This is a genomic window from Henriciella pelagia, assembly GCF_002088945.1.
Taxonomy (GTDB): Bacteria; Pseudomonadota; Alphaproteobacteria; order Caulobacterales; family Hyphomonadaceae; genus Henriciella; species Henriciella pelagia.
Genome location: NZ_NCSU01000007.1, coordinates 778,310 through 1,006,942, shown reverse-complemented (window position 1 = coordinate 1,006,942; position 228,633 = coordinate 778,310). Strand labels below are relative to the sequence as shown.

221 protein-coding genes, 2 tRNA genes, 1 other RNA gene and 5 pseudogenes (2 of these 229 only partly in view) are annotated in these 228,633 nt (G+C 59.9%); 125 read left to right on the top strand and 104 right to left on the bottom strand.

Features of this window, described 5'->3' with window-relative positions; translation table 11 throughout:
* A protein-coding gene (locus B8746_RS07675) for an aspartate kinase (protein ID WP_084393032.1) crosses the window boundary here: on the top strand, window positions 1-469 show its 3' portion. It extends 980 nt beyond the left edge of the window; only the last 469 of its 1,449 coding nucleotides appear in the window; the start codon falls outside the window, past its left edge; it ends in the stop codon at window positions 467-469.
* Window positions 470-481: 12 nt separating this feature from the next.
* Entirely contained in the window at window positions 482-1,927 is a 1,446-nt protein-coding gene (locus B8746_RS07670; protein WP_084393031.1) for a sodium/proline symporter, read from the top strand.
* A gap of 124 nt (window positions 1,928-2,051) precedes the next feature.
* Here B8746_RS07670 and fghA read toward each other — a convergent pair whose 3' ends face one another.
* Window positions 2,052-2,885, bottom strand: a complete 834-nt coding sequence (gene fghA, locus B8746_RS07665) for an S-formylglutathione hydrolase (RefSeq protein WP_084393030.1) — start codon at window positions 2,883-2,885, stop codon at window positions 2,052-2,054.
* Window positions 2,886-3,109: 224 nt separating this feature from the next.
* Entirely contained in the window at window positions 3,110-3,433 is a 324-nt protein-coding gene (locus B8746_RS07660; protein WP_084393029.1) for a hypothetical protein, read from the bottom strand.
* A gap of 60 nt (window positions 3,434-3,493) precedes the next feature.
* Between B8746_RS07660 and B8746_RS07655 the strand changes: the two genes are divergently transcribed.
* Window positions 3,494-4,582 (top strand): glutathione S-transferase family protein, encoded by a 1,089-nt coding sequence (locus tag B8746_RS07655; RefSeq protein WP_084393028.1) that lies wholly within the window; start codon window positions 3,494-3,496, stop codon window positions 4,580-4,582.
* Between the two features lie 4 nt (window positions 4,583-4,586).
* Here B8746_RS07655 and B8746_RS07650 read toward each other — a convergent pair whose 3' ends face one another.
* The 3 genes from B8746_RS07650 to B8746_RS07640 all read right to left on the bottom strand — a co-directional run bounded on the left by B8746_RS07650 (window position 4,587) and on the right by B8746_RS07640 (window position 6,662).
* Complete coding sequence (locus B8746_RS07650) at window positions 4,587-4,964, bottom strand: VOC family protein (protein ID WP_084393027.1); 378 nt, start codon at window positions 4,962-4,964, stop codon at window positions 4,587-4,589.
* Window positions 4,965-5,058: 94 nt separating this feature from the next.
* A complete protein-coding gene (locus B8746_RS07645; RefSeq protein ID WP_158084563.1) occupies window positions 5,059-5,559 on the bottom strand; it encodes a hypothetical protein in 501 nt (166 codons plus the stop codon).
* Window positions 5,556-6,662 (bottom strand): S-(hydroxymethyl)glutathione dehydrogenase/class III alcohol dehydrogenase, encoded by a 1,107-nt coding sequence (locus tag B8746_RS07640; RefSeq protein ID WP_084393025.1) that lies wholly within the window; start codon window positions 6,660-6,662, stop codon window positions 5,556-5,558. Before B8746_RS07640 ends, B8746_RS07645 begins: the two co-directional genes overlap by 4 nt.
* 188 nt (window positions 6,663-6,850) lie before the next feature.
* Between B8746_RS07640 and B8746_RS07635 the strand changes: the two genes are divergently transcribed.
* On the top strand, window positions 6,851-7,702 hold the full coding sequence (locus B8746_RS07635; protein ID WP_084393024.1) for a PRC-barrel domain-containing protein: 852 nt from the start codon (window positions 6,851-6,853) through the stop codon (window positions 7,700-7,702).
* 150 nt (window positions 7,703-7,852) lie between these two features.
* On the opposite strand, the gene B8746_RS07630 is transcribed toward B8746_RS07635, so the two are convergent.
* Together B8746_RS07630 and B8746_RS07625 are read right to left on the bottom strand one after the other, a co-directional pair.
* Window positions 7,853-8,476: an MlaC/ttg2D family ABC transporter substrate-binding protein gene (locus B8746_RS07630; RefSeq protein WP_084393023.1), complete on the bottom strand. Its 624-nt coding sequence runs from the start codon at window positions 8,474-8,476 to the stop codon at window positions 7,853-7,855.
* Window positions 8,477-8,481: 5 nt separating this feature from the next.
* Window positions 8,482-9,279, bottom strand: coding sequence for an MlaA family lipoprotein (locus B8746_RS07625; protein ID WP_084393022.1), 798 nt, complete (start codon window positions 9,277-9,279; stop codon window positions 8,482-8,484).
* Between the two features lie 159 nt (window positions 9,280-9,438).
* Between B8746_RS07625 and B8746_RS07620 the strand changes: the two genes are divergently transcribed.
* Genes B8746_RS07620 through B8746_RS07580 form a run of 9 tightly spaced genes read left to right on the top strand, consistent with a single transcriptional unit; the run spans window position 9,439 to window position 17,486 of the window.
* Entirely contained in the window at window positions 9,439-10,416 is a 978-nt protein-coding gene (locus B8746_RS07620) for an ArsR/SmtB family transcription factor (RefSeq protein ID WP_084393021.1), read from the top strand.
* On the top strand, window positions 10,413-11,327 hold the full coding sequence (metF, locus tag B8746_RS07615; protein ID WP_084393020.1) for a methylenetetrahydrofolate reductase [NAD(P)H]: 915 nt from the start codon (window positions 10,413-10,415) through the stop codon (window positions 11,325-11,327). The genes B8746_RS07620 and metF overlap by 4 nt, the downstream gene beginning before the upstream one ends.
* Complete coding sequence (locus B8746_RS07610) at window positions 11,327-11,761, top strand: VOC family protein (protein ID WP_084393019.1); 435 nt, start codon at window positions 11,327-11,329, stop codon at window positions 11,759-11,761. Before metF ends, B8746_RS07610 begins: the two co-directional genes overlap by 1 nt.
* Window positions 11,758-12,822 (top strand): homocysteine S-methyltransferase family protein, encoded by a 1,065-nt coding sequence (locus B8746_RS07605; RefSeq protein WP_084393018.1) that lies wholly within the window; start codon window positions 11,758-11,760, stop codon window positions 12,820-12,822. The genes B8746_RS07610 and B8746_RS07605 overlap by 4 nt, the downstream gene beginning before the upstream one ends.
* Entirely contained in the window at window positions 12,819-13,436 is a 618-nt protein-coding gene (locus tag B8746_RS07600; RefSeq protein ID WP_084393017.1) for a LysE family translocator, read from the top strand. The genes B8746_RS07605 and B8746_RS07600 overlap by 4 nt, the downstream gene beginning before the upstream one ends.
* A gap of 11 nt (window positions 13,437-13,447) precedes the next feature.
* A complete protein-coding gene (locus B8746_RS07595) occupies window positions 13,448-14,008 on the top strand; it encodes a pyridoxamine 5'-phosphate oxidase family protein (RefSeq protein ID WP_084393016.1) in 561 nt (186 codons plus the stop codon).
* A 44-nt stretch (window positions 14,009-14,052) separates the two neighbouring features.
* Window positions 14,053-14,457, top strand: a complete 405-nt coding sequence (locus B8746_RS07590; protein WP_143434550.1) for a hypothetical protein — start codon at window positions 14,053-14,055, stop codon at window positions 14,455-14,457.
* Between the two features lies 1 nt (window position 14,458).
* Window positions 14,459-17,095 (top strand): methionine synthase, encoded by a 2,637-nt coding sequence (metH, locus tag B8746_RS07585; protein ID WP_084393014.1) that lies wholly within the window; start codon window positions 14,459-14,461, stop codon window positions 17,093-17,095.
* 4 nt (window positions 17,096-17,099) lie between these two features.
* Window positions 17,100-17,486: a VOC family protein gene (locus B8746_RS07580; RefSeq protein ID WP_084393013.1), complete on the top strand. Its 387-nt coding sequence runs from the start codon at window positions 17,100-17,102 to the stop codon at window positions 17,484-17,486.
* Between the two features lie 6 nt (window positions 17,487-17,492).
* Here B8746_RS07580 and yghU read toward each other — a convergent pair whose 3' ends face one another.
* Entirely contained in the window at window positions 17,493-18,365 is an 873-nt protein-coding gene (yghU, locus tag B8746_RS07575) for a glutathione-dependent disulfide-bond oxidoreductase (protein WP_084393171.1), read from the bottom strand.
* 98 nt (window positions 18,366-18,463) lie between these two features.
* Complete coding sequence (locus B8746_RS07570) at window positions 18,464-19,318, bottom strand: Rossmann-fold NAD(P)-binding domain-containing protein (RefSeq protein WP_084393012.1); 855 nt, start codon at window positions 19,316-19,318, stop codon at window positions 18,464-18,466.
* 64 nt (window positions 19,319-19,382) lie between these two features.
* On the opposite strand from B8746_RS07570, the gene B8746_RS07565 reads away from it, so the two are divergent.
* Complete coding sequence (locus B8746_RS07565; protein ID WP_084393011.1) at window positions 19,383-20,033, top strand: tetratricopeptide repeat protein; 651 nt, start codon at window positions 19,383-19,385, stop codon at window positions 20,031-20,033.
* Between the two features lie 70 nt (window positions 20,034-20,103).
* The gene (locus tag B8746_RS17240) at window positions 20,104-20,769 is read left to right on the top strand and encodes a hypothetical protein (RefSeq protein ID WP_198943710.1); all 666 of its coding nucleotides are present in this window, start codon (window positions 20,104-20,106) and stop codon (window positions 20,767-20,769) included.
* Here B8746_RS17240 and mtgA read toward each other — a convergent pair.
* The 3 genes from mtgA to B8746_RS07545 are packed head-to-tail and all read right to left on the bottom strand — an operon-like array spanning window position 20,766 to window position 23,326.
* The gene (gene mtgA / locus B8746_RS07555; RefSeq protein ID WP_084393009.1) at window positions 20,766-21,542 is read right to left on the bottom strand and encodes a monofunctional biosynthetic peptidoglycan transglycosylase; all 777 of its coding nucleotides are present in this window, start codon (window positions 21,540-21,542) and stop codon (window positions 20,766-20,768) included. The two genes, B8746_RS17240 and mtgA, sit on opposite strands and share 4 nt — an antisense overlap.
* Window positions 21,524-22,651: a tRNA epoxyqueuosine(34) reductase QueG gene (gene queG / locus B8746_RS07550; protein ID WP_084393008.1), complete on the bottom strand. Its 1,128-nt coding sequence runs from the start codon at window positions 22,649-22,651 to the stop codon at window positions 21,524-21,526. The genes mtgA and queG overlap by 19 nt, the downstream gene beginning before the upstream one ends.
* Window positions 22,652-23,326, bottom strand: coding sequence for a glutathione S-transferase family protein (locus tag B8746_RS07545; protein WP_084393007.1), 675 nt, complete (start codon window positions 23,324-23,326; stop codon window positions 22,652-22,654).
* A 119-nt stretch (window positions 23,327-23,445) separates the two neighbouring features.
* Here B8746_RS07545 and B8746_RS07540 point away from each other — a divergent pair, with 119 nt between their 5' ends.
* A complete protein-coding gene (locus B8746_RS07540) occupies window positions 23,446-26,172 on the top strand; it encodes a M1 family metallopeptidase (RefSeq protein ID WP_158084562.1) in 2,727 nt (908 codons plus the stop codon).
* A 104-nt stretch (window positions 26,173-26,276) separates the two neighbouring features.
* Complete coding sequence (locus tag B8746_RS07535; protein ID WP_084393005.1) at window positions 26,277-31,022, top strand: NAD-glutamate dehydrogenase; 4,746 nt, start codon at window positions 26,277-26,279, stop codon at window positions 31,020-31,022.
* 180 nt (window positions 31,023-31,202) lie between these two features.
* Here the strand turns inward: B8746_RS07535 and B8746_RS07530 are convergent, their stop codons facing one another.
* Together B8746_RS07530 and B8746_RS07525 are read right to left on the bottom strand one after the other, a co-directional pair.
* Window positions 31,203-32,327, bottom strand: coding sequence for an AI-2E family transporter (locus B8746_RS07530; protein ID WP_084393004.1), 1,125 nt, complete (start codon window positions 32,325-32,327; stop codon window positions 31,203-31,205).
* Window positions 32,324-32,605, bottom strand: coding sequence for a YrhK family protein (locus B8746_RS07525; protein WP_084393003.1), 282 nt, complete (start codon window positions 32,603-32,605; stop codon window positions 32,324-32,326). The genes B8746_RS07530 and B8746_RS07525 overlap by 4 nt, the downstream gene beginning before the upstream one ends.
* A gap of 124 nt (window positions 32,606-32,729) precedes the next feature.
* Here B8746_RS07525 and B8746_RS07520 point away from each other — a divergent pair, with 124 nt between their 5' ends.
* From B8746_RS07520 to B8746_RS07500, 5 genes are all read left to right on the top strand, one after another.
* Complete coding sequence (locus B8746_RS07520; protein WP_084393170.1) at window positions 32,730-34,238, top strand: helicase HerA-like domain-containing protein; 1,509 nt, start codon at window positions 32,730-32,732, stop codon at window positions 34,236-34,238.
* 168 nt (window positions 34,239-34,406) lie between these two features.
* On the top strand, window positions 34,407-37,247 hold the full coding sequence (locus tag B8746_RS07515) for a TonB-dependent receptor (RefSeq protein ID WP_084393002.1): 2,841 nt from the start codon (window positions 34,407-34,409) through the stop codon (window positions 37,245-37,247).
* Between the two features lie 81 nt (window positions 37,248-37,328).
* Window positions 37,329-38,381 carry a phytase gene (locus B8746_RS07510; RefSeq protein WP_084393001.1) on the top strand — a complete coding sequence of 351 codons (1,053 nt, stop codon included), beginning with the start codon at window positions 37,329-37,331 and terminating at the stop codon, window positions 38,379-38,381.
* Window positions 38,382-38,512: 131 nt separating this feature from the next.
* The gene (locus B8746_RS07505) at window positions 38,513-39,946 is read left to right on the top strand and encodes an aldehyde dehydrogenase family protein (RefSeq protein WP_084393000.1); all 1,434 of its coding nucleotides are present in this window, start codon (window positions 38,513-38,515) and stop codon (window positions 39,944-39,946) included.
* 211 nt (window positions 39,947-40,157) lie between these two features.
* Complete coding sequence (locus B8746_RS07500; RefSeq protein WP_084392999.1) at window positions 40,158-40,718, top strand: CC0125/CC1285 family lipoprotein; 561 nt, start codon at window positions 40,158-40,160, stop codon at window positions 40,716-40,718.
* A 72-nt stretch (window positions 40,719-40,790) separates the two neighbouring features.
* On the opposite strand, the gene B8746_RS07495 is transcribed toward B8746_RS07500, so the two are convergent.
* Complete coding sequence (locus tag B8746_RS07495; RefSeq protein WP_084392998.1) at window positions 40,791-41,570, bottom strand: SDR family NAD(P)-dependent oxidoreductase; 780 nt, start codon at window positions 41,568-41,570, stop codon at window positions 40,791-40,793.
* Window positions 41,571-41,636: 66 nt separating this feature from the next.
* Here B8746_RS07495 and B8746_RS07490 point away from each other — a divergent pair, with 66 nt between their 5' ends.
* Entirely contained in the window at window positions 41,637-42,044 is a 408-nt protein-coding gene (locus B8746_RS07490; protein ID WP_084392997.1) for a YkvA family protein, read from the top strand.
* Window positions 42,045-42,050: 6 nt separating this feature from the next.
* Here the strand turns inward: B8746_RS07490 and B8746_RS07485 are convergent, their stop codons facing one another.
* Window positions 42,051-43,361 carry a penicillin-binding protein activator gene (locus B8746_RS07485; RefSeq protein ID WP_084392996.1) on the bottom strand — a complete coding sequence of 437 codons (1,311 nt, stop codon included), beginning with the start codon at window positions 43,359-43,361 and terminating at the stop codon, window positions 42,051-42,053.
* Here B8746_RS07485 and rsmI point away from each other — a divergent pair.
* From rsmI to B8746_RS07470, 3 genes are read left to right on the top strand one after another with little or no spacing between them, the layout of a single operon-like run.
* The gene (gene rsmI, locus B8746_RS07480; RefSeq protein ID WP_084392995.1) at window positions 43,355-44,281 is read left to right on the top strand and encodes a 16S rRNA (cytidine(1402)-2'-O)-methyltransferase; all 927 of its coding nucleotides are present in this window, start codon (window positions 43,355-43,357) and stop codon (window positions 44,279-44,281) included. The genes B8746_RS07485 and rsmI overlap by 7 nt on opposite strands.
* Window positions 44,274-44,657, top strand: coding sequence for a YraN family protein (locus B8746_RS07475; protein ID WP_084392994.1), 384 nt, complete (start codon window positions 44,274-44,276; stop codon window positions 44,655-44,657). Before rsmI ends, B8746_RS07475 begins: the two co-directional genes overlap by 8 nt.
* A 37-nt stretch (window positions 44,658-44,694) precedes the next feature.
* Entirely contained in the window at window positions 44,695-45,330 is a 636-nt protein-coding gene (locus tag B8746_RS07470) for a BON domain-containing protein (RefSeq protein ID WP_084392993.1), read from the top strand.
* On the opposite strand, the gene B8746_RS07465 is transcribed toward B8746_RS07470, so the two are convergent.
* A complete protein-coding gene (locus tag B8746_RS07465) occupies window positions 45,327-46,148 on the bottom strand; it encodes an META domain-containing protein (RefSeq protein ID WP_084392992.1) in 822 nt (273 codons plus the stop codon). The two genes, B8746_RS07470 and B8746_RS07465, sit on opposite strands and share 4 nt — an antisense overlap.
* A gap of 179 nt (window positions 46,149-46,327) precedes the next feature.
* Between B8746_RS07465 and B8746_RS07460 the strand changes: the two genes are divergently transcribed.
* The 6 genes from B8746_RS07460 (at window position 46,328) to B8746_RS07435 (ending at window position 53,433) form a co-directional block, all read left to right on the top strand.
* A complete protein-coding gene (locus tag B8746_RS07460; protein ID WP_084392991.1) occupies window positions 46,328-46,837 on the top strand; it encodes a fasciclin domain-containing protein in 510 nt (169 codons plus the stop codon).
* Window positions 46,838-46,982: 145 nt separating this feature from the next.
* A complete protein-coding gene (gene gshB / locus B8746_RS07455; protein WP_095380838.1) occupies window positions 46,983-47,933 on the top strand; it encodes a glutathione synthase in 951 nt (316 codons plus the stop codon).
* Window positions 47,934-47,960: 27 nt separating this feature from the next.
* Window positions 47,961-48,320 carry a hypothetical protein gene (locus B8746_RS07450; RefSeq protein ID WP_143434549.1) on the top strand — a complete coding sequence of 120 codons (360 nt, stop codon included), beginning with the start codon at window positions 47,961-47,963 and terminating at the stop codon, window positions 48,318-48,320.
* A 207-nt stretch (window positions 48,321-48,527) separates the two neighbouring features.
* Entirely contained in the window at window positions 48,528-50,072 is a 1,545-nt protein-coding gene (locus tag B8746_RS07445) for a YifB family Mg chelatase-like AAA ATPase (protein WP_084392989.1), read from the top strand.
* A gap of 65 nt (window positions 50,073-50,137) precedes the next feature.
* The gene (locus B8746_RS07440) at window positions 50,138-51,604 is read left to right on the top strand and encodes an ATP-binding protein (protein WP_084392988.1); all 1,467 of its coding nucleotides are present in this window, start codon (window positions 50,138-50,140) and stop codon (window positions 51,602-51,604) included.
* On the top strand, window positions 51,601-53,433 hold the full coding sequence (locus tag B8746_RS07435; RefSeq protein ID WP_084392987.1) for an AmpG family muropeptide MFS transporter: 1,833 nt from the start codon (window positions 51,601-51,603) through the stop codon (window positions 53,431-53,433). Before B8746_RS07440 ends, B8746_RS07435 begins: the two co-directional genes overlap by 4 nt.
* A 38-nt stretch (window positions 53,434-53,471) precedes the next feature.
* Here the strand turns inward: B8746_RS07435 and B8746_RS07430 are convergent, their stop codons facing one another.
* A complete protein-coding gene (locus B8746_RS07430) occupies window positions 53,472-55,754 on the bottom strand; it encodes an NADP-dependent malic enzyme (RefSeq protein WP_084392986.1) in 2,283 nt (760 codons plus the stop codon).
* Between the two features lie 128 nt (window positions 55,755-55,882).
* On the opposite strand from B8746_RS07430, the gene mutS reads away from it, so the two are divergent.
* The 3 genes from mutS (at window position 55,883) to B8746_RS07415 (ending at window position 61,859) form a co-directional block, all read left to right on the top strand.
* Complete coding sequence (mutS, locus tag B8746_RS07425) at window positions 55,883-58,561, top strand: DNA mismatch repair protein MutS (protein ID WP_416171789.1); 2,679 nt, start codon at window positions 55,883-55,885, stop codon at window positions 58,559-58,561.
* A 492-nt stretch (window positions 58,562-59,053) separates the two neighbouring features.
* Entirely contained in the window at window positions 59,054-59,941 is an 888-nt protein-coding gene (locus B8746_RS07420) for a LysR family transcriptional regulator (protein WP_084392984.1), read from the top strand.
* Window positions 59,942-60,047: 106 nt separating this feature from the next.
* Entirely contained in the window at window positions 60,048-61,859 is a 1,812-nt protein-coding gene (locus B8746_RS07415) for an SLC13 family permease (RefSeq protein ID WP_084392983.1), read from the top strand.
* A gap of 179 nt (window positions 61,860-62,038) precedes the next feature.
* Here the strand turns inward: B8746_RS07415 and B8746_RS07410 are convergent, their stop codons facing one another.
* Window positions 62,039-64,063 (bottom strand): gamma-glutamyltransferase family protein, encoded by a 2,025-nt coding sequence (locus B8746_RS07410; RefSeq protein WP_143434548.1) that lies wholly within the window; start codon window positions 64,061-64,063, stop codon window positions 62,039-62,041.
* Window positions 64,064-64,163: 100 nt separating this feature from the next.
* Here B8746_RS07410 and B8746_RS07405 point away from each other — a divergent pair, with 100 nt between their 5' ends.
* The 6 genes from B8746_RS07405 to B8746_RS07380 all read left to right on the top strand — a co-directional run bounded on the left by B8746_RS07405 (window position 64,164) and on the right by B8746_RS07380 (window position 71,272).
* Window positions 64,164-64,940 carry an enoyl-CoA hydratase gene (locus tag B8746_RS07405; RefSeq protein ID WP_084392973.1) on the top strand — a complete coding sequence of 259 codons (777 nt, stop codon included), beginning with the start codon at window positions 64,164-64,166 and terminating at the stop codon, window positions 64,938-64,940.
* Between the two features lie 258 nt (window positions 64,941-65,198).
* Window positions 65,199-65,462 carry a 30S ribosomal protein S20 gene (gene rpsT, locus B8746_RS07400; protein WP_084392971.1) on the top strand — a complete coding sequence of 88 codons (264 nt, stop codon included), beginning with the start codon at window positions 65,199-65,201 and terminating at the stop codon, window positions 65,460-65,462.
* A 467-nt stretch (window positions 65,463-65,929) separates the two neighbouring features.
* Entirely contained in the window at window positions 65,930-67,399 is a 1,470-nt protein-coding gene (locus tag B8746_RS07395) for a DnaA ATPase domain-containing protein (protein ID WP_084392970.1), read from the top strand.
* 175 nt (window positions 67,400-67,574) lie between these two features.
* Window positions 67,575-68,696: a DNA polymerase III subunit beta gene (gene dnaN, locus B8746_RS07390; protein WP_084392969.1), complete on the top strand. Its 1,122-nt coding sequence runs from the start codon at window positions 67,575-67,577 to the stop codon at window positions 68,694-68,696.
* Between the two features lie 149 nt (window positions 68,697-68,845).
* The gene (gene recF / locus B8746_RS07385; protein ID WP_084392968.1) at window positions 68,846-69,955 is read left to right on the top strand and encodes a DNA replication/repair protein RecF; all 1,110 of its coding nucleotides are present in this window, start codon (window positions 68,846-68,848) and stop codon (window positions 69,953-69,955) included.
* A gap of 225 nt (window positions 69,956-70,180) precedes the next feature.
* Window positions 70,181-71,272 carry a GAF domain-containing protein gene (locus B8746_RS07380; RefSeq protein WP_084392966.1) on the top strand — a complete coding sequence of 364 codons (1,092 nt, stop codon included), beginning with the start codon at window positions 70,181-70,183 and terminating at the stop codon, window positions 71,270-71,272.
* On the opposite strand, the gene B8746_RS07375 is transcribed toward B8746_RS07380, so the two are convergent.
* Both B8746_RS07375 and B8746_RS17105 read right to left on the bottom strand, forming a co-directional pair.
* Complete coding sequence (locus B8746_RS07375) at window positions 71,269-72,645, bottom strand: hypothetical protein (protein ID WP_158084561.1); 1,377 nt, start codon at window positions 72,643-72,645, stop codon at window positions 71,269-71,271. The genes B8746_RS07380 and B8746_RS07375 overlap by 4 nt on opposite strands.
* 7 nt (window positions 72,646-72,652) lie before the next feature.
* Entirely contained in the window at window positions 72,653-73,036 is a 384-nt protein-coding gene (locus tag B8746_RS17105; protein WP_158084560.1) for a hypothetical protein, read from the bottom strand.
* Window positions 73,037-73,201: 165 nt separating this feature from the next.
* On the opposite strand from B8746_RS17105, the gene B8746_RS17100 reads away from it, so the two are divergent.
* From B8746_RS17100 to B8746_RS17505, 5 genes are all read left to right on the top strand, one after another.
* A complete protein-coding gene (locus tag B8746_RS17100; protein ID WP_158084559.1) occupies window positions 73,202-74,029 on the top strand; it encodes a class I SAM-dependent methyltransferase in 828 nt (275 codons plus the stop codon).
* A gap of 127 nt (window positions 74,030-74,156) precedes the next feature.
* Window positions 74,157-74,921, top strand: coding sequence for an enoyl-CoA hydratase (locus tag B8746_RS07365; RefSeq protein WP_084392962.1), 765 nt, complete (start codon window positions 74,157-74,159; stop codon window positions 74,919-74,921).
* 168 nt (window positions 74,922-75,089) lie between these two features.
* The gene (gyrB, locus tag B8746_RS07360) at window positions 75,090-77,513 is read left to right on the top strand and encodes a DNA topoisomerase (ATP-hydrolyzing) subunit B (RefSeq protein WP_084392961.1); all 2,424 of its coding nucleotides are present in this window, start codon (window positions 75,090-75,092) and stop codon (window positions 77,511-77,513) included.
* A 1,232-nt stretch (window positions 77,514-78,745) separates the two neighbouring features.
* Window positions 78,746-79,129 carry a hypothetical protein gene (locus tag B8746_RS07350; protein ID WP_084392959.1) on the top strand — a complete coding sequence of 128 codons (384 nt, stop codon included), beginning with the start codon at window positions 78,746-78,748 and terminating at the stop codon, window positions 79,127-79,129.
* 385 nt (window positions 79,130-79,514) lie between these two features.
* Window positions 79,515-79,640 carry a hypothetical protein gene (locus tag B8746_RS17505; protein ID WP_267905926.1) on the top strand — a complete coding sequence of 42 codons (126 nt, stop codon included), beginning with the start codon at window positions 79,515-79,517 and terminating at the stop codon, window positions 79,638-79,640.
* A gap of 108 nt (window positions 79,641-79,748) precedes the next feature.
* On the opposite strand, the gene B8746_RS07340 is transcribed toward B8746_RS17505, so the two are convergent.
* Both B8746_RS07340 and B8746_RS17235 read right to left on the bottom strand, forming a co-directional pair.
* The gene (locus tag B8746_RS07340; protein ID WP_084392956.1) at window positions 79,749-80,552 is read right to left on the bottom strand and encodes a hypothetical protein; all 804 of its coding nucleotides are present in this window, start codon (window positions 80,550-80,552) and stop codon (window positions 79,749-79,751) included.
* A gap of 77 nt (window positions 80,553-80,629) precedes the next feature.
* Window positions 80,630-81,067 (bottom strand): hypothetical protein, encoded by a 438-nt coding sequence (locus B8746_RS17235; protein ID WP_084392954.1) that lies wholly within the window; start codon window positions 81,065-81,067, stop codon window positions 80,630-80,632.
* 165 nt (window positions 81,068-81,232) lie between these two features.
* On the opposite strand from B8746_RS17235, the gene B8746_RS07330 reads away from it, so the two are divergent.
* On the top strand, window positions 81,233-81,589 hold the full coding sequence (locus tag B8746_RS07330; RefSeq protein WP_084392953.1) for a hypothetical protein: 357 nt from the start codon (window positions 81,233-81,235) through the stop codon (window positions 81,587-81,589).
* 177 nt (window positions 81,590-81,766) lie between these two features.
* On the top strand, window positions 81,767-82,420 hold the full coding sequence (locus B8746_RS07325; RefSeq protein ID WP_095380837.1) for a glutathione S-transferase family protein: 654 nt from the start codon (window positions 81,767-81,769) through the stop codon (window positions 82,418-82,420).
* On the opposite strand, the gene B8746_RS07320 is transcribed toward B8746_RS07325, so the two are convergent.
* Window positions 82,381-84,192 (bottom strand): ArnT family glycosyltransferase, encoded by a 1,812-nt coding sequence (locus B8746_RS07320; protein ID WP_084392950.1) that lies wholly within the window; start codon window positions 84,190-84,192, stop codon window positions 82,381-82,383. The genes B8746_RS07325 and B8746_RS07320 overlap by 40 nt on opposite strands.
* A gap of 107 nt (window positions 84,193-84,299) precedes the next feature.
* Here B8746_RS07320 and B8746_RS07315 point away from each other — a divergent pair, with 107 nt between their 5' ends.
* Entirely contained in the window at window positions 84,300-85,676 is a 1,377-nt protein-coding gene (locus B8746_RS07315; protein ID WP_233124015.1) for a dicarboxylate/amino acid:cation symporter, read from the top strand.
* On the opposite strand, the gene B8746_RS07310 is transcribed toward B8746_RS07315, so the two are convergent.
* Entirely contained in the window at window positions 85,673-86,578 is a 906-nt protein-coding gene (locus B8746_RS07310; protein WP_084392946.1) for a hydrogen peroxide-inducible genes activator, read from the bottom strand. The genes B8746_RS07315 and B8746_RS07310 overlap by 4 nt on opposite strands.
* A 126-nt stretch (window positions 86,579-86,704) precedes the next feature.
* On the opposite strand from B8746_RS07310, the gene B8746_RS07305 reads away from it, so the two are divergent.
* The 7 genes from B8746_RS07305 (at window position 86,705) to rpsP (ending at window position 91,794) form a co-directional block, all read left to right on the top strand.
* Window positions 86,705-87,268, top strand: coding sequence for a peroxiredoxin (locus B8746_RS07305; protein WP_084392944.1), 564 nt, complete (start codon window positions 86,705-86,707; stop codon window positions 87,266-87,268).
* Between the two features lie 111 nt (window positions 87,269-87,379).
* Window positions 87,380-87,913, top strand: a complete 534-nt coding sequence (locus B8746_RS07300; protein WP_084392943.1) for a carboxymuconolactone decarboxylase family protein — start codon at window positions 87,380-87,382, stop codon at window positions 87,911-87,913.
* Between the two features lie 94 nt (window positions 87,914-88,007).
* Window positions 88,008-88,607, top strand: coding sequence for a GNAT family N-acetyltransferase (locus B8746_RS07295; RefSeq protein ID WP_084392942.1), 600 nt, complete (start codon window positions 88,008-88,010; stop codon window positions 88,605-88,607).
* Window positions 88,608-88,852: 245 nt separating this feature from the next.
* Window positions 88,853-90,325, top strand: coding sequence for a signal recognition particle protein (gene ffh / locus B8746_RS07290; RefSeq protein WP_084392941.1), 1,473 nt, complete (start codon window positions 88,853-88,855; stop codon window positions 90,323-90,325).
* A complete protein-coding gene (locus B8746_RS07285) occupies window positions 90,322-90,783 on the top strand; it encodes a hypothetical protein (protein WP_084392940.1) in 462 nt (153 codons plus the stop codon). Before ffh ends, B8746_RS07285 begins: the two co-directional genes overlap by 4 nt.
* Window positions 90,780-91,076 (top strand): chorismate mutase, encoded by a 297-nt coding sequence (locus B8746_RS07280; RefSeq protein ID WP_084392939.1) that lies wholly within the window; start codon window positions 90,780-90,782, stop codon window positions 91,074-91,076. The genes B8746_RS07285 and B8746_RS07280 overlap by 4 nt, the downstream gene beginning before the upstream one ends.
* A 244-nt stretch (window positions 91,077-91,320) precedes the next feature.
* A complete protein-coding gene (rpsP, locus tag B8746_RS17595) occupies window positions 91,321-91,794 on the top strand; it encodes a 30S ribosomal protein S16 (protein WP_084392938.1) in 474 nt (157 codons plus the stop codon).
* 57 nt (window positions 91,795-91,851) lie between these two features.
* Here the strand turns inward: rpsP and B8746_RS07270 are convergent, their stop codons facing one another.
* From B8746_RS07270 to B8746_RS07250, 5 genes are all read right to left on the bottom strand, one after another.
* Window positions 91,852-93,297 (bottom strand): tetratricopeptide repeat protein, encoded by a 1,446-nt coding sequence (locus B8746_RS07270; RefSeq protein ID WP_084392937.1) that lies wholly within the window; start codon window positions 93,295-93,297, stop codon window positions 91,852-91,854.
* A 104-nt stretch (window positions 93,298-93,401) separates the two neighbouring features.
* Window positions 93,402-94,790 (bottom strand): dihydrolipoyl dehydrogenase, encoded by a 1,389-nt coding sequence (lpdA, locus tag B8746_RS07265; protein WP_084392936.1) that lies wholly within the window; start codon window positions 94,788-94,790, stop codon window positions 93,402-93,404.
* An 83-nt stretch (window positions 94,791-94,873) separates the two neighbouring features.
* Window positions 94,874-95,239 (bottom strand): hypothetical protein, encoded by a 366-nt coding sequence (locus tag B8746_RS07260; protein WP_084392935.1) that lies wholly within the window; start codon window positions 95,237-95,239, stop codon window positions 94,874-94,876.
* Window positions 95,240-95,326: 87 nt separating this feature from the next.
* Complete coding sequence (locus B8746_RS07255; RefSeq protein WP_084392934.1) at window positions 95,327-95,740, bottom strand: hypothetical protein; 414 nt, start codon at window positions 95,738-95,740, stop codon at window positions 95,327-95,329.
* 102 nt (window positions 95,741-95,842) lie between these two features.
* Entirely contained in the window at window positions 95,843-96,502 is a 660-nt protein-coding gene (locus tag B8746_RS07250) for a hypothetical protein (protein ID WP_143434547.1), read from the bottom strand.
* 112 nt (window positions 96,503-96,614) lie between these two features.
* Here B8746_RS07250 and B8746_RS07245 point away from each other — a divergent pair, with 112 nt between their 5' ends.
* The gene (locus B8746_RS07245) at window positions 96,615-97,073 is read left to right on the top strand and encodes a DUF3429 domain-containing protein (protein WP_158084558.1); all 459 of its coding nucleotides are present in this window, start codon (window positions 96,615-96,617) and stop codon (window positions 97,071-97,073) included.
* On the opposite strand, the gene B8746_RS07240 is transcribed toward B8746_RS07245, so the two are convergent.
* Together B8746_RS07240 and B8746_RS07235 are read right to left on the bottom strand one after the other, a co-directional pair.
* Complete coding sequence (locus B8746_RS07240; RefSeq protein WP_084392931.1) at window positions 97,070-97,591, bottom strand: disulfide bond formation protein B; 522 nt, start codon at window positions 97,589-97,591, stop codon at window positions 97,070-97,072. The genes B8746_RS07245 and B8746_RS07240 overlap by 4 nt on opposite strands.
* Before the next feature lie 91 nt (window positions 97,592-97,682).
* The gene (locus B8746_RS07235) at window positions 97,683-98,285 is read right to left on the bottom strand and encodes an exopolysaccharide biosynthesis protein (protein WP_084392930.1); all 603 of its coding nucleotides are present in this window, start codon (window positions 98,283-98,285) and stop codon (window positions 97,683-97,685) included.
* Between the two features lie 87 nt (window positions 98,286-98,372).
* Between B8746_RS07235 and B8746_RS07230 the strand changes: the two genes are divergently transcribed.
* Window positions 98,373-98,459, top strand: a tRNA-Leu gene (locus B8746_RS07230).
* A gap of 110 nt (window positions 98,460-98,569) precedes the next feature.
* Window positions 98,570-99,283, top strand: coding sequence for an SDR family NAD(P)-dependent oxidoreductase (locus tag B8746_RS07225; protein WP_084392929.1), 714 nt, complete (start codon window positions 98,570-98,572; stop codon window positions 99,281-99,283).
* On the opposite strand, the gene B8746_RS07220 is transcribed toward B8746_RS07225, so the two are convergent.
* The 3 genes from B8746_RS07220 to hisC form a co-directional block, all read right to left on the bottom strand.
* Window positions 99,280-99,756: a CC0125/CC1285 family lipoprotein gene (locus tag B8746_RS07220; RefSeq protein WP_084392928.1), complete on the bottom strand. Its 477-nt coding sequence runs from the start codon at window positions 99,754-99,756 to the stop codon at window positions 99,280-99,282. The genes B8746_RS07225 and B8746_RS07220 overlap by 4 nt on opposite strands.
* Window positions 99,757-100,046: 290 nt before the next feature.
* Entirely contained in the window at window positions 100,047-100,982 is a 936-nt protein-coding gene (locus B8746_RS07215; RefSeq protein ID WP_084392927.1) for a prephenate/arogenate dehydrogenase family protein, read from the bottom strand.
* 2 nt (window positions 100,983-100,984) lie between these two features.
* Window positions 100,985-102,067, bottom strand: a complete 1,083-nt coding sequence (hisC, locus tag B8746_RS07210; protein WP_084392926.1) for a histidinol-phosphate transaminase — start codon at window positions 102,065-102,067, stop codon at window positions 100,985-100,987.
* Between the two features lie 156 nt (window positions 102,068-102,223).
* On the opposite strand from hisC, the gene metX reads away from it, so the two are divergent.
* Window positions 102,224-103,360, top strand: a complete 1,137-nt coding sequence (gene metX, locus B8746_RS07205; RefSeq protein WP_084392925.1) for a homoserine O-acetyltransferase MetX — start codon at window positions 102,224-102,226, stop codon at window positions 103,358-103,360.
* Window positions 103,360-103,965, top strand: coding sequence for a methionine biosynthesis protein MetW (locus tag B8746_RS07200; RefSeq protein ID WP_084392924.1), 606 nt, complete (start codon window positions 103,360-103,362; stop codon window positions 103,963-103,965). Before metX ends, B8746_RS07200 begins: the two co-directional genes overlap by 1 nt.
* A 65-nt stretch (window positions 103,966-104,030) precedes the next feature.
* Here B8746_RS07200 and B8746_RS07195 read toward each other — a convergent pair whose 3' ends face one another.
* Window positions 104,031-104,375 (bottom strand): P-II family nitrogen regulator, encoded by a 345-nt coding sequence (locus tag B8746_RS07195; RefSeq protein ID WP_084392923.1) that lies wholly within the window; start codon window positions 104,373-104,375, stop codon window positions 104,031-104,033.
* A gap of 5 nt (window positions 104,376-104,380) precedes the next feature.
* Complete coding sequence (locus tag B8746_RS07190) at window positions 104,381-105,214, bottom strand: class I SAM-dependent methyltransferase (RefSeq protein WP_084392922.1); 834 nt, start codon at window positions 105,212-105,214, stop codon at window positions 104,381-104,383.
* A gap of 44 nt (window positions 105,215-105,258) precedes the next feature.
* Between B8746_RS07190 and gloB the strand changes: the two genes are divergently transcribed.
* The 3 genes from gloB (at window position 105,259) to B8746_RS07175 (ending at window position 107,851) form a co-directional block, all read left to right on the top strand.
* Window positions 105,259-106,020: a hydroxyacylglutathione hydrolase gene (gene gloB, locus B8746_RS07185; RefSeq protein ID WP_084392921.1), complete on the top strand. Its 762-nt coding sequence runs from the start codon at window positions 105,259-105,261 to the stop codon at window positions 106,018-106,020.
* A 3-nt stretch (window positions 106,021-106,023) separates the two neighbouring features.
* The gene (locus tag B8746_RS07180; RefSeq protein WP_084392920.1) at window positions 106,024-106,464 is read left to right on the top strand and encodes a cupin domain-containing protein; all 441 of its coding nucleotides are present in this window, start codon (window positions 106,024-106,026) and stop codon (window positions 106,462-106,464) included.
* A gap of 61 nt (window positions 106,465-106,525) precedes the next feature.
* On the top strand, window positions 106,526-107,851 hold the full coding sequence (locus tag B8746_RS07175) for a serpin family protein (protein WP_143434546.1): 1,326 nt from the start codon (window positions 106,526-106,528) through the stop codon (window positions 107,849-107,851).
* Here B8746_RS07175 and B8746_RS07170 read toward each other — a convergent pair.
* The 3 genes from B8746_RS07170 to B8746_RS07160 all read right to left on the bottom strand — a co-directional run bounded on the left by B8746_RS07170 (window position 107,848) and on the right by B8746_RS07160 (window position 110,221).
* A complete protein-coding gene (locus tag B8746_RS07170) occupies window positions 107,848-108,744 on the bottom strand; it encodes a hydroxymethylglutaryl-CoA lyase (RefSeq protein WP_084392918.1) in 897 nt (298 codons plus the stop codon). The two genes, B8746_RS07175 and B8746_RS07170, sit on opposite strands and share 4 nt — an antisense overlap.
* Before the next feature lie 11 nt (window positions 108,745-108,755).
* A complete protein-coding gene (locus B8746_RS07165) occupies window positions 108,756-109,571 on the bottom strand; it encodes an enoyl-CoA hydratase (RefSeq protein WP_084392917.1) in 816 nt (271 codons plus the stop codon).
* A 98-nt stretch (window positions 109,572-109,669) separates the two neighbouring features.
* Window positions 109,670-110,221 (bottom strand): DUF421 domain-containing protein, encoded by a 552-nt coding sequence (locus B8746_RS07160; RefSeq protein ID WP_158084557.1) that lies wholly within the window; start codon window positions 110,219-110,221, stop codon window positions 109,670-109,672.
* A gap of 38 nt (window positions 110,222-110,259) precedes the next feature.
* Between B8746_RS07160 and B8746_RS07155 the strand changes: the two genes are divergently transcribed.
* The 4 genes and pseudogenes from B8746_RS07155 to B8746_RS07140 all read left to right on the top strand — a co-directional run bounded on the left by B8746_RS07155 (window position 110,260) and on the right by B8746_RS07140 (window position 114,332).
* Window positions 110,260-111,459 carry a CaiB/BaiF CoA transferase family protein gene (locus tag B8746_RS07155; protein WP_084392916.1) on the top strand — a complete coding sequence of 400 codons (1,200 nt, stop codon included), beginning with the start codon at window positions 110,260-110,262 and terminating at the stop codon, window positions 111,457-111,459.
* Window positions 111,460-111,470: 11 nt separating this feature from the next.
* Entirely contained in the window at window positions 111,471-111,860 is a 390-nt protein-coding gene (gene hisI / locus B8746_RS07150) for a phosphoribosyl-AMP cyclohydrolase (RefSeq protein WP_084392915.1), read from the top strand.
* A 41-nt stretch (window positions 111,861-111,901) separates the two neighbouring features.
* Window positions 111,902-112,852 carry an N-acyl homoserine lactonase family protein gene (locus tag B8746_RS07145; protein ID WP_084392914.1) on the top strand — a complete coding sequence of 317 codons (951 nt, stop codon included), beginning with the start codon at window positions 111,902-111,904 and terminating at the stop codon, window positions 112,850-112,852.
* Between the two features lie 261 nt (window positions 112,853-113,113).
* Window positions 113,114-114,332: pseudogene (locus B8746_RS07140) on the top strand (IS3 family transposase).
* Between the two features lie 26 nt (window positions 114,333-114,358).
* On the opposite strand, the gene B8746_RS07135 reads toward B8746_RS07140, so the two are convergent.
* Window positions 114,359-114,844 (bottom strand): MarR family winged helix-turn-helix transcriptional regulator, encoded by a 486-nt coding sequence (locus B8746_RS07135; RefSeq protein ID WP_084392913.1) that lies wholly within the window; start codon window positions 114,842-114,844, stop codon window positions 114,359-114,361.
* Window positions 114,845-115,245: 401 nt separating this feature from the next.
* Here B8746_RS07135 and B8746_RS07130 point away from each other — a divergent pair, with 401 nt between their 5' ends.
* On the top strand, window positions 115,246-118,161 hold the full coding sequence (locus tag B8746_RS07130) for a TonB-dependent receptor (protein WP_084392912.1): 2,916 nt from the start codon (window positions 115,246-115,248) through the stop codon (window positions 118,159-118,161).
* A gap of 886 nt (window positions 118,162-119,047) precedes the next feature.
* Here the strand turns inward: B8746_RS07130 and B8746_RS07125 are convergent.
* From B8746_RS07125 to B8746_RS07060, 14 genes are read right to left on the bottom strand one after another with little or no spacing between them, the layout of a single operon-like run.
* Window positions 119,048-120,298: an NAD(P)/FAD-dependent oxidoreductase gene (locus B8746_RS07125; protein ID WP_198943709.1), complete on the bottom strand. Its 1,251-nt coding sequence runs from the start codon at window positions 120,296-120,298 to the stop codon at window positions 119,048-119,050.
* Window positions 120,299-120,357: 59 nt separating this feature from the next.
* On the bottom strand, window positions 120,358-121,182 hold the full coding sequence (locus B8746_RS07120) for an alpha/beta fold hydrolase (protein WP_084392911.1): 825 nt from the start codon (window positions 121,180-121,182) through the stop codon (window positions 120,358-120,360).
* A 4-nt stretch (window positions 121,183-121,186) separates the two neighbouring features.
* Window positions 121,187-121,405 (bottom strand): tautomerase family protein, encoded by a 219-nt coding sequence (locus B8746_RS07115; RefSeq protein WP_084392910.1) that lies wholly within the window; start codon window positions 121,403-121,405, stop codon window positions 121,187-121,189.
* Window positions 121,406-121,410: 5 nt separating this feature from the next.
* Window positions 121,411-122,181: a 2-keto-4-pentenoate hydratase gene (locus B8746_RS07110; RefSeq protein ID WP_084392909.1), complete on the bottom strand. Its 771-nt coding sequence runs from the start codon at window positions 122,179-122,181 to the stop codon at window positions 121,411-121,413.
* Window positions 122,182-123,225 carry a 4-hydroxy-2-oxovalerate aldolase gene (gene dmpG / locus B8746_RS07105; protein WP_095380836.1) on the bottom strand — a complete coding sequence of 348 codons (1,044 nt, stop codon included), beginning with the start codon at window positions 123,223-123,225 and terminating at the stop codon, window positions 122,182-122,184. It lies immediately after the preceding gene.
* A gap of 5 nt (window positions 123,226-123,230) precedes the next feature.
* A complete protein-coding gene (locus tag B8746_RS07100; protein WP_084392908.1) occupies window positions 123,231-124,172 on the bottom strand; it encodes an acetaldehyde dehydrogenase (acetylating) in 942 nt (313 codons plus the stop codon).
* Window positions 124,173-124,189: 17 nt separating this feature from the next.
* Window positions 124,190-124,972: a 2-keto-4-pentenoate hydratase gene (locus B8746_RS07095; protein ID WP_084392907.1), complete on the bottom strand. Its 783-nt coding sequence runs from the start codon at window positions 124,970-124,972 to the stop codon at window positions 124,190-124,192.
* A gap of 13 nt (window positions 124,973-124,985) precedes the next feature.
* Window positions 124,986-126,473 (bottom strand): 2-hydroxymuconic semialdehyde dehydrogenase, encoded by a 1,488-nt coding sequence (locus B8746_RS07090; protein ID WP_233124011.1) that lies wholly within the window; start codon window positions 126,471-126,473, stop codon window positions 124,986-124,988.
* The gene (locus B8746_RS07085; RefSeq protein ID WP_233124062.1) at window positions 126,448-126,936 is read right to left on the bottom strand and encodes a GlcG/HbpS family heme-binding protein; all 489 of its coding nucleotides are present in this window, start codon (window positions 126,934-126,936) and stop codon (window positions 126,448-126,450) included. The genes B8746_RS07090 and B8746_RS07085 overlap by 26 nt, the downstream gene beginning before the upstream one ends.
* A gap of 42 nt (window positions 126,937-126,978) precedes the next feature.
* On the bottom strand, window positions 126,979-128,646 hold the full coding sequence (locus B8746_RS07080) for a class I adenylate-forming enzyme family protein (RefSeq protein WP_084392906.1): 1,668 nt from the start codon (window positions 128,644-128,646) through the stop codon (window positions 126,979-126,981).
* Window positions 128,647-128,682: 36 nt separating this feature from the next.
* Window positions 128,683-129,075 (bottom strand): Zn-ribbon domain-containing OB-fold protein, encoded by a 393-nt coding sequence (locus tag B8746_RS17590; protein WP_084392905.1) that lies wholly within the window; start codon window positions 129,073-129,075, stop codon window positions 128,683-128,685.
* A gap of 3 nt (window positions 129,076-129,078) precedes the next feature.
* Complete coding sequence (locus B8746_RS07070; protein WP_084392904.1) at window positions 129,079-130,263, bottom strand: thiolase family protein; 1,185 nt, start codon at window positions 130,261-130,263, stop codon at window positions 129,079-129,081.
* 26 nt (window positions 130,264-130,289) lie between these two features.
* A complete protein-coding gene (locus tag B8746_RS07065) occupies window positions 130,290-130,778 on the bottom strand; it encodes an aromatic-ring-hydroxylating dioxygenase subunit beta (RefSeq protein ID WP_233124060.1) in 489 nt (162 codons plus the stop codon).
* 53 nt (window positions 130,779-130,831) lie between these two features.
* Entirely contained in the window at window positions 130,832-132,127 is a 1,296-nt protein-coding gene (locus B8746_RS07060; RefSeq protein ID WP_084392902.1) for an aromatic ring-hydroxylating oxygenase subunit alpha, read from the bottom strand.
* 180 nt (window positions 132,128-132,307) lie between these two features.
* Here B8746_RS07060 and B8746_RS07055 point away from each other — a divergent pair, with 180 nt between their 5' ends.
* Window positions 132,308-133,939, top strand: coding sequence for an AMP-binding protein (locus tag B8746_RS07055; protein WP_084392901.1), 1,632 nt, complete (start codon window positions 132,308-132,310; stop codon window positions 133,937-133,939).
* Window positions 133,940-133,973: 34 nt separating this feature from the next.
* Here B8746_RS07055 and B8746_RS07050 read toward each other — a convergent pair.
* Window positions 133,974-134,162 (bottom strand): annotated as a pseudogene (locus B8746_RS07050) (integrase core domain-containing protein); the annotation flags it as partial.
* A 167-nt stretch (window positions 134,163-134,329) separates the two neighbouring features.
* On the opposite strand from B8746_RS07050, the gene B8746_RS07045 reads away from it, so the two are divergent.
* Window positions 134,330-134,704 carry a hypothetical protein gene (locus B8746_RS07045; RefSeq protein WP_198943707.1) on the top strand — a complete coding sequence of 125 codons (375 nt, stop codon included), beginning with the start codon at window positions 134,330-134,332 and terminating at the stop codon, window positions 134,702-134,704.
* Window positions 134,705-134,924: 220 nt separating this feature from the next.
* Here the strand turns inward: B8746_RS07045 and B8746_RS17585 are convergent, their stop codons facing one another.
* The 4 genes from B8746_RS17585 to B8746_RS07025 all read right to left on the bottom strand — a co-directional run bounded on the left by B8746_RS17585 (window position 134,925) and on the right by B8746_RS07025 (window position 139,142).
* Window positions 134,925-135,236: a 2Fe-2S iron-sulfur cluster-binding protein gene (locus tag B8746_RS17585; RefSeq protein WP_198943706.1), complete on the bottom strand. Its 312-nt coding sequence runs from the start codon at window positions 135,234-135,236 to the stop codon at window positions 134,925-134,927.
* A gap of 86 nt (window positions 135,237-135,322) precedes the next feature.
* Window positions 135,323-135,682, bottom strand: coding sequence for a bifunctional 3-phenylpropionate/cinnamic acid dioxygenase ferredoxin subunit (locus B8746_RS07035; protein ID WP_084392898.1), 360 nt, complete (start codon window positions 135,680-135,682; stop codon window positions 135,323-135,325).
* An 81-nt stretch (window positions 135,683-135,763) separates the two neighbouring features.
* Entirely contained in the window at window positions 135,764-136,681 is a 918-nt protein-coding gene (locus B8746_RS07030; RefSeq protein WP_084392897.1) for a catechol 2,3-dioxygenase, read from the bottom strand.
* Window positions 136,682-136,799: 118 nt separating this feature from the next.
* Window positions 136,800-139,142: a TonB-dependent receptor gene (locus B8746_RS07025; protein ID WP_143434545.1), complete on the bottom strand. Its 2,343-nt coding sequence runs from the start codon at window positions 139,140-139,142 to the stop codon at window positions 136,800-136,802.
* 198 nt (window positions 139,143-139,340) lie between these two features.
* On the opposite strand from B8746_RS07025, the pseudogene B8746_RS07020 reads away from it, so the two are divergent.
* From B8746_RS07020 to B8746_RS07010, 3 genes and pseudogenes are all read left to right on the top strand, one after another.
* Window positions 139,341-139,658 (top strand): annotated as a pseudogene (locus tag B8746_RS07020) (integrase core domain-containing protein); the annotation flags it as partial.
* A gap of 82 nt (window positions 139,659-139,740) precedes the next feature.
* Window positions 139,741-140,361, top strand: coding sequence for a TetR/AcrR family transcriptional regulator (locus tag B8746_RS07015; protein WP_084392894.1), 621 nt, complete (start codon window positions 139,741-139,743; stop codon window positions 140,359-140,361).
* A gap of 377 nt (window positions 140,362-140,738) precedes the next feature.
* A pseudogene (locus tag B8746_RS07010) lies at window positions 140,739-141,929 on the top strand (IS3 family transposase).
* Window positions 141,930-142,037: 108 nt separating this feature from the next.
* Here B8746_RS07010 and B8746_RS07005 read toward each other — a convergent pair.
* The 9 genes from B8746_RS07005 to B8746_RS06965 form a co-directional block, all read right to left on the bottom strand.
* Entirely contained in the window at window positions 142,038-142,946 is a 909-nt protein-coding gene (locus tag B8746_RS07005; protein WP_233124006.1) for an alpha/beta fold hydrolase, read from the bottom strand.
* An 83-nt stretch (window positions 142,947-143,029) separates the two neighbouring features.
* Window positions 143,030-144,667 (bottom strand): flavin-containing monooxygenase, encoded by a 1,638-nt coding sequence (locus B8746_RS17370; protein WP_084392892.1) that lies wholly within the window; start codon window positions 144,665-144,667, stop codon window positions 143,030-143,032.
* Window positions 144,664-146,277 carry an acyl-CoA synthetase gene (locus B8746_RS06995; protein WP_084393163.1) on the bottom strand — a complete coding sequence of 538 codons (1,614 nt, stop codon included), beginning with the start codon at window positions 146,275-146,277 and terminating at the stop codon, window positions 144,664-144,666. The genes B8746_RS17370 and B8746_RS06995 overlap by 4 nt, the downstream gene beginning before the upstream one ends.
* A gap of 53 nt (window positions 146,278-146,330) precedes the next feature.
* The gene (locus B8746_RS06990) at window positions 146,331-147,422 is read right to left on the bottom strand and encodes an acyl-CoA dehydrogenase family protein (RefSeq protein ID WP_084392891.1); all 1,092 of its coding nucleotides are present in this window, start codon (window positions 147,420-147,422) and stop codon (window positions 146,331-146,333) included.
* Complete coding sequence (locus B8746_RS06985; RefSeq protein WP_084392890.1) at window positions 147,422-148,672, bottom strand: acyl-CoA dehydrogenase family protein; 1,251 nt, start codon at window positions 148,670-148,672, stop codon at window positions 147,422-147,424. The genes B8746_RS06990 and B8746_RS06985 overlap by 1 nt, the downstream gene beginning before the upstream one ends.
* A 7-nt stretch (window positions 148,673-148,679) precedes the next feature.
* Entirely contained in the window at window positions 148,680-149,141 is a 462-nt protein-coding gene (locus B8746_RS06980; protein ID WP_084392889.1) for a Zn-ribbon domain-containing OB-fold protein, read from the bottom strand.
* Window positions 149,138-150,328: a thiolase C-terminal domain-containing protein gene (locus B8746_RS06975; protein ID WP_084392888.1), complete on the bottom strand. Its 1,191-nt coding sequence runs from the start codon at window positions 150,326-150,328 to the stop codon at window positions 149,138-149,140. The genes B8746_RS06980 and B8746_RS06975 overlap by 4 nt, the downstream gene beginning before the upstream one ends.
* Window positions 150,325-151,500 carry an NAD(P)H-dependent flavin oxidoreductase gene (locus tag B8746_RS06970; RefSeq protein WP_084392887.1) on the bottom strand — a complete coding sequence of 392 codons (1,176 nt, stop codon included), beginning with the start codon at window positions 151,498-151,500 and terminating at the stop codon, window positions 150,325-150,327. The genes B8746_RS06975 and B8746_RS06970 overlap by 4 nt, the downstream gene beginning before the upstream one ends.
* Window positions 151,501-151,545: 45 nt before the next feature.
* Window positions 151,546-152,286, bottom strand: a complete 741-nt coding sequence (locus B8746_RS06965) for a FadR/GntR family transcriptional regulator (RefSeq protein ID WP_084392886.1) — start codon at window positions 152,284-152,286, stop codon at window positions 151,546-151,548.
* A 179-nt stretch (window positions 152,287-152,465) separates the two neighbouring features.
* Between B8746_RS06965 and B8746_RS06960 the strand changes: the two genes are divergently transcribed.
* The 4 genes from B8746_RS06960 to B8746_RS06945 all read left to right on the top strand — a co-directional run bounded on the left by B8746_RS06960 (window position 152,466) and on the right by B8746_RS06945 (window position 158,928).
* Window positions 152,466-153,728, top strand: coding sequence for a cytochrome P450 (locus B8746_RS06960; protein WP_084392885.1), 1,263 nt, complete (start codon window positions 152,466-152,468; stop codon window positions 153,726-153,728).
* A gap of 710 nt (window positions 153,729-154,438) precedes the next feature.
* On the top strand, window positions 154,439-156,901 hold the full coding sequence (locus tag B8746_RS06955; RefSeq protein ID WP_084392884.1) for a TonB-dependent receptor: 2,463 nt from the start codon (window positions 154,439-154,441) through the stop codon (window positions 156,899-156,901).
* Between the two features lie 741 nt (window positions 156,902-157,642).
* Window positions 157,643-158,509, top strand: a complete 867-nt coding sequence (locus tag B8746_RS06950; RefSeq protein ID WP_233124000.1) for an alpha/beta fold hydrolase — start codon at window positions 157,643-157,645, stop codon at window positions 158,507-158,509.
* The gene (locus B8746_RS06945) at window positions 158,506-158,928 is read left to right on the top strand and encodes a PaaI family thioesterase (protein WP_084392880.1); all 423 of its coding nucleotides are present in this window, start codon (window positions 158,506-158,508) and stop codon (window positions 158,926-158,928) included. Before B8746_RS06950 ends, B8746_RS06945 begins: the two co-directional genes overlap by 4 nt.
* A 642-nt stretch (window positions 158,929-159,570) precedes the next feature.
* On the opposite strand, the gene B8746_RS06940 is transcribed toward B8746_RS06945, so the two are convergent.
* A tRNA-Arg gene (locus B8746_RS06940) sits at window positions 159,571-159,647 on the bottom strand.
* A gap of 174 nt (window positions 159,648-159,821) precedes the next feature.
* Between B8746_RS06940 and B8746_RS06935 the strand changes: the two genes are divergently transcribed.
* Entirely contained in the window at window positions 159,822-160,601 is a 780-nt protein-coding gene (locus B8746_RS06935) for a thermonuclease family protein (protein WP_084392877.1), read from the top strand.
* Here B8746_RS06935 and phbB read toward each other — a convergent pair.
* Window positions 160,598-161,323, bottom strand: a complete 726-nt coding sequence (gene phbB, locus B8746_RS06930) for an acetoacetyl-CoA reductase (protein WP_084392875.1) — start codon at window positions 161,321-161,323, stop codon at window positions 160,598-160,600. The genes B8746_RS06935 and phbB overlap by 4 nt on opposite strands.
* Window positions 161,324-161,495: 172 nt before the next feature.
* On the opposite strand from phbB, the gene phaR reads away from it, so the two are divergent.
* Entirely contained in the window at window positions 161,496-162,086 is a 591-nt protein-coding gene (phaR, locus tag B8746_RS06925; RefSeq protein ID WP_084392873.1) for a polyhydroxyalkanoate synthesis repressor PhaR, read from the top strand.
* Between the two features lie 6 nt (window positions 162,087-162,092).
* Here phaR and B8746_RS06920 read toward each other — a convergent pair whose 3' ends face one another.
* A complete protein-coding gene (locus B8746_RS06920) occupies window positions 162,093-162,740 on the bottom strand; it encodes a DUF1223 domain-containing protein (protein ID WP_084392871.1) in 648 nt (215 codons plus the stop codon).
* 106 nt (window positions 162,741-162,846) lie between these two features.
* Window positions 162,847-165,618 carry an aconitate hydratase AcnA gene (gene acnA, locus B8746_RS06915; protein ID WP_084392869.1) on the bottom strand — a complete coding sequence of 924 codons (2,772 nt, stop codon included), beginning with the start codon at window positions 165,616-165,618 and terminating at the stop codon, window positions 162,847-162,849.
* Window positions 165,619-165,753: 135 nt separating this feature from the next.
* Between acnA and ccmA the strand changes: the two genes are divergently transcribed.
* The 5 genes from ccmA to B8746_RS06895 are packed head-to-tail and all read left to right on the top strand — an operon-like array spanning window position 165,754 to window position 168,415.
* Entirely contained in the window at window positions 165,754-166,329 is a 576-nt protein-coding gene (gene ccmA / locus B8746_RS06910; protein WP_084392867.1) for a heme ABC exporter ATP-binding protein CcmA, read from the top strand.
* Entirely contained in the window at window positions 166,326-166,988 is a 663-nt protein-coding gene (locus tag B8746_RS06905; RefSeq protein ID WP_084392865.1) for a heme exporter protein CcmB, read from the top strand. Before ccmA ends, B8746_RS06905 begins: the two co-directional genes overlap by 4 nt.
* A 20-nt stretch (window positions 166,989-167,008) precedes the next feature.
* Complete coding sequence (ccmC, locus tag B8746_RS06900) at window positions 167,009-167,740, top strand: heme ABC transporter permease CcmC (protein WP_084392862.1); 732 nt, start codon at window positions 167,009-167,011, stop codon at window positions 167,738-167,740.
* A gap of 4 nt (window positions 167,741-167,744) precedes the next feature.
* A complete protein-coding gene (locus B8746_RS17095) occupies window positions 167,745-167,897 on the top strand; it encodes a hypothetical protein (protein WP_158084556.1) in 153 nt (50 codons plus the stop codon).
* On the top strand, window positions 167,894-168,415 hold the full coding sequence (locus B8746_RS06895) for a redoxin family protein (protein WP_084392860.1): 522 nt from the start codon (window positions 167,894-167,896) through the stop codon (window positions 168,413-168,415). The genes B8746_RS17095 and B8746_RS06895 overlap by 4 nt, the downstream gene beginning before the upstream one ends.
* Window positions 168,416-168,420: 5 nt before the next feature.
* On the opposite strand, the gene B8746_RS06890 is transcribed toward B8746_RS06895, so the two are convergent.
* Window positions 168,421-169,110, bottom strand: coding sequence for a MarR family winged helix-turn-helix transcriptional regulator (locus B8746_RS06890; protein ID WP_084392856.1), 690 nt, complete (start codon window positions 169,108-169,110; stop codon window positions 168,421-168,423).
* An 83-nt stretch (window positions 169,111-169,193) separates the two neighbouring features.
* On the opposite strand from B8746_RS06890, the gene B8746_RS06885 reads away from it, so the two are divergent.
* Window positions 169,194-169,730: an NUDIX hydrolase gene (locus B8746_RS06885; protein ID WP_084393162.1), complete on the top strand. Its 537-nt coding sequence runs from the start codon at window positions 169,194-169,196 to the stop codon at window positions 169,728-169,730.
* Here B8746_RS06885 and B8746_RS06880 read toward each other — a convergent pair.
* The 4 genes from B8746_RS06880 to ssrS form a co-directional block, all read right to left on the bottom strand.
* Window positions 169,727-170,443, bottom strand: coding sequence for an inner membrane-spanning protein YciB (locus B8746_RS06880; RefSeq protein WP_084392853.1), 717 nt, complete (start codon window positions 170,441-170,443; stop codon window positions 169,727-169,729). The genes B8746_RS06885 and B8746_RS06880 overlap by 4 nt on opposite strands.
* A 7-nt stretch (window positions 170,444-170,450) precedes the next feature.
* Window positions 170,451-171,905 carry a lipopolysaccharide biosynthesis protein gene (locus tag B8746_RS06875; protein ID WP_084392851.1) on the bottom strand — a complete coding sequence of 485 codons (1,455 nt, stop codon included), beginning with the start codon at window positions 171,903-171,905 and terminating at the stop codon, window positions 170,451-170,453.
* A gap of 40 nt (window positions 171,906-171,945) precedes the next feature.
* A complete protein-coding gene (locus B8746_RS06870) occupies window positions 171,946-172,800 on the bottom strand; it encodes an EamA family transporter (RefSeq protein ID WP_084392848.1) in 855 nt (284 codons plus the stop codon).
* A gap of 60 nt (window positions 172,801-172,860) precedes the next feature.
* A non-coding RNA gene (gene ssrS, locus B8746_RS17665) (6S RNA) lies at window positions 172,861-173,016 on the bottom strand.
* A gap of 164 nt (window positions 173,017-173,180) precedes the next feature.
* On the opposite strand from ssrS, the gene B8746_RS06865 reads away from it, so the two are divergent.
* Window positions 173,181-173,684 (top strand): hypothetical protein, encoded by a 504-nt coding sequence (locus B8746_RS06865; RefSeq protein WP_143434544.1) that lies wholly within the window; start codon window positions 173,181-173,183, stop codon window positions 173,682-173,684.
* A gap of 64 nt (window positions 173,685-173,748) precedes the next feature.
* On the opposite strand, the gene B8746_RS06860 is transcribed toward B8746_RS06865, so the two are convergent.
* From B8746_RS06860 to B8746_RS06845, 4 genes are all read right to left on the bottom strand, one after another.
* The gene (locus B8746_RS06860; protein ID WP_158084555.1) at window positions 173,749-174,150 is read right to left on the bottom strand and encodes an RcnB family protein; all 402 of its coding nucleotides are present in this window, start codon (window positions 174,148-174,150) and stop codon (window positions 173,749-173,751) included.
* Between the two features lie 218 nt (window positions 174,151-174,368).
* Entirely contained in the window at window positions 174,369-174,785 is a 417-nt protein-coding gene (locus B8746_RS06855) for a VOC family protein (RefSeq protein WP_084392841.1), read from the bottom strand.
* 36 nt (window positions 174,786-174,821) lie between these two features.
* Window positions 174,822-175,169, bottom strand: a complete 348-nt coding sequence (locus tag B8746_RS06850; RefSeq protein WP_084392839.1) for a hypothetical protein — start codon at window positions 175,167-175,169, stop codon at window positions 174,822-174,824.
* Window positions 175,170-175,279: 110 nt separating this feature from the next.
* On the bottom strand, window positions 175,280-175,657 hold the full coding sequence (locus B8746_RS06845) for a hypothetical protein (RefSeq protein WP_084392836.1): 378 nt from the start codon (window positions 175,655-175,657) through the stop codon (window positions 175,280-175,282).
* Between the two features lie 168 nt (window positions 175,658-175,825).
* Here B8746_RS06845 and B8746_RS17580 point away from each other — a divergent pair.
* Window positions 175,826-176,034 (top strand): annotated as a pseudogene (locus B8746_RS17580) (GTP-binding protein); the annotation flags it as partial.
* A 43-nt stretch (window positions 176,035-176,077) separates the two neighbouring features.
* On the opposite strand, the gene B8746_RS06840 reads toward B8746_RS17580, so the two are convergent.
* The 5 genes from B8746_RS06840 to B8746_RS06820 all read right to left on the bottom strand — a co-directional run bounded on the left by B8746_RS06840 (window position 176,078) and on the right by B8746_RS06820 (window position 177,790).
* Window positions 176,078-176,407 (bottom strand): hypothetical protein, encoded by a 330-nt coding sequence (locus tag B8746_RS06840; protein ID WP_084392834.1) that lies wholly within the window; start codon window positions 176,405-176,407, stop codon window positions 176,078-176,080.
* Between the two features lie 50 nt (window positions 176,408-176,457).
* A complete protein-coding gene (locus B8746_RS06835) occupies window positions 176,458-176,907 on the bottom strand; it encodes a YcgN family cysteine cluster protein (RefSeq protein ID WP_084392832.1) in 450 nt (149 codons plus the stop codon).
* A 14-nt stretch (window positions 176,908-176,921) separates the two neighbouring features.
* Window positions 176,922-177,197 carry a GNAT family N-acetyltransferase gene (locus B8746_RS06830; RefSeq protein WP_158084554.1) on the bottom strand — a complete coding sequence of 92 codons (276 nt, stop codon included), beginning with the start codon at window positions 177,195-177,197 and terminating at the stop codon, window positions 176,922-176,924.
* Window positions 177,194-177,472 (bottom strand): GNAT family N-acetyltransferase, encoded by a 279-nt coding sequence (locus B8746_RS06825; RefSeq protein WP_370236230.1) that lies wholly within the window; start codon window positions 177,470-177,472, stop codon window positions 177,194-177,196. Before B8746_RS06825 ends, B8746_RS06830 begins: the two co-directional genes overlap by 4 nt.
* Window positions 177,473-177,607: 135 nt before the next feature.
* The gene (locus B8746_RS06820; protein WP_084392827.1) at window positions 177,608-177,790 is read right to left on the bottom strand and encodes a CsbD family protein; all 183 of its coding nucleotides are present in this window, start codon (window positions 177,788-177,790) and stop codon (window positions 177,608-177,610) included.
* A gap of 105 nt (window positions 177,791-177,895) precedes the next feature.
* On the opposite strand from B8746_RS06820, the gene mnmC2 reads away from it, so the two are divergent.
* On the top strand, window positions 177,896-179,725 hold the full coding sequence (gene mnmC2, locus B8746_RS06815) for a tRNA (5-methylaminomethyl-2-thiouridine)(34)-methyltransferase MnmC2 (protein ID WP_188657420.1): 1,830 nt from the start codon (window positions 177,896-177,898) through the stop codon (window positions 179,723-179,725).
* Here the strand turns inward: mnmC2 and B8746_RS17090 are convergent.
* The 5 genes from B8746_RS17090 to B8746_RS17230 form a co-directional block, all read right to left on the bottom strand.
* Entirely contained in the window at window positions 179,722-179,862 is a 141-nt protein-coding gene (locus B8746_RS17090) for a hypothetical protein (protein WP_158084553.1), read from the bottom strand. The two genes, mnmC2 and B8746_RS17090, sit on opposite strands and share 4 nt — an antisense overlap.
* A 139-nt stretch (window positions 179,863-180,001) precedes the next feature.
* Window positions 180,002-180,448, bottom strand: a complete 447-nt coding sequence (gene pspC, locus B8746_RS06810; protein ID WP_084392824.1) for an envelope stress response membrane protein PspC — start codon at window positions 180,446-180,448, stop codon at window positions 180,002-180,004.
* Between the two features lie 15 nt (window positions 180,449-180,463).
* Window positions 180,464-180,721, bottom strand: coding sequence for an envelope stress response membrane protein PspB (pspB, locus tag B8746_RS06805; protein ID WP_084392822.1), 258 nt, complete (start codon window positions 180,719-180,721; stop codon window positions 180,464-180,466).
* Window positions 180,722-180,831: 110 nt separating this feature from the next.
* Complete coding sequence (gene pspA / locus B8746_RS06800; RefSeq protein WP_084392820.1) at window positions 180,832-181,527, bottom strand: phage shock protein PspA; 696 nt, start codon at window positions 181,525-181,527, stop codon at window positions 180,832-180,834.
* A 62-nt stretch (window positions 181,528-181,589) separates the two neighbouring features.
* Window positions 181,590-181,730 carry a hypothetical protein gene (locus tag B8746_RS17230; protein ID WP_188657421.1) on the bottom strand — a complete coding sequence of 47 codons (141 nt, stop codon included), beginning with the start codon at window positions 181,728-181,730 and terminating at the stop codon, window positions 181,590-181,592.
* Between the two features lie 206 nt (window positions 181,731-181,936).
* Here B8746_RS17230 and pspF point away from each other — a divergent pair, with 206 nt between their 5' ends.
* Together pspF and B8746_RS06790 are read left to right on the top strand one after the other, a co-directional pair.
* Complete coding sequence (pspF, locus tag B8746_RS06795) at window positions 181,937-182,980, top strand: phage shock protein operon transcriptional activator (RefSeq protein WP_084392817.1); 1,044 nt, start codon at window positions 181,937-181,939, stop codon at window positions 182,978-182,980.
* 51 nt (window positions 182,981-183,031) lie between these two features.
* Window positions 183,032-183,832, top strand: a complete 801-nt coding sequence (locus tag B8746_RS06790) for a WecB/TagA/CpsF family glycosyltransferase (protein WP_084392814.1) — start codon at window positions 183,032-183,034, stop codon at window positions 183,830-183,832.
* Here B8746_RS06790 and B8746_RS06785 read toward each other — a convergent pair whose 3' ends face one another.
* Window positions 183,833-184,036: a zinc-finger domain-containing protein gene (locus B8746_RS06785; RefSeq protein WP_084393159.1), complete on the bottom strand. Its 204-nt coding sequence runs from the start codon at window positions 184,034-184,036 to the stop codon at window positions 183,833-183,835.
* Between the two features lie 121 nt (window positions 184,037-184,157).
* Between B8746_RS06785 and B8746_RS06780 the strand changes: the two genes are divergently transcribed.
* Window positions 184,158-184,808 (top strand): glutathione S-transferase family protein, encoded by a 651-nt coding sequence (locus B8746_RS06780; protein WP_084392812.1) that lies wholly within the window; start codon window positions 184,158-184,160, stop codon window positions 184,806-184,808.
* A gap of 41 nt (window positions 184,809-184,849) precedes the next feature.
* On the top strand, window positions 184,850-185,791 hold the full coding sequence (locus B8746_RS06775) for an ABC transporter ATP-binding protein (protein WP_084392809.1): 942 nt from the start codon (window positions 184,850-184,852) through the stop codon (window positions 185,789-185,791).
* On the opposite strand, the gene B8746_RS06770 is transcribed toward B8746_RS06775, so the two are convergent.
* Window positions 185,788-186,738, bottom strand: a complete 951-nt coding sequence (locus B8746_RS06770; protein WP_084392807.1) for a glutathione S-transferase — start codon at window positions 186,736-186,738, stop codon at window positions 185,788-185,790. The genes B8746_RS06775 and B8746_RS06770 overlap by 4 nt on opposite strands.
* Window positions 186,739-186,856: 118 nt before the next feature.
* Here B8746_RS06770 and B8746_RS06765 point away from each other — a divergent pair, with 118 nt between their 5' ends.
* Window positions 186,857-188,425 carry a long-chain-fatty-acid--CoA ligase gene (locus B8746_RS06765; protein WP_084392804.1) on the top strand — a complete coding sequence of 523 codons (1,569 nt, stop codon included), beginning with the start codon at window positions 186,857-186,859 and terminating at the stop codon, window positions 188,423-188,425.
* Between the two features lie 72 nt (window positions 188,426-188,497).
* Here B8746_RS06765 and B8746_RS06760 read toward each other — a convergent pair whose 3' ends face one another.
* Window positions 188,498-188,971: an SAM-dependent methyltransferase gene (locus B8746_RS06760; protein ID WP_084392801.1), complete on the bottom strand. Its 474-nt coding sequence runs from the start codon at window positions 188,969-188,971 to the stop codon at window positions 188,498-188,500.
* 76 nt (window positions 188,972-189,047) lie between these two features.
* Here B8746_RS06760 and B8746_RS06755 point away from each other — a divergent pair, with 76 nt between their 5' ends.
* Window positions 189,048-190,904, top strand: a complete 1,857-nt coding sequence (locus B8746_RS06755) for an AMP-binding protein (RefSeq protein WP_084392799.1) — start codon at window positions 189,048-189,050, stop codon at window positions 190,902-190,904.
* 64 nt (window positions 190,905-190,968) lie between these two features.
* On the top strand, window positions 190,969-191,865 hold the full coding sequence (locus B8746_RS06750; protein WP_084392796.1) for a hypothetical protein: 897 nt from the start codon (window positions 190,969-190,971) through the stop codon (window positions 191,863-191,865).
* A gap of 1 nt (window position 191,866) precedes the next feature.
* On the opposite strand, the gene B8746_RS06745 is transcribed toward B8746_RS06750, so the two are convergent.
* Window positions 191,867-192,538 carry a 2-hydroxychromene-2-carboxylate isomerase gene (locus B8746_RS06745; protein WP_198943705.1) on the bottom strand — a complete coding sequence of 224 codons (672 nt, stop codon included), beginning with the start codon at window positions 192,536-192,538 and terminating at the stop codon, window positions 191,867-191,869.
* Window positions 192,539-192,603: 65 nt separating this feature from the next.
* Here B8746_RS06745 and B8746_RS06740 point away from each other — a divergent pair, with 65 nt between their 5' ends.
* The 17 genes from B8746_RS06740 to B8746_RS06660 all read left to right on the top strand — a co-directional run bounded on the left by B8746_RS06740 (window position 192,604) and on the right by B8746_RS06660 (window position 208,405).
* Entirely contained in the window at window positions 192,604-193,557 is a 954-nt protein-coding gene (locus tag B8746_RS06740; protein ID WP_084392794.1) for an alpha/beta hydrolase, read from the top strand.
* 111 nt (window positions 193,558-193,668) lie between these two features.
* A complete protein-coding gene (locus tag B8746_RS06735) occupies window positions 193,669-195,912 on the top strand; it encodes a S8 family peptidase (RefSeq protein WP_084392791.1) in 2,244 nt (747 codons plus the stop codon).
* 23 nt (window positions 195,913-195,935) lie between these two features.
* Window positions 195,936-196,550, top strand: coding sequence for a hypothetical protein (locus B8746_RS06730; RefSeq protein ID WP_084392789.1), 615 nt, complete (start codon window positions 195,936-195,938; stop codon window positions 196,548-196,550).
* Between the two features lie 5 nt (window positions 196,551-196,555).
* The gene (locus tag B8746_RS06725; protein ID WP_084392787.1) at window positions 196,556-197,245 is read left to right on the top strand and encodes a hypothetical protein; all 690 of its coding nucleotides are present in this window, start codon (window positions 196,556-196,558) and stop codon (window positions 197,243-197,245) included.
* Window positions 197,245-198,468: a M23 family metallopeptidase gene (locus B8746_RS17225; protein ID WP_198943704.1), complete on the top strand. Its 1,224-nt coding sequence runs from the start codon at window positions 197,245-197,247 to the stop codon at window positions 198,466-198,468. Before B8746_RS06725 ends, B8746_RS17225 begins: the two co-directional genes overlap by 1 nt.
* Before the next feature lie 148 nt (window positions 198,469-198,616).
* The gene (locus tag B8746_RS06715) at window positions 198,617-199,696 is read left to right on the top strand and encodes a hypothetical protein (protein WP_084392784.1); all 1,080 of its coding nucleotides are present in this window, start codon (window positions 198,617-198,619) and stop codon (window positions 199,694-199,696) included.
* A gap of 74 nt (window positions 199,697-199,770) precedes the next feature.
* On the top strand, window positions 199,771-200,358 hold the full coding sequence (locus B8746_RS17550) for a NifU family protein (RefSeq protein WP_084392781.1): 588 nt from the start codon (window positions 199,771-199,773) through the stop codon (window positions 200,356-200,358).
* A 25-nt stretch (window positions 200,359-200,383) separates the two neighbouring features.
* Complete coding sequence (locus B8746_RS06705) at window positions 200,384-200,986, top strand: malonic semialdehyde reductase (protein WP_084392779.1); 603 nt, start codon at window positions 200,384-200,386, stop codon at window positions 200,984-200,986.
* Between the two features lie 12 nt (window positions 200,987-200,998).
* The gene (gene tsaB, locus B8746_RS06700; protein ID WP_084392777.1) at window positions 200,999-201,646 is read left to right on the top strand and encodes a tRNA (adenosine(37)-N6)-threonylcarbamoyltransferase complex dimerization subunit type 1 TsaB; all 648 of its coding nucleotides are present in this window, start codon (window positions 200,999-201,001) and stop codon (window positions 201,644-201,646) included.
* Complete coding sequence (locus B8746_RS06695; RefSeq protein ID WP_084392775.1) at window positions 201,643-202,140, top strand: GNAT family N-acetyltransferase; 498 nt, start codon at window positions 201,643-201,645, stop codon at window positions 202,138-202,140. Before tsaB ends, B8746_RS06695 begins: the two co-directional genes overlap by 4 nt.
* 7 nt (window positions 202,141-202,147) lie before the next feature.
* The gene (locus B8746_RS06690; RefSeq protein ID WP_084392773.1) at window positions 202,148-202,558 is read left to right on the top strand and encodes a Fur family transcriptional regulator; all 411 of its coding nucleotides are present in this window, start codon (window positions 202,148-202,150) and stop codon (window positions 202,556-202,558) included.
* A gap of 78 nt (window positions 202,559-202,636) precedes the next feature.
* Window positions 202,637-204,028 (top strand): tRNA (N6-isopentenyl adenosine(37)-C2)-methylthiotransferase MiaB, encoded by a 1,392-nt coding sequence (gene miaB / locus B8746_RS06685; RefSeq protein ID WP_084392770.1) that lies wholly within the window; start codon window positions 202,637-202,639, stop codon window positions 204,026-204,028.
* Window position 204,029: 1 nt separating this feature from the next.
* On the top strand, window positions 204,030-204,989 hold the full coding sequence (locus B8746_RS06680; RefSeq protein WP_095380834.1) for a PhoH family protein: 960 nt from the start codon (window positions 204,030-204,032) through the stop codon (window positions 204,987-204,989).
* Window positions 204,986-205,444, top strand: a complete 459-nt coding sequence (gene ybeY, locus B8746_RS06675) for an rRNA maturation RNase YbeY (protein WP_084392765.1) — start codon at window positions 204,986-204,988, stop codon at window positions 205,442-205,444. Before B8746_RS06680 ends, ybeY begins: the two co-directional genes overlap by 4 nt.
* A gap of 11 nt (window positions 205,445-205,455) precedes the next feature.
* The gene (locus tag B8746_RS06670) at window positions 205,456-206,298 is read left to right on the top strand and encodes a hemolysin family protein (RefSeq protein WP_084392762.1); all 843 of its coding nucleotides are present in this window, start codon (window positions 205,456-205,458) and stop codon (window positions 206,296-206,298) included.
* Window positions 206,295-207,953 (top strand): apolipoprotein N-acyltransferase, encoded by a 1,659-nt coding sequence (lnt, locus tag B8746_RS06665; protein WP_084392759.1) that lies wholly within the window; start codon window positions 206,295-206,297, stop codon window positions 207,951-207,953. The genes B8746_RS06670 and lnt overlap by 4 nt, the downstream gene beginning before the upstream one ends.
* A 32-nt stretch (window positions 207,954-207,985) precedes the next feature.
* Window positions 207,986-208,405: a helix-turn-helix domain-containing protein gene (locus B8746_RS06660; RefSeq protein WP_084392757.1), complete on the top strand. Its 420-nt coding sequence runs from the start codon at window positions 207,986-207,988 to the stop codon at window positions 208,403-208,405.
* Here the strand turns inward: B8746_RS06660 and B8746_RS06655 are convergent.
* On the bottom strand, window positions 208,402-209,946 hold the full coding sequence (locus B8746_RS06655; RefSeq protein WP_084392755.1) for a glycosyltransferase 87 family protein: 1,545 nt from the start codon (window positions 209,944-209,946) through the stop codon (window positions 208,402-208,404). The two genes, B8746_RS06660 and B8746_RS06655, sit on opposite strands and share 4 nt — an antisense overlap.
* Window positions 209,947-210,131: 185 nt before the next feature.
* Here B8746_RS06655 and trmB point away from each other — a divergent pair, with 185 nt between their 5' ends.
* From trmB to B8746_RS06605, 10 genes are all read left to right on the top strand, one after another.
* On the top strand, window positions 210,132-210,731 hold the full coding sequence (trmB, locus tag B8746_RS06650; RefSeq protein WP_233123992.1) for a tRNA (guanosine(46)-N7)-methyltransferase TrmB: 600 nt from the start codon (window positions 210,132-210,134) through the stop codon (window positions 210,729-210,731).
* 196 nt (window positions 210,732-210,927) lie between these two features.
* Complete coding sequence (locus B8746_RS06645) at window positions 210,928-211,137, top strand: cold-shock protein (RefSeq protein WP_084392751.1); 210 nt, start codon at window positions 210,928-210,930, stop codon at window positions 211,135-211,137.
* 104 nt (window positions 211,138-211,241) lie between these two features.
* A complete protein-coding gene (gene rimP / locus B8746_RS06640; RefSeq protein WP_084392749.1) occupies window positions 211,242-211,841 on the top strand; it encodes a ribosome maturation factor RimP in 600 nt (199 codons plus the stop codon).
* Complete coding sequence (nusA, locus tag B8746_RS06635) at window positions 211,838-213,622, top strand: transcription termination factor NusA (protein WP_084392747.1); 1,785 nt, start codon at window positions 211,838-211,840, stop codon at window positions 213,620-213,622. The genes rimP and nusA overlap by 4 nt, the downstream gene beginning before the upstream one ends.
* Complete coding sequence (locus B8746_RS06630) at window positions 213,603-214,271, top strand: RNA-binding protein (RefSeq protein WP_084392745.1); 669 nt, start codon at window positions 213,603-213,605, stop codon at window positions 214,269-214,271. Before nusA ends, B8746_RS06630 begins: the two co-directional genes overlap by 20 nt.
* Before the next feature lie 55 nt (window positions 214,272-214,326).
* Window positions 214,327-216,888 (top strand): translation initiation factor IF-2, encoded by a 2,562-nt coding sequence (infB, locus tag B8746_RS06625; protein WP_084392743.1) that lies wholly within the window; start codon window positions 214,327-214,329, stop codon window positions 216,886-216,888.
* A gap of 93 nt (window positions 216,889-216,981) precedes the next feature.
* Window positions 216,982-217,581, top strand: coding sequence for a YcxB family protein (locus B8746_RS06620; protein WP_084392741.1), 600 nt, complete (start codon window positions 216,982-216,984; stop codon window positions 217,579-217,581).
* Window positions 217,553-217,966, top strand: coding sequence for a 30S ribosome-binding factor RbfA (gene rbfA, locus B8746_RS06615; protein WP_084392739.1), 414 nt, complete (start codon window positions 217,553-217,555; stop codon window positions 217,964-217,966). The genes B8746_RS06620 and rbfA overlap by 29 nt, the downstream gene beginning before the upstream one ends.
* 293 nt (window positions 217,967-218,259) lie before the next feature.
* Complete coding sequence (locus B8746_RS06610) at window positions 218,260-219,135, top strand: helix-turn-helix domain-containing protein (RefSeq protein ID WP_084392737.1); 876 nt, start codon at window positions 218,260-218,262, stop codon at window positions 219,133-219,135.
* Between the two features lie 85 nt (window positions 219,136-219,220).
* On the top strand, window positions 219,221-219,706 hold the full coding sequence (locus B8746_RS06605; protein ID WP_084392735.1) for a hypothetical protein: 486 nt from the start codon (window positions 219,221-219,223) through the stop codon (window positions 219,704-219,706).
* A gap of 386 nt (window positions 219,707-220,092) precedes the next feature.
* On the opposite strand, the gene B8746_RS06600 is transcribed toward B8746_RS06605, so the two are convergent.
* The 3 genes from B8746_RS06600 to B8746_RS06590 form a co-directional block, all read right to left on the bottom strand.
* The gene (locus B8746_RS06600; protein WP_084392733.1) at window positions 220,093-220,464 is read right to left on the bottom strand and encodes a DUF2200 domain-containing protein; all 372 of its coding nucleotides are present in this window, start codon (window positions 220,462-220,464) and stop codon (window positions 220,093-220,095) included.
* Window positions 220,461-220,838, bottom strand: coding sequence for a hypothetical protein (locus B8746_RS06595; protein WP_143434543.1), 378 nt, complete (start codon window positions 220,836-220,838; stop codon window positions 220,461-220,463). The genes B8746_RS06600 and B8746_RS06595 overlap by 4 nt, the downstream gene beginning before the upstream one ends.
* Before the next feature lie 183 nt (window positions 220,839-221,021).
* Complete coding sequence (locus B8746_RS06590) at window positions 221,022-222,389, bottom strand: mechanosensitive ion channel domain-containing protein (RefSeq protein ID WP_084392727.1); 1,368 nt, start codon at window positions 222,387-222,389, stop codon at window positions 221,022-221,024.
* An 85-nt stretch (window positions 222,390-222,474) separates the two neighbouring features.
* Between B8746_RS06590 and B8746_RS06585 the strand changes: the two genes are divergently transcribed.
* Together B8746_RS06585 and truB are read left to right on the top strand one after the other, a co-directional pair.
* Complete coding sequence (locus B8746_RS06585; protein WP_084392725.1) at window positions 222,475-223,080, top strand: manganese efflux pump MntP; 606 nt, start codon at window positions 222,475-222,477, stop codon at window positions 223,078-223,080.
* An 89-nt stretch (window positions 223,081-223,169) separates the two neighbouring features.
* Window positions 223,170-224,108, top strand: a complete 939-nt coding sequence (truB, locus tag B8746_RS06580; RefSeq protein ID WP_084392722.1) for a tRNA pseudouridine(55) synthase TruB — start codon at window positions 223,170-223,172, stop codon at window positions 224,106-224,108.
* On the opposite strand, the gene B8746_RS06575 is transcribed toward truB, so the two are convergent.
* The 4 genes from B8746_RS06575 to B8746_RS06560 all read right to left on the bottom strand — a co-directional run.
* Window positions 224,105-224,470, bottom strand: coding sequence for a hypothetical protein (locus B8746_RS06575; protein ID WP_084392719.1), 366 nt, complete (start codon window positions 224,468-224,470; stop codon window positions 224,105-224,107). The two genes, truB and B8746_RS06575, sit on opposite strands and share 4 nt — an antisense overlap.
* A 170-nt stretch (window positions 224,471-224,640) precedes the next feature.
* Window positions 224,641-225,654, bottom strand: a complete 1,014-nt coding sequence (locus B8746_RS06570; protein ID WP_084392716.1) for a COG3904 family protein — start codon at window positions 225,652-225,654, stop codon at window positions 224,641-224,643.
* A 23-nt stretch (window positions 225,655-225,677) separates the two neighbouring features.
* Window positions 225,678-226,775 (bottom strand): hypothetical protein, encoded by a 1,098-nt coding sequence (locus B8746_RS06565; RefSeq protein ID WP_143434542.1) that lies wholly within the window; start codon window positions 226,773-226,775, stop codon window positions 225,678-225,680.
* On the bottom strand, window positions 226,732-228,633 hold the 3' portion of the coding sequence (locus B8746_RS06560; RefSeq protein WP_143434541.1) for a hypothetical protein. Its footprint extends 876 nt past the window's final position; 1,902 of the gene's 2,778 nt are visible here — the last part of the coding sequence; the start codon falls outside the window, past its right edge; its stop codon occupies window positions 226,732-226,734. The genes B8746_RS06565 and B8746_RS06560 overlap by 44 nt, the downstream gene beginning before the upstream one ends.

The following is a 228,633-nucleotide window of genomic DNA, read 5'->3' as shown; positions in this document are numbered from 1 at the left end:
AAGCCTTTATTGCTTCGAACTCTTCGAGCAGGACATGGTCGGCGTGAAAGGCTATGACGCCGAAGCGCTGAAAGCCCTGACGCGCCACAATATCTGGATCGTGACCAAGAACTCAAACGCCAACACGATCACCCACTATGTGAACTGTTCGCGCGACGCCCTGAAAAAGGCGGCTGAGGATCTGGAAGAACAATTCCCGAATGCCGAAGTCTCCATCCGCAAGGTTGCAATGGTGTCGGTCATCGGCTCCAACCTTGAACTGGACGGGCTGACGGCCCGCGCCACCAAGGCCCTGTTCGACGCAAACATTCGCCTGCTTGGCCTGCACCACCTCACCCGCAATGTCGACCTCCAGGCCATTGTCGCCGAGGAAGACTATGACGAGGCGGTGAAAGTCCTCCACCGGGCGCTTGTCGAAGGCCACGTTGAATCGGCAGTGGACGCACCCAAGCCACGCGAAGCCGCTTAAGGCGTCCGGCTCATGATCATTGCAAGCTTTCTCGTCATCCTCGCCATCTTCCTGATTGTCGGCCTCGCATCGGCCCGGAAGGCGACAGGAGAACGAACCGATTATTACCTCGCCGGCCAGAGCGTCTCGCCCTGGCTGACGGGGTTGTCGGCCGTTGCCACCAACAATTCCGGCTATCTTTTCATTGGCGTGATCGGATACGCCTATGCCACGGGTCTTTCGGCCATCTGGCTGATGTTCGGCTGGATCGTTGGCGACTATCTCGGCTCAACCTTCATTCACCGAAAGCTGCGCAAGGCGACCGGCGTGACCGAAGAAGCATCCTTTGCCGCGGTCCTGTCACGCTGGCATGGTGATGACTTCGCGACCTGGCGGCGCATTGCCGCCGTTGTGATGGTGCTGTTCCTGGGCGCATACGCTGCCGCACAGATATCGGCAGGCGGCAAGGCGCTGGAAGGTGTCCTCGACATCGATCCACGCCTGGGCGCCATTGCTGTCGCCGGTATGATCATCGCTTATTCCATTGCCGGCGGCATCCGCGCCTCGATCTGGACAGACGCCGTCCAGTCGATCTCGATGCTGGTTGCCCTTATCATCCTCTGCGTCGTTGCCTTCGCCGACAAGGGCGGTATTGGCGGCGCCTTCGCGTCAATGATGCCGCTCGACGATGGCCGCTACATGAATCTCTGGCCGGAACAGGGCGAACTCGTCGGCACGGGCGGGCTTGCCATCGTCTTTTTTGTGCTGGGCTGGCTCTTTGCCGGTTTCTCGGTCGTCGGCCAGCCGCACATCATGGTGCGCTTCATGGCGCTGGATGATGAGAAGAACATGCAGCGCACGCGCTTCTGGTATTACAGCTTTTTCGTTCTCTTCTACATTCTCGCTGCCGGGCTTGGCCTGCTGTCGCGCCTCTTCCTGCCCGAACTCGGCGACACCGAACTCGCCCTGCCCCGCATGGCGCTACAGCTCCTGCCGGACGTGTTCGTCGGCCTCATTCTCGCAGGCATCTTCGCAGCGACCATGTCGACCGCGGACTCGGTGGTCCTCTCATGCTCGGCGGCGATTACGCACGACCTCACGCCGGAAAGGCTGGAACACCCCTACCTGCTCAAGGGCGCGACCGCTGCCGTCACGCTTGGCGCGCTCGGCATTGCCCTGGCTGGCAGCCAGAGCGTGTTCACGCTTGTCATCCTCGCCTGGTCGACGCTTGCCGTCGCCTTCGCTCCCCTGCTGACGCTCTATGCGCTCGGTCGCCGCGTCAGCGAGATGGTCGCGATCGGCCTGATGGTAGGCGGCGTCGCCATCGCGCTCTTCTGGCGCTACGTCCTGGAATGGCATGGCGGCATCTATGAAGGCCTGCCAGGCATCGTCATCCCGCTTGTCGCCGGCTGGCTGCTATCGCGCCCTGCCACCAGGGCTGAACGCGCAAACGGTGTCATCGAGCAACCGGCAGAATAGCCGAAACCGGTCACAATACGGCTTCGTTGTGCGACTTTTCTGACCATGAAGCCTACGGTGCACCCGCCCTTCATGGTGAGCGAAGTCGAACCACGAAGGGCGCTGGCACAAGGTCTGTCAGCCCTCACCCATACAGCGCCTTGGCATGGTGCATGATGTGGTCGTCCATGAAGGTCGAGATGAAGTAGTAGGAGTGGTCATAGCCCGGTCGCATCCGGATCGCGAGGCTCTGGCCCGCTTCACGGCAGGCTTCCTCGAACAGGCGTGGCTTCAGCTGCTCATCAAGGAACTGGTCGTCCTCTCCCTGATCGATGAGGATGGTCGTGTCGAGCTGCGTCGTCTTTACCAGCTCACAGGCATCATGAGCCTTCCACGCGGCCTCATCGTCGCCGAGATAGGCCTTGAACGCCTTCTGGCCCCATGGCACCTGGCTCGGTGCCACAATGGGGGAGAAAGCCGACACGCTGCGGAAATGGCCCGGATTGCGCAGCGCCAGCGTCAGCGCGCCATGCCCGCCCATGGAATGTCCGAAGATGGATTGGCGTTTCATGTCGGCGGCGAAATTGGACCGGATGATGGAAGGCAGCTCCTCCATCACATACTGGTCCATCCTGTAGTGGCTGGCCCATGGGTCCTGAGTTGCGGTCAGGTAAAAGCCTGCACCCTGTCCGAGATCATAGGCCTCATCATCGGCCACACTCTTGCCGCGCGGGCTCGTATCGGGCGCGACGATCATCACGCCGAGTTCAGCTGCCTTTCTCTGCAGGCCGCCCTTCTCCATGACATTCGCCCAGGTACAGGTGAGGCCGGACAGGTAATAGAGTACCGGAACGGGGTCGTCCGAGGTCTGCGGGGGATCGAAGACAGCAAACCGCATGGTGCAGCCCAGGGTTTCGCTTTCATGGTCGTGGACGCTGAGATCCCCGCCAAAGCTTGTCCATTCCGAAACTGTCTCCAAGATAATAACCTCGCATCTGTGTTGGGGTGGCTACGCCGTACCTAACACAGCGCGAAGCCATTTCCAGAATGCCCCGAGCCAGCTAGCGCCCGCGAAACTCACCATCATGCCAGAAAGAATATCAGGAACACCGATATTCTTTCATGCGTCCGGCAGGAACGTGATCGTCTGCCTGCCGGTTCCCCGATACGTCGGGGTGACGTGAAAATCGGCCGACAAGAGACCTATTGCTCGCCGCGCAGGATTTCCGATTCCTGCTTCACCGTCGCTGCCTGGTTCTCGGCGGTGCAGTGGCGCACGCGCACATCATAGGCGGTCGGGTCATCGCCTTTGGGCTGCTGGGCCGGCGTGCGGTGAACCTCGACATTCTGGTCGATCTTGAAACCGATGCGGTTGCCGACCTCGCAATATACATCGACAGCCTGCTCGACATCGCTCGCCCAGACCTTCATCGAAACGACCTTTGGACCAGCTTCAGCGTCCGGCACTTCGTGGCCCTCAACAAGGTCGCCGCTTGCGACGATGGAGAAATGTTTGAAGTCGGCCATGATTTTCCTTTCGAATGTCGAGATTGGAACATAGGGATGAAGCAAAGGGTTCCCAACGTCATGACTGCTTACACTCTCTTCGGTGCCGAAGTCAGCTACTACACGGGCAAGGCACGTGCCTATCTCAGATGGCGCGGCGTTCAATTTACTGAACAGCTGGCCACGCAGGAGGTCTACCGCGACATCATCCTTCCAAATGTCGGCTGGCCCGTCATTCCGGTCGTGAAAACCCCGGATGGCCAGATCATCCAGGATACCGGCGACATCATTTCCCACATCGAGGCGACTGAAGGCCGTGAACCATCGGTCTGGCCGGAAACGCCGCTGCTGCGCTTTGTCAGCGAATTGCTGCACCTCTACGGCGATGAGTGGCTGGTCATCCCGGCCATGCACTATCGCTGGTCGTATAATGAAGACTGGGCCTATGCGGAATTTGGCGCGCTATCGGCACCGCAGCTTTCGCCGGAAGAACAATACGAGGTCGGAAAGAAGAACGGGGCCCGCTTCAAGGGCGCGTTGCCTGTGCTGGGTGTCAATGAGACCACCATTCCCGGCATCGAAAAAAGCTACGAAGCTTTCCTCGACGAGTTTTCCGCTCATCTGGACACCCACCCCTTCATTCTCGGCCATCGCACCACGCTGGCTGACTTCGCCCTCTTCGGCCCGCTCTACGCGCACCTCTACCGGGACCCGAAATCCGGCGAGCTCATGAAACGCGTCGCGCCACGCGTCGCCGACTGGGTTGAGCGCGTTGAAGGCGGCGAACGCGGCGACGAGACCGTGCCGCACGAAGACACTGTTCACGACACTCTCATCCCGATCCTGAAGCGGCAGATGCGCGAACAGCTGCCTGCCCTCCTCGCTACTACCATCCAGTTTCGCGAATGGGCGGCAAAGGCAGAGATCGGACAGCGCGTGCCGCGCGGCCTCGGCGAAATCATGATCGAGATTGAAGGCTGCCGGACAAAGGCAGCGGCGCGCAGCTTCCCGCTCTGGCGGCTGCAGGGCGCGCTCGACGTCTATCACGGCATGGATGAGGAGACCCGCGCCCGCGCCGACAGCCTGCTTGAAGCCATCGGCGGGGCGGATCTCTCAACGCTCGATTATCCCCGCCTCAAGCGAGAAAACAGCCAGCTCGTGTTGGCCTGACGGCCTAGCCGCGGCACATGCCGCAAATCTTGTTGCCATCCGGGTCACGCAGATAGGCGAGATAGAGCTTCATGCCATTGTTCTCGCGCCAGCCTGGCGGATCCTCGATTTCCTTGCCGCCAGCCGCCGCACCGGCCTTGTGCCAGGCATCGGCCTGTTCTGGCGATTCCATCGCAAAGCCGATCGTTCCGCCATTGGCGTGGGTCGCCGGCTGGCCATCAATCGGCTTGGTAACGAGGAACAACCCGCCATTGTGCATGTAAATGAGGCGCCCCTTGGGGTCGGTGATCCCCGGCTTGCCGCCCACCGCGCCAAACAGCGCGTCGTAGAATTGCTTCGATTTTTCTAGATCGTTCGAGCCGACCATCATGTGACTGTACATGTCTGGAATTCCTCCCTGTCAGACGGCGCCAAACTGCATCAGTGTCGGGCGGGATGCCAGAGAAAATCGTGGGTCAAAATACATTTTCGGTTGGTTAGTAGGTCACGTCCAGTGTGGTACATCCTTCGAACAAATCGGCTGCCTCCGGACAATCCGCTTTCTGCCAAGTAACCGATACTTGAGCACCCGCGAACCTGCTTTCCACGCTGACCGGACCGGTGGTTTCCGTAAAATCGAAATCCGGCGGTGATCTTCCGATGCAGTACGCCCCGAGGCCAAAATAATCGTCGATTCGGTAACCGTGTGCCATTGTGAATGCCGCATCGACGAGCGCGTCATCGGCAATGTCCAAGCAGTCTCCTTCACCACACCCGCCGTCAATGCCGAGTGAGGTAAGGACCACGACCGTCGGATTTTCCTCTCTTTTCGGCCTGAAAAACGTAATCTGGCGCGACAGGTCAGGTCCTCGAGGACCGGTATCGACCCAGCTCTCGAACACGTCACAAAACTCCCTTTCAGAACGCATAGGCGCACGATCACTCAAACACGCGACCAGCCCTGCGGCCAAAAACAGAGTGGTAGTTGAACGGATCAATAAACCACCACACTCCGGATGCTCTCGCCCGCATGCATCAGATCGAACGCATCATTGATTTTGTCGAGCTTCATGACGTGCGTGATCATCGGGTCGATCTGGATCTTGCCGTTCATGTACCAGTCGACGATCTTTGGCACGTCGGTGCGGCCCTTGGCGCCGCCAAAGGCCGTGCCGCGCCAGTTGCGGCCGGTGACCAACTGGAAAGGCCGCGTCGCGATCTCTTTCCCGGCTTCCGCCACGCCGATGATCACCGATGTGCCCCAGCCGCGATGGCAGCATTCGAGCGCCTGCCGCATCACATCCGTATTGCCGGTACAGTCGAAGGAATAATCCGCCCCGCCATCGGTGAGTTCCACGAGGTGGGCGACGACATCCTTCGTCTCCTTCGGATTGACGAAATGCGTCATCCCGAACTTCTCGCCCCACTCTTTCTTTGAATTGTTGATGTCTACGCCAACAATCATGTCCGCGCCGGCCATCTTCGCGCCCTGGATGACATTGAGACCAATCCCGCCCAGCCCGAAGACGACAACATTGTCGCCCACCTGCACCTTCGCCGTATTGACCACCGCGCCGACGCCCGTCGTCACGCCGCAGCCGACATAGCAGGCCTTGTCGAAAGGCGCGTCGGTACGGATCTTCGCGACCGCGATCTCCGGCAAAACGGTAAAGTTCGAAAAGGTCGAGCAGCCCATATAGTGGTAGATGGTCTGGCCCTTGTAAGAGAAACGCGAAGTGCCATCCGGCATCACGCCCTTGCCCTGCGTCGCGCGGATCGCGGTGCACAGATTGGTCTTGCCCGACAGGCAGCTTTTGCACTGGCGGCATTCCGGCGTGTAGAGCGGAATGACATGGTCGCCCGGCTTCACGCTTGTCACGCCCGCACCAACCTCGCGCACAATGCCTGCGCCCTCATGGCCAAGGACGCTTGGGAACAGCCCTTCTGAATCCAGCCCGTCCAACGTGTAGGCATCAGTGTGGCAGATGCCTGTCGCCATGATTTCGACCAGCACTTCACCCGCTTTCGGCCCCTCCAGGTCAAGCTCCACAATCTCTAGCGGTGTCTTGGCTTCGAAGGCGACAGCGGCACGCGTTTTCATCGGTCAGTTCCTGTAATGGCTCGAATTTTCTGCACCATGGATCGTCATGCCCATCGGAGCAAGTGGCCCGGGAGTGACAATTTCCGCCGGCTCAGGTGACGATTTTGTAAGGCAGTGTGACCTCTCGAAACGGAACACGCGTTCGCCTCGTCCGTTTTACAGTCACCAATCCAGAAGGAGACACTGACATGAAGAATCTCATGATGACTGCCGCCGCGTCTGCGCTGATCCTCGGTGCTGCCGCCTGTTCGCAAAGCGAGAGCACCGAGTATGGCGAGACCTCGTACAATGAAACGCGAACGGCCGAACTCGCGGACGAGACCACGATGGACGATGAAGTCCTGATGGCCGAAACAGATACTGATGCCGATATGGTCGAGGCCGAGACGGTCTATCTGACCTCAGCTCAGATGAGCGCCGACGAACTTATCGGCGCCGAAGTGATCGGCTCTGACGGCGAGAAAGTCGCTGTCGTTGACGACTTCCTCCTCGCCTCCGACGGCACGGTCAAGTCTATCGTGTTCAAGGCTGGCGAACTCAATGACCTCGTTGGTGAGAAAGGCGCCCTGCCTTATGACCAGCTGCAATTTACGGTCGATGCCGACAATGAGCCCCGTTTCACTGTCGCCATGACGGATGAAGCCATGGAGCAGGTTGCCGAATTCGAGCAGGATGGCCTGAACGACTATCGTCTGGCTTCCGAAATCATCGGCACCAGCGCCGAATTCATAAATTCGGATGAGTCCATCCGTATCAACGACATCATCCTGAACGACGCCGGCAAGGCAAGCTATGCCATTGTGGGCGACATGATGGGTGACGAGCGTCAGATCGCCTATAGCAAGATCAATATCGAGCAGGGCGACGGTGGCTCGATCATCATCGACGCGTCCTATGACGATCTCCAGATGATGCCGATCTTCAAGTATGAGCAGGACGTCGAAGTCGAGACGTCAAACGATCTCTACGATAGCGAGAGTGAGCTTGATGCGGATCTCGGTATCGATACTGAAGACGAAGAGATGGAAACCGAATACTAATCCAGGTTCCGTTCCTTGAGGACAGGACGCTCACTGCGTCCCGCCGGCCCCGCCAGATTTGGTGGGGCCGGTTTTATATGTGTTGCGACCAGAAAAAACCCCGGCAAGCCTGGTTGCCGGGGGTCCTGATTAGGTTGCGTTGGGCACCATTTATCCGCGGCGGGTAGACTTCAGCTTGTCGGTCATGCTGGAAATCTTGTCGATCAGCGCATCTGCAGACCCGTTCGTGCGGTCCAGCAGAGCCAGGAACTGCGCCTGCTGTTCGATGGCCAGCCAGATCAGATTGCCATCTATATCCAGCGCGACATCGACCACCTGGTACTTGCCACCACGGTTCAGCACACGCCAGCGAACATCCATCGTCTTGCCGTCAGCGCGGGCAATGCTCGTATCGACGATCGAGTCATTTGCTGTGCGATCCGTCGAGCCTTCAATCACCACTTCATTGCCGCGATAGGCATCAAGCTCATTTTCATACACAGCCAGCGCATAGGTGCGGAAAGCCTGCTGATAGGCCTGAAGTTCTTCCGGCGTAAACCGGCGCGCATATTTCCCGATCACGAATTTTGACACAGCGTCGAAATCCGCGAACTGTTCCATGTAACCGCTGAAAAGCTCGGTACGCTCACGCTGGCTGAGATTTGGATTGTTCAGCGAGTTGAGCACTTCATTGGCATTCTGCTTGACAAAGCTTTCTGTCTTCGCATCGGCCAGTGCCGGTGCGGCGACAGCCACGAGGGCGGCTGTGGATATCAAAACATTCCGAAGTTTCATTGATCCTATTCCTGCTCAGTATTCTGCTCTGAATCCTCTTCGTCGAACGAACCAAAAGCATCGAAATCGGGCAAATCTTTGTAAGGATCGTCCTCAATTTCGCCATTTCTGATCGCGGCTCGACGCTGCTGCGTATAGTTCCGGCGCAGCGCAATATATGGTTCCGGCTGTTCACGCAGCGTCTCGATCGTCTCGATCAGGCGCTCGCGCGTAGAGATCGCGCCGGCAATCGTCCTGCCAACAGCAATGTCGTCATCGAGGTCTGGATCGCCCGAAAATTCAATCCATGTGAGTGGATCAAAGGCGCTGTCAGCGCCCATGCCGACAGCGTCGCGAAGATTGCTCGGCCCAAGGAGGGGCAGCATCAGGAAGGGGCCTTCCTGCACGCCCCACACACCCAGCGTCTGACCGAAATCTTCCTGGTGTTTCGCCACGCCCATGCTGCTGGCCACATCAAAGATGCCCGCCACGCCAAGCGTCGAGTTGATCAGGAAACGGCCAACGGTTTCGCCGGACGCATCGATGTTGCCCTGCAGCACAGTATTGGTGAAAACGACCGGTTGGCGCAGATTGGTCAGGAAATTATGGACGCCATCGCGGAACAGGCCAGGGGTTGCGACCCGGTAGGCCCGCGCGACGGGCTCGATTGCCGCCTTGTCGACGACCTCATTAAAAGCGAAGACATTGCGGTTCCATCCTTCCAGCGGGTCGTACACGCCGGAAGCGGACTTGCTGCCCTCACCAGGGGTCGCGCATGCCGTCAATGTGAGCGCCGCAAGCGCGGCCGTAGCTGCAAGCTTCATTTTTTGTTCCGTTTCTAGCCGCTCGATATGTGCAAGCAGCAGACCGCTTTCAACTTACTTTCGGGTGAATAAAACTCATTCGGATACCAAGTGGATTCAGGGCAACACTTCGGTGACGAACGCCTTGCATATCATATAAATGAATGTTTATATGATTATATGGGTACGAGTTCGGACAAGATTGTTGATGCATTGAGGGCCGCGGGTGAGCCGACCAGGCTGCGCATCCTGGCCTTGCTGCGCCATGGTGAACTCGCTGTCGGCGAACTCGTGGCCGTCCTCGGGCAGAGCCAGCCGCGTCTCTCACACCATCTGAAAACCCTTACAGCAGCTGGGCTCACCGAACGCCAGCCTGAAGGTGCCTGGGTCTTCTACCGCCTGCCCGCCTCAGGCTGGGCCAGAACACTGATCGAAAGCCTGTTCGAACAGATCGACCTGGAACAGGGCGATTTTCCCAAGGACGGGGCAAGGCTGGATTCGGTTCGCGACGCGCGCCGGTCATCGGCCGACGATTTCTTCAGCTCGATCGCGCCGGACTGGGACCGGCTGCGCGCCATGCACTATCCCGACGACCTGATCGAGGCCGCCATCCTGAAAATGGCCGGCCCCGGCCCGTTCAACCGCATTGTCGATCTCGGCACCGGCACCGGCAGGATGCTCGCCCTTCTGGGGGACCGGGCCCGCGATGTCGAAGGGCTCGACCTGTCCCACCAGATGTTGCAGCTCGCCCGCGCGAAGCTGTCGGAAGCCGGCGTCAGCCATGCGAGGCTACGGCAGGGCGATGCGACCGCAACGCCTTTCGACACTGCCAGCGCCGACATCGTCATCGTGCATCAGGTGCTGCATTACCTGGAAGATCCCGAACGCCTCCTGGCCGAAGCCAGCCGCATCCTCATGCCCGGCGGCCGACTCATCATCGTTGATTTCGCCCAGCATGATCACGAATTCATGCGCGAGGAGTTCGGCCATCGCCGACTTGGGATTCGCAATGACAATATGGAGAGCTGGGCCGAACGGGCCGGCCTCGTCCTCAGCCAGCCGGTGCGCTTCGAGCCACCGAAACAACTTGAACGTGGGATTGCCGTCCAGATCTGGTCGGCGACCAAGCCAGTAGACAAGAAGGAGGTCGCCGCATGAGCGATCTGTCCATAGCCGCCCGCCAGTCGAGCAAACGACCGCGCGTCTCGTTCGAATTCTTCCCGCCAAAGAATGAGACGATGGACGAGCGACTCTGGGAGTGCGTGCGCCGGCTCGAACCGATGCAGCCGGATTTTGTCTCCGTTACCTATGGCGCCGGAGGGTCCACGCGTGAGCGCACGCAGGCAACAGTTGCGCGGATTGCCAGCCAGACAACGCTCGTGCCGGCCGCACACCTCACCTGCGTCAGCGCGACCCGGGAAGAAGTACTGCAGACGGCGGAAGACTATTGGGAAGCGGGCGTGCGCCACATCGTGGCACTGCGCGGCGATTCCCCGAATGGCATGGGCGAAGAATGGGTCGAGACTCCCGGCGGCTTCAGGACCGTCATCGAGCTTATCGAGAACCTTCGCGCTCACCGGCCGGACCTCGGCAAGGTATTCGAAGTGTCGGTGGCCTGTTATCCCGAGCCCCATCCTGACAGCCGCGGCTGGGACTTCGATCTTGCCCACCTGAAAGCCAAGCAGGACGCCGGTGCCGACCGCGCCATCACGCAGTTCTTCTTCGAGCCGCAGATCTATTTCGAATTCCTGGACCGCGCCCGCTCGGCCGGGATCACGATGCCTATTGTCCCCGGCATCATGCTTCAGCCGAACTTCAACGGCCTCAGGAAAATCGCTGGCCTCTGCCAGGCCACCCTGCCGGACTGGCTGCACCAGCTCTATGAGGGCCTCGATGATGATGCCGATACGCGCGACCTGATCACCGCCAACGTTGCCGCAGAGCTCTGTCACAAGCTCGCAGATGGCGGCGTGACGCAATTCCACTTCTACACGCTCAACCGCGCCAATCTTGCCTTGTCGACCTGCCACCTGCTCGGCCTGAAACCGGCCAAGGCGGAGGCAGCCTGATGACCGACAATCCGATCCACATCACCCTTGTCACACTGGGGGTGGATGATGTTCAGGCTTCGGCGGCCTTCTATGAAAGGCTCGGCCTGAAACGCTCCTCAGCCTCGCAGGAAGAGGTTGCCTTCTTTGACATGGGCGGCCTCGCCTTTGGCCTGTTCGGACGCGAAAGCCTGGCGCTCGATGCTGGCGTTCCGGCCGGTGGCACAGGCTTCAACAGCTTCTCTCTCGCCTGGAACCAGCCCGATACCGCGTCTGTCGACGCCGCAATTGAGCGTGCTATCGAAGCAGGCGCGACACTCGTGAAAGCCGCTGAAAAGGTTTTCTGGGGCGGCTATTCCGGCTATTTCGCAGATCCGGATGGCCACCTCTGGGAAGTCGCCCACAATCCCTTTTCACCGCTTCGCGAGAATGGAAGCATGGAGCTGCCAGAATGACCGACCGCCAGACCCGCATCGCCGCCCTCAAGGCCGCTGCAAAAGACCGCATCCTGATCTTTGACGGCTCCTGGGGCGCCATGTTCCAGCGCAAGGGGCTGACGGAAGATGACTTCCAGTCAGACAGATACAGCCTTCCGGGTGAACAGAAGGGCAATAATGACATCCTCTGTCTGACGCGTCCGGACATCGTGCGCGAACTTCATGACGCCTATTACGAAGCCGGCGCCGACATCTCCGAGACAAACACCTTCTCCGCCACCACCATCGCGCAGGATGACTACAAGCTCGACGTAGAGACCGTCCGCCAGCTCAATCTGGAAGGCGCGCGTATCGGACGCGAAGCCGCCAATGCCTGGACGGCGAAGACACCGGACAAGCCGCGCTTTCTTGCAGGGTCCATAGGCCCGCTCAACAAGATGCTGTCCATGTCGGCCGACGTGAACGATCCGGGCGCGCGCTCCGTCACCTTTGATGAGGTTTACCAAGCCTATCGCCAGCAGGTGCAGGCCCTGAATGAAGGCGGTGTTGATCTCTATCTCATTGAGACGATCACCGACACGCTCAACTGCAAGGCCTGCATCAAGGCGATCCTCGATCTTGAAGCCGAAGGCATGGAAAAGCTGCCGATCTGGATTTCCGGCACGATTACGGACCGGTCAGGCCGCACACTGTCCGGCCAGACCGTCGAGGCGTTCTGGAACTCGGTGCGCCACGCCAAGCCTTTTGCCATTGGCCTCAATTGCGCGCTTGGTGCGAATCTGATGCGCCCGCACATTGCAGAGCTTTCGCGCCTCGCCAACACGCTGGTCGCCGCCTATCCAAATGCCGGCCTGCCAAATGAGATGGGTGAGTATGACGAGACGCCGGGCCAGACGTCCGGGGCGCTGAACGGCTGGGCGAAAGACGGAATCGTCAATATTCTCGGTGGCTGCTGTGGCACCACGCCAGACCATATTGCGGCCATTGCGAAGTCGGTCGAAGGCCTGAAGCCGCGCCAGCCCGCAGAGCCCCGCACCCGCATGCGCCTCGCCGGCCTTGAATCCTTCGAAGCAGCATGACCTTCGCCGAGCTTGTGCCGTTTCTGGTCGCAAGCCTCGCCATCGAACTTACGCCTGGACCGAACATGTTCTACGTCGCCTTGCTCAGCGCTCAACATGGCCGCCTTGTCGGTGTGGCAACGATTGCCGGCGTGGCGCTCGGCTTGCTGATCATTGGCATTCTCGCCCTTCTGGGCGTGTCTGCCCTGGTGGCCGAGAACCGGGCGGCCTATGAGATCATTCGCTGGACCGGCGTTGCCTATCTTCTCTGGCTTGCATGGGACACCTGGCGCGACAGTGAAATCGATGAGGTTTCCGGCCATGATCGCGGCCTGCTGATCGAGAGCTTCTGGCGCGGGGTTGTGGTCAATGTGCTCAACCCGAAAGCCTTCCTGTTCTATATGACCGTGCTACCGTCCTTCGTTCCGCAGGACGATTTCGGCATCCGGACAAATCTTTTTTTGACGTTGCTCTATGTCAGCATCGCAACCCTGGTGCATTTTGCCATCGTGGTCGGCGCGGGGTCGGCCGCAGGATTTATCCAGCAGCCGGAACGACGCCGTGCACTCGGCCGTATATTCGCCGCGCTGCTGGTCGGGGTGGCCATCTGGGTCGCGATGAAAACGGCGCTTTGAGGAGAAGACGAATGGGCAAGACCTACAATAAACTGACCGACAAGCTGATCGATTTCATCAAGGCACAGAAAATGTTCTTCGTGGCGACCGCGCCGCGATCCGATGACGGTCACGTCAATGTCAGCCCCAAGGGCTATGACAGCCTGGTCGTCATCGATGAGGAAACTGTGGCCTGGCTGGACCTTGGCGGCTCCGGCATCGAAACAATGGCCCATCTGAAGGAAAACGGACGGATCACCATCATGTTCTGCGCCTTTGAAGGGCCTGCGAACATCGTGCGCCTCTATGGAAAGGGCGAAGCGGTGCAGTTCGACGATCCACGCTTTCCGGAACTCCTGAAGCTTTTCCCCGCTTTCGAGAAGGCCCGCGCCATCGTGACGGTGAAACTCGACCGCGTCTCCGACAGCTGCGGCTGGGGCGTACCCTTCTACGACTTCAAGGGCGAACGCGACCAGCTCAAGCGCACCTGGGACCACGCCTACGAAAAGCACGGCGACGCCGTCGATGAAAAGTTCTTCGAGTCGAATGCGGAGAGCATCGACGGCTTGCCGGGCATGACCCGCAGCGTCTAATCCCGATACGTTTCGCCTTACCGATGAATCCAGCCGATGTTCAAATGACTATTGAGACCAATATCTTGCCCTCTGTTCGCCTTATGACGGTGATCGAGCAGTCTGAGGCCCAAGGCATCTACAACCGCGACTGGCGTGCGCACGTTCGGATTTTCGACCCGGTCATGACTGCGGTACTCGACCCGACACTGCAGGAGGCCGACAGGAGCGCAGTTGTTGCCTTGCAGGCCCGCCTCAACCAACATTTTGCCGTGCGAAAAGCGGCAGGAGATGTGTTCACACTGAAGCAATCCCAAGTCTTCAGAATGTGTAGCAAAGCGTCATCCTATTTACGAAAATTGCGCCCTAAACCTGACTTCCGAATTTCTCACTCCCTGATCGACAAGGAGCGCCGCCTTCTTGCGAAAGATTGGCAATACCTCAGACGATCAGCTGGACTAGAAAGCTAATATGACCTCCAACGCCTCCCAGAACTTCATCAATATCGGTGAACGCACCAACGTCACCGGCTCAGCCAGATTCCGGAACCTCATCAAGGCGGGCGATTATCCCGCCGCTGTCGAGGTCGCACGCCAGCAAGTCGAGAATGGCGCGCAGATCATCGATGTGAACATGGATGAAGGCATGCTCGACGGCGCCGAGGCGATGACGACCTTCCTCAACCTTATTGCCGCTGAGCCAGATATTGCCCGCGTGCCGGTCATGGTCGACAGCTCCAAATGGGAGGTTATCGAAGCCGGCCTGAAATGCGTGCAGGGCAAGGCCGTCGTCAACTCCATCTCGCTCAAGGAAGGCGAAGCGCAATTCCTCGAGCAGGCGCGGAAAGTCCTCTCCTACGGCGCGGCAACGGTCGTGATGGCCTTCGACGAGGTCGGCCAGGCAGACACGGCAGACCGCAAATACGAGATCTGTGAGCGCGCCTACAAGCTGTTGACCGAAAAAGTCGGCTTCCCGGCCGAGGATATTATCTTCGACCCGAACATATTCGCCGTCGCGACCGGGATCGACGAGCACAACAATTACGCCGTCGACTTCATCGAGGCGACGAAGCGCATCCGCGAGAACCTGCCCGGCTGCCACGTCTCCGGCGGGCTCTCCAACGTCTCGTTCAGCTTCCGCGGCAATGAGGCTGTCCGCCGAGCCATGCACTCGGTCTTCCTGTACCACGCCATCCCGGCAGGTCTCGACATGGCCATCGTCAATGCCGGCCAGCTCGACATCTATGACGATATCGACCCGGAGCTGCGCACCCGCGTCGAGGACGTCATCCTCAACCGCCGCCCTGACGCCACCGAACGCCTTGTCGACATTGCCGAACAGTATCGCGGCCAGAAGGGCAAGACGCAGGAGAAGGACACCAAATGGCGCGAGCTGCCCGTCGGCAAGCGCCTCGAACACGCTCTTGTCCACGGCATCACGGAATTCATCGTCGAGGACACGGAAGAAGCACGTCTGTCGGTGGAACGCCCGTTGCACGTCATTGAAGGCCCGCTCATGGACGGCATGAATGTCGTCGGCGACCTCTTCGGCGCAGGCAAGATGTTCCTGCCGCAGGTGGTCAAATCCGCCCGCGTCATGAAAGCCGCCGTCGCACACCTCACCCCCTTCATGGAGAAGGAGAAGGAAGAGCTAGGCACGGTCGACCAGTCGAACGGCAAGGTGCTGCTCGCCACGGTGAAAGGCGACGTTCACGATATCGGCAAGAACATTGTCGGCGTCGTGCTCGGCTGTAACGGCTATGACATCGTCGACCTCGGCGTCATGGTCCCCGCCGAGACAATCCTCGAAACGGCCATCAAGGAAAATGTCGACATGATCGGTCTTTCCGGCCTGATCACGCCAAGCCTCGACGAGATGGTGTTCGTTGCCGCAGAAATGCAGCGTCAGGGCATCAACATGCCGCTCCTGATTGGCGGCGCGACCACCTCGCCCGTCCACACGGCGGTCAAGATCGAGCCGGCCATGAAGACCGCGCCGGTCATCCATGTCAGCGATGCGAGCCGCGCCGTCGGTGTTGTCTCGGCGCTGATGAACACGGACGACCGCGAAACGCTCTGGGGCGCGACAAAAGCACGATATGACCGTATCCGCGAGAGCCGATCAGGCGGGCCGCCAACACCGCGCCTGCCCATCGAGGAGGCCCGCCAGAAAGACTTCACCGCCAACGAGGCCTCAGCCCCTGCCCCGACCTTCACTGGCACGCGCACCTTTACCGATTTCGATCTCGCACACCTCGCCCGCTACATTGACTGGACGCCTTACTTCTCAAGCTGGGACCTTGCCGGTCGCTATCCGCAAATCCTCGAAGACGAGATCATTGGCGAAGCCGCCTCTGACCTCTGGCGCGACACACAGACCATGATGCAGCGTCTCGTCGGCGAAGCCTGGTTCAAGCCAAAGGCCGTCATCGGCTTCTGGGAAGCGGCAAGGAATGGCGACGATATCAGGCTCGCAACCGGCGACACGCTGCACACGCTCCGCCAGCAAATGGTGAAGACCAATCAACGCCCGAACTTCGCCCTGTCGGATTTTGTTGCCGCCAGCGGCGACCATATCGGCGCGTTCTGCGTCACGTCCGGTCCCGAAGCAGACGCGATCGCGAAGGACTTCAAGGAGAAGGGCGATGATTATTCCGCCATCATGGTCCAGGCGCTGGCGGACCGCTTCGCCGAAGCCATGGCCGAATACATGCACGAAAAAGTGCGCAAGGAACTCTGGGGATACGCCGCAGATGAAGCCTTCGACAATGAGGCGCTGATCAAGGAAAAGTATCGCGGCATCCGCCCCGCCCCCGGCTATCCGGCCCAGCCTGACCACACCGAAAAAGAGACCATCTTCAAACTGCTCGATGCCGAGAAAGAAATCGGCGTCTCGCTCACGTCAAGTTTCGCGATGAGCCCGGCGCCATCGGTCTCAGGCCTCTACTTTGCGCATCCCGAAAGCGTCTATTTCGCCGTCGGCCGCATCGAACGCGACCAGGTCGCCGACTATGCCGCGCGCAAGGGCTGGGATCAGCGCACCGCCGAACGCTGGCTCGCCCCGATCCTCAATTACGACCCGTTCGCGGTTGAGGGTGAGGCGGCTTAGACTCATGCCCCGGCTTGCCGCTTTGACGATCATCGTTCCGGACTATGACGAGGCGATCGATTATTTTACCAGCGCGCTGGGCTTCGCTCTGCTCGAAGACACACGATTGAATGAGAGCAAGAGATGGGTTCGCGTCGCCCCGCCCGGCGCAGAAACGGCGATCCTCCTGGCCCAACCGAAAAATGAGAAAGAGTGCGCTGCAATCGGCCATCAGACTGGAGGCCGCGTTGGCTTCTTTCTTGAGACCGATGACTTTGACCGCGACCATGCGCGGATGACCGCCGCAGGCGTAACGTTCGAGGAGTCTCCTCGCACCGAACCGTACGGGAAGGTCGCCGTTTTCCGCGATGCCTTCGGCAATCTCTGGGATTTGATCGAGCCGCGCCGATAAGGAGCGTTACTCCGCCGCTTCCACCTTATCCTGCGTCTTCATATCGAAGTCGCTGGCGTCATGGCGTTCGCGGAGTTGTGAGCTCGGGTCGCCGAATGTCCGGTTCACCATCCGGCCACGCTTCACCGCCTCGCGCTGGCCGACCTGATCGGTCCAGCGGATGACGTTCTTGTATTCGTGCACCTGCAGGAACTCTCCGGCGTCGTAGATGATGCCCTTGGCCATCGCGCCATACCACGGCCAGATCGCCATGTCGGCGATGGAATACTCGTCGCCCGCCATATATTCACGCTCCGCCAGGTTGCGGTCGAGCACATCCATCTGGCGCTTCACTTCCATGGCGAAGCGATTGATCGGATACTCATATTTCTCTGGCGCATAGGCATAGAAGTGGCCGAAACCGCCGCCGAGATAGGGCGCCGACCCCATCTGCCAGAACAGCCAGTTCATCGCCTCGGTCCGCTTGTGGTGGTCTTCCGGCAGGAACGCGCCAAACTTGTTGGCGAGGTAGACGAGGATGGACCCGCTCTCGAAAACGCGTATCACCGGATCGGTCGTGTGGTCGGCCATGACCGGGATCTTGGAGTTCGGATTGAGCTCGACATAGCCAGAGCTGAACTGGTCGCCTTCGCCGATATTGATCAGCCAGGCATCATATTCAGCGCCTGAATGACCGGCCGCCAGAAGCTCCTCCAGCATGATGGTGACTTTCACACCGTTCGGCGTACCCAGCGAATAAAGCTGCAGCGGATGCTTGCCGACCGGAAGATCCTTGTCATGCGTCGGCCCGGCAATCGGTCGGTTGATATTGGCAAAGCGGCCCCCGCTTTCCTTGTCCCAGGTCCAGACTTTTGGCGGGGTATATGTCGGGTCACTCATTGTCAGGTCCAATCTTGCTGTTTTGCCGTTTCTTTGCACACAGAGGTAAGAGGCGTCACCTCGGCGTCAATCAGATCACCGCCACGTGAAGCCAGATATCAGTTATTCTCAGCCCTGAAGATCGCGCTCAGCCCTTCGCGATAGGTCGGATGGGCTGGGCGCCACCCCGTCGCGGCCTTGAGCCTTGCATTCGGAACGCGTTTGCATTCGGCATAGAAGCTTTTCGCCATTTCGCTGACATCGGCGGTTTCCAGATCAACGAAGACAGGGACCGCCGCGCCGATGAGCTCTGCCGCAAAAACCATCACATCCTGCGGCGGGGCCGGCTCGTCGTCACAGAGGTTGAACGGACCGGAAAGATGCGGCCGGTCAATCAGCGCCTTCAGGCCTGAGGCCAGATCCTCGACATGGATGCGCGAGAAGACCTGTCCCTGCTTGACGACCTGCTCCTGCTTGCCTTCGCGCACCTTGTCCAGCTGCGAACGTCCCGGCCCATAAATGCCGGGCAGGCGTATTAGCCTCGTATCGGCGCGCGCGCCGAGCCACTGGCGTTCGGCAAGGACGCGGCGTTCACCCCGCTTCGAGCCGGGATTGACCGGTAACCATTCAAATGCCCAGCCGCCCTCCAGATCCCCATAGACGCCAGTTGTCGAAAGATAAGTGATGCTCGCCGCGCCTGCCGCCTGACCGCCCACAAGATCAAAGCCCGGACAGCCCTTGTCGCCGGGCGGTGTTGAGATGACCCAATGGCTGTCCTGCCCGGCTGCGCGCAGTCCCGCCGTATCACTTGTCAGCACTGGCGAGATGCCATCTTCTTTCAGCCTAGCGGCCTTTTCCTCGCTGCGCGCCGTGCCGAAGACCTGCCAGCCGCCTTCGCGTTGGCAGAGGTCCGCCAGCGCCCGCGCCGAATAGCCAGGGCCGATCAAAAGCAGTTTGCGTGACTGATCTGTCATTTGCGTGTGTCACAACCTCTCTGTACCGCTTCAATGTGTAGAGTTTCCGAGGGGTTTTTAAAGGATGAGCCTGCTTGCCGTCGCGCTTGGTATCTTGCCCATGAGCCAGTCAGCCGTTTCCGATATCCAGGGCGCCGAACAGCTACGCCTCAATAAATGTATTGAGCTCATCGATCAGGATGCCGAAGCGGCCTTCGAGGAAAGCCTCGCCTGGCTCGGCGAAGGCGGACGACCGGCCGCGCGCTACTGCAATGCCCTCGCGATCATCGCCATGGGCAATTACAAGGAAGGTGCCGCCCGGCTTGAGGAGCTTGCAAACGCACCAGATGCGGGCGCACTTGCAGACCGGGCCATCTACTTGGCCCAGGCGGGCAATGCCTGGCTGACGGCTGGCTACCCCGAAGCTGCCCTCGTCACACTCGACAATGCCGTGAAGATTTCCGGCGACGACGCTGACGTCCGTATCGACCGTGCATCTGCCAACCTGATGCTCGAGAGATGGGACGCGGCGATTGAAGACCTTGATTTCGCGCTGGAGCAGAAGCCCAACGACGTCACAGCCCTCCAGCTTCGCAGCCGCACATGGCTGCAGCTGGAGAATTTCGACAATGCCGAAGCTGACCTCAACCGTGCGATGCTGATCGATGGCAAGAATATTGAAACCCTGGTCCTTCGTGGAGACATCAGGGAAGCAAAGAGGCTTGCAGGCGGATAAGCCCGCCCCGGCAACGGGCGCCCACGCGCGCCTGCGCCAGAGCTGGCCCCTGCTCGTTTCGATTTTCGGAGTGAACCTCCCGCTCCTGGGATTGCTTGGCCTGATGTCCGGCCATGCCGGCCGAAACGAGCTGGCGGTGATTGTGCCGATCACGCTCGTCGAATTGCCGGAGCGGCAGGAGCCCGAACCAGAACCAGAGCCAGAACCTGCCCCTCCGCCGCAGACCGTGGCGCCGGCGCCTGAACGCCCTGCACCGCCATCTCCGCAGCCAGAACCGTCCGAAACCGACCGGCCGACCCTTCAGTCACCCATTCTCGCCGCTCCGGGAGAAACCGCTGACGCCGTCTTGCCTCAGGCTGGTGCTGACACCGACGCGGAAGAGACGACACCCGCACTGCGTCAGCCAGCTGAGCAGGCCATCACAGCCCTGCAGGCGTTTCGCTGCAACCGGCTTGGCGCAGACCGCCCCGTCGACTGTCCGGACGTTGAAGACGCAATCCTGCCGGTCACCAAGCCCGCATTCGCCGAAGAGCCAGACATGAAGCCGAAGGCATGGGCTGACTTTGAGGTGCCGCAGCAGGATCTCGCGCTCGCGCGTCTCCTTGCCGAAGGCTGTCCCCCGAATGATGGCGTGATCAATGACGTCTTCGTGCCGACCGACAATCCCTACCTGCAAGGCGCGGGCAGCATGACCGGCAGTCTCAGCGCCAATAGCGCCGCCCCGGAATGCGGCTAGGGCTGCTGGCGCGCCTTCCACTTTTCAGGCTCGAGCACGCAGTCATCGAGACCTTCATTGGCAACCACGCGCATGCGCGCCTGAAGCGTACCTGCCCGCCCACTGACATACGGCCCCGGCGGATCGACCCGCCATTTGTGAGGATTGGGCAGAACCGCCGCCAGAAGCGCAGCTTCCCGTTCCGTCAGATCGGCAGCACGCTTGCCAAACCGGATACGCGACGCGGCTTCAGCGCCGAAAATGCCATCGCCCCACTCAATCGTGTTGAGATAGTTTTCCATCACGCGGCGCTTGCCCCACATGCCATCAATGAACAGCGCGAACCACGCTTCGCCGCCCTTGCGGACATAGCCGCCGCCATTCCAGAAAAAGACATTCTTCGAGGTCTGCTGGGTGATCGTCGATGCACCGCGCAGCCGGCCGCCCCGCTCGCGTTCTTCGACAGCCTTCTGAACGGCTTCGAAGTCGATCCCATCATGCTGGCAGAAGCGCGCATCTTCTGCGGCGATCACCGCTGTCACGAGATGCGGAGAGATGCGATCGAGCGGCATGATGATCCGGCGAAACTCATGCCCCCCCAGTGTCCGCTCCATCATCGTGATCGAGCCCGGCACAGGCACCCATTTCAGCGAGATGGCATAGACATGCGCCAGCACGAAAATGAGCAGGGCGATCTTTATAAGCCGCCACACCCAGCGCAGCACGAACCGCAGCGGCTGCACTTTCGAGCGGCTCTCTTCATATCTCGTATCGGTTACGGCGTCCGGACCCATTCGTCCCTCACCCCTTCATCAGCTTCGCTGGCTTCGCGGGCCTGTCTTTCCACCTCGAACCGGGCCTTATCAAGGCAGGACAGCGCCCAGACAGCGGCGCCGCGAACGACCGGATCAGGATCATCAAGATGGGGCAGGACCGACCCTTCGACCAGTCCGGCGTCCCCGCTATTGCCTATCGCAATAAGGGTGTTGCGCATCATCCGGTTCCGTCCGGTCCGCTTGATGGGAGAGCCGGAAAATACTTCGCGAAACGCAGCATCATCCAGCGCAGCAAGATCAGCGAGCTCAGGCAGCTTCAGTTCCGCCCGCGCCCAGAGCTTCTGCTCTGTTGAATGGCTGGCGAACTTGTTCCACGGGCATACCGCCAGACAGTCATCACAGCCATAGATGCGGTTGCCCATCGGACGGCGAAACTCCACAGGGATCGGCCCGGCATGCTCGATGGTCAGATATGAGATGCAGCGGCGCGCATCGAGCTGGTAGGGCGCGGGAAAGGCATCGGTCGGGCAGATGTCCAGACAGGCCCGGCACGAGCCGCAATGATCCTGCTCCGCCGCGTCAGGCTGTAGGTCGGCCGTCGTCAGGATCGCGCCAAGAAAGAACCAGCTGCCGAGCTCACGACTGACAAGGTTTGTATGCTTGCCCTGCCAGCCGAGCCCTGCCTTCTCCGCCAGCGGCTTTTCCATCAGCGGCGCGGTATCGACAAATACCTTCACCTCTGCCCCGCTCATCTGGGCAAAACTTCGCGCCAGCTGTTTCAGTCGCTTCTTGATAAGGTCATGATAGTCGCCGCCACGCGCATAGACCGAAATATTGCCGTGCGCCTTGAGATCGAGCTGCGACAGCGGATCAGTGTCCGGACCGTAATTCACGGCCAGCATGATGGCAGACTTCGCATCCGGCCACATTGCGGTCGGTGCCTTGCGGCGGTGCAGCGTCGTCTCCATCCACGCCATCTCGCCATGCCGGCCTTCGGCAACGAAATGTTCCAGCCGGTCGCCCGCCGGCCACGCCTCATCGGCGCGGCATATCCTGCAGTCTGAAAATCCGAGCGCGCCCGCAGCCTCCTTCAGCTGCGTTTCAAGGCTCGCGGGCGTGTCCGGCATCTAGAAATCCAGGTCGGCATAGTGTTTCGCCGGCCGCGTGCCATCCACCTTGTCATTCAGCAGGGGACGGAAACTCGGACGCGACTTGATCCTGGAATACCAGGCCTTGAGGTCTGGCGTTACGTCCCAGGGCACATCCCCGAAATAGTCATAGGCCGACAGGTGCGCTGCAATGGAAAGGTCCGCCATCGTCAGGGCGCGGCCAGCCATGTAGGCGCGCGTCTCGGCAAGACCGTTCAGGAAGGTCATCTTGCTTTTCAGGGCGTGCACACCGGCCCGCAGGGACGCGGTGTCGGTGTCGCTTGAGCGACGCACCCACTGATTGACCCGTTCGGTCAGCAGCGTCGCATTGACCTCGGCAAAGCTGTCCTCGCTCCAGCGCCACAGGCGGCGTGCTTCGGCGCATTCATTCGCCACGAAGGGAAGCAGCCTCGGATTGGGGTGCGCCTTTTCCAGGTACTCGCAGATGGCATGCGTCCCGATGGCGGTCGTCTTGACCTCCGCAGACGTGTCGACAAGCGCAGGCGCAATCGCGCCCGGTGCCATTGCGATAAGTTCGTCCGGCAGCGACCAGGGCACCGAAATGCATTCCTGCATGGCGCAGCCCTTTTCGCCCAGTACGAGACGCACCGTTCTTGCCAGAGGATCGATTGGCCAATGCCACAGCCGTTTCATATATTCACACCTATAAGGCCGAAATCACCCGATTGCGACCGCAACGGCACAAGGATTTTGCGAATTGCACCCATCCATGCTTCATGCGGTCCGCAACATGTCCTCCCGGAGAATCCCTCATGACGCTTAACAGGTTCAAAACAACCATCTTTGCAGGTGCAGCCAGTATCGCGCTCCTGTCAGCCTGCGGCCCGAACCCGACCGCCAAGGATACAGAAAGCGCCAGCGAAAAGATTGAACCGATCAAGCTCGAAACACCGCCTGCCGGTCAGCTTCCAGACACGGTCATTCCTACCGCTTACAGTCTTGACCTCATAACGGATCCGGCAAAGGACGGTTTCACCGGCACCGTAGAGATTAGGATCCGCCTGTCAGCCCCCCATGCCCGTATCTGGCTGCACTCGCTCGACCAGACCATCGAGCGCGCCTACGTCCGCCTTGAAGATGGTACCGAGATTGAAGGCACGTTCGAAGGCGGCCTCGCCGATGGCGGTGTGTCGAAGATCGATTTCGCCGACCCCGTTCCCGCAGGCAATTCGACCCTCGTCATGGACTATCGCGCGCCATACAATTTCGGTCTCGCCGGTCTCTACAAGGCAGAGCAGAACGCACGCCCCTACCTCGCCACCCAGATGGAGCCCATCGATGCGCGGCGCATGTTTCCGGGCTTTGACGAACCCCGCTTCAAGACGCCGTGGACGCTGACCGTCACAGCCCCGCAGGGCAATCAGGTCATTTCCAATGCGCCGCTGACCGGAACGAGCCAGCTCGATGGCGGCATGGTCAGGCACACCTTCGCACCGACGCGCGCCATCCAGTCCTATCTCGTTGCGCTGGCTGTCGGCCCGTATGACATGCGCGATGGCGCGGCCCTGCCCGCCAACACGCTGCGGGCGACTCCCGTGCCGTTTCGCGGCTTTGCTCCAGCCGGCAAGGGCGACCAGCTCAGGGTTGCAATGGATATCACCGACGAGATGGTCGATTTCCAGGAAAGCTACTTCAACTATCCATACCCATACGCCAAGCTGGACATCATCGCGGTCCCCGATTTTGCCTATGGCGCGATGGAGAATGCCGGCGCCATCATCTATCGCGAAGCCGCCCTGCTCATTTCGGACCGGACGTCGCTCAGTCGCCGCCGCGGCGTGCTCCGAACGCATGCGCACGAACTCGCCCACCAATGGTTCGGCAATCTCGTCACCCCGAAATGGTGGGACGATATCTGGCTCAATGAGGCCTTCGCGACATGGATGAGCAACAAGACCATGGACGCGGTCTATCCCGGCCAAGGCTATGACCGGGCCTCCCAGCGCGGCGGAATCGGCGTCATGGGCTCCGACAGCCTCATCAATGCCCGCCAGATCCGCAACCCGATTGAAAGCAATGCCGACATCAATGACGCCTTCGACGGCATCACCTATCGCAAGGGCGGACACGTCCTCTCCATGTTCGAAACCTATCTCGGCGAAGAGGGTTTTCGCGAAGGCATGCGCATTCACATGCGCCGCTTTGAAGATGACGCCGCCGACGTCGAGGATTTCATGAAGTCGCTGGCTGACGGCAGCGGTAATGCGGGCGTCGTCGACAGTTTCCGCAGTTTCATCTTTCAGCCTGGCATCCCCTATCTCAATGTCGAGACCGCTTGTGAGGCCGAAGACGCTGGCCTGATCACCGTGACGCAGTCGCGCTACGCACCGCTCGGCTCAAGGATTGATGCAGACGCGTCAACCTGGCAGGTGCCGTTCGCAATCCGCGTTTCCAGCCCGGCTGGCGATACGGTGCTACGTCAGATGCTGACTGAAAAGACCACTGAAATTCCGCTCGATGGGGCCTGCGCCGACTGGGTCATGCCGAACGCGGCCGGCGGCTATATGCGCTTCACCCTGTCGGACGAAAACTGGTCGGCCTTGACCGGCGAATTCGAAGCCCTCACCGTCGCGCAGAAGCTGTCCTATCTCGACTCCATCAGCGCCGCCTTCCGGGCCGGCGATGTGCAGGCAAGCGCCGTCCTCGACGCCCTCGAAGCATCGGCGACCGCCGAGTGGGACGTGGCGATCAATTCGGTGAAAGTCGCCGAAGGCCTCTTCAACGCCCTGCCGGATGAAGACCAGGACGCAATGCGCGGCTGGGCGCAGGCCACTTATGGCCCGGTCTTCGAGGCCCTGAAGGCGCGCGAAGACTCGCTCGACCAGAATGAGAGCCTGCTGTTCCAGTCGCTCTACTCCGCGCTGCTCGACATCGGCACGATGGATGAGGAACGCCAGGCCCTCGCCGAACGCGCCGCTGCCTTTGTCGGCGTCGATGGCGATCCTGACCCGACCGCTGTCGATGCAGACACGCTGGCCCCCGCCATCAAGTGGGGCACGAAGTTGGGCGGCCGCGACTTTTACGACGCAGCGCTCGAATATGCGCGCAACAATGACAACCAGTATGAGCGCCGCCTGATCCTGCAGACCATTGTTGCCAATGCGGCAGAGCCGGAAATGGCTGACCTCATCAAGGAGATGCAGGGCAGCGACTGGCAGGGCCAGGAAACCTGGTCTGTCCTGCAGACATCGTTGAAGAATAAGGCAAATCAGGAGGTCGCCTGGAGCCTTTACAAGGCAAGCTTCGACAATTTCATCTCGCGCACGCCCGAGATCCGCAAGCCGCAGACCGCCGGCGCTGTCGGCTCGTTCTGTACAGCCGAAGATATCGAAGCGGCACGCACCTTCTTCGTCTCGAAGAAGGACGCCATCCCCGGCTATGAGCGCTCGCTCGCCCAGGCCGAAGAAAGCGGCAATCTCTGCGCCGCTTTCCGGTCTGAGAAGGTCGAGGACCTGAAGGCTGCGATTGCCGACCGCTAGGTCGAAACCCTCTTGCCCTTCGCACCTGCAACGTGCGGAGGGCAATTGCCGCAAGGTGCGCCGCAGGGTAGAACTGGCTTTGTCCAGTCACACAGGATTCTTCCATGCCCGATCACGCGCACAGCCCCGCAAGACCTGCGGGAAAATTGCCGCTTGAAGAGCTTCGCAAGCGCTTTCGGGAAGAGGCTGAACACGACGCGCTGATGTCGCTGTCGGCGGAAGACAGCAATGCGCTGGCGGACTCGATTGCCGAGCTTGCCGAGGGCTTTTCCGGCGATGCATCCGTCGTTCGCGTGCGCGATGCGCGCACCGCAGACGGCAAGCTGCTCGGCACGACCATCCTCGAAGCCGTCAGCCTCGACAAACCATTCCTCGTCGACTCGCTGCTCGGCCTATGCGCCGAGTTTCCCTATGAAGTCCGCGCCCTGTTCCACCCGATCCTGAAGACAGATCTGGGCGTTGCGCTGTCCCTTATCCAGATCCATGTGCCGCCGCTGAGCGCTGCCGAATGCCGGGCTCTCAAAGCCGAGGCCGAAGCCACGCTGCGCGATGTTGCCATGTCGGTGCGCGATTTTGCTGACATGCAGGAGCGCATGGCCAACGAGATCGAGCGCCTGAAAGCGAGCAAGCTTGCAGACCCGGAAATGCTGGCCGAAGCCGTCGCCTTCCTGGAATGGCTGAGCGACGAGCACTTCGTCTTCCTCGGCGCGCGGACCTACGACTTCGAAACCGGGCCGGATGGCACCGTCCTGCCCGAAGAACCGATCATGATCGAAGGTTCCAATCTCGGCCTGCTGCGCGACGAGGACCGCAATGTGCTCAATCGCGGTGCCGAACCGCTGATGCTGACGCCAGCCATCGGGTCTTTCCTGTCGGAGCCCTCACCGCTCATCGTTGCGAAATCCACCCTGAAAAGCCGCGTGCACCGGCGCGCGCTGTGTGACTATGTCGGCGTCAAGCATCGCGACGATCAGGGCCGCGTCATTGGCGAAACCCGCTTCCTCGGCCTCTACACCGCCGAAGCCTACAATGAGAGCGTGCGCGCCATTCCATGGGTCCGCCGCCGCGTCCAGCGCGTGCTCGAGGCCACTGGCGCGATTGAAGGCAGCCACAATTACAAGGCGCTGACCAATATTCTCGAAACCTGGCCGCGCGACGAACTCCTCCAGGCCGATGCCGAGACGCTGATCCCGCTAATGAAGGGCGCGCTCAACCTGGTCGGTCGCCCACGCACACGCATGTTCGTGCGCCGGGACCAGTTCGACCGGTTTGTCTCCGTCCTCGTCTTCGTGCCTCGCGATGCCTACAATACAGCCGCTCGTGAGCGCATGAGCGCGCATATTGTCGAGGCCTTCAAGGGCAAGCTCATTTCCTTCCAGCCGCGCTTCGATGCCTCGCAGCTCGCCCGCGTCCACCTGCTCGTCGAACTGACGGACAGCAGCGTCCAGCCCGATCTTGCCCGCCTCGAACAGGAAGTGGCGGACCTTAACCGCACCTGGGAAGATTCGTTCCGCGCAACGCTGGTTGGCCTTGACCTCAACCAGGATGACTTTGAACGGGCGAGCGGGTTCAGGACCGGTTTCAACGCGGCCTATCGCGAAGCCTTCAGCCCTGATGAGGCGCTTCGCGACGTCGATGCCATCCGCCAGCTTACCCCCCGGCATCCCGTCAGCATGCGGGCCTATCGCAACATCGAGGACGAAGAGGACACGGTTCGCGCAAAAATCTACTCGCGAAGCGGGGCCATCACCCTTTCCGACTGCGTGCCCGTCTTCGAGAATATGGGGCTCATGGTCTATTTCGAGACCGGCTACCCCGTCACACCAGACCCCAAGCCGGTCGATAACGGGCCGGCAACCTACTGGATCCATGCCCTGAAAATGCACTCGGGAACGGGGGACGCGCTCGACCTCGACACCATCTCTTCCCGCTTCGAGGACGCCTTCGTGTCGGTCTGGATGGGCCAGACCGAAAACGACCGCTTCAACGGGCTGGTTCTGTCTGTCGGTGCCGACTGGCGCGAAGCCGCACTTTGCCGCGCCCTGTGCGCCTATCGCCATCAGACCGGCCTCGACCCTGCCCGCGCCACACAGATCGACGCCCTGAAACGCCATCCCAAGCTGACGCGTTCGCTGATCGAGCTTTTCTCCATCCGGTTTGACCCGGGCCGCCCGGAAAGCCTGTCAGAGCGCATGTCCATCGCGCTCTCCACGCTGCAACAGATCGAGACGCGCCTCAATGAGGTCTCTTCGCTTGATGAGGACCGCGTGATCCGCCGCCTTGCCCGCCTCATCATGGCGATCCAGCGCACCAATTTCTGGCAGCGCCAACCCGACGGCACGCCCTACCCCTTCATCAGCTTCAAGATTGCCAGCCAGGAAATTTCCGACCTTCCGGCACCCAAGCCGTATCGCGAAATCTTCATGTCGAGCCCGGAAGTCGAGGGCGTACACTGCCGCTTCGGCCCGGTCGCGCGCGGCGGGCTTCGCTGGTCTGACCGGCGCGATGATTTCCGCACCGAAGTCCTCGGGCTCGTCAAGGCACAGCAGGTCAAGAATGCGGTCATCGTTCCGGTCGGCTCGAAGGGCGGGTTCTTCCCCAAGCAGATCCCGGCGAATGCAAGCCGCGAAGAACGCCACCATGCAGGCATTTCGGCCTATCGCACTTTCATCAATTCGCTGCTCGACCTCACCGACAATCTTGTCGATCAGGAAGTCCGTCCCCCCAACAACACCGTGGTCTGGGACGGCGATGATCCCTACCTCGTCGTCGCCGCGGACAAGGGCACAGCGACCTTCTCGGACATTGCCAACGAAATCAGCCTCGAACACGGCTTCTGGCTGGGGGATGCCTTCGCCTCCGGCGGCTCGGCCGGTTATGACCACAAGAAGATGGGCATCACCGCGCGCGGCGCGTGGGAAGCGGTCAAGCGCCATTTCCGCGAAATGGGCAAGGACATCCAGACCGAGCCGTTCACCGTCATCGGGTGCGGTGACATGTCGGGCGACGTGTTTGGCAATGGCATGTTGTTGTCGAAACAGATCCGCCTGCAGGCAGCCTTCAATCACATGCACATCTTCATCGATCCTGACCCGCAGGACCCTGAGCGCCTCTGGGAAGAGCGCAAGCGCCTGTTCGACCTGCCACGCTCCTCATGGATGGATTACGACCAGTCCCTGATTTCCGAAGGTGGCGGCATCTTTGAACGCTCGGCCAAATCGATCCCGCTGACAGACCAGATCAAGAAGCTCACCGGACTCAACAAGGACGAGGCGACCCCGGACGAAGTCTTGCACGCCCTTCTCAAGGCAGATTGCGAGCTTCTCTGGTTCGGCGGCATCGGGACCTATGTGAAAGCCTCGCACGAGACGCAGGGTGCCGCCGGAGACCGCGCCAATGATGCGATCCGCGTGAATGGTCGCGACCTCAAGGCAAAGGTCATCGGCGAAGGCGCCAATCTCGGCCTCACCCAGGCTGGCCGCATCGAATTTGCCCTGAAGGGCGGCCGCCTCAACACAGATGCCATCGACAATTCTGCCGGCGTCGACAGCTCCGACCATGAGGTCAACATCAAGATCCTGCTGTCGCAGGCCATGCGCAATGGCAATCTGCCGACCGGAAAGCGTAATGGCCTCCTCGCCCAGATGACTGACGACGTCGCCGCACACGTCCTTGTCCACAATTACAGCCAGACCGGTGCCCTCACGCTCGCAGAGTCAACGGCTGCACGGGACCATGAAGCCAATGAGCGGCTCATGGTGTATCTTGAAAAGCGCGGCGTCCTCGACCGGATCGTGGAAGGCCTGCCCTCGACCGCCGAAATGCGAGACCGGGCAGAAGCCAAGGCCTGGCTGACGCGTCCTGAACTCGCGGTCCTGATGGCCTGGTCCAAGATCACGCTCTTCGATGACATCACCGCGTCCAAAGTGCCGGATGATCCATGGTTCGTGGAAACCCTGAAAGAATACTTCCCAACGGACCTGGAACAGTTCCCGGACGCCATGCAGGCCCATCGCCTGCGCCGCGAAATTATCGCCACCGTGCTGGCAAACCGGCTGATCGATGCGGGCGGCCCCCTCATGTTGCTGCGTCTGCGCGAGCGGACCAATGCAGACAATGCAGCGATCTGCCTGTCCTTCGAAACGGCGCGCATCCTGCTTGACCTGCCCGCCTATCGCGATGCCATCCACGCGCTCGACAACAAGATCAATGCCAGCGCCCAGACCGACCTCCAGCAGATGGGAGCCGACGCCATCGCCGAAGTGATTGCGGCCCTGCTGCGCCAGTCACGCGCCCTGAGCGTTCGCGAGGCCGTCGACACCTATCTGCCAGCCTTTGACATTCTCGGTGCGAAGCTTGCCGACACGCTGTGCGGATTTGAGCTCGCCCAGCTGCGTCGGCGCATGCAGACGCTGTCAAATGCGAGCGTGCCGGAAGAGCTCGCTACCCGCGCTGCCCTCATGCCGGTCCTGCCGATCGCGATCGACATTGCCGCAATCTGCACATCGACCGGTGCGTCGCTGGACGATGCGTTTGCGACCTATCTGAAGCTCGGCGACGCGCTTCGGCTCGACCGGCTGCGGGCCGAAGCAGCGAGAAACCTGGACGAGGCGAGTTACTGGGAACGCCTTGCGACCCGGCGCCTTATCGAGGACCTGCGCCGCCATCAGGCAGAAGCGGCCGCGCAGGCGCTCGGCGCTGAAAATGTCGATGCCTGGCTGGGAGCGCGCGATGAAAGCCGCAAGCTGCTGATCCAGCAGCTAAACGCACTTTCATCGTCCAAGGCGACCTTCGCACAGTTCACGCTGGCCGCTGACGCGGTACGCGGATTCATGAGCGGATCGATCTGAACGAAAGATTGATTTCGGGAGGGTTGGGGGACGGGCCCGTCAAACGGGGACGTGTTTGACGGGCCCTACAGACGCTCCGCAGGCTGGGTGGGGGGACGCACGCGGAGGCCTGATACCGGCGACGACACTAGGTACCGTTGCTTAAGCTCTATATGATTTGATCCCTATACCTTGCCAAGCTTAGAGGGCAGAAGTTTCTGCAGTGATAATGTCATTATTATGGGCGGGTTCAGCAACGAAATCACCCGGTTTCCCGTCCGCAGAGAGCAGAATCGCAATCCATCTTGTGGAAGAAGACTGTGAAAACAGGATCATAAGCAGAACAGTCAACGGCGCAGACAGGAACATGCCGGGGATTCCCCAGATCGCGCCCCAGATGGCAAGTGACAAAAGAACAACCAGCGCCGAGAGATTCAGCGTCTCCCCCATGATGCGCGGCTGCACGAAATTGCCGATGACAAACTGCCAGAAGCTCACTCCGAGAAAGACGATGACCGCGTAGATGTAGCCTTCATTCGTCCCTTCGCCCGGAATCCATGACGGAACCTCTGGTTGGACCAGCGCAAAGAGCAGCGGAACGAACGCTGCCACAATCGAGCCGATTGTCGGAATATAGTTCAGCACGAAGATCAGCGCCGCCAGGAAGAGCGCATTCTCGACCTGGAGCACGAGCAGCGTGCCATAGGTGAGCCCCGTGATCAGCGCGGAAATGACGGTCTGCGTCCACAGATAGGTCTCAATTCCCTTGCGCGCCGCAACACCGACATCGCGCACCTGCTCACGGTGGCCGGCATCGGGGAAAAGTCGGTCGAGTTTTGCGCCCCACGCCGACTGGGCAATGAACAGGAAGGCGACATAGATAAGGATGATGACGAGGTCGCCCGACAGGTCGCCGGTCGCATTCGCGATCGTACCGACAAAGCGCTGGCCGGTTTCGTTGAACACGATCTCTGTCAGCGTCGGCGCTCTTTCCATCTGCAGAATGCCATAGACGTCTGCGATCAGCTCATTGATCCGCTGCTCATAGTCGCTGGCCTGTCCACCGAACTGCGCAATGCCCTGCGCCAGCAGTGCGATGAAGAAACCGAAGCCGAGCAGGACGGACAGGATCGCGATTGCACGGCTTATCGTACGGCCGATAAAGCTGATCTGGTTATGAATGGCCCGGGCAAACCCTTCCATCACCAGGAACAGGAAAACCGCCATGGCAAAGGGCGCGAAAATCGAGCGGCCAAGATAAAGCAACGCGATGATGACGCCGGTCGCGATGATCCATATCCCGACAATGCCCGATCGCATGGTCATGTCTCGCCCTCTCCCCCCTCATCGCCCGGCACCGGCAGACGCGCCAGGTGAAAATCCCGTACCACGTGAACCAGTGGCCTCACAGCGAAGAAAACCGACCCCACCAGGAAAAGCCATGTCGCTTCGCGCTGCGTACTTTCGCTGAAAAATAGCGCTGAGCCAATGATGAAGGCAATGGCCGCCAGCGCATCTATTGAATCATACAGTCTTGAATAGCCCTGATAGACCTTGCCCTGCCCTTCCGTCTGGAAATTGCGCCACTCGGGATCTCTGCTCATGAAAACCTCCTTTCAACGTCCACAAGTGATGGATCGGGGCGCTGTTCCATCGAGTGCTGCCATTGCGCGCTTTGCCGATACCTGCGATTGCATCTACCTTCATGGCGAGTGGCAGGAGAACAGCATGGCGGATGCAATTTATCTGGGTGGCGGCGGACCAGAGCAGAACGAGGCCCAGACACTACTCCTGAACCGGGCAAACCGTCACGGCATCATCGCCGGCGCCACCGGTACCGGCAAGACGGTCACCCTGCAGATTCTCGCCGAGGGCTTTTCGAATGAAGGCGTGCCGGTCTTCTGCGCCGATGTGAAGGGCGACCTTTCAGGCCTCGCCAAATCCGGAACCGAGACGTTCAAGCTGCACGATGCATTCACCTCGCGTGCGACGAAGATCGGCTTCGCAGACGCCTACACCTATCACGACACGCCCGTCGTCTTCTGGGATGTCTTTGGCAAGAAGGGCCACCCCGTCCGCGCCACCATCTCTGAAATGGGCCCCACCCTGCTGGCCCGTCTGATGGACCTGACCGAGACCCAGGAAGGCGTACTCAACGTCGCCTTCGAATATGCCGATGATGAAGGCCTGCTCCTGCTCGACCTGAAAGACCTCCAGAAGCTTCTCATCCATCTCGGCCAGAAAGAGGTCCGGGACGATGTCTCCCTGCGCTATGGCAATGTCGCGACCGCTTCCCTCAGCGCCATCCAGCGCAGCCTCCTCGGCCTCGAACGCGACGGCGCCGAGGATTTCTTCGGCGAGCCCGCCCTCGACCTCAAGGACCTGATGCGCACGGCCCGCGATGGGCGCGGTATCGTCAACATTCTCGACTCCACCCGCCTCATCAATTCACCGAAACTCTATTCGACCTTCCTGCTCTGGCTGCTGTCGGAGCTGTTCGAGCGGCTTCCCGAAGTGGGTGACCCCGACAAGCCGAAACTGGTCTTCTTCTTTGATGAGGCCCACCTCCTCTTCAAGGATGCACCCAAGGCGCTGCTGTCCAAGATCGAACAGGTCGTGCGCCTCATCCGCTCCAAGGGCGTCTGCGTCTATTTCGTCACCCAGAACCCGCGTGATCTCCCTGACAGCGTGCTCGCGCAGCTTGGCAATCGCATCCAGCATGCCCTGCGCGCCTATACCCCGACCGAGCGCAAGGGCGTGAGGGCCGCATCAGACAGCTTCCGCCCGAACCCCGATTTCGACACAGAGGAAGTGATCACCCAGCTTGGCACCGGCGAAGCCCTGGTCTCTACGCTGGACGCAAAGTCCGCGCCGAATGTGGTGCAGCGCACCCTCATCCGTCCGCCCTCGTCCCGCCTTGGCCCTATCACCGACAGGGAACGCGCCGAAATCATGGCCGACAGCCCTGTCGCCAGCACCTATGACGAAGCGATCGACCGCGAGTCTGCTTACGAAATCCTTCTTGAGAAGGAAGAGGAGGCCGCCAGGGAGGCTGAGCGCCTCGCCCGGGAAGAGGAAAAGGCCAAGCGGGAGCTTGAAAAGAAGAAGTCGCGCACCAGGTCCCGCTCGCGTCGCCAGACGCCGACCGAAGCAGCCGTGAAGACCGCCACGCGAACCTTTGCGCGTGACTTCACCCGCTATGTGCTTCGCGGCATCCTCGGAAGCCGGAAACGCTAAGGCGTTGATTTTGCTGCGCCGCACACAACCATAGATGCTACAGAACTGTGACGCGGAATCCTCGTCATAAAATTTGGAAAAAACTGTAGTCGTTCTGATACCAAGCTGACGCCAAACCGTCACGCAACGCTGTTAGCCGCCTCTCATTCTTAATGAGGGGTGAACTCCATGAACTTCAAACTTGGAAAGCTGGCGGCAGCCAGCGTCGTCAGTCTTGGCATCGCGCAACTTGCAAATGCGGACGTGCTTCAGGGCACCGTGACGGACGGCTCTGGTGAGGCATCGCTGGAAGGCGCACTGGTCACGATTGAAGGTCTGAACCGGACCACAAGCACTGGCCGTTTCGGCGACTATCGCTTTTCTGGCATTCCAGCCGGCGAATACGATGTGACCGTCTCCTATATCGGCGCGGATCCAGTGACGCAGAGCATTACCGTCGCCGGTGACTCCTCAGCTGATTTCCGCCTCGGCCGAGATGTCCGCTACCTCGACAACATCCTCGTTGTTGGTTCCGCCGCTGCACAGGCCGGCGCGATCAACCAGCAGCGCGCGTCCAATTCGATCATTTCGGTCATTGATTCCGACGGTCTCGGCAACTTCCCGGACACGACGGTTGCCGACTCTCTTGCCCGCGTACCGGGCCTCTCTATCGAGACTGACCAGGGCGAAGGCCGCTATGTCTCGATCCGCGGCATCAATACCGACCTCATTTCCGCCTCGATCAACGGCGTGCGTGCACCCTCGCCGGAAGATCGCCGCGGTGTCCTTCTTGATGGCGTCCCGTCTGACCTCCTGGACGGGATCGAGGTTCAGAAATCCCTGACACCTGACCTCGACGCCGACAGCCTCGGTGGCGTCATCAACCTCAAGACCATTTCGGCATTCGACCGCGATGGCCGCTTCTTCCGCGCCAAGCTGGAAGGTGCCCATAACGAGATTTCCGAAGAAGTCTCGCCCAAGGCCACCCTGACGTATTCCGACACATTCGCAGACACATTCGGCGTTGCCCTGTCCGTCAACTATCAGGACCTGCGTATCGAAGCGCACAATAATGAAGCCGACGAATGGAGCCTGCTCGACAGCACCGGCCAATACTATCTGTCCGACGGCTATGAGCATCGCTGGTACGGCATCAACCGTGAGCGCATCGGCCTCGTCGCAAACTTCGACTGGCGCGCTTCGGAATCGACCGATCTCTACCTGCGCACCCTCTTCAACAACTACGAAGACGACGAAGTCCGCAACGTGCTGCAGTTCCGCGACCTTGCTGACGTCATCGATGAAGACGATGATGAGAACGAGATCGTCGCGCCGGGCTCGACACTCACCGACAGCTCGGCCACCTTCCCGCTGAATGAAACCCAGGCTGAAGTCCGCGTTCGCCGTGAAGTCCGCAAGATCCAGACGATTGCCCTCGGCGGTCAGACGACATGGGATGGCTGGGACACCGACTATGAAGTCTCCTATGCCTATGCAGAAGAAGACGACAGCGACAATCACGATGCCGCTTTCCGCTTTGAGGACATTCAGGACGTCGTTCCCGGCAACATCACGCTCAACTATTCGAACCCGGAAAAGCCGGTCTGGTCAGACGGCGCGCTGCTTGACGCGGTCTATGACCCGGCAAACTACTTCCTCGACGCCTTCGAGCGCGAATTCACCGTCAATGAAGACACCGAGTACGCAGCCCAGTTCAACATTGCCCGCGATAGTCTGATCGGCCAGACGCCGGTGACCTGGAAAGCCGGTCTCAAGATCCGCGACCGCGAGAAGATCCGGGATGTAAACATCCTCGTCTACGAAGATGACAGCATCAGCCTCGCCGATTACGCCCGTGACAGCTTCATCTCAGGCTGGCGCCTCGGCAACACCCAGCCGACCTGGCCGGATCCGGGCCTCACCCGTGCCCTGCGCGGCGCTTTCGGCCCCGGCGACCTTGACGAGGAGGGCAGCTTCTTCGACTCTAATGGGGAAGACTACAAGATCGACGAACAGATTATCGCCGGCTACGGCATGGGCACGTTCGACATCGGCGCGCTGACGCTGGTCGCCGGTGTCCGCATCGAGCAGACCGATGTGGACCTTGAAGGACGCGTCGTCCTCGAAGACGAGCTCACCGCCACGACAACAAACTTCAGCAATGACTACACCAACGTCCTGCCGAGCGTGAACGCGAAGTATGAGTTCAGCGACCGCCTGATCGGCCGCGCGGCCTACTACGCCGCCGTGGTCCGCCCGGCCTTCGGTGAAATGGCGCCTTTCTTCTTCATCAATGATGACCGTGATGAAGCCGAGATCGGCAACCCGAACCTCGATCCGCTCGAAGCCAACAATTTCGACATTGGCATCGAGTTCTACCCGACCAAACTCTCGGTCGTCTCTGCTGGCGTGTTCTACAAGGACATTTCCAATGCGATCTTCCCGGCGACCTTCGACATCGCGGACGTGCCCGGCAATATCGATCTCTCCGGCATTCCGGCAGAGTTCATCAATGGCGACGACACGGATGGCGGCGAGATTGAGGAAGTCTCGACCTTCATCAATGTCGGCTCCAGCGAGATCTATGGCGTCGAGTTCAACTACGTCCAGAACCTCGGTGACCTGAATGCCGCCCTGGACGGCTTCCTGGTCTCCGGAAACCTGACCTTCACGGACAGCGAAGCAACGCTTCCGGATGGCCGCAACGTGCCATTCCTCAAACAGTCAGACACAATCTGGAACGTCGCCGTCGGTTACGACAAGGGCCCGTGGGACCTTCGCGTATCGGCCAATTATCGCGGCGACTATCTCGATGAGCTGGTTGATGCGAACCTCGACCGCACAACGGATGACCGCCTGCTCGTCGAAGCGTCGGCAAAGTTTGACGTCAACGACAACCTCCAGGTCTACCTCGAAGGCAAGAACCTCACCGACGAGCCGGAATACTATTATTTCGGCAGCGAGCGCCGCCTCTCGCAGTATGACGAGTTCGGCACCACGGTCGTCTTCGGGGCGCGCCTGACCTACTAAGTCCGGCCAGAATCAGCATTGCGCGGGCCGGTGCGTTCATCGTATCCGGCCCGCATGACCTTCAAGACAGGATTGTCCCGCATGAAATTTCCAGCCCTGGCCCTCGCTGCCGTATCCACCTTCGCGCTCACGGCCTGTGAGACTGACGACGTCTGGATTGATGACGGCATCCCGGCCCTGCCCGTCGCGGCAAGCTTCGAAACCGATCCGATGACCGGCGTGGGCGACCGCGCCGACGACCCGGCGATCTGGGTCCATGCCGGTGACGCGTCAAAGAGCGTGATCCTCGGCACCAACAAGGATGAAGGCCTCCACGTCTACGACCTCACCGGCGCAGAAACCCAGTTTCTCGACACGGGCGCGCTGAACAATGTCGACGTTCGCGGCAACATCGCCGTCGCCTCGAATGACGAGACCGATTCGATCAGCTGGTTCAGCATCGATGCGGCGACAGGCGCGGTTGCCCATATCGGCGACACGCCAACCAGCAAGGACGAGCCATACGGCATCTGCTCCGGCCTCGTCGGCACCACCTATTACGCCATGCCGACCTACAAGGACGGCAAGGCACAAGTCTGGACCCTCGATACCGGCGCGCTCAGCACGCTTCAGCCGGAACTCGTCACAGAAATTCAGGTCGGCCAGTTCGGCCAGCTGCAGCTTGAAGGCTGCGTCTTTGACGAGACCAATGGCCAGATCTTCGTCGGCGAGGAAGAACACGGCGTCTGGAAGCTTGACCTCAATGACCTCAACGCCGCGCCCGTCAGCGTCGACACGATTGCCACCGCCAACGGCCTCGTTGCAGACGTGGAAGGCATGGACATCTGGGAAGGCGAGAATGGCGAGGGCTATCTCGTGGTCTCCGCGCAGGCGGCCAACCGCTTCGTTGTCTATGACCTCAAAGCCCCGCACGCCCCGCGCGGCATCATCACCATCACGGCAAATGCCGATGGCAGCGTCGATGCTGTCAGCCACACGGATGGTCTCGATGTGAATTCAGCGCCGCTGCCGGGCTTCCCGCGCGGCGTCCTCATCGTTCAGGACGACGCCAATCCCGATCCGGAAGTCGACCAGAACTTCAAGATTGTCGACTGGGCCACCGTCGAGACTGCACTCGGACTGGATGCCGAATAGCCACTGGCCTGACATCTGGCGCCCTGTTAACGCGTTTTCACGCGGCATAACGGGGCGTCAGCGCTTTCAATTGTGCCGCCGCGCGCTTAGATACCCACCAGCGACATCAAAGACACTGCGGAGGACCGAACATGCAGGACTATCTCAAATTCTATATCAATGGCGAATGGGTCGACCCGGTCGAGCCGCGCACGCTCGAAGTCGAAAACCCGGCCACTGAAGAGCCTTTCGCCCGCATTTCCCTCGGCTCGCATGCAGATGTCGACAAGGCCGTTGAGGCGGCTCAAGCGGCCTTCGAATCCTTCTCGCAGACCTCTATCGAGTATCGCGCCGAACTTCTGGAAAAGATTGCCGCCGGCATTCAGGAACGTGCCAGCGACATGGCCAAGGCCATCTCCGACGAAATGGGCGCGCCGATGTGGCTCGCCCAGGCAGCGCAGGTTCCCGCCGGCATGGGTCACTACATGACCGCAGCCAAGATCCTCCGCGAGTATCAGTTCGAAGAGCAGCGCGGCAAGACGCTGATCCGCAAGGAGCCGATCGGCGTCTGCGGTTTCATCACGCCTTGGAACTGGCCGCAGAACCAGATCGCCTGCAAGGTTGCTCCGGCCATTGCGACAGGCTGCACCATGGTGCTGAAGCCGTCCGAAATCGCACCGCTCGACGCGATGATCGTCGCCGAGATCTTCCATGATGCGGGCGTGCCTCCGGGCGTGTTCAACCTCGTCAATGGCGACGGCCCGGGCGTCGGCGCCTACATGTCCCAGCATCCTGGCATCGACATGATGAGTTTCACCGGCTCCACCCGCGCAGGCTCGCTCGTCTCGCAGGCTGCTGCGCCAACCGTGAAACGCGTCGCGCTGGAGCTCGGCGGCAAGTCGCCAAACATCGTCCTGCCAGATGCCGATCTCAACAAGGCGGTTGCTGGCGGCGTCATGCACATGATGAACAATACTGGCCAGTCCTGTAACGCCCCGTCCCGCATGCTCGTCCAGCGCGACCAGCAGGATGAAGCCATCGCGATTGCCAAGGCGACCGCGGAATCCGTCAAGGTCGGCGCCGGCGCAGACGCCCCGAAAGGCGCGATGGGCCCGATCTCGAACGGCAATCAGTGGAACAAGGTGCAGGACCTGATCCAGAAGGGCATCGACGAAGGTGCCACGCTGGTGACCGGCGGCACGGGCCGTCCGGAAGGCTTCAACAAGGGCTATTTCACCAAGCCGACCGTTTTCGCAAACGTCACCAATGACATGACAATCGCCCGCGAGGAAATCTTCGGTCCGGTGCTCTGCATCCTGCCCTATGACACTGAAGAAGACGCGATCAGGATCGCCAATGACACGGTCTACGGCCTGTCCGGCTACGTCCAGTCGTCGGACATCAACCATGCCCGCGAGGTCGCCAACAAGATCCGCGCCGGTAACATCCACATCAATGGCGCCGGCGGCGACCTGAGCGCACCGTTTGGTGGCTACAAGCAGTCCGGCATTGGCCGCGAATGGGGTGATTTCGGCTTCGAGGAATTCCTCGAAGTGAAAGCCGTGCTTGGCCACAGCCCAGCCTGAACGCAGCCTCCGCGCTAACCATGATGAAGCCCGCAGCCACCGCGCTGTGGGCTTTTTTCCAGCGATCCGGTCAGGGAAAACGCACCTGGTCTATTGGCTGCGAGACCCGGCAATCCAACATTACGGACTACTGACGGAGCGTTCAGTGTTGTCTGGCGTTCAGCTTGCACTGGTATAATGTGAAGCAAACAATCAGGGTCAATGTATCAAGATGATCAAGACTTTCATTCCTGCGATTGCCGGTGTCGCCCTCCTGGGTGCCTGCGCGACCGCAACCCCTTACCAGGCCGCTTCACCGAACGATCGCGGCTATTCGAACCAGCGGATTGAGCAGAACCGCTTCATTGTCAGCTTTTCCGGCAACAGCCTGACGGATCGCCAGACCGTCGAGACCTATCTTCTCTACCGCGCGGCGGAGCTGACGGTGCAGAGCGGCTATGACCATTTTCACATGGTCCGCCGCGCCACGGACGCCGATACCAGCTTTGTGCCAGTCGGCGGTTCATACGCCCCCTATTATAGCCACTTCAGTCCCTATTATCGCTTTTATGGCCCACGCGGACGCCGCATCGGCTACCCGCATTACTGGGACCGCTGGGGCTATTATGACCCCTTCTGGGGTGCCCCGAGCGAGTACCGCGAAGTGACACGCTTTGAAGCATCGGCAGAGATCCTCATGGGCAACGGCCCAAAGCCCGACGATCCGGCCTATTTCGATGCCAGCGACGTCATGGCCAATCTCGGCCCGACCATCCTTCGCCCTGCAGCCTGACCCGGCACGCATATAAAAAGCCCGCCTCCGGCATTCCGGGGCGGGCTTTGATGTGTTGGACAGGCCGTTGCCTTAGCGCGGCGCCATCCGGATGGCACCGTCGAGGCGAACGTCCTCGCCGTTGAAGTAGCCATTGGTGATCATCTGCTCGGCGAGAGAGGCATATTCCTCCGGATTGCCGAGACGGGCCGGGTTCGGCACCGATGCCGCCAGCGCCTGTTTCACATTGTCCGGCGCGCCCTGCATCAGCGGCGTATTGAAGATACCCGGCAGGATCGTATTGACGCGGATCAGCTCACGCGAGAGGTCGCGGGCAATCGGCAGCGTCATGCCGACGACGCCGCCCTTGGAGGCCGAATAGGCCGCCTGGCCCATCTGGCCATCCTCTGCGGCAACAGAAGCGGTGTTCACGATCGCGCCGCGCTCGCCATCAATCGGGTCAAGCGTCATCATACCGGCGGCCGACTTGGCAATACAACGGAACGTGCCGACCAGGTTGATCTGAATAATCAGGTCAAACTTGTCGAGCGGGAAGTGTTTGATCTCGCCGCTCTGCTTGTCGCGCGAAGCGGTCTTGATGGCATTGCCGGTCCCGGCGCAGTTGACGAGGATACGCTCCTGCCCGACCGCTGCGCGGGCCTTGGCGAAGCCGGCATCCACGGAGGCTTCATCGGTGACGTTCACATTGCAGAACACGCCGCCGAGTTCCTTGGCGATGGCTTCGCCCTTCTCGTCATTGAGGTCGAAGATCGCGACCTTGACGCCTTGTTCGGCAAGCCGGCGGGCAGTTGCGGCGCCTAGGCCGGATGCGCCACCGGTAATGACGGCGCTGATGTCTGAGCTGAGTTTCACGGTGCTGTGGCTCCCTTGAAGGTTTGACTGATGCAAGCGATCTATAGGTTGAGGAGCAGCCCGCCAATGCGTAACCCGACGGAAATTATTATAGAAAACGGCGAGTCTCAGCCCACACGCCTGCCTGTCAATCTCGACCGCGACCGCAGGCGGACAAAACGCAACTTCGTCACCAAGCTTTTCCGCGTCGCTGGGCGCATCCCGTTCGCCGATGACCTTGCTGCCGCCTACTACGCCGCAATGGACCCGAAGACCCCGCGCAAGGCCAAGGCTGTCCTGTTTGCCGCGCTTGGCTATTTCATCGTACCGACAGATGCGATGCCGGACGTAATCGCCGGTCTCGGCTTTACCGACGATGCGACGGTGCTTGCCACGGCACTCGGCATTGTCGGCTCACAGGTCAAGGAGAAACACAGGCGCGCGGCGCGCCGCCTGCTCGGCCTGCCGGAACCTGCCGCCCGCAAGGACGACTAATTTGCCCTAGCCGATATCCGGCGCAAAGCTGTTGCCGGCTGGCTGGATTTCCACCGCACCGCCGGGCTGGACCTCGAAGATCGCCATCTTGCGCTGCGTCGTGCCGTCCGGGGCAAACCGGAACAGACCGTTGAGACCGTAGAACCCGTCCTGCTGGGTCATTTCCTCGCGCTCAAGCTCACCATCCTTGGCCAGCTGCATGACCAGCGCGGCTGCATCATAGGCCTGCGATGCAAGAGAACTCGGCGCCTGACCATAGATCCGGCGATAGCGCGACTCGAAGGCCTGCAGGTCAGCCTGCGGCGGCGCGACGAACCAGCTACCGGCCAGCGACGGCTCCCGCCAGATGCCCGGATCGTTCCAGTTGCTGAGCCCCATCAGCTTCACGCTGCGATTGACGCCATAATAGGCCAGCAGGGGCGCAACCCGGCGCAATTGCGTCCCGCGTTCAGGGATCAGGACCGCCACACGGCCCCGCGCCTCAGCCTGGTTGATGGACCGGGCGAGATACTGCGCCTCACTCGTCGGAGATCCCTCACCGGCAGGGTAAAAGCCTGTCGAGATGACAATACCCCCGGCCTGCTGAGCCTGGAATTGCAGGGCCGCCTGGATGCGCGTTCCAAGATCGCTTTGCGGGCCGAAATAGGCGAACTGTCGAATACCATTGGCAACGGCATGGTCGACCAGCGCCTTCACTTCCTCTTCCGGCGTGATCGAGGCGAGCCAGGTCGAACCGCCTGCAACCGTCCGGTCATTGGAAAATCCGATAATCGGCATGCCTGCGAACAGGCGGTTGCCGTTCAGCGCGGCAATGTTTGCACCAAAGAGCGGGCCGAGGAAGAACTCGGCTCCCTCACGCTGCGCCTGCTCGGCCGCTTCGGTGGCCACGCTCTGAGAGCCCGCCGTGTCCTTTGGCAGAAGGACGAAATCCTCACTGGCATGGTCGAATAATGCCATTTCAATGCCCGCCAGCATGCCCTCGGCTTCGGCGCGGACATTCGCGTTCGGGTGCGAGAACGGCAGCAGCACGGCAGCGCGCATGATATCGCGCCCTTCAAGATATTCCGGCGTGAACTTGCCCGGCTGTGGCAGGGGCATGCCATTCACATCCGCCTCAATGCCGGTCCCGTGAATGTCGCCCGGCCGGTCGTCTCCCGCCTGGCCTGTACGCGGATCAGGATCGACGCGCGGCTTGCCGCTGGAAATCGGGGCTGGCGGCTGGCTCGGTCCGGTGGCACACCCGGCCAGCGCGAGAAAAGCTGCAAGAACAAGGCTTGGCGCGAGGCCTGCAAAGCGCGATGGTGCCCAAGATGTCATCCAAAGATCCTTCCGTTCCGGCCGCGAGTCGCCCCGACGGCGAGCCTAGTGCTGAGACCGTTCCCGCGCAACACGGCAAAACCCGTCTTGAGCCCGGTCTTCATGTCGTCTCAACCCCCATCGGCAATCTGCGCGACATCACCCTGCGGGCCCTCGATACGCTGGCAGGCGCGGATGAAATTCTTGCAGAAGACACCCGCGTTGCCCGCAAGCTGCTAGATGCTCACGGCATTCGCGCAAAACTGAGCGCCTACCATGACCATAATGGGGCAGAGCGCCGCCCGGATATTCTCGCGAAGCTTGAAGACGGCGCGACCATCGCCCTCATCTCTGATGCCGGCACGCCGCTCGTTTCTGACCCTGGCTGGAAGCTGGTTCACGAAGCCGTCGAGCGTGGGATCAGGGTCATTCCCGTGCCGGGCGCTTCGGCGCTGCTCGCCGGTCTTGTCACCTCCGGCCTGCCCAGCGACCGTTTCATGTTCTGCGGCTTCCTGCCGGCAAAGTCCGGACAGCGCAAACGCGAGGCCGAGGCGTTGAAACCGGTCGAGGCAACGCTTGTCTTCTATGAGGGCGGCTCGCGCCTTGCTGCCTGCCTTGCCGATCTGGCCGAAACGCTGGGGGGAGGCCGGCGCGCCGCCATCGCCCGCGAGCTGACCAAATTCTTTGAGGAAACCCGCCACGGCACGCTGGCGGAGCTCGCCGCCCACTATGAACAGAATGGCCCGCCGAAGGGTGAGATTGTCATCCTCATCGGCCCGCCGCTCGAAGCTGCCCCTGATGAAGCCGACATCGACGCCGCGCTCCTCAAGGCCATGGCTGAAGCGCCGATGAAGCGCGCCGCCAATGACGTCGCCGAAGCCTTCGGCATTTCGAAGCGCGATGCCTATCAGCGCGCCCTGGCCCTGAAAGACAATGGCTGAGGGCGCGAAACAGGCCGCAGAGCGCCGGGGACGGCGCGCCGAAACGCTTGCCGCGCTCTGGCTCCGCCTCAAGGGCTACCGCATCCTCGCCCGGCGCGTGCGCCTGCCCGTCGGCGAGATTGATCTCATCGCGCGCCGCGGCAGCATCATTGCCTTCATCGAGGTCAAGGCCCGCCAATCGCGCACGGCCGCCGAAACCGCTGTCCCCGAAGCGAACTGGCGGCGTATCAACCGCGCGGCGCAGAGCTGGGTCGGCCAGCGACGCGATTGCGAAAACCTCGACTGGCGGTTTGACCTCGTGATGATTTTGCCACACAGCGCCCCAATACATTTGCGTAATCATTGGCGCCCAGATTTTGCCCCATCCGGCACCTAGGTGCATAATCGGATTTTGAACGAAAGAGATTTGAGCCATGATCAGATCACCGCTTATGGCGCTCGCCCTGACAGCGCCAATCCTCGTTTCAGGCTGTGCTGCTGCGGTCATCGGAACCGCTGGGGCTGTCGGCGTCGCTTCCGTTCAGGAGCGCTCGCTCGGTGAAGCGGTCGACGACTCCACCGTATCCAACCAGATCAAGGCCATGCTGCTGAATGAAAGCGGCTTTGGTGAAGTCGATGTCGAAGTTGTGCAAGGTCTCGTCCTGCTGTCCGGACGCGTTGCGACGCCAGAACATCGTGTTCGCGCAGAGGACATTGCCTGGACAGCCACCCGCACACGCGATGTCGCCAATGAGATTGTCATCGAACAGCCGGGCGGCTTTTTCGCCAACGCATCCGACGAACTCATCACGGCCCGCGTCCGCGCCTCGCTCATTGCCGCCAAGAACGTGAAAAGCATCAATTACAATATCGAGACCTATAATGGCGTGGTCTATCTGATGGGGATCGCCCAGACCAATGCGGAACTGAAAGAGGCCGCCGAACGCGCGAGCGTCGTCGGCGGTGTCGACCGCGTCGTCTCCTATGTGAAGGTGCGCCCAACACCGGCGCAGTTCAACGCCTCCAGTAGCAACAGCGACAGCGAGCTGCTCGGCGGCTCCGGCAGCTAGCGCGCCGTCAGGCTTCGTCCGTCTTCGCCGGTCAGCGTCAGCAGGCCATTCTCGTCGAGCGAGACGTGTGGATTGTCGCCCATCACCTCGACAAAATCCTGCTCCTGGTCCATCACCGCCTGAGGGAAACAGGCCCGGCGCGTCATGGCGAGCGGTCCGAAGGTCAGCCGTCCGGCATTCAGCTTGAAGCTGCCCGTATAGGAATTGCACGATGACGATCCGCTCACCCGGCCGTCATCTTCGAAGTTCAACGTGATCTGCGAACTCTGGAACAGGGGCTCGCCATTCAGCGTCGCTGCCATCCACTCATGCGCGGTCAGCTCGTCCATGGAAACCGCTGTTGCCTTTGTCGGCACGAGATTGACATTGCCCGCTTCGTAGAGGCCCTCGATGCGGTCGAAAATGTTCGCCGTATCGCTCGTCCAGATCAGCGCACCCGCCCCATCATGGATCTGCGCGCGAAGCGACAGGCGGTCGCGCTCCAGCTCGATATCCGCTGGTACAACCACCTGAAACGGGATCGGCACCTGCCGGCCGTTCAGCGCGAAGGTTTCTTTCGCGATCTCCTCGCGGGCGATGTCGGCCGGGCCTTCCTCATAAACGAGAATGCTAGCCTCGGCATCTGGTGGCAGCGCGATGCGCTGGCGATAGGAGAGCGACCCGGTAATCTTCATCGCTTCCACGCTCGCACTCTCCGCCATGTCTGCACCGGCGCTCGCCTCACTCTCGGCAGGCCCCGGTGCCGTTTCCTTCGCCTTGTCTGTCTCGCAGGAAGCGATCAGGCCGAGCGCGAGCGGTAGGATGAGAAGTCGACGCATGAGCGGCACCTTTCACGAATCTGCGAGCAAGTGATCTATCTTCTAACCCGGATCGTATGGCCTTGTACAAGCACGGGTCCATCCAATCCACTAGATCATTGTTTTTATTTATTTTTTAATGATCCAGCATCACTCCTCCGCCGTATTGAGGCTATCAATCACCCAAATGGAGACCCTTCATGAAATCCCTCTTTACAGCAGTTGCCGTCACCGCCCTCTTCGCTGGCGGCGCCAGCCTCGCCCATGCCGAGCACCATATGGAGAAAGCGGACAAGAAAGACATCGTCGACACGGCAGCGTCCGATGACACCTTCTCGACGCTGGTCACCGCCGTCACCGAAGCCGAACTTGTCGAAGCCCTTAAAGGCGACGGCCCGTTCACCGTCTTCGCCCCGACCAATGACGCTTTCGCCGCCCTGCCTGACGGCACGCTCGACACGCTGCTCATGGACGAGAACCAGGATCAGCTTCAGGACATCCTCAAGCTTCATGTCGTATCCGGCAAGATCAAGGCCGGCGACATCGCTGAGGGCACGAGCGAAGTCGAAACCCTGTCCGGCGACACCATCACCATCACCAAAGACAGCGACGGTGCCGTGACAGTTGAAGGCGCGGCGGTCATCAGCGCCGACGTGAAGGCCTCGAATGGCGTCATCCACGTCATCGATAGCGTGATCCTGCCGGAATAAGCCCCGGTTCAACACGTACGCTTGGCCCCTTCCGTCTTCGCGGGAGGGGCTTTTTGCATGCCCCGGAGCGGATTGATCGGCCACGACACTTATCAAGCCGCGCAATCGCCCTCATATAGCAGCAGCAATTGCTGAGGGAGCCCTTATGAGCCTGCGTATCGCGATCCAGATGGACCCGCTCTCGACGGTCAACATCGATGCCGACACCACGTTCGCGCTGGCCGAAGTGGCCCAGGCGCGCGGTCACAAGCTGTGGATCTACGAGCCGCGCCACCTCTCCTTCGACACGGGCCGCGTCACCGCCCGCGCCCGCCCCGTCACCTTCCAGCGTATCGCAGACCAGCCCGGCATCACCGGCGAGGAAACCCTGCTCGACCTCGCTGACGATATTGACGTCGTCCTGATGCGCCAGGACCCGCCCTTCGACATGGCCTACATCACGGCCTGCCACATCCTTGAGCTGCTGAAGGGCCAGACGCTGGTGCTCAATGATCCGGAATTCGTCCGCTCAGGCCCGGAAAAGCTCTTCCCGCTGCTCTTCCCGGAAATCATTCCCGACACGCTGATCTCACGCGATCTCAAATCCATTCTCGACTTTCGCGCCCGCCACAGGGACATCATCATCAAGCCGCTCTACGGCAATGGCGGCGCCGGCGTGTTCCGCATGAAGGAAGACGACAGCAATTTCTCCTCGCTGATGGAAATGTTCCTCGAGCGCACCCGCGAACCCCTCATCGCACAGGCCTTCCTCAAGGCTGTCTCGAATGGTGACAAGCGCATCATCCTTGTCGACGGCAAGGCGGTCGGTGCCATCAACCGCCGCCCGAAAGAGGGCGAGACGCGCTCAAACCTGCATGTCGGCGGCACCGCTGAACCGGTCGAACTTACCGAGACCGATCTGAAGATCTGCAACGCGATCGGGCCGGAACTGAAGCGCCGTGGCCAGATATTCGTCGGCATTGATGTCATCGGCGACAAGCTGACGGAGGTGAACGTGACCTCCCCGACCGGCATTCAGGAACTCAAGCGCTTTACAGGAATCGACGCAGCGGCCATCTTCTGGGATTGTGTGCAGGATATGGTTGCCAAGACCTGATCTGCGCCCCAAACTGAGGTCATGAACATGAAAGCTGCCGCATTCGCATCCATCGTCGCCCTGGGCTTTACCGGTGTTGCCTGTTCGGAAAAGGCTCCAGCAGAGACCGAAGGCGCCTCTAACGTATCGGCTGAGACGGCCAGCGCTCCGGCTGCGTCCGAGTTCAATCTACGTTATCCGGGCTCTGACTCGACCACGACCTCAGATTCAAGCGGCGGGTTCAACCTGCGTATTCCGGACTCCAGCGCGCCGCAGGACGGTATCCGTCTTCCCGAAGGCACCATCAACGAGAACCGTCTGTCCGATATTCCGGAAATCCAGACACCGGCTTCGGAAACACCCGCGCCGGAAGCCGAACCGGACGACGACATCATCCGTCTCGACTAGGCTTGTCGTCGAGAGCGGCCCCGAGGGGGCCGGCTCATCCACCGGCACGATCTGGTCATCCTCACCATGCAGGACGAGCACCGGAACCTGATCCGGACCATCTGGCAGACTGGCCGTCCGTAATTGCCTCTCACCCTGAGATAAAATTCGTTCTTTATTTGTTCCGCGCCCTGTGCTAGGCATTTCCAAGCAGCGGGGCGCACGGACATGGTTTGCCGGATCACGACATTTGCATTCGAAGGGATTGAGGCAAAGCCGGTCGATGTGCAGGTGCAGATCACGTCCGGAAATCCCTTCTTCACCATTGTCGGCCTGCCTGACAAGGCAGTTGGCGAAAGCCGGGAACGTGTGCGCGCCGCCTTCTCTGCCATCGGGCTCGCCCTGCCGCCCAAGCGCATCACCGTCAATCTCGCACCAGCCGACCTGCCCAAGGAAGGCAGCCATTATGACCTCGCCATTGCGCTCGGCGTGCTCGCCGCCATGGGCGTGATCGCACCGGATTCGCTCGACGGTCACGCCGCCATTGGGGAACTTTCACTGGACGGCGCCCTGGGCCAGACACTCGGCGTCCTGCCCGCTGCGATGGCTGCCATAGCGATGGATCTGCGCCTGATCTGTCCTGAAGCCTGCGGGCCTGAAGCGGCGTGGGCAGGCGAAGGCGCACTCGCCGCGCCGAGCCTCATTTCCATGATCAACCACTTTGCCGGCCGGGCCAGCCTTGTCCCGCCCATCGCAGGAGAGCTTGCGCAACCCGCAGCCGTGCCGGACCTTGCCGACGTCAAGGGCCAGGAGGGCGCAAAGCGCGTTCTCGAAATCGCGGCTGCGGGCGGCCACAACCTCCTCTTCTGCGGGCCACCCGGCTCAGGAAAATCCATGCTGGCCCAGCGGCTTCCCGGCCTGCTCCCCCCACTTTCGGCAAGCGAACTGCTCGAAGTTTCGCAGATCCAGTCAGTGGCCGGCCTGCTCGAGCGCGGGCAGCTGTCCCGCCAGCGCCCCTTTCGCGCCCCGCATCATTCGGCCTCCATGGCCGCGCTTGTCGGCGGCGGTATCAAGGCCCGACCGGGCGAAGTCTCGCTTGCCCATCACGGCGTGCTCTTCCTTGATGAACTCCCGGAATTCCCGGCGCAGGTTCTCGACAGTCTTCGCCAGCCCCTGGAAGACGGCTCAGTCGTCATTTCACGGGCCAATCGCCATGTGCGCTATCCGGCCCGGTTCCAGCTCATTGCGGCGATGAACCCCTGCCGCTGCGGCGGCGGTCCTGGCGACGGCGCCTGCAAGCGGGGCCCAACCTGCGCGCAGTCCTATCAGTCACGCATTTCCGGCCCCTTCTTCGATCGCATCGACCTCTTCTTCGATACCCCGCCCGTTACCGCCATGGACCTCGCCCTGCCCGCGCCATCGGAAGGCACATCCGAGGCGGCCGCCCGCGTCCGTACGGCCCGGGACATCCAGACTGCCCGCTATTCACATGCGGGGGAAGGCCGCCGGCCGGTCAATGCGGACGCCCCCGCCAGCCAGATTTCGGAGATTGCATCGCCCGACGAGCGCGCCAGCGCCCTCCTGTCCGATGCCGCATCCAGGCTCGCCCTGTCGGCGCGCGCCTATCACCGCGTCCTGAAAGTCGCCCGCACCATCGCAGACCTTGATGGCGCAGGCGGCGTCAGGCGCGTTCACCTTGCAGAGGCGCTGTCCTATCGCCGTCGCATTCCCGGCGATCAGCCCATCTCCAGCCCGGCATCCCTCGCGCGCTGAACCTGTAACATCCACGCGCAGAATTAAGCGATTCATCAGGCTTTTCGGCTAGTCCTGTGCGCGTCATGACAGATACATCCGGCAAACTCTCGCCCGAGCAGGCCTTTCTGGCGACCACCAGCCACGAAATCCGCACGCCGCTCAATGGCATTCTCGGCACGGTCTCCCTGCTCCTGGAGACAGAACTCGACCCGGCGCAGAAGGAATATGCCGAAGCCATTCGCCTGTCCGGTTCGCGCCTCCTCGACCTTCTGAACAACATCCTCGATTTTGCCCGCCTCGACAGCGCCCCAAGCGAGATCGAGCATGAAAATGTCCGCGTCACAGAGCTGGCCCGCGAGGTCACCGAACTGCTTTCGCCGCGCGCCCACAGCGCCGGTCTCGACGTGGCGGTCCGCACCCGCAGCCATGTCCCGACAGACGTCGTGACGGATGGCGGCAAGCTTCGCCAGATCCTGTTCAACCTTGTCGGCAATGCGCTCAAATTCACCGAAGCTGGCGGCGTGCTTGTCGATATCGACGCAGAAGATGACGAGCTTGTCTTCAACATTATCGACACTGGCCCCGGCATCGCGCCGGATGATCAGCCTGCCCTGTTCGACGCCTTCCGGCAGACCTCGGCGGGCGACGCCCAGAAGGATGGCGGCGTCGGCCTCGGCCTTGCCATCGTCAAGAAACTGGCCGAACTGATGGGCGGCAGCATCAGCCTCGAAAGCGCGCCCGGCCTCGGCACGAAATTCGCCGTCCGCGTCCCCCTGATCGCCGCAGAACAGTCGGCAGACCCCGAAGCCCATCTCGATGCGCGCGTCGCGCTAGCAGGCCTCGCGCCCAGCACCGGCCTTGCCGCCGCAAGCACGCTCATCTCTGCCGGGGCGAGCGTGCTTGCCACCGAGTCTGCCCTGCACGCCCGCCGCGTCCGGCCGGACCTCATCCTGGCAGACGCCAAACTGCCGGAACGCTCACTGCGCGCCCTTGTCCGGATCGCGCCGACCCTCGTTGTCATACGCCCCGAAGACAGGGGCCTGCTCAGCCGGTTCCACGATATGGGCGCAAGCGGCTGGCTGGTACGTCCTTTGCGCCATCGCTCGCTGATCCGGCGCGCACAACTCGCCATGGAAGGCAGCGCCACGCCCGACGAGACCGAGACGCAGACAGCGACCGGCCGCGTCCTCATTGCAGACGACAATCCGGTCAACACGCTGATTGCGCAACGTGCCTTGGAATCGGCCGGATTCTCGGTCAGTGTGGCATCGACGGGCCGCGACGCAGTCGATATCGCCTCGCGTCTGAAGCCCGCCCTCATCCTGATGGATCTGCGGATGCCGATCATGGATGGGTATGAAGCGATGAAGACGCTGAGGAGCGCTGGACACAGTATGCCAATCATAGCCATCTCCGCCGAGATCAATCCTGACATTGAACGCCGCGCACGCGCTGCCGGTGCAGACGGGGTCGCCGCCAAGCCGCTCGACGCAGAAGCGCTCCGCCGCCTCGCCACCGACTGGACGTCCCGCAAGTCAGGCGCCGCATGAGCAGCGCCGCCCGTGAAGCGCCGCAGCAGCGCAGCTTCGCAGAGACGCTGAAACTCTTCGCCCAGCCCAAGATGGCGATGATGCTGGTGCTCGGCTTCACCGCCGGCCTGCCTTTCCTGCTCTATTTCTCGACGCTGTCGGTCTGGCTGAAAGAGAGCAAGATCGACGAAGCCCTGATCGGCTTCTTCTCCTGGTTTGGCCTCGCTTATTCCTTCAAATTCATCTGGGCCCCGCTGGTGGACCGGTTCAACCCGCCCGGCCTCACCCGGCTGTTTGGCCGCCGCCGCGCCTGGATCTTCGTCGCGCAGATCGGCATCGCTCTCTCCATGGTCGGCCTCGGCTTCTCCAATCCGACTTCCAGCCTCGCGGCCACCGCCCTCTTCTCCTTCCTCATCGCCTTCAGCTCGGCTACGCAGGATATCGGCATCGACGCCTGGCGGATCGAAGCAGCCGCGAATGATGACGAACAGTCGACGCTCGCGGCCGCCTACCAGTATGGCTACAAGGTCGGCATGGTGATCTCGGGCGGTGTGGCACTCGTCATCGCCGGTGTCGCAAGCTTCCCTGTTGCCTATTGGGCGATGGCCTTCACCATGGCGCTCGGCGCGTTCGTCTTCGCGATCTGGGACCGCAAATGGGGCCTGCAGGCCGCCGCTGCTGCGGGCGTTGTTCTCCTGACCATCGGCTTTGCCTCCGCCTTCGGTGCCTTCGCAGGCATTACAGAGCCGGGCAGCTTCGCGAACATGCTGTTGAACGCCCTGTCATGGCTGAGCTACGGCGTCGCCGCCCTGGCTGGCATCGGTTTCCTGGCCGCCTCGCTCCTGGCGCTTCGCAACCCCGTCGAAGGCACCGACTTCTCCATATCGAGCCTGTTCATAGGCATCGGCTTCGCGGTGGGCGCCTATCTCGCCATAGCGGTCATCGCAGCCATCATCGGCACAGCCTTGCCAGCGGCCCTGGACGCGATGGGCATCAGGGTCAAACGCGGCGACGTCGCGCTCTGGGCGATCTACATTGCTGCCGCCCCCATAATGGCCTGCGCCATTGCGATCCCCTTCATCCGCAGGCTGACAGCGGACGCGCCAGTCATGCGCAACCCGACTTTCGCCCCCTTCCTCGATTTCTTCTGGCGTCATGGTTGGGTCGCCCTGCTGATCCTGCTCTTCGTCTCGTCCTACCGCCTGTCCGACATCGTCATGGGCATCATGGCCAAGCCCGCCTATACGCAGATGGGTTATTCCCCGGCCGATATCGGCATTGTCAGCGGCACCTATGGTCCGTGGATCATCTTTGTCGGCGTCGCGCTAGCCGGTCTCTCGGCGCTAAAGCTCGGCCTGCGCTGGTCGCTGATCATCGGCGCCGTCGTTTCGGTGCTCGGCAATCTCACCTTCGCCTGGCTGGTCCACCAGTCACCCGAAACGCTCGTGCCGCTCTTTATTGCTGTTACGGCTGACAATATCGCCGGCGGCTATGCCGGCACCGTGTTTGTCGCCTTCATGTCGACCATGGTGGCCAAGGCCTTTGCCGGCACCCAATACGCCATCTTCAGCTCGATCTATTCACTCGGCCCGAAACTTGTCGCGGGGACATCCGGCGTCATGGTGCTGCTGTTCAGCGGCGTCAGCTGGGCAGAGGTGCAGGCGATGGGCGACGATGTCAGCGTCGAACTGGCGACGAATGCGGGCTATTCGCAGTTCTTCATCATGGCGGCAGCGCTTGGCTTGCCCGCCATCATCCTGTCCTTTTTCGCGAATGTGATGAGGCCGGACCGCGAATCTGTCCTGCAGAACGATCCGCTGCCGTCACTTGAAGACGCGGTGAAGACCTAAAATCCCCGCTGACAAAGATCGGGATGGGGCCTTCGCCCCTAACCCTTATTGTGCACCAGCTTGTCGATATCGAAGGCGGCGAAGGTCGCAAGGTTCACGATATCGTTCACCGTGGCGCCCAGAGACGCGATCTGGACCGGCTTCTCAAAGCCGAGCAGGATCGGGCCGATCACGGTTGCGCGGCTCATCGAGGTGAGAAGCTTCGTCGCAATGGCAGCCGAGTGAATGGCCGGCATGACCAGCACATTCGCCGCATCGGTCAGGCGCGAGAACGGATAGAGCAGCTTGTGGCCGGGGTTCATCGCAACATCCACCGCAACATCGCCCTCATATTCGAAGTCGATATCATCGCGTGCATCGAGCATGGCCACCGCTTCGCGGACCTTCTCGGCCCGCTCGCCCATTGGATTGCCAAAAGTGGAATAGGACACGAAGGCCACACGCGGCGTGAAGCCGAGGCTCCTCACGGAGCTTGCCGCTTCGCACGCAATGCCGACGAGGTCTTCGGCGACCGGCAGCTCGGTGATGCTCGTATCGGCAATGAAGATCGTCTTGCCCTGGTTGATCACCATGGACATGCCGATCACCTGCTTGCCGGGGATCGGGTCGAGGACGGCCTGCACGTCTTTCAGCGCAACATCATAATTGCGGGTGACGCCGGTGATCATGCCATCAGCATCGCCGAACTTCAGCATGCATGAGCCGAACACGTTACGGTCCTGGTTGACGAGGCGCTGGGCGTCACGGCGCAGGAAACCCTGGCGCTTCAACCGGTCATAGAGATAGTCGGTATACTCCGGATTCTTGTCCGAGAGCCGCGCATTTATGATCTCGAGCGAGCCCTCCGGCACACCCATCTGCTGCATGCTGCGCGTCACCTGGTCCTCGCGCCCGATCAGGATCGGAATGCCGAGGCCCTGGTTCTTGAACGAATAGGCCGCGCGCACGACGGACGGCTCCTCGCCCTCCGCGAAGACGATGCGCGGCTGCTTTTCGCGAACGGCGATCTGCACGCCCTGTACGAAGGATGCTGTCGGGTCGAGACGGCGAGCCAGCATGCGGCGATACTCGTCCATGTCCCTGATCGGTGTGCGGGCGACGCCGGTATCCATGGCCGCCTGCGCGACGAAGGGTGGGACAAAGCTGATCAGACGCGGATCGAATGGCGTCGGAATGATATAGTCCCGGCCGAATTGCGGGCGCGATCCGTGATAGGCGGCGGCCACCTCGTCCGGCACGTCCTCGCGGGCAAGCTCAGCCAGGGCGCGGGCCGCGGCCACCTTCATCTCTTCATTGATGCCGCGCGCGCGCACATCGAGGGCACCGCGGAAAATGTATGGGAAGCCGAGGACATTGTTGACTTGGTTGGGATAGTCGGAGCGGCCGGTCGCGATGATCGCATCGTCGCGCACCTGCTTGATATCCTCCGGTAGGATTTCCGGATCCGGGTTCGCCATGGCAAAGATGATCGGGTTTGGTGCCATGCTGGCCACCATTTCCTTGCTGACAGCGCCTTTGACCGAAAGGCCGAGGAACACATCCGCCCCATCCATGGCCTCTGCCAGGGTCCGCTTGTCGGTCTTCACCGCATAGGCAGACTTGAACTGGTCCATGCGCTCGGTGCGGCCCTCATAGACAACGCCTGTGGAGTCGCACATCAGTATGTTTTCAGCCTTCACGCCGAGATGGCGGATCAGTCCGGCACAGGACAGGCCCGCCGCCCCGGCACCGGACACCGCAACCTTGATGTCCTTCAGCTCACGCCCGGTAATGTGGCAGGCATTGATGATGCCCGCGGCGGCGATGATCGCCGTACCGTGCTGGTCATCATGGAAGACCGGCACTTCCAGCTCCTCGCGCAGGCGGCTTTCAATGATGAAGCATTCGGGCGAGCCGATGTCTTCGAGGTTGATACCGCCCCAGGTCTCGCCAATGTTGCGGACCGTCGTGATGAACTCTTCGGTGTCCGTCGTTTCTACCTCGACATCGATGGAATCGACATCGGCAAAGCGCTTGAACAGGACGGACTTGCCTTCCATCACCGGCTTCGACGCCATTGCACCGAGATTGCCAAGGCCGAGGATCGCCGTGCCGTTGGAGATGACGGCGACCATGTTTCCCTTGGACGTGTATTCGAAGGCCAGGTCCTTGTTCTCGGCAATCGCCTTTACAGGAACTGCGACACCCGGACTGTAAGCGAGCGAGAGATCACGCTGCGTTGCCATCGGCTTTGTCGGTGCAATCGACAGCTTGCCGGGCCGTGGGTGGCTGTGAAACTCGAGCGCTTCCTTGTCGGTGAATGTCGGGCGCTTTGACGTCATGTCTACTGACCTTTTATGCGGACTATTGTTTTGCCAGTCTCTAAGCCGGTCCGTAGAGGGCGACAACCCGCTGAGAGACGCTTATTTGCAATGAAGACGTCCTGTCCGAATCCGTTACACTCACGCCCATGCCTGATAGCCATATGAGTGCAAAGCCCGCCAAAGCGCCTACACCCTTCATGGCGCAGTATCTCGAGATCAAGTCGAGGCATGCGGATGCCTTGCTCTTTTTCCGCATGGGCGACTTCTACGAGCTTTTCTTCGATGACGCCGTGCGCGCTGCAGAGATACTCGACATCACACTCACCTCGCGTGGCGAACATGAGGGCAAACCCATTCCCATGGCCGGCGTGCCTTATCACGCCTCGGAGGCCTATCTCGCCCGCCTGATCAAATCCGGGGAACGCGTCGCCGTCTGCGAGCAGACAGAGACGCCGGCCGAAGCCAGGAAGCGCGGTTCCAAGTCGATCGTAAACCGCGACGTGGTTCGTATTGTCACACCCGGCACGATCACCGAAGACACGATCCTGCCAGCCCGCCAGGCGCAGGCCCTTGTGGCCATCGCCTTCTCGTCCGGCGGCGCCGATGCCGCGATCGCCGCCTGCGATGTCTCGACCGGAGCCTTCGACATCCGCGCCATCGCGCCCGAAACGCTTGGCGATCATCTCTCCGCCCTGCCGATGCGCGAGCTCCTCGTCACCGACGAGGATGAAGTCCGCCCGCTCGTGCGGCTCGCACTCTCGGCCTTTCGCGCCCCTGTCACGCGCCGTCCCAAACGCGCCGCCTCCCCCCGGTCGGGCGAAGCGGCCCTCAAGGCCACCTACAAGGTGGCCGCGCTCGATGCCTTTGGCGAATTCACGCGTGCTGAACTTTCGGCGGCCGGGCTGCTGCTCGATTATCTCAGCCTGACCCAGGCCGGCGCGGACATCCGGCTCGACCCACCTCGCCGCGGCGATACCGGCAATCGTCTGGCCATCGACCCGGCAACCCGCGCCAGCCTCGAAATTGACAGCGCCATCAATGGCGGCCGCGCCGGAACCCTGCTTGCCTGCGTCGACCGCACGCTCACAGCGCCCGGCGCTCGGCTGCTGGCGGCAAGGCTCGCCCAGCCCTCCTGTGACATGGACGAAATTTCGGATCACCATGACGCCGTCGGCTTCTTCGCGAGCGAGACCGATCTTTGCGCCGACGTGCGGATCCAGCTGAAATCGGTTCCCGACATTGAACGCGCGCGCACCCGCATCCGGCTTGATCGCGGCGGGCCAAGAGACCTGAAGGCCATTGCGGATGCCATCGCCGCTGGCGGGGCCATCTCCTCCGCGCTTACCAGCCATGAAACCGGCCTGCCGAGCCTGATTGACGGTGCCGCCGCCGCACTCGACCCCGGCCGCCAGGCTGAGCTTTCAACACTCGCCGCCGATCTTGCAAAAGCTCTACGAGAAGACCTGCCGACGCTCGCCCGCGATGGCGGCTTCATCGCAGATGGATGGGACGAAACCCTGGACGAGGCGCAATCGCTGCGGCGCGACTCCCGCAAGGTGATTGCCGCGCTGCAGGCGCGCTACGCCGAAGAAACGGGCATTGGCGCGCTCAAGATCAAGTTCAACAATGTGCTTGGCTATTTCATCGACGTGCCGGCACGCTCCGGCGAAACGCTCATGAAGCCCCCGCACGCCGAAACCTTCATTCACCGCCAGACTCTGGCCTCGAACATCCGCTTCTCGACCGCTGAACTCTCAGACCTTGCCGGTCGGATTTCGCGCGCCGAAGAAGCCGCGAAAACGCGTGAGCTCGAACTCTATAGGGACCTCTGCCAGCGCGTCGAAGCGCTCTCCTCCTCCATTTCGGCCGTCGCCAGCGCGCTTGCCATCGTCGACTTCGCATCGGCAGCGGCCGAATGGGCAGGCGAAACCGGCGCGGTCAGGCCCACCCTGACCGATGATCCCGTCTTTCATGCTGAAGGATTGCGCCATCCGGTCGTCGAAGCTTCGCTCAAGGCTGACGGGGAAGGGTTTACCGCCAATGGCCTCACCCTGGACTCGTCCGGCAGGACCGGGCCCCGGCTCGCCCTGGTCACCGGACCGAACATGGCGGGCAAGTCCACCTATCTGCGCCAGGCCTGCCTTGCCATCATCCTTGCCCAGGCCGGCCTGTTCGTGCCCGCCTCCAGCCTGACGCTTGGCATTGCAGACCGCGTCTTCTCGCGCGTTGGTGCCTCTGATGACCTGTCGCGCGGGCGCTCGACCTTCATGGTCGAAATGGTGGAGACCGCCGCGATCCTGAGCCAGGCAACCCCGCAGAGTTTCGTGATCCTGGATGAGGTCGGCCGCGGCACATCCACCTATGACGGTCTCGCCATCGCATGGGCCGCTGTCGAGCATCTGCACAATGTGAATACCTGCCGGGCGCTCTTCGCGACGCACTATCACGAGCTGACAAACCTCGCCGAAGATCTCGCCCACGCCGCCAATCTCAGCCTGCGCGCCAAGGAGTGGAAGGATGAACTCGTCTTCCTGCATGACGTCCAGCCCGGACCGGCGGACAAGTCATATGGCGTTCAGGTCGCGCGTCTCGCCGGCCTGCCCGCCCGCGCCGTCCGCCGGGCCGAGCAAGTTCTGAAGAAACTCGAATCCACGCCCGATGCTGTCGATGCCCTGCCGCTCTTCGCGGCCTTCGCCGAGGAGGCAGAGCCCTTCGCTGCGCCCGAAAAGCCAGAGGCCTTGAAACTGCTTGAAGGCATCGAGCCAGACAATCTGACGCCAAGGGAAGCGCTGGACTTGATCTACCGGCTCAAGGACAGCTTGTAGACGCCCGTCCGAAGGCCGCTCCCGGACAACCCAGCGGCGAATCTTCTCGCCCTTCAAGGGTCGCAGCTGACCCGTTTTCTCCTGCCCGGCGAAAAAGGCTCGGCAACTGAATATTTTTGCGTCCGCGAAGAAATTCGGGCTTGTCATTAACAAAAATTTAAGGATGATTGAGCTTGTCGACGCCAGCCCAATTCACAGCCACATCATGGTAATGGGGGACAACGTGGCAGTGACGATGCAAATTCATTCGCAGCAACGAATCTGCATGCAAGAGTTACCTCTTGGTCCAGGGACGGGACCTGGGCGGCGTCGACAATATCAAACAGCTGACCCATATTGGCCGCACTGAAACTTGTGGGCAGGTTTACGCACCAGCAGAAACTCGCCTGTTAAGCGAAATACTATATAAATCAGACCGCGTCTATTGAAGAACGATTCCAGCTGTGCGTCTATGCCTAATCTAGTTCAATTTTGCGCAAAGATGTTGCAATTATGCACAACTGGAATTGGGACGACCTGAGATACGTCGCTGCCCTTGCAGACACCGGAACCATTACAGAAGCGGCCCGGCGCCTGAACGTCAATCGCACCACGGTGCAGCGCCGCATCACGGCATTTGAACAACAGCTGAAGTATCGCCTGTTTTCGCGCGATGGCTGGGGGCTGACGCCCCTGCCGGAAGCCGCCCCCATCCTCGAGGCCGCTCGCCAGATAGACGAGTCCCTCTCGGCGATCCAGCGCAAGATGAACGGCGCGTCGGGCGATGTTGCGGGCGATCTTACCTTCACCACAACCAATTCCATGTTCATCGCCCAGATCGCCGAACTCGTCCGGCGCTTTCAGGATGCGCACCCCAGCATCCAGCTGCATATCAACCTGACCAGCAGCACCCTCAACCTCAACCCGCGCGGAGCCGAAGTGGCGATCCAGCCCTCCACCGCGCCGCCCGAGCACCTCGCCGGCCGACGAATCTGTGATGTCACATTTGGCCTCTACGCCTCCTGGGACTATGCGGCCCGCTTCAAGTCGCACTCCCCTGCCGAGCATGACTGGATCGGCTATACCGATGGCCTCGAGGGCACACCGGCCAATAGCTGGCTCGCCAACAATGTCCCCCGCAACCGGATACGGATGCGCGCCGACAATTATGTCGCCATCGCCGAGGCAGCACGCTGGGGGTCCGGCATCGCAGTCCTGCCGCGTGCATTCGGCGACCGCCATGAGGGCCTGCGGCGGATCGAAGGCCTGCTGGACGAGCGCATCGCGACCGGCCTGTGGATGCTGACCCACCCCGACCTTCGCCAGTCGCCGCGCGTCCGCGCCTTCATGGATTTCATGAGTGACGCCCTGTCAGACGTGCGTAGCGTCTTCGACTGTTAGGCCACCGGGCAGGATATGGCTTTTCTGATGCCACACATAAGTTGCCATCCGGCCCTCGCTGCGCACATCTGTCATCCTTCCACAGATCATAGAGACGCCTGCCAGCATGTTTGACTTCACCCTGTCTGAACCGGTCCAGATTGCGATTGTGCTCGGCCTGCTGGTCCTGGTCTTTGCCGGCTTTGTGCGTGAGAAGCTGCCATCGGATGTGATCGCCCTGCTCGCAATGGCGGCGCTCCTCGTTACCGGCATTCTCAGCGTGGAGGAGACACTGGGCGTCTTTTCCAATGCCGCACCGATCACGATTGGCGCCATGTTCGTCCTGTCGGCAGCACTGGAACGGACCGGCGTGATTGGCGGTGTCGGCAACATGGTGATCCGGCTGGCTCGCAAATGGACACCGACCCTGGCCGTCATAGCGCTGATGCTGATCGTCATCACGCTGTCTGCCTTCATGAACAACACGCCGATCGTGGTGATCCTGATCCCTGTCGCCATCCGGCTCGCCCAGTCCGTCGGCACCTCGCCGTCCAAGCTCCTCATTCCGCTCTCCTTCGCCTCGATCTTTGGCGGCATGACCACCCTGATCGGCACCTCGACCAACCTCCTCGTCGACGGTGTTGCGCGAAACGCCGGTCTTGAAGCATTCGGAATATTCGAGATTACGGTCGCCGGCCTGTTCATGGCGCTTGGCGGCTCGCTCTATATGGTCGTCGCCGGCCGCTGGCTGTTACCAGACCGCGACAGCCTCGCTGCAATACTGCCGTCTACCAGGACCCGCCGCTTCGTCGCGCAGGTGCTTGTACCGGTCGACTCCATCCTCGTCGGCAAGACCATCAAGGAAACGGGCTTTTCCGCCGAGAAAGGCTTCACCGTCATCGACGTCATGCGCGAGAACCGCTCGCGCCGGACCGAGCTTGCCACCCTCACCCTGCAGGGCGGTGACCGAATGGTCATCCGCTCGCCCGTTTCCGAAATGCTGACCCTGCGCGAAGCCGGGGACGTCGCCATTGGCGCCGGGTCCGGCGGACAGCACGCCTTTGAGCCGGTCCAGACGACCGAGACACACGTCATGGAGGGCGTTGTCGGCCCGGATTCCCGTCTCGTTGGCCGCCCGATTGTCGGCGCCGGCCTCGTCCGCCTTTACGGCGTCTACGCGCTTGCCATCCATCGGCGCGGCGAGAATATCGGGCTCAGCGGCCACGATATCCGTTTCGATGTCGGTGATACGGTGCTGCTAGAAGGCCCCGCCGCCGGCCTCAAGCAGATGTTTGAAGACGGCATGCTGTCCAACCTCACCGAAACCACGGAACGCCCCGTTCGCCGCGACAAGGCTCCCATCGCAGTCGGGGCCGTCCTGTTCGTGATGATCTTTGCCGCGCTCGGCGTGATGCCGATTGCAGGTCTCGCCCTGATTGCCGCGGCCGCCGTGATTGCCCTCGGCTGCCTTGACCACCAGGAAGCCTACAAGGCGATCCAGTGGGACATCCTCATGCTGATCTTCGGCATGCTCGCCTTCGGGCTTGCGCTGGAAACTTCGGGCGCAGCGGCCCTCATCGTCGACACGATTGCCAGCCCACTTGGCGCCTTCGGTCCGCTCGCCGCGCTCGCCGCCGTCTATCTCATCACGTCTGCACTCACCGAGTTCGTCTCGAACAATGCAACCGCCATCCTGATGACGCCGATTGCCATCGGCCTTGCGACAAGCCTCGGCGCCGATCCACGCGGCTTTGTTGTTGCCGTCATGTTCGCCGCCAGCGCCAGCTTTGCAACGCCCATCGGCTACCAGACCAATACGCTCGTCTACTCGGCCGGGGGCTACAAGTTCACAGACTTTGCCCGCGTCGGCCTGCCGCTGAACTTCATCCTGTTCATTGTAGCGATGATGGTCATCCCCGTGATCTGGCCGCTCGGCTGACCCTACCGAGGGCTCTCCCCAGAGGGGCGGGAGTGTGGGCCGATGCACAGACGCCTTCGTCCTTCGAATTCGCTCAAGATGAAGGCTTCATCTACCCGCAATGAAAGGCTTCATGATGAGCGAAGTCGAACCACGGAGCCGCTGCGCCGAAGGACGAAGGATCAGGCCTCGAAGTCCCGCTAGTACCCGTCTGCCGATCCATCCTTGCGCATCTCGGTCGCAGCAATCCACGCCCCACTCTCGAAGTCGCGCATAATGGCCTGATAGCCGCCGCCATTGGCGCTGCAGCACTCGACGGTAAAGCCGCGGCGCTCCAGCTCGGCGCGCGTTTCCGGCGGAATGCCGCTTTCGAGCCGCACAACGCCCATATCGCTCTCGCACGCATCGCCATTAAGATCATCGGTTGGCTCGCAGCCGCCGACATGCTCCCAGCGCGCCGCATCGCCAGCTTCCTGCAGCCCCATGTCGAAATCGACAAGGTTGAGGATGATCTGGACATGGCCCTGCGGCTGCATGCCCCCGCCCATCAGGCCGAAGCTCATCCAGGGCTCATATCGGCACGCGACTTCCGCGGCGACGGCGCGCGTCTGGCAGCCCGGCATGTCCTTCCTGAACGCGAACGCTGGAATGATCGTGTGGAAGGGCCGCTTGCCCGGCTCGAAAACGTTCGGGTGCGCCGGGTCGAGCGAGAAGAGCTGGCCGCGATCCTGGAACATGAAACCGAGGCCGTCTGCCACAAGGCCAGAGCCCATGCCGCGATAGTTCGACTGGATCAGCGAGACCATCATCCCGTCCTTGTCGGTGACAGTGAGATAGGTCGTGTCGCCGTCATTGAGTTTGGAATCGTCGGGGCGCGCGTCATCGCGCTGCAACAACTCAGGTATCAGGTAACGGGCGCAATAGTCCTCCCTGCTTTCACCAAGGATAGAAAGCTTGTCCACTCGCGCATAGAATTCCGCGACTTCGCCTTCGATTTTAGGACCGGGCCTAGCTACACCCGGCTTTTCAGGATCGATCAGACAGCTCCGCGCGAGATTGTAGCCCGGTGTAACAAACGTCGCGGGATCAATACTGCTATAGTCGGGGTCTGCGTAGCCGATCGCCCGATCAGCGAAAGCCAGCCGCTTCGCTTCGACCTGGACGGCGATGCTGTCGGCCGATCCAAATCCCATCTGACGAAGATCGAAAGGTTCCAGCATCTGCAGCATCTGCAGCGCGGCTACACCTTGCGTATTCGGCGGCAGCTCGCAGAGCTTTACCTCGTCCCGATACGTTACGCACAGCGGCTCCACCCATTCGCCATCATGCGCGGCAAAATCCTCATAACGAAGATGGCCGCCAATCCGCTCGAAATAGTCGCCCATGATGCGGGCCGTCTCGCCCCTATAAAACTCGTCCGGCCCCTTATAGGCTATCCGCTCCAGCGTGTCGGCGAGGTCGGGGTTTCGGAACAGGGAGCCTTCACGCGGCGGTGGGGAGAAATAGGTCGCCTTCGCATTCTCATACTCTTCCAGCATCCCGCTCTCGAAAGCAGGCTCATACCGCTTCGGGCCATTGCTCCAGTAATAGGCGATCACTTCCGGAATCGGCGCGCCTTCACGGGCATAGCGGATGGCAGGCTCAAGCAGCGTATTGAACGGGGTACGCCCGAACCGCTCATGCAGCGCGCCCCAGGCTTCAACCGTGCCCGGCACGGTGACAGGCGCCGAACCGAAGGGCGGGATCTCCTCGCCATCCATGAATTCGTCGGCCTTGGCCTGCATGTCTTCAAGCGTCGCCCCCATCGGACTGCGGCCGGAGCCATTATAGCCATAGAGCTGTCCGGTCTTCGGGTCCCAGACGATGGCAAAGAGGTCCCCGCCAATGCCATTGCCGGTCGGCTCGACAAGGCCCAGCATCGCATTTGCTGCAATCGCGGCATCCATCGCCGTGCCGCCGGACTTCAAGATGTCGAGTGCCGTCTGCGTCGCGAGCGGGTGCGCCGTCGCGGCCGCCCCGTTCGGCGCGACGACAGCCGAGCGCACGCCAATGTCGCGGCCGGATGGCATCCGGTCACCCGGCCCTGGCGCGGTGACTTCCGCGACGAGAGGTGCAGCCTGCTCATTCGTCTCCGTTTTCTCTGAAGTCCCCGTGGCACATGCTGTCACCCCCGCAATCGCTGCACCTGCAATGCCTGCGGTCAATACCCTGCCTATTCTCTTCACTGGTGACTCCTATCGACGCCGAACCTTTAATCCCTTATGGCACACGACACTCGCGGCTCGAGACCGCAAACGCAAGAAGAACGCAATTACGGGACTTTACATGGCATATGAAACGCTGCTGACCGAAGTCGATAACGCTGTCGCAATCATTACGCTGAACCGACCGGACGCGCTGAATGCGTTCAACAACCAGCTGATGGACGAGCTTACCGAAGCGCTGGACCGTTTCGACAATGAAGCCACCATTGGCTGCATCGTGATCACCGGCTCGAAAAAGGCGTTTGCTGCTGGCGCCGATATCAAGGAAATGCGCGAGCAGTCCTATCTCGACGCCTATTATACAGACTTCATCACCCGCAACTGGGAGCGCGCCGCGCGCATGCGCAAGCCGGTTATCGCCGCTGTCTCTGGCTACGCCCTCGGCGGCGGCTGTGAGCTTGCCATGATGTGCGACTTCATCCTCGCCGCAGAGAACGCCAAGTTCGGCCAGCCGGAAATTACCATTGGTGTCTCTCCGGGCGCGGGCGGCACGCAGCGTCTGACGCGCTTTGCCGGCAAGTCCAAGGCGATGGAAATGTGCCTCACGGGCCGCATGATGGACGCTGAAGAAGCCGAGCGCTGCGGCCTCGTCTCGCGCATTGTCCCGACAGACGAGCTGCTCGACGAAGCAAAGTCTGTCGCCCGCAAGATCGCGTCCATGCCCCGCGCCACCGCGATGATGACGAAGGAAATGGTCAACGCCGCCTACGAAACCACGCTCAGCCAGGGCGTGCTGTTCGAACGCCGCCTCTTCCATTCGCTGTTCGCGACCGATGACCAGAAAGAAGGCATGGAAGCCTTTGTCGAGAAGCGCGAGCCGCACTTCAACAATAGATAGCTTCACAAATGCCTGCCTCGCCGCTGATCCCCGCAAAGGCGGGGACCTCAGGCAGTTTGAGGCCGGGCATAAGCCGCACCAGATATCCCCGCCTTCGCGGGGATGAGCGGCATTAACCCGATTAGACTGGGGTCTGGCAGACAATTCTCACCCGCATCTGCCTTTAATACATGAGTCACCGCCCATTCCGGTTGACGAGATAAGGCCGTTTGGGTATGTCCGCCGCTTGCGTCCGACCGGGACACTCAGGAGTTATTGATGGCGAATACACGCTCAGCCAAGAAAATGGTGCGCAAGATTGCACGTCGCACCGAAGTGAACACCGCGCGCCGTTCGCGCATGCGCACCTACATCCGCAAGGTTGAGGAAGCGATTGCATCAGGCGACCAGAAAGCCGCTGCTGAAGCGCTGAAGACGGCCCAGCCGGAAATCATGCGCGCTGCCAGCAAGGGCGTTCTTCACAAGAACACCTCGGCCCGCAAGATTTCGCGCCTCAGCGCACGCGTCAAAGCGATGAGCTGACGCTTTCCTTCAAGGCGTTACAAATCTGCAATTTTGCAAGACCCGCATGGCCTCCCATGCGGGTTTTTTGTATTCTGCACGCGATCGTGCCCAATGTGCAAAACTTGGCAAAAAACTGGCTAAATTCACAGCTTGTTCGGCGTTTGAAAGTTGACAGAACACTCCGGGAACAAATTTAAGTGTACGAATCGTTCTCTTGCCTTCTGAGCTTTTTTCAGCCTCATACGCAATTGAATTGTTTTGAATTTTCGCCTGTCACAAGAACTTCAAGATGCTTATTCCGAAGAATCAAAAAAAAGGCAGCTAGACTCTCTCGGAGGCCCTGTGTTTTAGTAAATCCATCGACGGAAATTAGTCCCTGTACAGCGTGTTTTTTAGGTCAGATCGAAGCGGTCTGAATGCAGGGTTCGTGTCTTCCTTGTCGTTGAGGAGAGTGGAACAGAAAACACAGGAAAGGGGAAGTTCCGATGGGGCGCCAAGAAGAATCTGGCAATTGGGGTAGAGACGGCAAAAAAGCCGCCGGCAAAAGCATCGACAAGCATCAGGGTCTGGCCATCTGGAACGCTGTTCTGAATGATGCCCGGCAGATCACGTCGGCCGACGACTACAACAAGTGGATCAAGGACCTGCGGTTCGTTGCAGAGGTCAACAATTCTGTCCTCATCGCGGCTCGCGACCAGCTGACCTTTGACCGCATCAGCGGCAATCACCGCCCGATGCTGAAACGTGTCTGGCGCAAGACCGACCCGAAGGGCCGCTCGCTCGAGATTGCCTGCTGGAAGGACATCCCGCTCGAGACACGCGAGCTTGCCGGTGATCTGTGGTCCGCCGAGCAGGAAACCCGTCTTGCGGCCCAGCAGGCAATCGACACCGAGGCGGCTGCACCGTCGTCGAGCGACCTTTCCATGACATTCGACACGCTGATTGTCGGCGACACGAACAAACGGGCCGTACGCCTGGCCGAGCAGTTCGTCGAAGGCCATATGCTGCGCGCCGAGATCTCGTTCATTTACGGTCGCCAGGGCACAGGCAAGACCCACATCCTGCGCGCGGTCGAAGCTGCGATTGCGGCGATGGATGATGGTCGGCGCGTCACCTATATGACGGCTGAGGAATTCATGACTGCCTATGTCGACGGGGCCCGCATTGGCGACACCCGCGACCTCAAGGCTCATTTGCGTGACAATGATCTCCTGCTGATCGACGACCTGCAGTGGATTGCCGGCAAGAAGAAGACCGATGAGGCCTTCTTTGCCAATATCCGCTCGCTCACCAAGTCCGGCGGACGTGTCCTCCTGACGGCGGACGAGGCACCGGGTGACCTGAAAGGCTTCTCGCAGCGCATGCGCGGAGAGCTGCTCGGCGCGGCCACGGCGGAAGTCGGCATGCCGGATCAGGAAATGCGCCGGGAGATCGTGCGGCTGCACGCTGCCATGATCCGCAAGGCGCAGCCGAATTTCGAGCTCAGCGAAGACATGATCGACCGTATCGTGTCCTCCGTTCGCGGCCCCGGCCGGGAGCTTTGCGGCGTGCTGCACAGTCTCCAGGCCGAGACCGGCTTCGGCGATGTCGATCCGGACATGGACATGGTCGTCACCGTGCTGCGCCGTCAGCAGGGCGAATACCAGGCGCCAACGCTCGACAATATCAAGCGCGCTGCCATGCGGGTCTTCGACATCTCCAAGGTCGAGATCGAGAGCGCCAAGAAGGCCCGTCAGGTGTGTCACCCACGCCAGATTGCCATGTATCTGTGCCGGGAAATGACAGAGAAGTCCCTGCCGCAGATCGCCCGCGCCTTCGCCAAGAAGGATCACACCACAGTGCTCCATGCCTGGCGCAAGATCAGCAGTGCCATGCAGTCGGATGCAGACATGGTTCGCGATGTCGAACGCGTCCGGGAGATGGTCTACGAGATCCAGTCCGAAGGAAATGGCTGATCGGCGAAGATTCCTGCGAATCTTCCGCTTTCAAGGGCTTGCATTTTAGTCCATTTTGACAAGGGTACTCGGCCCGCTTCCCATGGGAGGCGGGCCGATTCGTCTCTGGCAGGGATGAAGAACAGGCAAACAAAATCATGGCGGCATCAAGACCGCTAACAGGATGGGTTGATCGATGAAGCTGACGATTGAAAGAAGTGATCTGCTGAACGCGCTCTCCCACGTTCAGAACGTGGTCGAGCGGCGCAACACGATCCCGATCCTGTCCAACGTCCTGATGGACGCAAAGGACGGCGCGCTGACCCTCGTGGCCACTGATCTCGACATCGAGGCCGTTGACAGCGCCGACGCCAGGATTGCCAGCGAAGGCGCGATTACCGCACCAGCCGGCACCCTGTTCGATGTCATCCGCAAGCTGCCTGCCGGCGCCGATGTCGAGCTTGAGCTCAATCCGGAAAACCGCCGCCTCACCATCCGTTCCGGCCGCTCAAAGTTCGAACTGCCGACCCTGCCGGCCTCCGACTTCCAGACCATGACGGGTGATGACAGCGCCACCAGATTCAACGTGGATGCCGCCGACCTGCGCCGCCTGATCGACAAGACCCGCTTTGCCATCTCGACCGAGGAAACCCGCTATTATCTCAATGGCGTCTACCTGCACGCCGCAGACGGCGACAAACAGGAGAAAGTGCTGCGCGCGGTCGCAACCGATGGCCACCGCCTCGCCCTCGCGGATGCTCCGGCCCCGAAAGGCGCCGAAGCGCTGGAAGGCGTGATCGTGCCGCGCAAGGCAATCGGCGAAGTGCGCCGCCTCATCGATGCCGTCGACGCCGACGTGACCATCTCCGTGTCCGAGACCAAGATCGTCTTCCAGGCTGGCCGCGCCGTGCTCACATCGAAACTGATCGACGGCTCCTTCCCGGACTATCAGCGCGTCATTCCCAAGGGCAATGAGAAGCGCCTCGTCATCGACAACAAATCCTTCGAAGCCGCCGTCGACCGCGTGTCCACCGTGTCGGCAGAACGCTCGCGCTCGGTCAAGCTCTCGCTCGGCGATGGCAAGGTCATCCTCGCGGTGAACTCCGCCGAGACCGGCCAGGGCCATGAAGAGATCGAATGCGACTATGGCGCCGACGCGATGGAGATCGGCTTCAACGCCAAATACCTCCTCGATGTCACCGCCCAGATCGAAGCCGAAGATGCCGAGTTCATGCTGAACGATCCGGCCTCCCCGGCCCTGATCCTTGATCCCGGCGATCTTGCGACCCGCTACGTGCTGATGCCGCTGCGGGTTTGATCGGCGTACCGGCTTGCCTCTCCTCCCCCGTGAACGGGGGAGGTGGGCCGCGAAGCGGCTCGGAGGGGGGAGCCTCAAAGCTCAACTCCTGCCGCTCCCCCCTCCGCCCTGCGGGCACCTCCCCCGTGAACGGGGGAGGATGACAAGACATGACCGCCCTCACGCGCCTCCGCCTCTCCAATTTCCGCAATTACGAGACTGTCTCGCTGGATCTCGATGGGCGGCATGTCTGCCTCTTTGGCCCGAATGGCGCGGGCAAGACGAACCTTCTCGAAGCCGTCTCGCAGCTCGGTCCCGGACGGGGCCTGCGCTCGGCGACCCTCGCCGATCTCACCCGTCATGACGCAGAGACGGGCTGGACCGTTTCAGCCACGGTCGATGACCAGAAGATCGGCGTCGGCCTCGAGACCGACGGCAACACCTCCAAGCGCATCATCCGCATTGATGGCGCACCCTCTCAGGCCTCAGACCTCGCTGACCTCATCCGCATTGTCTGGCTGACGCCCGCCATGGACGGCGTTTTCCGTGGCGGGGCGTCTGATCGCCGCCGCTTCTTTGACCGGCAGGTCATGGCTCATATCCCGTCGCACGGCACCGCCTCTGCCCGCTATGAGCGCGCCATGCGCGAACGCAATGCCCTGCTGGAGCGCGGCCATGTCGACCCGGCCTGGGCTGATGCCATCGAGACCCGAATGGCCGAAGCCGGCGCCGAAATCGCGATCAACCGCGCGCATGTTCTGGAAAGCCTGCAATCTGCTGTCGATGCCCGCCCTGAAGGCTTCTTCCCGAAAGGCGACCTCTCGCTCGACGGCGACGCCGAACAGGCGGCCGTCAAGGGCGAGGACTTCAAAACCATTTTCGAAACGCTTAGCGACGCCTACCGCAATGGCCGGCGCCGGGACATGGCGGCAGGCCGGACGCTCTCTGGCCCGCACCGCACTGACCTCTCTGTCATCCACCGCCCGACCGGCATGCCGGCTGGCGAAGCCTCGACCGGCCAGCAGAAAGCCCTGCTCATCGGGCTTATCCTTGCCTCGGCAAAGGCGCTCTCGCAGGATGGCGAAGGCCCGTCCCCCATCCTTCTCCTCGATGAAGCCGCGGCTCATCTCGATGCCGACCGGCGCGCTGCCCTCTTCGATGAGCTCTGCGCCCTCGGCGGACAAGCCTGGCTCACCGGAACGGAAAGCTTCCTCTTCGAAGCCTTTCAGGATCGTGCCCAACGGTTTGAGATCAGGGATGGCGAAGCGCGGGAGGCGTAAGCCGCCGCATCTTAGCCTAAGGTTGCAACCCCCGGGAGGCGAGCACAACTTATCGAAGTGTCGGCTTGTGCTCTGAAACCGCACGAAAAATGAGTTCCTAACCGCACCATTGCCGCATATGGAGCTGTGTACACGTCTTGTATCTTGGGCCTGTATGTGACCAGATGACAGCAGGGATGCAGGAACAACACTCGTCATGCGAGTGGAGCAAGAGGTCGTGCGACCATGAAAGAGCAAGCTCGTCTGACCGCGCTGTCGGAAACGAAGCTGCTGGACACCGATCCCGATCCGCGTTTTGACAGGCTGACCCGCCTCGCAGCGAATTCGCTCGAGACGGAAATCGCCCTCGTCTCGCTGATTGATGCTGATCGCCAGTGGTTCAAGTCCTGCTACGGGCTGGGCACGAAGGAAACCAGCCGCGACATCGCCTTCTGCGAATACGCCATCCGCGCGAATGAAATCATGGTCGTCCTTGATGCCGCCAAGGATGTCCGCTTTGCCGACAATCCCCTCGTGGTGGGCGAACCCTTCATCCGCTTCTATGCCGGCGCGCCGCTCATCACGCGCGATGGCCACGCCCTCGGCACGCTCTGCGTGATCGACCCGAAGCCTCGCGAGAGCTTTGACGAGACCGACCGGCAGATCCTCCGTGACCTTGCCGCAGGCGTCATGGTCGAAATCGAGGCCGATGCCCGCAAGCGCCAGGTCCACGACCTCTCCGTCATCAATCGCGAACTCGAACACCGCATGGGTAATATGTATGCCCATGTCACATCGCTGATCAGCCTGCTCGACAAATCCGAAGTGGAGCACGGCCAGTTTGTCCGGCGCCTGCGCGAGAAGATCAACACACTGGCCGAGACCCAGTCCATGCTGTCGCGCAATAACTGGCAGTCGGTCTCGATCCGCGAGCTCGCCATCAAATCGCTGCAGCCTTTCGAGCCTGAGCCTGACAATCCGCTCATCGCCATCCAGGATCAGGATGATTTTCACATCACGGCACGCGCCGCCTTTGCCATGTCGCTCCTGCTCAATGAGCTCGGCACCAATTCGGTCAAGCATGGCGCGCTTGGTTCAACCGGCGGGCGGGCTGCCTTTGGCTGGACGCAGGGCGACCTGATGCAGTTCAACTGGCAGGAAAAGCTCATCGCGCCGCGTGAAGCGCGCGAGCCGGGCAGCGGGTTCGGCAGCCTGATCCTGAAACGCATCGTCCCGAAAACCTTCGGCGGTCAGGCCGTCTTCGACATCCAGCCAGAAGGCTTCAACTATTCGGTGACGGCCCTGCCTGACCGCGTCCGCATGCTGTCGGAGCGTTAGGGCGAGCCACCAGCATCGGCATCGCAATGGCGCGACAGCTCGTCGATCTGCGGTGAGTAACGGGCCGGCAGCAGCCGCTTCAGCTCGGGCCGGTCAATCTGGTTGCAGCTCATCAGGCCGAGCACCAATTTCGTATCATCCTGGATTTTCTGCATGCGCCGGATATCTTCACGCGCCCCATTGGAGCGGCGCAGCGCCTGCTCATTCTCCATTGCGGCTATATTTCGAACCGTCAGGTTCCAGGCCAGCGGCAGGATATCATCAATGCGCTTGGTATGATCGAGCGCCGTCTGCCAGTCCTCATCGAGTATGTGGATAAAGCCGATATTCTCCTCGGTATAGGCCACGCCAACCGCTGTCGCCCCGCGCTCTGCCCTCAGGCGCGCCGCCTCGCGAAGCTCGGCCAGCGCTTCCTGCAGCGCGCTCTCGGAATCGCGCCCGGACGGCAACTGTTCGCTCGCAACCAGCGCGACGAGCGTCGTGCCAACACCGTGATGCGCGATCTGCGCCTGCAGCAGGGTCTCGTCGAAATCGCCGCCTTCAAGCATGCCCGCCGCCTTGGAGAAGGCCTGATAGGCCAGCAGCGCATCGCCGCGCTTCCTGAGGCACTGCCCCTTCCAGAGCAGCAGCATCGGCGCTTCAAGGCCGCGGGCAGCCGCCTGGTTCACATAGTCGACCACGGTCGAGCAGCCCCGGTTCCAGCCCAGCGACAGGTCATTGGCCGCACGGTATTCGAGAGCGGCAAGCCCGGCGGCCCCGCGCGCCTGCGCTTCGAGCGAATCGGAGTTCTCCAGCAGCGCCGTCATCGACGCGCGCACCGCCTCGATATTCTGACCGCCCCAGTCTTCCAGCGCGGCCTGCAACTGCAGACGCTCCTCGGTCGACAGCAATTCGCCGTCCGTCCCATCGGCGCGCAGCACGACGCCGACCACCTGCGCCGTCACCTCATTGAGCGGCACGCCGAGGAAATGCTGCTGGGCCAGCTCCATCGCATTGTCCTTGTAGCCCGAGGCCTGGCTGACAGAGTCAGCGCGCTGGATCTCACGCGCAAGATCGGCCTGGCGGCGGGCCGCCTCATTCTCTTCGCGAATGGCGACAATGGCGGCCTGCGTGGACTCGCGCTGGCGGCCAGCTTCCCCGGCCACGATGCGCAGGTTCATCTCATTGAGACGGGTCTGCTCGGCATATTGCTGCTTGAGGCCCGACAGCTGCATGTAGAAATAGATCACGCTGCCGGCCACGATCACCGCGGCCATGCCAATAATCGCCGCGAGCGCCGTCATCAGGAAACGGAAGCTTTGCTGTTCCTCGCGCAGTTCGGCGAGCAGGTCGGCCGATGTGATCTGGTGCTCTCTCGTCGTGTCGGTCATCATTCACCCTTTACGCCCGCGCGCTGATCTTTCCGTCCGTCTCGTCCCAGACATCATCGCCAAAAACCGGCTCGAGCAACAGCTTCACGGCCGTGTCCTGGTCATTTTCCCGGATGAATGCCTCGGCAATCATCAGCTTGATCCGCATTTGCCGGAACCGCCACATGCGCAGCGCGGCACCGATTGCCGTCATCATGAAGAAATTGGTCGCGCCCAGCATCCGCTCAGGCTTGCCGGCAAACAAATCTCCGCCGACAGGCAGAGGATAGTCACCGGACAGGGTCGAGATGAAAGTCGCGAAACAGGTCAGCGTCGCCAGAATCGCCAGCAGAAGGATATACCGCGAAATCCGCGATCTCTCCTTGATCTGGGCCCTGTGGCGCCCGATGAGCAAGTTCAAAGTCCCCATGATCTGAAGAGGATTCGATCTTTGCGCCTGCGAAGTCAATTGGTTTCAGACCAGCAAGCAAGGACGGAGCTTTCCTGCGTGCCGCGCCCGTCACAACTGTACGCTCCCGGAAAATTCCGCAATAACAACACGAACCAGTTGAGGCATTTCATGTCAGGTCCGGTCAGCGATCACTATAACAGTGTCGACCTTCTCTCGCGCATCGAAAGGGCGATCGGCGAAATCGGCCGAACGCCCGATACGGTCACGATTGAAGAGATCGCGCCGCTTGAGGACTTCCATATTGGCGGCCGCGCCGCGACGGCCGCGCTCCTGCCCCGGCTCGAACTGAAGGAGGAGATGCGCGCCCTCGACATTGGCTGCGGCACAGGCGGGGCCGCACGCTATGGCGCGCACCGCTATCGCTGCAAGGTGGACGGGATCGACCTCACCCTGAACTTTATCGAGGCGGGCAAGACGATTTCCTCCTGGCTCAACCTTTCCAGCCGCGTCCACCTGCACCATCGCAGCGCCATGGACACCGGCTTCGACGAAGACACATTCGACCGCGCCTGGATGTTCCATGTCGGCATGAACATTGAGCACAAGCGCGAACTGTTCAGCGAAGTGAAACGCGTGCTGAAGCCGGGCGGGTACTTCCTCATCTACGACATCATGCGCGGCGAGGATGATGCCTCGCCCCTCGCCTTCCCCATGCCATGGGCAAGCGACCCGTCGATCAGCTTCGTGCGCGGCGCGGACACGTATGAGGAACACCTCGAAGCGGCAGGCTTTGCCATCGACGGCATCGAGCCGCAGCGCGACATCGCCGCCGCCTTCTTCGAGCGTATCGCCGCCAGCAAGGGAAATCCTCCGCCCGCCATCAGCACCGCAACGCTGATGGGTGCCTCGGCCGCCGAGAAGAGCGCAAACCTGCTTGCCGCCTGGCAGAGTGGCCAGATCATGCCGACGGCCATCCTCGTGCGCAAACCCGCCTGATACAGCCGGGCCGCACGGGGGATCGAGATAGGCGGCTGCCGGACTGCCTTGACGGCACGGGTTGAAACCCTCACCAGATTCCCCGAACAGTTGAGCAAGGCAGCTTTCCGCCCGCAAGAGGATTACCATGACCGAGCACATCACCACAGCCATCGCTGACCGCATCCTGACCATCACCATCAACCGGCCGGACCGCAAGAATGCCCTCACCCAGGCCATGTATGGCGCCATGGCTGATGCCTTGAACGGTGCGAATGACGACAAGGCCGTGCGCGCCATCATCCTCACCGGCGAGGGCGACCTTTTCACCGCCGGCAATGACCTCACGGACTTTGCGAGCGACATGGACCGCAAGACCGGCAAGCCGCCCGTCCAGCGCTTCCTCGAAGCCATCCGCGACGCCGAGAAGCCGGTGATCGCGGCGGTCAACGGCCCGGCCATCGGCGTCGGCCTCACCATGCTCCTGCATTGCGACATCGCCTATGCCGCCGACACGGCCAATTTCCGCGCGCCCTTTACCCAGCTCGGCCTTGTGCCGGAGGCGGGCTCCTCCCTCCTCCTGCCTGCCACTGTCGGCAATTCCATGGCGAACGAGATCCTGCTCGCGGGCCGCATTGTGAGCGCCGAGGAAGCGCTTGCCTGCGGGCTTGTCTCGCGCGTGCTGCCAGCGGGCGAGTTGATGGCCGCCGCTCTGGATTGCGCGGGCCGGATCGCCGCGTCGGGGCCGACCGCAATCCGCAAGTCCAAGGCGCTCATCCGCGGCAATCGGGACGCTGTCGCCGCCCGCATGGCCGAGGAAGGCCAGCATTTCGCAGAGCAGCTGAAATCGCCCGAATTTGCCGAAGCCGCCGCCGCATTCGCGCAGAAACGGCCGCCGGTTTTCGCGGACTGACAGCCCCCTTGCGAGCACCAGAAATTTTTACCCCATAAGTCATTGTTTTTACTGCGTTAAATCGGCCGCCTTTGTGGCCGATTTACCACAGCTGTCGATTTCCCTTTATGGGCCGAATCCTGTATATTTTCAGGGCTTTCATACGAATCAGACAGCGGCAGGAAAAACATGGCCGAACCAGCAGAAAATATGCCTGAATATGGCGCGGATTCCATCAAGGTCCTGAAAGGCCTCGAAGCGGTCCGAAAACGCCCTGGCATGTATATCGGCGACACCGATGACGGCTCTGGCCTGCACCACATGATCTACGAAGTCGTCGACAATGCGATTGACGAGGCGCTGGCCGGCCATGCCGACGAAGTGACCGTCACACTGCACACCGATGGCTCTGCCGAGATCACCGACAATGGCCGCGGCATCCCGGTCGAAATGCACAAGACTGAAGGCGTCTCTGCGGCCGAAGTCATCATGACCCAGCTGCACGCCGGCGGGAAGTTCGACCAGAACTCCTACAAGGTCTCGGGCGGCCTGCACGGCGTCGGCGTCTCGGTTGTGAACGCCCTCTCTGACTGGCTCGAGCTGCGCATCCACCGCAATGGCAAGGAGCACTTTGTCCGGTTCATCGATGGCGGTGTGGTCGAGGCGCCCCTGAAGGAGGTCGGTACCAGCCCGAACCGCCCCAATGGCAAGGTCCTTACCGGCACCGCCGTGCGTTTCATGGCCTCCCCGGCCACCTTCACCATGACCGAATATGACCGCAAGACGCTGGAGCACCGCCTGCGCGAGCTTGCCTTCCTCAATTCCGGCGTGCGCATCGTCTTCCGCGATGAGCGCGGGCCCGAACCATACGAAGCAATCCTCGAATATGAAGGCGGCGTCAAAGCCTTCGTCGACCACCTCAACCGCCAGCGCCATGCGCTCATCCCGGACACGATCTACGCTGTCGGCGAGAAGGATGGCATCACGGTCGAGGCCGCCCTCTCCTGGACCGACAGCTACCATGAGCAGGTCCTCTGCTTCACCAACAACATCCCGCAGCGCGATGGCGGCACCCACCTTGCCGGCTTCCGCGGCGCGCTGACCCGCATCATCAACAAGTACGCGTCCGAGACCGGCATCGCGAAGAAGGAAAAGGTCGACATTTCCGGCGACGATGCCCGCGAAGGCCTGACCTGCGTCCTCTCCGTGAAAGTGCCGGACCCGAAATTCTCATCGCAGACCAAGGACAAGCTCGTCAGCTCCGAAGTCCGCCCCGTGGTCGAGAGCCTGATGGGCGAGAAGCTCTCTGAATGGTTCGAGGAGAACCCGAAGGAAGCGGCTGGCATCATGCAGAAGATCGTCGAGGCCGCCGCCGCGCGCGAAGCGGCCCGCAAGGCGCGTGAGCTGACCCGCCGCAAGACGGCCCTCGACATCACCTCCCTGCCCGGCAAGCTTGCCGACTGCCAGGAGAAAGACCCGTCCAAGTCCGAAATCTTCATCGTCGAGGGTGACTCTGCAGGCGGCTCGGCCAAGCAGGGGCGCGACCGCTCCAACCAGGCCATCCTGCCGCTGCGCGGCAAGATCCTCAACGTCGAGCGTGCCCGCTTCGACAAGATGCTCAGCTCAGACCAGGTCGGCACGCTGATCATGGCGCTCGGCGCCGGCATTGGCCGCGACGAGTTCGACATCAACAAGCTGCGCTATCACAAGATCATCATCATGACCGATGCTGACGTCGACGGCGCGCACATCCGTACCCTGCTGCTCACCTTCTTCTATCGCCAGATGCCGGAAGTCATCGAGAAGGGCTATCTCTACATCGCCCAGCCGCCGCTCTACAAAGTCAGCCGTGGCCGCTCCGAGCGTTACCTCAAGGACGATATGGAGATGGACAATTACCTCATCGAGGAAGGCACGAGCGGCGAGACGCTGATCCTCGCGGACGGCACGCAGATCGGCGGCGAGGACCTGCGCGAGAATGTCCGCCAGGCCGCCACCTTCAAGTCAGCCCTGTGGCGCCTCAGCCTGCGCGCACCCGGCCATATCGTGGAACAGGCCGCCATTGCCGGCGCGCTCGCCCCCGGCGCCGCCGATGAAGCCGCTGAGAGGACTGCCGCCCGCCTCAACCTCATCGCCGAAGAAGGCGAGGACACCTGGGAAGGCAGGTTCGAAGACGGCAATCTCATCCTGCGCCGTGAGGTCCGCTCGGTCGAGGAGAAAGCCGTGCTCGACAGGACGCTGCTCTCCAGCCAGGACGCGATCCGTCTCAACCACCATGCCGACAGCATCCGCCCGCTCTATGTCGAGCCGAGCATCCTGCGCAATGACAAGGAAGGCGAGACCGTCATTCACGGCCCCGTCGCCCTGTTCGAAGCCGTCCTCGCTGCCGGCCGCAAGGGCCTCAAGATCCAGCGCTATAAGGGCCTCGGCGAAATGAATGCCGACCAGCTCTGGGAAACCACCCTCGACGCCAACGCCCGCACCCTCCTCAAGGTCAAGGTCGCCCACGCCGACGAAGCCGACGAGATGTTCACAAGGCTGATGGGCGACGTCGTCGAGCCAAGACGCGAATTCATCCAGGACAATGCGCTCGAGGCGGAGGTGGATGTTTGAGGCGGGATTTTGGTCCCTCACATTTATTTAATGCTGGGCGCTGATTCAGCGTTAATTTTCTCCGAATTTTATACTTGAAATTCGGGCGGGCCGTCACCAGACTCCGACGGTCGTCATATTTTTTGGCTGACAAGTGAGCGAGCCGGGCAAGTGCAGCAACACGAACCCGGCTCTTTATCCAAACTGGTGGTTCGGAGTAATCTTATATGGCGCATATGGTGACGCGACAGGTTTTCTGTCAACGAAAAATGTTCACAACACGTCAACGTGACGCATCCCAATCACCGAACAAAAAGGTGATTCATGTCACAAAAATCTCCGAGGCAGCCGTCTCATCGTCTTACATTTAACGAAGCAATCGAAGTTTGGTTGCTTTACTGGGATGGCTGGTTTCAGAACCGCATCGCAGCGAAGTTTGATGTAAACCCTGGTCGCATCAGCGAAGTGATTCATCACGAGCTGCATCCAGGTTCTTACGACAAAGCGCTAGAAGTTCGCGGAAACGCAGCCTAGCTAGAAATACTGAATAGGGCGGCGTAAGTCGCCCTATTTGCGTTAGTGATCCGAGTTCAGGGCCGAATGGCAGACCCTGCCATTCGGCCACAGCCAGCCTTTTTCCGATCTGTTTCAGGCGGTCAAGGCTGCCGCAGGCACGGCGAAGCCGCTCGGGCCTTGAGGGCCTGAGACAGATCGGACACCGCGCCCCTCCATAAGCCGCCAGTCCCTGCGTCCTTCGACGGTGCTCAGGATGAGGGGCAGGGACCCACAATGCGCCATCTCATCCATCGCACCATGGATACCTGCCCCTCATCCTGAGCGAAGCCGAAGGACGCAGGTATCTGCGGGCACGAGGGGACGCATGAACCATTGCCTGCCCTCTCAAAGCCTTCATGGTGAGCGAAGTCGAACCACGAAGGCAGGTACGCTAAGCTTCCTCATGGTTCGACTTCGCTCACCATGAAGTTGCGTATTGCCGCCAATCCCTGCGCCCCCACCCAGATCATCCCGGCGAAGGCGGGGATCTCAGGCAATTGAGGTCAGACCTGGCCTCACGAGTTTCCCACCCCTCATCCCGAGCTTGTCGAAGCACGCAGCTCTCTGCGCCATCGGCCAGAGACTGAACTGAAATCGGACCGAAATCGGCTTGGTTTCGGCCCGATCTCGGACGGCTCCCAGACGCCTCCTGCGGAAAAAATATCCGCCCCCTCGCGCGCCCGGCGCATACTTCGCCCATGCTCACCCGCGCCTGGATTCTGGACATACTGACCCGGCTGCCGCTCTGGTACTGGCCGATCTTCTTCTGGGAAGTGGCCGCTTTCGAACGCTATGTCCGCGCCTTCAGGGCCGCGAACCCGGCCGGTATCCTTGGGGTCGGCGTCACCCGACGCGGCCGTCTCGTCATCACCCTGCAGGCCACTGGCGACAGCCCGGCCGAGGCCGATTGGACCGGGCTATTCACCCGCGCGCCCTGGACGCGTCTTGAGCCCGGCGAGCCGGCTGGCCGCCTCGTCAGCTTCCTGCGCCTTGCGCCCGAAACCTGTGAGCCATGCGCAGCTTCTGATGCGTATGCCTCCACCGCGCAGGCCTTCGAAGCCCTCCCCCTGAAGCCCGGCTAGCCCTGCCCCCGCACCGAATTAAGCCTTTCCCAACCCGCGAATCCGAAACTGGATTCTGCGGACGCCCGTGCTGGAAGCTTCGCGCCGCCGCCACTGCCGTGGCCTTCTCCGCCTTCATTCGATCCACCGGATCGAATGATCGCTACGCGACCGGCTACGAAGCTCAATAAAATTTCATCTTCGCGCCGCGTTTCCGCCTCTTGTCGCCGCCCCGTCGCCGCCAGATATTTTCAGGGCGTCGGCCTCGCACAGGCAAACTGGCAAGGACCGGCGTTGCTCCTGCCTGCCCCGACATGAAGCCGGGGCGGTCTCCAGAGGCAAACCGCACCGCCCGTCCCCCGCGCCAGAAAGCCGGGCCGGCGATGCAGGAGAAGTGAGTACCGCAATGCAAAATCAACCAGACCATGATCGCAACCAGCCCAAGCCAGCCGGCGACAAGCAGAAGACGACCAGCCAGCCGAGCCGCAAGCCCGGCCAGGGCAACAAGGCTCCGGGCGATCGCAAGAAGTAGGCTCCCGGCCTGTGCGGTGAAGCCCTCATATCGCCGCACATATCCCTGACCTGCACGGCCAAAGGCGCTGGTCCCGCCTTTGGCCAATTGCCGGCGGGTTGCACGGCTTCAGTCCAGCACCACCTGCATCATGTCGACCACAACCATGTCGCCCCGGAAGGCATAGACTTCCGGGTCATCGGCCCGCAGTGAGACATAGATCCCATCACCCACATCGCGCAGGCCATACCGCCTGTCCGCCTCCGTACTGACGCAGATCGTCCCGCGCTCGCCAACGCGCAGCTTGAGCTGTCCCCTGCCCGGTTGGCGGTCGATCACCGTGCCCGCTTCATCGTGCAGCACGGCATCATAGCCCTGCATCATCACTGTCGGATTGTGCACGTCGAGGCAGACCTTCACCTCATCCTCGCCGCGTGTCCTGCGGATGATCTGATGACGCAGATTGGCAATCACCCCGCCCGGCATGCCCTCATAGGCCGACGCCCCATTCGTCGAATTGACCATGTTGAAATAGAGGCTCGCATGGAAGCGGCAGAGCGAAGGGCCAAGGCGCGGTATCGAATAGCCGAGCCCGCCCGTCCCGCTGTCGCAAGTCGACACCATCTCGGCCCGGAAACGGTCATCGCACCAGGCCTGGTCCTTCTCGCGCAAGCGGTAGCAGGCATCGTGGCGCCTGCAGGCCGGGCGGAACGGGCCATCGGCCAGCGGGTCAATCACCGCGCGCAGCACGCCGGGAAAGCGCTCCTGCACGAACTCCGGCCCGCAGGAGTCCTGCGGCTCCATCTTCCCTCCCTCGCGTGTGAGATAAGCCTCATCAATCACCAGCGGCAGGTCAGCCGGCGCGCCGAACAGGTTGCAGCCAGCGAGCGCGCATAGCGCCGTGACAATTGCTGGAAGTAATAGCCCCTTCATGCGCGCATCCCCCTCACGCTGAATGGCCAGGCACGGTTTCAGGTCGCTACCAGCGCCGAGCCGGGAGTGCGGGGCGGCTAGCCCCGGAAGCCGACGTCTGCGTTCAGCATCGCCATCTTGCGATGCATCTCCGCCACGTCCGACACTTCGATACGCTGCAACTGGTCGAACTCGAAATCGCGCTTTTCGCCGTACTGGGCCTCATAGGCGCGGTCAAACTTTTCCGCCGTCAGCTTTCCCTTGAACGCGTACTGCTCGTACCCGTCCGACGTATCCGCGCGGCGCCCGCCCGGCAGGTAGATCGCGCCGGAGCCGAAGTCCACGGCGAAAGCAATGAGGCCCGGGACCAGGAACAGCAACAGGCCGAGACCGTCGAGAATAACCACGGCCGTATCCAGCTGTCCTCCGGTCTGTCCCCGCCGCTCCGGGTAGAGCAGCGTTCCGCAGGCACCCAGCGGCGCAGCGAGCGCGGTTGTTCCGGCGAGCATGATGAGGTGTCGACGTGATGGATTCATGAGGTCCCTCCTTCGGACTGGCAGCGCGTCTTCGGACGGGCGCGCGGCCACACTGCATCCTGTTGATTGCAGCTGTAAACTGCTGACGAGCCAGATTTAATTTGCCGTTAATGTGTGCGGAGTCGCCTTGACCGCGAAGCGCCGCTGTCGCAATCGCTCCAACCCATGTCTCTCAAGGATTATCCTCACACGCCGGACGGGCGCTACTTCGTTGCCAATGGGAAACTGTGGCGCTGTTCGAACCCGCGGCTCACGCCAGCTGGCCGCAAAGCCCTGACGAAGAAACTGATGGCCGCCCGGCGCAAGGTGAAGGAAGTGCAGAACAATGAGCGCCTGCTGAAAGCGGCTCGCCGAGAAGTGAATGCCGCCAAGGAAGCGCTGGGCGAGCGCGGCCCCGTCTGGTGGGACGACGGCGCACCGGATGAGACAATGAAGCACCCGAAGGGCTCATCCTATGCCGAGTGGTGGGACGCCCTTCCGGAAGAAGCAAGGGAACGAGGACTCGCCCCACCGAGAAGCTAGTCGGACTGGTACGGGAAACAGGTCCCGGCGGCTCTCGGCAGGCGGGATGACAGAGCCCGCCCAATCTTGACACAAAACCGACCGGTTGGTATGTAATCGAGGCTGAGACAAGGCCGCATGGATGAGCGCCTCCCAACGCGTCCTCCTGCGCTCGACCCCCGGCGATTGGAGGCTCCAGTGAACCCCGTCATCACCGCGTTTGAACGATCCCCGGACAGAGGTCGCGGCCATGCCCGGGATATGCGCCTGCGCTGGGCGCTTGAAGAAGTCGGCGTTGGCTATGAAACGCGACTTTTGTCCTTCGAGGCGATGAAGCAGCCGGCCCACAAGCGCATCCATCCGTTTGGCCAGATCCCGACCTATGAGGAAGACAGCCTCTCCCTTTTCGAGTCCGGAGCCATCTTGCTTCACATCGCAGATCGCCATCCGGGACTTCTGCCGACAGAGCCGGGAGCCCGGGCACGGGCCATCACATGGATGTTTGCGGCCCTCAACACGATTGAGCCTCCTGTCTTTGACCTAAGCATCCTGAAAATCGTGGAGGGTGACCGGCCATGGTATGAAGAGCGCAAGAAAGTACTGGAAACGCGCATAGAGAAACTTCTGGCCGACCTCTCGGCCTATCTTGGCACGGATGAGTGGCTCGTTGGCTCATTCAGCGCGGCTGACATCCTTATGGTTACTGTGCTGCGGCGCCTCATCGGAACGGGTCTGCTCGAAACCCATTCGAACCTTGTCTCTTATACAGATCGCGCCGAAGCGCGACCTGCCTGGAAGCGCGCTTTCATGGCTCAGCTGGCCGTATTCGAAGCCTCACAGTCCGCCTCATAGCGCACTGCGATGAAGGCGACGGGGTCATTATTGGAATAGTTTAGCGCGTAGAACGGCTCGGACCGCCCGGTTTCGCACCGCCCAAGCGCGGCGGCAGACGCCTCGACCTCGGCGAAATCGATCTGCGCGCGCTGGTCTTCCAGATTGACGAGATAGACAACCGGATAGGCCGCTTCATCTTCTGGCAGCACGGTCGGCGTTTCGGGTGGATGCAGGTTCTGCGTGCCGAGCGTCAGCACATAGGAGGGCTCTGCAAAGCCGAGGGCCAGCACCCGGTCCGGGCCGGCCTCACCATCGCAGTCCTGCCGGGGAATACCGCAAACCTCGGCGAGTGCGAGTTTCGCTGTCTCGGTTGCCTGCACCCAGGTCTGGGTCGGCAGGACAAATATCCTCGCCTGCCAGCCAAGCAGTATACTTGCGAGAACGCCGCCCAGAACTGAGAGAGGAATTTGCCGAATGGCAAGAGCCATACCGCCGAGGAACACAGCACCAACGCCCATATACCAGAAGAACATCGGATAATCGGTCGCCCCGGCCCATTGCGCCATCACGACGCTTTCTTCCACCGTCTTGAAGTCGCCCGCCTTATCGGCCTGCAGCGCATCGACCGCCCAGGGCGAGGTAAAGGCTGCGAGCGCAACCCCGCCAATGGCGTAAAGGATAAGTGAGGCATAACGCGAAATCGTCGCCCGCTGCCCCTCAATCAGTTTCACCGCCGCCCAGCCGCAAAGCAGCGCGAAGGCTGGATAGGCGGGCAGGATATAGTGACTGAGCTTGGTCAGCAGGAGCTCAAAGAATATCCAGGTCGTCACCGCCCAGGCGACGAGGAATTTCAGCCCATCGCGGTCAACATCGCCGAGAGATTCCAGCGTCTTGTGCCGCAGATACCGCCAGGTGAGCGCAACCGCTGGCACAAGCAACAGGATACCCGGGAAGAACCAGGCTGGCAGGTGCATCAAGTGATAGCCCGGCAGGCCGCCATGCCCCTCGGAAGCTGAGACCAGCTTGTCCTTCAGATCCTTGCCGACGGCGCCTTCGACATAGGTGCCCTGGGTCGCGATCTGGATGGCAATGAACCATGGGAGGACCATGAGCACGCTGATCAGCGGTCCCGGCCACCACCAGAGCGCCTTCATCCAGTCACGGTCGCGCCGGTCCCAGAGCCACAGGACCAGCATGGCCATGCCCGCCACCAGCGTGATCACGGGCCCCTTGATGAGAAAGCCCGCACCGTGAATCACCCAGAATGCAATGGCCAGACGTTTGTCATTATCCTTGCGCAGGTAGAGCCGCAGCAGGCATCCCATCGCCATGGTGATCAGGAAGACCAGCACCCCGTCCGTCTTGGAAATGTGTGCTTCAGAGGTCAGCAGCAAGGATGAGCCAAAGAGCGCGGCGCCGATGAAGGCGCCCTGTCTGCCGATCGCCGCAATGCCCAGCCAGAAGCAGGCCAGCGTGGCGAGGCCAGCCCCAATCCAGCTCGGCACGCGATAGGTCCAGACGTCGAGGTTCTCGCCCTCGCCGAAGGCCGCCGTCGCGCCAGCCTGCAGCCAGTGAATGCCAGCCGGCTTCTTGTTGCGATACTCGTCCTGGTACCGGATCGTGATGTAGTCGCCGGTCTCAAGGTATTGCTTGGAGGCCTGCGCAAAGCGGCTTTCGTCGCGGTCCAGCGCAGGAAGGTTGAAAACGCCGGGGGCCGCTGCCGTCATCGTCAGCGCAAACAGCAGGACCCAGGCTTTCCAGCCGGTCGATAAGCGATCAATCCAGTTCATCTGTGCTGCGTTGTAAACCGGATTGGTTGACGGCGAAACGGCTTAGAGCCGTCTTATACAGATGCAGGTTTGATTTCGGTGCGGCCCACTCTAGGCTGCGCCGGACTGTGGATATCAAAGGGGTTGGCGGCATGAAGGCCTGGTTCAGGATTGATCTCTGGAAGCGCGTGATGATTGGCCTCGTGCTCGGCACAGCGATTGGCCTGGTGGTTCGCTACACAATGAGCGAAGCCGAGGCATCTGCAATCGGTAATTATTTCAAGCCGTTCGGCGACCTCTTCCTGAATCTGATCCGCATGCTGGTCGTCCCGCTTATATTCCTGACGCTGGTCTCCGGTGTCCTTGCCATGGGCGACCCGAAGAAACTCGGCAGCCTCGGTGGCCGCGCCATCGGCATCTATATGGGAACGACGGCCATCGCGGTGACGCTCGGCCTGATCATGGGCACGCTGCTGCAGCCCGGTGCAGGCTTTGACGTTTCGACGGTGTCAGCAGACGATATCGAAGCGACCCGCCAGCGCCTCGAAAGCGGTGGTGCGCTCGAAACTGTCGGCGTCTTCGAGCAGATCATGCGGACGGTTCTTTCCATCGTCCCGACCAACCCGGTCGAGGCCATGGCGCGCGGCGACGTGCTTCCCATCATTTTCTTCGCAATCATGTTCGGCATCGGCATCCTGCTGGCCGGCGATGCCGGCAAGCCTGTCGCGGACGTTTTCAACTCGGCCTCAGATGCGATCCTGAAGCTCACCCTTCTCGTCATGGAAGTGGCCCCGTTCGGTGTCCTCGCCCTGATGGCCTGGGTGATGGCGCAGTACGGCCTTTCCGTCGTGGCCGCACTCGGCATGATGACGCTCGCGCTTTATCTCGCCTGCGGCCTGCACATGCTGTTGACGCACGGCTTCCTGCTGAAATTCGTCGCGAAGCTGCCGCTCATCCCGTTCTATCGCGGTGTCACGGACGCACAGATGGTGGCCTTCTCAACCTCCTCGTCCAATGCCACCCTTCCGGTCACCATGTCGGTCGCGCAGAAGAATCTCGGCGTGAAGAAGCCCGTCGCATCGTCGGTCCTGCCGCTCGGCGCGACCATCAATATGGACGGCACCGCGCTCTATCAGGGCCTGATCGCGCTCTTTGCGGCGCAGGCGCTGGGCATCGAGGTGAATTTCGGGACCTATGTGACCGTGGCCGTCATGGCGACGCTGGTCTCTATCGGCACGGCCGGCATCCCGTCGGTCAGCCTGTTCCTCGCCACCACCACGCTCGGTGTCATCGGAGCAACGCCGGATCAGATGCTGCTCATCCTGGCCCCGCTCTTCGCCTTCGACCGGCTGCTCGACATGATGCGGACGGTGACCAACATCACTGGTGACCTCGCCGTCTCGACCGTTGTGGCGAAGTGGGAAGATCAGTTCGACGAAAAGATTTACCGCGCCAAAGACAATGTCACGGCCGAGATCGACCGGACCGTCACGCACGACACCTAGGCGCGCGCAGCCAGCGTCTTCTTCACGCTCTTGCCGATCATGCGGGCTTCTGCCTCGCGTGGGCTGCCAGCACGCCAGGCAATGCCGATCTGGCGTCCGATCAACGGCTGATCGAACTGGCGAACATTCAGGTCCGCCCCGGCTCCCAACCCGGCCTCGGCGGCAATCTTCGGAACCAGCGAGATGCCGAGCCCACCCGCCACCATCTGTACCAGCGTCGCAAGCGATGTCGCCGAGATGTTCGACGGTGACGCAGAGGGAGACAGGGCGCAGGCTGCGATGGCATGGTCGCGCAGGCAGTGGCCGTCCTCGAGCAGCAGGACATCCTCGCCATTGAGATCCTCCGGCGAGAGCTTTTTCGACCTGGAAAGCTTGTGGCCCTTCGGCGCGATGAACAGGAACTCGTCATCCCCGAGCGTTTCGGTCTCGATGCCCGATGAAGCCCATGGCAGAGCGATCAGCGCAGCGTCCAGCGTGCGATTTCGCAATCCTTCAATCAGCCGGTCAGTCTGGTCCTCGCGAAGATAGAGCTTCAGTTCCGGATGTCCGGATCGTAGCGCCGACAATGTCCTTGGCAGCAGATAGGGCGCGAGGGTGGGGATCGCGCCAAGATGGAACGGCCCGGTCAGCGGTGCTCCGGCCTGATGAGCAGCAGAGACGAGATCGGCCGCACTGGACAGGATGGCGCGGGCCCGCTCGACCGTCTCTTCACCCGCGCGCGTCAGGGATGCACCACGCGCTTCGCGCTCCACGAGCTGGACGCCGAGAATCGCCTCTACTTCCTTGATGGCAGAGGACAGGGTTGGCTGGGTCACATTGCAGACATCCGCCGCCCTCGAAAAGGATTTCTCGTCGGCAAGGGCGCACAGGAATTGAAGCTGTCTGAGCGTTGGAAGATGCATAGATATAATCTATTGAACCAATTCTATTTATCAATTGGATTTCGCAAACAACTGCATGTCAAAGCTGCATTGCGGAAGCAATAAGCAATGCATATACGCATAATAGATATTACGAAAGGTTCTCCCATGCTAGGAATTGGCGATTCCCTCCCAGACTTCAAAATCGTCGGCGTGAAGCCGAAGTTCATGCACCACGAACAGAATGGTGAAAGCGCCTTCGAAGAGCTCACCCGGGACAGCTTTGACGGCAAGTGGAAGGTCATCTTCTTCTACCCGAAAGACTTCACCTTTGTGTGCCCGACAGAGATTGCAGAATTCGGCCGCCTTGCCGGTGAGTTCGAAGACCGCGACTGTGTCGTCCTTGGCGGCTCGACCGACAATGAGTTCGTGAAACTCGCCTGGCGCCGCGACCACCAGGACCTCAATGAACTTCCGATCTGGCAGTTCGCTGACACCAATGGCTCGCTGGTCGATGGCCTTGGCGTACGCAACCAGGACGAAGGCGTCGCCTATCGCGCGACTTTCCTCGTCGACCCGCACAATGTGATCCAGCATGTTTACGTCAACAACCTCAATGTCGGCCGTAACCCGCAAGACACACTGCGCGTCCTGGACGGTCTGCAGACCGACGAGCTCTGCCCGTGCAACCGCCCGGTTGGCGGCGACATCCTGAACATCGCGGCTGAGTAAGTCTGCCGACGTTCACGTGTTGAACAATCAGGACAGTTAAGCGCCGCCCGGCCCGTTCGGGCGGCGTCTTCCTGTCTTCTCCTCCCAGAATCAAAGACCCCGGAACATTAAATGTCGATCGAAACACTGAAATCGGCTCTGCCCGATTACGCCAAGGACCTGAAGCTCAACCTCGGTTCGCTCTCGAATGAAACCATTCTCGATGATGAGCAGAAATATGGCTGCATGCTGGCCTGCGCCTATGCCATCGGCACCGGCGAAATCGTGAAGGGCATTGCTGCCGAGACGGACGGCAAGCTGAGCGAGGAAGCGACCAAGGCTGCCAAAGCCGCAGCCGCGATCATGGGCATGAACAATGTTTATTACCGCTCCATCCACCTCCTCTCCAACGAAACCTATCGCACGCTCCCAGCTCGCCTGCGCATGAATGTGATTGGCGCGCCCGGCATCTCGAAAGCGAATTTCGAGCTGTTCTCCATGGCCGTCTCGGCTGTGAATGGCTGTGGCATGTGCCTCGACGCGCATGAAGCAGAGCTTCGTAAGGCGGGCATGACATCGGAGCAAATCCAGGCGTCGCTGCGCATTGCATCCGTGATCAATGCTGTCGCCCGCGTCCTTGAGGCGGAACAGGCAGTTAGCGCGTAATCGCCAATGGGGGGCATGAAGGGCGTGGTCGACGGATCACTTTCAAACCCGCAGCGTTGGTCTATGCTACGCTTACGACAAGAATGAACCCGCCATGGAACTCAACGCTCCCGGTCTTGAAACATCACTCATCCGAATCGAGCCAATGGCCGAAAGCCATCGCGAGGCGATCGTCAGCAGCCGTGCCGTGGACGATATGTGGGAGTTCATGCCCGTCATTCCCGATGGGCAGACCTTGAACGCCTATTTCGACCACACGCTTCGCATGTCGGACATTGGCACCGGCCAGGGTCTGGTGGTGTTCCAGAAGAAAACCGGCAGGCTTGTGGGCCTTGCCGCCTTCATCCTGCCGAACCGACTGCACCGGCGGGTGCGGGTCGGCTATACATGGCTCGAGGAATCTCAGCGCGGCACGGGTATTGCGACCCATGTCCAGTATCTGATGATCAAGCGGGCCATGGAATGGCGCGCCCGCCGGGTCGAGTGGATGATGTCCACGCGAAGCGAACGCGCCTTCTCCCAGTTGACAAGGCTGGGCGCCGTGCACGAGGGCACACTGCGCCGATACACCCGCATGGCCGATGGCGGGTGGGCCGATGTTTTTGTCTTTTCGCTTATTGATGAAGAGATCGAGGCAGCCCTCGGCACGATTGGAGAGATGATCGGGGAAGTGACGCCCGCGTCCGGCGCTTGATTTATCGGCTTTGGCGTGCTTTAGGCACGCGATATCCGCGCATGACATGAAGCGCGCTTTTCCGGGACAGCAGCCCTGAGCCCGTTCCATCGCGAACCGAAGGTGAGCGGGGAACAACTCAGAGGACAGGAGCTCGGCGAAGCCCCCGCCCGGCGAAGTTTCGCTCAGCGGGGCTCTCATGCTTTGCGCGAATGGCATGGAGCGCTTACCTGTCCCCTATTGGCAGATGAGCAAGGAGTACCGCGATGTTTGACGCGCTGACAGACCGCCTTGGCGGCATATTTGACGGACTGACCGGGCGCGGCGCCCTGTCGGAGAAGGACGTCACATCTGCGCTCCGCGAAATCCGCGTGGCGCTTCTTGAAGCCGATGTCGCGCTTCCGGTCGTCAAGGACTTCATCGGCAAGATCAAGGAGCGTGCGGTTGGCGAGGAAGTCATCCGCTCGGTGAAACCGGGCCAGCAGGTCATCAAGATCGTCCATGACGGGCTTGTCGACATGCTCGGCGGTGAGAATGCCGAGACAGGTCTTCGCGTCGACAACCCGCCATCCGTCATCATGATGGCCGGCCTGCAGGGCTCCGGTAAGACGACGACCACTGCCAAGATCGCCAAACGCCTTGCCGAGCGCGACAAGAAGAAAGTCCTCCTCGCCTCGCTGGACGTTCGCCGCCCCGCCGCCATGGAGCAGCTCGCCATCCTCGCCAAACAGGTTGGCGGCAGCGTCACCTCCCTCCCAATCGTTGAAGGCCAGATGCCGGCCGAGATTGCGCGCCGCGCGCTGCAGGCGGCGAAGCTCGGCGGCCATGACGTCGTCTTCCTCGATACGGCTGGCCGCACCTCGATCGACGAACAGATGATGGCCGAGGCGGCCGAGATCGCGAAGATTGCGCAGCCGAAGGAAACCCTTCTCGTTGCGGATGCGCTGACCGGTCAGGACGCTGTCGAGACGGCCCGCCGCTTCCATGAGCGCCTGCCGCTCACCGGCCTCGTCCTCACCCGTATGGATGGTGATGGCCGCGGCGGTGCAGCGCTCTCCATGCGCGCGGTTACGGGCCTCCCCATCAAATTCCTCGGTACGGGCGAAAAGCTCGACGGTCTCGACGCCTTCGAAGCCAAACGCGTTGCCGGCCGCATCCTCGGCCAGGGCGACATCGTCTCGCTGGTTGAGAAAGCCGGCGACCAGCTCGACGCTGAAAAAGCCGAGCGCATGGCGAAGAAGATGCGCAAGGGCGAGTTCGACCTCAACGACCTCGCCGACCAGCTGAAGCAGATGCAGAAAATGGGCGGCCTTGGCGGCATCATGGGCATGCTGCCCGGTGCGAAGAAAGCCAAGCAGGCGCTCGCCGCAGCGAATATGGATGACAGCGTCCTCAAACGTCAGGAAGCGATCATCTCGTCCATGACGAAGAAAGAGCGCGCCAAGCCGGCCCTCCTCAATGCCTCACGCCGCAAGCGCATCGCCGCCGGTGCCGGTGTTGACGTGCAAGAGGTCAACAAGGTGCTGAAGATGCACCGCCAGATGGCCGACATGATGAAGAAGCTCGGCAAGGGCGGCATGAAAGGCATGATGAACGCGCTTGGCGGCGCGGGTGTTTCGCCAGCTGACATTGCCAAGATGGGCAAGGGCGCAGCACTCCCGGGCGGTGGAATGCCCGGCCTCGGCGGCGGCATGCCTCCCGGCGGGCTTCCTGGCCTTGGTGGGGGGAAGAAGAAATGATCTGGGGCCTAGAAATACCGGCTTGGGTCGCATTGATCGGCGCAGTCACTGCCGTAATAGCGCTCGCTTGGAATGTGAGATTTTCCGTTAGACAGCAAAAATTTGCCGCTCTTGCGCGCCACGCATCAATTCGTCTCGATTGGGTAGAAAAGCTTCGAAGCGCCTCAGCGGAATTTATGGCTCTTTGCGAGACCACCAATAAATTGAGATCTAAAAGTGAACGTGATCGGGGCGAGCAACTGCCCTTCAAAAAGTCGTTCATCTTTCTGCTTTTGGACCCAAACAACCCGAAGCATCAAAAGCTGGCCATCGCGACGGACCGCATGGAAGAAGCGGTAGACCAAAGTCCCGCCGCCTTCAAAGAGCACTTGCAGACATTTCGCGATGCAGCCCATGACGTCATCCACTCTCAGTTCTATTTCGCTCGTCGAGAAATGAAGGGAGAAGTTGTATCATGACCTCCGCCCTCCCCGAACTCGAGCGCCTGCGCGCCAGCATCGACAATATGGATGCGATCCTGCTGCACACGCTGGCAGAGCGTTTCAAGCTGACCCAGCAGGTCGGCGTACTGAAGGCCGAGCACGACCTGCCGCCTTCCGACAAGGCCCGCGAAGGGCGTCAGATCGAGCGCCTCCAGCGCCTCGCCAGGGAAAGCGGTCTTGACCCGACCTTTGCCGAGAAATTCCTCAATTTCATCGTGGCCGAAGTCATTCGTCACCACGAGAAGATCAGGGATGGTCAGCAGTCATGATCCATCCCGCTCCCTCTCCGCAGACACCTGCGCAGGCAGGTGTCCAAGGACAAGCCTTTCCCCGTTGTGCCACTTTCAAGGATGCACCATGGGTCCCTGCCTTCGCAGGGACCGGCGGCAAAGGAATACGCCTCCGTCTTGATCCTCACGAGCAAGGCGAAGGCGCAGTGGCCGCTGGCTTCAGCCGGCGATCAGCCACGAGCATTATCCAGAAGACGCCATAAGACACTTAAGGAGATACACCATGGCTCTCAAAATCCGGCTCGCCCGCGGCGGGTCCAAGAAACGCCCCTTCTACCGCGTTGTCGTCGCTGACAGCCGCGCCCCGCGCGATGGCCGTTACATCGAGAAGATCGGCACCTATGATCCGCGCCAGCCAAAAGACAGCGAAAACCGCGTCAATATCGACGGCGAGAAAGCTGCCGAATGGGTCGCCAAAGGCGCAAAGCCGACCGACCGCGTGGCCCGCTTCCTGAGCCAGATCGAAGTTGACGGCAAGCCAGTCGTCGCCTGGGAGCACGGCAACAACCCGAACAAGGGTGAGCCAGGCACGAAGGCGAAAGAACGCATCCAGGAGAAGGCTGACAAGGAAGCCGCTCGCAAGGAAGCTGAAGAAGAGGCCAAGAAAGCCGCTGAAGAAGCCAAGAACGCACCTGCTGAAGAAGAAGCTCCTGTCGAGGCAGAGGCTGAAGCAGCAGAAGAAGAGAAGGCCGAGTAAGGCTTTTTGCTTTCAAGCATTTCAAGCCGGGCGGGAAACCGTCCGGCTTTTTTGTTGTCAGCAGTAAGGATTGCTCGGCGGGCAGGGCGCGGAATAAGCCGTGCCGATCGACTTCACGGAATTGAGATACTGGTTGAAGTCCCGCATGCTGGCGGCAGAGGACTGGCTGGTGCTGGCGCTGGAATAGCTGGACCCTGAATATCCGCTTGAGCCTATATTGCCGGAATTGTACGCCTCGGTCCCGGCGGCGAGTCCACCAACCATCGCCGTCAACGTATTGCCCAGGAAGTTGCCGAAGCCTGAGTTTGACCGTTCACGCGGCACGGCAGGCACCGACGCGTTAAACATCGGCATCCAGACATCGCAGGCAAACTGATTGCCACCATTGATGCAGCCACGCGCGCCATATTTCATCACCCGCTCGCGGCTGTTCAGGCCGAAATAGGGATAATAGTTGAAGAAGACGACACCCGCGCAGGCATTGTAATTCTGCTCATGGTCGCAGGCAGCGGCATAACTGTTTTCAGCCTTCCTGAACTGCAACTGGCTGAACTTTTCCGGCGCGAGCTGGCTGCCTTCAGCCACCGCATGGGCAAAGTTCACGCAGGCATCGGCGACATTCACATTGCAGGCCCGCTCCAGCGACATCGCCGCGCTGACATAATCGCGGTAGACCCCGTCCGCGCCGAGCAGGTCGTATCGCCCCTGCATCTCGCAGGCATACGGGTCGTTCTGCTCCCAGCAGAGACGGTAGGCGAGGTTTCGCGCCTCGACGTGCCGTCCCTCGCGCATCAGCGTGGTCGCAAAGTCGATATCGAGCGGCGGCAGGGCGGCCAGTGCATCGGACGCCATGGGGTGACCCATCGCATCGGCCTTCTCATACCAGTCGCGCGCAGACAGAAGGTCTCCGTCGGGGTTGAGGCCAAGCTCATCGAACTTGCCCATAGTGATAAAGGCATTGGCGTTTCCAAGGTCTGCGGCAAGGATCAGCAGCCTGTGGCCGTCCGCGAAACTGGAGGCGATGCCCTCGCCATTGAAGGCCATCTGCGCGGCTGTATAGGCACCGAGGTCTTCGCCTGCGCGTCCGGCCACCACGAAGGTTTCGAAGGCCTTTTGCTTGTCCGCCGGATGGCCGGGATAGCCGCTGCTGTAGAGCCAGGCGAGGTTCATCAGCGACGGGGCGAAGTTCTGTTCTGCAGCCACCTGCCAGAGCGCCACTGCCTTCTCATAATCGGCGGGACCGGCCTTGCCTTCGCGGTAGTAGACACCGAGATTGTTGTGCGCCTCTAGATTGCCATAGCTGACGAGGCTCTCCCAGATCGAGCGCGCCTCTTCATACTGACCGGACGCGTAAAGCATCTTGGCGCGCTCATTCTGCAGGTAGGTCACGCTGCCCGGCTCTGCCCATTCGGCCTCCGGCACCGGTGTCACGTCGAGGAACTGGGCTTGCGCTACGCCCGCCATGCACACGCCCAGAAGGGTCGCCTTGACCAGTTTCAGCATGACAAGGCCTCCCACCCGTGTACTCGAAATCAACCCACCAAGCTTTCACGCGACCAGCGAGAAAGTCCAGTGCCGTTGCTCGCCCGGGGGCGGGGCGCGCCAGCCTACATCTGCATGGTCCAGCCTTCGACGCCCATCGCCGCCTGACGGACGGCCTCGGACAGGGTCGGGTGGGCATGGCAGGTGCGGGCAACGTCTTCAGACGCCGCACCGAACTCCATCGCGACGCAGATCTCGTGGATCATCTCGCCCACGCCGACGCCCATCATGTGCGCGCCGAGAATGCGGTCTGTCTTCGCATCGGCGAGGATCTTCACGAACCCAATGGTCTCGTGATTGGTGCGGGCGCGGGAATTGGCCTGGAAGGGGAACTTGCCCTTCTTGTATTCGATGCCCGCTTCCTTCAGTTGCTCCTCGGTCTTGCCGACCCAGGCGATCTCGGGATTGGTGTAGACCACAGACGGGACCAGGTCATAATCGACATGGCCCGCCTTGCCGGCGATCAGTTCGGCGACGGCTGCGCCATCATCCTCGGCCTTGTGGGCCAGCATCGGGCCGGCAATGCAGTCACCGATCGCCCAGACACCCTCTGCGACCTTGAAGTGATCGGTTGTTTCAATGACACCGCGCTTGTCAGTCTTGCCGCCCACAACCTCAAGACCAAGACCTTCAGTGTAGGGCCGGCGGCCGACAGCAACGATGACGGCATCGGCTTCGAGCACTTCCTGATCGCCGCCCTTGGCAGGCTCCATGGAGAGCTTGAGCTTGGTTTTCAGCTTCTCGACACCGGTCACCTTCATTCCGAGGCGGAATTCGAGCCCCTGCTTCTTGAACACACGCTGGGCTTCCTTGGCGATCTCATTGTCGGCGCCCGGCATGATCCGGTCGAGATATTCGATGACCGTCACTTCGGAGCCAAGGCGCGACCAGACCGAACCAAGCTCCAGGCCAATGACGCCTGCGCCGATAAGGATCAGCTTTTTCGGCACCTCTTTCAGCGCCAAGGCGCCTGTATTGGTGACGACGCGTTCCTCATCGATCTCGATGTTCGGGAGGGTGGATGGTTCGGAGCCTGTCGCGATGACGATGTTCTTCGTGGTCAGCGTCTTGCCGTCGACCTCGACCTTGCCGGGCCCGGTGATCTTTCCGAACCCCTTGATGTAGTCGACCTTGTTCTTTTTCATCAGAAACTCGACGCCCTGGGTCAGACCTTCGACCGCATCATCCTTCTGGCCCATCATGGCTTTCAGATCGAGCTCGACCTTACCGGTCTTGATGCCGAGACCCGCGAACTGGTTCTTGGCCGCGTCGAACAGTTCTGAGGCGTGCAGCAGCGCCTTGGACGGAATGCAGCCGACATTCAGGCAGGTGCCGCCCAGCTTGCCGCGCTTTTCGATGATCGCCGTCTTGAGGCCCAACTGGCCCGCGCGGATCGCGCAATTATAGCCGCCGGGGCCGCCTCCGATGATGACGACGTCATATGTGTCTGCCATGAAATTTCCGCCTATACGGTCTTGAGTGATTTGTCCGCCGCGAACCTAAGCACTGATGTGGCGAAATCAATGCGCGTTCCGCGTCAATTTCGATGGGTGAACACAAGCACGCCGCAGATCACCATCAGGAAGGGGGCAAGCACGGCTTCGTCACGCCACAGCGTATAATCTGCCCTCGATCCGACCAACGCTCCGGTGAGCACTGCAAAGACCAATGCCCCTGCCGTGAACAGGTAGGCTCCCCCCCGAACGTTAAGTGCCGCAGCGACCCCGCCAATGATCATGAGAGGCGTGGCGATGAAGCGAAGCAGTGTGGTCGGCGGGTTCAGAAGCTCTGTCCCAAAGTCGGAACCGAATGAAATCTGTCGCATGACCGGATTGACCGTTTCCCACAGCATCCAGGCTGCGACGACGATCCCGACGACTCCGGCAAGACGCCTGATCAGCATGGAACACCCTCCCGTGCGCTATCTGCGGGCCATCAGATTGCCAGAGTTGGGGTATGCCAAGCCGCCGTGGCGGGCAAGTCCTGCCGGTCAGGATGCTTCGACGGGGTCGTGCATGGGCTGATCGATCTCATCGCTATTTCGACGAAGCACCACAAGTGCGAGGAACAGAATGGTGAGGATCGACAGGGAGAGATAATCATCCCGCCAGACCGAAATGTCGTGACGGCCCTGCAGGACGCCGAGCGCAACACAGGCGAACATGAAGGTCGACAGACCCGCGAGCCAGGCCCCGCCCTTGCGCTCGGTCAGCGCGGCCAGTCCAGCCAGGAACGCGGCCAGCGCAGACGATATCCGCAGGGTCACAGCCGGGTCCATAAGGGCGGCGGGGATCGTCACATTGTAGGTCGAGTGAATGAAGTGTGCGAGGCCAACGCCAACCTGCCACATGAACCAGGTACCAAGGAGCCCGAGGCCGAAGCCGCAGCACTGACGGATATTCATCTTGAGTCGCTCCCGGGCAGCAAGACTGACGGTCAGGCTATCGGCATGTCCTCAAGACTTTGTGAACAAACCCGCCGAGATTAGCGCTTTTAAGGTAGCAAATCAGTGCCCACGCCGGGCTCTCATCCGCCGGCCCTGTGCAGCAAAATGTGCACGTTGCCGTGCAATGGCGGCTGGAACGGGCTGGCGGTAGCGGGGTTTGCGAACCGGCTCTGCGGCCGGCTGCGCCCCCCCTTCGGTTCGCGCCATCAGGGCTTCGAACTGTTCCTTGGTAAGCTGCACATTCGCGCCGTCCTCAATCTCGCCGCTCTCAGCCGGAAGGGCCGGGCGGCGACGAAGCAGCACCACGGCAATCGCCAGAAGGATTACCATGACGGTTCCGCCGGCCACCATGCCTTCGGGGCCGCTTGGGTTACGCCACCAGCCTTCTTCAAAATCGACCAGGTAGAAGCTGGGAGATGCGGACACGCACCCCATTACATACCAGATTATCGACCCCTTGCGTCTGGCAGACACGCAGATTGAAGACGCATAAAAGCAAAGTGCCGCGAGGAAATAGGGTGCACCGTATACAAAGCCGAGTTCGCGCCAGTTGATATTGTCGAGCCCCATCGACGGATCAGGGTGAAAGAACAGGCTGAGAAACATCATGATGCTCGGCCAGCGGATCGCTGTCAGCGCGCCGAAGGCGAACACGATGGCAATGCCGGAAATGAGGAGGGCGATCAGGCGGCGAGGCATTGCAGACGTGTATACTTTCACGATTTACGCCACATGAATGTACCGGTTCACATTCACGCTATCGGGCAAGGTCTTGTTCACAAACAGGTCGGGAACGCTGGACCGACAGACCATTGCGCCCATATTCAGACCCATGACCGACACCCCAGCCTCCTACCGTCGCACAGCGCTCATCCTGACAGCGGCCGGCGCCATTCCGTTCCTTGGCTTTTCTGTTGCAACCGCGACGCTCGAAGCGCCGACAAATGCGACAGCAGGCCTGTGGCTGCAGACCTATGCGGCCGTCATTCTCAGTTTCCTTGGCGGGATCCGCTGGGGCGTCTCACTTGGCGAAGGACCGCCGGACAGCACAACGCTGCTCCTTTCCGTCCTGCCCGCCCTGCTCGGCTGGGTGATCCTTCCCTTCGCCATCATCCTGCAGCCTGCCGCCTATTGGTACCTCGCTCTTGCGGCCCTGTTCCTCGCACAGCTTGCATGGGACTGGTCATCGGCCAGCCTGCCGGCCTGGTTCAAGCCCATGCGGCTGGGCGCGACGGTCGCGGCCATGGGCAGCCTGGTCTTCGCATGGGCCGCAATGGAGTTCGGCTTCTAGGCGATATCCTTCGGCAGCGCCTTGGTCGCTGCCACGAAGCTCAGCCCGGACAGCCCGAGCGACACGATCGCATTCCACCCCGCCATGGATAGGCCGAGAATGCGGAAGGGTGCGTCGAGGCAGGAGGCTGTCGCCGTTCTCTCATCTAGCGCGTCAAAGTCGAGATTCATCACATCGACCGGCCCGTCCGTGCAGCCAGTCGGCGCTGGCCACCAGCGCCACTCGACGCCGGAATGATAAATCGCAACGACGGCCCCCGTCAGAAAAACTAACGCCAGCATTACGTTGAAGGCGACGAGAAAACGCCGGTTCTGCCTGAAATTCCAAAGCGCGAGCCCGGTCACAGCCATAGTTGCCGCGGCCCAGTAAACCTCCCGCTGGCGCAGGCAGAGCTGGCACGGCAGGAAATAGGCGAGGCGCTCAAACGCATGCGCCGAAGCGAGCATTGCAAGCGAGGCCACAAGTGCGATCAGCGGCCAACGCCATGTCTGGAAAGCAGGAGCCAGAATTGCGGTCATTCGTCCCTAATGTCCAAATCTTGGTCGTCTGATTAGCTGGACAATGACCAAGGCGAGAACATGGCGCAATGCGGCGTTCAAGCGCGGCTTGTCACGAACCTGTGACAGTCCGGATGCCAAGCGCGACCAGCGTGATCAGGGTCGCAATCCATGCGGTCCCGATGATTGAGCCGAGAATGACAAGGATTCCATCGCGCGCCATGAGGCCGAAGGCGACGATAGCAACACCGATACCAGGAACCGTATTCGTCGACGGCAGCGGCACCAGGATCGATGCGCAGAAGAAGACGAGAAACAGGCCGATGATCCGCTCACCGCGATGTCCGAGGATGAAAGTCAGGCGCGGCTTGGCAATTTTTTCCAGCCAGCCAAACCATTTCCGTCCGCCTTGGGCAGTTCGGGTTAGGCCCTTCTTGTCGATCATGCGTTTAGCGAACTTCTCCGGCAGCCAGGGTTCTTCCCGGCCAGCCACCATCTGCGCCGCCAGCGCCATCATCGGCAGGGAGACGACCTGCGGCACCCCGTAGAGAAACGGAATGCAGCAAGGCAGCGCCAGAATGAACAGCGCTGCGCCGAATGCACGCTCGTCCAGCCTGTCGAAGATATGGCGCAGGGAAAAACCTTCCTCAGGCGCCTCTTCCGCCATGCGCTCTATCGACTGCAGAAAGGTATGCGGCGTGATCTGTTCGCTCATGACAATCGCCTATCTCGCTTTTCTCGACTGGTCGAGATGATTGACGCAACTTTCCACTTCGGGCAGGAGCATGCCTTCCATCCGAGTGCCTCTGTGGCGGAATTGGTAGACGCGACGGATTCAAAATCCGTTTCTGGCAACAGAGTGCCGGTTCGAGTCCGGCCAGAGGTACCATCCATGTCCGAATGGATCAGGCCGAAAATCCGGCATTGCGAAGCTCGCAGCTGAAGATGGTCGGACCAATGGGGCTGGGCCTGTCTGTCTGACGCACTACTTTCGTCCCCATGTCAGCAATTGTCATTGGTGCCAGTGGCGGAATTGGCCGCGCCCTCACGCTTGCTCTTGCCAGGAACAGCAAGTCCGGGACCATTTACGCCCTGTCGAGACGCAAGACGGGCGACTGGCCATCCGGCGTCGTTCCTGGCTATCTCGACCTGCTGGATGAAGCCAGCATCAAGGCGGCGGCAGACAGGATCGCGGAGGCGGGCACCCCGGACCTTGTTCTCATCTCAACGGGGTTTCTTTCCGATGGCGAAACCCAGCCGGAAAAGAGCTGGCGCCATCAGGAGCTTCAGGCCTATCGGCGCGTGTTCGATATAAGCACATTCGGCCCTGCCCTCATCGCCAAGCACTTCCTGCCCATCATGCCCACCGACCGGCGGGCGATCTTCGCCGCGCTTTCAGCCCGCGTCGGCTCGATCAGCGACAATGGCCTTGGTGGCTGGCATGCCTACCGGGCGTCCAAGGCGGCCCTCAACATGCTGATCCGTAATTTCGCGATCGAGTGGGCACGCAGGAATGATCAGGCGGTGTGCGTCGGCCTGCATCCCGGCACAGTGGATACGGGCCTTTCAAAGCCCTTCCAGTCGAATGTCCCCGAAGACAGGCTGTTCAGTGCCAAACAGTCAGCCAGCTACCTGCTCGACGTGATCGAGCGGCTGTCACCCGCCGATACGGGGAAGGTCTTCGACTGGGCCGGCAAGGAAATCCCGGCCTAATAACCTGCAGTGTTCACCAGAACCGAACTTGCATCATAGGCATTGGGCTCGTCAGGCTTGGGTCCGGACCCGGTGATGATCTCGAGGCTTTCAGTTGTCTTGGACGTTCCACCCCCCAAAGGCAGGCCGATTCCCACGCCAACGCCGACGCCGGAATAGCCACCGCCGGACGAACCGCCGACCGAGACCGATGAGCCACCGGACCGTGAAACATCCTGGTCGGTATAACTGGACACCACGCGAAACCATTCGGCGCCCTGCTCGACTGTCACTTCAGCGGCCCGGCGCAGCGCGAAGCGGCGCGCGTCTTCCGGCGAAAGCGCCGTATAGGAAACGCGGTAGCGATTGGTCTCGATCGGTTGCACAAGATAGCCCTGCGCCGTCGCAGACGTGGCGGGCCCGTATGGCTTCGCTGTCGTGCAGGCCGCAAGACCGGCGGCGAGAAGAGCAAGGGCCGTTGCAGTTCTGATCATGGGGGCAACCTCTCATGTTTTGTCACTGTCAGGTAACACGTCTTACCCAAATACAGCATGAACAGGAAGCAACGCGCATACCCCGCGCCTGTTCAGATCATCCGGCCTAATTTGCCACGATCAGCGCCCTGGCCTTCTTCCCCTGAGCCAAAGGTGGCGCTGTGCGGCTTCGCGCCGCCCTGCTGCCTTTTTTCGCTCTTGCAGCAGGCGCTGGCCTCGCGATCGCGCAGCAGAAGGCGCGCGGGGGCGGACGCATTGTGGGGACAGCGTCTGCCCCACCGCTCTGCGCGTCAGTCTTTCTTGTCCGGAGCATTCCGACCGAAATTGGTCTCGTCCGTATCCTGGCCGGCTTCAATGATCGCCTTGCGGATGCCGCGTGCCCGTTCAAACTCGCGCATCAGCATGTCACCATCGCCCCATCGGATGGCCCGCTGGAGGGCTGCGAGGTCCTCGCTGAACCGGCCGAGTGTTTCCAGAACAGCGTCCTTGTTATTCAGGAACACGTCGCGCCACATGGTCGGGTCAGAAGCCGCGATACGCGTGAAGTCGCGAAAACCGCCGGCGGAATACTTTACCACCTCGCCCTCACCGACACTCTCCATGTCATAGGCTGTCGAGACGATATTGTAGGCGATCAGGTGTGGCAGGTGAGACGTGATGGCAAGCACGCGGTCATGGCGCGCAGCATCCATGATCTCGACCCGGGCGCCAAGCCGCTCCCAGAATGCCGCGAGCCGGTCGACCGCACCATTATAAGCCTCGTCCTGCTGCGGGATGGGTGTCAGGATGTGCCAGGCCCCACGGAACAGGCTCGCAAACCCTGCCTTCGGACCAGATTTTTCCGTTCCTGCAATCGGATGGCCAGGAATGAGGTGCACATGCGCCGGGCAGTGCGCCTGCATGGCGTTGAGCGCGCTTTCCTTCACCGAGCCGACATCCGTCATGATGGCGCCGGGCTTCAGATGTGGCGCGATGTCCCGCATGGTTTCCTCGATGGCCCCGACGGGCACACAGAGGAGAACGCAGTCGGCAGACCGGCATGTCTCGGCCAGGCTATCGGAAACGTCGCCAAGGCCGAGCGACGACGCAGTGTCGCGCACCGCCTCGCTCCTGTCATAAAGGCTGACCTTCGAGGCAGCGCCGGTCTCCTTCGCGGCGCGCGCGAGCGAGGAGCCAATCAGGCCAATGCCGACAATGGCAATTTCTTCAAAGGTCGCGCCTGTCACGGTCAGCCAGCCTTGGCAAAGGCTTCAAACGCCGCCAGCACGTCATCATTGGCCTCTTTCGTGCCGATAGACAGACGCAAACATTTCGGCAGACCATAGGCGTTCATGTCACGGATCACGATACCGCGCGCGCGCAGGAATGCATCGGCATCCGCGGCGCGCCGACCCTCGCGGTCTTCAAACTCGATGAGCAGGAAGTTGCCAACGCTGGGGTAAACCTTGAAGCCCAGCTTCTGGAGTGCCGGGCCGACGCGGTCGAGCTCAGAATTGTTGTGCTCGACAGAGCCTGTGACGAAGGCATCGTCGCCAAGCGCAGCGACGGCTGCCGCTTGCGCGACCGATGTCGTATTGAACGGTCCGCGCACGCGGTGAATGGCATCGATCACGCTTTCCGGGCCATAGGCCCAGCCAATACGCAGCCCGGCCAGGCCATGAATTTTCGAGAAGGTACGGGTGACCAGCACGTTTGGCGCTTCACCGGCGAGCTCCATACCTGCGGCATAGTCATTCTTCTGCACGTATTCGGCATACGCTCCGTCCAGCACCAGCAGGACATCTTCGCGCAGGCCGGCATGCAGGCGCTTCACCTCGTCGAAGGGAATATAGCTACCTGTCGGGTTGTTCGGATTGGCGAGGAACACGATTTTTGTCCGGTCGGTCACGCGCGCCAGGATGGCATCGACATCGGCTTTCAGATCCTGCTCCGGGGCGCTGATGCATTTTGCGCCTGATTGCTGCGCGACCAGACGGTAGACGAGAAAGCCGTGTTCCGACTGGATGATCTCATCCCCCGGAGAAAGATAGGCGCGGCCCAGCAGCTGGAAGATTTCGTCCGATCCAGCCCCGCAAACGACACGGTCCGGGTCGATGCCGTATTTCTTGCCAATGGCCTCACGCAGCTTCAGCGCAGACCCGTCCGGGTAGATTTCAAGGTGTTCAGCAGTCTTCGCAAGCGCCTCACGCGCCGCCGGACTGCAGCCCAGCGGGTTCTCATTCGACGACAACTTCCAGCCATGCTCGAGTTTCTGCCCGCCCTTGTACGGCGTGATCTCGAGAATATTCGCAAGCGGTTTTGGCCCGGTCATGTGTCCTGCTCCTCAACTTGACCTCCTCGTGATCAAAGACGGACGGAAAATCAAGTCAGGCAATGAGTCTGGCACCGCGAGAGACAAGCCTTCATGCGCCAGCAACCGCCTGATTGGGCTTGACTTCGCACCGCGCTGCAGACACCTCAGGGCGCGATGTCAGACCGGCACACACTCCCGATCAGCGAAGTGAAACACCTGACGCTGGACAAGCCACTCCCACTCGATTGTGGAGAGCAGCTGGACGGCGTGCGCATTGCCTATGAATGCTGGGGCGAACTCAACGCCGAAAAATCGAACGCCATTCTCATTTGTCACGCGCTGACCGGGGACCAGTTCGCCGCGAGTGCAAACCTCGTGACGGGGCGTCCGCCCTGGTGGAGCCGCATGATTGGCCCGGGCCTGCCCATCGATACAGACCGCTTCCACGTCATTGCGACCAATGTGCTGGGCGGCTGCATGGGCACAACGGGTCCAGCCTCCGATGCGCCAGATGGCAAGCCCTGGGGCACGCGCTTTCCGGTCATCACCATCAGCGACATGGTCCGCGCGCAGATCGCCTTCATCGACACTCTGGGCATAGACACGCTCTTCTCTGTCATTGGCGGCTCGATGGGCGGCATGCAGGTGCTCGACTGGGCCGTGCAGGTGCCGGAACGGGTGTTCACGGCGATCCCGATCGCCACCGCCGCGCGTCATTCTGCGCAGAACATTGCCTTCTATGAAGTCGGTCGCCAGTCGATCATGGCCGACCCGGACTGGTGTGATGGCCAGTACCTCGCCCAGGACAAGCGACCTTCACGCGGGCTCGCCATCGCGCGCATGGCGGCGCACATCACCTATGTGTCCGAAGAGGCCCTGAAGCGAAAGTTCGATCGGGGCCTGCAGGACCGCGAACAGACCAGCTTCAGCTTTGACGCCGATTTCCAGGTGGAATCCTATTTGCGTTATCAGGGCCATTCTTTCGTCGACCGGTTCGACGCCAACTCCTACCTCTATGTGACACGCGCCATGGATTATTATGACCTGGCTGCGCGTCATGACGGGCGGCTCGCAGATGCCTTTGTCGACACGCCTGTGCGCTTCTGCCTCTTCTCTTTCTCGTCGGACTGGCACTATCCGCCATCAACCACGCGGGAAATTACTCGCGCACTTGCTGCTGCCGGGGCGGAAGTCAGCTATCTTGAGATCGAGACCGATAATGGTCACGACGCCTTCTTCCTCGAAGAGCCTCTGTTTGAGGACGCGCTGGCAGGGTTCCTCAAGGTGAATGCAGGCAAGCGGGGAATCTGATGACACGGCAAGTTTCCTCTCGTGCCGACCACAAGGCCATCGCCGAACGTGTGCCCGAAGGCGCCCGCGTGCTGGACGTCGGATGCGGCAATGGCGACCTGCTGGCCCTGCTGGTCGAGAAGCGCAGCGTTCGCGCCCGCGGGCTTGAGCTATCGGGAGAGCTGGCGGGAACTGCGATGTCGCGCGGCCTGTCGGTGATCCAGGGCGACGCCGACAGTGACCTGGAAGTCTTTCCGGAAAACGGCTTCGACTTTGCGATCCTGTCAAAGGCGATCCAGCACATGCGCCGGCCAGACATGGTGCTCCAGGAACTGGCACGCATCGCACCTGACGTCATCGTGTCTTTCCGCAATTACGGTCTGTGGAGCCGTCGGCTCTCGCTTTTTTCGTCGGGTCGCATGCCCGGTCATCGACTCTGGCATGACGAAGCCGCGCTTCACCCCTCAACGGCGCGCGATATGGTCGAGCTCTGCTCTGCACTCGGACTGGAAACGGTCGCCATGGCTTCAGTCAGGGACGGCAGGGTCGGTGCCTTTAGGGATTCGGGTCTCTCCCGCCTCAACTGGGGCGCCGACGAAGTCATCCTTCATCTGCGCCGGGCATGAAAAAGCCGGCCGGGCCCTGACCCCCGACCGGCTTTCTGCGCGTCCGCGAAGGACTGCGCTTTGACTTAACCGCCGAGCGCTTGCTCGTTCTTCTCGCCCGTGCGGATACGGGTCACCGAGTCGAGGCCAGAGACGAAAATCTTGCCATCGCCAATCGTGCCGGTATTGGCAGCGCCGATGATCGCTTCAACCAGGCGGTCCACATCGGCACCCGCACAGGCCACTTCAACCTTGACCTTTGGCAGAAGGCGAACTTCGTATTCTGCGCCGCGATAGACTTCGGTCTTGCCTTGCTGACGGCCGTAGCCTCGCACCTCGGAAACCGTGAGACCGGCGACACCAGCCTCGCTGAGTGCATCTATGACGGCATCAAGCCGGCTTGGCTTGAAGATGGCGGTTATCAATTTCATGGCCCCTAAGCCTCCCATTGTTCAACGTCTTTAATTGAGCGTGCCTGTTCTGCGGGGTCAACGCGTGTTTTCCCGCGTTTTTCAACGCATTTCACCTCTGCCTCTTTTCTAGGCAGTTCTGCCACACCTTTGCGCCCCTTGGCTAGCGCAGTGACGGGCGCAACGGCACCGCTACCCGGTTTGGCATACATTCGCTTGACCGCCTCGACCATGACAACTCCGCCAAGGCCCGGCGCGAAAATCTGCCCAACTTTCTCCCACCCTTCCGCGCCGGACACCATGAATCCAAACTTGATGGGCGGCAAATGGACAGCCGTCGTACTCGCTGTGACCTGCAGCAGGTGATCATTGAGATAGGCGATCAGCTGTCGGCGCGTCCATGGGCGGCCATGGCCAAAAGGCGTGCCTTCGACGAGTGACCAGCTGCTCTTGCGGTTGGCCACCGTAACCAGCATCCGGCCTTCCGGCGCGAGCAGTCGCCACGCCTCGCGCAACACAGCGCGCGGGCTGTCGGCCTCCTCGACAGCATGCAACAGGATAATCCGGTCGAAACTGCCATCGGGGAAGGGCAGGCGATCTTCTTCTGCGAGGCAGGTTGAGATGCCACGGTCGGTGGCTGCCCACCAGGTTTCTTCGCCAAGCTGCGGCGTGGCTGCAATGCAGGACCTGGTGCTCTCTCCATATCCGGTGAGCAGCGGACGGGCATAGCCCATGCCGAGCATGTTCAGGCCCTTGCAGTCACCCCAGAGGTCTCCGAGGCGTTTCAGCATCAGGAATTGAGCGGCCTCGCCGAGCCGGCTGGCATAGAACGCTTCCAGGTCTTTGGCCGACAGTCGCATTCAGTCCCTTGTTCCAATATGGCTTCATGGCGTTAAATAGGGTCATGATTGATGTACACCAATTCCCCTGCCTGAACGATAATTACGGCTTTCTGGTTCATGACCGCGATAGCGGCGAAACGGCAGCCATAGATACGCCCGATGGCGACAAATATCTGGATGAAGCCGAGCGGCTCGGCTGGACCATCACGGCGATCTGGAACACGCACTGGCATCCCGACCATGCTGGCGGCAACCTCAGGATCAAGGAAACGACCGGTTGCCGGGTCTTCGGGCCCGCGGGAGAGGCGGAAAAAATTCCGGGAATCGATGCACCGCTGCAAGGGGGGGATGGTGTGCAGCTTGGCGACTGGTCCGTGAAGGTCCTCGACGTGCCGGGCCACACGCTTGGGCATATTGCCTATCACATTCCGGATGCACGAATGGCTTTCGTCGGCGATGCACTGTTTGCCCTTGGCTGCGGCCGCGTCTTCGAGGGCAACCCGAAAATGATGTGGACGAGCCTGTCTCGCCTGAAATCCCTGCCGCCGGAAACCGTGATCTACTGCGCGCATGAATATACCGCCGCGAATGCAAAGTTCGCCCTGTCGGTTGATCCCGAGAACCTGGCCCTGCGCGCCTATGCAGACGAGGTGACGGCCAAGCGCCAGCGCGGCGACTGGACAGTTCCCACCACCATTGCCCGCGAACTTGATGCCAATCCCTTTCTGCGCGCCGATGATCCGGCCATGCAGTCTGCCATGGGACATCCCGGTGACCCTGTCGCCACCTTCGCTGAAATTCGCTCGCGCAAGGATAATTTCTGAGCGGTGAATGCGGTGTCCGGCGATCTTGGTGCGAATGAAATCATCCGCCTGCTCGGCCTCAAACCCCATCCTGAGGGCGGACATTATGCCGAAATCTATCGCTCGGACGGCAAAGAACGCGCCGCCTGCACAACCATCTACTATCTTCTCCAGGCTGATGAAGTCTCTGCATGGCACCGCGTCGACGCAGACGAGGTCTGGGCCTGGCATGCCGGCGGCCCTCTCTCGCTGACCCTTTCACCGCCGGACGGAAAAGGCGCAGCTTCAACCACACTCGGCCCTGATCTTCGGTCTGGCCAGCGCCCGCAATGCGTCGTTCCGAAGAATCACTGGCAGACCGCCGAAACGCTGGGCGCATGGACCCTGGTCAGCTGCTTCGTCGCGCCAGGTTTTGAGTTTTCGGGCTTCGAGATGGCGCCCGAAGGCTGGCGGCCAGTGGCTTGAAGAAAAACTATCTGAAATTGAGTACAGACACTTCATAACTCCTTATGGGCGAACGCTCTAGTTGAAGCTCAAGCCTGCCCGGAGTTCACTTATGTCCATTAAATCTACACCAGCTTGCGCGCTTGCCTTGGCGCTGTCTGCCTGCGCCACTTCACCCTTGCCCTATAATACGCCGCTGGAGACGCAGAGCATCGTCTCTGGAAATTCCGAATTCGGTGTGAATATTTACCGGGCGGGTCTGGAAGCAGCGGAACAAGAGGCGGCGAAAGCAGGCAAGACTGTCACCAACTTCGCTGTTTCGCCCGCCAGCATTTCGGCCGCCCTCGCCATGACCTATGCCGGCGCACGCGGCGAGACCGAGGCTGAAATGGCTAATGTGCTGAATTTCGATCTGCCGCCAGAGACACTGCATGCTTCGATGGCCAGCGTGCTATTTGGTCTGCAGACTGACGCGGACGGCCAGACCCTCAAGATAAACAATCGAGTCTTTGTAGATAAGCCAGTGATCGTTGAGAATGCCTTCGAATCGCAGATGAAGAACATCTACAAAGCGCCGCTGGAGCGACTGGACCTTCGCGGCGAACCTGAAAAGTCGCGCCAACACATCAACGCCTGGGTCGAGGACAAGACCGAAGACCGCATTCAAAATCTGATTCCGACAGGTGGCATCAAGCCGTGCACACGAATGGTCCTCGTTAACACGGTCTATCTCGATGCAAACTGGGCAACGCCATTTTCGGCGAGAAGCACAAGAGATGCGACCTTTACCACCGCCGAAGGTAGCGAGGTAATCGCTCAATTAATGTCGATGGACATTCGCGCCAAATACCTCAAGACGAGCGAGTTTCAGGCAGTCCAGCTGCCTTACAAGGGCAATCGGTTAAGCATGGTTGTCCTTCTGCCGGATAGCGAGCGCGGTCTGCCTCGCCTTGAAAGGCAGCTGAACGGCGAAAAGCTGGACCGGTGGCTGGCCCAGCTCTCACAGGGTGAAAACTCGCTTGTCGATCTTAAACTTCCGAAGCTCGAATTCGATGCCTCGGTCGCATTAGGGGGTTCGCTTGCTGTGCTGGGAATGCCGCTGGCTTTTTCTAACGGAGCCAATTTTGATGGCATCGCCAGCCCAACCGACAATCCTGTCGACCCTTGCTTCACACCCATGCGCCTTAAGCTTGATGAGGTTGATCACAAGGTCTTCGTAAAGATAGATGAAGACGGGACGGAAGCCGCCGCGGCGACGGCCGCAAGGATGACAGTCACCGTCAGCGCGCAGGTAAATGCGCCACTCCCCATCCGCTTTCACGCGGATCATCCGTTTCTCTTCGTCATCAAAGACAATGAGACAGGCATGGTGGTATTTCTTGGCCGCGTGACGGACCCTACGACCTAGCCAGGAAAGCCACCCGCCTTGCTGAGGCTCGAACTCACCGGATGTCCGAGGACGGTCTCCAGCCATTTTGCCGTTTCGATGAGCTTGCCGAGATCGAGTCCTGTCTCGAACCCCGACCGCTCAAGCATGTAGACCACATCTTCGGTCGCGACATTACCCGTCGCCGCTGGCGCAAACGGACAGCCGCCAATGCCGCCGCAGCTCGCATCGATCACGTCGACCCCTTCATCGATCGCGGCAGCCACATTGGCGAGCGCCGCGCCGCGCGTGTCATGGAAGTGCATGCGCAGGAAAACGTCAGGCGCTTCGAGCCGCACCCGCTCTGTCAGCGCCTTCACCTGCCAGGGCGTCGCCACGCCGATCGTGTCGCCCAGCGCGAGCTCTCCAACACCGGCTCTCTGCGCCCGGGCAGCAAGGTTCGCCACCACCGCAGGGTCTACCTCGCCGTCAAACGGATCGCCAAACGCCACCGAGATCGTGGCGGAAAACGGAATGCCCGCGTCAAGGATGAGGGGCGCGCATTGGGCCAGCATGTCGCCGCTCTCGGACGGACTCATGCCCTGATTGCGCTTTCCGAATGTCTCGCCCGCGACCAGAACGAAATTGATCTCGTCCGCCTTTGCATCGATGGCGCGGCGCACGCCCTTCTCGTTGAGGGCCAGCGCGATGTGACGCGTCGGCTTGCTGCGGTCGAGGCCCATGAATACTTCGGCCGAGTCCGCCATTTTTGGCACAGCCTTTGGTGAGACAAAGCTGCCGGACTCCATGCGGCGCACACCGCACTCTTCCAGCCGGGAAATGAATTCGAGTTTCTGCGACGTAGTCAGATTGGCCGGATCATTCTGCAGCCCGTCGCGAGGCCCCACTTCCACAATGTCGATGCGTCTTGTCATAAGTCTCCTGCCTAGCGCCCCTGAAAGGCGGGGGGGCGACGCTCGACGAAACTGTCGACGCCCTCCTTGAAATCGAACGTGCCGAAGCTCTCTTCCATTTCGCGGTTTGCGACATCGAGGCTTTGCTCGAAGCTCTGAAAATACGTTTCGCGAATCTGGCGCTTCATGATCGCCACTGAGCGCGGAGAGACCTGCGTTGCAAGGTGCTGTGTGACGTCATTCACCTTGCTCATCAGTTCTGCCACCGGATAGGCCGCATTGACCAGTCCAAGGCTTGCGGCCTCCTTGCCGTCAAACTTGCGGGCCGTGAACAGGAGATCGAGCGCATTCGCCTCACCAATGAGACGCGGTAGCAGCCAGGCGATCCCGTGCTCGGCGATCAGTCCGCGCTGCGCGAATGCTGTCGTGAACTTGGCCTCCTCCGCACAATAGCGAAGATCCGCATACAGCGCAAAGATCAAGCCGATGCCGGCGCACGCGCCATTGATCGCTGCCACGATCGGCTTCGGACACGCATAGAGATAGCCGAAACGTCCAGGATAGATGTCTTCGATCGGATTTGAACGATCGGCTCCAGCTTCTTCCCTGGCCTCGCCTTTGTCCTGTATGGATTGTAGCCCGGCCATGTCAGCGCCCGCGCAGAACCCGCGTCCTTCGCCAGTTACAACGATGACCCTGATAGACTCATCCACCCCCGCCGCGCGAACGGCTTGCTGGACCTCGGCTTCCATCACATTTGTCCATGCGTTCAGCCGGTCAGGCCGGTTGAGCACGATTGTGAGCACACCGTTGCTCACTTCTGTCCGGATCTCATTGTACTGGGCCATGCGTCCTCCTTCGCGTTTATGTCGTGTTCGAAAGTAGCGCAAAGGCGCCCGCACTGTCAGCAGCGTCGTCGGGGAAACTCATGAGCTGACGGGCCCGGTCAGTCCTTGAGAAGGTGGCGATAAGGCTCGATACCAATTACGTCGCCCAGTATGGCGCAGCTCAGGGCGACATCGCCATGGCCATGCAGAACCGAAACATCGCCGGTCGTTTCTGCGACGACGGCGTGAATCTGCCCGGGACTGGTGACGTTTGCTTCTCGCAATTTGGCGATGAGGTCCGCTCTCGTGATCTTTGCCCGCCTCATCTGGGTGTCGATCATTTCGCCCTGCCACATGATCAGCCGAGGCCGGTTGTCGACGAGCTTTTCCACCATGGCGCTGCGCCGCCTGATCGCCGCGACGGCCATCTGCATCGAAAAGAGCACAAGAAGAGCAAACAGACCCTGCATGAGAGGCGGGTCCTTCGCGATGAAGATCGCGCCAGCCACAGAGCCGGTTGCAACCGTCAGTGCAAAGTCAAAGCCGCTCATTTTCGAGAAGCTGCGCAGCCCTGAAATCCGGGTCAGAACAATGATCCAGGCATATACAGCCAGCGCGCTGATCAGGACCATGCCCAGAGCTGACCAACTTGTCTCTATCCAGTCCGACATGTCTTGCGTCCTCTTATCGGTTGTTCTTAAGACAGCGCATGCCTGATCCATCCGTTCCTCCTCCCCTGTCGGGAATACGCGTCATTGAACTCGGCCAGCTCATCGCAGGGCCATTCGGCGCGCAGCTGCTTGGAGACTTTGGTGCGGAAATCATCAAGGTCGAAGCGCCCGGAATGCCGGACCCGGCGCGAGGCTGGGGCGCAGCCAAGAAGAATGGTATCGGCCTGTATTGGCCCATTATCGGACGCAACAAGACGTCGCTGACGCTGAACCTGCGCGAGCCGGAAGGCCAGAACATCCTGAAGGACCTCGCCGCGACGGCCGATGTCCTGGTGGAAAATTTTCGCCCCGGCACGCTCGAGCGCTGGGGCATCGGCCCCGATGTTCTGCACGCGATCAATCCGCGCCTCATCATCACACGCGTTTCTGGCTATGGACAGACAGGACCGGAAAGTCACAAGGCCGGATATGCCAGTGTCGGCGAAGCAAAGGGCGGCCTGCGCTACCTGATTGGCGAGCCTGACCGGTTGCCGTCACGCGCGGGCGTGTCGCTGGGCGACACCATGACCGGAACCTTCGCTGCACTCGGCACGATGATGGCGCTGTACGCCCGCGAGCGATCCGGAAAGGGTCAGATTGTCGATGCGGCCATCTATGAAACGGTCATGGCCTTCATTGAAGGCCTCATCCCCGAATATGCCATTGCCGGCCACACCCGCGAGCGCAGCGGTCCCATCCTTCCCAAGGTCGCGCCTTCCGGCGTCTACCCCTGCAAGGATGGCATCGTGATCATCGGGGCCAATCAGGACGGTCCCTTCCGTCGCCTGGCAGAGATGTGCGGCGCCGACTGGGCGAGCGATGAGCGCTATGCAACGCATGATGCCCGCGGCGAAAACCAGGCCGAGCTTGACGACAGGATCACCGCATGGACGCGCCAGCGCACCGTAGCCGAAGTGCTGCTGGCCTGCGAGAAGCACGGCGTGCCCTGCGGCCCCGTCAATCGAGCACGGGAAATGCTGGAAGACGCCCACATCAAGGCCCGCAAAGCGATAATCCGGATGGTGCATCCGGTGATGGGCGACGTGCCGATGCAGGGCGTATTCCCCAAGCTTTCTCAAACGCCGGGACGGGCAACCCTGCCGGCCCCGGAGCTGGGAGAGCACACTGAGAAAATTCTCTCCGGCCTCGGCAAGACCCCGGTCGAAATTGAGGCGCTGCGCAAACGCGGCATCATCTAGGATCTTCAGACATGACAGAGTTTTTTCCGCCGCTTTCCGGCAAGGACCAGGACGAAACAGATGAGCTGCGCCCGAAATTCGATGCAGATGGCCTCATCGCCGCTGTGTCACAGGACGCCGACACCGGCGAAGTCCTGATGCTTGCCTGGATGAATGATAAGGCTCTGCAACAATCGATCGAGACGGGGCTTGCAACCTATTGGTCGCGATCACGTCAGAAGCTCTGGGTGAAAGGCGAGACATCTGACAGTCTCCAGCGCATCGTGGAAATCCGCGTCGATTGCGATCAGGACGCCGTCGTCATGAAGGTCCGAAAGGACGGCCCGGCCTGTCATACGGGGCGGGAAGCGTGCTTCTACCGTACAATCAATCCCGACGGGCGCACACTTTCCAAATCCTGAGGATCGGCGTATTCAGTCTCGCGAACATCAAGGTCGAAAACATGAAAAATATTGCACTCGCTGCAATGGGCGCCATTGCAATCGGACTTGCTAGCTGCTCCGGCTCAACCGACGCGCCGGCTAAGGACGCAGAAACCCCGCCGGCGTCCGAACCCGGCACGCCTGCGCCGCCTGCATCAGCGAGCGCCGGCGGCACCGTCGAAAGCATACAGCTGATCAAGCTCGACTGCGGATCAGTCTATGTCTCCGATCTCGACATTTTCTCCACGGCCGGAGATTATGCCGGTCAGACCGACACGTTCGATGTGACCTGCTGGCTGATCCGGCATCCCGATGGCGACCTTCTCTGGGACCTCGGCCTTCCGGGTATCCTGACCAGCCAGGATGAGCAGACGACCGGCGTTTTCACCGTCTCTCTCGACCGCACCATTGCCGACCAGCTTGCTGATCTCGGTCTGGCCATGTCCGACATCGAATATCTCGCCGTTTCGCACAGTCATTTCGACCATGTCGGACAGGCCGACCTGATCGACGGCTCGCTCTGGCTCGTGAACCAGCGGGAATATGACTACATGTTCCCCGAACCGGAAGTCTCTGACGAGACCCCCGACGAAGCCGAACCCTCTGCCGACGGCGCCGACTCATCAAACCAGTTCCCGGCTTTCGAGAGGCTCGAATACCAGCTCATTCCGGACAATTACGATGTCTTCGGCGATGGGTCGGTCATCATCTTCCAGACACCGGGCCACACGCCCGGCCATTCCTCCCTGCTCGTGAACCTGCCCGAGACCGGCCCCGTCATGCTGACAGGCGACCTCTGGCATATGAGCGCCAGCCGCACGCTGAAGCGCGTGCCACAGTTCAATACGAATGAGGCCGATACGCTCGCATCCATGGAGGCGTTCGAAGCGAAAGCGGCGGAACTCGGCGCCAAAGTGATCATCCAGCACGAGGATGCCGATACCGACCCGCTTCCTGAGGTGATGCGGTAGTCACGAACAAGTGGCGACCCCGGCACGATTCGAACGCGCGACCTACAGATTAGGAATCGATTTCAGAGATCGATTCGAATTGCTGAGGTTTGAAAAATCCTTGTAAAAGAGGTATTTATTTTGCCTCATCTTGATATGCATTTCTAGGTAAAGTTGTAAAAAGTTACCAGGGTTACCACGGAGCGCCCTTTGCCAGGTTGACCGAGCCCCGTAAATTCCGGCCATGAATTTGCAGAGTCCTCGACACGTAGAGGATGACAGATGCGCAAATCACGATTTTCCGAAGGGCAGATCATCGGGATGCCCCGGGAGCGTTGTTGGGAGGATAAGAAATCGCGAAAATCGATTCCCCGACCGACGGCGTGAAGACAGCCGATATCTGCCGCAAGTACGGCATCTCGGATGCGACCTTCTACAAGTATAAGGCGAAGTTCGGCGGCATGACCGTGTCGGAGCCCCGGCGGCTGAAGACGCTGGAGGAGAAGAGCTCGAAGCTGAAGCGTCTCCTCGCCGATGCGATGCTGGACAATGCCGCCCTGAAGGACCTGGCGACAAAAAACTTCTGACGCCCGATGCGAAGCGCAAGGCCATACACCACGTAATGGAAGTGCATGGCCTGTCGGAGCGTCGGGCCTGTCGGCTGGCCGATCTCGATCGGTCCACCTTCCAGTATGACAAACGCGATGGCGGAGACGAGACGCTGCGCCAGAGGCTGCGAGAGCCGGCCGGTGAACGCCGCCGGTTCGGCTATCGAAGGCTCGGCATCCTGCTGGGTCGCGAAGGTCTCAGCGCCAATAACAAGAAGATCTACCGCATCTATGCCGAGGAGGGACTGGCCGTGAAACAACGCCGCGGACGGAAACAGGCGACAGGCACGCGCCCACCCATACTCCTGCCGGAACAGGCAAATGAACGATGGAGCCTGGACTTCGTGTCGGATGCCCTCAGCGATGGCCGCCGCTTCCGAACGCTCTGTGTTGTCGACGACTTCACCCGGGAAGCCCTGACCATGCTCGTCGATGAGCCCCTGTCCGGCGTGCGGGTCGCCAAGGAACTGTCCAGGCTTATCGCCCATCGGGGTGCTCCGAAGATGATCGTCTCCGACAATAGGACGGAACTGACCAGTCATGCGATCCTGAGATGGGTGCGCGCCGCCGACATCGAGGGGCACTACATCGTGCCGGGAAAGCCGACACAGAATGTCTTCGTCGAGCGCTTCAATGGCCGGCTGCGCGACGAGTGCCTGAATGAGCACATCTTCGACAGTCTCGGTGACGCCCCGCGCATCACCGAAGCCTGGCGGATCGATTACAACACGACACGGCCTCACAGCGCACTCGGCGGCCTTGCTCCGCTAACCTATGCCGCTCACCACCGCAGACACCGGCCCGGCTCGCTTGAGCGTCGCGGTGGCTCCGCTCGCCGGGCCTTGACCTCAAACCTGCCAACACAAAGAAAGACGAACAGACTCTCCGAATGAACGGCCCGGAACACGGGGCTGGGTCACTAATCGGCAAGCCCCCCGTCCCCCTTTGCGCCTGAAATTAGCTTCTCAAGACATCGACGGAGATCTTTTAGATCTTTCTCCTCGAAATCTGCAAACAACTCAGCAGCAACATGCCTTCCGGCCCGGTCGATCTCTGCTTTTCGGGAGTTTGCCAACGCAGAAGGCACAATTCTCCACACACGACGATCTTCGTTATCCGCGACCCGGGATACATATCCACTTCGCTCCAGTTGGTCTATCAGAGCTCCAACTGAGGCTCGACCCAACTCCATTATCTCCGCCAATCTAGTTTGCGTAGGGTTAGAAAGTCGAAAAACATACAGCATCGCCCTCCATTGAGCGCGCGTAAGTTTCAATGCTGCCATATCCACATCGAAGCGACGCCGAAGCTCACGCGTGACATCGCCTAGCAGAAAAGCCAGCTCAATTCGCTCGTCACCCAAAAAATTACTGTCGGCAAAGTCTTCAATTTTCTCTCGGACCATCTCAACCAGACCCTTGCCTTAGCTAAAAGTTCAGTCTGGCTTCGTGCGGTTCAATATTCAACCGATATGGTCAGAGCACAAAAAAATGCTGGCTAGATTAATCTAGCCAGCAAGTCTCCCGAAGTCGTGGAATGTTGGGAGGATGCCTTCCTGACGACGTAACACAGTTTTCACTTCGCCGGGACGACAAAAATTGACATTCCACCACTCAGAAAAAGCAACAGGGATGCAGTCGACTACCTGTTCCCAACGTTAGTACATCAAATTTATCAGCATGTCCATACTGTATGCTTGCATACTAAAATATGCTCGACCTACCGAATTTGTTTGCTTAAATATGGTATGATACCATACAACAATTACGAATCCGCAACAGACGGACGCGATAAAGGGAGGTAAATATGATTTTTGTGCGATCAGCTTGGGTGGCGTTTCTATACACAACAGCATCGGTTTCGAGCATTGCGCTAGCGGCACAAGCTCAAGAAGAAGACAATGTGAGAACGCTGCAGTCGGTCGTTGTTACGACTCAGAAAACTTCAGAGTCACTGCAGGACGTACCAATTGCTGTTTCTGCTTTTGATGAAGAGGCAATTGACAGACTCCAGTTAACTGGTGGTCCAGATCTGACAAAAGCTGTGCCGAACCTGTCGTTCACCAAAGGACAATTTACCGGATTCAACCTCAAAATCAGGGGCATAGGAGTCGATGTCGTAGCAACGTCCGGCGATGCTGGGGTAGGCATACATCAGAACGACGTCCCTCTCCAATCAAACAGACTGTTCGAATCGGAATTCTTTGACACTGAGAGGGTCGAAATCCTCCGTGGGCCACAAGGAACGCTCTATGGCCGAAACGCTAATGGAGGCGTGTTCAACTTGATCACCGCCAAGCCGGTTTTCGAAGAATTCCAGGCAGACGCCGCGCTGACTTACGGGAACTATAATTCCGTAAAAGCTAACGGCATGGTCAATTTGCCCGTAGGAGAACGGGTTGCCCTCCGAGTTGCCGGATCTCTCACGCAACGCGACGGGTACGTTGATAATATAGTCACCGGCAACGATATTGACGACCGGGACTTGTGGTCAGTCCGCGCCACTCTTGGATTTGAGCCGACAGACTCATTTAGTGGGTGGCTATTATATGAACATTTCGAAGAAGAGGATACGCGTCTTCGCTCGGGCAAGCAGCTTTGCCGGAAAGACCCTCTAGACACTAGTTTTGCGGGCATTCCCATCGCCTTCGATGATCAGATTTTCACCTCTCAGGGCTGTCTAAGTGCGCCTCTTGACGAGTCGCGCGATACGGTGAATTCGGTCGCGACGCTCGCGGGTGGGCTAGCTGTTCGGGTTGGGCTGCTCAATGGAGATGCATTTACCGCACCAGCCATTCAGGATTTGCGAACTATTGCGGCAGGATTCGATCCGTTCTACAAAGCCGAACAGGATTTGTGGACACTTAGTCTGTCATGGGACATCAATGATGTCCTGAAATTGACTTCATTGTCGAGCTTCAATGAAACATCTGTTTTCTCTGTTGAGGATGTCTCAAAAGTCGAGCCCACAATCACCTTCAATGACTTGTCAGCAATTCCACCAGGGATAAATCCGCAAGTCGATCTCTACAATTCAGTTTTCCCCGGCGGCGTCGTCAATGACCCGCAGATCGGCCCCTCGAACATTTATACGGTGGCGGATCCATCCGGTGAAACAACAGAGGCCTTTACGCAAGAACTGCGTCTGCAGTCGGATTTTAGTGGCCCGCTGAATTTCAATCTCGGCGCCATCTATATGGACTATGAGGCGGGCAATGACGATGTAATCGATGGATACTACTTCATAAGCAATGCCCTTACCGGTCTGCTGCAATTACACAACGCATCACTTGCAGCTGGTGGACCACCAGTGATTCCGGGAGTTCCATTCCCTGCAAGCCTTGATGAGTCCAATGTGGATGGCGACTCAAATATCCTCAATTCACTCAACGGCTTGGGACGAAATTACTTTCGGACAGTTTCCCCTTATGAGTTGCAGTCGACAGCGCTCTTCGGGGAAGCATATTATGATATAAATGATGAACTGACCTTCACGCTCGGATTGCGCTACACGAAGGATGAAAAGTCGCAAAAGAACATTCCGACCTATCTCTTCACGCCTGATGTCGTCCGCGCGGATCCATTAGCTCCGGTTCCGGATCCGGCGACAGAGACGAACCTGGACGGAAATGTCGACGGAATTTTCGAGGTTGAATTTGAAGAGGTTACAGGGCGCGCCGGATTTGATTGGACACCGGATTTGTCGTTCACAGATGATACGCTTCTGTATGGCTTTTACTCCCGCGGTTACAAGGGAGGCGGCATAAACCCACCGCAGCCTTCGGAAAATGCCAACGCATTCCCGTCAACTTTTGAACCAGAGTTCATCAATGCATACGAAATTGGAACCAAAAATCGGTTCGCAGGAGACACACAGCAACTTAATCTCGCAGGCTTCTATTATGACTATACGGATTACCAGATCACTCAGGTGATCAACCGCTCATCGGTGAATTTCAATGTCGATGCTGAGGTGTACGGCCTGGAGATTGAATATCTTTGGGCGCCCGGAAGTAACTGGCTGTTGTCTGCAAATCTCGGTTTGCTCGAATCTAAGCTGGTTGATGTTTTTGCGATTGACGTCCTTGATCGCACGGCCGGTAACTCCGATTTCGTGGTTCTGAAGAACGCGGCAAGCTATTCGAACTGCGCTGTTTCCGCAGAAGGGTATGCAACGATTTTAGGCGCAATCGCGGCTGGGCAACTTGACGCGGGCTCTACTGCTGGGCTGTGTCTTGGCAGTTTTGCAGGTCAGGAGGCGACTTTTGGGCTGGGAGATGTGTCCTATGTCGATGGGGACGGATCACTCCGCACAATCGGCGCATTGACGCCATTCGACGGCGTCAACAAAAACCTCAGCGACAACAATCTGCCGGGTGCTCCGGATACTACGCTAAACTTGGCAGCGGAGTATACTTTTCCATCTATTGGTAATAGTAGCTGGGATCTGACAATCCGCGGTGATTATTACTATCAAGCGGAGAGCTATGCTCGTATCTGGAACGTTCCGCGCGACGAGATTTCCAGCTGGGAAAATGTCAATCTTTCTCTTGTCTTGGCGAATGATGACACCGGCTTCCAAATCACAGCTTTTGCCAAAAACCTGTTTGACGAAGAGGTGATAACGGGAGCCTATTTGCAGGACGACAGCCCTGGACTTTATAGCAATGTCTTTCTGACTGAACCGGCTTTGTACGGAGTAACTGTTTCGAAATCATGGTAACGAGAACCACTGGTCACCTGCTTCATATATTTAGGCGGGCGGTCATGACCGGGCCCTCAGAGCTCTTAAGGTGATTTTCCGACCGTAACTGAAGAGGAGACCGGCCATTACCAAGATACATCATAAGATAGCGCGACCATGCTTCACGGAGCGAGGCTGAAATCCGGTGATGGCCAATTCGATCCAACCGGGTCGGTCAGAGTGGTGACAGCCGCTGCCAAGGCGCCCTTAACACGCCGGGATGTCTTCTCGCGTCTATGCGTGGTACGCAATGTTGGCCAACCACGATGCAAGCACGGCGCAGGTAGACACCGAGCTTGTCCACTACTGGATCGACCGCAACGCGTTTACGTTAAGGGCTTAGTACTCTTCCCGGACAACCGCCTCAAGGATTTGATTATTCAGTCTTAGAACAGATACAGCCCGTCGCAAACGAGCGTTCTCGACCTCCTTCATCCGTCTGGCTCGGCTACACCCAAGTCGCCATACTCCTTGCGCCCGCAATGGAATGTTGGCTCTGTCGCCCCGGTGATACGCATAGCCCGCGCATTCTTCCCGCCCGAGCCAAAGCGCACCTCTACTTCGCGTAGCTTTGCAATGATCTCTACAGGTTTCGCTCTTTTCCCCATGCTTCAACTCCATTTCAGTGTCGGTCCTATCACAAACGATGGGCCGACATTTTTGGTACTTCAAGGCTCAGCTGGTTTTGAGCATTATCCTAAGAGCAGCTTTTCCCGGGCAGTTTTGTCAAACTTCAAATTGTCGAAAAGTGAAAAAGCACAAGTTGCGGAAAGCTTCAAAACACCTGATCGTTTAAAGTCTTGATATGTAGCGACAAATTCAAAGTTTTCGATGCGAGTGTCGTTTTTAACAACATTCGTCTTAGCTACCCTTTTCTAACGGTAGGTTTAAATAGAGGCGAGCCTGGGTCGCCGATGGTTTCAAGGTCGCAGACACCGCCAGTGGCGACGAGACGTCGACCTTGTGCGTAATCGCGAGTGGCGTTGACGCAATCGAGGGCGATGACACGGTCGTCCCTCAGATAAACAATGGAGAAGGAACGGCTGTCTGGGTCACCGCGCAGCACCGCTTTGTCATGGCCGTTCGAAAGGCCGGCAGTCTGCAGTTTGAGGTCGTACTGATCGGACCAAAACCAGGGAACGGCGTCGTAGGGTTTCGCAGCCCCTGCGATCGAAGCAGCCGCCACAGCCGCCTGATCATGCGCGTTCTGCACAGATTCAAGACGGATAACCGCGCCGCCAGCGTAGCGGTTCGCGTGCGCGGCGCAATCGCCCGCAGCGTAAATGTCCGGTAGGCTCGTACGGCAAAATTCATCGACTTTCACACCACCTAGCGCCTCTTCGGCCCCGGCCGCGATCAATGGCTCGACTTCCGGAGCAATACCGATCCCAACGATCACGAGGTCCGCCGGCACATCAGTTCCTCCGGCAAGGCGCACTCCCGAAGGGCGGCCGCCCTTCTCAATGATCGCTTCGATCTTTGCGCCGAGCCGGATGTCGACGCCGTGCCCGAGATGCTCCTTCTCATAGAAAGCAGACAGCGCCGGTCCCGCCACCCGCGCCAGCAGCCGCTCCTGGGCTTCGAGGACCACGACGCGCGCGCCCATGCCGACCAGCACCGACGCCGCTTCGAGGCCGATATACCCGCCGCCAATGATGACGATGTCCCGAGCCCTTTCGAGCTCGGCCCGGATAGCCTCCACATCCGCACGCGTGCGGATGACATGTACCCCGGCAAGGTCGCCCCCTTTTGTCGGTAGCCGTCGCGGCGCGCCACCAGCCGCCCAGATCATCTTGCCGTAAGTAATCCTCTCGCCACTCTCACAGCGGGCTTCATGCATCGCAGGATCAACCGCGACGATCTTGCGCCCGGAAAGCAGCTCGATATTCAGTTCGGTCCATGCTTCCTTCGGGCGCATCATCATGCGCTCGAACGGCTCCTCGCCTGCGAGATAGGCCTTGGATAGGGGCGGACGCTCATAGGGAGGATCTGCCTCCGCCCCCACCAGCGCAACCGCGCCGGCATATCCAAGTTTGCGCAGCATCAACGCAGCTTGTGCCCCCGCATGGCCGGTACCTACTATCAGTACGTCGATGTTGATTGTAGTGTCAGTCACGATATCCGTATTCCATCAGCTAGCCGGAGGAAGAGACGCAAGATCAGCCAAAACCGCCGTCACTCCCTCGCCAGGAAGTCAGAGACCAGGAGATTGAACCGGTCCTTGTGCTCGATTTGGATCCAATGGCCGCATTTGCCGAACAGGTGTACTTCGGACGTCCTGATGAGTTCGAACAGCCGCAGGCTGTTGCTCATCGGCAGAACACGGTCTTCACGCCCGTGTAGGATCAGCGTTGGGCAGGCGATCTTCGCAATTTCTTTTTCCGGCGTTGAAAGCGCCGTGATGTGCTGTTGGCGCGGTGCCGGGAACATGGCGCTAAAGGCCTCTTGAAAGCCGGGCTGGATGCTCGCCCGGTAGCGCATTTCGGCAAGCTCGTCTGAGACGAGCGAGTTGTCATAGGCAAAGATATCGAGCATCTCGCGCATCGCCTCTACCGACGGCTCATAACCCCACACTTTGTCGAGCGCCTCAGTCAGCTCGAATTCAAGGCCGGCTGCCCCCATCAACACCATGCGCCGGACGCGATCCGGATGATGAACCGCCATGGAGAGCGCGAGCGCACCGCCGAATGAGTTGCCGATAATATCAAATTCCTGAATGCCTAGGGCGTCGGCAAGATCCATCAGATGCCCGCGCCAACGCTCCATATTGTAAACGCCATCCGCCGGCCGTTCTGTGTAGCCGAAGCCCAGCATGTCCGGCGCAATTGCACGCACGCGCTCCGATAGCACCGGCAGGTTGAGCCGCCAGTTCGCCCAGGCCGTCACGCCAGGCCCCGAGCCGTGAATCAGGATCACCGGGCGCCCCTCGCCCAGATCATGATAATTGGTCTTAACGCCGCCAGCGTCAATGGACTTGCCGATTTCGGGATTGTGACTCATTTTTCTATCCTTTTGAATCGCCGCTTGCTAGTTTTGCGCGTTCTTCCGCTTTCGAAACGCCCGCGGCGGCAAAGTGTTCAGGTGGCACTTCCCTGATAATGACGCGCACGGACTGGATCGGCGCATCAATCGCGCGCACAGCCGCATCGGTCAGCTCACGGATTAATGCCGCTTTCTTTTCGGGCGGGCGTCCTTCAAGCATGGTGACGTCAATAATCGGCACAGACCTTACGCCTCCACATTGATCGAGACGCAGCCGAGATTTTGCACCTCAAGGCTGACCGTCTCTCCGACGCTGGCGGGATGCGCCGCCGTCGCCCCTCCGGCCATGACGATATGGCCGGGCTCCAGCGCCTCGCCCCATTCCGCGCTCATGCGTGCGGCCGCCACAAGCGAGCGCAATGGGTGGCCGAGGATAGCCGCAGACGAACCGATCTCTTTCGGCCGTCCGTTCACGGACAGCACCATGCCGAGATTGGAGACGTCAATTTCCGGCGATCGCCAGGCGCCGATCACGAGCCCCGACGACGAAGTGTTGTCGGCGACAACGTCCGGCAGTGCGAACTTGAAGTTCTCGTAACGGCTGTCGATCACCTCCATCGCCGGCGCGACCGCCTCAACCGCCGCCATCGCCTCCAACGCGGACACCTTGCCCGAGAGCCGTTTCTTCAGGAGGAAGACGATTTCCGGCTCAAGCCGCGGATGCACGAAAGCGGATTTTTTCAGGACGCCGCCCTCCTCCAGCAGCATCGCGTCGGTCAACCGTCCCCAGGCCGCTTCCTCGACGCCGACCTGGATCATCTTCGCGCGGCTGGTCAGACCCATCTTGATGCCGATGCGCTTCTCGCCGCGCGCGATCCGCCGCGCCACCGACAGGGCCTGGATCGCATAAGCGTCCGACACCGACAGGTCCGGATGGTCTTTGGTCAATTGCGGGATCGCGCGCGCCGCGCGCTGCGCCTCGTCGACAATCACGGCCAGTTCCTCAAGACCAGCCATCTACGCCGCTCCCGCCTGCTCTCGCTCTTTCAGGATATCGAGCGCGACATCGACGATCATGTCCTCCTGGCCGCCGACCATGCCGCGACGCCCCAGCTCGACAAGGATGTCGCGCACGTCGACGCCGTATTCTTCCGCCGCTTTTTCCGAATGACGCAGGAAGCTCGAATAAACGCCCGCATAACCGAGCATCAGGGTCTCCCGGTCGACCCGCACCGGACGGTCCTGCAATGGGCGCACCAGATCTTCGGCCGCATCCATCAGCTTGAAGACGTCGCAACCGGTGTTCCAGCCCTTGCGTTCAGCCGCCGCAACAAAGACTTCCAGCGGCGCATTGCCCGCGCCCGCGCCCATGCCCGCCAGCGAGGCGTCAACCCGCCGGGCGCCCTTCTGCACCGCGACGATTGAGTTGGCGACGCCGAGCGACAGATTGTGGTGGGCGTGCACGCCCCGCTCGGTCTCGTCCTTGAGGACCTTGTTGTAGGCCTCGAACCGCGCCGCGTATCCGTCCATATCAAGCGCGCCGCCGGAATCGGTCACATAAACGCATTGCGCGCCGTAGCTTTCCATTAAAAGCGCCTGCTCGGCGAGCTTTTCCGGCTCGACCATATGGCTCATCATCAAAAAGCCGATGGTGTCCATGCCAAGATCACGCGCCGCGCCGATATGCTGGCGGGCGACGTCGGCCTCCGTGCAATGGGTCGCCACCCTCACCGAACGCACGCCAAGCTCATAGGCCCGCTTCAGATCGGTGATCGTGCAGATGCCCGGTAGGATCAGCGTCGTCACCACGGCACGGTCGACTGCGTCGGCGACAGCCTCGATCCATTCCCAGTCCGTATGAGCACCGAACCCGTAATTGAAGCTCGACCCGCGAACGCCGTCACCATGGGCGATCTCGATCGCATCAACCCCGGCCTCATCCAGCGCCTTTGCAATTTTTGCCACATGATCGATGCCGTAAAGGTGGCGGATCGCATGCATGCCGTCTCGCAGGGTTACATCCTGCACATAAATTTTTTCCTTTGTCGGATCCTTGATCAACCCACTCACGCTACCGCCTCCGTCAGATGCTTCACCATGCGTTCCCCTATTGTCAGGCCCGCCGAGGTCATGATGTCCAAATTGCCCGCATAGGCAGGCAGGTAATGGGCGGCCCCTTCCACCTCCAGGAACACCGTCACCTTGACGCCTTCATATTCGCCAAGCTCCGGAATCTTCAGCTTGTGGTTGCCCCCGAAGCGCTCAAACTGCACCTTCTGCTTGAGGCGATAGCCCGGAACATATTGCTGTACCGCCGCAACCATATCTTCGACCGACTTCTCGATCTCCTCTTCCTCGCCGCCGACCGAAAACGCGTAAACTGTGTCGCGCATAATAAGGGGCGGCTCGGCCGGATTGAGAATAATGATTGCCTTGCCATGCTCGGCGCCGCCCAACACCTCAACGCCTTTCGCCGTCGTCTCGGTGAATTCATCGATATTCGCCCGCGTGCCCGGCCCCGCCGACTTCGAAGCGACCGACGCTACAATCTCCGCATAGGGAACGCTTTGCGACACCCGCCGCACCGCATGTACAATAGGGATCGTCGCCTGACCGCCGCACGTCACCATATTGACATTCTGTTTGTCGAGATGCTCCTCGGCGTTCACCACGGGAATGCAGTAAGGGCCGATCGCCGCCGGCGTGAGGTCCACCATCCGCTTGCCGTCGCGCTTACAAAGCTCGTTGTGATATTCATGCGCCTTTGCCGACGTGGCGTCGAACACAACCTCAATGTCCTTCCACACCGGCATCCTCACGAGACCATCCATGCCTTCATGGGTCGCCGCAACGCCCAGCTTCCTCGCCCGCTCCAGTCCGTCAGAATCCGGATCGATGCCTACCATGGCACCTATCTCCAAGACATCCGACGTACGCATTATCTTAATCATCAGATCGGTGCCGATATTTCCGGACCCGACAATCGCGCATTTCACTTTACCTGCCATTCAACTCGCCTTTCCTGTCAGTCCGTAAAAAACGCCGTGACCGAACCAAGCCCATTGATCCGCGCCGTCACCGCATCGCCTGCTTCCACACTGGCCATAGGACCCAGGGCCCCGGTCAGCACAATATCGCCCTTGCTTAACGGGCGTCCAACGCGTGCCATGACCTTCGCCAGCCACAGACACGCCGTCAGCGGACTGCCTAGGCACGCGACGCCCGCTCCGACTGAAACCGGTTCGCCCCGCCGCTCCATCACCATTCCGCACAGCCGCAAATCGATCTCGGAAAGGCGGCGCGGCGCATCGCCCAGCACAAACACTCCGCTCGACGCATTGTCAGCAATGGTGTCGTGGATCCGGATGTCCCAGTCCCTCACCCGGCTGCCGACAATTTCGATCGCCGCCACCGCATACGCAACCGATGCAGTAACATCCGCGGCGGTTAGTCGTTCATCATCTAGATCATCGCCCATGATGAAGGCAATTTCGGCTTCGACTTTCGGCTGCATCACAGCAGCGGCTGAGATTTCCGATCCTAGCGGCATGTCCATGTCGTCAAACAGCATCCCGTAATCGGGTTGCTCAACACCGAGCTGAGATTGCACTGTCTTCGCCGTCAGCCCCGTCTTACGCCCGACAAGTCGGCGTCCGGACTGTAGCCGACGTGCCGTGTTGATCTCTTGAACCTTATACGCCGCCTCAATCTCAAGGTCTCCGATCAAATCGCGCACCGGCTTGCAGGGCTCTTTTGACTCCGCGGCGCGCCAAAGCCGATCCGCCGCAGTTCGTATGCTGTCCGTCATCGATTACGTCCGTTCATAACTTCACGCAGATATTTTCAAGCTCAGTGTAGAATTCGAGCGAATGCACGCCGCCCTCGCGACCAACCCCAGAGGCCTTCGCGCCTCCGAATGCTGTCCGCAAATCCCGCAGGAACCAGCTGTTCACCCAGCAAACGCCCACCTCTAGCCGGCGCGCCACACGATGCGCTCTTGTGACATTGTCGGTCCACACCGACGCCGTAAGGCCGTATTTTGTGTTATTCGCTCGCGCGATAACTTCTTCTTCACTGTCAAATGGAGTCACCGCACAGCAGGGACCGAATATCTCCTCCCGCATCACACGGGACTCGTCTGACAAACCCGTCCAGATAGTCGGTTCCACATAAAATCCGCCTCGGGAAAGCCCGCTCGTAGCAGCTTTTCCGCCGCCGGTAAGAACCGTCGCGCCCTCTTCTCTCGCCAGCGCGTAATACGACAGGACTTTTTCCCGGTGTTCGGCGCTAATGAGCGGCCCGAGGCTCACCTCTTCTTCACAAGGACCGCCGATTTTCAGGGCTTCGGCGCTCTCCTTGAGGCGTTTGACGAACTCATCAAAAATAGGCCGCTCGATATACACACGCTCCGTACCAAGACAAACCTGACCACAATTGGCGAAGACTGAGCGCATGGTCCCTTCGATCGCCTTGTCGAGATTAGCATCTGCAAACACAATCGCCGAGTTCTTGCCGCCAAGTTCCAGCGACACCGGACGCACGCCTGTTCCCGCAGCTTTCATGATCGCCTCGCCGGTGCGCGTCTCTCCCGTGAAGGTAATGCCGTCGACACCAGGGTGAGACGTCAGGAATTCGCCAGCCGAGTCCGGCCCAAATCCGTGAACAACATTGTAGACACCCTTTGGCATTCCCGCCTTATTCATCACCTCGCCGAGCAACGTAGCGGTCGCTGGCGTTTCCTCCGACGGTTTTACGACAACCGTATTGCCGCAAGCCAGTGCCGGCCCCACTTTCCACGTCATCAGCAATAGTGGAAAATTCCACGGACAAATAACCGCAATCACGCCGCGCGGCTTGCGTACGGAATAATTGATCGCGCCCGCGCCGTCGGGCGTCGATGTCTCGAACGCTTCCCCCGAAATCGTCCGGATCGTGTCGGCAAACATTTTGAAATTCGCCGCGCCGCGTGGAATGTCGATATGCGACGCAAGCGATTTCGGCTTGCCAGTGTCGATGATTTCCGCTTCCAGAAAGTCGTCAAACCGCGCGTTGATTTCATCCGCAACCGAACTGATCAGTTCCGTACGGTCCGCAATGCTCAAAGCGCCCCATGTGTCGTTTAACGCAGACCGCGCCGCCGACACCGCGGCGTTCACTTCCACTTCGCCGCCCTCATGCGCCACGGCGTAAATTTCGCCGGTCGCCGGAGCCACAACCGGAAACGTCTTCCCGGATACACTTGGCCGATAGGACCCGTCTATAAAATGCAAAAATTCCTGAAGCTCACTCATCAGCCGGGCCTCGTTCATTTCCCAAATCCTGCGATTTGCCAGCCAGAAGCGCTTCTATCGCTACAATGCCGACTCTTGCGCATTCAATATCCTGATCTTCAGAACCGCCCGAAACGCCGATCGCGCCGATCACTTCATTCGCAAACGTGATCGGAACGCCACCGCCGAAAAGCGCCGCACCCGGCAGCGACCGCAAGCCCTCAAGAACGGCCGCATTGTCCTTTACCATCCCGTAGAGCGCGCCCGTTTCCAGCCGGAATCCCGCCGCCGTCTCCGCTTTGTTCACCGCTATATCTGTCGACCGGACAAACGCGCCACCGGAACGAAGAAACGCAGTCAGGCGCGCCGAACCGTCAACCACCGCCGCTGCAACCGGCACGCCAATCCGCAATCCATGCGTCACTGCAGCCTCAACGCAAACATGCGCAGCGCGAAAATCAATATTGCGGCGCGTCGTCATGATCCCGTTATGCGCTGTCATAACAACCAACCAGAGCTTCCTTGCTGAATAACATTTGCTCGATCACCCGGCGCCTTCACTGCAATCCCAGGGCAGACCGCCTTCATCGCTCATGACATAAGCCTGCACTTCCTTTTTGCGGACCTTGAAGTTCGTAGTCCGGGGAAAATCATCTTCCACAAAAACAAAGTGCTTCGGGGTTGAAGGACGGTTGAGTTTGTCGCGACAAAATTCGATCAAGTCGCCGCCAGCAAGATTTTCATGGCCCTCGTCTTTCCGGACCACAGCGACCACTGCTTCTCCCCATTCCGGATGAGGAACGCCGACCACACAAACGTCTGCGACGCCTGGATGCTTTACAAGGATAGCTTCAACGGCAGCAGGATAAACATTGACCCCACCTGAAACAATCATGAATTTTTGGCGATCGAGGAGGTAGACATATCCATCCTCATCAAGGCGGCCGACATCATTGGTGCGCAACCATCCTTCGCGCAGGACCTCTTCGGTCTGTTCCGGGAGGTTCAAATAATGTGCCATAATCGTCGGTCCGCGCAGCCAGATCTCACCGGGCTCGCCAGTCTCGACGGGCTCACCGTCTTCGTCACGGATTGAAATCTCAAAATGCGAAGCGACTCGACCGACTGACTTCAGCAGTTCTGGTTTATCCGTCAATGCGCGGCGGTGATCCTCCGGCGACAAAAACGTCACGCCGCCCCATGTAGTCTCTGTAAGCGCATAAACATTGATCATGTCTTTGGCGAAAGTTTCGTGCACCCGCTTGATAAGCGTGGGCGTTGCTGGCGAAGACCCATAAATGATGAGCCGCACCGAAGAGAGGTCAAATGGCGTTTTCCGGTTATCCTCAAGCGCCCAGTTCAACATCGTGGGCGCGAGCAGAAACACTGTCGCGTTCTGGTCCTTGACGATATCGAAGAAAGTCGACCGATCATAATCGCCATCTGCAATGATGTGAGTCATGCCGTTGCCGAGACCAAGGAATGCGAGCACCACTGCGACCCAAGCGTTTCCTGTCGGCAGGAAAAACCGGTCGTCGCGCACGAAACCGAACTCCGCCAACGCATGAAGAATTGTCGATGTAACCGCTCTGTGCGTTAACACCGCCCCTTTTGGCGAACCCGTCGTACCCGACGTATAACTGTACATTAGCGGGTCACAGCCCGACAGAGGTGGCAACTCTGGACGCACGACGACATCATCGAGAATAGCTTCAAGATCGACATCGAAATCGTGTTCGCCACCGAAACCGACGGTCAAGATTTTCAGGGACTTCAAGTCCTCCCGAACATTTTTCAACAATTCGCCGCATGACGCATGCACGAAGAGACATTTCATGCCGGAATCAACGAAGACGTGTCGCAATTCCGCATCCACAAATCGACGATTTACGCCAACGCGTATTGCGCCGATCTTCATACAGGCGAAAAAATGTTCGTATACTTCAATACATTCCGGCGCCATGATCCCGACGGCGTCGCCGACTGCAACTCCGTTCGCCAAGAGAGCAGCACTGAGTCGATCGGATTTCGCATGCATTTCACCCCAGCTCGCAGACCGATCACCACAGACATAGGCGACTTTATTTGGATTGTTTAACCCAGTGCGCCTGACGAGATCGCGCGGCAGAATTTCCTGGTCGCTACGAGACGCACGCATGCTCTCCGCCGAACGGCTTCCGTCTTTCGAATTGCTTATCACTTGTAGTTCCATCAGTTCCTCCCGAGTCTATTGCGACCCATCATTTTTTCATGCCATTGAGAATCGAACGATGCCATTGACCGCCCCGGAGAACACGACCGCATCACCGACCTTTTGTGGCGGCCCGCCCTCTCCATCGAATACCGCCGCCAATCGGGGGCCTTCATCTAACTCCACAAGAAGCACTGTGTAGGGCGCAGGCAACTTCGAATGGTACTGCGTGTGAAAGACCGAATAGGAATGGATTCGGCCACGCCCGGATACCGGACGCAACTCAACCGGATTGCCGCATGATGGACAAATGCGCGCTGCGTAGTCGGTTGCGCCGCATCCTGCAGCGCAGGACAAGCAGCACAATTCTCCCGCTTCCGCCCGCCGCAGAATTTCGCTTACGACAGGGTCGAGGTCTTTGGTCGGTGTATCGTCAAGTCGGCTCCCCATTGATTAAATTTCCCTATGCGGACTGACAGTCATGGCGGAATGATACTCCATTCGCCCGCCGAATCCCGTTACGAGACCAAGATTGTTAGACGGCACTTGGCGCTCGCCGCCGCACCTTCTGATCTGCACAATCGCCTCATGAACCGGCGTCATGCCCTGAAGGTAATAGGATGACAGATGGCCGCCGCCTGTATTTGTCGGCAATGCGCCTCCCGGTCGTGTTGCGCGACCCGCAATGAAGTCCACGCCCTCGCCAGGTTTGCAGAAGCCATATCCTTCGAGCGCAAGAATCGTCGTGATGCTGAAAGGATTGTAAAATTCACAAAAGTCGCAAGCTCCCGGGGTGATTCCAAGCCCTCCGAACAGATTACGGCCGGCAATCCCGGCTCCAGTCTGAATTTCCGGCTCAGCACCCGCGAAATTCCGGGCTCCAGAATGGCCCTGCCCAAAACCATGAACGTATACAGGCGAATTTGGCCCGTCGGCAGCGCTTTCTGCGCCCGAAACAATAACAGCTACAGCGCCATTTACCGGGTAAGCGCAATCGAACAAGCGCAAGGGCTCTACTATCCAGCGCGAGGCGAAATATTCCTCCTTATCGAGTGGCTTGCGTAGAAACGCCTTGGGATTGAGCGCCGCCCATTCTCGGTCCGCCGCCGCCGCCTCATAGAGCGCATTGCTGTCGGCCCCATACAGATGAAAATAACGCTGCACTGAAAGCGCAAAGCCCCCTGTGGCGCCGATCAGACCATGACGCTCATCCCAACCGTCAAGCCCAACCAAATTCATGGAGATCGAATAGGCGTCACCCCCTCCGGTCGCTCCTACTGGCGCATCAGCGAAGACGCATAAAACTTTTTCTGCCATTCCGGCATCAATCGCCAACGCGGCATACTGGATCATCTGTATGGCGGAACTGCCTTCGGCCTCGACTGAAGCCAACAAAGAAAGGTCGCCAAGACCGATATCCCGTTTCAGGTGTAGGGGCAGCACGCTACTGGCTTCGATCGGGCTCCTGTTCAGCAACAAGCCGTCAATCTCAGCCATCTTGAGACCAGCGTCTGAGACTGCGTCGAGACAAGCTTCAACCGCATGCGCGCGTGCCGTCTTATCCGGCTTGCGCGAAAACGTACTTTCACCAAGCCCAATGATAGCCGATGCCGCAGAACGCTTCCTGACCACATTCATGTCTAATCATTTAACCTTTCGCGCACTCAAATGATAAAAGACAATCCGCGGACGGAACCTTCTGAATTCAGCAAAAAGATATGCTTTCTGAACATCTTCAGTTCGCCATCTTTCCGCCTGAGCTTGTACTCAACACGCGCAGGCCAGACCTCAAGTTCTTTTGTCGCCTGCCTGCGGAACTCATAGAGAACGACATTTGCCCCAACGGCATATTCGTCAGCTCCCAGTTCTTCTATCTCGATATTTGCAATCGAGCGGCGCATGCGCGACGGGGGCAATTGCGCATGGCGCACACCAGTGTTCAATTGGCGGATGCGCGTAGCCAGGCGCGTACGATTGTCGTTTAATAAGGAAACCTGATCAGAATCCGGATCCTGAGACTCCCGCAAGGGAACCCAATAGTGCATATCGTCATCGACAAGCGCTTCCCACTCCGAATAGCGCGACTCATCAGCTAGTCGCGCCTCCTTGAACAAAAACGCCTCAATTTCAAGTCGATCTTCCACGGAAATCATATCCACGCCACGCCCTTTTTTAATTTACAATCCGATTGCTGAGCAGTTCCCATCTATGCGACAGCGCCTACGTCGGATGTCGGCGACCCCGGCTGCATAATTCTTCGGTAGTGACGCCAGAAACCGCGGTTTGGAGTCTCGTCGGTAAGATGGCTGGAAATTACCCCGTCATCCTCCACGACTTCCCGCTCAGCGCCGCGACTGAGGTCAAGCCATCCCCCCTTACCCTGGAGAGCGCTCTGAGCGCGCTCAGCAATAACGCAGTCGTCGGCGAGCAAGAAGGCAGTCGGCCCGAGAGCACCCTCGGATTGGCGCAATATTCGTCTATTGACGTCATCCTCAACCCCTTCGAGATACATCGGAGTATGAACATGAAGACAAACCCCCGGCGCGACCGGCTCGAAACGCACTATATTCATTTCGCCAAGAAACAGATTCGGGAAGATGACCGCATGAGGCGGCCCATCCCTCAAAATGCGGCCACCCTTTTGCTCGCCATACGCGTCCAGCATCGCTTTAGTGTAAGCCGGGTGGCGGTCTTCTGCACAACCAAACCACTCCAACGGCCTCGTATATGACGGTGAGAAAAACAGCTCTGTGTGGCCGTTACCCCAGTCTTTCGCCAGCGACTTCAGGCTCTCCTCGTCATCAAGCACCGCCTCATCATAATTTGAGCGAATCGCCTGCGCAAATGACGGATGCACGAAGTTGACATGATAACCGTCGGTGTCGTTCTCCGGCAGCATTTTCCAGTTGCAGTTCAGCTGGTGCTGAACCCACCCCCCCGAAAGCCGAATGCGCCCGACGGGCGACATTTCAACAGCCCGGTCTATCAGTTCTGTCGCGCGCCCCAGATGATCCAGCAGGGGCGGCGCATTCTCATTGAATGACGCAAAAACAAAGCCTTGGTAACTATCAACAAGCGGAAGCCTCTCAAGCCCATGACAGGAGAAATCCCCTTTGAATCCTCCAGGATACGGGACATCGACAAGAGCGCCTTTGGTGTCATAAGCCCAGCCGTGATACTGACATACGAGCGCCTTCCTGTTCCCTTTGTCTTCCTGACAGATGATGTTGCCGCGATGCGCGCAGCGATTCACAATGACGGAAATTTCGTCATCGCGCGACCGGATGGCGAACACCGGCTCCCGCCCGACATTGCGTCTCACAAAGTCCCCAGCGGTCGGAATCTCAGAATCGTGACAGATGAACACCCAGCCCATCCGAAAGATCCTATTCAGTTCGTCCTCAAAAACTTTCTCATCCGTATAGAGCGATGAGTGAACCCGTGCGTCGGTTATCAACTCATCATACCGCGGGGATTTCGAAGTATCTGTTTGTTTTATCATGCCTTCGCCTCCTGATCTCAGGACCGGAAAAATGGTTGTCTCGTCCGGTAGGTGCCAAATTCTTAACTGAGCGCTTGATTAATTTAGAATAGGCGGCAAACTATGTCAACAAACTTTTTTGCAGGCGTGAGCGATCTTTCAACCGGTCGCTTGAGAAACTTAACGTAGGAAATCCAGAAAATGATCAATCGAGACAAAGAGGCCGAATTTCCGGCCACCGCCAATTTTGCCGCATTATCCCCGATCAGTTTTCTGACTCGAACCGCGGCCGTCTACGCCGATCTGCCGGCTATAGTTTACGGCGCCCAACGGCGCACATGGGCCGAAACCTCCGACCGGTGCCTGCGACTGGCGAGCGCATTGCGCGCCGCTGGCTTGAACCGCAAGGAAACTGTCTCAATCATCGCCGACAATATCCCAGCGTCAATCGAAGCTTGTTTCGGCATTCCGATGGCAGGCGGGGTCATTAACGCCATTAATACCCGCCTAGACGCCGAAGCCATAGCATTCATTCTCAATCACGCCGAAACAAAAGTTTTCTTTGTGGACAGACGCTACCGCACCCTCGCCGGTGAAGCGATAGACAGAGCCGGGCGTGAAATGCTCGTCATTGACATTGATGATCCGTCATTTGGCGAGCGGCCGTCTTACGCAAGTCAGACCTATGAGGATTTCCTGAAATCAGGCTCCGGTGAAACGCTTTCGCCGTGGGAGCTGGATGAAAGCGATCCGATTGCGCTCAACTACACTTCGGGGACAACCGGCGACCCAAAGGGCGTCGTGCTGCATCATCGCGGCGCTTACTTGAATTCGATCGGTAACGCCCTGTCATGGCAGATGCCGCATTTTCCGGTTTACTTGTGGTCCCTGCCCCTTTTTCACTGCAATGGATGGTGTTTCCCTTGGACAATAGCGCTACAGGGCGGCGTCAATGTTTGCGTTCGCGGCGTGGACCCGGAGATGCTGCTTCACTTGGTCAGGAAACATCAGGTCACGCATTTATGCGGTGCCCCTATCGTCGTGCGAATGCTAGTCGATGCAGCAACTGCGCCTGAGGAATCGAACGAGAAGCTCAACGTCGCCGTGATGACCGCGGGCGCGGCGCCACCCGCAGCGCTGCTTCAAAAGGCGCAAGAAACCGGATTCGACATCACCCACACCTATGGACTGACGGAGGTTTATGGCCCCTGCGCCGTTTGCGCCTGGCGACCGGAATGGAATACTCTGCCGATTGACCAGCAAGCGGAAATGAAGGCCCGTCAAGGAGTCGGTTATCCGATGGTCGAAGAAATGGTTGTGATGGATCCGGATACAATGCAACCGGTGCCGCAGGACGGAAAAACGCTCGGCGAAGTGATGTTCCGCGGAAACCTTGTCATGTCGGAGTATTTCAAAAACCCTCAAGCCACCAACAAGGCACTGGCAGGCGGGTATTTTCACAGCGGCGATCTCGCTGTCTGCCATCCCGACGGCTATGTTGAAATTCGGGACCGGTCCAAAGATATTATCATTTCCGGCGGCGAGAATATTTCGAGTATTGAAGTCGAAGGCGTACTGTACAAACATCCCGCCGTATCGGCCGCCGCTGTCGTCGCTGCGCCCCATGAAAAATGGGGTGAAACTCCATACGCATTTATCGAAACCGTGCCAGGCAAAGAGGCGACTGAAGAGGAAATCATTGCCTTCTGCCGGCAGCGGCTCGCCCATTTCAAATGTCCCACCCGCGTAAATTTTCAGGCCTTGCCAAAAACATCGACGGGTAAAATTCAAAAGTTTGAACTGCGCGCCCTGGCCCAAAGCGACTCGGTTTGAATGACGTGCTTGGCTTGGTGGTCCGGCCTTGGTGTTAAAATCCAGCGGCGATTTTGACCTTGCCACCATGGCATAGGCCGGCGTTACGGGCAAACTCGCCGGGAGATTGCCCATTGTGAGCCATGTGAAGCCGGCTCTCATTGTAGTCGCGCCTCCACGCCTCGATCAGCCGCCTTGCCTCGGCCAGGGAGGCGAACCAGCTGATGTTCAGGGACTCGGTCCTAGACAGCAGATGCACCATGTTTCCGATTGTCCGCCCTCTGCCTGTGCGAGATGATGTTGGCGATGGCAGAGTCACTCATCATCGAGTCCCTGAAGGACAAGCGTGTTGATATCTATGGGCGGATCAGGCTCAGATTGCGCAGGCGAAGCACGACCTGGCTCATATAAATGTCGATCCGGCTATTCACCGCCCCTGACTACCAGTCGACTCGCTACATGGTGAGCCATGGGTTCTTCAAGAAGGACGAGATCACCGACATCTGCGTGCGCCATCTTGAGGTCGATGGCGAACTCACAACCCGGGATCTTGCTGAGCGGGTGATGATCGAGCGTCGGCTTGATGCAACGGCTGCCACGCTGCGCAATTCGGTCGTTTTCAAAGTCGTCCTAGCCCTTCGCCATACCGCCCGGCGCAAGCATGTCCGGATGGTGGAGGAGCGCAAGGGCATGTGCGCCTGGGCACCAGGCGATGCCGTCACGTTGCGGATCATTGCCAGTAACCTGCCCAGTTCCGGCCGACAGGAGCGCCGAGCGCTGCGCTGATCAGACGATTGGCGAGAGCGCCATTGCTCTCCAGACTGTGATCCTCAAGCCAGGCCGCATGCCCGGCGGTACCAAGGTGTTTCCCGCTCACGGCATGATGCTGCCCCCCGGATCATCCGCGCAATCGGGAGAAGAAGCTTTCAGCCATATTCGTGCTTACGCCATTCTCACTATAGGATTCAGAGTGATTGACCCGATTCAGAGAGCAGAGCAAAAATGTCTAAAGTCGTTCACGATAGAATTTTCGCATGCGCCCGACAACCGCAATCTCCAGATCCTCTTCGGCAATAGTCTTGCACGCCAAGGCATAACCGTCCTCTATTTCTTCGGGTGAGATCACGTCGCTATTCATCTTTCCAACACGATAGCGGCCAGACAAAATTCTTATCTTGCATACACCGCAACCGCCTCCGTGACACCCCGACGGGATTTTTTTCACCCCATGTCGCCCCATCGCGGCAAGAACGGTTTCATCCGCTTCGCACGTCGAGATACATCCCGCCTCCGGAATAGATATTCGAAAGTCGCCCACGTCAGGTCACAGGCCCCTGACCGAACCCGTGGACCAGCGGCTTCGGACTTCGTTGCCTTGCGTCAAAGCAACAATCTGAATATCCACTAATGTTGGGCGGCAATGTCTTCATCGTCCGGTTGGGTTATGCGGCCAGAAGAGACGTCGACGAGCACATCTCCATCTTCTATTTTGACGTCATAAATTTTTACCGGTTTCGTCGCGGGCAGCTTGTCTGGCCAACCGGTCCGCAAGTCGAACGCCGATCCATGCAGGATGCATTCGAGATGACAGTTTTCAAGAAACCCCTCCGACAAGCTCCAGTTGCCGTGCGAACACTTGTCTGCGATCGCAAAAACTTCTCCTTGAGAGAGACAAACTGCGATCCCTTCCTCCTCACCTTGAGGCATGAAACGGATGACTTCACCTTCGGAAAGCTCAGTGACTTTGCAAACTTTCACATACATTGAATTCCCACTTCTTCCTACGTTCAAGTTCGATGCCGTAATGCGACGACGGATGGCCGCCGCCTGACGGATCATTCCACTCTACGTGTAAACGCCGACAAAACTTTCGACGACTTCCTGTTCGTAGTAAAAAAGACCTTTGCCAAATTTGTCCGTCGTCCATACACGCGTTGGATTGTCGGGATAGAAATGATATCCCCCCGAAAATGTTTCATTCCGATTGCCGGAAGGATCAAAGAAGTAGATGGTTTGCCCTCGCGTAATACCGTGCCGGGTTGGTCCGATATCAATCTTGATATCGCGCCGCGCCATCAAGTCGGCTGCATGGCCGATGTCGGCCCAGGATTCCAACAGGAATGACGCATGATGGAGCTTGCCCTTCACCGGCGCTTTGAGGAATGCAACATCATGGGCCTTGTTTGAGCATGATAGAAATATCGCGATATTCTCGCCGTCCGGATCAACAACGCGTTCAGTAACGCTAAAGCCGAGACATTCGATCAGAATTTCTGCAGCTGCATCGATTTCATCGCCAAGCAAAGCGCAATGATCGAACCGGATAATACGCATGCCTTTGGGATCGTCGCGCCATAGTTCAGGATTGTCCGTCATGGGCCCGTTGTCGGATAGTGCCATGGTGGCATAAAAATCAAACAGATGACCTGTCGGCATATGCACGCGCAGCCGCTCACCGACGCCCGGCTGCTCCTCAGGCTCAATCACCTCATGCACAATGCCGCGCCTATCGAGGTTTCGCCTGAGTTCCTCCACGGATTCCTGTGACGCCATCTTAAAAGCCATCACGTCAACCCCGACATTGTCCGCCTCCCGAAGCACAACGCTGTGACGGTCGAATTCATCATAAGCCTTCAGGTACACCCGCCCGTCATGCCGGGAAACGAGATCGAGCCCCATGTGGTCACGGTAGTGAACAATCGCGGCCTCAATATCGAGCACGCGAAGCTGTATAAAGCCTGGCCTTAAGACTGGTGAAAGCATTTCGTAACCTCTCTTGTTTAACACACGCTCTCCAACGCTGGTTCTCTCACTCGAAGAACTTCTGCGCCCTGAAGAGGCGGCGCACATTCAGTTGCGCCGCCTGAACAACTGGCCTCGACTAGTATCTGAACTGCAACGTCAATCCGTAGGTGCGCGGTGGTGCATAGGTGCCGAATCCAATCCGGTTTCCTCGCTGCGTGAAGACGTGAGTGCGGTAGACCTCATCGGTGAAGTTCTTGACCCATGCCTGAACCATCCATTTGTCGTTGTCCGAATTCCACGCGAGCCACGCATCACCAACCGTGTGCTCTGGAATGACGTCAAGCGGATTGTTGTCCACGTTCGTGAACGACGAGCTTTGATATTTGACATTAACATTCGCTGTCAGGTTGCCGTGGCCGGCACCAAGCTCGTGGATGTATTGAATATAGCCGCCGCCGGAATGTTCCGGTGCCTGACGCAACGTTTTGCCAGTGAAGTCGCCGTTTCCTGAAATATCGGGCGTGCCGAAAAAGTTCTCAAACGTGGCGTCAAGGTGGGAGTAGAACCCTCCAACCTCTATATTGTCGGTCAACAGAGCGGTGAGCTCCCCTTCGAAACCCATAATTTCGGCGTCGGCGGCGTTTTCGGTGATAAATTCGCCTGCACCGGATGTCGGCGGCTGGAAGAAGCGTGTAACCTGAAGGTCCTCGTAATCAACGTAAAACCCAGAAAGGTTGATGCGAAGCCGGCTGTTGAGGAAGTCCCCCTTCATCCCGATTTCGTAGTTCATCGCCTCCTCGGGCATGAACGGTGTTGTCGCGCCAGAAGCCGTTGTCGCTGCTCCGGTGAAGCCGCCGCTTTTGAAGCCAGTGGCGACCGTGCCGTAGATTAGAACATCATCAACCACTTCGTAATCGACCGCGGCCTTCCACGAGAAATTATCCCAGTCTTCCTTACCCTTTGTCGGCGGGAATGCGGAAAGCACAAGCTGCAAGCTTGGCGATTGGGGAATTTCGTTGAAAGCAACAATCTCCTTTTCCTCGTAGGAAAAGCGTCCGCCCGCTGTGAGGCTTAGACGATCCGTCAGGTCATAGGTCGCCTGAACGAACGCAGCAACCGCACTCCCCTCAAATAGCATCGTCGCCTCCGCATAGTTCGGATCGAGCGACGCATCCGAAATCGCAGTAAACAAAATACCTTCTGTTCTGTCGATTTGCTCTATGCTACCGAACGCGCCGGCAACCCATTGTAGCGGTCCGCCCGAATTAGAAGACAGACGAATCTCACCTGTGAATTGTTGCGAATCCTCCCAGACTATATCGCTGTTATCGAAAGTGAAGCCGATGCTCGGATCGCCCAACAGCAGATCAGTCGGATTGCCATTAGATCCCGTCAAATCCACCATCGGCGACGGCGGCAAACCCGTGTCGTCGTGAGAGAAGTAATATTCGGACTCCCGATACGCACCCATTGCGGTCAGCGTAGCGAATGAGAAATCCTTATTGATTTCAATCATACCGCCGAAGACATTGCGTTCGCCGCCATTGTCCTCTTCGCCAAGATAGGTGCGCACCGAGCCTGCACCACCAAGCGCAATATCAACAGCCATGGGATCCGACGCGCATCCGCAATCGTGAAGCGGGCCAGCTGAGCCGACCGGTTGACGATTAATATTACCAAGCTCTTCGTCGGCGCCATCCAGGGACACGAGAACACTCAAATCACTGGCGGCCTCCCACAGCGCCTGTGCGCGCCAGGAAAAAAGGTTGTTTCCTCCAATCTCATCGCCCCGGCCCGGACCAATCCATCGGTCATAACCCTCAAATGATCGGCGGTTGAACGACAGCTTTGTAAACAAATTATCGGTTAAAGGCACATTGACCATTGCCGCTGTATCGAACTGGTCATATGAGCCGACCGTTTGCCGCACACGCAGGCGAAATTCGTCATCCGGCTTGCGGGTAATATAGTTGATGACTCCCCCGATCGAGTTCTTACCAAACAGCGTGCCTTGCGGCCCGCGCAACACCTCAACGCGCTCGAGATCAAATATATCGACGTTTGAGGCCGACCGGGCGGCGACATAGACGCCATCAACCATAACCAAAGTTGAATCGGACGCCCCGGCGCCATCCTCTTTCGTTCCAACGCCACGAATGGAGATCTCAGGCTGACCTGGCTGGAAAGTGTTAAAAGCAAGACCGGGCGTCACCTGGGCAAGGTCTGTCAGCGTGGCCAGCTGCCCCTGCTCCATCGCTTCGCCGGAAAATGCGGTAATGGAGATCGGAACGGACTGGGCCGTTTCTTCCCGCTTTTGCGCGGTAACGACGACGGTGTCGAGAGACCGGTAGTCGCCCGCCTCTTCAGGCGACTCAGCCTCTTGCGCGACCGCGCCCATACCGGCGACAATCGCCTGCGACCCTGCCGCAAGTAGCAGACCACGCAACACATTGAACGATTTAGGATTTACGGAATTCACTTTTCTACCCTCCCGGCTTGCGATTGTGAAGTTCACAAGTTGAATTTAGCTTTTATAAAGGTTGACTTGTTTTGATCAAGCGCTTGCTTAGTTTTTGTGCTGCGGCTTGTCAATAACCCTTCGCAGAATTTTCGGCGAAGAGTTTCGCTTTTTCGCGTATGCAGGAGCACTCGTCGCGAACTGCGGTTATTTTCAAGGGGCGTCGTTCTCGACTTCGACCGCCCCGGCAAACCGACGGACAATGCGTTCATTGAGGCATTCAACGGCCGGCTCAGGTCGGGGTGCCTGGATGCGCACTGGTTCATGAACCTGCCAGACCCAAGGAAAAAGCTGGAGGCTTGGCGTGTAGCCTATAATCAGCTACGACCTCATAGCGTGATTGGAAACAAAGCCCCGCAAGCGCTGATGAATCACCCGGCCGTCATCCAGTCCAGCCGACTGATGAAAGCCGGGAAACTCCAACCCGGAATGGTACAGTCCTTCTCAAAGCAAAAGGCGAACAGACTCTCCGAATGAACGGCCCGGATCACGGGGCCGGGTCAATATTTATAAACTATTCGATTTGCAAAAAAGCCTCTGAACTTTGAAGGATTACGAGATGGCTCGGCCCAAAAAAACGAAAAATACCGTTGCGATGCGAGACGAGCTAATCAACGCGTCGGCGCAATTGTTCAACAAACTGGGATTTCAGCGAACAACCGTTCGCAATATCGCCGAGGAAATCGGGATTACATCTGGCAGTATTTTCTATCATTTTGATAGCAAGGAACAGCTCCTTGAGGCGGTTATCGAACACGGAATGACCAGCGGTCTGTCCATTGTTGAAGAGCAACTATCGGAGTTAACAGGGCCGCTCTCGCGGTTCCATGGATTGGTTCTGTCACACTTGCGTGCGCTCAACGGACCGCCAGGCGATGCGCATAAAGTATCCTTTCGTGAGTGGGGCTCCCTGCCTCAAAGCGCGCGATCCCGTTTGCGCTCCATCAATGAGCGATATCGCAACATCTGGATGGACGAATTGACAAATCTGAAAAAACATCGGCACCTCAAGAGTGATCCGGAATACTGTCGGCGCGCCATGATCGCCGCACTCAACTGGTCGCCAGTCTGGCATAAAGAGAATTCAAAACTCGAATGGGAAACAGCTTCAGATCAGTTTTGCGCCGTCGCGTTAAATATGACTGTGACCGACTTCGTCGAACAACGAATGAAGGAATGAGAAATAACACAAGCTGCCCGAACCAAATAGTATTTCGCCACCCAAAACAGCTGAATCTGACCTATTCAATGTGGACTCTTCTGCAACGCATGACCATCACACAAAAGGAAGTCTGAATACCGACCGCAAGCAATGTCTGGCTGAATGACGCGTCCGATATTCTCCGAACAGCAGGCGACTGGTAACTGCAAACGCGCAAGTCAAACGTCATGTGCATAGATTTTCCTGCAGCGAGCACGACATCAAAAACATTGCAAGCAGAGGCTTTGCCTAACCCATCGACATGAGTCGAGCCGCATATCAGACTCGGCAGTTTTGACCTGAGCCCCGATTGGTCCCGCATTTGAATTGAGAGTCTGTCATTATGGAGACAGACAATGCGCAAGAGCAAATTCACGGAAGAACAGATCATCGCGATTCTAGCTGAGCAGGAGCGCGGCATGTCGACGGCGGAGGTCTGCCGGCGTCATGGCGTCAGCTCGGCCACCTTCTATAAATGGAAGGCGAAGTTCGGCGGCATGGACGTATCTGATGCCCGCAAGCTGAAGACGCTGGAGACCGAGAATGCACGGCTTAAGAAGCTTCTGGCCGACAGCATGCTCGACAACTCGCTCCCGAAAGACCTTCTGGGAAAGTCCTGACGACGCCCCATGCGAAGCGGGATGCCGCGCTGAAGGTGATCGAGACCTACGACATCTACCAGCGCCGCGCCTGCCGGCTGGTCAGCGTCGATCCGAAGACTGTCAGGCGAGAAGCGGAGCCGGACAATCCGGAGATCCGGACCCGCATGCGCGAGATCGCAGCGACGCGCCGCCGGTTCGGCTATCGCCGCATCGGCCTGATGCTTGAACGCGAAGGTATCGCGATGAACCAGAAGAAGCTGAGGCGTCTCTACAGGGAAGAAGGCCTGGCCGTGAAACGGCGACGGGGCCGCAAGCGCGGTCGTCATTGGCGCGCCATTGGTCCGGGCGACAATGGCGACGGGACGCGTGCGCCGATGCCTGTTCCGGACGGCCCATCGCAGCGCTGGAGCCTCGACTTCGTCTCGGATGTCTTCGGTCCGGCACGGCGGTTCCGCATGCTGAACGTGACCGACGACTACACAAGAGAATGCCTGGCGCTGGTGGCCGACACCTCCCTGTCAGGCGCACGTGTGGCGCGGGAGCTCGATCGCTGCATCCGTCTTTATGGCCGGCCGGAAACCATCGTCTCTGACAACGGCACTGAGCTGACCTCACGGGCCATCCTGGAATGGCAGAACGAAACTGGCATCGCCTGGCACTATATCGCGCCGGGAAAGCCGCAGCAGAATGGCTTCGTCGAAAGCTTCAACGGAAAGCTCCGCGACGAATGTCTGAACGAGGAAGTGTTCGACAGTCTCGCGCATGCCAGGAAGGTGCTGGGACGTTGGCGACACGACTACAACCATCACCGGCCTCACTCATCGCTGGGCGGGCTGACGCCCGCCCGCGGCGCGCCGGTCACTCGAGCTTGTCGGGGGCTCCGCTCCCGGCGCGTTCGCCAGACCTCAAACCTTGGACTATGAAAGGGTCAGACTCTCGAAATAAGTGAGGGAGCGGAAGGCCTCAGGTCAATTTCTGCCGCTTTTTCTGGAGACGCCGTTCACCATGGGTTGAGCCAACCCGATACATTGCGCATTGGACTTCGAACCTAGCTCAGCGGCACGAAGGGCGAGGTTCCTGATTATCCCATAGGTGCAGGATGCTCAGGAGTGCGGTTGCGAAAGCCAATGGCTGATCGAGCATCAAATGATGGCGTGCTTCAGGAACGGCGATGATAGGAATGTCACCCCCCCCCAGCTCACGGATGTAGTCAGCCGAATCCTTGGTAAAGAGCTGGCTCTTGGCACCATGAACAATGGTCTTGCGACCCGGCGTACTCACGAGTCGCTGGCCGATCGTAAGCCATTCTTCCGACTTATTGCTTCGCCGGAACACTTCGGGTGTGAATTTCCATGTCCAGTTATCTCCGCAGCGCCGCATAGAATGATACGCCATGTAATCCAGAAGGAAAGGCTCGCCGACGGGTTGGGGCGGGGAGAGGACGTATCTTTTGCGCGCCTCTTCATAGCTCGCATAAGACCGCTTGGGCTTGTCAGGGTCACCTGACCCCGGGCTGGAACGGCGTTGGTTCCAATATTGCTTCAGGACCTCCGCGCGCAAGACCATGAGATCGCAAATCACAACCCCGGAAAACCGATCGGGCGACTGCGTCACGGCAGTGAGCGCTGCGCCGGAACCGAAACTGTGCGCAATGATGGTGGGTTTGTGGCCATCCGCGAACAGATTGAGCGCCTCAGCAATCTCAACAAATTCGCGCCCTCTCGCTTCTGGATCGGCCTGCCCACGCATCTCCGAGTCGCCCATGCCGGCAAGGTCGAACGCGACCACGTCATAGTCGTCGGCGAGGAACGGAGCGATGAAGGCAAAGCAGCGCGCGTGGGAGAGAAAGCCATGTGTCATAAGCACTTTCGGCTTGCCGCGATCGCCCCAGCGAAAGTAATGCACTTTCGCATTGTCGATCTCTTCATAACCTTCCTCGCGCGGCACTTTCAGGGCCGACACAAACCATTCCGGCAGATGCGAACCATCGCCGGCCCAGACAGAGCTGATATCGTCGGGAAAATCTGTCACTTTCGTCAATATATTCATTCCATCATCTGTTCGTTGCTGGTGTGTTTGTCGATGATGAAGCCGCGATACCCGTCATTCGCTACATCTTCGCAGAGTGCGACATATCCAGACACGCTTGGAAAGTTGATCAGCTGACGCTTCCTGCCAGGGATATTTGCGCCCATGTACCAGGAATTCGCTTCGGGAAACAGGGTCATTGCGCCAGCCTGTGCCACCATTTCTGTCCAGCCCGCTTCTGCGGTCGCACTGGCTTCGAATTGATGACTGTCATTGTCTCGCATCCAGACAAGAAAGTCGCAAATCCAGTCACCCTGTATCTCTGCGCTGGTTGGGCCGTTCGAGAAACCTGACGGGCTAAGTGGACCGTATGCAAACAGCATGTTTGGAAAGTCTGCTATCGCCATGCCGAGATAGGCGCGTAACCCGTCTTCCCAAGCTTGTGAAACAGAAAGGTCGTTCGTCCCCGTGATGTTCATATCGACCATGCCGCCTCGCCCGGCATCGAAGCCGGTGGCGTAAACGATGAGGTCGCATTCCACCTCGCCGCCAGCGGTCTCTATCGCGTGCGGTTTGATCCGGGTGATGGGGGTTGCCTTCAGATCGACCAGATCGACATTATCCTGCGCGAAAATCTCGTAATAACACTGCTCGAGCGAAGGTCTCTTCGTGCCGAATGGATGGGGTGGTTCGGAAGGCGCGAGCAGTTCAACAAGATTGGGGTCGGAGATCCTGGCGCGAACCTTGTCTCGCCAGAAATCATAGGCGTAGCGGTTCGCTTCGCGATTGATCAGCAGGTCGGAGAAATTGTGATACCAGAACCTGAGGCCGCCTTTCTGCCACAGATATTCGAAGTGTGCCTTGCGCTCTTTCTCGTCAACTTCGAGCGCCGAAACGTCCAGCGATTGAGATTCGAACCCTCCGCGGGTCTGTTTGCGCGCTTCGAAGATAGCGGCATAATCCTGCTTGTCGCGTTCCTGACCTTCCTTTGTCAGCTTTTGCTGCTGCATGGGCAGCGCCAGGATTGGTGTTCTTTGAAATAGTGTCAGCTTCGATGCGGACTTCGCGGCTTCCTGCGCGACTTGCACACCGCTTGCCCCGGTGCCGATCAAGGCAATCTTGCGTCCGCTCAGATCGACCCCCTGTTGTGGCCAGCGCGCCGTGTGAAACCATTCGCCTTCGAAATCCTCAATGCCGGGAAAATCAGGGATATGCGGCTTTGATGCGAAACCAATCGCGGGCAAGAGGAACCGTGTCGTAACAGTTTCCTCTCCGTTGAGTTGCAGGTGCCATTGCTGCGCCTCTTGCTCATAGTTCGCGCCTGTGACCCGTGCCCCCATGCGCATCATGGGCCACAGCTTGAGTGTATTACAAACATGCTGGAAATACGCTCTTAGCTCTTTCCATCCGGGAAATCGTTCGCTCCAGGTCCATGATCTCCACACTTCAGGTATTGAGTACTCGTAGATCGGCACCTGCGAATCCACTCGTGCGCCCGGATAGCAATTCCAATACCAGATACCGCCCGGCTCGGCCGCAGCATCCACCAGCAACACGTTGAACCCGGCGTTACGTAACTTGTGTAACAGGTAGATCCCGCTGAAGCCGGCACCGACGATTACGGCGTCGTAATCAGGAGAAGCCCGCTTGCTCATGACGCGACCGTCAAGCGCTCGGCGATTGCTTTTGCTGTTGCATAGTCGGCCTTGCCGTTGGATGCGCGCAGGGCTGTTTCCGTTGGATGGATGGCCTTTGGCGTTTTGTAACCGGCCAATTGCTGACGCACGTGGTCTTTGACGCCTTGCTCGTCGAATGCAACGTCGCCACTCAGGTGCACGACGGCGGTGACGGCCTGGCCCCATTTTTCACTCGGCACGCCCACGACCAGCGCGTCAGCAATAGCGGGATGGGTCTTGAGGACTTCCTCGACCTCTTCCGGATAGACCTTTTCACCAGCCGTGTTGATGCACACGCTGCCACGGCCCAGCAGGGTCAGGCTGCCATCGGCTTCGACCGTGCACCAGTCGCCTGGAATCGAATAGCGCACCCCGTCGATAGTGCGGAAGGTTTTGGCGGACTTTTCGGGATCCTTGTAATAACCCGCCGGGATTGCGCCCTTGCGAGCGATATATCCCGGTACGCCGCTGCCCGGCGTTACTTTCTGGTCGTTTTCATCGAAGACATCGCAGAATTCACCGATCGCGAATTTCGCGGTGTTCGTGCCCCCCTCTGCGGTTGTGACGGAGAGGCCGAAGCCGAGCCCTTCGGAAGCGCCAAAACTGTCCATCAGCACCACTTGGGGGATATGCTTGCACAGGCCAGCCTTGACCTCTTTGCTCCACATCACGCCGGATGAAACAATGGAGACAAGGCTGCTCGTGTCCCAGCGACCGGGATTATTGTCCAGCGCCTGCAGCATCGGTTTGGCAAAAGCGTCGCCCACAATTGAGATGCTTTCCACCTGGTGCGTATCGACCGTCTCCCACAATTCAATCGCATCGAAAGATGGGTCCGACAAAGTCACGATGGCACCGCCCGACATGAGCGTGCCGATCGCAGTGATGAAGCCGGTCCCGTGCATTAACGGGCAGGAGGGTAGCGTGCGTCTGCCAGGCCCTTGACTGGTGATCAGGGCGACGTTCTCCTCGATTGTTTGCGGAACGGGGCCGAGCAGCTTCTGGGCGTCCAGTTGCGCCTTGCGCATATCGTCATGACGCCACATCACGCCCTTGGGCATCCCTGTCGTGCCGCCGGTATAAATGAAGAGCAAATCGTCAGGCGAGCGCGTGATGCCGAGAGCCGATCCATCGCCTTCCTGCGCGAGGGTTTCATAAGGGATTGCGAAAGGTGCGATTTGCGAAGCGTCGCCAACTTCAACGAAGGTGTGAACTTTTTCAAGTCGATCCTTGAGTTCGACGATACAGTCACGGAACTCCGAGCTGTAAACAATCACCTCGCTGTCAGAATCATTGAAAATGTAAAAAACTTCCTCGGGGCGATAGCGATAATTGATGTTCACATGAGTCAAACGTCCCTTAAAGCAGGCCGCCATCAGCTCACCGTATTCAGGGCGGTTGCGCATATAGAAAGCCACCTTGGCGCCATCGCAAGCTCCGCGCTTTCGCAACGCACGCGCGACATTATTCGAACGCGCGGCCATTTCAGGCCAGGTGACGATCCGGTCGCCGTGTATCAGGGCAGGAGCGTCCTGAGGTATGGCGGGTTCGATTGCGTCGAGAATGTCGCCGAGATTCCAGTTAATAATGTTCCTTCTCCCTTCAAGTCTGGGCCGCTTCTTTCGCAACCCATTTTTTTTTGTTATGGGGCTTTTATCCAACCTTGTAGGACTGCCACTTCGGCCCGCACCGTTTCGGGGCCTCCAAGCGCTTGCCGGTCGAAGCCAATACGTTTGAACCAGTAATGAAGACCCATCAGGTCCGTAAATCCCATTCCGCCATGCACTTCGGTGGAGGTGCGGGCGACAAAGCGATGGACTTCGCCTGTGTGTGATTTGGCATGGCAGGCGAAAATGGATGCATCCTCCGGTATCGAATCGAAGGCGTGGGCCGCATACCAGACAAGCGAGCGGCATGGCTCATGACGTGCGGCCATCTCCGCGCACATGTGCTTGACGGCCTGGAAACTGCCGATTAGCCGGCCAAACTGTTCGCGCTGTCCAGAATAATCGACAGCCTTTTCGATCATGGCCTGGCCCGCGCCCAGGCTGTCAGCAGCTAAGATCACACGGCCCGCATCGCGCAACCGGGCCGTTGTCGCGCCGTTATCGTCAACAAGCGGTTCTGCCTCTGTCTGTTCGAAACGCAATTCCCCGACACTGCGGGTGCGATCAATGGTCGTCAGCCGGATCGTCTCCAGTTTGAGGGCGTCGGCAGTAACGAGGTGCAGCCTGCCGCTCACGTCAGCTACGATGTAAGCGTCAGCTCCCTCGAAATCCAGGCAAAACAGGGCGGTGCCGCTGAGCTTCCCACCAGTAAAGGAAACGCCCGCCCCGTCGCGCGCCTCGACCGTCTCGGAAATCGCGACAGCGATACGGGCCTCGCCGTTCGCGATCTTCGGTAGCCATTGCGCTTTTTGCTCTTCGCTACCGGCCTCGCTTAGCGCGATAGGCGCAAGTACATGACTGGCGAGAAAAGGCACTGGCGCGATCACATAGGCGAGCTGTTCGGCAACTATGGCAGCGTCTAGAAGGGTCATGCCGAGGCCGCCATGCTCTTCAGGTACGAGCATCCCTGGAATGCCCAGGTCCTGAACGGCGCCGAGCACTTTGTCGCTGTATGGGTTGTCCAGTTCGGCGCATTCGCGGACATGATCGAGCGGACAGGTGTCCGCAAGACACCGGGCAACCGCATCACGTAACATCTGCTGGTCCTGAGATAATCCGAAGTCCATTAGGCTGACCCCTGTTTGTGACGCGCCGTGTCTGCCGTTGCTTTCGCCGCATCCGAAGTCTTTGCCAGCTTCGGTTCGCGCGGCATGCCCAGTCCACGTTCGGCAATGATGTTTTTCTGAATCTGCGCGGTGCCGCCGCCTATTATGAGACCGAGCTGGAACATGTAGTTCCATTGCCACGCACCGGCTTCACGCTCTCGCGGGCTACCATGGTAGAGCGTGCCCATCTCACCCATGGCGTCAATCGCCAGTGCGGAAATCTGGTGGGCAATCTCACAGCTTTGCAGCTTGACGATTAGCTTCGCCATTCCACCTGACTCACCCTTGAGGCGGTTCGAAAGGATACGCATCCCATTGCATTTCATCGCTGACACCTCTGCCTGGAGCGCCAACAGCCGGTCGCGCAGAACCGGATTGTCGATTGCGCGGGCCTGCCCGATACGCTCTTCCTGCATCAGTGCGATCAGCGCCTGCAGCCGGTTTTCGAGTGCACCGGGATCACCCAGCATTCCCCGTTCATGGCCGAGGGTTGCATTCGCCACGAGCCAACCCTGGCCCCGCGCACCTACAATCTGGTCCACCGGAACGCGGACATCGGTGAAGAATGTTTCATTGAATTCTGCGTGGCCCGTCATCGTCTTCAAGGGACGAACCTCAATGCCCGGTGTATCCATCGAGAAGATCAGATAGGAAATACCGCGGTGTTTTGGAGCATCAGGCTCGGTCCTTACGAGACAGAAGATCATATCGGCCTGCTTCGCCGTGCTGGTCCAAATTTTCTGGCCATTGATGACGAAATAGCCGTCTTCGACCCGCGCGCTAGTCTTGAGGCTGGCCAGGTCCGATCCGGCACCGGGTTCAGAATAGCCCTGGCACCAAACGATCTCGCCTTTGAGGGTGGGTTCGATCCAGCGTTGCTTCTGCTCCCTGGTGCCGAGTTCCAGCAAAGTCGGAACGAGCATCGAAATACCCTGGTTGGCGAGCCCGCCCGGCACCCCGGCCTGTGAAAATTCCTCGGAGATGATGCGCGATTTAAGGATGTCGGGTTCCGCGCCGTAGCCGCCATACTCCGCCGGGATTGTGCGGGCTGTGTATCCGTTTTCGATCAGCAGCTTCTGCCATTGGACGGCTTCGGATGAAGGGCGGGCCGCCCGAGCCGCAGACGGCGGCGCAAGATGGCGATGGGCTTCGATGAAAGCTCGCACCTGTTGACGGAATGCGTCGTATTCGGGTCCGTAATTGAGATCCATATCGCTCCTACTCCTCGCAGGGACGGAAAACGGGCAGGTGGAAGTCGTCTCCAACCGGTTCGAATGTCAATTCGACAGGAAGGTCGAGCCTGAGGCTCTCATGATCACAATTGATCAGGCGAGTGGCCATGCGCACGCCCTCTTCGAGTTCAACCAACGCAGCCACGAAGGGAATGTCGGCGGCAAATGCCGGGTGCAGGGCCTGGTGGGTGACGGTCCAGGAAAAGAGCATACCCTTGCCAGTGCTGCGCTCCCACGAAAACTCCGGTGAACCACACTTTGCGCACATGTAACGAGGCAGGTGACGGAAGGTGCCGCAATCGCTGCAACGCTGGAAATAGAGATGTCCATCCTGGCACCGATTCCAGAATTCCTGTTCGATAGGGTCCTGCGGGCGCGGTTTCGGCTTGGGTGGAGCCTTCTGCGCCATGAAGCGCATTTTAGGCGGAAGTTCGGTCTTGTCGCTCACGTAAACCTCCTGAGGATTGCGATGCTCCCGTCGCCAAGGTCGCCCCAGCCGGTCACGAGGCCCGTCTGGGCATCTGCGACCTGACGCTCGCCGCAATCGTGGCGCAGCTGGCGGACCGCCTCAACAACATGGTTGAGGCCCCAGACATGCGCTTCGCTCAGCAACCCGCCATGTGTGTTGATGGGATAGCGTCCCCCCAACTCGATCTGGCCATCAGCGACGAATTCGCTCTGACCGCCGGGTTCGCAGTAACCAAGCGCTTCAAGTTGCAACAGCACGATATAAGAGAAGCAGTCGTAGATTTGCAGAAAATCCATATCCTCGCGGGTGACGCCTGCCATTTCGAATGCGCGCGGGGCGGCATAGCTGAGGCCGATCTTGAAAGGGTCGGGGCGCGAGGGGATGTCGTCGGCGGGATAGGGGTGACCCTCAGCGGCGCCTGCGATGCTTACCGGCACATGCGGCATGTCCTTGGCCCGTTCCATGTGCGAGACAACGACCGCGCAGGCACCATCGGTTTCCAGGCAGCAATCGTAGAGCCGGAAAGGCTCGGATATCCAGCGCGCCGAGTGATACGCCTCAAGATCGAATGTACGGCCATGATTGAAGGCTCTCGGATTTAGCTGCGCGTGACGGTTACATGCGAGTGCGACAGCGGCCATGACGTCCGGCCCGACACCGTGGAGTTTGGAATGTCGCATGGCGAGCCAGGCATACATCTGCACCGGCAGGAACACGCCATAGGGAATGTAATAGCCCTGAATGGTGTTGGTCAGAGTGTTCATGTTCATCGGCCGGGTGGGCGGGGCACCGGCCTTGGGCCTGAGTGCGGAATAGCCATTCCAGCCCAGCGTTACGAGAACGTGGTCACAAAGGCCGCTGGCGATCGCCATCGCTGCGTTCTGGAGCGCTGTCGTCGGGCTGGCTCCGCCCATGTGAACGGTAGCCGCATAGCGCAGCACGTCGATACCCAGATTGGCGGCCATTTCTTCCGATGTCGTGTAGATCGGCGGCGGAACCATGCCGTCGATGTCGGATGGCTTCAGCCCGGCATCCGCAATCGCCTTGCGCGAAGCTTCGAGCATCATGTCGACCGCGGTATTTTCGGCCCCCTTGACGAATACGGTTTCACCGACGCCCGTGATCGCGGACCTGTCACTGAAATTGAGGGAGGATGTGGCGCTCATTTTTGACGCTTCCCCTGTTGACCGTTCTGCATGTCTCCGACAAACGAGCGGGAGAGTGCGAATTCTGCACCTTCGACAAGGTCGCGCATCACCTCGGCTGCGGGCCGGATCGAATGAATGAGGCCAATTCCCTGGCCAGCAAAGCCGGGCATGATATCCTTGCGCCCAGCCTTTAGGCCCGAAGCCATAACCGGCCCTGAAATCATCGACTGGAAAGGCATGGGCAGTGGTTCCTTGCCCGCATCAACCCACGCATCGGCCCATTTGTTACGGATCATTCGGGCAGGCTTGCCGGTTAGCGAGCGGCTTACGACGGTATCCGAGTCACCGCTTTCGGTGATTGCTTCCTTCTGAAAATGCTCGATGCCTGCTTCGACCGTTGCGAGGAAGGCGGTGCCGATCCACGCGCCTTCTGCCCCCAACATCAGCGACGCAGCGACACCGCGCCCATCTGAAATACCACCTGCACCGATCACGGGTACCCGATCACCGACCGCATCCACGACTTGCGGGATAAGCGACATGGTTCCGATAGGTGAATTGTGGCCACCGCCGTCGTGCCCCTGGGCGACGATCATGTCGATACCGGAATCGACCACCTGCTGGGCATGCTTGACCTTGCCGATCACCGCCATGACCTTGGTGCCGTTGGCGTGAAGACGGTCCATCCAGGGCGCGGGATTGCCGAGTCCCGCGGCATAGACCGGCACTTTTTCCTCAATCACCACCTCCATCTGCGCCTCGAAGAATTCTCTCGAGAATAGCTGGAGCTGACTCTTGCCCGTATCCGGCGAACCCGCGGCGCGCATCGCTGCTGCAGCATCGACTTCGGGAAGATTCTCCCGCGCCATGAAATCGCGAGTAAACTCCTTGTATTCGTCGATTTTTTCCATCGGGTTGGCGGGCGCGTTACCGGATTGTGGCGCAACCCCCCGCCGGACCGAGGCCGGCAGAAGCGTGTCCACCCCGAACGGCTTGTCGGTCATCTCGCGGGTCTGACGGATCCAGCTACGTAACTGGTCCGGCGAGCAAGCCGCGGCGCCGAGGACGCCCAGCCCCCCCGCATTCGATACCGCGGCCGCGAGTGCAGGGACACTTGCCCCGCCCATTCCGGCCAGAAAGATCGGATATTCGATCTCGAGAATTTCGCATATGCGGCTTTGTAGCGGCATGTTTTTTTCATCCTCCCGTCTTCGACATTGCGGCAAGCAAATCTTCTAGATTTGTCCCCACCTCACTTTTTGAGAAACCAGATCAGGACTTCGTTCAGCTAAATAATTTGCCGAACCCGACACAAGGCGGGCCATGGCCCGCCGCGCTTCCTGGGCATCACCTGTGCGTACCGCTTCCAGAACGCGGCGCAGGATTCGCAACTGGACTGCGCGCTCCTGGGCGGAATAGCCGAGCGAGCGCGAGAATTCGCGCGTCAGCAAATGCAAGGTGGAGGTCAGAAGGCCGAAAAGCGGATTGCCGCTGGCCCAACCGAGCAGGTCGTGAAACCGACGGTTCAGTTCCTCGAACCGGCTTCCCACCTCATTCCGCTCAAGCTCTTCAAGGCAATCGGCAAGTGCGCTGAGGTCACCCGTGGTCGCGCGCTGGGCGGCATAGGCTGCAACATCTGGAGCTATGGCTTCACGCAATTCGAGCAGGCCTCTCAGGTCTGCTTCCATGAATTGCAGGATGAGAGAAAGACTATTCGCGAAATCACCGGACTGCGGGCGCGCGACCACCGGACCGCCACCTCGGCCCAACTGAAGATGGATTACGCCCTGAAGCTCAAGGAAGCGGAGCGCTTCACGCAAGGTTGCTCTGGCGACTTCGTACCGCGCAAGCATGTCTTCTTCGCGTGGCAACCTGTCACCCGCAACGCGCGCACCGGCTTCAATGTCGCGAACGATGTCTTGTGCTAGCGAAAGTGCACGCTTTGCCTTCTTTTCTTTATTGGCACTGGGCTGCATCTATGAACCTAATATATTATCACAATTACTCTGATGATCGGCCTCATCAAGCCTTTAGCTTCCATGGTTGCGCCCAGCGGTCAAGTATGTATTATAATGTTTAAAGATTGCGTGTTGCGGGGCCACTAATTTTCCGGAAGGTGGCGCGCTATTTTCGCGCTCGGGCTGAAGGACAAGGCATGAGCATCGAAACGACTGAGCTGGACACGGCCGAAAAAATCGCGACCATTCCGATCGAGCAAATCGACGTTTCACGGCCGAGCCTTTTTCAGAAAGATACAATTGGCCTCTTTTTCGACCGATTGCGAAAAGAGGATCCAGTCCACTACTGCCCTGAGAGCAAAGTCGGACCATACTGGTCGGTCACCAAGTTCGACGACGTCATGGCCGTTGACACCAATCACAAAGTCTTCTCGTCGGAAGCGAAGCTCGGGGGAATTGCTATTCAGGACATGCACGCGGTGGAAGGTGCGCTCGAGCTTGAAATGTTCATCGCCATGGACCCGCCCAAGCACGATCAGCAACGCAAGGCCGTTAACTCTTCGGTCGCACCGTCAAACTTGAAGCTGCTCGAGCCGACAATCCGTGAGCGTGCGTGTCAGATTCTCGATGATCTGCCGGTGGGTGAGGAAATCGACTGGGTTGATAAAGTCTCAGTCGAGTTGACCACAATGACTCTTGCGACCTTGTTCGACTTCCCCTGGGAAGAACGGCGCAAACTGACTCGCTGGTCCGACATCGCAACGGCCGCGCCTGAAACTGGCATCGTCGAATCTTATGAGGCAAGGCGCAAAGAACTGATTGAATGCGCGATGTATTTCAAAGGGCTCTGGGATCAGCGTATTAAACAGGAACCCAAGAACGACCTCATATCCATGATGGCGCATTCTCCGGCGACGCGGGACATGCCCTTCCTGGAGTTTCTGGGCAACCTGCTGCTGCTTATTGTGGGCGGCAACGACACGACGCGGAATTCAATCAGTGGCGGCGTGCTCGCCCTTAATCAGAACCCTGAAGAATATCGCAAGCTGAATGAGGATCCGTCGCTGATCACCAGCATGGTGCCGGAGATTATCCGCTGGCAGACACCGTTGACTCATATGCGCCGGACTGCGCTCCAGGATTACGAGATTGGCGGCAAGCAGATCAAAAAAGGTGATAAAGTGGTGATGTGGTATCTGTCGGGCAACCGGGATGAGTCTGTCATCGAGAATGCTGACCAGTACATAATCGACCGAAAGAACCCGCGTCATCACCTGTCATTCGGCTATGGGATCCATCGTTGCATGGGCAACAGGCTCGCGGAATTGCAGCTGCGGATCATATGGGAAGAGATCCACAAGCGTTTTGCAAAAGTCGAAGTGACCGGCGAGCCCGAGCGTCTGTTTTCGAACCTTGTGCGAGGCATCACGAAACTGCCTGTGCGGCTGCATGCTCGCTGATTGGCTAAACAAAGAAGGCGGAGTTCATGATGGTCAAAGTGACACCCGCCTCCAACAGTGAGGCGCGAAAGCAGGTTGAGTCCTTACGACTTGCCAGGGACATTGGGGAGTATGGTCGCCACGTACACCAAGCTTCCGTCGACAACGCGAAGACGCTTTCGAATTTGCGCGTACTTGCGAAGCAAAAATCAAGAAACTGGCTGGGAGCATTATCGCCCAATCTTGATCGGCGATTTCAGCGCCTCAAAGGCGCTTCCGTTGCCGGATCAGGTCGAGCATAGTTCGCGCACAGATGCCGACTAACTTCGCACCGAGGACGGCACCTTCTTGCCGCAATCGCCCTCAAGAGAGCTAGGGGCAAAGGCAAGCTATTGCCCGACTGGAATGGCTGCCCCCACGAGCGCAGCACGCAAAATATGGCGAGCGACCGTGAGCAGAATTACTTCTAGAGGATCCGGTCACTTTATGGACTGCATTCCGTCGACGGCACGAACGGTGATGATACTGGACCCCACTCTACTCGAACCCTAAAGCGAAGAGCAAAAGCGCGAACTCATTCGCCGACGCCTGTACGCTCCACCTAGCCCATGGAAGTATTGCAGATTTGCACCACCCGCCAACGACTTCATGGCGTGGCCAAAATGACTGTTCCAACATAATCTAAATGTATTATACCATAAAGTATGCATTAAACATACGGAGGAAACGAGGTGCATTATTTTGACCAATTGTCGAAGACTACGATTTCAGTATCTTTAGCGGCATTGTTGTGTGCTGCCGGCGCTCAGGCGCAAGTTGACGTGGATGAGCAAGGCGCTTCTACGTCCGGGGCAAAAAGCGCGGAGAGTACTCGTCGATTGGGCGCAGTCACGGTTACAGCACAAAAGCGCGAGCAAAGCTTGCAGGATGTGCCAATTGTCGTGACCGCCTTGTCCGGAGAGCTTCTCAGCGATGCTGGCGTTCAGGATATCAAAGACCTGACGGTTGTGACGCCGGGCCTGCTTGTAACTTCTTCGTCAAAGCAAGCAAATACTACGGCGCGGATTCGTGGCATTGGCACAGTTGGTGACAATCCCGGTCTCGAAAGCTCCGTAGGTGTAGTAATCGACGGGGTTCCGCGCGCCAGGAACGGCGTTTCCTTCGGCGATCTCGGCGAGATCGAGCGAATCGAAGTACTGAAGGGCCCGCAGGGAACCTTGTTTGGTAAGTCTACCTCCGCGGGCGTTATAAATGTCATCACGAAGAAACCGTCTGACGAGTTAGAGTCGATCTTCGAGGTCGGGATCGGCAACGAAGGCTTCCTTCGCACGTCTGCAGAAGTCACCGGACCGCTTTCTAAAACGGTGAGCGGTCGCCTGTTCGGAGTATACGAAGAGCGCGGCGGTCTTTTGGACGTAAAGACCGGTGACGGTCCACGTACCGAGGACGAAACGAGTCAGTATGACTTCTACTCCGTTCGAGGTCAGCTTCGTTTTGAGCCCTCCAGCGACCTCGAGATTCTTCTCTCTGCTGACTATACTGATCGGGAAGAAGATTGTTGCATGGGTGACTATATCGCGGTGGACCCGGCCAGGGGCCCGCTGATCACGCTGCTGGCTGGCGGTGACGGGGCCTCTGCTTTTCCGATCGATCCGTTCGACCGCGTCGCCTTTGCGAACCGCGACGCCACGCAGACTACCGAGGACTGGGGTGTGTCAGCGAATATCGAGTGGCAGTCCGGCCTCGGTGAATTGACGTCAATCACATCCTATCGCGATTGGGAAAACGGCTCGGGTCAGGATACAGATTTTAGTGCCGCCGATCTTTGGTATCGAGATGACGAAACGTCCAGGGACGCTTTTGCCACATTCAGCCAAGAGTTACGACTGGCGGGCGCGACCGATAACGTCGACTGGCAGGTGGGTGTGTTTTACGCGAATGAAACTCTTGATCGTACAGATTTCATTACTTACGGCAATGATTACTTTTTCTACTTTCAGCAATTGCTGCTCGGTGCGAGTGGTGGTGCGTTTGATCTGTCTTCGCTGCCAGGTAATATCTATACGGGCGAGGCAAATGCAACTGCGGACGTTTATGAACAAACTGCGGATACATACGCCATCTTCACGAACAATACGTTCAGCTTGAGCGATCAGTTCGACCTCACGGTCGGTCTTCGTTATACGATTGATGAGAAGACGCTGGAGTCCAATTTTAATGGCGAAGCGGGTAGCTGTACCACAGCCTTGGCCGTATTTGGCCCTACAGGTGGATTGACACCAACGCTTTGCTTGCCTTGGACAAACGACAACTTTGTGGGCGTGAGCGCCACTCAGGATCGCTCTGACGAGGATTTATCAGGTACAGTAAAGGGGGCATTTCGGTTCACTGAGAATTTGATGTCCTACGCGTCCTATTCACGCGGTTACAAGGCCGGTGGTTTCAACCTTGACCGCAGCCAGTTTGGACCCTCAGATTCCATGCCATTTCAGCCCAACCTGGATACCAGCTTTGATCCGGAAACAGTTGATGCGTATGAGGTTGGCTTTAAGTCTAATAATGCGGCAAATAGCTTGTTCTTCAATGGCGCGATTTTCTATCAGGAGTATAGCGACTTTCAGCTCAACACGTTTACCGGTACGAGCTTCATCGTGACATCTGTTCCCGGTGTGATTTCCAAGGGTGCTGAGTTCGATGTCCGTTACCTGCCTGAACAACTTGAAGGGCTGACACTGCAGGGCGGTCTTGTCTATGCGGAAACCCAGTATGATGATTTCGAAGCGGTAGACTTTTTCGCGCCGCCACGCTTGCCGGGAAGCACAATTTCATTTGCGCCCCGTTGGTCGGGTACGTTGGCCGCAACTTATGAAACCTCGTTCATCAGCGACTGGGATGCGCGCTTCAATGTATCGAGCCGGTTCACTTCAAAGTATAATACAGGTTCGAACCTCGATCCGCTCAAGGAGGTTGAAGAGCTGGTTGTGGTAAATGCAAGAATGTCATTCTACAGTGACAACTCTCCCTTCGAGTTGGAACTGTGGGCGCAGAACCTGTTTGATGAGGACTATTACGAACTGGCCTTCGATACGCCGCTTCAAGGTACCGCTGCCACGCAAACAGCACCGGGAACAGCTGTTGGTGCTTTCTTGTCACCGCCCCTGACCTTTGGCGCAACCGCCCGTGTCCGATTCTAGAGGGTCGTGAGGCTGTATCGGCTTAACTTGCCTTGAGTTGGCCAAGCATGATAGCCGGCCTCATCGACCGGCAGGAATACGAAACTCAAACTGTTGCCTGCGGAGTGATTGCTCAATGTCGCAGCACTCCGCAGGCCATACCTGCAGCATTTTTCCTCGCTGAAGTCACGCACTGTCAGCCTGACGTGGAGAGGCACCGGCCTGCGAACGAGCTTTCATTCGGACGGCTTCAGCTCCCTATTTGCAATCATACTGGTTGTTGAGCCGACGACATTGACAAGGCCGTTGTGCCAGCCTCCCGGATGAGGTGTCAGGAATTCAGATTCCAGTAAACATCGACCCTGCACCTGACGCGATGATGAGTTCCTGGGTTGATGCCAAGTTCGAGGTTTAATCTGCGACGTAGTCGGCTGCTCGCGCCACCTCTTCCGCGCGTTGATTTCTGCACGTCCAACATCAGACGATTCCGCTGACGCGATCTCGGTCGGGGCGATCCGTTATGAACACGCAAATAAGCGCATGCCGCTATGATCGCGACCAGCTAATCGCTTCCTTTTGGGAATCGAAAACTCTGCACAAGTGTCGTGCAACCTTACCAATGAGAGAACTCAACTTTATAGGAAAATTCAATGAGCCTGGGCACTCGCGACCGGATGGACAGCTGCAGGGAAGAATCTATTTACAACATTTGTATGCTACCATAACAAATATCTCCTGCAGTGTTTACGGGGGTCAGGCGGCTTGAGTGATCACACCATGTACCTTCATGCCCAAGGGTTGAAGCTGGCGCATAGTTCTATTGGCGGTCCTGCAGCACCTGCGGTCGTCTTTGCCCGCGGTGGAGGACAAACGCGTCACGCTTGGAAAGCCGCTGCAGAAGCAGTTGCACTGGAGGGGTATCGCTCAATCGCCATGGATCTTCGCGGACACGGCGATAGCGATTGGGCCGCCGACGGAGATTACTCGCTGGAAGCCATTGCCAGAGACTTGATGGGCATCGCCGAGCAACTGGCGCCAAGGGGAATTCGGCCACACGTTGCAGGGGCCTCACTTGGCGGGCTTGCGGCTACTGTCGCGGCTGGCAGGCTTTCCCGTGATGCATTTATGTCGGTCACTCTTTTCGACATAGGGCCGAATATGGATGCTGTCGGCGTTACAAAAGTAGTCGGCTTCATGGGCGCCCACATCGAGAACGGTTTCGGGTCACTTGAACAAGTCGCATATCTCTTCGCAATTTATCTTCCGCACCGCCCCCGCCCAAAAGATCTGAACGGTTTGCGAAAGAATTTGCGTCAGGACAATGAGAGGCGCTGGCGGTGGCGTTTGGACCCAGCCTTCATCAAAGATGTTATGCGACGTCGCGCAGTTGCGCGAACGGGCGACATCAAGCAAGCCATTCAAAATATCTGTGTGTCGCTTAATCTCATACGCGGCCACATGAGTGAGCTTGTATCAGAAGAATCTGTCACCACTTTCCGCGCGCTGGCACCTGATGCACATTGCACCGATGTCGCTGGAGCGGGTCACATGGTGGCTGGAGACCGCAATGACATCTTCACTGATGCAATTGCCACCGTTCTACGTCAATTGCACGAGGCCCCCACATGAGCACCCCATCTTTAGCACTTCGGGACATACAGTTTGCGCTTGAAGCAGCGCCCTTTCATCGATGGCTTGGTATCAAGGCAATCAGCGCAGACGAAGATGCGCTCAGACTCGAGATGCCTTGGCGAGATGAAGTTGTCTCGAACCCACGCGCGCAATCTGCGCATGGCGGCATTCTCGCATCGCTTATTGACCTGACAGGCTTCTACGCTTTGCTCGCCTCGGGAAACGCGCCCGCAGCCACGGCTGACTTGCGTGTGGACTATCACAAGGCTGCGACACCCAGCACGCTCTCAGTGACGGGTAAAGTCATCCGTCTGGGTTCAACAATATCGGTGGCTGAAGCCACGATCAGAAATTCAGGCGGTGTGCTTCTTTCAAGCGGACGCGGTGCATACCACATGGCACGCCGAATCACATGATGCCGTTTCTGCTGTTACGGCAACTGAGCGTTGGCCAGCAGGACATTAGCATGCCCGGCCGTCAACATGATAAAGGCCGACTCAGTGTGACCGAAATTTCTCAAGTGAGAATGCCAGCATCGTCGAATGGCCTATACAGCTGACCGGCTCGGATTTGTAGAAACGCTGGGATTTTGACCTGCCTTGCCCGCCTCCTAAGCAATGTGAAGATTTCCCCTCCAACCATGAATCTGAGGACCGTATCCACTCCAATATGGAAAGTTACCTCCCTTCAATCTGACCCACCCCCGTAAGCCCAAGTCCACATTACCATCGGAGCGGTGTGTCCTGTTTCTTGAACGGTCCCCTCATAGTCTCACCAATCACCATTCTAATCATGGGATGGACGGGCTTCCGGTCATCGCTCACCCATGGGCCGCTTGGTCGATGGATTAGTTGAAGGCACGGTTCTTATCTGCCACGCAGCCGTAGCTGCCAGACTCCACCCATGGGTGAGGAGCGACCTTCGAAGTTCCAGCAAGCGGGAAAACCGCAACGGCCATAAAAGCCAGACCTACAATCCGCGCAGCTTCCCCCACAAATTAGGTCTGGTCTTTCAGAAGACAACTCTTAGCGCTCGGACACCAGCCTTTTTCTAAGGCATGGCGACCCCGGCGCGATTCGAACGCGCGACCTCCGGATTAGGAATCCGATGCTCTATCCTGCTGAGCTACGGGGTCTAAAAGTTTCCCAGCGGTTTCTCGCCGGAGCAGGCTTTCTCTGGGCTCCCCGTATCCATTACTGTTTCCGCCGGTTAGGACAACAGCTTAGGAATCTGTTGCTCTATCCTGCTGAGCTACGGGGTCACCCTGAAGATGCGATAGCGTGTTTTCGGGGAGGGATGAAGGGGAGCAATGCGTCTTTCAGGCTGGATCATGATGGTTGCCCTGGCGGCAAGCGCTGCCTGCTCAAAGCCCGGGCCGCTGGACGCCATGCATGAAGGCGAACGCGGCCGCGTCGTCCGCATCATCGACGGCGATGCGCTGGTGCTCGATACTGGTCAGAGTGTCCGGCTGGTCGGCATTGAGGCCCCGGCCCTCAACCGGCGTTATGACGATCCCGATCCCTATGCCGACAAGGCCGCCCGCGCGCTTGAGGACATGCTGATGGGTCGCACGGTCCGCCTGCATTATCCGGGCCTCACGCGCGACCGCTATGATCGCGCGCTGGCCCACCTTTCGACAGAGGATGGGGCGGGCCCTGCCTATTGGGTCAATCTGGAACTGGTTCGCCGCGGTCATGCCCGTGTGAGGCTCTATCCCGACACAGACGGCGCAGGCGAACTCCTGATGGAGGCCGAAAAGGAAGCGCGCGCCAGTCAGGCCGGTTTGTGGGCTCTCGAAACCTACCGGCCGCGGTCATGGGCGGCCTTCGCGCCGGACCATCGCGGCTTCACGATTGTGGAAGGCATCATCGGCGGCGCCGCCGAACGCCCGGAGGAAGAGGACCGCCGTACGCTGTGCACCCGCGCAATGCACCATAGCGACCTCATCATCGACATGGCCTTCACGGCGCGGCCGGCCTGCGACACACCCGCCGGCACCAAGGTCCGGCTGCGCGGCTGGATAAATGAAAAGCGGATGGAGCTCGTCCATCCGCTTCATCTTGAGATACTCGCTGAAAAGGCTGATTAGCCTGCGATATACTGCGCGCCATTCACGGTCATGGTAGCGCCGGTAATGAAGGCCGCTTCATCAGAAGCGAGGAACCCACACATGGCAGCGATCTCTTCTGCCTTGCCGAGGCGTCCGACCGGAATGGTTCCGATAATGCTTTCCAGCACATTTTCCGGCACGGCGCGCACCATTTCGGTGTCGATATAGCCCGGGGCAACGACATTCACGGTAATGCCCTTCTTCGCGCCTTCCTGGGCGAGCGCCTTGGTGAAGCCGATCAGGCCGGCCTTGGCGGCCGAATAGTTTGCCTGACCGAACTGGCCCTTCTGTCCATTGATGGAGGAGATGTTGATGATCCGGCCCCAGCCACGCTCACGCATACCCTCCCAGACTTGGCGCGTCACATTGAAGGCCGAGTTGAGATCGACATCGATGACCTTGTCCCACTGTTCCTTGGACATCTTGTGGAAGGGGCCGTCCCAGGTGATGCCAGCATTGTTGACGACGACGTCGACTGGCCCCAGGTCGTTTTCGATGGCTTTCAGGCCGGCACCGACAGCATCATAGTCTGAAACGTCGAATTTATAGCATTTGATTCCGAGTGCTTCTTCACACTCCTTTGCTGCTTCGGCATTGCCGCCATAATTGGCCGCTACCGAAAAACCCTTCTGTTTCAGGTACTCGCTGATCGCCCTCCCGATCCCACGCGTTCCCCCAGTCACCAACGCAACTTTCGCCATTCATTCCTCCCGGCTTGCTGCGCAGCAAAAATTTTGCTGCATCTGCTCAACTTGATGTAAGGATGCTATGTATAAACAAGGCGCAGGGTTTGGGAAGTTTAGGTGTAAATTCCCGCCGACAGGCGCTCACAGGAACAATTTCGCCGCAATCTTGCGGAGACAAGGGAACGAAATGGCTAAAGGGAACGGATCAGGCGACACGGTGGTCATCAAGAAGTATGCGAACCGGCGGCTTTATGACACGTCCACCTCCTCATATGTCACACTCGATCATCTGGCCGAGCTTGTGCGCAAGGAAGTGAATTTCGAGGTCCGTGATGCCAAGACGGGCGAAGACCTGACCCGCGCCGTGCTGACGCAGATCATCTTCGAGCGCGAAACCAAAGGCGACGGCGCTTTGCCCCTGTCCTTCCTGCGCCAGCTGATCGGCTTTTACGGTGGCGGTGCCCAGAACATGCTCCCGGCCTGGCTGGACATGAGCATGAACAGCTTCGCCGCGAGCCAGGAAAAGCTGAAGAAAGCGATGGGCGGTGCTCATCCGATGGCTTTCTTCGAGCATCAGGCGCGCCGCAACATGGACATGTTCGAACAGGCGATGAAAATGTTCACGCCAGGCATGGCCGGCGTGGCCCCTGAAGATCCACCAGAAGAACCGGAAGCGCCAGAAGAAGAACCCGCCGACGAACGCGATGCTGCCATGGCCGCTCTGAAAGCTCAGATGAAGATCATGCAGGAGCAGCTCGAAAGCCTGTCGAAGAAATAGTCTCTTCTATTGCAGGGAACTCGCGGCCAGCACTTCGCCATGCCCGCGAGCCTGCACCACGACAGCACAGCTGCCCTCGCAGGCATATCCGTAAGTGACGCGGCCGCCCGTCCAGGTACCAAGCAGTTCGGCCTTGGTCACGGGATTGACCATGCCGGTCGTGTTCTCTTCGCCAGCGAGATAGCTCACCAGGCGCACTTCCACTGGCTCGCGCAGGACGCCATCGACTGAAAAGCCACCCATGACCGGCTCGATCGAGATGCCGCTGGAATGCTTGCGGGCCTGATTGGCAATATTTGCCTCAACGGTCTGCTTCTTGGTGGCCGGACACTGCTTCTCGCCATCGTAGACTGATTGCGGCGTATAGGGCGCACGAAGGCCGAGACGTTCTGTATAGGCTTTCTGGCGCTCGCTCGCGACGGGCATGGCCATCGGATCGGGTTCGCCCATATAGTCCCAGTAATCGACAGACCAGGTGAGAATGAGAACATCATCCAGATGGTCGGCCTCGACCTCCTTCAGCGTCTGGTGCGCCTTGGGGCAGGCCGTGCAGTTCTGAGACGCAAACAGCTCAACGAGCACCGGGCGCTCGGCAATAGCCGGCGCAGAGGGCGCAAGAAGCAGGGCAGTCAGAATCGCGAGCCGTTTAATCATCGGGCCCACATATCGCCGAGTTGTGACACTTTTAAATCACTTGCCCGTGAACGCACAGATGCCGCACCCCGGAAGGGCGCGGCATCCTTGTTTTTCTGCAGATATTTTAGGCAGCGTCGCGAGCGAGATTCCGCAGCACGTAATGCAGGATGCCGCCATTGCGATAGTAGTCCAGCTCATTTTCGGTATCGATACGCACGATGGTGTGCGCCGTAATCCTGGAGCCATCTTCCTTCGTGATCTCGACTTCCAGCTTCTGGCGCGGCTTGATCGTTTCGATCCCCTTGATGCTGACCTGCTCCTTGCCTGTCAGGCCGAGCTCCTTCGCGCTCTCGCCTTCGGCAAACTCCAGCGGCAGGACGCCCATGCCGATCAGGTTGGAGCGGTGGATCCGTTCGAAGCTACCGGCGATCACGGCGCGCACGCCAAGCAGGATCGTACCTTTCGCAGCCCAGTCGCGTGACGAACCGTTGCCGTAAAGGTCGCCAGCAAAGATGACGAGCGGCGTTCCGGACGCTTCATACTTCATGGCCGCATCGTAGATCGGCATCTGTTCGCCACTTGGATAGTGGACGGTGACGCCGCCTTCGACCCCCGGCACCATCTGGTTCTTGATACGGATATTGGCGAACGTGCCGCGCATCATCACTTCATGGTTACCGCGGCGCGAGCCATAGGAGTTGAAGTCGAGCGGTGAGACTTGATGCTCCTGCAGGTAGATGCCTGCCGGGCTGGACGCCTTGATCGAACCGGCCGGGGAAATATGGTCCGTCGTGATCGAGTCGCCGAAGACCGCAAGAACGCGCGCGTCCTCAATGTCGCCCGGCGCATCGATGTCCAGGGTCATACCTTCGAAATATGGCGGGTTCTGCACATAGGTCGAAGCAGGCGGCCAGCTATAGGTCTGGCCACCGGAGACCTCGATGCCCTGCCACATCTCGTCGCCCTTGAACACGTCGGAGTAACGATCCTTGAACATGGCAGGCGTCACCGCTTCAGCCATGATGCTGGCGATCTCTTCAGAGGTCGGCCAGATGTCCTTCAGATAGACCGGATTGCCATCCTGATCGACACCGAGCGGCTCGGTCGCCACATTGCGGTGGAGCGATCCAGCCAGCGCATAGGCGACGACAAGCGGCGGTGATGCGAGATAGTTCGCGCGCACATCCTGGCTGATCCGGCCTTCAAAGTTGCGGTTGCCGGAGAGAACCGAACACGCGACAAGGTCATTCTCATTGATCGTCTTGGAGATCGCTGGCGGCAGAGGGCCGGAATTGCCGATACAGGTCGTGCAGCCATAGCCGACAAGGTTGAAGCCGAGCGCATCAAGGTCATCCTGCAGGCCAGCACGCTCCAGATAGTCGGTCACGACCTGGGAGCCAGGCGCAAGCGACGTCTTCACCCACGGCTTCACCTTCAGGCCCTTCGCGCGGGCGTTGCGAGCCACCAGGCCAGCGGCGATCAGCACGGACGGGTTGGACGTGTTGGTGCACGAAGTGATGGCCGCGATGACCACGGAGCCGTCATGGATGTGATAATCGGTATCGGGCACGGCATATTTCGGGATGCCGTAATCTTCCGGTTCCGTCTTCACCATGGTCGCGCCTTCACCCTCGAAACGGGCCTCCCCGCGCGTCTCAGGCTGCTTGTCGTCAGAGACCGCGCCACCCTTGATAACCTTGACGTCCTTGCGGAACTGGGCCGGGGCCTGGTCGAGGACGATCTTGTCCTGCGGGCGTTTCGGGCCGGAGATACAGGGAACGACGGTCGACAGGTCGAGTTCGATCACGTCGGTGAAGACCGGGTCCGGCATGTCTTCGCGCCAGTAGCCCTGCGCCTTGGTGTAGGCCTCGACCAGCGCAATGCGGTCATCGTCACGGCCCGTGGAGCGCAGATACTTCAGCGTCTGCTCATCGGTCGGGAAGAAGGCACAGGTAGAGCCGAATTCCGGCGACATGTTCGACAGGGTGGCCTGGTCTTCGAGAGAGAGATTGGCGAGGCCCGGGCCGAAGAATTCGGTGAACTTCGCAACAACGCCTTTGTCGCGCATCATCTTGGTGACGGTGAGCACGAGGTCTGTCGCAGTTGCGCCTTCCGGCAGCTTGCCGGTCATCTTGAAGCCGATGACTTCCGGGATCAGCATGGAGACCGGCTGGCCGAGCATGGCCGCTTCCGCCTCGATACCGCCAACGCCCCAGCCAAGGACAGACAGGCCGTTGATCATGGTGGTGTGGGAGTCGGTGCCGACGCAGGTATCCGGATAAGCGACGGTTTCGCCATTCTCTTCCTTCGTCCAGACCGTCTGGCCCAGATATTCGAGGTTCACCTGGTGGCAGATGCCGGTGCCTGGAGGAACAACGCGGAAGTTCTCAAACGCCGTCGAGCCCCAGCGCAGGAACTCATAGCGCTCCTTGTTGCGCTCATATTCGATCTCGACATTCTTCCTGAAGCTGTCGGGGCCGGCGAAATTGTCCACCATCACGGAGTGGTCAATGACGAGATCGACTGGAACCTGCGGGTTGATGGCCTCAGCAGATGCCCCGAGTTTCTTCGCGGCGTCACGCATGGCAGCGAGGTCCACCACTGCCGGAACACCAGTAAAGTCCTGCATCAGCACACGGGCTGGACGGTAGGCGATCTCGTGATCATCCTTGCCCTTATTGTCGAGCCATTTGGCGAAGGCGACGATGTCATCCTTGGTGACCGTCTTGCCATCCTCGAAGCGCAGCATGTTCTCCAGCAGCACCTTGAGCGAGGCCGGCAGGCGTGACACATCGCCCAAACCGTTTTCAGATGCGGCCTGAAGCGAGTAATAGGTGTAGGACTTGCCGTTGACGTCGAGGGTGCGGCGGGATTTGAAACTGTCGAGGGATGGCATCAGTCGAATGACCTCTTCTTGCAAGAACGGTTCTGGCGCGCCGGCAGGCGCAGCCTGTTATTGCCTGCGTCATACAGGCCAACTCGCCAGTGTGCAATCGCAGCCGGGCGCGACACTTTTGGTGAGTGAAACGCATTGAGTTCGAATGCCCTCATCACGGCCACCGGGCTCGGTGCGATCCGCGGCGAACGGGTCCTGTTTTCAGCGCTGGATGTGTCGCTCGGCTTCAATGAGAAACTCGTCCTGCGCGGGCCGAACGGCTCAGGCAAATCGACACTGCTGCGCATCCTTGCGGGCCTGACCCGGCCTGATGCGGGCACGGTGGAGACAGCGGGCACGCATCACTGGCTCGGCCATCGCAATGGCATCAAGTCGCATGAAACGCCGAGACAGCACCTCTCGCACTGGGCACGCGCCTGGGGAAGCGATGCCGACCCGGAAGCCATTGCCAGCCAGATGGGACTGGCGAGACCGATGGATGTGGCCGGGCGCCTGCTGTCGGCAGGCCAGAAGCGGCGCACGGCGCTTGGGCGGCTCCTGCTGGTCGACCGGCCGATCTGGCTTCTGGACGAGCCGTTCACTGCACTCGACAGCGACGGCCGAGCCATGCTGACGCGGATGATCGATGATCATTGCCAGTCCGGAGGCGGCGTCATCGCAGCGCTGCACGGCGATGCACCGTTCGAAGCGAGCCGGGAGCTGACATTGTGAATAGCCCCTCCCCCATCCGCGCCGCTTTCCGGCAGGCGATTGGCGAAGCATGGGCAGGCGGCGCCGGCGCGCTGCTGCCGATCGGCTTCTTTGCAGGCGCGGCAATGCTGGTTCCCTTCACCATCGGCTCTGAAGCAAGCCAGCTTGCGGCGATTGGCACCGGCGTGCTCTGGGTGGCGCTGGCACTGGCCTCGCTTGTGTCCATGGAAAGGCTCTTCCAGGCCGACCTCGAAGACGGCACGCTTGAACTCTGGGCGCAGGATGAGACACCGCTCTTCCTGATTGCCTCCGCCAAGATCCTCGCGCACTGGCTCATCTCCGGCCTGCCGCTTGTCGTGCTGACACCGGTCATCGGCATCACGCTGCAAGTCCCGGCAGGCCAGCTTGTCCCAGCCATGCTGGCCTATGGACTTGGCGGACTTGCCTTCTTCCTCTGGGGCGGCGTGGCGGGCGCGCTCGCCGCCAGCGTTCCGCGCGGCGGCCTGCTCATTGCGCTCCTCGCCCTGCCCCTCTTTATCCCGACAGCCATCTTCGGCGCCCTGTCTGTCCAGACCGGTCTTGAAGGCCCGAACATCCTCTTTCTTTCCGCCTCGACCCTGTTCGCGCTGGCGGTGGCACCAATTGGCGCATCTGCGGCCTTGCGCTTGGCTGTAGACTGACCCGCGAGTATCAAGGTCCCATGATTTCAGCCTTCGCCAATCCGCACCGCTTCATGGCGCTTTCAAAGTGGCTCGCGCCGGCCTGCCTCGGCGTCGGTGCGCTGCTGATTGCGTATAGCGTCTGGCAAGGGCTCTGGGTGGTTCCACAGGATGACTATCAGGGCGGCGACATCATGCGCGCCCTGTTCATCCATGTGCCATCTGCCTGGCTCGCCATGGGCAGCTATCTTGGCCTCGCCCTTGCCAGCTTCGTCTGGTTCGTCTGGCGGCATGAGCTTGCCGACATGGCCGCGAAATCCATCGCGCCGCTTGGCGCTGGTTATACGGCGATGTGCCTGGCGACCGGCTCGATCTGGGGCAAGCCGACCTGGGGCACCTGGTGGCTCTGGGACGATGCGCGGATGATGTCGGTCCTTGTCATGTTCTTTCTCTTCCTTGGCTATATGGCGCTGCGTGCCGCCATGGAGACGCGCCAGAAGGCAGCGCGCGCGGGTGCTATCCTTGCCATGGTTGGCGCAGTAAACGTGCCGCTGATCAAGTTCTCGGTCGATATCTGGGCGTCCATCCATCAGGGGCCGAGCGTGCTTCGCGCCGATGGTCCGGCCATGCCGGCGGTCTATCTGACGCCGCTGCTGCTTGGCGCCCTTGGTCACATGATCTTCTTTGCCGGTCTCACCATGGTGCTGATGCGCGCCGAAGTCTGGCAGCGGCGAAGCGATGTACTGATCGCCCGCAAACTGGCGGGGGCCTGAGACGATGCTGCCGACTTTTGACGACAATGCCGCTTTCATCTGGACGATCTATGCCATCGGCCTCGCCGTGCCGGTCCTGCTCCTGATCTATGCCAGCCTGCGGGCCAGGGCGTCCAAGGCGAAGCTTGAGAAACTGCGCGCGGAGAAAGCCGAATGAAACGCTGGCAGGCCATCCTGCCGCTCGCGGCGCTGGTCGGGCTCGGCACGCTTGGCGCTATCCAGCTGATGCGCCCGGCCGAGGACAGCTTCACCGCCAAGGCCGACCGCATTGCGCCGGCCACGGTCTTCCCGCTGCTGAGCGACGAAAGCCAGACGATCAGCTTCGCCCCGCCGCCGGTGGACAAGCCGGTCATGGTCAACCTCTTCGCCAGCTGGTGCGCGCCGTGCCGGGCCGAGCATCCGGACGTCACGGCACTTGCCGAGAGCCATCCGGGCCAGGTGTATGGCCTTGCCTATAAGGACCGGACGGAAGACACGCTCGGCTTCCTCGGAGAGCTTGGCAATCCGTTCGAGAAGATCGGCGTCGACGCCTCAGGCCAGGGCGGGCTGGAATTTGGCCTGACGGGTGTACCCGAAACCTTCGTGATCAGTCCGGACGGCAAGATCATCCTGCATGTTCGCGGACCGCTCGACGCGGAACGGCGCAAACAGGTCTCCGAAGCGCTTGAGGGCTGAAGCCCCTACTTCTTCTTTTTCTTTTTCTTCTTGTCAGACTTGGAAGACTTCTTGTCTGCTTTGGCAGCCTTCTTGGACGCCTTCGCACTTTTGGCAGGCTTTTCGTCCTCGGCCTTGGCAGGTTTGGCCTTGGTCTTCTTCGACTTGGCCTTGGGTGCTGTCACTTCGGATACAGCCGGTGCAGGCGCTTCTTCCGGCTCAGCCTCGATGACCGGTTCGTCGTCTTCCGGGCCGCCGATCTTGGCCAGCGACTCCAGGAAGCCCGTGCGCCGGTTGGAGCGGATCATGTCGAGCAGCTCCCTGTCGGCAGCTTCGACGCCGGGCAGCGCGGCCTCATAGGCCTTGCGCCCCTTTGCCAGAAGCGAAACGGCCTTGGCACGCGCATCCTCCTTCGAGGTGACACGCTTGATGTGACCCGAGGCCTCCATGCGGCGGACCATCTCGGCCAGGGTTGAGCGGTCAATGCCGGTCTCTTCGACAAGGCGCGCCTGGCTTTGCCCTTCTTCGCGGGCGAGGGCAGCAAGCACCGCAAACTGACGAAGCGTGAGCCCTTTTTCAGCGAGTGTCGCCGATGAAAGGTTGACCGCTGCCTGTTGTGCGCGGTGCAGCAAGTGACTTGGCGAGGCCTTCAGATCAAAACTCGTATCTGCTTGTTCGGCCGCCATATCGCTCTTACCCTCGTCGCTGCTAGACATATTTTTCTACCTCGCGTCAGTTTGGGTTCGAACCGTGTGCGGATCAATGGGTTTCTCCCATAAAGCGAGACAATTACAGGATGATGACACCCGATATGGAAGAAAACTTCTCCTTTGCCGTCCCAGAGGGCGACGACCGGGAAAGGCGCGTGTGCGGAACATGTGGCTTCATCGACTACCAGAACCCGCGGATCGTCGCCGGAGCCGTGGTTTGCAAGGATGACCAGATCCTTCTCTGCAAGCGCGCCATTGAACCAAGGCGTGGCTTCTGGACCCTTCCTGCCGGCTATATGGAGCTTGGCGAAACGGTCGAACAGGCGGCGATGCGCGAAGCGCGCGAAGAGGCCTGCGCCGATATCGAGATTGACCGTGTGCTGGCAGTCTATTCGGTCCCTCGCATCGGCCAGGTGCAGGTCATGTTCCGTGCAAACCTGATGTCAGATATCAGGCCCGGCCCGGAAAGCCTCGAAACGAAGCTTGTCGCCTGGAAGGATATCCCCTGGTCGCAACTTGCCTTTCCGACCGTCGTCTGGGCCCTCACCCATTTTGCCGAAACGCGCGGGCAGTCCGATTTCGCGCCCTTCGCAAACCCGCCGGGCACGGAGACGCTCACCACCTAGTTCCGGGGCTCATCCTGAAGGTGCTTCAGCGTATACGGCACGTTGGCCGCGCCGAATATGAAGGTGATCACCATGTTGCCGAGCTTCCAGTTCGCCCAGACATCCTCAGCATTCCTGTCCCCAAAGGTGAGCCCAAGGAATTCATAGCTGCCCGCCGGTGCGATGGTGAGGCCGGCAAATCTGAGCGGCTCTTCAAAGCCCGGCGCATAGGTGCGCCAGAGAAACTCGTTCCACACCGCCATCGCCACGAAGAACAGCCCCCAGCGTATGGCAAGCTGGTTCCAGGCATGACCGGGCAGCGCAAAAACCGACTTGAACATCACCCGCCAGACATTCTGGCCGATCGCCATGCTGCCAAAGATGATCGTCGCCAGGAACAGGTTCTGGATAGTCGGCTTGATGTAGATGAAGGACTTTTCCTGCAGCAGGATGCCGAGCAGGCCGAAGCCGCCGACGATCACGGTGCTGACGATCAGAAAGGGCGGGATCTTTTCCCTGTTCTTCAGCTTCATGGTGATGACGCCAAGCGTCAGAACGATGAGTACGCCCGTTGCCCAGTAGAGCGCAGTGTCCTTGTTGATCCAGGCCGTATCGATATTGACGATGCGCAGCAGATTATAGACCAACACAAAGCCGATGACGGGGACGAGATCGCCCCAGATCTGATTGGCCTTGTCAGCGGCGGTGCCGATATCGCTTTTCTGTTCGTTCATGCCTGTCCTACGAAATTTCGGGCTGTCTGGATGCCGCGCGACTGTCTTGCACGAATGTCCGCGCGCCGCCAGCATCGATGACAAAGGCGACCACAGCATAGGTCACGCCGCCAACAATCGCCTTGGCGAACAGTTCGGCCCAGCTGCCGAGGTCGGGTACGAGCTGCACGGCTGGCCACATGGCAAGGCAGGCGAGCCCAATCTTCGCAAAGTCGAAAAGCGGAAATGGCAGGGCGATGTATTTGCGGCCAAACGAGCTCAGCAGTGTGATTCCGACAAGATAGCTACCGATCGTGGCACCGACAGCGCCCAGCAGTCCGAATAGCGGGATGAGAATGAGGTTCGCCAGGATGTTGACGATGACGGGGACACTCATCAGGAGCGCCCGCTCGCCTGTCTTCCTGGCCAGCTGGAACGCTTCCGAATAATAGTGGATCAGCAGGCCGTTCAGCAGGCCCGAAAAGGCGATCCACGGAATAATGCGGATCGCGCCGGCACGAAGCTCCTCGCCGATCATCGCCTCTGCCAGCGGCGCCGCAACAAGGGCGAGACCGGTGGCGGCCGGAAGGCCGACCAGGAGAATGATCCGGATGAGGCCGCCCGCCTCGCGCGCGGCGGCGTCTGGACCCGCGTCTTCATAGGCGCTCATCACAAGGGGGGAGCCTGCCATGGCGGCCCAGGCGCAAATGAGGAGAACGGTCTTGTCCGCCACGCCATAGCCCGCTGCATATTCGCCCACCGAGGCTTCCCCCATGAAGATGGCGATCAGGATGCGGTCGGCTGCCGACAGGAGAAGGTCGAGGCAGAGGGCCGCCGCGATGGGCAGGCCATAGCCCAGATAGGTCTTGCGGCGGGCGGCATCGCTTTCCCCGCCCTTGCCCTGCCCCCACAGCCAGGATGCTTCTGACAGGAACAGTACGCCCGACGCCGCAGCGAGTCCGATAAATGGGGCGGCAGCGCCGGCATCCGTCTTCCAGGCAACAAGAACGCCGACCACGAACCCGCCGAGCAGCTTGCTTGTCGCAATGATCGCATAGCGGCGCACCTGATGGCTTGCCCTGTGGGCTTCCAGCGCGGTCTGTATCGCCGTGCCGAGTGGCAGGAGGACAGCAATCCACGGCACGATTGCGAGATAGTCCGGCATGTCGCGAAGCAGGATCGCAACAACCAGCATCATCAGCGCCGCCACACCGAGGGAGCGCAGGAGGAGACCGCGAATGGTCGCGAAATGATCGGCGAGGTCACCCTTTGCGCGTGCCGAAGCGGTGAACCGGTAGGCTGCCGACTCCGCCGCCGCCAGCGAAGCTGTATGGATGAGCGCCATGACCGAGAACATCAGCGCGTAACGTCCGTATTCATCAGCGCCGAGCAGACGGCTGAACGCGTATACCCCGCCAAATGAGGCAAGCGCTGTGGCAAGGTTTACAGGCAGGTAGCCGGCTAGGTGGCGGGTGAATTTCATTGCGTCCTTTTAACCGGGATATCCGAAGGGAGGATTAAACTTACGCTTCCAGCATCAGCAGGCCTGCAGCGAGAAGGATGGCGGCCGCGATGCGCCGTTTGCCAAGGCCTTCCTTTAGGAACACCGCACCGAGAATGGCACCAAACACGACCGATGTCTCACGGATGGCTGTCACAGTGGCCGCCTGTGTCATCGAGAACGCCAGGAGCGCGGCGCCATAGGAGAAGACGCTCGACACCCCGCCGACGATCCCGCCAACGAGTTGCGGGCGAAGGCGCGCGATGAGCTGGCCCCGCCGGGTCCAGACCGTGACGGCAGTGGTGCCCAGCCAGTCGAGCAGGAAGAGCCAGACGATGAAGGTAAAGCGGTTCTCGGCAACGCGAACCCCGTAAGCATCGGTGACGGAATAGAGACCGATGCCGATTGCCGTGAGCCCGGCCCAGATGAGGGCGGACTGGTTGAGCTTCTTCTTGCCAAGATCCTCGCCCTGCGGCAGCGCGAAGACCAGCAGGGCAAGCGAAGCCAGCAGAAGGCCGAGCCAGCCCAACATGCCGGGATACTCATTCAGCGCGAAGACGGCGATGATCGCTGTCATCAGCGGGGCAAGACCTCGCATCACCGGAAAGACCAGGGAAAGGTCACCGCGGTGCAGCGCCCGCACCATGAAGACCTGGTAAATCCAGTGCGCTCCAATGGCGATCGCGATGGGTGGCCAGAGCGCTGCCTCAGGCAACGGAACGATGAAGGCGAATGGCAGGACGCAGAGCGCCGAGGTGATCGACAGGACCATGCGCGCGCTGAGCACGTCGCCGCCGCGTTTCACGGCAAAATTCGCTACCGCAACCGTGATCGCGGAAAACAGGCAAAGGGCAACAGGAAGGAAGCTTTCGGACATCAGCGCTGTCGCCGTTCGTCCAGACGCGGCGCAAAGTCAAGCGCGGCGCAAAGATAGAGCACAAGAACCGCAGGCGCCGTCTTAGCTTTCGTGTCCCGTCGACCTAATAAATAGGTGGGTGCCAGATAGGATAGGCCACGGCCAGTCCCAGCGCCAGCTCCCTGACGGAACTTAAGGTCGGCGGACAACTAGCGTCCTCGAACGCCGCAGCCCTTGTGCAGCCCCAAGAGATAGTGCGCCGCACGGTCTTTGAACAGTGGGATTCAGCTGAATTCGCGGACAGGTGCGTTAACGGGTTATGTCGTTGAAACTTCTTGCTTCCTTCGCGTTGAAGTGAAACTCTGGTAATGAACCGGTCAGGTTATTCGGGAGATTCCAAGATGCGCCTCATCTTTCTTGCGGTTGCGAGCCTGGCGCTCGTTGCCTGTGGCAATAGCGACGACACCGACAATACCACGCCCGAAGCGCCCAGGGAGACGTCTGGCGAAACCTCTACGCCGGAGACGGCCGAAGCTGCGCCGCCCAATCCGCTTGCGGCCGGCCAGTATTGTTACTTCCGGGACGATGAGAATGTGACTGAAGGCCTCGAGATCACGGTCGCCGACAATGGCATCGTCAGCGGCTCCAATTATGGCAGCATCCATCAGGAAGCGGCGGGCTATTTTGCGAGCTTCGACACGCAGCTGACCAATGGCGTCCAGGGCGAGGGTGACGAGGTCACCTTCGACCATGTGACGGAAGTCGACGGCGACACGCAGTCCGGCCGGGTGATGTGGACGCTCACGCCTGATGTGGCCGCGCCGGACGGGCTGGACACGCAGCTGACAGCGGCAGAGTGCGACGGTCTGCTGGAGCGCATCTTCCCGGTCATCGACGAGGAATAGACCGGGCAGGCAAGACGCCCCACCGATGGGCAGGGCGTCCTGAACAGGAGATGAGGCGAGCGGCCTAGTAGCCGCTGGCGAGCAGCTGGGTCACAAGCTGCGTGGCAAGCTGCACCATCAGGATGTCACCATCAACCTCGGCATAATAATACCCGTTTGGCGGACGGTTGAGGCCATAGCGGTCATAATCGTCAATGATGCGATAGTCGTAATAGTCGCGGCCATTGTAGCGGATCGCGTCACGGCGGCCATCTTCATAGCCTTCCCGATAGGCACGCTCTTCCTCGCGCCGGTCGTCCCAGCGATCACGGCGGTCGTCCCACCGGTCGACATAAGGGCTGCACCAGCCCTTCTTGGCGTGGCCAGGCGGACAATGATCGGGCTTTGCCATGGCAGGCATGGCGGTGGTTGCGGCGAACGCAGCGGCGGCTGCGCCAAAAGCGGAGTATCTGAGCAGGTTTCTCATGCGACTTGGTCCTTTCATCATGCCTTCTGCACAGCGAAAAAACGGCCCTGGCCCTGAGGCGGTTCCGACAACATACGGTTATCTTGCGTTCAGCTTTGCCGGTCGCCTGCGCGCCCAACCAATCTCCGCAATCGGCGGTGTGCAGGGCATGGCTCAGACTCCCTTTTCCAGACGATCGGCCGGGCATTCGGCGGTGCGGAGCGGTGCCCGCTGCCAGCCTATTTCGCGAACATAAGCGACATGTCGGCGAAAGCCTTGATCTCCACGGCATTACCGGACGGGTCCTTGAAGAACATGGTCGCCTGCTCGCCTGTCTCGCCCTTGAACCGGATATAGGGCTCGATCACGAAATCGACCTTGCCAGCGAGGCTGTCGGCGAGGGCCTGCCAGTCCGCCATGTGCAGGACGAGGCCGAAATGCGGAACCGGCACGCCCATGCCATCGACGGCATTGCTGGCGCGGGCGCCGCAGGCATCGGGCGCGAGATGCGCGACGAGCTGGTGGCCGCGAAAGTCGAAGTCCACCCATTTTTCCGACGACCGCCCCTCCGGACAGCCGAGCAGTCCGCCATAGAAGGCGCGGGCGGCATCGAGATCGTGCACCGGAAAGGCGAGATGAAAGGGGGAAAGGCTCATGGCGGGCGGCCCTCTTTGATTGGCTTGGCTGACGCTTTAGCCGGACCAGGCCCACACCCGCAAGGTGATGCCAAGCACGGCGAGCGTCGTTACCGCGCCGACGGCCTGTCCCAGAATGCGCCTGTCCTTCAAGTCCATGTCCTTCACCGCCTTGAAGGCGAGGCCAACAAAGCCGAAAGCGACGAGGAAGAAGGTGGCAAGGATGCCGCCAGGGATCGCCTCGGCCCAGCTTACCTGTTCAGGGCGGCCACTCCCGAATTTCAGAAATAACGAAACGAAAAGACCAATAATGATGATGGTCACAATGGGAATGACCACGCCGAGCGCGACATTCGCCCAGAAGCCGTCCGGGCCGACATATGGCTCACGCTCCCGTTTCGACATGCAAGACGTCCCACCCGTCTGTTCGCCTCCACCATAGCGCGCAGCACCGGCGCCCGCAAAGTCGATCTGACTTGCGGCGGGCGAGGCTGAATTGCGGGTTGGGTAAAGCGCTAGCCGGGTTCGAGCGCGGCCGGGGTGAGCGGGGTGCAGAAACCGTCCAGAACCGGTCCGGAATCCGCACAAATCCCGTCCGGAGCGCTGAAGGCGGCGAAGTCCGTTGCGAGGGCATCGAGGTCCAGCGCTTTCCACGGCGTGCGCGGGGCATGCTGCGTCCAGTCGGTCTCAGACCGCTCATCGGCCGGCATCTGCCAGGTGATGAGAATGCGTCCCTTGCGGGTCACGCCGATGCCGACCATGCCGCCCTGAGGATGGGCGGCGCCCCAGGCGCGCATATAGCGCCCGACCTGCCAGCAATCCCACAGGAAAACCGGCCAGCAACAGGCCGGAAGCTGGGCAAGAATGGAAAGGATCCACGCACGGTCGAGCATGCGTGGAGTAAAGCATGGGGCGCAAGGGGGTGGGAAATTTTGGGGTAAATGTATTTCAGCCCGTAGGGCGGCGTTGCGGTCAACGGCCGATACCCGCCAATTGTCGTTTGACACGTGGCATCATGACCGCGGGATTGCATCCCGCCCTACTGCGAAACGAAGTTTTGCATGCTGAAGGACTATAGCAGCTCCGATTATATCGCCGACCACAGCGAAAGCCTCGGCGAGGACGGTGACCGCCCGCCGGTTCAGCTTCTGGTCGAGCACAGATCAAATTTGCAGATGTTGTTATCCTGAACAAGGTGATGGGCACTGGCCTGTTTGACTTTGAGAAGGCGCACGAACATCCTCTCTGGGCGAGAGAGCTCTACAATTTTTGACCCTGCCAAGGCTGGTCCTCCTCATGGATGGAGAACGGTGTCAGGGCGGGCTGCCCTGCCGCTGGGCCTGATCCCGGCTGGCCTGCAGGGCAGTGCGAATAGCGTCCTCGAAGCGGGGATAGTCGCGGATGTTGCTGAAACTGGTCTCGTGAAACTTTCCCAGCCGGCCATCACAATTGGCGTCGATGACGTAGGCGCCCTTTTCCCCGCTCCAACGCGTCGAGGAATTGATCTGCTGGATTGAGCGTTCGCCCCAGCCATTCGTAACGATGTGGTCGTCATAGACGTCAATCGTCCGGAACGGATTGGTGATGAACCCGAACGGAAAGCCGAACCCGACCTTGAATTTTCCGAGATGCCTTGGTGCCATGTGCGCCCTCCCTTCACGGGTTTTAAGGTGGGTCGCAAACATGGCCATTTTTAGGGCGGGTTGCCGTCCCAGTCGATGATCCAGTCGATCTGGTCTTCTTCGAACACGGTGTCTTCGCTGACGGTCTGGCCCATGATGGAATGGCCTTCCTCATGGATGCGGGACCTGTCACCGCAGACGAGGTGGTGCCAGTCCGGTAGCCCCCGGCCTTCATGCAGGCGGCGATAGGCGCAGCTTTTAGGCATCCATTTGATTTCGGAGACCGATTTCGGCGTCAGGATCACGCAGTCGGGGACCCTGGCCTTGCGGTTCTCATAATCGGCGCAGCGGCAGAGATCGGCGTCGAGCAGGCGGCAGTGCAGGCGGGTGTAGGCGATGTCGCCTGAGTCTTCGTCCTCAAGCTTGAGCAGGCAGCATTTCGCGCAGCCATCGCAGACCGATTCCCACTCCTGCGGGGTCATCTCGGTCAGGGCTTTGGTTTTCCAGAAAGGCTCGCTCATGCCCGCCTTATGGCTCAGGCGAGGACGTCATGCCACTCCTTGTGCTCACGCAGCTTCTGGCGGGCGAAGCCGCAGATCGGCTGGATGCGGAAATTCTGCTTGCGGGCGCGCTTGACCAGCGTGCCGACAAGCTCTGTGCCGAGGCCGCGCCCACCCAGCGATGAGGGCACGCCGACATAGTCCACGCGCATCACATCCTTGCTGGCCCAGCCATAACGGATTTCGAGTTCCCGGCCTTCGACTTCGGCGGTGAGGCGGTGGCCATTATCTTTCAGCGCAAGGTCTGTCATCTCAGCACGTCCTGCCATTCAGGGTGTTTTTCAATCTGGGCTTTGGCATAGGGGCAGAGCGGCACGATCTTCTTGCCGGCGGCTCGGGCATCCTCGACGCCGCGCTGCACAAGCATCTGTCCGATCCCCTGCCCGCCAAGCGCGGTGGGGACACCTGTGTGATCAATGATGATGATGCCGTCGCCCGCCTTGGAATAGGTCATCTCGGCCTCATGGCCGTCCTTGCGGACGAAATAGCGCCCGCCAGAGGGGCCTTCTTCATGCTCGATCTTCATATCAGCCATGGCCTGCCATCCCATCTGTCCTGTGACTGAGATGAAACCGGTGGTGCAGCAATTCAAGCACGAAGGATGCAAGGCAGGGCCGGCAACCGTCAGGAGCGCGCCAGCCCTGCCCTGCTGACGCGCAGCCTAGTCGCGCGGTTTCTTCTTCAGCTCGTCCTTGGCCTTGCCGACGGTTTCCTGACCCTTGCCTTCGGCCTGCTTGAGCTTGCCTTCAGCTTCGAGCTTGCGATTTCCGGTTGCAACGCCAGCCACTTCCTTGGCTTTGCCTTCGGCCTGTTTGGCGACGCCTTTCACTTGGTCCTTGCCCATTCTGGGTTCCTTTCAAGGTTGTTCCCCAGACCCGATAATGAAACTCGTGCGCGTGAAACGCTGTTCCTCCACTCGCAAAATTTAATGTGCGTGCTAGCAGGGCGCATGAGCCGCCTGCCGCCCCGCCCCGACCTCTCCTGGAAGGAGGATGGAACACCCGTCGATGACCGGGTGGGGGACATCTATTTCTCGCGGCATAACGGTCTGGAAGAGGCGCGGACTGTCTTCATGCAGGGCTGCGGCCTGCCGGATCGGTGGGCCGGGCGCGAGACGTTCACGATTGCAGAGCTTGGCTTCGGAACGGGGCTGAATTTCCTGGCGGTGTGGGAAAGCTGGCGCAAGACGCGTCAGCACGGGCAATGGCTGCATTTTGTTTCCTTTGAAGGGTATCCGCTGGACGCGGGCGATGCGGCGCGGGCGCTCTCAGCCTGGCCTGAACTTGGCGACCTGCCCGGAAAACTCACTGCAGTGTGGCCGGATCGGGCCAAGGGTGTGCAGCGCATGGTGCGGCCGGATGAGCGGCTGACGCTGACGCTTCACCTCGGCGAGATTGCAGAGACGCTGCCGCAGAGCCGGTTCAGGGCAGATGCATGGTTTCTCGACGGTTTCTCGCCCGCGAAGAATGATGCGATGTGGGCTGAGGCACTGTGGCCACTGGTGCGCGAGCGTTCCGCCGAAGGCGCGAAGCTTGGCACGTTCACGGTTGCGGGCGCGGTGCGGCGAGGCCTGTCCGAGGCCGGGTTCGAGGTGGAAAAAGCGCCCGGCTTCGGATTCAAGCGCGAGCGGCTGGAGGTGCGCTTTGCCGGGCCGGGGGTCGAAGAGCCGGATGTTTACGGGCTGCGCGCGCCGGCGAGGCGGCCCGAACGCGTTCGGGTGATCGGCGCGGGCATTGCCGGAGCAAGCGCGGCGCGGGTGCTGGCCAATCGTGGGCTTGAGGTTGAGGTGATCGAGGCGAGGGCGCCTGCCAGTGCGGCGAGCGGCAATCCTCTGGCGCTGGTGATGCCGCGGCTGGATGCAGGCGACACCGTACAGGCGCGGCTGCTGGTCGATGCGTATCTCGCGGCGCGGCGGTTTTATGCCGGGCGGGCAGGCGTGACAGAGACGCAGGTGGTGCACCGGCCGAAGGATGAGCGGGAGGCTGAACGGTTCGCAAAACTGCTGGCTGATCCGCCGCTAGGGCTGGAGAACCTCGAAGCGATGCGTGGCGGCGTGCTGCACAAGGGCGCGCTGATCCTTGAGCCTGAGCGGCTGATCGCGGGGCTGCTGGATGGTATCCGCGTGGAGACCGGGCGGGCGGTGGTGCCGGGGGATCTCACAGATGGCGTTCCCACCATCCTGGCGACCGGGCAATCCATCACCGGCCTCCTGACATGGCTGAAGATTGCCGGGCGGCAGGGACAGGTCGAGTTCGCGACAGGCAGTGTCGAGACCCCGCCGTCTGCGATTGCGAGCGGGCATTATGCGCTGACGAACGGAACGGACCGTCTCTGGGGCGCGACGTTCGAGGCGTGGGATGGCGGCGAGCTGAACGAAAGCGAGGCGGCGCGGGCGGAGAACATGGCGGCGCTGGAGCGGCTGGACCCCTATTGGCGGCAGGACGCCAAACGCCAGGATATCAGGAGCCGGGTGGGTGTTCGCGCGACAACGCCGGACCGGTTGCCGCTGATCGGGGCGGTGCCGGACCATGAGGCGGCGCGGGCGGTGTTTGAGGGGGTACGGCACGGACAGGCGATCGAGGCGGATGCACCCCTGATGGCAGGGCTGTACCTGGCTGGAGGGTTCGGCTCGCGCGGGTTTACATGGGGGCCGTGGGCGGGAGAGATCCTCGCGGCGCAGCTCCTCAATGAACCTGCGCCAGCGAGTATTGGTGCGCTTCAGGCCGTCTCCCCCATGCGGCAGATCCTGCGGGACCTGAAGCGCGGCGACCGCGCCTAGGTTGCGGCAGCGAAGACGAGTTGGACGCCCTTCTCCATCGAGGCCTTGAGCGTCATTTCAACGCCGCCGGCCTCGACATGCACACCGCCCGCAAAACTGATGACGGTGACGGCGACCAGCAGGACGAGCGCGGCCATACATGCAATCCATCCGCTAGCCTGTAAGTTGCTGGACATTGTGGTTTTCCCCTTGGCTGGAAAGTTGATGATTTCGGCCTCTGGCCTTGGTGCTGGCGTATGAGGAACGGGCAGTGAAAGGATGAGCGCCGACATGGATTCAGTTCTTTTCGAGGTTGCGGAATTCGCGGCGCAGACGCCACTCATCCGAGGTGACATTGCGTTCGAGGCTCTGGAGGCGGTCTTCAAGATCCATGAAGGTGTACTTCAGGCCTGAATAGGTCGCCTTTGGACGGTCTGAGACGCCGCGCCAGAACGCTTCTTCCTCCGGCGCCAGCGGGCCGTAGCCCTTTGGCGCTTTCGGCACGACCAGGATCATCACTATATAGGCGAGAATGATCAGCGGCCCTGCGAACAGGAAGAAGGAAGCCACTGCCAGAAGGCGAACCACGAGCGGGTCCCATCCGAAGCGTTCCGCGATACCGCCGCAGACGCCCGCCCAGACCCGCTCATTGCGCGAGCGGTAGAGGCGCTTGGGGTTTGGCGATCTCAACATATCCTCGTCACGGCCATGGTGATGATGGTGGTGATGATGATGACGGGTCATTTTCGTGTTTTCTTTCTATCGGTCTAGCGGGGAGCGGGGCCGGCGCGATGCCGGAGCCCCATCCTCGGGGTGAGTGTCTACAAGCTGCTCGAGGGTCTCGATGCGGCGCTCCATGGCTTTTGCCGAGCGCCAGAGGTCTTCGAGCATTCGCTCATCGTCCGGCTCCAGGGTCTTCTGCTTGCGCCAGAGGGTGATGTAGTGAAACACCATTCCCGGAAAGACGACGAAGATTGAAGCGATCGCGATGATGGCGACGATGAATTCGGGTTCCATTTCTATCCTTCCCTGCCAGGGGCCTGCTCATCCATTTTCTGGAGAATAAGGCCTGGCACGATGATAACAGATAGAATGGCGGCGAGTACGGCGAGTGAGACAAGCATCGATCAGTCCTCGCCATCCTTGGCCTTGGCCGACTTGGCGGTCGCCTTGGCGCGGGACTTTTTCAGGGCTTCGAGCTCCTTCTCGACAGCTTCGTCGCGCTCGAGAGCGGCGAATTCTGCTTCGAGGCTTGGCTCGCTGCCTTTGATCTGGTCAGCATAGGCTTCCATCTCATCGACCTTGCGCTCAACGCTGGCATAGCGGGCCAGGGCATCGTCGACGCGGCCGTCATAGGTCTGGGAGCGCATGCGGATGCGCTGCTCGGCAGCTTCCCGGCGCATCATGAGCGCGCGGTGCTTGGCCTTTGCCTCGTCGAGCTTGGCCTGCAGCTTTGCCAGATCGTCCTGGTGCTTCTCGAAGGCTTCTTCGGCGGCGACCATGGCATGCTTGCGGCGGTCGATTTCGCCATCGGCCTTCTGCTTGGCAACCAGGGCACCGCGGGCAAGATCCTCACGGCCCTTGTCGATCGCGATGCCGGCCTTGTTTTCCCAGTCGTCGCGGACCCTGGAGTAATATTCGATCTCGCGTTCCATTTCCTTCTTGTCGGCCATGGCGCGGGCGGCGGAGGTGCGAACCTCAACGAGCGTGTCTTCCATTTCCTGGATGATCAGGCGCGCGATCTTTTCCGGATTTTCTGCACTGTCCAGCATCGCATTGATGTTGGAATTGATGATGTCGCCGAGGCGGGAGAAAAGTCCCATTGTAATTATCCTTTCATTCTCGGTGATGTCTGGGAGGAGACGGGTTGAACTCTTTCAGGCGCTTAGAAGAAGAGGCCGCCGAGAAAGACACCGGCTGCGAAAAACATCCAGCACTCGGCGGGACGTGATGCGAGCCAGCGACCAAACTTGCCCGAGCCTTCGCGGGCTTCCTGGTAGCGGGTGTCGTAACGGTGGTCGGTCATTTCTTTTCTAGTCCTTCGGTTTTGGCGACGCCCATCGCCTGTGATGCCATACCTATTTCAAGGACCGTGCCAGTTTGGTGGTAACCAGATACACCTTTGTTTTTGCAAGATTAATTATTTTTCTGAGCGCTGCAGTGGCTTCATGCTTAGTCAATTTCACTAATTTATTTAGTTGTTTTTACCGATGATTTGGCTATTTTCGCTTCATGATTGGTGAAGCTCCGCAAATTGTCGGTGAGGCCCCCGAATGGCTGTCAGCGCTTGAACATATTTCCCGGCTCGCCCCGCTGGAGCGGCCGGCGCTGATCATTGGCGAGCGCGGCACCGGCAAGGAGCTGGTGGCCGAACGGCTTCATTTCCTGTCGCGCCGGTGGGATGGGCCGTATGTGAAGGTGAATTGCGCGGCGCTTTCGAATGACCTGCTCGACTCAGAACTCTTCGGGCACGAGCGCGGCGCATTTACCGGCGCGACGGAGCGCAGGCAGGGCCGCTTCGAGCTTGCCGATGGCGGCACCATCTTCCTCGATGAAATCGCGACTGCTTCCCAGAGGGTTCAGGAAAAGCTTCTGAGAGTGATTGAGTATGGAGAATTTCAGCGCCTTGGCGGCGAGACGGTCCTAATCACCAATGTGCGCGTCATTGCAGCGACCAATATCGACCTGCCATCAGCGGTCCGGGCCGGGCAGTTCCGCGCAGACCTGCTCGACCGGCTGGCCTTTGATGTGGTGACCCTGCCACCGCTGAGGGCCAGAAAAGGGGACGCGACGCTGCTCGCCGATTTCTTTGCGCGGCGCATGGCGCGGGAAATGCTGGAGGATTTTCCGGGCTTCGCCCCCTCAGCCATCGCCGCCATCGAGGCACATGACTGGCCCGGTAATGTGCGTGAGCTCAGGAACTTTGCGCAGCGCGTGACAGCCCGCGCGCTGACCAATCCGACCGGTGAGCCAGTGCGCTTCGACCCGGCCGCGCTCGACCCTTTCGAGTCACCCTATCGACCGCCCGCCGTCTTGACGGGACGCAATACGCCCCCACCTAGGGCGTCCCATCCCGCCCTTCCGAAACCGGAACTCGGGTCCAGCTTCGAGGAACAGACTAAACTTTTTGAAACCGCCTTGATCGATGCGGCGCTGAGCGCACATGATGGTCATCAGGGCAAGGCCGCAGAGACGCTGGGCCTCACCTATCACCAGCTGCGCGGCCTGCTCAAGAAGCATGATTACGGGAAGAAGCCGGGAAAACCGGACGCCTGATTTCCTGCTCTGGAAGCACTTTCTTAGTTAAAACCTGCAAAGGAGTTCACCATGCAGGCCTCCCAGATTACACCGAACACGCCGATTGAGACCACCGCTCCCCGCAACGGAGCCAAGCAGTTTCTCGGCCTGCCTTTCCAGGCGATGAAGACCCGCGACGCCGCCCGCCATATCGCCGCCAACGCGCTGGGCAGCGAAGGCTTCTGGTACGTCGTGACGCCGAATGTCGACCATGTCGTGCGCCTGCAGCGCGAGCCAGACCTTGGCGCGATGTATCATGGCTCCGGCCTGATCCTGAATGACAGTCGTATCCTTGAACTGCTGGCCAGCTGGGAGCGGATGGACCTGCCAGCCTCTCCGGGCGCAGACATTGTGCAGACGATTTTTGAAAAGGAGCTTGAGCGCGACGAGCCGGTTGTGGTTGTCGGCTGCACAGCGAGCGAGATCACGGCGCTCAAGGCCAAGTTCGGCCTGTCGGATGTCCGCTGGCACGATGCCCCCATGGGCCTGCGCAACAATCCGGATGCGATCCGAAAGGCTGCCGAATTCATGGCGGCAAACCCGGCGCGCTTTCACTTTCTCTGCGTAGGCTCACCCCAGCAGGAGATGGTGGCGCTCGCCGCGCGCGAGCATGGCGGCGTACAGGGTGTCGGTATCTGCTGCGGCGCGAGCATCGATTTCCTGACCGGAAAGACACGCCGCGCACCGGAATGGATGCGCAGATACCGGCTCGAATGGCTGCACAGGCTGACGAGTGAGCCGCAGCGCATGGTGAAACGCTACCTCATCGACGGGCCGAAGATTTTCGGAATCTGGCGGCGCGACCGGAAAGCGCGCAAGGCCGCCGGCTGATCAGCGCGCCGGCGCGTCCGGGTCAAAGCGGCCGCCCTTGAGGACGAAACGGCGATCACAATAGCCGCACTCGACCATTTCATCATCGCCCATCTCATACCAGACGATCGGATGACCAAGCGGTCCGCCGCCACCATCGCAGGCGACGCGATGTTCGCTGGTGACGATCGTTTCCGGTGCGTCTGGAAGTGGTGTCGTGGACATGATGATACCCCGTTCCCCGATGACAGCATTGCCTGCCTGAAATGAGCGCCATAGGTAGTCTCTGACCGGCGTCCGCGTCAATTGCCAAGGGCACGCGTCCGGCAGCTCAGGGAGGAGACAGATGACCACACCCAAACTCTATCATTGCCGCAATGCGCGCTCCTTCCGCCCACTCTGGGCGCTGGAAGAGCTTGGCATGGAGTATGAGCTGATCAACCTGCCCTTCCCGCCGCGCGTCCAGTACAAGCCCTATCTTGAGATCAATCCGCTCGGCACCATCCCGTTCTATACGGACGGCACGGTGAAGATGACGGAATCGACCGCCATCTGCGAATATCTCGGCCAGACGCAGGAGGGGCATGACCTCATCATCCGGCCGGGCGAGAAGGATTATGGCGCGTATCTGAACTGGATGTTCTTCTCCGACGCGACACTGACCTTTCCGCAGACACTGGTGCTGCGCTACGAGATGCTGGAGGCCAAGAACCGGCGCCAGCCGCAGGTCGCCGATGACTATCGCATGTGGTTTGCCGGGAGGCTGATGAGCGTCGACCGCCATCTGGAGCACAATCTCTGGATGGCTGGCGGGCGGTTCACCATGGCCGATATCGCGATCGGCTATGCGATCTTGCTGGCGTCAGTACTGCCGCCGCTGGAGAAGTGCATCACCTCGTCCTGCAAGGTCTATCTCGACCGGCTGCGCGAGCGTCCGGGCTTTCAGAGTGCGCAGAGCAGACAAAAAGAAACCCCGGTGGTTCAGATCGGCGATTGAGCGCCCTATATGTCGGCTTCAGCTGATGGATCGGAGGGCCAATGTCCGCGCCTGACTATGCAATTGAAGTCGAGAATCTCGAGAAAACCTATGCAGCCAGCGGCAAGATGCCGGAAAAGCGGGCGCTGAAGGGCATCGATATCAAGATCCCGCGCGGGTCGATCTTCGGCCTGCTCGGCCCGAATGGCGCAGGCAAGTCCACCTTCATCAACATTCTCGCCGGCCTTGTGACCAAGACGTCCGGCACGGCGAAGATCTGGGGCATGGATATCGACCAGCATCCGCGTGCGAGCCGCGCGGCAATCGGTGTCGTGAACCAGGAAATCACCATGGACCCGTTCTTCACCCCGGCCGAGGCGCTGGAGCTGCAGGCGGGCTTTTACGGTGTGCCCAAGGGCGACCGGCGGACATCGGAAATCCTCGATGCGGTAGGCCTGCTCGACAAAAAAGATGCTTATGTGCGCCAGCTTTCGGGCGGCATGAAGCGGCGCCTGATGGTGGCCAAGGCGCTGGTGCATAACCCGCCCGTGCTGATCCTTGATGAGCCGACGGCAGGCGTCGACGTCGAGCTGCGCCGCTCGCTCTGGCAATATGTGCGCCGCCTGCACGATGAAGGCACGACCATCATCCTGACGACGCATTATCTTGAAGAGGCTGAAGAGCTCTGCGACGAGATCGCCATCGTCAATCATGGCGAGATCATTGCGTGTGAACCAACCGGGCAGCTGCTGAAGCGGCTCGACCAGCGTATCCTCGTCGTCACGCCGCGCGAGGAACTGAAAAGCGTGCCGGACAGCCTGAAATCCCTCGATATCGAGCTGTTGGCGACCGGCGACCTCAAGATCGGCTATCGCACCAGCGAGACCGGCATTGGCCGTATCCTCGAACAGGTTCGCGAAGCCGGTATCGGTGTGGCCGACCTCTCCACCGACCAGCCAAACCTTGAAGACGTGTTTGTCGCAATGACGAGTGAAGTGGCCTAGTCCAGTCGGCGCACCATGAATCCGGTGCGCGGGAAATGGACGTTGACCGTCTCGGCCTGATCATCATGGCGATGCAGGATGATGCGCTCTGCCGTCGCGATCACGATTTCGCCCTCCACCCAGTCGCGGCCATAATCGTCCGGGGCGACAGCAACGCGCTCACCCGGCTCAAAGCCCTGCAGTTCGCCAACCGTCTTGGCGGCCTTGAGACGCGGGGCGGCGTCGCGGGCGATCTTGAGAGCCTGCTCACCGGTGATCTCCTCCGGCTCCTGACCTTCAATCTCCTTCATGCGCTGGTACCAGTCCCTGGTGCGCGGGGCCGACTTGAAACAGGCTTCGAGGAAGTCCGGAACATTCTTCTCGACGAACCATGGGTTCATGAAGACGTGCGCATCGACGAGGCCGGGCTTCATGCCGATAATCCACTGGCCGGCACCGGCGCCCTGCCCGCCTTCGAGCCTCTCCTCGATCCACATCAGCTGGGCGCGCCACTGGTCCTGCAGCATCGGGGCTGCCGCGGCCATGGCCTTGGTGTCGAAGGGGCGGCCCGACATTTTCTCGCGGTCCTTCTTGAAGGCGTCGGGCACCTTGTCGCCAAGCGCGCCGAAAATGACCCCGACACTGGTCTGGAACCATTTTCCGTCGGTCCAGGCGGCAATCATGTTCGACAGGCCCTCATGGCCCGGCAGGTCAATGCTCGGCAAGGGGAAGCGTTCTTCGAGGGCGCGGATGATCATGGCGCTGTCGCAGAAGATGTCCGCGCCGATCTGCAGCACAGGCGTCTTTCGATAGCCACCCGTCAGTGGAATCAGCAACGGTTTGGGCATGATGGACGGGATCTCGACCGACGACCAGCCGAGATTCTTCATGCGGAGAATCAACCGGATCTTCTCTGAAAATGGTGATGTTTCGTAGTGATGGAGGATGATTGTCTGTGGTCCGGCCATGGCCTTTACTGCCCCTTTCTCCCTGCGTCAGCTTCTGCTGGAGGGTTGCCCAGTCGCTTGGAAAGCGCTTTCAAGCGAGTAAACGATTTACAGACAAGCTCAAGAGGAAGCCCAGAACATGCTCGATCCGGTCGCCATGCCTCACCTCGCCGATATTGCCCGCGTCCAGGCAGAGCGGCGCCCTGATGAAATCGCGATCTGGTTCGAGGGGGCGTCGACAAGCTATGCTGACCTCGACCGCCGCGCCAACCAGGTCGCCAACGGTCTGACCGGTCTTGGCGTCCAGCCGGGCGACAGGGTCGCCTATCTCGGCAAGAATATGGACGTCTATTACGAAATCCTGTTCGGCTGCGCCAAGGCACGCGCGGCGATGACCGGCATCAATAACCGGCTCGCACCACCGGAGATGCAGTTCATCCTCGCCGACAGCAAGGCGACCGTGCTGTTCGTTGCCAAGGAATTCTACCAGGCCGCCGCGCAAATCGTGAAGGACTGCCCGGACCTCAAACAGGTGGTCGCAATCGATGGCGGTGTCGACAATCGCCCTTCCTATGTCGACTGGCGCGATGAGCAGTCCGCCGATGCGCCGGGGCTCAAGACGCTGGATGATGACGATGTCATCCAGCTCTACACATCCGGCACGACCGGCCTGCCGAAGGGCGTGATGCTGACCAATGGCAATTACAGGGCCGTGTTCGAGCGCGTCGCCAAGCTTGACTGGGCGCTCTATGATGAGGGCGATGCGGTGATGAACGCCATGCCGCTTTTCCATGTCGCGGGCTGCAATATTGGCATTCTCGCCGCCGCGCAGGGCGCGAAGACGGTCATCCTTCGCGAGATTGAGCCAATGACGATCCTCGACCTCGTCGAGGAGCACAAGATCAACCACACTTTCTGGGTGCCAGCCGTCATCCTGATGCTGAGCCAGGTGCCAGGTGTCGATGAGCGCGATTTCTCGTCGCTGAAGACCATTTCCTATGGTGCCTCCCCGATTGCCGAAGACCTGCTTCGCCGCGCGGTGGACCTGTTCGGCGCCAAGTTCACCCAGCTTTACGGCCTGACTGAAACGGTCGGCCTCGGCACCTTCCTGCCGCCTGAAGCGCATGACCCGGCCTGGGGCAAGCTGCGCTCCTGCGGTGTGCCGTATCCCGGATCCATCGTCCGGGTGGTCGACAGTGACGACAGGCCCGTCCCGCAGGGCGAAGTGGGCGAAATCGTCGTCAAGGCAGACTTCGTGATGAAGGGCTACTGGGCCCGCGAAGAGGCCACTGAAGACGCGCTGAAGGGCGGCTTCTTCCACACCGGCGATGCAGGCTTCTTCGATGAGGACGGCTTTCTCTTCATCCATGACCGCATCAAGGACATGATCGTGTCGGGCGGCGAGAATGTCTATCCGGCAGAGGTCGAGAATGCGATTTTCGGCCATCCGGATGTCGCCGACGTCGCCGTGATTGGCATTCCGAGCGAGAAATGGGGCGAGGAAGTGAAGGCCATCATCGTCCTGAAGGAAGGCGCCGAGCCGGATGCGGCCGGGATCATCGCCTGGACGCGCGAGAAGATCGCCGCCTACAAATGCCCGAAATCAGTCGATTTCATCCCAGCGCTGCCGCGCAACCCGTCCGGCAAGATCCTCCGCCGGGAACTGCGCGAACCGTTCTGGGAGGGCACGGACCGCAGGGTCGGCTAGAACGCGCCCGCGCTCGTCCATCGACGTCGCTCAGGATGAGCGCTCTGCTGGCATGTTCGGGCACTTCACGCGCTAGACCCAGTAGCCGCGCATCAGCTCCTTCGACCAGTCCGGTTCACGCACATCGCCGCGGGGGAGAAAGCCTGACATCACGGGCTTGATGTCGAGGACCGGAGTGCCGTCGATCGCGTCCAGCCCTTCCACATACAGTTTCAGGCCATCGACCTTGAGGATGCGGCAGACGGTGTGGCCAAGGCGATTGGGACGGTTCTTTCCGCGCTGGGCAAAGATGCCAGTCAGCGGCCAGTCCTTGTTGCCCCTGGGGTAACGCGCGCCGCGTTCTATCTCCTCATCCGGCACACGGTCGAAGAGGAAGATCACTTCTGCATGAGAGAAGCTGTCGAGCCCATGGAGTGCTTCTGGCCCGAACTGCTCAGCATCCATCTCAATGTGCGCCGGGATGGCGTCCCAGCCATCGTCGATGGGTTCGGTGCGCTCTGACCTAGCGAATCCGACAGGTTGAAGCGTGTAGTTCCGCGAGGTCATGATCTGGTCTCACTTGGCAGGATACTGGCTGAGTATAACTGTCGGCAGACAAACAGAACACATTTCGGAGGATATCATGGCTGACGGACAGGCGCTGCCGCCGTTCAAACCCTTGCCGCAGAAAGAACCGGACATCGAGATGATCAGGAAGCCGGATGGCACAATCTATCTCACGCCGCGGCAGAAACCGGGGGACCGGCCGAAAACCATTCCTCACTGCCTCGATGAGCGGGCTGCAGAGCATCCGGACCGCCCATGGCTGAAGCAGCGCGACCCGGTGACCGACGAGTGGCGCGCGGTCACCTATGGCGAAGGCAAGGCGCAGACTGACGCGATGGCCCAGGCTTTCATCGACATGGGCGCTGGCCCCGACGCCCCTGTCATGATCCTGTCGGGCAATTCCATCGAAAGTGCACTGATCATTGTTGCCGCGCAGAAAATGGGCGCACCGGTCGCGCCGATCTCGGTTCCCTATTCCACCATGTCCTCGGACTTTGGCAAGCTGAAGCATTGCTTCGCGGCTGTCGAACCGAATGTGATCTTCGTCCAGCAGGTTGAGCCGTTCAGGAAGGCGCTGGAGGCGCTTGGCGATCATGGCTGTACGGTCTTTGCCAAGGAAGGCGCAACGAACGAGATCCAGTCCTTCGATGCGCTGGTCAAGACCGAACCAACTGGAGCGGTGGCCGACGCAATGGCCTCCCTGAATGATGAAACGATTGCGAAATACCTGTTCACATCCGGCTCCACCGGTATGCCGAAGCCGGTGCCGACGACGCAAGGGGCCATGTGTTCGATGATCGCCGGCCAGGAAGGGCTGCGCGACAATGACCGCGACCCGGACTATGACCCCGATGAGGTGCACAATGTCCTCGACTGGCTGCCCTGGAACCATATTTCCGGCTCCAATGTGAATTTTAACGGCGCACTCTGGAATGGCGCGACCTTCTGGATCGATGGGGGCAAGCCGACCCCGGACCTGTTCGGCGAAACCATCCGCAACATCTATGATGTCAGCCCGAGCACATTCGGTACCGCGCCGATTGCCCTCTCCATGCTGGCCGATGCGATGGAGAAGGATGAGAAGCTGCTGCACGCCTTCTTCAAGAACATGAAGTCGATCGGCTATGGCGGCGCGACGCTGTCCGATGACCTTTATGACCGCCTGCAGGCGCTTTCCATCAAGGCGACAGGCAAACGCATTCCGATCGTCACCATGTATGGCGCGACCGAGACGCAGGGCATCACCGTGGTGCACTGGGTGGTTGAACGGGTCGGCCTGATCGGCCTGCCGCTGCCGGGCATGACACTGAAACTGGTCCCGACCGGTGACAAGCTGGAAGTCCGCGTGAAGGGCCCGAGCGTGATGCACGGTTATCGGGGCATGCCGGAGAAGAACAAGGAAGTGTTTGACGAGGAAGGCTATTACAAGCTGGGCGACGCCGCCGTCATGGTCGACGAGAATGACCCCAATAAGGGCATTGTCTTTGATGGCCGCGTCGGCGAGGACTTCAAGCTGTCGACCGGGACCTGGGTCAGCGTCGGAACGCTTCGTCCAGATCTTGTCGCGGCCTGCTCGCCGCTGGTCTTCGATGCGGTAATTGCCGGGCAGGACAAGGACTTCATTGGTGCATTGTTCTGGCCAGCGCCAGCAACCTTCCAGAGCTATGTGAAAGATGCCGACGGTGACATGCAGAAGGGCTATATGAAGCTGGTCGGGGACCTTGCGGCGAAGGTGAAGGCCTTCAATGCGAACGAGAAGGGATCATCGCGGCGCATAAAGCGTTTCGTGGTCATGACGGAGCCGCCGTCCATCGATGCCGGTGAGATTACCGACAAGGGCTATGTCAACCAAAGGTGTGTCATCGACCGCCGCGATGCCCTCGTCCAGGCCCTCTATGCCGAGCCCCCAGGTCCCGGTGTGGTTGAGTCCTGATAACCAAATCTCAGCTTTTTCCGGCTTTTTTAGATAGGTTGAGCCTCGGCCGGGAGGGATCTGGATGTTTGACGCAAGACACGGAAACGACAAGTCCGGAGGCGGACTGGCCTTTGGTCTCATCACCATCGGCGTCGTGTCGGCACTGTTCGTCGGCGTCCTGTTCTTCCCGTCCATTACAGGCGAGGGCAAGGCACCGGTGCCCGGACTTGCCGAAGAACAGGCAGACCCCAGCCTGCTCGCGGCCTTTGAGGACACGCCGACCCAAGCCTATCTCACCAAGCTTCAAAGGACGTTTCCGTCGGTCGCGAACGATCTTCAGCGCGACGTGAACAAGGCAAGATCCCGCGGCGCGGACAATGTCGAACTCGGCGTTCTCGTCATGCAGGCCGGATACGCCGAGATCGAGGACAGTTTCGAGCGTCTCGCCCGGGCGGATGTGCGCTATTTCAACGAATTGCTCGATCTCGGCATCGATGGGCTCACTGAGCTGTCGCGGTCGGGAGCGCCTTATTGCAAGGGCTCGGACCTGATTACTCTGGCCAGCCTGTCGGAGCAGCAGCTTTATGCCGCCGCCTTCGACCGGGTCGGGCATGGTGCAGGGCTTTATAATTTCGGGCTGGAATTCAATGGCATCGTGCTCGACGCGATCCATGATGCGCGGGCCAATCCCAGGAATTACGGACCGCTGACCCCGGATGACCAGCGGGCGGTCCAGACCCTCATGCTGGGTCTGGTGACTGACCCGCAGATCATGAAGCTGATGACGCTTGAAGGCTCCAGCCGGGCCGAAATGGACCGGGCCATGGAGCAGGTGAATTTCTGTGATCTTGGCGTCACCATCCTGCGCAAGATTGACGCCCTCCCCCAGGACACCAAGGGGCGGCTATGGAGCGAGGTGATGTCGCAAGCTGCCCGTGGCGGCATCGAGCGCCAGATGCGCCAGCTGTCGCGCTTCTAGGTCAGGCCTGCTGGCGGCGTTTCACTCCGGACTGTTCCAGACGCCACTCCAGCAGGTCCAGCCTGTCCTGCCCGAAGAAGGGCTCATCTTCATAAACCATGAGCGGAACGCCCCAGTGATAGGGTTCCTGCTCGTCCTGATTGGCCACGATTACCGCCTCCAGCCGCGCGCTCTCTTCGGCTTGACGCCTGTCCAGTTCGGCGAGGTTCAGCCCGGCTGCAGCGACAGCCTGCGACAGGTGCGTGCCTTCCGTCCAGGGCGTTCCGGACCAGATCAGGGTCGAGACCTGATCGAGAAAGGCCCAGCCTTCGTGGTCGCCCGCCTCGCAGGCCAGAATTCCCATGCGGGTCAGACGTCCGATATGGGGCTGGTCGCTGGAAATCTCGCGTGTCGCCATGTTCATCACGACCGGGTCCGGATTGGGCCGCCCCATGGGCAGACCGAGATACTGGGACAACCGAAAAATGTCGCGCAACAGGTATGGCGTCCACTGCGGACGGATCGTGGAAAAGAATTCCGGCGTGCGGATCGCGATCGGGTAGACCGGACGCGGGCGCACCCGGATATCCCATTTGCGACCAATGGCGATCAGGCGCCGCGTGGCGAGATAGGAGTAAGGCGATCTGAACGACCAGAAGACATTGATTTCGGACATGCGCGCAAACTGGCCCAAAAAACCTCTCCTTTCCAGACAATTCCCGTCTTCAAAAAGTCGCGAAGAACACGCATCTACGTTTCATGGCACTGGATGAGACCATTCGCGGCTTCATGGACCGTTTCAAGCTTCCGGACTTTTCGGGACTGGACTGGAAACAGTCCACCGACCGGCTGCGCCAGAGCTTTTACCGCGCGAGCCGTTCGGTCGAGCGCGACGCGCCTGAGCTTGCCGAGATATCGATGCTGGCGGTGGATGGAGCTGACGGGACGCTGAAGGGGCGGCTCTACACGCCGCTCGGCGCGGGGATCGGGCCTGGTCCGGGTATCGTCTTCTTCCATGGCGGCGGTTTTGTCCTCGGTGACCTCGACAGCCACGATATGATCTGTCGCAGGCTGGCTGCGGCGTCGCGTTGCCGTGTCCTGTCGGTCGATTACCGGCTGGCGCCCGAAAATCCGTTCCCGGCTGCGCATGAGGATGCGGTGGCTGTGTGGGAATGGGCCGCCGCGCGGACGGATATCCTCAACATGGACCCGGAACGGCTGTGCGTGGCGGGTGACAGCGCCGGCGGCAATCTTTCAGCCTTTCTCTGCCAGGAAATGGTGCGCCAGAGCGGCCCCCTGCCGGCCTTCCAGCTTCTGCTTTATCCGCTGGTCCAGTTTGTCGACATCCGGACGAAGAAACTGACCTTCCAGGAAGGCTTCTTCCTGTCGCCAAACCTGTTCGACTATTTCCGCGACGCCTACATCCACAGTGAAACCGACCGGATGGACCCGAAAGTCTCGCCGCTCTTTGCGCCAGACAACGACTTCAAGGGGCTCGCGCCGGCGCATTTCGTGCTGTGCGGCTGGGATCCGCTGAAAGATGAGGGGCGCGCCTATGCGTCGAAGCTCGCGGCGCATGGCGTGCCGGTGACCATCCGCGAACACCCCGGCATGGTGCACGGGTTCATGAACCTTACGGCCATGTCGATGCCGGCCCGCGAAGCCATCCGGGAGGCCGGCGAAGTCGTCGGCCATGCGCTCGGGGCAATCTAGGCACAGGCTTTTCTGCCCCCAAATCACCCCAATCCAAGCCTCGTCATTTGGTTAACTTGCCGCTATCATGCCTTTCAATGGGGTGGCGAAAGCGTGGGGATTGCAGCCAGGATGACAACCAGCAAGAGATATGCAGCAGGCATAATTGCCATCGGACTCGGCCTGACACTGTCGGCCTGTGACCGGACGGATGAGCGGCTGGAGCGCCTCTCCGAGATTGGCGAAGGGGTGATGAAGCAGCTTGGCGGCGAAGAGATCGGCGCGTCAGGCGGCGGCACCAATATGGAGAGTGTGCCGGTCGAGGCGCGCGCCTTCCAGGGTGCCATGCAGGAAGCCTCGCCCGTGCGTGTCGCAACGACCACACCAAGCAAATTCGTTGTCGGCTCCATTGTGGCCAAGCCGCGCAGCCTACCGCAACCGGAAACGGTGGAGGAAGCCTTCACCGGTCCCAGGATCGAAGATTACGAGGCCTATGTGGCTTCCGATGAAGCCGATGCCGTCATCGTTGTCCCCACTGAAGAGGAAATCGCGGAGCTGCAGAACCCGAGCCGCTCACTCAATCTGGGTGAGCCGTCCCGGATGGACAGCAATATGAAAGGCCGCAGGATAATCACCATCGACCCGACTTCGCGCGAACAGATGGCGCAGGGCTTGCCGCGGGCCGTGCTGAAAGATCAGCGCACCTTGCAGTACCGGCTGGACGAGCCTGCTGCGAACGCGCCGGAAGGGACCGATGGCGTTGCCGCCGAACGGCCACGCGCCATGGCGCCTGCGGCCCCTATTCCGCAAAAGTCGGCCGAACGCCGCCTCATGATGCGCCAGGATGCGCTCAGCGCGCAGGTGAACGCAGAATCGCAGATGATCGAGACCGCGCAGCGCTATGGCCTTGCCGCGAACATCCAGCGCTCGCGCTCTGGCCAGATGGTCATCGAGGTCGGGTCGCGGGCAATGAAGCCGACCAAGTATGGCGGGCCCGACGATGATGTGACGCCGTGGATCGCGGAGGATGACGAGTCGATGACCTGCCCGGAAAGCATGACGCCGGAAGAAATTTCCGAGGACGCCGTGCTCGCCACGGTGTGCGTCATCGAGGACCTCAAGGCGAGCGGCGAGTTCGAATATGTCGAGAAGGACTGGCTCTATCAGAACCAGTTCGTGCGGCGTCCGAAGAATGAGGGGCCGATAACGGCCGTCTCCATTACGCCGAATGATCCACTGTGGTCGCTGCAGTGGAACTTCCTGAACCAGGGCACCGGCACCGGTCAGGTCGCCGGCGGTGCGGGCTTTGTCGACTTCTGGACCAAGCAGGCCACGCAGGGCTCTCCCGAAGTCGTCGTTGCGATTGTCGATACAGGCCTTGAAATGAGCCACCCCGACATTGTGGATTCGCCCAATGTTGCCGCCGGCTGGGACATGGTCACCGATATTGCGATGGCCAATGATGGCGACAGCCGTGACAGCGACCCGAATGATCCGGGCGACCAGTGCCCAGAAGAATTCGTCTTCGAAGACACTTTTCATGGCACGCATGTGGCCGGAACGGTCGGCGCGTCGGTCTCGAACAATGGGAATGGCGTTGCTGGCGGGGCCTGGAATGTGAAGATCGTTCCGGTACGCGCGCTCGGCAAATGCGGCGGACGCCTGTCGGACATCAATGATGCCATCCGCTGGGCAGGCGGCCTGATCCCCGAATATGACGAGCTTGGCAATGAGGTCTGGAACGACAATCCGGCCGACATCATCAACCTGTCGATCGGCCTTTTCCGCTTCTGCCCGGCCTCGATGCAGGACGCCATCAATGCGGTGACAGAGCGCGGCGTGGTCGTTGTCTCGGCGGCGGGCAATGACTCGGTATCGACGCAGTATTATGCGCCGGGCGGCTGCAATAATGTGGTATCGGTCGCAGCCGGTGATGCGCGCGGGCGCATCGCGCCCTATTCCAATTACGGGGCGGAGGTCGATGTCCTCGCCCCAGGCGGCGACCTCCAGCGCGACGACAATGGTGACGGACGCCCTGACGGCATCCTGTCGACCAAGCACGCCTCCAACTGCACCGACCCGGTCACCAATGAGTCCATCGCCGATTGCTATTACGCCTATGAACAGGGAACCAGCATGGCCGCACCGCATGTTTCGGCCGCTCTCGCCCTCATCAAGTCGAAGCGTCCGGACCTCACCGGCACTGCCCTTGCAGACGTCCTGCTGACCGCACTCAATCCACGGTCTCAGGAACAATGTTCGGGCCCATGCGATCAATACCCGGGAGCCGAGCCTGTCAGCGCCGGTTCCGAAATATGCAGACTCCCTTGCGGGGGAGGGCTCTTGAACCTGTCGGATGTAAATCTCGACAATTGACGCGGTAAGGAAAGAACAGGTCGGTGGCACAAAGTGACGAACCGGTGAAGACCAAGCACTATTATGGCGGACAGGTCGGTCTTGCGATTGTCGCGATCTCAGTCTGCGCCGTCTGTGGGGTTGCGTGGCTGGCCGCGAGTCCCGGCTCAGGGAATGGCGCTTTGTCCTATTCGTCCGCGAGCGAACCGCAATCGGTCATCTCTGTATATGACAGCGCCAATGTGTCGGAGCCGGTCGTCGTGACCGTGCCCGTCCCGGAGGACGAGATTTTCCGGACAACTTCTGTCGGCAGAACGGCAACCGGGCAGGACTCGTCTGCTGGCGGCAGTTCCGCCATTGTCGCAGCAGCGGTCCAGTATGCCATCATCGTCAAATTCGACGCCGAACCCGCTCTCGAAGAGATCGGGCAAAATTTCCGGAAGGACCCGGAGGGCAGTCGGGCACGTTTTCGGGCCTGGGCCGCCGGCAAGCCCGCGCTCGAGGGACTGAAGCTGGAGCGCGCCAGTTATTCCGGAGAGCTGTTGCTGACCGGTTCTGGGTCACGCAGCCTCCGAACCGTCATTTCCGAGATCGAGGCGATGGACAATGTCGCCTATGTTGAGCCAGATTATTCGGCAAAGGCAGGCAAGGAAGAGTAAATCCGATGAAGATTCATTACGGCATTATTGGCCTGCTGGGTGCGGGCATGGTGGTCGCAGGGTGCGATCTCAGCCTCAACGGCATTGGCGGAAAGGATCAGGACACGCCGGAGGTGAGTGAAACGCCGGGCGAGACCGATCTCGCCGAGACGCCCACAGAGCCGGAGCCAGTGCCTGAAACGCCGCCCGCCGAGACGGAGCCGGACACCGTGCGGCCTGCTTCGGCAACGATCCAGACTGAAATCGACTGGGAAGCGGCGCGCAATGACCTTGCTTCCTCACCGCCTGACGAGACGGACAATACGTTCAACATCCAGTCTGGATCGACGGCCCCGCCCGTGCCGGTCCTGCTGCCGACCGCGCCTGTTCGCCCGGCTGGCGCGAGCAATGGCCAGCAGCCACAATTTCGGCCCGTTCCAGACGGATATTTCGCTGTGTTCCCCGGCGCCGAGTATAATCTCATCGTGAACGGGACCAATCTCGTGACGGATATTCCGGGCGTCGAGAACAGAGAGTCCGAAGACATGACCTATTCGGAAACCACGACAGGCGCGATTGTTTCATTTTCGCGCTATGGCGCCGATTACCTGGTCGAATTCGAATGCCTGGGCTCGGGGGAAGAAGGCGGCGATTGCATCACGGAAGAAGAAGCCATGGCCGTCGCAGAGGAAATCGTGATCTCGGGGACACAATAATGAAACTGCTTTGGGGACTAGCCGCCGGCGCATTGCTGCTAGTGCCGGCCTGCGACAAGATTCGCTATCCGGGTGACAATCGTGATGACGGCTATCAGGCCGACATTCCACCCGGCGCACCGGGTCCTGCCCCGCCAAGCGAACCGGTCGAAGACCCATATAATACTGGCGACACCGGACCGGACACGCCGGTCGATACAGACCCGACGGATCCGGCTGACCCGTCCGACCCTACCGGCCCGGCAACGCCGGACACGGAACCGGCAACCGACCCAGAGACCGATCTGGGCACCGATCCCGAGACTGACCCAGCCGATCCGTCCGAGCCCGGGACTGACCCTGTCGCCCCTGTCGATAGCGATACCGACCCGGAGACCCCAGATACCGACCCTGTCGATCCGGAAACCGACACTGATCCAGAACCGGTCGACCCCGAGCCCGGCCCAGATATCGACCCGACCCCGGTGGACAATCCGGTAGAGCCAGAGCCAACCGTCGTTTTCTCCTATGTCGAGGCCGGCCACCTGCTTCCAGGCTCAGGCACCGGGACAATCGAGACCGAAGCCATTTTTGCGCCGGGCATCCGTTTCCCGATCAAGTCTGCGCCAGCCTATCTGCAATCACAGGTCTGGATGTTTGGCGGCGGCATTGCCGGCGGGGACCAGTGCGACCCGCGCAATTACGAGTATCCATGGCGGGACAATTTCTGCGAGACGCGCTCATCGAACCGCAACTCGCCCTATTGCCCGGTGAGCAAGATCCATCAGGGACAGGATATCCGCGTTGGAACAGCTGCAGGCTGTAATGAGCTGCGCCGCACCGCCGCCGCGGACCGCAAGCTGTATGAAGTCGTTGCCGTGGAAGATGGCATCATCCAGTCAATCGGCACCTATACTGTGACCATGCGCTCGGGCCCGCGCATCTACAAGTACATGCACATGAACATGCGGGCGCTTCAGGTCTCGGCTGGCGACACGGTCACAAAGGGGCAGACGCTCGGCTATGTGTCGAATGATTTCGGCGGCACACCGACCACTTTCCACCTTCACTTCGAACTTCTGCAGAACACGGCCGAGGGCGCCTGGGTGCATGTGCCACCCTACACATCGCTGGTCGCAGCCTATGAGGAACGCGAAAGCGGCATCGGCGAAAAGATCGAAGCGAGTATTGGTGTAGCATCCACGCCGCCGCCGATTCCGGAGGGCTTCGTGATCATCGAATAGGCCCCGATTGCCATGCTGCGCTGTGGTGCGCAATTTGCAGGCCTGTACTGGGAATGTCTCAAGTTTAATGCGTTAACGACTTGCTAACGCCGTCTCCGCGCCCAAAAGTGGGCCTCGCGGGGGCGCTCAACCAGTAGAAAGATGTTCGATGAGCAATGTGGAGAAGCTTCCCATACCGCCGCACCGGGAAGGGCCTGCCGTCACACTGATCGGGACCGACCTTCCAGCGCAGTATCTGGAAGAAGCTGAGCCGTCTCCGCTGATGCATTCAGCGTCGCTCTGGTGGCGGCGCATTGTCCGTCTTTTCCAGATCCTCCTCGTCCTCATTCTTGTCGGCTTTTATCCGGCGATGATTGTCGCCTCGCACAGCATCAATGACGATCCGGTCGTGCTTTCAGCAGAGACTCCCTGGGCTTCGCCCGAAACCGGCGTGATGCTGAGCCTGATCGCCCGCGAACTTGAAGGCCCCGGCTGGGCAAGCGACCGTGCTGGCTGGCATCCCCAGGCCCGCCTGACCGGCCTTCCGGAATGGCAGAAATCCCTGTCGGCGTCGCTCAGCGAATTCACGCGGATGACCGCGGCCAAGTCGCTGACCTCAGATTTTACGGCCGATCCCGACCTTTCAGCGGCAGCACGTCTGCTGGCCCCGGAAGAAGATCTTGCCCAGACGCCCCGTCTTTCTGCGGCCGCAGAAGCGCTTGCGCGCTATGAGGGCCGGCTTGAGCGCGACCTCGCCACGGCGCCGGGCGGCACCGATTCCCTGGTTGATGAGCTCGCCCTGTTTGCCAGCTGGGCCGACAAGTCGCGCGCCCGACTTGAATCCCGCATCGGCATGCGAGAAGGCTGGCCAGCCTCCAAGGAAGACATTCGTGCCTTCTTCGAAGCGCGCGCCCGTGCCCATGTTGCCAGCCAGCTGATCACGGCCTCGCTTCTGGCAGAGCCCGAGCTTGCCGTCAGCGAGGCTGTTGAAAGCCGTATGGACCGGCTCGAAGCGAGCTGGCGCCGGGCGGCTGAACTCGATCCTGTCTTCGTTTCGAGTCAGGCCGGCGATGCCCGCCTGATGGCTGATCACCTGGCCATGATGGCTTTCTACCTTGGCCAGGCCTCTTCGGCGACGAAAGACCTTGGCGGCGCCATCCTGCAGGAACGTGCTGCACGAGAAGCGGCCATCCTGTCCGATGAAGGTGCTGCGGAAGAAGGTTCTGGCGACGAGGCAACTGACAGCTGAGCGCCCGCAAAGCTTGAAAGCCCCTGCCAAACCGTCCATCTGAGCAGCTGGTTACAAAAGACGAGCTGACAGACATGTTCATCCAGACTGAGCCGACCCCGAATCCGGACACGATCAAATTCCTGCCGGGCGAAACGGTTGCAGGAAATGCAGGCCCTTTCGATTTTGCGAGCGAGGCCGAAGCCGGCTCCAGCCCGCTGGCACAGGCCTTGTTCCAGGTGAGCGGTGTGACCGGCGTCTTTCTCGGCGCGGATTTCCTGTCAGTGTCGAAAGATGAAAAAGCCGACTGGAAACATGTCCGCCCGATGGTGCTGGCCGCTATCATGGACCATTACGTCGCCGGCCTGCCTGTCATCAATGATGGCTCGACCACCAATTATGGCAGCGAAGGCGCAACAACGCTCGACGATTATGAGGGCGACACGAAGGAGATTGTCGGGGAAATCCTCGAACTTATCGAAACACGCGTGCGTCCGGCCGTCGCCCAGGATGGCGGCGACATCACTTTCCAGAAATTCGATGCCGAGCACGGCATTGTCCATCTTACCATGCGCGGTGCCTGCGCAGGGTGTCCGTCTTCGACGATGACCCTCAAGCAGGGGATCGAAAACATGCTGAAAGCGTATGTTCCTGAAGTGAACGCTGTCGAGGCCGCGATCTGAAACCCAACCTTGCGAGGAGACCTTGATGTCCGATCCTGTAAACGACTATGCGCTGGACCTGATCTGGCGAAATGGCCGAACCTACAATGGATGGCTGGACAAACCGGTCCCCGAGACGCTGATCCGTGCCGTCTACGACCTTACCAAGATGGGCCCGACCAGCGCCAATTGCTGTCCGTCACGCTTTGTCTTCATCAACTCGCCGGAAGCCAAGAAGCGGCTCTCACCGCACCTGTCGGAGGGCAATCGCGAGAAAACAATGAACGCTCCATGGGTCTGCATCGTGGCGACCGACATGATGTTTCACGAGAAGATCCCGCAGCTCTTCCCGCACAATCCCGGCGCAAAGGACTGGTTCAAGGACAAGGACAAGCGCCGCGAGACGGCCGATCGCAATGGCACGCTGCAGGGCGCCTATCTCATCATGGCAGCGCGTGCGCTCGGCCTCGACTGCGGACCGATGTCCGGCTTCAGCCAGGACGGTGTCGACATGGAATTCTTCTCGAACAAGGAAGAGACCAAACACTGGCGTTCGAATTTCCTGGTGGCGATTGGACATGGCGATGACAGCACGATCTTTGACCGCAGCCCGCGCCTCAGCTTTGACGAGGCCTGCCAGATCCTCTGATCTGGCGCGCCTATGCTGATCCTCGGCATCAATACGTCCGGACCGGCCTGCGATGTTGCCCTGGTCGAAGATGGGGCCTGTCTTACCGAGGCGCAGGAAACCATGAGCCGCGGCCAGGATGCGCGCCTTCCTGCTATCGTGGCAGGCTGCGTCGACCAGGCTGGCCGGTCCTTTGAAGACCTCGACCGGATTGCTGTAGTGACGGGTCCCGGCAGCTTTACCGGCATCCGGGTGGGCGTTGCCTTCGCCCGTGGGCTCGCCCTGGCGCTGAACGTGCCCTGTCTTGGTATCACGGCGCTGGAAGCGGCGCTGCCGGCAGGCCAGCAGGGATCGGCGATTGTCCTTCTTCCTGCCAAGCGTCGCCCGCCGGACATTACCTATTGGGCGCAGCGTTTTCGCACGGGGGATGCGATTGACCGGCCGGAAGAAATCGGACTGGACAGTATTGTGAGCGAACTCGCCGCGCATCCGCATTTCGTCTACGGCACGGGCCTTGAAGCCCTTCACACAGCCGTGCCCGAGCTTGACCTTCACGAAGCCGCCCCCGGCGCCCTGCGGGCGGCGGAACTCTGCGTTTCACGAGAGCCCGATGATGCGCCAGCAAGTCCGGCCTATGTGCGCGGACCCGATGCAGCGCTGCCCGGTGGCAAACGGCCATGAGTGACCAGCCTGTCAGGCTGCTGACGCCTGAGGATGCGCCAGCCTGCGCCCGAATTCACGAAGCCTGTTTCACGAATGGTGACAACTGGTCTGCCTGGGCGTTCCGCGACACGCTCGCCCTGTCGACCACGCTCGGCCTTGCGACCGAGGATGCTGGAGGGGATGGCGCGCGGATGACCGGTTTCATCCTGTTCCAGAAGACCCCGCCCGACGCTGAAATCCTGACGCTGGCGGTTTCACCAGACGCTCAGCGGCAGGGCCTGGCGAGCCTGCTGCTCGAGCGCGGCGTGCAGCTGCTGGGCCCGTATGGTACCGATCGTCTCCTGCTGGATGTCGCAGCCGACAATGACGCAGCGGTAAAATTCTATCAGGGATGCGGTTTCCTTGCCGACGGCAGGCGCAAAAACTATTATAGAAGACCCGGAGGCCAGCTGGTCGACGCATTGTTGATGTCCCGGCCTGCTGCTGGACACAAACCAGAATCGAGGGCATGAGAACGATATGGATCGTCTGGAAAAACTTTGCGCCGATAAAGGCCTCCGAATGACAGAGCAGCGGCGCATCATTGCGCGCGTCCTGTCAGCGGCTGAAGATCATCCCGATGCTGAAGAGCTGCACCGCCGCGCAAATGCGCTGGACAGTTCGATTTCGCTGGCGACCGTGTACCGGACAGTGAAGCTGTTTGAAGAGAGCGGCATCATCGAGCGTCATGAGTTTCGCGACGGCCGCGCCCGCTTCGAGGAAGTGCCGGACGAGCACCACGATCACCTCATCGACGTGAAATCGGGCGATGTGGTCGAGTTCCACTCCGAAGAGATCGAGCAGCTGCAGATCGAGATCGCCGAACGCCTCGGCTACAAGCTCGTCGACCACCGGCTGGAGCTTTACGGTGTGCCGCTGAAGAAGGATTAGGGCCGGACACCGAAACCGACCCAACCCCACTAACACCAGCACTGGCCTGATCTTCTCTTTTCAGGCATAAGCCCGCGCATGACTTCCGAGACTTCGAGGCCCGAGCCCAAACGTCTGTTTATCAAGACGTATGGCTGCCAGATGAATGTATACGACTCCGAGCGCATGCGTGATGTGCTCCGCCCGCTTGGCTACCAGCCGGTGGAGACGGCGGACAATGCCGACCTCGTGGTGCTGAACACCTGCCACATCCGCGAGAAGGCCACGGAGAAAGTCTATTCCGAGCTTGGGCAGATCAAGAAGATGAAAGAGGCCGCAGGCGGCAGGATGACCATCGCTGTCGCCGGCTGCGTGGCCCAGGCCGAGGGCGCGGAAATCATGCGTCGCCAGCCGGCTGTGGACCTGGTTCTGGGGCCGCAGGCCTATCACAAGCTGCCGGAAATGGTGGCACGGGCAAGCCGGGCTGTCGGCGAGCGGCTGGAGACAGAGTTCGAGACGCTGGAAAAGTTCGATGCGCTGCCGAAGACCCGTGAGGCTGATGGCCCGACGGCGTTCCTCTCCGTGCAGGAAGGCTGTGACAAGTTCTGCACCTTCTGCGTGGTGCCCTATACGCGCGGCGCAGAGCTGTCGCGCCCGGTCGATGACATCATTTTTGAAGCCCGCAACCTTGCCGCTCAGGGGGTGCGCGAGATTTCCCTGCTCGGGCAGAATGTGAACGCCTGGCATGGCGCTGCACCGACCCTTCGACAAGCTCAGGGGGAGGGCTCGCAAGCCGAGTGGGGCCTTGGCCAGCTCGTCCGGCATATTGCGAAGATTGGCGGGATCGACCGCATCCGCTACACAACCAGCCATCCACGCGACATGGATGACGACCTGATTGCCGCGCATGGCGATACGGAAGCGATGATGCCGTTCCTGCACCTGCCGGTTCAGTCAGGTTCGAACACTATCCTGAAAGCCATGAATCGCGGCCACACAGCCGAGCATTATCTCGACATCATGCGCAAGATGCGCGAGGCGCAGCCGGATATCGCGCTGGCGAGCGACTTCATCGTCGGCTTTCCGGGCGAGAGCGACAAGGATTTCGAGGACACGATGAACCTTGTCCGCGAGGTCAATTACGCCATCGCCTATTCATTCAAGTACTCCCCGCGCCCCGGCACGCCAGCCGCGGACATGTTCGGCCATGTGCCGGACGATGTCGCGACAGAGCGCCTCCACGCCCTGCAGGCCCTTCTCTGGGAACAACAGCGCGCCTTCAACGCTTCAAAGATCGGGCAGACCATTCCGGTGCTCGTGACAGGCAAGGGCCGCCTTGATGGACAGATGCATGGACGCAGCCCCTGGCAGCAGGCAGTGCATTTTGATGCACCTGCCTCGACTTATGGGCAGATCGTCAACGTGAAAATTGTCGGTGCCACGCTCAACGCCCTCGCTGGCGAACTTGCCCATGCGGTGGAGGCCGCCTGATTTGAAAGGCACGATCACCCGCCTCTACACGCCCGACAATCCTGATCAGTTGCCAGCGCTCTGCGGACCGCAGCATCGCAACCTGATGAAGCTGGAAATGGCGTTCATAGACGGCAAGCTCGAGGCTGAAAGCCAGGGCGGCAGCATCCGCCTGTCCGGCTCTGCCGATGCCGTGGCAAATGCCGAGGCGACACTCGCAGCGTTCGAGAAGATGCTGAAGGCCGATCCGGATGCCGGAGAGGACGCCTTTGAGGGCGCGATCGAGCAGGCGCGCGCACCGGCAGAGTCCTATGGCTCCCTGTCTGGCCTCCGCGTGCCCGTCATGCCGCAGACCAACATGCAGGCGAAATATATCGACTATCTGACGCGGCCGGGCACGGATCTCGTCTTTGGCACGGGTCCGGCCGGTACGGGCAAGACCTTCCTCGCCGTTGCCGCTGGCGCTGCGGAGCTGCGCAAGAAAACCAAGGAACGACTGATCATAACGCGTCCTGCGGTCGAGGCGGGCGAAAATCTCGGCTTTCTTCCGGGTGACCTTGAAGAAAAGGTCGAGCCCTATCTGCGCCCGATCTGGGACTCGCTGAACGAAGTGCTAGGTGCCGACCAGGTCGAGCGGATGCGCGAGAAGAAGATCATCGAAGTTGCCCCCCTCGCCTTCATGCGCGGACGCACGCTGAAGAATGCCTTTGTCATCATGGACGAGGCGCAGAATGCGACCGTCGGGCAGACGAAGATGGTGCTGACGCGCCTTGGCCGCGACAGCCGCATGGTGGTGACGGGCGACCCCGGACAGGTCGACCTGCCTGCGAAAACGCCGTCCGGCCTCGCGCATGCGCTGAAAATCCTGGAGGGCGTCGAGGGGGTCGGCTTTGTCGGATTCACGGCCGCTGACGTTCGCCGTCACGCACTCGTCTCGCGCATCATCCGCGCCTATGACAAGGATGGAGAGGCGCAAAGATGAGCATGACGCTCGACCTGCGCGTTGAAGACGAGACCTGGACAACGGCCTGCCCCGATCATGAGAAAGTGTGCCAGGCCGCGCTCGATGCGGGCTGTGCGATCACTGGAAAGGCCGGCGAAGTCGCCCTGCTTCTGACAGATGATGCCGAGATGCACCAGCTCAATCGTGACTGGCGCGGCAAGGACAAGCCAACCGATGTCCTGTCCTTCCCCGCCGACGAGATGGAAGCGCCTTTCCTTGGCGATATTGCGATCGGTTTCGGTATCGCCAGCAGCGATGCAGGGGCACGGGAGATTGCACTTGCCGACCACCTCACCCATCTCGTCATCCACGGCTATCTGCATCTTCTGGGCTATGATCACATGGAAGACACAGAGGCCGCTGAAATGGAGTCCCTGGAAGTGCGCGCGCTTGCCAGCCTTGGTATCGCTGATCCATACTCCGCCCACTCCTGAGTTCGAAGGTAATGACCGACAGTACTGACCGAGAGACGAAGCGCCGCCCGCGATTATTTCCCTTTCGCCGGCGGCGCGAACTGACACCAGAGCCCGCAGCCGTGCCGGAAGATCAGGCACGCCATACGCCGCAGCAACTGCGCCTGCGCCTGGCAGAATTCGAAGAAGCGCGCGTCGCGGACGTGATGGTCCCGCGGGCAGAAATTGTCGGTGTGGAACTTGGAACCGATCTTCCCGGCCTGATCCAGCTCTATGCTGAAGAGTCGCATTCGCGCCTGCCGGTCTACCGCGAATCCCTCGACGATCCGATTGGCCTCGTCCACATCAAGGATGTGGTCGGAGAGATTGCACGCGGTGGTGATGGCATGGACCGCCCGCTGGAGCGCCTGCGCCGCGATGTGCTGTTCGTCCCGGCTTCGATGAAGCTCGCTGATCTTCTTGTGAAAATGCAGACAAGCCGGATTCACATGGCGCTCGTTGTGGACGAGTATGGTGGCACTGACGGCCTCGTCTGTCTGGAAGACCTGATGGAAGAAATCGTCGGTGACATTGAAGACGAACACGATGAAGAACCAGCCATGGTGATCCGCCGCGGACGCCATGCCTGGGAGGCAGATGCGCGTATGGAAATTTCAGATTTCGAGGAAAAGACGGGGCTCGACCTCGATATTCCCGATTCCGATGTCGACATTGATACGCTTGGCGGCGTCGCCTTTGCGCTGGCTGGCAAAGTGCCACTGCGCGGCGAGGTGCTGCGCCATCCGACCGGTGCCGACATAGAAATTCTCGACGGGGATTCGCGACGGATCGAACGGCTTGTCGTTCGCCGCCTGCCGCAAGAGGCTTCAGCTTGAGCGAACCCATTCGCAGTCACGGCTTCACCGCCCTCGGGCCGGTCCATGAAGCGCTGGCGAAGCTGCGCGGCTGGCCTGCGCTCGGCTTTTCAGCGCTGCTCGGTGCTTTCGCAGCGCTGGCCTTTGCCCCTTTCCACCTGACGCCTGCCCTGATCATTTCAGTGACAGGTCTCATCTGGATGATGGATGGCGCGCGCGGACAGGCCCGCTGGGGCCGGGCGCTCTTCATGCGCGGCTGGGCCTTTGGCTACGGTTTCTTCCTTGTCGGCATGTACTGGACGGCCTCACCCTTCCTGATCGAGCCGGAAAAGCATGCAATTTTCATCTGGATGCCACTGATCGCCCTGCCGGGCGGCATGGCGCTGATCTGGGCGGCGGCCACAGCGCTTGCCGGCGCATTCTGGTCGGCTTCGCCGTCGCGAATCTTCATCTTCGCCGTGTTCATGGCGCTGGCGGAACTGGTCCGCGGCCACCTTTTCGGCGGGTTTCCATGGAATATCTTCGGCACCACCTGGTCACCCGGCGGCGCCCTCTCGCAGGCCGCATCGCTTGGCGGTGTCTACTGGCTGACCCTGGTGACCCTGTTCATCTGCGGCGCACCGGCCGCGCTCGTCGATACGCGCGATGCACGTGGTGTGATCGGCCGGGCCCTGCCCGTGATCGCCGCCGTCATGCTGATCGGCTTTGGCTGGGCCTGGGGCGCGCAGCGGCTCGCAACACCGCCCGTCATGTCGGAAGACACGGTTGTCCTGATGGATGCCGGCATTCCGCAGGCCGAGAAATACCAGGGCACAGGCGACAAGGTGCTCGCCCGCTATGGGACCTTCCTGCGCGATATTGAAAGCGACCCGAACGACATCATCATCTGGCCTGAGGGAGCCCTGCCCTTTGACCTGCTGGCCAACAATTACGCGCTGGACGTCATCTCTGCCTATCTCGGAAACCGGACGCTGATTGTCGGCACGACCCGCCGCAGCCTCGATGGCGCGGAAGGCGTCTACAATAACAGCCTCGCCGTCCTGCAGACCGAAGCCGGCCGCGCCGAGCTGATCGCGCTCTATGACAAGCACCGCCTTGTCCCGTTCGGCGAACTGCCCGCCACCGAAATCGTGCCATTTGGCAATGCGATTGCCGGCATCCTGCCTGGACCGATGCAGCAGATGGCCAAGAGCGGCTTTGAACCTGGCAGTGAACCGACCGTGCTGTTCCCGCGCGACCTTCCGCCCTTTATCGCCATGATCTGTTATGAAGGCCTGTTCCCCGAGATCGCGCGCAAGGCCGGACCACAACGCGACGAAGCAAGATGGATCGTGGTCGTCTCGAATGATGCCTGGTTCGGGTCTGGCATGGGCCCCGCCCAGCATTATGCGCAGAACCGCTACCGCTCTATCGAAACCGGTCTGCCCATGGCGCGGGTCGCAAGCCGCGGCGCAACCGCCGTGGTCGACGCCTTCGGACGTGAGGCGGCCCGCGGCCAGCGCGTTTCAGGAGACCCGGACCGCTGGGTTTCGTCTGTCGTTCGCACGCCGTTGCCCGCACCCTATCTTGATGCGAACGGACAGCCCAACACACCGTATCAGAAGTACGGCCCGGCCCTTTTCTGGCTGACCCTGGTCCTGTTCAGCGTACTGGCCTTCCTGGCCTGGCGCCGATAGGGTCCGAGAGGTAGACTATTTGGACGTGGTGGATGTCAGACAGCAAACTTCCCAGCCGCATTGACCGCCTGATCGGCCAGCGCCTCAGATGGCGTCGCAAGGAACTGAGACTGACACAGGAACAGCTGGGCGAGACGCTCGGGCTGACCTTTCAGCAGGTCCAGAAATACGAAAAGGGCGTGAACCGCATTTCGGCGGGACGCCTCTATGAAATATCGAGCGTGCTCGATATTCCGGTCCTGTATTTCTATGAAGGCGCCGAAGAGTATCTGAGCCTGCCGGCACCGGGCCTTGCCGAAGACCCGGAAGCGGCCCCGCTGCCTGAAATGGACCAGGAAGCGATGGAGCTGATCTCGGCCTTCCAGAAGATTGATGATGAAGGGCTGCGCAAATCGCTGCTCGCGACGATCAAGGCGGCCGGTGCGGCCCGCCGCAATGGTGACGACAGCTAGCGCGTCAGCGGGCAGAGGATCCAGTGCGTCGAGCCGCTATCGAAAGCGGTCTGCATCGGATGGCATGCATCGAAATCTGCCTTGAGCTGATAGTCGCTGGCGAGGCGTTCCAGCGCTTGCGACCCTGATTCCTGCCCCCTGAACATCACGGCGAAGATAGCCCGCTGCGAGCGGTCAATCTCGGCCTGGATGAGCGGGCGGTAATTGGCGAGCGCGGGCTTGCTCCAGGGTCGCGCATCGCCATGGGTGAGCAGGTGTGCATCGCTGAAGGCGGGGGCGGTAAAGCCGGTCGGGTAATGGGATGACAGGATGATGACCGCATCGGTCACATCGACGCCTGCCGGAAGCTTTGTCCAGACATAGGGCTCATCCATGCTCTGCCAGGGCACACGGCGCAGGCGCTCGAAACTGGTCGAGAGGAGGAGCGCCGCCATCAGCACGAGCACGGCGAGGCGCGGGCGTTGTTCATTCAGCGTCTGCGGCCAGACCAGCCATAGCGCGCCCATCATCAGCACCGGTCCCGCAATGTAGAGGCCCATCGCATAACGCTGGATCGAGAACATCAGCGTCCAGACGGCAAAGGTCACGAGGAAACCGGCGGCGAGCGCGCAGAGGATGCGATGGCGAGCGTCTGCCTTGCCCCGCCATGCCGCGCGAGCAGAGAGGCCGAGAATGGCGAAGCAGGCGATGTAACCGGCAAGCAGGCGCACGTCGCTTGTGGCCTGTTCATTGATCGGGCTCGCATCGAAGCTGAAGAATATCGGGCGGACGACCCCCTCCCAGAAGGAGGCGGGCAGGAATTTCTCGTCGCGAAAGGCTGTGTCCGGGCCATAGGGGGAGCCGAACAGGCTGTTGAGGTTGGGGAAGATGGGATTGCCGAAGCGTTCATACATTTCCCATGCCCACCAGCCGCCTGTCACGATTGCGCTTAGCAGACCGACCACGGCGCAGATCGCTACAGCTTTCAGCCGCGCCGCATGGTCCGGCGCAGCGACAAGCACCGCCGCAGCAAATCCGGCGACATAGACCGCATTGGTGAGCTTCAGACCGAACATCAGCCCGACAATGGCCGATGCGAGGGCGAGAGATTTGAGGCCTGGGGCGGGCCGGTCCGTAGGCAGGAGCAGGACGAAAGCCAGGATGAAACCGAGCGCGCCCCAATGATCGTTGAGGATGCTTGAAAACATCAGCATCATGGGCTGGCTGGCGAAGGCGACAAAGGCCATCACCATCAGGATGGCAGGCGACACATCGGCTTTCATGCGCCAGGCGAGGCGCGCCAGAAGGGCATAGAGCGCCGGCAGGATCGAGGCCTGCACCAGGCCGAGCAGGCCGATGGCGAGCGGGCCAGGCAGGTGGCTGATGATCAGCCAGACAATGGCGCTATGGACCGGATTGAGGAAGGAATGCATCTCGGACGGGGCGAGATCCTGGTCGAGACGGCCCTGCCAGAAGGACCAGCCATTCTGCAGGTGATAGTGGGCCGCGTCGAAATGGGCATCGCGTGGCGCAATCGCCGAAAACACGAAAAATACAGCCATCCAGGCAGCCCAGACTTTCCAATCGACGCGGTATCTTTCAAAACCTGCCGCTTGAGCCTGCCCTGTTTCGCCGAAAGACGGTTTTCCAGCTAATGCGAAGTCCCCGACACTCACCCATTCGCTCCTTCGGTCGCACGGGGGGGCGTCCCCTTTCTGCCAGACAGCAGAGTTTGGTTGATAATCTCTTGCCCCGCCTCAGGATCCCTGCCGACAGGGAGGCGCTGCAGGTGCCGGCGACCCTGTTCGAGACGGCCCCGCAGCATCTCTGGCTGGAGATCGGCTTTGGCGGCGGCGAACATGTCAGCGCGCAGGCGCGCGCCAATCCGGCCGTGGGCATTATGGCAAGCGAAGTGTTCGTGGAAGGCGTCGCGAAATGCCTGTCCGACATAGAGGAAATGTCCCTCACCAATGTACGCCTCTGGGATGAGGATGTTCGAGAGCTGATCACCCTGCTGCCGGATGGCTGCCTCGACCGTGTGTTCATTCTCTTCCCCGACCCCTGGCCGAAGAAACGTCACCACAAGAGACGGATCATCCAGAGCGATTTCCTGGACGAGATCACGCGCGTGCTGAAACCCGGCGCGGCCCTGCGATTTGCGACAGATGTGCGCTCCTATGCCGATGACGCGCTGCTGCGTTTCCTGCAGCACCCGGCGCTAGAGTGGCAGGCCAACCGGGCCGATGACTGGCGCGTCGCGCCAGAAGACCACTTCACCACAAGGTATGAGACCAAACAGCTTGGCGACATTGCGCCGGTGTTTTTCGAGTTTCGCCGGGAAGCTTAACGGCTGTCATGAAACTTCATTTGAAGAGCTTCGAGATTTGAGGCATAATGCATGTCATCGAATATACGGTCGGTCTGATTTTCAAGACCCCGTCGGACCGACGGTACTGACTTCACTTCCCCCCGTTACTTCGAGACCCTTCGCGACCGTCCACAAGGTGTGGGCCCGGCGCGGGGAGAAGACTGGAGTAGCCACAATGGCAACCGGAAAAGTAAAATGGTTCAACGACCAAAAAGGCTATGGCTTCATCAAGCCGGACGCCGGTGGTTCGGACATCTTTGTCCACATCTCTGCTGTTGAACGCTCGGGCATGCGCACCCTCGCCGAGGACGCCGCCATCGAATATGAGCTTCACACGGATGAGCGCCGCGGCAAGACCTCGGCGGTTGACCTGAAACTTCTCTAGACAAAAGCGCCGCAGATAATTATCTAGGCGCCAAGTCGAAAAATATCGGCGGCGGGTCCGGCAACGGGTCCGCCGCTTTCTTTTGCCCCGGAGACACGTACACCTTGATCGCGCTGACGCAGCAGGAAAAGACCATTCTCTCCCTGATCGAGCCCCTTGCAGAAGGCCTCGGCATGGAGATTGTTCGCGTGCGCCTTATGGGCGGACGGCGTCCGACCCTGCAGATCATGGCAGAGAAGAAGGGCGGCGCACCGACCAATGTCGAGGATTGTGCGGACCTCTCGCACGCCATCTCGCCGGTGCTGGAAGCGGCTGACCCGATCAGCGATCCATACCGGCTTGAAGTCTCGACGCCCGGCATTGACCGGCCGCTGACCCGTGAAGGCGACTTTGGCCGCTGGGTCGGCCATCTCGCCAAGGTGGAGCTTGCCATGCCGATCAATGGTCGGCGGCGCTTCCAGGGTGTGATACAAAGGGAAGACGAAAACGGCGTGGCAATCGAGCTCGATGATGAGAGCGAACTGGTGGCCCAGGTCCATGAAATGTCCAAGGCCAGCCTCGTGCTCACGGATGAGCTCATCGAAGCGGCCAAGGCGAGCGGCGGGCTTCCGCCCCAGCCGGATGATGAGAATTTCTCCGGTCTCGAAGTCGATGAGACCGAAGACGAAGACAATAATGAAGAAGAAAGTGGAGACACGAGATGAGTGCAGTCGGCGTATCGGCCAACCGGCTCGAAATCCTGCAGATCGCGAAAGCGGTTGCCGAGGAAAAGGCAATCGACAAGGCGATCGTGATCGAAGCCATGCAGGAAGCCATCGAGAAAGCTGCCAAGTCCCGCTATGGCCAGGAACATGACATCCGCGCCGTGATCGACGGCGATACGGGTGAGCAGACCCTGTGGCGCGTCCAGACGGTCGTCGCAGATGAAGAGATCGAGGATCCGGCCCAGCAACTGTCGCTCACCGATGCGAAGAAGATCGACAGCGACCTGGAGATTGGCGACGAGCTGAAGGAGGAGCTTCCGCCCTTCGATTTCGGCCGTGTCGCTGCCCAGACCGCCAAACAGGTGATCATGCAGAAGGTGCGTGATGCCGAGCGTGAGCGTCAGTACGAAGAGTACAAGGACCGCGTCGGCGAGATCATCAACGGCATCGTCAAGCGCGTCGAATATGGCCACGTCATCGTCGACCTCGGCCGCGCCGAAGGCATTATCCGCCGCAATGACGGCATTCCGCGCGAGAACTTCCAGCCGAATGACCGCGTGCGCGCCTATCTCTACAAGGTCTCGCGCGAGACCAAGGGCCCGCAGATCTTCCTGTCGCGTGCGCACCCTGACTTCATGGTCAAGCTGTTCGCCCAGGAAGTGCCGGAAGTCTATGACGGCGTTATCGAGATCCGTGCCTGCGCCCGTGATGCAGGCTCGCGTGCCAAGATCGGTGTGATCTCCAATGACAGCTCGATCGATCCGGTCGGCGCCTGTGTCGGTATGCGCGGTGCCCGCGTCCAGGCCGTCGTTGGCGAGCTGTCGGGCGAGAAGATCGACATCATTCCGTGGAATTATGACGCGGCAACCTTCATCGTGAATGCGCTGCAGCCGGCCGAAGTGTCGAAAGTGGTGCTCGACGAAGACGAGCAGCGCGTCGAAGTCGTCGTGGCAGACGATCAGTTCCCGCTGGCGATTGGCCGGCGCGGCCAGAACGTCCGCCTCGCCTCCCAGCTCACTGGCTGGCAGATCGACCTCGTCACCGAGACGGCCGACTCCGAACGCTACCAGCGCGACTTCCAGCTGCGCACGGAACTCTTCATGAAGGCGCTCGACGCCGATGAGACGCTGGCCCAGCTGCTGGCCTCCGAAGGCTTCGAGACGGTCGAAGAGATCGCCTATGTTGCCCCGGAAGACTTCATCACGATTGATGGCTTCGACCTTGAAGTGGCTGCCGAGATCCAGGAACGTGCCCGCGAATACCTTGAGAAGCTGGCGGCCGAACAGGACGCCCGCCGCAAGGAGCTTGGCGTCGAGGACGAGATGATGAACCTCGAAGGCATGAACGTCGCCTTCGCCGTGAAATTCGGCGAGAACGATGTGAAGACTGTCGAGGACATTGCCGGTCTCGTTCCGGACGACATCACGGGCTGGCGCGAGCCGGGCCCGGATGGCAAGCCGGTCTTCCAGGAAGGCATCCTGAAGAAGGGCGAGATGCGCAAGGATGAAGCCCAGCTCTTCATCATGCGTGCCCGCGTCGCGGCTGGCTGGATCGAGCCGGAAGCGCTCACTCAGCTTGAAGCCGACATGGCCGCAGAAGCCGAAGGCGAAGCTGCAGACCTCACCGAAGAAGAACGCGCGCTGATGGCGCTCGGCGAAATCGGCAAGGCGAGCGAAGAAGCCGAGGAACTGGCTGAGGAAGAACTGATCTTCGATCTCGACGCGCTTGCCGCTGAGGGTGAACCTGCAGAGGACGGCGACGATGCCGATCCAAAAGAATGAGCCCGCAAGACGCCTGAAGGCGTCCCCGAAAAAGGACACTGGCGGACCCGTCCGCCAGTGCGCCGTCACGCGTGAAAGCCTGTCGCAGGACGAGCTGATCCGATTTGTGCGCTCGCCCGATGGCGTCGCCGTTCCGGATGTCTCGGCCAAGCTGCCGGGCCGCGGGGCCTGGCTGGAAGCGGACCGCGCCGTCATCCAGAAAGCCATCAAAACCGACGCGCTGTCGCGGGCGTTCAAGGCCAGAACCTCAATGACTGAAGGGGTTCTGGAGCTGATCGAAGCGCAATTGGTGCAGCGCTGCCTGGGCCTGCTGGGCATGGCCCGCAAGGCCGGTGCAGTCATTCTTGGATTTGACCAGGTGCGCGCCTATCTAAGGAAAGACGCCCCCGGCTACTTGCTGGAAGCAAGCGATGGCAGCGAAGATGGCCGTAACAAGGTTCATTTTCTCGCCAAGGCAATGTATGACAGCCCCAAAGTAGCGGGTGCGCTGACATCTGCTGAATTGGGCATGGCCTTTGGCAGGGAGCGTGTGATACACGCCCTGCTTCAGGAAGGTTCGCTGTCGGACTCGTTTGGAACAGCCTATCGGCGCCTGACGGGGTTCAGGGCAGCACCAGAAATCGACTGGTTCTCTGGCCGGGATCGGTAAGACAAAGCGGCACGGGATGGCCCTTGCTGTATAATATGTAGGTATATGGAGTCGCATGAGCGATACGAAAGACAAAGGCAATACAGGTGGACGCAAGCCCCTGACCGTGTCCCGCGGATCGAGCGGTACGGTCAAACAAAGCTTCAGCCATGGCCGCTCGAAGCAGGTCATCGTCCAGACGAAGAAACGCAAAGTCGTGGGTCCAGGCGCTGCTCAATCGGGCGCCGGGTCGAAACCGCCTGCGTCGAAATCGCCTGCGTCCTCTGGCAACCAGCCGTCAAAACTCGCTGAAGCGGCGAAGAAACTCGGTATCACGGAAGAAGAACTCGTTGCGCGCCAGAAAGTGCTGCTGCAACGCCGTGAAGCCGAGCAGAAGCGCCAGGCCGAGCAGAAACGCCAGGAAGCCGCGCGCGAACGCCTGCTCTCCGAACAGGAGCGCAAGGTCCAGGAAGACAAGGAACGCGAGGAAGCCGAAGCCCGTCGCAAGGCTGAGGAAGAAGAACGCAAGGCCCGCGAGGCCGCCGAAGCCAAGAAGAAGAAAGCCGAACCGCGCCGCGAAGACCGCGGTGCGCGTAGCGGGGCCGCTGCAGCTGCTGCGACGCCAGATATGGCGATACCGGAGCCAACACAGGGCCGGAGCAAGAAGTCCCGCAAGGGCGGAAGCGACCGCGACTTCAATGATGGCGGCTCGTCGCGGGGACGCGGTGGCGATTCCAACCGTCGCCGCGGCAAGCTGACCATTGCGAGCGCGCTCGGTGATGATGGTGACCGTCAGCGGTCACTGGCATCTGTACGCCGCGCCCGTGAGCGTGAACGTGAGCGTCGCCAGTCCGGCGGAGAACAGCAGGAAAAGGTTTCCCGCGAGGTGACCCTGCCCGAAACGATCACGCTGCAGGACCTTGCCCAACGGATGAATGAGCGCGTTGCAGACGTGGTCAAATACATGATGCGTCAGGGCGAGATGATGCGCGCGAACGACATTGTCGATGCCGACACCGCCGAACTCATCGCCGAGGAATTCGGCCACACAGTGAAGCGCGTTTCGGAATCGGATGTCGAAATCGGCCTTGAGGGCGATGAAGATGCCGAGAAAGACCTGAAGCCACGCGCTCCGATCGTAACGGTCATGGGCCATGTCGACCACGGCAAGACCTCGCTTCTCGACGCGCTGCGCGCGACCGATGTCGTGGCGGGCGAAGCCGGCGGCATCACCCAGCATATCGGTGCCTATCAGGTGCAGTTGGAAAGCGGCGACAAGATCACCTTCCTCGACACGCCCGGCCACGCGGCCTTCTCCGCCATGCGGGCGCGCGGCGCCAACGTGACCGATATCGTGATCCTGGTGGTCGCGGCCGATGACGGCGTGATGCCTCAGACAATTGAGGCGATCAAACACGCGAAGGCGGCCGAAGTGCCGATCATCGTGGCGGTCAACAAGTGCGACAAGCCGGATGCGAAGCCGGACAATGTCCTCACCGAATTGCTGCAGCACGACATCCAGGTCGAGGCGATGGGCGGTGACGTGCAGGCCATCAATGTTTCCGCGACGGAGCGGACCGGTCTCTCCGAACTGACCGAGGCAATTTCTCTGCAGGCCGAAATCCTGGAGCTGAAAGCCAATCCGAACCGCGCTGCAGACGGCATCGTGGTCGAAGCCCAGCTCGACAAGGGCCGCGGCCCGGTCGCGACTGTGCTCGTCAATCGCGGCACGCTTCAAAGAGGCGAGATCGTGGTGGCCGGCAAGCAATGGGGCAAGGTCCGCGCACTGATCAATGAACGCGGCCAGCAGCTGAAGGATGCAGGTCCTGCGGTGCCGGTCGAGGTCCTTGGCCTGGATGGCGCGCCTGAACCTGGCGACATGTTCAACGTGGTCGACAGCGAAGCCCGTGCCCGCGAAATCACTGACTATCGCCAGCGCATGGAACGCCAGAAGCAGGGCGTCGCCTCAAGCCGCGCCTCGCTCGAATCCATCATGAACTCCATGAAGGACAGCGCCGAGGTGTCCGAGCTTCCAATTGTCGTCAAAGGCGACGTGCAGGGCTCGGTCGAAGCGATTACCCACTCGCTGGAGAATATCTCCACCGACGAAGTGCGGGCCAATGTTATCTATGGCGCCGCTGGCGGTATCTCGGAAAGCGACATCCTGCTTGCGAAATCCTCCGGTGCGCCGGTCTTCGCGTTCAATGTCCGCGCCAACAAGCAGGCGCGCGAACTGGCCGAAAAGGAAGGCGTGGAAATCCGCTATTATTCGGTGATCTACAACCTGATCGACGATGTGAAGGACACGCTGTCGGGCATGCTGGCACCTGAGAAGCGCGAAAGCTTCATCGGTTATGCGGACATTCTCGAGGTCTTCAACATCACCAAGGTTGGCAAGGTCGCCGGCTGCAAGATCTCCGAAGGCGTCGTCAAACGCGGCTGCGGTGTTCGCCTGCTGCGCGACGATGTCGTGATCCACGAAGGCAAGCTGAAGACGTTGAAGCGCTTCAAGGATGAAGTCGCTGAAGTCAGCGCCGGCATGGAGTGCGGCATGGCCTTCGAGAAGTATGAAGACATCCGCGAAGGCGACAAGATCGAATGCTTCGAAGTGGAAATGATCGAACGCAAGCTCGACTAGGCCTCCGCCGATTTTAACTGACATGATGCGACAAAGCCGGGACGTTGTCCCGGCTTTTCCATTTGCGTAAGACTCGTCTGTTTAGTTGCTCAAATGCCCGTCAGTCAGTTCCATCCCGCCCCCTCTCCCGCCGACATGCCACCAGAAGGGAGCCTGAAGGTTTCGGGGACGCTGCGCGAGAAGGATGTCAAACGCCTCGTCTCAAAGAGCCGCAGCTCCAATATCGGCCCCACGGCGCTCTATTATGCCGGCGTTACGGCCCCGGTCATCTCCTCAGGCGTGGCGCTCGCCGTCCGGCAGATGATCATCGGTTCCGGGATGTCGACCTACTGGATCTGGCTCATCTCATCCATCATCGCGGCAATGGCCGGTATCTGCTGGTATCTGATCTTCGTTCGCTGGTCCTACCGCCACCAGAATGGCCGCTCATCCGAGCTTGATGCAGAAACAGCCATTGACCTTGCCTCAACGGGTGTCCACATCCGTCGAGGAGACGTCGAAACCCGGATCGGATGGGGCGCCGTCGAGGCCGTCCACCAGACCCGCCGCGACACGCTCATCACCTTCCGCGGAGCCGGCCCTCTCCTCATTCCGGACAGATGGTTCGGCAAGGACAAGGCCGCCGCCAAGGCATTCAAGGCGCGGCTAAAGGAAGGACTGACCAATGGCACGCAATCAAAGGCGACGCAGTGACGTGTCTGCCCATGAGCCCTCCCAGCGCCAGCTGCGCGCGGGAGAGCTGGTCCGTCACGCCCTGACCGATATCTTCATGCGCGAGGAGTTTCGCGACCCGGCCCTGCAGGGCGTCAACGTCACGATCGGAGAAGTGCGCACCTCACCGGACCTGAAACATGCGCATGTGTTCTGTTCCCCACTCGGCGTCACCGAACCGGCCGCGCAGGATGAACTGGCCAAGGCACTGAACAGGGCCGCCGCATTCATTCGCGGCAAGCTGGGCAAGCAGATCGACATGAAGTTCACGCCGCAGCTGCACTTCATTGCTGACCATTCCTATGATGATGGCGCCTATATGGATGCGATCTTTAACCGGCCCGAAGTCAAACGCGACCTCGACTAAAAAAAAGCGGCAGGCCAGCGCATGCCAGCCTGCCAATTTGATGTGCGCAAACCGGAAGAGATTGAAAGTCCGGAAAGCCTGGTGCGTCCCCCCGACAAGTCCACGGTCCTGAGACCTCTTGTCTGCGGAGACTTGCCGTCACTTGCCTTCAGCCCCGCCTCAGCGTCCCCACAATCAGGCGCCCGAGACAAATAATGACCATTTGTCAGTGGACCCGCCGACAAAGAAACTATTGTACAGAATCGACATTATGAACTTTTTGTCAGTTGCGACGTTGGTTCATTCGGGTGCGGATGATCCACGCAAAGCGGGACACCGGTTCAATGTTGCACATGTCCTATCGACGCCCCGGCACGAGCGTGCGTGACCTGATCGGCAGCTATTATTGCGTTTCAATTCCAGAAGCCGTCAAAGATGTGATGCGCGCTGAAATTGCAAATGTACGCTTCATCCTGAGCGGTGCAGCCATTACAGACGTCAACGGCCAGGAGGAGCGCTACACGACGGGCGCAGCCATGCTGTGCGGTCCGACACAGACCTGGAGCAATATCTCATTCGAACCGGGCACCCACATTTTCGGAGCAGCCGTGACCCCTAAAGGCTGGGCGAGAATGTTCGATACGCCCGCCTTTGAGCTTGCCGACAAATTCGTTCCGCTTGCGGATCACGTATCTGCTGAGCAACACGTCCTGGTGCATGGCGTTTTCGACGCGGACGGGATCGATGCCCATGTCCGCGCAGCCGACCGGCTGTTTGCCGCACTGGACCAGTCTGACAAGAAGATCAATTCAGCCTTCCTGGATGCCGTCACCACCTGGCTGACCAATCCTGAGCCCAATGAGCTGAACGACCTTCTGGCAGCGGTGGACCTTTCACCACGCCAGATCGAAAGGCTGGCCAAACACTACTTCGGAAGTCCGCCGAAAAAGCTGCACCGCAAGTTTCGCGCGCTGCACTCTGCCAACCGCCTGGCCTGGGAGGAAGCCAGCAACTGGCAGGAAGCGGCGACGACCGCCTATTTCGACCAGTCGCATTTCATTCGCGAGTTCAAGGAGTTCAATGGACGCACGCCGCGCGAATTCCTGCAGGGCGCGCATCTTCTGGTGCGCCAGACACTGACGCAGCGCCGGCAGATCGAACACCATTCGCCGTACAGCCTCGTCGGCTAAACGAGCGTTCAAGCGTATACTTTTGATTAACCGTATTGACACAGCTTGCAAATCGACTCATTCGGACATCAACCAAGGAGTATGCATGATCTACTCTTCGTTCATTGAGATACTGTCTTTCGGTGCTGGTCTAAACTTCGCTTTCGGCGCTTTTTCTCAGTATACCAATCAGCTCGTCAGTGCCGAACGCGAGGAAATCAGAAAAACATTCTCTTTCTACGAATCAATCGATAAGTCGAATACGCCCACCTCTGAGCTGCGTCGAAAATTGAGTCAATTCAACGACATTCGAGAACAGTTCGACAAGATCGCAGATTCCTATGAAGCGCGAAGTATAATGTTTGCCGTGTTGTGCGCTGTTTGCGGTTCTATTCTGGTTTTCTTGATGGTGTTTGCAAGTGTCAGATTCGAATCTGAAGTGCCCAAAGCGCTTCCATTGTTGATTGCAATGCTGAACATGCCTTGGCTGTTATTTTTGCTCAAGAACTTAATGGACTACATTAGGCTTAAGGTTCGCGTTCAAAGACCTCGAATAAATTGGGAAGATGGACTTGACAGCCTGACTACCTGAGATTTAACAGGCGGTTATGGCGAAGAATAAAATTCCAGGTTGCGTTGATCCACAAGAAGGGGAAAATGGCTCAAAGGCCATAATCGATCATGTGCAAGCATTGATGAGCTTGGACAAGGTGAACGAGCCAGCGATCCAAGCATTGTTCCCTACGGTCAGCAGGTGGCGTAGCTCATCCTACAGGGATCGAAAGTATTCGCTAAAATTGCCGTGCGGCAACTATTTTGTATTTAATGCCAAGAAGAAGAGCGGCGCTCCCCGGCGAGTGACGAGCTACAAGCTAAATTGCCCGCATGCCGGGAAGTTTTCGTACGTCCCCTGAACCAGAACCGAAATACGAGCGCCAATCTCAGGCAAGACTGTTATAAATCTTGACCTTAGCTACCTCAGACAAGTCTCTGCTCGGTACGTGCGCGCAGGATTTTCTCCATTGCCTTGCCGCGGGCCAGTTCGTCAATGAGTTTGTCGAGATAGCGGATTTCCCGCATCGTCTCTTCTTCAACCTCTTCGACCCGGACGCCGCAAACGACGCCGGTGATCAGCGCGCGGTCGGGGTTCATGGCCGGCGCTTCGGCGAAGAAGGTCTCCATGTCGGTTCCGTCTTCGAGGGCACTGGCAAAGCTCTTTTTGTCATGACCGGTCAGCCAGAAGATGATCTCGTCGACTTCGGCCCTGGTGCGCCCCTTCTTCTCAGCCTTGGCGACATAGGCTGGATAAACGCTGGCGAAGGCCATTGTGTAGATACGGTGCTTTTTCATACGGCATAGGCCCTTCCAATGGCTTTCCAGATATTGTCGCGTTCTTCCGCGCGAAGATGCCGTAGCGGTGTCGCCGCGGAGTTTGGCAGAAGCAGGGACACATCTTCACGAGTAATGTTGTGCTTCAGCTGAACGGTATGAAAGACAGCAAGAATCTGGCTGAGATCTGACCGCAATTCGGCCTCGTTTCCGAACGGATTGCGCGATGAGAACAGGGCAAGCAGGAAGGAAATCGTCCCGACTGCCGCGCCGATCCATTTCATCCGGGTCGACAATTCCTCGACCACGAGGATCCAGAACACGCTCGCTGTGACGGCGGTAAAGAACATGGTTAGCCAGTATACGGCAGCGTCCCAGGCCTTAACTCGCTCCAATTTGCGCTCAATTGTACGTGGCGCAACGTGAAGGGCTGCTATCAATTCATCGCGTTGCTGAGGTGAAAGCGCATTCATGCGAAAAGCCTCTCACAGCCGATTGTGAACGTCCTGCACACTGTCATCGGTCCCTGTGTCATGAGATTGCCCCCTGTCGCATATCTGCCCCCTTAGGAGCCGAGCTTACTCCACCGGGCGGCCGCTATCCAGCAGGTCTTTCTCGCCGGTGGCGGCGCGTTCTTCGGCGACCTTCTCCGTGATGTGGTCATCCGGGCGGACGTCGAGCACTTCGGCTCTCGCTTCACGTTCACCCGCGCTCGGCCGAGGTGGTCGCTCTGGTGGAGGCGCAGGAGGGGCAGAGGCCGTACCCTTTCCTGCGACCGCACCGAGATTGCCATCGAGGCGAACGCGGTAGATCGGTTCGGGCAAGGTAAAGCCTTCGGCCTCAAGCGCGTCCTTGGCGGCGCGGATGGCGAGGCTGCGCGCCTTGTGAAACTCTGCGTCCGACTGGTCCACCCAGGCCAGGAAGCGCAGGACGATATTGCTGTCGCCAACGACCTTGATCAGCGCGTCGGGTTTGGGCTCCCTGAGGATGAAGTCGAGCCGGCTCATCGCAGCCAGGCCGCAGGCCATGGCGGCGACGGGATCGTCATTGGCATCGACGCCCAGCTCGAACTCGAAGCGGCGTTCAGGGTTGCGGGTATAGTTGAGGATGACCGCCTTGAAGACGGTCGAGTTGGGGATGCGCAAATGATTTCCGTCGAGCGTCATCAGGATTGTGGCGCGCGAAGTCAGCCGGACGACCTTTCCCTCATGCTCATTGATGAGGACATGGTCGTTGGCGCGAAAGGGCTGGCGTAAGGACAGCATGATTGACGAGATATAATTCTCGACCGTGTCGCGCACGGCAAAGCCGATGGCGAGGCCGATGACGCCCGCACCGCCAAGGATGGCGCCCATCAGCGCTGTCGCACCGACGAGGTTCAACGCTGTCACAAGGCCGATAATGATGGCCACAAAGCGAATTGCCTGCGCGATGATTTCTGCAAGGAAAGGGTTCGGCGCGATGCGGCGCCAGGGCGCGCCCCAGCTCGCGATGAGGTGGCCGATCAGCCAGATGATGATGAAGACAGCTATTGCCAGGCCGACGAGCGGCAGCGCTTCCCAGGCCCGCCGCAGGCTGGTCTGCAGGTTGGCAATGGCTGGAGACAGTGAGGTTTCGACCGCCAGGCTGCGTTCGATGGAATCCTCAACCGTGACCACGCCTTCGAGGCGCGAGGCAATCGCGACCGCGCGGACACCATCTCCCTGCTGGCTCACCGTGCCGGAGAGGGACACGACGCCTGAATTCACATCGATCGAGATGTCTTCCAGACCGCGCACTTCTGAAAAGATGGCGGACAGGCGCGCGGCGATGGCGTCATCGGGGATGGTGCGTTCGGCGGCGATGGGTTCCGACGGTGCGGAGGCTGGTTCTTCCTGCGCAGCTGCCACCGCCGCAAAGGTTGCGACCAGCAGCAGGATCAGGAAATGTCTCAGCGTGTGGACCATGTCCTAGCGGAATACATGAGAGCTGTCGGAAGTTCCATGATCTTCGGGGTTGCGCGGCCCTGCGGCGCGGGCGAGAAGCGCTGCGATGACCGGATTGATCACCCTTTTTGCCCTTGCCCTGTCGCTATCTGTCGATGCGTTTGCAGCCTCGCTGGGCAAGGGGGCCGCAGAAAGGAAGATCGGCCTTCTGGATGCGGCCAGGATCGGCGCGGTGTTCGGCGGCATGGAAGCGGTGATGCCGCTGATCGGCTACACGATTGGTATTGCGCTCGCCAGCTGGGTGGCAGGCGTGGATCACTGGATCGCATTCGTGCTGCTGTCGGCTGTCGGCCTGCACATGATCTGGGAAGCGCTGTCGGGCAATATCGAGGCCGATTTCGACGATGCAACGAACTCGGTCGCGCCGGGTATGGCGCGAAAAGGCCCGAAATGGCTGCACCTCGTCCTCGCCGCCTTTGCCACCAGCATCGACGCGCTTGTGGTTGGCGTCAGCCTTGCCATGATGGATGTGAACATCATCGTGGCGGTGGTGATCATCGGCTGCGTCACCGCTGTCATGGCGACGATGGGGGTTCTCATTGGACGCAAGGCCGGTGAACGCCTCGGACACTGGGCCGAAGTGGTGGGCGGCGTGGTCCTGATTGCCATCGGCTCCCTCATCCTCTGGCAGCATCTCACTGCTGCCGGTTGACGCCGCCACGCCGCCGCATTAGCCCGGCAGCCGACCCAAGACCGGCCAGCGTCCGAACCGCTGCCGACCGGCCCTGAAGGAGAAAAGACTTGGCACGTAAACGCAAAGGTCTGCCTGTGCATGGCTGGCTCAACGTCGACAAGCCCGTGGATGTCACCTCGACGCAGGTCGTCGGCATCCTGAAACGCCTGTTCAATGCGCAGAAGTGCGGTCATGGTGGCACGCTCGACCCGCTGGCTGATGGCATCCTGCCGATTGCCTTCGGCGAGGCGACCAAGACGGTGCAGTGGGCGATGGACGCCGACAAGGAATACGTCTTCACCATCGAGTGGGGCCGCACGACGAGCACGCTCGATGCCGAGGGCGAGATTGTCGCCACGTCTGATGTCCGCCCCACCCAGGATGCCATTGAGGACGCGCTGGAACAGTTCGAGGGCGATATCGAACAGGTGCCGCCGAAATATTCAGCCATCAAGGTGGATGGCGAGCGCGCCTATGACCTTGCCCGCGACGGTGAGGAGTTCGAGATTCCGTCCCGCAAAGTGACGGTGTACGAGGCGCGCCTGTTGGAAATACCGGATGTCGACCATGCGGTGATCCATGTGCGCTCTGGCAAGGGGTTCTATGTCCGGGCGCTCGCCCGTGATCTGGCGGCTGCGCTTGGCTGCGAGGGTCATGTCTCGCAGCTGCGCCGCATTCGTGTGGGGGTCATGCATGAAGGCGCGGCGGTGAAACTTGCCGAACTGGAGGCAATGGAGAGCCGCGACGACCTTCTGAAGACGCTCGCGCCAATCGAAGCCGTGCTGGACGATGTACCGGAGGTCGAGATCAGCGCAGAAGACGCCGCCATGATCCGGCAGGGCCGCGAGGTCATGCTGTTGCCGCATGTGGTGGAGCAGTGGCGGCTGGAAAAGGACCCGGATCCGGACAACCGCATTGCCCTCGCAATGGACGGCGACACAGCCGTTGCCATGGGCGAAATCCGCGCCGGGCGCTTCCAGCCGAACCGCGTCTTCCAGATGGGCTAGCAGTTCCCGTTTGCGTCCGGCCCCCAGGCCTGGGAGTTCACGCCAAAATTTGCTGGCGCGAAGACATAACCGATGTCCATCGTCCCGCCGGGCTCAACTCGGTAATGTCCGCCCATGCTGTAGGCATCGGCATAGGAGTTTGGCGTGAAGTTGACGCTGACGCAGACGGGATAGGCATTGTAATTCGTGGCAGAGAACTGCCAGTGCTGGGTGCCGTCCCAGCCGTCTTCCATCAAGTCGCTATAGACAAATATGCCATCTTCATCGATGAGCGTTTCACGCTCGACGAGATAGGGCTCGAACGTCTCGCAACCGCCAAGCACGAAAATCGCCGCCGCTGCGGCCAGAAATCCAGTTTTCAAGAATGTGTCTCCAGACGTGGGAACAGCAGCAATAGCAACAGCCTCAGCGGCTGCATAGACCGATATTGGGGAGGGGGATGGGCGGATGACCCACGCAGCCTCGCCCCACCCCGGTCCTCCCCGCGAGCGGGGAGGGGGTATAGTGATGTCCGGAGAAAAAGAAGAACTCGCTACTCTCGGAGGTGCTTCTGGAGCATCTGATCCCTCTCGAGTGCACAATTACTAACTTTGAGGGTCACTAGTTGAGCGCTTCCAGGCGGCAAGGCCAAGTAACCGGAAATATCAGGATACTGCTCCATTCTCGCCACAGTATCGAGCATCCAATCCCATGCTGGTTGACACGGCGTTGCCAGATTATTCTCCTTCATCTTCGAGGTATATGCGATACACAACTCTCTAAAAGCCCGGTTCAACTGTTGGGCTTTTCTGACGGAATAGTTTCCCGGTGCATATCTCGGCTCATCGCACTTTGTGAGCAGATATATTGGGGCTTGCCGCTCGGCATCTCCAAAAGGGTCTTCTGTAAGTTCTGCTTGTTGAGGCCATTGGTTGTCATTCAGTAAGTCGAGGTCATACTTCTCTCTCGTGGACAACTCATAGATTGATGTTGGGTCAACAGACGACGCTATTGCTGCGACTCGTGGGCTGATACCCATCTCATCAAGATAGCTGACAATCACACCGCTCGTTTGTTGCGCCAGAGAAAATGCGTCGTACTGCGCGATTTCATCGAGTGGCCCAGAAAATTGGTGAAGGCCGATTGAACTATTTTGTTCTTCCGAGCGTGAAACACCACCTGCGAGCAAGAAAACGCAGGCTGAATGGCAATGCCCCGGAATTTTCTGGAAGATATTGTCTTCTTCATCGGCTCTCGAACCTGCGACTTTTGTATTCAGGCCCTTCTCACGGATTGAAAGCCCCATTTCGATAGCCGCAGCCAAGTTACCGCCGGAGCTATCTAGATGGATTTCGTCAACGAACGGGTAGATATCGAGCGCTTCGTCAAAATCGCGTGGCGTTTGAGAACTGATTAGCCCCGTTGCCTGCAACCAAACGCAATTAGGGCAACGCTCTCTATCGGATTGAAGTTCGAACTCCATAGTTTGCGACTGGCAAAGCGCAATCGGAACAACATTCACAGCGATAGCGAGACAGATCGACGCCTTTTTCATAATGCCTAGCATGGGATGAACTTATCTCACTTCTGTCAATTTTGAGGAGGGTCAGCGCTGTCTGCGAGATACCTTTCCCAAGCGGTGCGATTAGTCTCCATTAGATCAATTTCCGGGTAAGCATCTCGAACACGATTTAGTATTTTGGCTAGCGTGACAGACATTTCGCTACAGGCCGCAGTTATCTCGTCCCAGCTCTTTGAAACTTCATCTTGGGGTTCAAACCTATCGTCACTCGCAAACACGTAGTGCGTCCCAGACAAGTCTATATTGTACCGTGCCGGGTGGCTTAGGCTGTCCTCCCATGCGTCGCTGAAACGCTTAATCAATTCCTGCATCGGACTATCATACAGATGCCAGAGACTGTTTTTGAAGACGCTCTGAAAGTCGTAGTAAAAGTTGAATACCCGATGATGAAACCGAGCGGGGGCGTCGTGCACGAAACCATCCAATGTTGGCAAGTGTAGATGCTCAAGTAGCCATCGCAATTTTGCGCTGTCTCGCTCATGTTGAATCTCGTGAGTTGATTTGCCTTTAAGTTCGGCGGGCCTCTTAGGATTAGAAGCTTCGATTTCGCGAATTGCGCTCAGCAACAATTTGTTGAGGTTGTCCTTCTGTTCTGAGGTCGGATTATCATCCATCGAATACGGAGCGATCCGATTACTCTGAAAGTCGAAGGGGGTGTCCCGTTTGAGATTTCCATAACGTTCGTTGAACAACAAAATAATTCTCGACCATCCCAAGTGAGCCACCGCAAAGCCGAGCTCGAAAACTACATTCGGATTCAACGCGGCCCGCTTGCCGTTATAAGCCCCCCGAATTACGGATATATCCGCTACGAATATGTCCGCTTTTTCAATTTTTTCTCTAATGGAAGCTGTGATGTCTTCACTCCCCGACATCTCACGGGTCGCGTGATCATAGGTTAGACCATCGCCAATCGACTTTATTGCCTTCCTCAGTCCGTTTCTTATTGGGTTCAGAGTAGCGCTTTTTGGAAGATCGCTTTGCCAAGCGAAAAATAGGGTTCTCGTCTTCTTGGTTTCGGACACGTAATCCTCAATATGCAATAGTCGAAGGTCTTCCCCTTCAACTGTTTTGCTTACAGTCAAATGATATTGTGCAAACTTCAACCGCGCGATCTTCCCCAAAGTCCCCAACCTTGTTCGCTTCCTTCCCAATCAACCCAACAGACCGCACTCGAACGTGCCGTCGCTCGGTTCGCCCTCGATCGAAGCGCTCGCCATTATCGAACTTCATCTCTGAGCTTAGATGATAGGTTGCCAAAGCTTCGGCGTAGGTTTCCAGTCTGTCGGACGTAATCGGTTCGCCCGATTCACGGCAAAAAACTGATTTCAATATTTCCTGCGGGTCGCGGTCAAACGGGGCGACGGGATAGATTTTCGACTGAGGCGATTTCGTAGGCCGCCCTCGTTTACTCGGATCGACAACCGCTACCTCCAAAGCGCTGTGAACGCGCTTGCGCCGCATAGGGATTGCCATAAATCCAAACGGCTTCGCCTGATCAGCATATGACTTGCCTTCGTTGAAGGTTTTCATCCAATGCAAAAGAGCGGGACTGCTGGCGGTGTATCTCTGAATGGCTGGAAGCTTCAGCGCTGGATGAAAGTCCAGCCGCACCTGATTAGGTGTGCCATTTAGCGCCGCTGAGATGGTGAAATACCAATAATCATATTGCCATCGCTGAACGCCAATCTCGGACAGGCTCACGGATGGATCGGGTACGCCTTTCGCTGGATTGGTTTCGTCATAGGGCGACATCAAATGCCCCAAACCGTGGGCCGACGCCTTGCGAATGATTGGCGTCTTTTCCGCTGACAGATTGAAGAGCGAATAACGTTTCGCAGAGATCGCCCAACAATAAAGCGGCTCGACTAGCCCTTTGTGCTTAGGGTGATAATTCACCTTCTCGGGTTGAAGAATTGAACCTGCCGCGTTGTAAGGATTGAGTGCGGCGAACCAATCCACGACACGTTTTGCCCGATCGTGAAAGTCTGTCCGCGACATGCCATCGGTACGAGCAAGCGCAATGCTATCAGTATCGCAGAATGCCCAGTCCAGCTCTTCGCGAATAGCGACGCATTCGGCGCACGCCAGCATCAACCGTGATGAACCGGTGATGAGGGTCGCCAGCAATGGATTGAAGAACTTACCTGGCTCTTCGACGGCTTTCGTCTCAAACGATTGGGGCTCGCCATCCAGCCCTACATAAGAGATCGGTTTGGGCTTCGGGTGATCGTCACGAATGACTTCGGCAAAGATGCCATAGCAGGCTGAGTTGGCGAGAATTTTGAGCTGCTTCTCGATCGCATCTTTGGCGGCTTTTGCGCCATCGCGCATGTTGATCAGTTCAACAAACATGTCCGAGCGTGTCGGATCGAAGTGAAAGTCTTCGCGCCCCAGCAAGTTGATTGCGCGTAAGCCCTTTTGCGGCCGACCAGCCCGAAAACCTATCGCCTCTTCAATGATTGGCGTTTGACCGGTCAGAAGCTTCGACGCGATCACGTCTGGCAGCGTGTACCAAAGGGAATGATCGGAATGGATGTGGTTGAGCCCGATCGTGAGCGTGTCTTTGTCAGGATCATACTGAGCCCGCGCCGGCAACACATCGCCTCGCGGCTTGAGCTTTACGATCGCACAAAGTCGTTTCCAGGTCTCAGGCTTTTGTAGGTCTTCAAGTTCTATATCTCGGAGGATGCTTCGAACGTCTTCAGTCGCGTCATAGTGTTCGATGCTATCTGCGATAAGGAACTCATGAAGTCCCAAGAGCGCATTGTTCGTCGGGTACATTGATTTGAAGTCGCAGTGGAAAACCTCTTTGATCACGCGCCGGTTTCGAACTTCCGCCCGCCCCCCAAAAAAGGTGGCCATAAGTGCGCCCATGATGTCCGGCGCGATGCCATCCCAACCACGATGAAGGTAAGGCTTAATACCCATTCGCTTGAGGAGCGCTTTCCCAATGCTCGCTTC

Coding starts and splice junctions, on each gene's coding strand:
- B8746_RS17230 (WP_188657421.1), bottom strand. CDS start 181,730: ATGACCGACCACCGTTACGACACCCGCTACCAGGAAGCCCGCGAAGGC.
- pspB (WP_084392822.1), bottom strand. CDS start 180,721: ATGGAACCCGAATTCATCGTCGCCATCATCGCGATCGCTTCAATCTTC.
- B8746_RS06970 (WP_084392887.1), bottom strand. CDS start 151,500: ATGCCGCTACAAAGCCGCATATGCGAAATTCTCGAGATCGAATATCCG.
- B8746_RS07650 (WP_084393027.1), bottom strand. CDS start 4,964: ATGTACAGTCACATGATGGTCGGCTCGAACGATCTAGAAAAATCGAAG.
- B8746_RS06945 (WP_084392880.1), top strand. CDS start 158,506: ATGAGCACCCCATCTTTAGCACTTCGGGACATACAGTTTGCGCTTGAA.
- B8746_RS07035 (WP_084392898.1), bottom strand. CDS start 135,682: ATGTATGTGAAAGTTTGCAAAGTCACTGAGCTTTCCGAAGGTGAAGTC.
- miaB (WP_084392770.1), top strand. CDS start 202,637: ATGACTTCCGAGACTTCGAGGCCCGAGCCCAAACGTCTGTTTATCAAG.
- B8746_RS07055 (WP_084392901.1), top strand. CDS start 132,308: ATGATCAATCGAGACAAAGAGGCCGAATTTCCGGCCACCGCCAATTTT.
- B8746_RS07640 (WP_084393025.1), bottom strand. CDS start 6,662: ATGAAAACGCGTGCCGCTGTCGCCTTCGAAGCCAAGACACCGCTAGAG.
- B8746_RS07195 (WP_084392923.1), bottom strand. CDS start 104,375: ATGAAATTGATAACCGCCATCTTCAAGCCAAGCCGGCTTGATGCCGTC.
- B8746_RS07670 (WP_084393031.1), top strand. CDS start 482: ATGATCATTGCAAGCTTTCTCGTCATCCTCGCCATCTTCCTGATTGTC.
- B8746_RS07200 (WP_084392924.1), top strand. CDS start 103,360: ATGACACGGCAAGTTTCCTCTCGTGCCGACCACAAGGCCATCGCCGAA.
- B8746_RS07165 (WP_084392917.1), bottom strand. CDS start 109,571: ATGGCCCAGTACAATGAGATCCGGACAGAAGTGAGCAACGGTGTGCTC.
- B8746_RS06775 (WP_084392809.1), top strand. CDS start 184,850: ATGTCCGCGCCTGACTATGCAATTGAAGTCGAGAATCTCGAGAAAACC.
- B8746_RS07610 (WP_084393019.1), top strand. CDS start 11,327: ATGACCGACAATCCGATCCACATCACCCTTGTCACACTGGGGGTGGAT.
- B8746_RS07630 (WP_084393023.1), bottom strand. CDS start 8,476: ATGAAACTTCGGAATGTTTTGATATCCACAGCCGCCCTCGTGGCTGTC.
- hisC (WP_084392926.1), bottom strand. CDS start 102,067: ATGACCGGGCCAAAACCGCTTGCGAATATTCTCGAGATCACGCCGTAC.
- B8746_RS07070 (WP_084392904.1), bottom strand. CDS start 130,263: ATGAATGTGGTCAGGAAGCGTTCTGCGGCATCGGCTATCATTGGGCTT.
- B8746_RS06570 (WP_084392716.1), bottom strand. CDS start 225,654: ATGCTAGGCATTATGAAAAAGGCGTCGATCTGTCTCGCTATCGCTGTG.
- B8746_RS07545 (WP_084393007.1), bottom strand. CDS start 23,326: ATGAAACGGCTGTGGCATTGGCCAATCGATCCTCTGGCAAGAACGGTG.
- B8746_RS07655 (WP_084393028.1), top strand. CDS start 3,494: ATGACTGCTTACACTCTCTTCGGTGCCGAAGTCAGCTACTACACGGGC.
- B8746_RS07015 (WP_084392894.1), top strand. CDS start 139,741: ATGGCTCGGCCCAAAAAAACGAAAAATACCGTTGCGATGCGAGACGAG.
- B8746_RS06960 (WP_084392885.1), top strand. CDS start 152,466: ATGAGCATCGAAACGACTGAGCTGGACACGGCCGAAAAAATCGCGACC.
- B8746_RS07225 (WP_084392929.1), top strand. CDS start 98,570: ATGTCAGCAATTGTCATTGGTGCCAGTGGCGGAATTGGCCGCGCCCTC.
- B8746_RS07300 (WP_084392943.1), top strand. CDS start 87,380: ATGTCGATCGAAACACTGAAATCGGCTCTGCCCGATTACGCCAAGGAC.
- B8746_RS07460 (WP_084392991.1), top strand. CDS start 46,328: ATGAAATCCCTCTTTACAGCAGTTGCCGTCACCGCCCTCTTCGCTGGC.
- lpdA (WP_084392936.1), bottom strand. CDS start 94,790: ATGGCAGACACATATGACGTCGTCATCATCGGAGGCGGCCCCGGCGGC.
- B8746_RS07580 (WP_084393013.1), top strand. CDS start 17,100: ATGCCCCGGCTTGCCGCTTTGACGATCATCGTTCCGGACTATGACGAG.
- B8746_RS07470 (WP_084392993.1), top strand. CDS start 44,695: ATGATCAGATCACCGCTTATGGCGCTCGCCCTGACAGCGCCAATCCTC.
- phaR (WP_084392873.1), top strand. CDS start 161,496: ATGGCTAAAGGGAACGGATCAGGCGACACGGTGGTCATCAAGAAGTAT.
- B8746_RS07045 (WP_198943707.1), top strand. CDS start 134,330: ATGTCGATCCGGCTATTCACCGCCCCTGACTACCAGTCGACTCGCTAC.
- B8746_RS06740 (WP_084392794.1), top strand. CDS start 192,604: ATGGCACTGGATGAGACCATTCGCGGCTTCATGGACCGTTTCAAGCTT.
- B8746_RS07440 (WP_084392988.1), top strand. CDS start 50,138: ATGACAGATACATCCGGCAAACTCTCGCCCGAGCAGGCCTTTCTGGCG.
- metX (WP_084392925.1), top strand. CDS start 102,224: ATGTCAGACCGGCACACACTCCCGATCAGCGAAGTGAAACACCTGACG.
- B8746_RS07620 (WP_084393021.1), top strand. CDS start 9,439: ATGGGTACGAGTTCGGACAAGATTGTTGATGCATTGAGGGCCGCGGGT.
- B8746_RS07085 (WP_233124062.1), bottom strand. CDS start 126,936: ATGACAGCGCATAACGGGATCATGACGACGCGCCGCAATATTGATTTT.
- B8746_RS06865 (WP_143434544.1), top strand. CDS start 173,181: ATGCGCCTCATCTTTCTTGCGGTTGCGAGCCTGGCGCTCGTTGCCTGT.
- B8746_RS06750 (WP_084392796.1), top strand. CDS start 190,969: ATGTTTGACGCAAGACACGGAAACGACAAGTCCGGAGGCGGACTGGCC.
- B8746_RS07235 (WP_084392930.1), bottom strand. CDS start 98,285: ATGAGCGAACAGATCACGCCGCATACCTTTCTGCAGTCGATAGAGCGC.
- B8746_RS06880 (WP_084392853.1), bottom strand. CDS start 170,443: ATGAACGAACAGAAAAGCGATATCGGCACCGCCGCTGACAAGGCCAAT.
- B8746_RS06965 (WP_084392886.1), bottom strand. CDS start 152,286: ATGCAGCCCAGTGCCAATAAAGAAAAGAAGGCAAAGCGTGCACTTTCG.
- B8746_RS06985 (WP_084392890.1), bottom strand. CDS start 148,672: ATGGATCTCAATTACGGACCCGAATACGACGCATTCCGTCAACAGGTG.
- nusA (WP_084392747.1), top strand. CDS start 211,838: ATGAGTGCAGTCGGCGTATCGGCCAACCGGCTCGAAATCCTGCAGATC.
- B8746_RS07475 (WP_084392994.1), top strand. CDS start 44,274: ATGGCTGAGGGCGCGAAACAGGCCGCAGAGCGCCGGGGACGGCGCGCC.
- B8746_RS07120 (WP_084392911.1), bottom strand. CDS start 121,182: ATGAGTCACAATCCCGAAATCGGCAAGTCCATTGACGCTGGCGGCGTT.
- gshB (WP_095380838.1), top strand. CDS start 46,983: ATGAGCCTGCGTATCGCGATCCAGATGGACCCGCTCTCGACGGTCAAC.
- B8746_RS07380 (WP_084392966.1), top strand. CDS start 70,181: ATGAAAGAGCAAGCTCGTCTGACCGCGCTGTCGGAAACGAAGCTGCTG.
- B8746_RS07270 (WP_084392937.1), bottom strand. CDS start 93,297: ATGCTGAAACTGGTCAAGGCGACCCTTCTGGGCGTGTGCATGGCGGGC.
- B8746_RS07310 (WP_084392946.1), bottom strand. CDS start 86,578: ATGCATCTTCCAACGCTCAGACAGCTTCAATTCCTGTGCGCCCTTGCC.
- B8746_RS07590 (WP_143434550.1), top strand. CDS start 14,053: ATGACTATTGAGACCAATATCTTGCCCTCTGTTCGCCTTATGACGGTG.
- B8746_RS06820 (WP_084392827.1), bottom strand. CDS start 177,790: ATGGGCAAGGACCAAGTGAAAGGCGTCGCCAAACAGGCCGAAGGCAAA.
- pspF (WP_084392817.1), top strand. CDS start 181,937: ATGATTGGTGAAGCTCCGCAAATTGTCGGTGAGGCCCCCGAATGGCTG.
- B8746_RS07595 (WP_084393016.1), top strand. CDS start 13,448: ATGGGCAAGACCTACAATAAACTGACCGACAAGCTGATCGATTTCATC.
- B8746_RS07260 (WP_084392935.1), bottom strand. CDS start 95,239: ATGCTGATCAGGCGTCTTGCCGGAGTCGTCGGGATCGTCGTCGCAGCC.
- B8746_RS17550 (WP_084392781.1), top strand. CDS start 199,771: ATGTTCATCCAGACTGAGCCGACCCCGAATCCGGACACGATCAAATTC.
- B8746_RS06755 (WP_084392799.1), top strand. CDS start 189,048: ATGGCTGACGGACAGGCGCTGCCGCCGTTCAAACCCTTGCCGCAGAAA.
- B8746_RS06875 (WP_084392851.1), bottom strand. CDS start 171,905: ATGAAATTCACCCGCCACCTAGCCGGCTACCTGCCTGTAAACCTTGCC.
- B8746_RS07080 (WP_084392906.1), bottom strand. CDS start 128,646: ATGGAACTACAAGTGATAAGCAATTCGAAAGACGGAAGCCGTTCGGCG.
- B8746_RS07565 (WP_084393011.1), top strand. CDS start 19,383: ATGAGCCTGCTTGCCGTCGCGCTTGGTATCTTGCCCATGAGCCAGTCA.
- hisI (WP_084392915.1), top strand. CDS start 111,471: ATGACAGAGTTTTTTCCGCCGCTTTCCGGCAAGGACCAGGACGAAACA.
- B8746_RS07505 (WP_084393000.1), top strand. CDS start 38,513: ATGCAGGACTATCTCAAATTCTATATCAATGGCGAATGGGTCGACCCG.
- B8746_RS06895 (WP_084392860.1), top strand. CDS start 167,894: ATGAAACGCTGGCAGGCCATCCTGCCGCTCGCGGCGCTGGTCGGGCTC.
- B8746_RS06725 (WP_084392787.1), top strand. CDS start 196,556: ATGAAGATTCATTACGGCATTATTGGCCTGCTGGGTGCGGGCATGGTG.
- B8746_RS07395 (WP_084392970.1), top strand. CDS start 65,930: ATGGGGCGCCAAGAAGAATCTGGCAATTGGGGTAGAGACGGCAAAAAA.
- B8746_RS07525 (WP_084393003.1), bottom strand. CDS start 32,605: ATGAGCAGAGATCCCGAGTGGCGCAATTTCCAGACGGAAGGGCAGGGC.
- B8746_RS07415 (WP_084392983.1), top strand. CDS start 60,048: ATGTTTGACTTCACCCTGTCTGAACCGGTCCAGATTGCGATTGTGCTC.
- B8746_RS07060 (WP_084392902.1), bottom strand. CDS start 132,127: ATGATAAAACAAACAGATACTTCGAAATCCCCGCGGTATGATGAGTTG.
- B8746_RS07340 (WP_084392956.1), bottom strand. CDS start 80,552: ATGAAGGGGCTATTACTTCCAGCAATTGTCACGGCGCTATGCGCGCTC.
- B8746_RS07660 (WP_084393029.1), bottom strand. CDS start 3,433: ATGGCCGACTTCAAACATTTCTCCATCGTCGCAAGCGGCGACCTTGTT.
- B8746_RS07295 (WP_084392942.1), top strand. CDS start 88,008: ATGGAACTCAACGCTCCCGGTCTTGAAACATCACTCATCCGAATCGAG.
- B8746_RS06840 (WP_084392834.1), bottom strand. CDS start 176,407: ATGGCACCAAGGCATCTCGGAAAATTCAAGGTCGGGTTCGGCTTTCCG.
- B8746_RS06855 (WP_084392841.1), bottom strand. CDS start 174,785: ATGAGCCTTTCCCCCTTTCATCTCGCCTTTCCGGTGCACGATCTCGAT.
- B8746_RS06975 (WP_084392888.1), bottom strand. CDS start 150,328: ATGAGCGCCACATCCTCCCTCAATTTCAGTGACAGGTCCGCGATCACG.
- mnmC2 (WP_188657420.1), top strand. CDS start 177,896: ATGAGCCGCCTGCCGCCCCGCCCCGACCTCTCCTGGAAGGAGGATGGA.
- B8746_RS06825 (WP_370236230.1), bottom strand. CDS start 177,472: ATGAAGATCGAGCATGAAGAAGGCCCCTCTGGCGGGCGCTATTTCGTC.
- B8746_RS07625 (WP_084393022.1), bottom strand. CDS start 9,279: ATGAAGCTTGCAGCTACGGCCGCGCTTGCGGCGCTCACATTGACGGCA.
- B8746_RS07350 (WP_084392959.1), top strand. CDS start 78,746: ATGCTCACCCGCGCCTGGATTCTGGACATACTGACCCGGCTGCCGCTC.
- B8746_RS07535 (WP_084393005.1), top strand. CDS start 26,277: ATGCCCGATCACGCGCACAGCCCCGCAAGACCTGCGGGAAAATTGCCG.
- B8746_RS07540 (WP_158084562.1), top strand. CDS start 23,446: ATGACGCTTAACAGGTTCAAAACAACCATCTTTGCAGGTGCAGCCAGT.
- B8746_RS17370 (WP_084392892.1), bottom strand. CDS start 144,667: ATGAGCAAGCGGGCTTCTCCTGATTACGACGCCGTAATCGTCGGTGCC.
- B8746_RS06705 (WP_084392779.1), top strand. CDS start 200,384: ATGTCCGATCCTGTAAACGACTATGCGCTGGACCTGATCTGGCGAAAT.
- B8746_RS07090 (WP_233124011.1), bottom strand. CDS start 126,473: ATGAACGAGGCCCGGCTGATGAGTGAGCTTCAGGAATTTTTGCATTTT.
- B8746_RS06735 (WP_084392791.1), top strand. CDS start 193,669: ATGACAACCAGCAAGAGATATGCAGCAGGCATAATTGCCATCGGACTC.
- B8746_RS07170 (WP_084392918.1), bottom strand. CDS start 108,744: ATGACAAGACGCATCGACATTGTGGAAGTGGGGCCTCGCGACGGGCTG.
- B8746_RS07110 (WP_084392909.1), bottom strand. CDS start 122,181: ATGGCTGGTCTTGAGGAACTGGCCGTGATTGTCGACGAGGCGCAGCGC.
- B8746_RS07510 (WP_084393001.1), top strand. CDS start 37,329: ATGAAATTTCCAGCCCTGGCCCTCGCTGCCGTATCCACCTTCGCGCTC.
- B8746_RS06585 (WP_084392725.1), top strand. CDS start 222,475: ATGACCGGATTGATCACCCTTTTTGCCCTTGCCCTGTCGCTATCTGTC.
- B8746_RS06605 (WP_084392735.1), top strand. CDS start 219,221: ATGATCTACTCTTCGTTCATTGAGATACTGTCTTTCGGTGCTGGTCTA.
- B8746_RS07305 (WP_084392944.1), top strand. CDS start 86,705: ATGCTAGGAATTGGCGATTCCCTCCCAGACTTCAAAATCGTCGGCGTG.
- B8746_RS06785 (WP_084393159.1), bottom strand. CDS start 184,036: ATGTCCACGACACCACTTCCAGACGCACCGGAAACGATCGTCACCAGC.
- B8746_RS17225 (WP_198943704.1), top strand. CDS start 197,245: ATGAAACTGCTTTGGGGACTAGCCGCCGGCGCATTGCTGCTAGTGCCG.
- B8746_RS07445 (WP_084392989.1), top strand. CDS start 48,528: ATGGTTTGCCGGATCACGACATTTGCATTCGAAGGGATTGAGGCAAAG.
- pspC (WP_084392824.1), bottom strand. CDS start 180,448: ATGACCCGTCATCATCATCACCACCATCATCACCATGGCCGTGACGAG.
- B8746_RS07430 (WP_084392986.1), bottom strand. CDS start 55,754: ATGACGTCAAAGCGCCCGACATTCACCGACAAGGAAGCGCTCGAGTTT.
- B8746_RS07330 (WP_084392953.1), top strand. CDS start 81,233: ATGTCTCTCAAGGATTATCCTCACACGCCGGACGGGCGCTACTTCGTT.
- B8746_RS07145 (WP_084392914.1), top strand. CDS start 111,902: ATGAAAAATATTGCACTCGCTGCAATGGGCGCCATTGCAATCGGACTT.
- B8746_RS06920 (WP_084392871.1), bottom strand. CDS start 162,740: ATGATTAAACGGCTCGCGATTCTGACTGCCCTGCTTCTTGCGCCCTCT.
- B8746_RS07490 (WP_084392997.1), top strand. CDS start 41,637: ATGCGTAACCCGACGGAAATTATTATAGAAAACGGCGAGTCTCAGCCC.
- metF (WP_084393020.1), top strand. CDS start 10,413: ATGAGCGATCTGTCCATAGCCGCCCGCCAGTCGAGCAAACGACCGCGC.
- B8746_RS06695 (WP_084392775.1), top strand. CDS start 201,643: ATGAGTGACCAGCCTGTCAGGCTGCTGACGCCTGAGGATGCGCCAGCC.
- B8746_RS07320 (WP_084392950.1), bottom strand. CDS start 84,192: ATGAACTGGATTGATCGCTTATCGACCGGCTGGAAAGCCTGGGTCCTG.
- B8746_RS07160 (WP_158084557.1), bottom strand. CDS start 110,221: ATGTCGGACTGGATAGAGACAAGTTGGTCAGCTCTGGGCATGGTCCTG.
- B8746_RS17505 (WP_267905926.1), top strand. CDS start 79,515: ATGCAAAATCAACCAGACCATGATCGCAACCAGCCCAAGCCAGCCGGC.
- B8746_RS07485 (WP_084392996.1), bottom strand. CDS start 43,361: ATGACATCTTGGGCACCATCGCGCTTTGCAGGCCTCGCGCCAAGCCTT.
- B8746_RS07220 (WP_084392928.1), bottom strand. CDS start 99,756: ATGATCAGAACTGCAACGGCCCTTGCTCTTCTCGCCGCCGGTCTTGCG.
- B8746_RS07255 (WP_084392934.1), bottom strand. CDS start 95,740: ATGAATATCCGTCAGTGCTGCGGCTTCGGCCTCGGGCTCCTTGGTACC.
- B8746_RS06690 (WP_084392773.1), top strand. CDS start 202,148: ATGGATCGTCTGGAAAAACTTTGCGCCGATAAAGGCCTCCGAATGACA.
- B8746_RS06890 (WP_084392856.1), bottom strand. CDS start 169,110: ATGTCTAGCAGCGACGAGGGTAAGAGCGATATGGCGGCCGAACAAGCA.
- B8746_RS06935 (WP_084392877.1), top strand. CDS start 159,822: ATGCGTCTTTCAGGCTGGATCATGATGGTTGCCCTGGCGGCAAGCGCT.
- B8746_RS06715 (WP_084392784.1), top strand. CDS start 198,617: ATGAGCAATGTGGAGAAGCTTCCCATACCGCCGCACCGGGAAGGGCCT.
- B8746_RS07635 (WP_084393024.1), top strand. CDS start 6,851: ATGAAGAATCTCATGATGACTGCCGCCGCGTCTGCGCTGATCCTCGGT.
- B8746_RS17235 (WP_084392954.1), bottom strand. CDS start 81,067: ATGAATCCATCACGTCGACACCTCATCATGCTCGCCGGAACAACCGCG.
- B8746_RS07465 (WP_084392992.1), bottom strand. CDS start 46,148: ATGCGTCGACTTCTCATCCTACCGCTCGCGCTCGGCCTGATCGCTTCC.
- B8746_RS06765 (WP_084392804.1), top strand. CDS start 186,857: ATGCTCGATCCGGTCGCCATGCCTCACCTCGCCGATATTGCCCGCGTC.
- B8746_RS06990 (WP_084392891.1), bottom strand. CDS start 147,422: ATGGACTTCGGATTATCTCAGGACCAGCAGATGTTACGTGATGCGGTT.
- gyrB (WP_084392961.1), top strand. CDS start 75,090: ATGGCCGAACCAGCAGAAAATATGCCTGAATATGGCGCGGATTCCATC.
- B8746_RS07285 (WP_084392940.1), top strand. CDS start 90,322: ATGATCTGGGGCCTAGAAATACCGGCTTGGGTCGCATTGATCGGCGCA.
- B8746_RS07155 (WP_084392916.1), top strand. CDS start 110,260: ATGCCTGATCCATCCGTTCCTCCTCCCCTGTCGGGAATACGCGTCATT.
- pspA (WP_084392820.1), bottom strand. CDS start 181,527: ATGGGACTTTTCTCCCGCCTCGGCGACATCATCAATTCCAACATCAAT.
- B8746_RS06830 (WP_158084554.1), bottom strand. CDS start 177,197: ATGACAGACCTTGCGCTGAAAGATAATGGCCACCGCCTCACCGCCGAA.
- gloB (WP_084392921.1), top strand. CDS start 105,259: ATGATTGATGTACACCAATTCCCCTGCCTGAACGATAATTACGGCTTT.
- B8746_RS06885 (WP_084393162.1), top strand. CDS start 169,194: ATGACACCCGATATGGAAGAAAACTTCTCCTTTGCCGTCCCAGAGGGC.
- B8746_RS07515 (WP_084393002.1), top strand. CDS start 34,407: ATGAACTTCAAACTTGGAAAGCTGGCGGCAGCCAGCGTCGTCAGTCTT.
- B8746_RS07095 (WP_084392907.1), bottom strand. CDS start 124,972: ATGACGGACAGCATACGAACTGCGGCGGATCGGCTTTGGCGCGCCGCG.
- rbfA (WP_084392739.1), top strand. CDS start 217,553: ATGGCACGCAATCAAAGGCGACGCAGTGACGTGTCTGCCCATGAGCCC.
- B8746_RS07280 (WP_084392939.1), top strand. CDS start 90,780: ATGACCTCCGCCCTCCCCGAACTCGAGCGCCTGCGCGCCAGCATCGAC.
- B8746_RS07365 (WP_084392962.1), top strand. CDS start 74,157: ATGACCGAGCACATCACCACAGCCATCGCTGACCGCATCCTGACCATC.
- B8746_RS07450 (WP_143434549.1), top strand. CDS start 47,961: ATGAAAGCTGCCGCATTCGCATCCATCGTCGCCCTGGGCTTTACCGGT.
- B8746_RS06655 (WP_084392755.1), bottom strand. CDS start 209,946: ATGGCTGTATTTTTCGTGTTTTCGGCGATTGCGCCACGCGATGCCCAT.
- B8746_RS07520 (WP_084393170.1), top strand. CDS start 32,730: ATGGCGGATGCAATTTATCTGGGTGGCGGCGGACCAGAGCAGAACGAG.
- B8746_RS06870 (WP_084392848.1), bottom strand. CDS start 172,800: ATGTCCGAAAGCTTCCTTCCTGTTGCCCTTTGCCTGTTTTCCGCGATC.
- B8746_RS07240 (WP_084392931.1), bottom strand. CDS start 97,591: ATGACCGCAATTCTGGCTCCTGCTTTCCAGACATGGCGTTGGCCGCTG.
- B8746_RS07245 (WP_158084558.1), top strand. CDS start 96,615: ATGACCGACACCCCAGCCTCCTACCGTCGCACAGCGCTCATCCTGACA.
- B8746_RS06770 (WP_084392807.1), bottom strand. CDS start 186,738: ATGGCCGGACCACAGACAATCATCCTCCATCACTACGAAACATCACCA.
- B8746_RS07130 (WP_084392912.1), top strand. CDS start 115,246: ATGATTTTTGTGCGATCAGCTTGGGTGGCGTTTCTATACACAACAGCA.
- B8746_RS06850 (WP_084392839.1), bottom strand. CDS start 175,169: ATGTCGAAACGGGAGCGTGAGCCATATGTCGGCCCGGACGGCTTCTGG.
- B8746_RS06620 (WP_084392741.1), top strand. CDS start 216,982: ATGCCCGTCAGTCAGTTCCATCCCGCCCCCTCTCCCGCCGACATGCCA.
- ccmC (WP_084392862.1), top strand. CDS start 167,009: ATGATTTCAGCCTTCGCCAATCCGCACCGCTTCATGGCGCTTTCAAAG.
- acnA (WP_084392869.1), bottom strand. CDS start 165,618: ATGCCATCCCTCGACAGTTTCAAATCCCGCCGCACCCTCGACGTCAAC.
- B8746_RS06600 (WP_084392733.1), bottom strand. CDS start 220,464: ATGAAAAAGCACCGTATCTACACAATGGCCTTCGCCAGCGTTTATCCA.
- B8746_RS06630 (WP_084392745.1), top strand. CDS start 213,603: ATGCCGATCCAAAAGAATGAGCCCGCAAGACGCCTGAAGGCGTCCCCG.
- mutS (WP_416171789.1), top strand. CDS start 55,883: ATGCCTGATAGCCATATGAGTGCAAAGCCCGCCAAAGCGCCTACACCC.
- B8746_RS07605 (WP_084393018.1), top strand. CDS start 11,758: ATGACCGACCGCCAGACCCGCATCGCCGCCCTCAAGGCCGCTGCAAAA.
- B8746_RS06590 (WP_084392727.1), bottom strand. CDS start 222,389: ATGGTCCACACGCTGAGACATTTCCTGATCCTGCTGCTGGTCGCAACC.
- B8746_RS07600 (WP_084393017.1), top strand. CDS start 12,819: ATGACCTTCGCCGAGCTTGTGCCGTTTCTGGTCGCAAGCCTCGCCATC.
- B8746_RS07570 (WP_084393012.1), bottom strand. CDS start 19,318: ATGACAGATCAGTCACGCAAACTGCTTTTGATCGGCCCTGGCTATTCG.
- infB (WP_084392743.1), top strand. CDS start 214,327: ATGAGCGATACGAAAGACAAAGGCAATACAGGTGGACGCAAGCCCCTG.
- B8746_RS07405 (WP_084392973.1), top strand. CDS start 64,164: ATGGCATATGAAACGCTGCTGACCGAAGTCGATAACGCTGTCGCAATC.
- phbB (WP_084392875.1), bottom strand. CDS start 161,323: ATGGCGAAAGTTGCGTTGGTGACTGGGGGAACGCGTGGGATCGGGAGG.
- B8746_RS17590 (WP_084392905.1), bottom strand. CDS start 129,075: ATGGGGAGCCGACTTGACGATACACCGACCAAAGACCTCGACCCTGTC.
- ybeY (WP_084392765.1), top strand. CDS start 204,986: ATGAGCATGACGCTCGACCTGCGCGTTGAAGACGAGACCTGGACAACG.
- B8746_RS06645 (WP_084392751.1), top strand. CDS start 210,928: ATGGCAACCGGAAAAGTAAAATGGTTCAACGACCAAAAAGGCTATGGC.
- B8746_RS06835 (WP_084392832.1), bottom strand. CDS start 176,907: ATGAGCGAGCCTTTCTGGAAAACCAAAGCCCTGACCGAGATGACCCCG.
- B8746_RS07030 (WP_084392897.1), bottom strand. CDS start 136,681: ATGCTTTCACCAGTCTTAAGGCCAGGCTTTATACAGCTTCGCGTGCTC.
- metH (WP_084393014.1), top strand. CDS start 14,459: ATGACCTCCAACGCCTCCCAGAACTTCATCAATATCGGTGAACGCACC.
- B8746_RS06660 (WP_084392757.1), top strand. CDS start 207,986: ATGTCAGACAGCAAACTTCCCAGCCGCATTGACCGCCTGATCGGCCAG.
- B8746_RS07420 (WP_084392984.1), top strand. CDS start 59,054: ATGCACAACTGGAATTGGGACGACCTGAGATACGTCGCTGCCCTTGCA.
- B8746_RS06670 (WP_084392762.1), top strand. CDS start 205,456: ATGACCGACAGTACTGACCGAGAGACGAAGCGCCGCCCGCGATTATTT.
- B8746_RS07135 (WP_084392913.1), bottom strand. CDS start 114,844: ATGGTCCGAGAGAAAATTGAAGACTTTGCCGACAGTAATTTTTTGGGT.
- B8746_RS06860 (WP_158084555.1), bottom strand. CDS start 174,150: ATGAGAAACCTGCTCAGATACTCCGCTTTTGGCGCAGCCGCCGCTGCG.
- B8746_RS07375 (WP_158084561.1), bottom strand. CDS start 72,645: ATGATGACCGACACGACGAGAGAGCACCAGATCACATCGGCCGACCTG.
- B8746_RS06760 (WP_084392801.1), bottom strand. CDS start 188,971: ATGACCTCGCGGAACTACACGCTTCAACCTGTCGGATTCGCTAGGTCA.
- dnaN (WP_084392969.1), top strand. CDS start 67,575: ATGAAGCTGACGATTGAAAGAAGTGATCTGCTGAACGCGCTCTCCCAC.
- B8746_RS07500 (WP_084392999.1), top strand. CDS start 40,158: ATGATCAAGACTTTCATTCCTGCGATTGCCGGTGTCGCCCTCCTGGGT.
- B8746_RS07435 (WP_084392987.1), top strand. CDS start 51,601: ATGAGCAGCGCCGCCCGTGAAGCGCCGCAGCAGCGCAGCTTCGCAGAG.
- recF (WP_084392968.1), top strand. CDS start 68,846: ATGACCGCCCTCACGCGCCTCCGCCTCTCCAATTTCCGCAATTACGAG.
- B8746_RS07190 (WP_084392922.1), bottom strand. CDS start 105,214: ATGCGACTGTCGGCCAAAGACCTGGAAGCGTTCTATGCCAGCCGGCTC.
- B8746_RS17090 (WP_158084553.1), bottom strand. CDS start 179,862: ATGGCCGCGCTCGTCCTGCTGGTCGCCGTCACCGTCATCAGTTTTGCG.
- B8746_RS17095 (WP_158084556.1), top strand. CDS start 167,745: ATGCTGCCGACTTTTGACGACAATGCCGCTTTCATCTGGACGATCTAT.
- rpsP (WP_084392938.1), top strand. CDS start 91,321: ATGGCTCTCAAAATCCGGCTCGCCCGCGGCGGGTCCAAGAAACGCCCC.
- B8746_RS07530 (WP_084393004.1), bottom strand. CDS start 32,327: ATGACCATGCGATCGGGCATTGTCGGGATATGGATCATCGCGACCGGC.
- ffh (WP_084392941.1), top strand. CDS start 88,853: ATGTTTGACGCGCTGACAGACCGCCTTGGCGGCATATTTGACGGACTG.
- B8746_RS07100 (WP_084392908.1), bottom strand. CDS start 124,172: ATGGCAGGTAAAGTGAAATGCGCGATTGTCGGGTCCGGAAATATCGGC.
- B8746_RS06790 (WP_084392814.1), top strand. CDS start 183,032: ATGCAGGCCTCCCAGATTACACCGAACACGCCGATTGAGACCACCGCT.
- tsaB (WP_084392777.1), top strand. CDS start 200,999: ATGCTGATCCTCGGCATCAATACGTCCGGACCGGCCTGCGATGTTGCC.
- B8746_RS06845 (WP_084392836.1), bottom strand. CDS start 175,657: ATGCTCGACCGTGCGTGGATCCTTTCCATTCTTGCCCAGCTTCCGGCC.
- B8746_RS17100 (WP_158084559.1), top strand. CDS start 73,202: ATGTCAGGTCCGGTCAGCGATCACTATAACAGTGTCGACCTTCTCTCG.
- B8746_RS06610 (WP_084392737.1), top strand. CDS start 218,260: ATGATCCACGCAAAGCGGGACACCGGTTCAATGTTGCACATGTCCTAT.
- rpsT (WP_084392971.1), top strand. CDS start 65,199: ATGGCGAATACACGCTCAGCCAAGAAAATGGTGCGCAAGATTGCACGT.
- rsmI (WP_084392995.1), top strand. CDS start 43,355: ATGTCATCCAAAGATCCTTCCGTTCCGGCCGCGAGTCGCCCCGACGGC.
- B8746_RS06780 (WP_084392812.1), top strand. CDS start 184,158: ATGACCACACCCAAACTCTATCATTGCCGCAATGCGCGCTCCTTCCGC.
- mtgA (WP_084393009.1), bottom strand. CDS start 21,542: ATGGGTCCGGACGCCGTAACCGATACGAGATATGAAGAGAGCCGCTCG.
- yghU (WP_084393171.1), bottom strand. CDS start 18,365: ATGAGTGACCCGACATATACCCCGCCAAAAGTCTGGACCTGGGACAAG.
- B8746_RS07065 (WP_233124060.1), bottom strand. CDS start 130,778: ATGATTTCCGTGGAAGATCGACTTGAAATTGAGGCGTTTTTGTTCAAG.
- queG (WP_084393008.1), bottom strand. CDS start 22,651: ATGCCGGACACGCCCGCGAGCCTTGAAACGCAGCTGAAGGAGGCTGCG.